This is a genomic window from Saccharopolyspora sp. ASAGF58, from assembly GCF_012277335.1.
In the GTDB taxonomy this organism is placed as follows: Bacteria; Actinomycetota; Actinomycetes; order Mycobacteriales; family Pseudonocardiaceae; genus Saccharopolyspora; species Saccharopolyspora hattusasensis.
Genome location: NZ_CP040605.1, coordinates 745127 through 973923, shown reverse-complemented (window position 1 = coordinate 973923; position 228797 = coordinate 745127). Strand labels below are relative to the sequence as shown.

Genomic DNA, 228797 nt, shown 5'->3' with positions numbered 1-228797 from the left:
CGAGGGCACCCGGCACCTGGTGCTGGAGCTGTCCGCGCGCGGCGTCGGGCACATCGCGAACCTGTGCGAGGTGGCTCCGCCGCGCATCGGCGCGGTGCTCAACGTCGGCCACGCGCACCTCGGCGAGTTCGGCTCGCAGGAGGCGGTGGCGCAGGCCAAGGGCGAACTGGTCGAGGCGCTGCCCGCCGACGGCGTGGCGGTGCTCAACGCCGACGACCCGCTGGTCGCGGCGATGGCCGACCGGACGAAGGCCCGCGTGGTCTTCGTCGGGGAAAGCCCCGGCGCGCAGGTGCGCGCGGCGGACATCGAGGTCGACGACCTGGCGCGACCGACGTTCACGCTGGTCACCGCGCAGGGCGAGGCCCGGGTGACGCTGCCGCTTTTCGGCGAGCACCACGTGGGCAACGCGCTGACCGCGGCCGCCATCGCGCTGGAGCTCGGAGCGACCGTCGAGCAGGTGGCCGAGCGGCTCGGCTCGGTGCGCCGGGTGTCCGCGCGGCGCATGGAGGTCAGCGAGACACCGGGCGGCGTCACGGTCGTCGACGACGCCTACAACGCCAACCCGGAATCGGTCCGGGCGGCGCTGAAGACGCTGGCCGCGATGACCCGCGGGCGCCCGGGCCGGGCGTGGGCGGTGCTGGGGCCGATGGCCGAACTCGGCGAGTTGGATGTAGAAGCGCACGACGAGATCGGGCGGCTGGCCGTCCGCCTGAACATCGACCGGCTGGTGGTGGTCGGCGAACAGGCCCGGGCGATGCACCAGGCGGCATCGCTGGAAGGGTCGTGGGGAGAGGAGTCGGTTCTGGTGCCGGACATCGATGCGGCCGTCGCGCTGCTGCGCGCCGAGCTGCGTCCCGGTGACGTGGTGCTCGCCAAGGCATCGAACTCCGCCGGGCTGTGGCGGGTCGCCGAAGCCCTGCTGGCCGAGGGAGATTCAGGGGGGCGCAAGCCGTGAAACCAATCCTGGTGGCGGCCGCCGTGTCGCTCGTTGTTTCGATCCTCTTCACCCCGTACCTGATCCGGGTGTTCTCCAGGCAGGGCTTCGGTCAGGAGATCCGGGAAGAGGTGCAGAGCCAGCACGCCGCCAAGCGCGGCACCCCGACCATGGGTGGCGTGGCGATCCTGGTGGCCATGTGGGTCGGCTATCTGGTGAGCCACCTGATGGGCGGCGACCCGATGAGCGCGTCCGGATTGCTGGTGCTCGGCCTGACCACGGCCCTGGGCATCGTCGGGTTCCTGGACGACTTCATCAAGATCCGCAAGCAGCGCAACCTCGGGTTGAACAAGACGGCGAAGCTGGTCGGCCAGTTGATCGCCTCGGTGCTGTTCGCGATCCTGGCGATCCAGTTCGCCAACAAGCACGGCGTCACACCCGCGTCGGTGGAACTGTCGTTCCTGCGCGACATCTCGGTGATCTCCTTCGGCGTGATCGGGTTCGTGATCTTCGCCTACGTGGCGATCAGCGGCTGGTCGAACGCGGTCAACTTCACCGACGGCATGGACGGCCTGGCGGGCGGCACCGCGGCGATGGTGCTGGCGACCTATGTGCTGATCTCGTTCTGGCAGCTGCGCAACGACTGCTTCGGGGAGGCCGGCCCGACGGCGGGCTGCTACACGGTGCGGGACCCGCTGGACATCGCGGTGGTCGCCGCGGCGGCGATGGCGGCCTGCGTCGGCTTCCTGTGGTGGAACGCGGCGCCCGCGAAGATCTTCATGGGCGACACCGGTTCGCTGGCGCTGGGCGGCCTGCTGGCCGGGCTTTCGATGGTCACCCGCACCGAGCTGCTGATGATCGTCATCGGCGGTGTGTTCGTGGTCGAGGCGCTGTCGGTGGTGCTGCAGATCGTGGTGTTCCGCTCCACCAGGCGGCGGCTGTTCCGGATGGCGCCGTTCCACCACCACTTCGAGCTCGCCGGGTGGGCTGAAACCACGGTGATCATCCGGTTCTGGGTGCTGGCCGGGATCAGCTGCATGTTCGGCGTGGGCCTGTTCTACGCGGACTGGCTGGCGCTGGCCAATCCCTGAGAGCCTGTCGGCGAATGCCGTCCGCGCCTTTGGAAGCGGCGTAGCCGCTTGCATTCACCTTGCCAAGACGACCGCGGGTTCTGAGAGGTTTTCTGGCAAGGACGGGCCCCTCCGCCGCGTATTGGCCATACATCAGGAGGGGCACCCGCAGTCAGGGGAGGCTCTCAGGTTCCGCTAAGCGACCACCCACCCAGACCATTCACCAACAGGCTCTGAGAGGCTGTCTCCGTCGGTGGGCCAAGCGGCTGGCGCCGCTTCAAAGGCGAAGACCAAAACCGGATTCGACGCCGGCGCCGTTGCAGGACTTCCGATCCGCGCGGCGGTGACGCGCCGCGGACGAGGAGACTAGGGAGACGACTCGGTGGCAGGGCGGTTCGAGGGGCTGAACGTGCTGGTGGCCGGTGCCGGGGTGTCCGGCCGCTCGGCCGCCGAGGCGCTGCTTGCGGTGGGTGCGGCGGTCACCGTCACCGACGCCGCCGCCGACCGGCTGGCCGCGCTGGCGTCGCTGCAGGCGCAGGGAGCGGAGCTGGTCGCCGGGCTCAGCGAGCCGCCGGCGGGCACCGACCTGATCGTCACCAGCCCCGGCTGGCGGCCGGACTCGCCGCTGCTGGCGGCGTCGGTCGCGGCCGGGGTCGAGGTGATCGGGGAGGTCGAGCTCGCCTGGCGGCTGGACCAGGAGAAGGCGACGCCCGCCACGGTGGCGATGGGCCGGCGAGCAGCGCCGGCTACCTGGCTGGCGGTCACCGGCACCAACGGCAAGACGACCACGGTCAGCATGCTGGAATCGATCCTGCGCGCCGCCGGGGTCGACGTGGTGGCCTGCGGCAACGTCGGGCTTCCGGTGGTCGACGCGGTCCGCGCCGGGCACGAGGTGCTCGCCGTGGAGCTGTCCAGCTTCCAGCTCCACTGGTCGGACTCCGTGGCGGCGTTCGCCGCCGTCGTCCTGAACCTCGCCGCGGACCACCTGGACTGGCACGGCTCCCCCGCCGCCTACGGCGACGCCAAGGCGAAGGTCTACTCCGGCAACTCCGTCGCCGTCGCCAACGCCGACGACGCGTGGTCGACCCGGCTGTCCGCCGCTGCCGCGGCGGACGCCAGGAGGGTCTCCTTCACGCTGGGTGTTCCGCGGGAGGGCCAGCTCGGCGTCGAGGACGCCTCGCTGGTGGATCGCGCCTTCGGCGACGGGGTGGTGCTCGCATCGCTCGCGGACGTGCATCCGGCGGGCCCGCACAACGTGGCGAACGCGCTGGCCGCGGCGGCGTTGGCGCGGGCCCACGGCGTCGCGCCGGCGGCGGTGGCCGAGGGGCTGCGCGCGTTCGAGCCGGGGGCGCACCGGTCGGTGCCGGTGGCCGAGGCCGCCGGTGTGTCCTATGTGGACGATTCGAAGGCGACGAACCCGCACGCGGCGGACGCGGCGCTGCGCGCGCACCCGAGAGTGGTGTGGATCGCGGGCGGCCTGCTCAAGGGCGCCGAGGTCGACGACCTCGTCGCGGCCAACGCCGATCGGCTGGCGGCAGTGGTGCTGATCGGGCGCGATCGGGACCGGTTCGCCGCCGCTCTGGCCCGACACGCCCCGGATGTGCCGGTCCGCGAGGTCGCGGCAGGGGACGATGCGGGCATGCTGGAAGCTGTTCGCGTGGCCAACGGGTTCGCGCGGCCCGGTTCGGTGGTGCTGCTCGCCCCGGCCGCCGCGTCGATGGACATGTTCACCGATTACGCCCACCGGGGCCGGGCCTTCGCCGACGCGGTGCGCGCGGTGCTGGCGGACGCTACGGCTGCCACGCACGGCGGGTGATCCGCAGTGACCACCGCGACCAGGCCCGCGCCCAAGCGCGCTGCGCGGAAGCGCGCGGGCTTGGGCGTGCTGTCGCCGCTGACCGCCTGGTTGACCCGGCCGCTGGCGTCGTTCCACCTGCTGCTGGCGGTCTTCGGCCTGCTGACGATCTTCGGCCTGGTGATGGTGCTCTCGGCCTCCAGCGTTGACGCGTTCAACAAGGACGGCTCGTCCTACAGCGTGTTCAGCAAGCAGGTGATGTACTGCCTGGCCGGGCTGGGGGTGTTCTACGCCGCGCTGCGGATACCGGTCCGGCTGATGCGCCGGTACAGCCTGATCCTGCTGACTATCTGCCTGGGGCTGCTGGTGGCGGTGCTGACCCCGCTCGGCGCCAACATCAACGGGGCGAAGAGCTGGTTCGTGGTCGCCGGGGTGTCCTTCCAGCCGGTGGAGTTCGCCAAGATCGCCTTCGCGCTGTGGGGCGCGCACGTGCTGGTCACCAAGCGCGGCCTGATGACGCAGTACCGGCACCTGCTGGTGCCGGTGGTGCCGGCGGCGCTGCTGATGTTCACGCTGGTGATGATGCAGCCAGACCTGGGCTCGACGATCACGCTGTTCATCGTGCTGCTGGCGCTGCTGTGGTTCGCGGGCGCGCCGCTGCGCTTGTTCGTGGTGATGCTGCTGGGCGCGGTGACCGGCGGCGTGGCGCTGGCCATGGTCGCCGACTACCGGATGGCGCGGTTGACCTCGTTCCTGGATCCGCTAGGTGACCCGTCCGGCTCCGGCTACCAGGCGCGGCAGTCGTTGTTCGCGCTGGCCGACGGCGGGCTGTTCGGCCGCGGGCTGGGGCAGGGCTGGTCGAAGTGGCAGTACCTGCCCAACGTGCACAACGACTTCATCTTCGCGGTGATCGGCGAGGAGCTCGGGTTCGTCGGCTGCGCGATCGTGCTGATGCTCTTCGCCACCACCGCGTACGTGGGCATGCGCATCGCGTTCCGCAACACCGACCCGTACATCCGGCTGGTGTCGGCGACGTTGACCGTGTGGCTGGTGGGGCAGGCGATCATCAACGTCGGCTACGTCGTGGGCCTGCTGCCCACCACCGGGCTGCCGCTGCCGCTGATCTCCTCCGGAGGATCGTCGGTGGTCACTACGATGCTGGTGTTCGGCCTGCTCGCGAACTTCGCCCGGCACGAGCCCGAGGCGATCGCCGCGCTACGGTCTTTGGGACCAGGTCGGGTCGGCAAGCTGCTGCGGCTGCCGACCCCGGCGCCGTACCGGCCACCGGCCAAGCGGCGTCCGGCACGACCGACCCCACGAAGCCGGCCCGGCGCGAAGAGCTCCGGGGCGGCGGCAACTCGCCGGGGAGGCGGGAGCACGCGGGCGCGTGGTACGCGCAGCGGGCCCGGATCCCGGGCGCAGACACGAGGAGGACACCGTTGAGCGGGGACCAGACGGTCCGCATCGACCAGGCCGCGATGGCCGACCCTCGGGGTGCCGCCGTGGGCCGGCGGCCGCTGTCGGTGGTCGTCGCCGGGGGCGGCACCGCCGGGCACATCGAGCCCGCGCTGGCGCTGGCCGACGCGGTGCGCCGACTGCGGCCGGACGCCCGGGTGACCGCGCTGGGCACCGAGCGGGGCCTGGAGAACCGGCTGGTGCCGGCCCGCGGCTATCCGCTGGAGCTCATCCCGCCGGTGCCGATGCCGCGCAAGCCCAACATCGACCTCCTGAAGCTGCCGCTGAAGGTGCGGAATTCGGTGAAGCAGACCCGCGAGGTGCTGGAACGCGTCGGCGCGGACGTGGTGATCGGCTTCGGCGGCTACGTCTCGCTGCCCGCCTACCTCGCCGCGCGCGGCCGCGTGCCGATCGTGGTGCACGAGGCGAACGCGCGCGCCGGGCTGGCGAACAAGGTCGGCGCGAAGTTCGCGGAACGCGTGCTGGCCGCGACCCCGGACAGCGGCCTGGCCGGGGCGCAGACCATCGGCATCCCGCTGCGCGAGTCGATCACCCGGCTGGACCGCTGGGCGCTGCGGATGCAGGCCCGCCAGCACTTCGGGCTGCACCCGCACGCCCCGACGATCCTGGTGTTCGGCGGCTCGCAGGGCGCTCGCACCCTGAACACCGCGTTCTCCGGCGCGGCGGAAGCGCTGGGGCGCGCCGGGATCGGCGTGCTGCACGCGCACGGACCGAAGAACACCATTGCGGTGCAACAGGTTCCGGGCGCACCGGCGTACACGGCCGTGCCGTACCTGGAGCGGATGGACCTGGCTTACGCGGCGGCGGACCTGGTGGTGTGCCGGTCCGGCGCGATGACCGTCGCCGAGGTCTCGGCCGTCGGGCTGCCCGCGGTGTTCGTGCCGCTGCCGCACGGCAACGGCGAGCAGGCACTCAACGCGCAGCCGGTGGTCTCCGCCGGTGGCGCGCGGCTGGTGGCGGACGCGGATCTGACCACGCAGCGGGTCATCGACGAGGCGCTGCCGCTGGCGCTGGACGCCCAGCGGTTGCAGGAGATGAGCCGGGCGACGCTGGGCAGTGGCCACCGCGAAGCGGACCAGGTATTGGCGCAGATCGTGCTGGAGGTTGCCGGACGATGACCGGACCGTCCCCCACAAACTTCGACAGCGCGGACTTCGACACCGCGGACTTCGACGCCGTGCTGGCGCGGGTGCACCTGGTCGGCATCGGCGGGGCCGGGATGAGCGGCATCGCCCGCATCCTGCTGGCCCGCGGGCAGCAGGTGTCCGGCTCGGACGCCCGCGACTCGCGCACCGTGCTGGCGCTGCGAGCGCAGGGCGCGCACATCGGCATCGGCCACCAGGCGGAGAACCTCGACCAGTTCGACGCGGACCCGACGGCGGTCGTGGTATCCACGGCGATCAAGCCGGACAACGCCGAGCTGGTCGAGGCGCAGCGGCGGGGGATCACCGTGCTGCGCCGGGCCGAGGCACTGGCCGCGCTGATGGCCGGGCACCGGGTGGCCTGCGTGGCGGGCACCCACGGCAAGACGTCTACGACGTCGATGCTGACCGTGGCGTTGCAGCACTGCCGGTTCGACCCGTCCTTCGCGATCGGCGGCGACCTCAACGAATCGGGCGCGAACGCGCACCATGGCGACGGCAGCATCTTCGTCGCGGAAGCCGACGAGAGCGACGGCTCGTTCCTGGTGTTCGCGCCGTCGGTGGCGGTGGTTACCAACGTCGAGCCGGACCACCTGGACCACCACGGCACCGCCGAGGCGTACGTCGCGGTGTTCGACGAGTTCGTGCGGCGGATCGAGCCGGACGGGGTGCTGATCGCCTGCGCCGACGACCTGGGCGCTGCCGAGCTGGCGGACCGGGCGGAGAAGTCCGGCGTCCGGGTGCGGCGCTACGGGAAATCGGTCACCGGAGACGCCGACGCGCGGCTGGTCGGCTACCGGCCCGAGCACGGTTCCGGCGTCGCGACCGCGCAACTCGGCGGCAAGACCATCGACGTGCAGGTTTCGGTGCCGGGGGAGCACATGGCCGGCAACGCCGTCGCGGCGCTGCTGGCCGGGTTGGAGCTCGGCGCGCCCCTCGACGGCCTGCTCGAGGGGCTCGCCGCCTTCGGCGGGGTCCGGCGGCGGTTCGAGTTCAAGGGCCGCGCCGACGGCGTCCGCGTCTACGACGACTACGCCCACCACCCCACCGAGGTGGAGGCGCAGCTGCGGGCGGCCCGGCCGGTGGTCGGAGACGGCCGGCTGATCGTGGTGTTCCAGCCGCACCTGTTCTCCCGCACGGCGGCGTTCGCGAGCGAGTTCGCGACGGCGCTGGGCCTGGCCGACGAGGTCGTCGTGCTGGACGTCTACGGCGCGCGGGAGGACCCGCAGCCCGGCGTCACCGGCGAGCTGATCGCCGGCGAAGTTCCGCTGCCGAGCGGGAAGGTGCACTACGAGCCGTCATTCACGGCGGCCGCGCCGCTGGTCGCGGGCCTGGCGCGGCCCGGTGACCTGGTGCTGACGATGGGGGCCGGGGACGTGACCATGCTCGGCCCGGAGATCCTCCGCGAGATCGACTGCGACACCGCGGAGGATCAGGGGTGACCCCCACGCGCCGCCCCGCAACGGAGCGTCCCGGGCTGCGCAGCACCCGGGGCCGCCCGGTGCGGGGCGGCGCGACGGCGCCGCCGAAGTGGCGCCGCTGGGCGCTCCCGGCCGTGCTGGCCGCGGTGACCGTGGTGGCGCTCCTGCTGTACTTCACGCCCCTGCTGGGCGTCCGGACGGTGCAGGTCGCCGGCAACGCGACGCTCGGCCAGGAACAGGTGGTGCAGGCGGCGGGCATCGAGCCGGGCACGCCGATGCTGCAGGTCGACGTCGACGAGATCCGCAGCCGCCTGCAGGCCTTGCCGGAGATCGCGGCGGCGCAGGTGTCGCTGAGCTGGCCGTCGACGGTGCAGGTCGAGGTGACCGAGCGGGTGCCGGTGGCGTTCATGGTGGCCCGCAACGGGATACGGCTCGTCGACGCCGGCGGCGTGCCGTTCGAGGCGGTCCCGGAACGCCCGGCTGACCTGCCGGAACTCCAGGTGCAGGCGGCGTCGCAAGACGACGCGGCGACCAAGGCGGCGATGACGGTCCTGATGGCCCTCTCGCAGCCGGTCCGCGCGGAGGTCACGGCGGTGATCGCGGCGCGGCCGAACGAGGTCCGCCTGCTGCTGACGGGCGACCGCGAGGTCGACTGGGGTTCGCTGGAGGAAACCCCCCGGAAGGCGGCGATCCTCCCACCCCTGCTCACCCGGCCGGGCAAGGTCTACGACGTGACCACCCCAGCCCTCCCGACGGTGGCCTGAGCAGCCGGTAGTCCGAAGTGGACTGAACACCCTTCGAAAGCCGTGCCGGACATGGTTGCATTCGGCCAGGTCGGCGGTGACGAGGTCGGCGTAGACGTGCTCCAGCACCGCCTTCGTCAGCTGGTTAGTGTTGCGTCCAGCTTCATCACCGCGTCCTTCCACAGCTCGGCCAGGCGGGCGGGTTCGAATGTCCCGCCGTGTGTGAGCACTGACATCGTCGTTGTGCCTTGATAGGACGTCAGCAACGTGAAGCAACTGCCACCGGGTGGCAGCCACGGCAGTGGAATTGCCTCTTCGAAGGGGCGGCCGTTCCAGGTTAGCTGGCCTGAAATGCGTAGACCTGAGACCGCGAAGCCCGATCGGAGCGGGTGCGCGACACGCAGGTGCGCCCAGTCGCCCGCCCGCTCCGCCTGGCCCGCGTCTACGACGCGCCAGAACCGCTTCCAGCGGTCGAGGCGTTTCCTGCTGGTGGACTTGATGGCAGCGTCCAGCGCGTCGACCGGTGAAGCGGCGCCGGATTGCAACGGCACACGGACTAGGCCGAGATGGTTACCGATCGGCCCGTCGGGTTTACCGTCCTCTCGAGTGTCCAGCGGGACGACCACGTGCGTGAGGCCACCGGGACGTGACACGTGGGAGTTCGTTCGCTCCCGGTCCAGCGCGCCGAGTGCGTGTCATCGCTGACATGTGCGGCCCGTCCCACGCTGAGCGCGGTGAACAGCCGCAGGAAGAAATCGATCACGTCATTGGGAACGCCTGCGGAGCGCGCGATTGACTGGTATTCCTCTGCGGTGACCGCTCGGTAGGTGACGGGATGTCCGACGAGTTCGGTGCCCAGTTCGCCCATGGTGTCCCAATCGAGGACCTCCGAACAGCAGAAGGCCCGGTGAGCCGATGCTGACGGGACGTCGCTACCGCTTGAAGCTCAGCACCGCGCAGGCCGCCCAGTGCGAGGAGTTCGGCAATATCTGCCGGGCAGTGTGGAACACCGCCCTGGAACAACGCCGCGAGTACCGGCGGCGGGGGGCGTGGATGAACTACAACGAGCAAGCCGGACAGCTCGCCGACGCGAAAACCGAGCACGACTGGTTGCAGACCGTGCCGTCGCACATCCTCCAGCAGGCGTTGAAGGACCTGGACCGGGCGTGCCGCGACCACGGCACGTTCCGGGTTAAGTGGCGCGGCAAGCAGCGTTGGAACCCGTCGTTGCGGTTCCCGATGGGCAAGCTCATCGAGGTCGAGCGGCTGAACAAGCGGTGGGGACGGGCGAAGCTCCCGAAGCTGGGGTGGGTGCAGTTCCGCATGACCCGCCAGCTCGGCGGTGCCGTGCGGTCCGCGACAGTGTCCCGCGACGGCCGGGACTGGTTCGTGTCGTTCCTCGTCGACGACGGCGCCATCACCCCAGAACGGCACGCCGCACCCCACAGCGGCGTCGGTGTCGATCGTGGAGTCGCGGCAGCGGTAGCTACCAGTGACGGCAAGCTCATTGACCGCGATTTCGTCTCGCCTGGCGCGGATGAGCGTTACCGCGGGTTGCGGCAGAAGCTTTCCCGGCAGAAGCGGGGCAGCGCAAACCGTAAGAAGACGCTCGGCAAGATGCGCCGGTTGAAGCGGCGCGAACGCGACCGGCGAGCGGACTTCTGCTCGCAGGTCGCGGCCGAGCTCACCGACCGCAACGCGCTGGTCGTGCTGGAAGACCTCCGTACCCGGAACATGACCCGGTCGGCGAGCGGAACCGCCGGAGAACCCGGCCGGAACGTCGCCCAAAAGTCCGGCCTGAACCGCGCCATCCTCGACAAAGGCTGGCACAAGTTTGAACTGGCCCTGCGTAACGCTGCCCGCTATACCGGCAGCGAGATCGTGAAGGTGCCTGCTGCGTACACGTCGCAGACGTGCGCGGTGTGTCGTGCTGTGGACCCGGAAAGCCGTGAGAGCCAAGCGGTTTTTCGGTGTACCCAGTGCGGCCACACAGCGCACGCTGACGTGAACGCGGCGAAGAACATTCTCGCCGCCGGACGGGCGGTGACAGCCTGTGGAGACCTCGCCGTTAGGCGGTCCGTGAAGCAGGAACCGCAACCGGCGTTAGCGCTGGTTGGAATCCCCGGCTTTAGCCGTAGGAAGGACGTCAAGTATTCGCCGGAGCGGTGGTCCGCAGCGCCCTCGGTGAGCCGTCGCAACACGGCGGTGGCCTGTGCGACGGGCGTCATTCGCCCGGCTGCCCGTTCGCCTTCGACCCAGGAGGCGATGCGTTGTTCGCACGGGTTACCACTCGCGGCGGCCTTCTCGGCGCCCGCCAGTGTGATACCGATGTCGACGAGGCCGGGGTGGTAGCTGAGCACCGTGACACCCAGGCGCCGCGTCTCGGCGGCCAGATTCTCGGTCAGCTTGATCACAGCCGCCTTCGACACCGAATAGGCCGTGGCATACGGCCATCGGTACACACCCGCGTGGCTGACGATGTTAATGATGCGTCCATTTTTCCTACGCACCATGGACATCAGTGCCGCCGAGCTCATTACCATCGTGCCGCGGAGGTTGACCTCCATCGCCTCCCACCACTCACCTTCGTCGAGCTCCCAAGTGGGGCCGACCGGTCCGGCCAGCCCCGCGTTGTTCACCAGGACGTCGAGTGAGCCGAAGGCGCCCTCCACGTGCTCGACAACCGCAGACGCGGCCGCTTTGTCCGTAGCGTCGGCAACCACGGCGTCCGCCACGATGTTCGCGGCGCGCAGTTCGTCACGTGCCGCCAAGAGCGCTGTCTGGTCTCGGCCCGTGATGACGACGACGGCTCCGGCTCGCCCCAGTTCCTCGGCGAAGGCGCGGCCGAGTCCCTTGGCTCCACCGGTGATGAGAATGATCGGTGCCCGGCCGGTCAACTCTGCGCCTCGCTCCACTGGGCCTTCAACTGACGCACCTACTTTCCGGGTCGACCAGCCGGATTTCGGTGTGGGGCAGCGCCATCCCGATCGACGAAGGCACAGGTTCCGCTCCGTCCGGTGGAGCGAAGGTGCAGCCGGCCTCGGTCATGCCGTAGCCCTGGACTATCGGAGCACCCAGCGTCCGGGCGCAGGTCTGCGCCACGTTCTCAGGCAGTGGTGCGGCACCTGAGTACACGAGTCGCAGGCTGCCCACGTCGCGGCCTGCGATGTCCCCCCCGCAACGCGAGTTCGGTTAGCACACTCGGCACCAGGTACGCCACCGTGATACGGCGTGTCTCGATGACCTCGAGCAGATCGTCCACTGTGAACGGACTGTCGACGGTGACCAGCTTCGCGCCGGCGCGTAGCGAGGGATTCATCGCCATCTGCATGCCGTAGATGTGCCGGAACGGTGTCAGTCCGAGTACCACGTCCCGCTTCGTCAAGTGGTGCACCGCGTCGATCTGGTCCAAATTGGACAAGAGATTCCGGTGAGAAAGCACGATTTGCTTCGGTGTGCCGAGAGAACCACTGGACGCCACCAGCAGCGCTGTGTTGGTGTCACAGGGAGCCGGCTCGTGCTCCGTCGGCGGTTCACTCAGCCACCGCGACCACGGCACCACGTCGACGTGGTGCCGTGCCCGTGGTCGCGGCAACACGTCGACGTTAGCCCGCGCCTGAGGCACCGCTGTCTCGCCGAGCACGATCGCGGTCCGCAACGACGCCGCAGCAGGAACGGTGGCAAGTTTTTCCCACGTCGCAGTGTCCGCTACGACGTGGCGTGCCGCGCATCGGGCGAGAACATGTTGCCATTCGTGCACGCTGCCGAACGGCTCCAGTGGCAGTACGACCCCACCTGCCACAGCGTGCCGTGGTAGGCCACGATGAACTCGGCGCTGTTGTCGCACACCAACGCGACCACTTCGCTAGGGGTATGCACGCGCCGCACCAAAGCTGCCGCGAAACGGTGGACCGCATCACGAAGCTCCGCATATTTGTAGGCGCGCCCGGTTCGATGCTCCACAAATGCTGTCTGGTCCGATAGTGAGGCAGTCCAGACCGAATCGGAGAGGTTGCGCGTCCACTGCGCGACTGCGGCTAACGTGCTCATGATAACTTGGTTCGTTTGCGTGCCACGATGAGACCGTCGGCAATCGGAAGCATGACCGACTCGACGCGGTCATCCGCCCGGACGTGGCTGTTGAACTCGTCGATGGCCTTCGCGTTGCCAGTCGGGAAGTCGTCCGCCGCCTCGCCGTAGTAGAACGTGTTGTCGGCGAGTAGCAGGCCGCCGGGTCGCATGCGTGGCACGAGGAGCTCCCAGTACTGCTGGTAGCTCACCTTGTCAGCGTCGATGAAGACCATGTCGATGTGCTCGGTCTTCGGCATCGCCCTCAGCGTGTCCGCGGCTTGTCCGAGCCGGACCTCGATCCGGTCGGCGACACCCTCCTTTTCCCAGGCCTGCTGGGCGATCTCCGTCCACTCGCTGGACAGGTCGCAGGTGACGATCTGCCCGTCGGCTCCCAATCCCCGAGCCATGGCCAGCGTGGAGTAGCCGGTGAAAGTGCCGATCTCCACGACCCGGGAGGCGCCGGTGAGCTGGACGAGCAGGGTGAGCAGCACACCCTGCTCGTGTGGGATCTGCATCTCCGCAGATGCGCCGAGCGCGTTCGTCTGGTCGATGAGCCACTGCTGGGCCTGCGTGGGGGGTTCGGTTTGGCGCAATAGATATTCGTACCGTCGTTGGTTCATCACGATGGTCTTCAGATCGGGCGATTGCAGGTCAGTCATGGGAGGAACCTTCCGAGGAAGTTGGACGTGATGAGGTTCCAGAGGTTCATGGCGCTCTCGGTCACGCTTCGAGCGACCGCGTCGATCTCGGCGGGGCGGGCCCCGGCCCAGTCGGTGGGAACGACCAGCGGCGTGCTACTCAGGTCGTCGAGCACCACCATGCAAAGGCGCAGCAACTGCATGGCGAACCCCTGGCGGCAGATTTCCGTGCGCCGCACGTGGAAGTAGGCATCATATAGATCGCGCCTCTGATCCGTGACGATGTCGGCATCCTGGCCCGCCATGCGCAACAGCGACTCCCCGCCACGGGCGAGCCGGTGCGCTACCGCCATGTGCACCACCAGGTTCGCCTTGCTCGCCGCGGTGAGTGGCGCGGTCGCGTGCGCCGGGTGCTGCTTCCTGACCTCGCGCAGCAACGCGGGCACGAGATCGTAGTCGCGTGCCCAGCGTCCGCTGAAAGCGCTCTCGGCCGCGGCCATCTCCGGCCTGATGGTGCGGTCGTACACATCAACCGAGCAGCTTCCTGCGTACACCAACAGAAGCGAGTAGACGTCGTATGTCAGTGCCGCACCGCGAATCAGCTCCGAGGAGGGCCGTCGCTGCCTGGTCAGCTCTTTCAAGCAGTCGGCGAGGACTCGCCATACACAGAAGGTTGTCTGGTGCCCGATCCACCAGCGGTACCTCGCCAGCGCACACTCGTCGCCCACCGGTGACGGTCCCCAGCCTGGGGGCGGGTGCACGTCGCAGTCGACGGAGGCGAAGCCGACGTCGGGATAAGGAAGCCGGAGGATTTCAAGGCCTTGCACGCCCTGGCCAAAGGCAGAGACGCGGGCCAGCTCACCAACGGAGGTCATTCAGTTCACCTGAGTCCGGTTTTCTAGCTCGTCCGCGAACTCGTCGAGCACTTCGGCGGCGCGCAAGACATCCGCGCGCAGCGGGCGGTCCGGTTCGATGGCCGGAACAGCCTCGATCAGCCGGTCGAGCAAGTTGACGCATGCCGGGGCGGTCGGCGCCCGGCCTACGTGGACGGCCTGTCGCAACGCCACGGCTAGCGAACCATGCAGCCACCGCAAAGATTCCGCCTGATCAAGCGCGCTCAGTGCGGCTTGAGTGCCGAAAGGCACGACGTCCTGGTTGTGCAGATTCGTCGGCACGCTCTGCATTGACGCAGGCGTGCAAGTGCGGCGCATGTGCACGACGGTCGACGTGGCAACCAGCTGCACGCCCTGCACCCCGTGCTGCTCGCCAGGTGTCGTCGCAAGCATTGGGGGCAGACCTCCGTTGCGGTGCGGATCGACCATCAGATCCAGCTGCCGCTCAGCGAGGTTCGCGATCTGCACTGTCACGAGCGACAACAGATCCGCCGCGAACGCGACCGGCTGACCGAAGAAGTTGCCGCCGTGGACAACTTCGCCGTGCTCCGGAAAGAACAGCGGGTTGTCGCTGATACCGTTCAGATCCGTCCGCACAACCTGGTCCGCATGAGCGATCGAGGCCGCAGCGGCGCCAAGCAGTTGCGGCACGCACCGGATGCTGTACGGCTCCTGCAGACCACGGTCACCGGTTGGCACGGTGCCCTGCAAGAGGTTACGCATGTGCTGCGCGACCTCAGCGGCTCCTGGATGCGCGAATGCGCCCATCAGGTGAGGCGAGAGGTAACCGGTGGCGCATCCCAGCACGTCCGCCATCACCGCCGACAACGTCCACGCGACGACGTGAGATCGCCGGATTGAGGCAAGTGCCAACCCGGCCGCCGCAGCCGTGAGCGACGTACCGTTTACCAGGCCTAGCGCGTCCCGTCCGTCCAGCTCCAAGGCTGGCAACCCACTTTCGGCCAAAGCTTGCCCCGCAGGCATCCGCTGCCCTCGGTGATAGGCGGCGCCGATGCCGCGCAACGCTTGTACGGCATGGGCGAGCGGGACGAGGTCACCACTCGCGCCGACCGAACCGATTCGCGGCACGGCGGGGGAAAATTCGGTGCGCAACATCGCCGCGAGTGCTTCCAACACGGTGTAGGAAACACCCGAGCGTCCTTGTGCGAGCGATCGCAGCCTGATCAGCAGCGCTGCTCGTACCACTGCGGGCTTCAGGTCGTCTCCTTGCCCGGTGCTCAGGTGGCTGAGCGTGTTCTCGCACTGGTCAGCGGAGTTGACGCGTCCGCTGAAATCCACCAGCGGTCCGAATCCTGTAGTCGCTCCGTAAACCGCCTGACCTTCGGCCAATGACTGCATCATGAAGGCCCTGCAGGCGAGGACGCGGTCTCTTGTTACCTCATCGATTCGGATGTTTAGCGGCTGTGCAGCCGACGCCAACATTTCCGGAGTTAGTTCTCCCGAGACGTCGACGATCGGGGTTGACAGCGCACTGGTCCCGGCCAGCATGAAAAACCTCCACATTGCGAACGAGACCGCCAACGATAAGGTTCGGCGAGCGCCGACCAACCGCTACGGGGTCAAGAGATTCGGATCAGTGCTTTGATGGCGGTGCGATTGTCCATCTGGCGGTATGCCTCCGGCACGGCTTCCAGGCCAACGGTGAGATCGAACACCGGCGAGGCGTCGATGCGGCCGTCCAGCACCCGGTCGATCAGCCGGGGGATGATGACGCGGGCGGGCGCCAGACCACCCGTAATCTTGAGGTTGCGCAGGAAGACCTGGTCTTCGCCGGGCAAAGCGGCGTGCGGGGCGCCGACGAGCGCGACCGTGCCGCCGTCTCTGACCGCACCCACCGCGGTGTCCATCGCCTCCTGGGTACCGACACAGTCAACCACGGCGTCAACGCCATGCCCTGCGGTGAGCTCGCGACACGCGCGACGGCGTCCGCTCCCCGATCCGGCACCGTCTCGGTCGCACCGAACTTTTGCCCGACCCGAGCCCGCGATTCGTGCCTGCTCAACAGCAGGATTTCTGCCGCACCCGCAGCACGCGCCGCGAGCACAGCGCACAAGCCGACCGCTCCGTCACCGATTACGGCCACCGTCGACCCGGACCCGGTGCCCGCGTTGCCGATCGCATAGTGGCCGGTCGACATGACATCGGCCAACGCTAGTGCCGACGGGAGTCGTTCGTCGTCCGCCGTCATCGGCAGCGCGATCAGAGTCGCGTCGGCATAGGGCACGCGGACAGCCTCACCTTGCCCTCCGTCACTGCTGCCACCCCACATCGCGCCGTCGGCACAGGATGTCGGTAGCCCCTTCCGGCATGCGGTGCAGGTGCCGTCGGCCCACATGAACGGAGCCAGCACCACCTGACCTCGGCGGAAATTCTCGACCGCGTTGCCGAGTTCTTCGACCACGCCGAGGAACTCGTGGCCAGCCCGTGGGCCCGGAGGGCTTTCCCCGAGTCCGCGATAGCCCCACAGATCGGTACCGCAGACGGCGGCGAGCACGACTCGAACAATGACATCTGTTGGTTCGACGAGAACTGGATCCGGGACGTCCTCTACGCGAATTCCGTGGACACCGGTGCGAACTGCGGCACGCATTTTGTCCCTTTCACTTCCGATATCGAGTAGGTCTGCATCGGAACTTTCCCGACCATCCGATGAGTAGTGGACTTCGGCAACTCGGTGTGGCGGGCGAGCACAGTCAGTGATACCGGTTCTTCGTAGGCGCCGAACGCCTGCAGCGCGGCTAACACCTTCATGGCGGCGGCGCGACCTCCCGAAATTAGTAGTGAGCGCCCGATGAACCTTGAAGAAGCCTTCGATCTCGTCCGCGATCCGGTCGAAATGCTCTGTCTTCAGGTCGTCTTGGACGTTTCGGTGTTGGCGTGCACGGGATCACCTTGTAAGCAATACCGTAAATTGCGGTACTGTGTCGCGATAGGACCAACGTCAAGTAGGCAACGATGTCCATCGATACATTGGAGGCTGCCTGAACGGACAGCTTCCAATGTCCTTCCTGAGCTGGTCCAGGCGTCCCAAGCAGGTGTCGCACGGGCCGCTGGAAGGCAGCAGCCGCCATCCGGGAGGCCGAGGAGTTCCTGCGGCTGTTCCACGCCGAGAACCGCGTGCAGCACCTGAAGCATCGGCGTGAGGCCGTAGCTCGGCACCGGATGGACGGCCGCACACCGCTCGGGACACTGTGGACGGTCGTGGTCCCGGCGATGGGCCGACGAGCTGACCTGACCGGGGATTTCCGCAATTTCAATGGAAATCAGAGCTTCGATTTCCATTGAAATTGCGGCACCCCGTTGGCCCGGACGTCTTCCTGCTCAGTCCGGGCGATTTCCTGCGCTACTACAACGGCGGCGCGCTGGCCGACCTCACGCCGCACCTGGATCCCGCGGTGCGGGCCGATTTCCTGCCGCAGGTCCTGCAGACCCGGCTGGTCGACGACCGGGTATACGGCCTGCCGATGGAGATCGAGCCGCTCGCGCTCTACTACAGCGAGACCGCCTTCGAGCAGGCCGGGCTCGCCGAGGGCGACCTGCCGCGCACCTGGGACGACCTATCGCGGCGGCGATGCTGGCGGCCATCCCGACGGTCCTGGTCTTCCTCCTCGGCCAGCGCTGGCTGGTCGCTTCCCTGAAGACCACCGGTCTCCGCTGAGGCTCACGGCCACGAGCAGCGGAAACCGTGCCGCGGCCGCGTGCGCGGCGGGCAGTCGTCGGCTCGCCGTAGGGTTGGGGAGTGCGAGCGTCGCGGTTGGTTTCGTTGCTGTGCTTGTTGCAGGTCCGGGAGGTCATGACCGGGCCGGAGCTGGCCCGGGAACTGGAGGTTTCCGAGCGGACCGTGGCCCGCGACGTGCTCGCGCTGGCCGCCGCCGGGGTTCCGGTGTACGCCGAGCGCGGGCGGACCGGCGGATACCGGCTGCTCGGGGGCTACCGCGCGAAGCTGACCGGGCTCCACCAGGCCGAAGCCGAGGCGTTGTTCCTGGCCGGCGTGCCGGGCCCGGCGATCGACATGGGCCTCGGCGAAGCCGTCACCGCCGCGCGGCTCAAGGCCTCGGCGGCGTTGGCCCCGCCGTTCCGCGATGCGCCGCAACGGGTGGGGCAGCGGTTCCACCTGGATGCGCCCCGCTGGTTCCGCGAGGCCGAAACGCCTGCGGTGCTTCCGGAACTGAGCCGCGCGGTGTGGCGCGACCGCAAGGTCGTCGCCCGGTACCGGCGCCGCGACCGGGAAGTGCGGCGCGAGCTGGAACCGCACGGGCTCGTGCTCAAGGCCGGTGTCTGGTACCTGGCGGCCCGCTGTGGCCAGCGGTTCCTGACCTACCGGGTCGACCGCTTCAGCCACGTCGAGGTCGCCGACGAGGAATTCACCCGCGACGAGACCTTCGACCTCCCGGCCTTCTGGGAGGAGAAGTCGGACGAGTTCAACCGCTCCCTGCTGACCGAGCGCATCCGGATCCGGATCAGCCCGGCGGGCCTGCGGAAACTGCACGCGACCACGGAGGGCACCGCAGCCCGCGAGGCCGAAGCGGCCGCGAGCGAACCCGACGCCCAGGGCTGGGTCACCGCGGACTTCCCGGTGGAGTCCCTCGACGTCGCCTACGACCAGATCCTCAACCTGGGCCCGGAAGCCGAAGTCCTGGCCCCACCGGACCTCCGCAACCGCCTGGCCGGAGCAGCGACCCGCCTCGCCGCCCTCTACCGCGACCCGGGCGAAGGACACCCCTGACCGGCGAAGAACCGGCGAAGCCGGTCGGAGGTGCCCGGCACGCCGTTCGTCAGCGGTAGTCCTCGGGTTTGCCCGGCTTGCCGGGCCATTCGACTTCCAGGATGTAGCGCCAGGCGTCCGGCCGGGAGCCGTCCACGTCCGTGAAGCCGTAGACCTTCGCGAGGTAGCCGCTCGAGAACGACTGGGTGTTCCAGCGGGCCACGTCCGGGTCCGTCGCCAGCGCGACCACGGCCCGGCCGACGAATCGCGGCGACTCCGAGATGCCGAAACCCTCCGGCGCCGTGGTGGACTCCCGCCAGTTCTCCTCGGTGACGCCGAAGAGTTCGAGCATCATCTCCGAACGCAGCCAGCCCGGGGTCAGCGAAACCGCCGTGCCGCCGTGCTCCTTCAACTCCTCGCCCTGGGCGCGGGCGAGGCGGTGCGCCGCGACCTTGACGATGTCGAAGAACGCGCCGCCCTCGCTGCGGTAGTACTGCTCGTGCACCTCGGCGGTGCCGTCGGTGAGCTCCACCACCAGTCCGCCCGGCTGCTTGCGCAGGAGATCCAGGGCGAAGTGGCTGGTGATCAGGTGCGCCTCGATGCCGACCCGCAGCCGCTGCAGGCCCTTGTCCAGGTCCTGCTCCCAGACCGGTTTGTGCCAGTCCATCAGGTGCTCGCCGCCGAGGTCGTTGACCAGGATGTCCAGCCGCCCCTGCTCCGCCTCGATCCGCCGGACCAGCTCGCGGACCTGGTCCGGATCGGTGTGGTCGCAGCGGACCGCGACGCCCTGGCCGCCGGCCTGCGTCACCAGCTCGGCAGTGTCCTCAATGGTCTCCGGCCGGTCGTAGTCCGAGCGTCGCTCCCGGGTGCTGCGCCCGGTCCCGTAGACCGTCGCGCCGGCCGCCCCCAGTTCCACGGCGATGCCGCGCCCCGCGCCGCGGGTCGCCCCGGCCACCAGCGCGACCTTGCCGTGCAGTTGTCCAGTCATGCCTGGGATTCCTCCTGTTCCGAATCGGTCGAGGAGAGACCATGACAGCGAATCCGGACACCTGTGGTCGTGATTTCCCGGCGAGTTCGAATCTGGACTCGCCCGTATCGGGGATCCCGCAGGCCAGGCGGCGGCTGAGCTTCCGCCACCCGGACCGCCGCGCAGAAGGAGCGCATGGGCAGGCATTTCTGCCTGCCTCGACCGGATGAGCGGGGCTCGGGGTACGGTGTTGGTGGTGATCACGTCCGCGACGTGATCATCACCCAAGGGGAGGAACAAGACTGGGCTCGCTGCGGCGGACGGACCCGCTGGGCGACGGCGAAAGCGGTCGGGACGGAAGCGACGAGGTGCGCGGCACAAAACACCTGCTACGGCTCCCGGCGTGGCTGCTGGACGCGGAGGCAGTTGCTTGCCTACCGTCCGGATCGGGCACGGGATCGGCCGCACCTCGCATCCCGCGCCGACAGCGACCGGGGGAACCCGCGTCGGCGACGACCGGTACTGCGGCCGTCCCGGCGGTCGACGCAGAGAGCACAGAGCCACGATCAGGAAGGCGGATCCGATGACGCCCCCGCACAACTATCTCGCGGTGATAAAGGTCGTCGGCATCGGCGGCGGCGGCGTCAACGCCGTGAACCGCATGATCGAGGTCGGGCTCAAAGGTGTCGAGTTCATCGCGGTGAACACCGACGCGCAGGCCCTGCTGATGTCGGATGCCGACGTCAAGCTCGACATCGGCCGCGAGCTGACCCGCGGCCTCGGGGCCGGTGCCGCGCCGGAGGTCGGCCACAAGGCCGCCGAAGACCACAAGGAAGAGATCGAAGAGGTCCTCAAGGGCGCCGACATGGTGTTCGTGACCGCCGGCGAAGGCGGCGGCACCGGCACCGGCGGCGCACCGGTCGTGGCGTCGATCGCGCGCAAGCTCGGCGCGCTGACCATCGGCGTGGTCACCCGGCCGTTCTCCTTCGAGGGCAAGCGCCGCGCGGCCCAGGCCGAGCAGGGCATCAAGGAACTCCGCGAGTGCTGCGACACCCTCATCGTGATCCCGAACGACCGGCTGCTGCAGCTCGGCGACATCGGCGTGAGCCTGATGGACGCCTTCCGGTCCGCGGACGAGGTGCTGCTCTCCGGTGTCCAGGGCATTACCGACCTGATCACCACGCCGGGTCTGATCAACCTCGACTTCGCCGACGTCAAGAGCGTCATGTCCGGCGCGGGCAGCGCCCTGATGGGCATCGGCTCGGCGCGCGGTGAGGGCAGAGCGGTGCAGGCCGCGCAGAAGGCGATCAACTCGCCGCTGCTGGAAGCGTCCATGGAGGGCGCGCACGGCGTGCTGCTGGCCATAGCCGGTGGTTCCGACCTCGGCCTGTTCGAGATCAACGAGTCGGCGTCGCTGGTGCAGGAATCCGCGCACCCCGAAGCCAACATCATCTTCGGTACGGTCATCGACGACTCGCTGGGCGACGAGGTGCGGGTGACCGTGATCGCCGCCGGGTTCGACGCCGGTACGCCCACCCACAAGAAGCTCGAACCGACCAAGGTCGGCGCGCGCACCGAGGAACCCGAGCCCGCTCCGGCCGCGGAGAAGCCCGTGCCGCAGCCGGTGGCGGAAACCCGGCCCGAGCCGCCGCGACCCGCACACCAGCCGGCTCCGGCACCGCAGCCCGTCCCAATGGCGCAACCGGCCCCGGCCCCAGTCCCGCAGGCGGAACAGCCGGTCGCCCAGGCGGCGGCGCCGCCCGTCCCGGAGACCCCGGTGCAGCCGGAGCCCGCGCCGGAACCGCAGCAGCGGCCGAACCTGGGCCAGCGGCCCGGGCTGTTCGGTGGCGACGGCTCCTCGACCGGGCAGCAGAGCGTCTCGGTGCCAACCCGCGCGAGCGGCGGCTACCCGACGCACGGCGGCACCGCCGCCACCGGTCGCACCGGCGCGCTGTCCAACCGAGGCATCCCGGTGAACGACGACACCGACGACGATGTCGACATACCACCTTTCATGCGCCGCTGAAGCACGAGAAGGTGCGTCCCCGCGCCGTGCGGCACATGAGCGAGAATCGACACCGGAAACGCCTTCGTTTCCGGTGTCGACTTGTGTGTGCGGGAGGCTGAGCAGCAGTGCGGATTCGGCGCGTGATCACCACGCGGGAGGGCGGGAGTTCCCGGCCGCCTTTCGACTCCTTCAACCTGGGTGGCCGGGTCGGCGACGACCACGGCGCCCTGGCGGCGAACCAGCGCAAGCTGGCGGACGGAATCGGCCTGCCCGAGGACCGTCTGGTGTGGATGGAGCAGATCCACGGGCGCACCGCGACCGTTGTGGATGGGCCGCAGCCCGAGCCGGTGGAAGCCACCGATGCGCTGGTGACCGCGGAGCCGAACCTGGCGCTGATCGCGCTCACCGCGGACTGCGTGCCGGTGCTGCTCGGTGACCCGGAAACCGGCGTGGTCTCCGCGGTCCACGCCGGGCGGGTCGGCGCTCGCGTCGGAGTCCTCGTCGCGGCGCTGAAGGCGATGCAGGAGGCCGGCGCCCGGTTGGACCGCATCGAGGCGCTGCTCGGCCCGGCGGCCTGCGGCGAGTGCTACGAGGTGCCCGCCGAGATGCAGGCCGACGTCGAGAAGCACCTGCCCGGCAGCGCTTGCAAGACCCGCAAGGGCACCACCGGGCTCGACCTGCGGGCGGGGCTCTGGGAGCAGCTGGCCGCCGCCGGGATCGCCAAGATCGGCGTCGACCCGCGCTGCACCATGGAATCCCCGGAGCTCTACAGCCATCGCCGCGACCAAGGGCGCACCGGTCGGTTCGCCGCGGTGATCTGGGCCGAGCCGGAGGAGACCGAGTGAGCGAGGGGTTGCGGCGGGCCGAGTTGGCGGAGTCGCTGCGGGAGGTCCGCGACCGGGTCGACCGGGCCTGCCGCGCGGCCGGGCGGCAGCCCGAAGAGGTCGAGCTGCTCGCGGTGACCAAGACCTTCCCGGCATCGGACGCGGCCCTGCTGGCCGATCTCGGGATGACCGAGTTCGCCGAGAACCGGGAGCAGGAGGCGCGCGGCAAGGTCGCCGATTTCGTCGCGCTGCGGCCGGAGGCGACGGCGCGCTGGCACATGGTCGGGCAGCTGCAACGGAACAAGGCCCGGGCGGTGGTCCGGTGGGCCGACGTGGTCGAGTCGGTGGATAGCGAGCGGCTCGCCGAGGCGCTGGGCCGCGCCACCGCGAACGCCCTGGACGCGGGCGAGCGGCAGCGGCCGTTGGATGTCTTGTTGCAGGTGAGCCTGGACGAGGCGGTCGGGCGCGGGGGCTGCCGACCGGAGGACGTGCCCGCGCTGGCCGATATGATCACGCGGACGAGTGATCTTAGGCTGCGGGGTGTGATGGCCGTCGCCCCGTTGGGTGGCGAACCCGATGTGGCTTTTGCCACACTTTCCGTGATCTCCGAGCGGCTGCGCAGAGATCACCCCGAAGCTGTCGAAGTGTCGGCGGGCATGTCCGGCGACCTGGAAAGTGCCGTTGCCCACGGCTCGACCCGGGTGCGTGTCGGAACCGCGTTGCTCGGTGGGCGGCGGTTAACCTCGCCGTAGCCGTGAACAGGGGGGTCGAAGGCTGGCCTCGTGCCCGGTGCTAGGAGTCTCAGAGGAAGGGCATGCCGATGAGCGCTTTGCACAAGTTGAAGGCCTACTTCGGCATGGTCCCGGCCGACGAGGTGGACGAATACGACGACGAGGCCGGATACCGTGACCGGTACTCCGACGCCGACCGCGACGCCTACGACGGCCCGGCCGAGCGGGTGCCGACCCGCCGGCGGGTCGGCACCCGCGGCGGCTACCAGGCGGAAGCCGAAGCGGAATCGGAGAGCTTCGTCGAGGAATACCGCGAACCGGCGCCACGGCCGCGCAGGCAGTGGGCACCGGACTCGCCGGTGCGCAGTGCGGCACCTGCGGATCCGCCACGGGAGTCGGTCTCGCGGCTGCGCGCGGTGACCGACACGGGCACCCAGTTCAACTTGAGTAAGATCACAACCCTGCACCCGCGCAGCTACAGCGAGGCCCGCACGATCGGCGAGCAGTACCGGGATGGCACGCCGGTGATCATGAACCTGACCGAGATGGAGGAGGCCGACGCCAAGCGCCTGGTCGACTTCGCCGCCGGTCTGGCATTCGCGCTGCGGGGCTCGATAGAGAAGGTCACGAACCGCGTGTTCTTGCTCTCACCGCCGAACGTGGACGTCGCGGCGGAGGACAAGCGGCGCTTGGCCGAGGGTGCCTTTTTCAACTACGGGTGACTGGTGGCACAGTTGAAGCGTGAACCTGGTGCAGATCGTCCTGTTTTACGTTCTGTTCTTCTTCTGGCTGCTGCTCACGGCCCGTATTGTGATCGAACTCGTTCGGGTGTTCGCTCGCGATTGGCGGCCCGTTGGGGGGGTTGCAATCGCGTTGGAGAGCATCTACACAGTGACCGACCCACCCGTAAAGTTGGTGCGTCGGGTGATTCCGACGGTCCGGATCGGCGGGGTCGGACTGGACCTATCGATTATGGTGCTGCTGCTGGTCGTGTTCATACTGATGCGACTGGTGCAACCTGGGTGACGGGGAACCCGGGCTGCCCGCAGCCGAGGAGTGCGTGAGGTGATCTTGTGGGCTTGACCCCCGCGGACGTGCATAACGTCGCGTTCAGCAAACCGCCGATCGGTAAGCGGGGCTACAACGAGGACGAGGTGGACGCATTCCTCGACCTGGTTGAAGCCGAGCTTGCCCGGCTGGTGGAGGAGAACAGCGACCTGCGTAGCCAGGTGGAGCAGCGGGAGTCCCAGCTGCAGGCCGCGCAGGTCGACCTGGACGAAGCCCGCAGCCAGGCGGCGTCCGTTCCCTCGACCCCAGCCGCCCCACCGGAGGAACCGCGCCGGCTCACCCCGGTTCCGGCGCCGACCGCCGTCGAGCAGACTTCCCCGGGCGGTGATCATCACGTGCAGGCCGCCAAGGTGCTGGGCCTCGCGCAGGAGATGGCCGACCGGCTGACCGGCGAAGCCAAGGCCGAGGCCGACGGCATGTTGTCCGAGGCGCGGACCAAGTCCGAGCAGCTGCTGTCCGAAGCGCGCTCGAAGTCCGACAGCATGGTCAACGAATCCCGGACCCGGGCCGAGACGATGCTCAACGACGCCCGCACCCGGGCCGAGACGTTGGAGCGGCAGGCGCGCGACAAGGCCGCAAGCCTGGAGCGCGACGCGCAGCGCAAGCACGCCGAAGTGATGGGCAACATCACATCGGAGAAGAACGCCCTCGAGAAGAAGATCGAGACCCTGCGCACGTTCGAGCGCGAGTACCGCACTCGACTGCAGACCTACCTGGAGTCGCAGCTGCGCGAACTGCAGGACCGGGGCTCGGCCGCGCCCGCCGACAGCAGCGGCGGCCGGTCGTCCGGTCAGCAGGCCAGCTACAGCTTCGGGGCGCGCGCGGCCGAAGCCGGCTAATCAAAGTTCGTTCGCGTCGGCGGCGACGGGAAAGGGACTGTTGCGAAGCGGCTACGCCGCTTGTGAAAAGCAGATCCGAACCGTTGCCGCCGGCGTGCATCCGGACCGTTCGGCGAGGGACGTGAGATCGCGTGCTGTTGGTCGTGCTGGCGCTGGTCCTGGTAGCCGGCGGTGTCCTGGCCGGCGCGGTCGTCGCCGGCGAACCGGACCTGGCATGGTTGTCGGTGCTGGCGAGCGCCGTCGGCGTGGGCCTGCTGGTCGCAGATCGGCGGCGCCGGACCGGAGCGGGCGAGCGTCCGCCGGCCGCGTCGGCTTCTGCCGATGGCAGGGAGCCGGGCGAGGAGCGCAGCAACGCCGCGGCAGCTGCGGATCCGGACGCCGAGGTGCTGGTGCTCGACGAACGGCCGCGCTACCACGTGCGGACCTGCGAGTGGCTCGGCGAGCGGAAGACGATCGCCCTGCCGCTGCGCGAGGCGCGGGACCTCGGCTTCACGCCGTGTGCGCGCTGCGCGCCGAACGCCACGCTGGCCGCCGAGGTCCGCCGCGTTTGACCGCGGTTTGAAATGGAAACCGTGGTCCCCGGGTTCCTGGGCGCAGTGTCAACTGAAACCGCGCACCGGTGAAAGCCGGTGGCGGGCGCCCGGTACTCTGGAGCGACCAGGCGATGATCCGGCTATCACCGGGGAGCCTCCGGAAGAACGGGTGCCCGGCCGGCGCCTCAGTAGAACCGGACGGGTTCAGCCCGTCACAGCTGGCAACGAGTGGTCGTCGGCGTCGATCGGCGGCAAGCGGGGTGGTACCGCGGATCTCGTGCGGGCATGCGCGCGAGGTGTCGTCCCCGCGTGGACACCGAGGTTTCGGTGACCGTGCGGCGGAAACAACACACCGCGAGGAGCGCATCCGCGATGGCTTATCCCAAGGTTCGGTTCGGCGACGCCGGCGAGCGCGGCGTGGCTGCCCAGCCCGCGTTCCCCGAGATCGAGCGCCAGGTGCTGGATTTCTGGGCCGACGACAAGACCTTCCAGGCCTCGGTGCAGGCCCGCGAGGCCGGCGTGAATGGCGCCAACGAGTTCGTCTTCTACGACGGGCCGCCGTTCGCCAATGGACTGCCGCACTACGGGCACCTGCTCACCGGCTACGTCAAGGACGTGGTGCCGCGCTACCAGACGATGCGCGGCCGCCGGGTGGAGCGCCGGTTCGGTTGGGACTGCCACGGGCTGCCCGCGGAGGTCGAGGCGGAGAAGCAGCTCGGCATCACCTCGAAGTCCGAGATCGAGACGATGGGCGTCGCGGCGTTCAACGAGGCGTGCCGGACCTCGGTGCTGCGCTACACCTCCGACTGGGAGGCCTACGTCACCCGGCAGGCCCGGTGGGTGGACTTCGAGAACGACTACAAGACGCTCGACCTGGACTACATGGAAAGCGTCATGTGGGCGTTCAAGACCCTTTGGGACAAGGGTCTCGTCTACGAGGGCTTCCGGGTGCTCTGGTACTGCTGGCGCTGCGAGACGCCGCTGTCCAACACCGAAACGCGGATGGACGACGTCTACCGCCAGCGGCAGGACCCGGCGGTGACCGTGGGCCTGCGGCTGGACGCCCCGGGCAAGGCATTCGACGGCGCGCTGGCCCTGGTGTGGACGACGACGCCGTGGACGCTGCCGTCCAACCTGGCCGCCGCGGTTCACCCCGAGGTCGACTACGTGCTCGTCGCGCCGGCCAACAGTGCCGAGCGGTACGTGCTGGCCGAAGCCCGGCTCGGCGCGTACGCGCGGGAGCTCGGCGAGGATGTCGCCGAGCACGTCGTGGCCCGGTTCAAGGGGACCGAGTTGCTCGGCACGAAGTACGCGCCGCCGTTCGACTTCTTCGTGGGGCGGGAGAACGCGCACCAGGTGCTGGCGGCCGACTACGTCACGACCGAGGACGGCACCGGGCTGGTGCACATCGCGCCGGCCTTCGGTGAAGAGGACAAGGTCGTTACCGACGCCGCGAACATCGAGCCGGTGATCCCGGTCGACGCGCACGGCAAGTTCACCACCGAGGCCCCGCCGTACGCGGGGCTGCAGGTCTTCGAGGCCAACAAGCAGATCATCCGGGACCTCAAGGAGACGGGCCTGCTGCTGCGGCACGAGACCTACGACCACCCGTACCCGCACTGCTGGCGCTGCGACAACGCGCTGATCCAGCGGGCGGTGTCGTCGTGGTTCGTGTCGGTCACCCAGTTCAAGGACCGGATGGTCGAGCTGAACCAGCAGATCAACTGGGCGCCGGAGCACATCCGCGATGGCCAGTTCGGCAAGTGGCTGGAGAACGCCCGCGACTGGAACATCTCCCGGAACCGCTACTGGGGTTCGCCGATCCCGGTGTGGGTCTCCGACGACCCGGCCTACCCGCGCACCGACGTCTACGGTTCGCTGGACGAGCTGGAACGCGACTTCGGGGTGCGCCCGGCCAACCTGCACCGCCCGGAGATCGACGAGCTGACCCGGCCGAACCCGGACGACCCGACCGGGAAGTCGACGATGCGCCGGGTGCCGGAGGTGCTGGACTGCTGGTTCGAGTCCGGCTCGATGCCGTTCGCCCAGGTGCACTACCCGTTCGAGAACTCGGAGTGGTTCGAGCACCACTACCCGGGCGACTTCATCGTCGAGTACAACGGCCAGACCCGCGGCTGGTTCTACACGCTGCACGTGTTGGCGACCGCGCTGTTCGACCGCCCGGCCTTCGCCAACGTGCTGGCGCACGGCATCGTGCTGGGCCACGACGGCCTGAAGATGTCGAAGTCCAAGCGCAACTACCCGGACGTCAACGAGGTCTTCGACCGCGACGGCTCGGACGCGATGCGCTGGTTCCTGATGTCCAGCCCGATCCTGCGCGGCGGCGACCTGGTGGTCACCGAGCGCGGCATCCGGGACGCGGTGCGGCAGGCGGTGCTGCCGCTGTGGAACTCCTGGTACTTCCTGGCGCTGTACGCCAACGCCGAAGGCATCTCGGGCGAGTTCGAAGTGGACAGCAAGCACGTGCTGGACCGCTACGTCCTGGCCAAGACCCACGAGCTGGTCGGCGACGTGCAGTCCGCATTGGACATCTTCGACCTCGCCGGGGCCTGCGCGGAGGTGCGCGACTTCCTCGAGGTGCTGACCAACTGGTACGTGCGGCGGTCCCGGGACCGTTTCTGGGCCGGTGACCGGGATGCCATCAACACGCTGCACACCGTGCTGGAGGTGACCTGCCGGGTGGTGGCGCCGCTGCTGCCGCTGACCGCCGAGGCGGTCTGGCGCGGGCTGACCGGCGGCCGCTCGGTGCACCTGGCGGACTGGCCCCTGGTCGACGAGTTGCCCGCGGACGCCGCGCTGGTGACCGCGATGGACGAGGTGCGCCAGGTGTGCTCGGCCGCGTCGGCGCTGCGCAAGTCCAACAAGCTGCGGGTGCGTTTGCCGCTGGCCAAGCTCGTGGTCGCCACCCCGGACGCGGAGGCGCTGCGGCCGTTCGCGGACCTGATCCGCGACGAGGTCAACGTCAAGGAGCTCGAGCTGAGCACCGACGTCGCCGCGCACTGTCACTTCGAGATCGCGGTTAACGCGCGGGCCGCGGGTCCGCGGCTGGGCCGCGACGTGCAGAAGGTGATCAAGGCGGTGAAGTCCGGCGAGTGGCAGCGCACCGGGGGCACCGGGGACACCGTGGTCGCGGCGGGCATCGAGTTGCAGGACGGCGAGTTCGAGGAGCGCCTGGTCTCCACCGACCCCGGCGCGGCCTCGCCGCTGCCCGGCGGCAAGGGGCTGGTGGTGCTGGACACCGAGGTGACCCCGGAGCTGGCGGCCGAAGGTCTGGCCCGCGACGTGGTCCGGGTCGTTCAGCAGGCCCGCAAGGAGGCGGACTTCCAGGTGTCCGACCGGATCACGGTGGCGATCTCGGCGCCGGCCGAGGTTCTGGCGGCCGTCGAGTCGCACCGCGACTTCATCGCGGGCGAAACCCTGGCGAACGCCGTCGAATCCGGCGATGTGGCGGACGGCTTCACCGGCAGCGTCGGGGAGGGCACCGAGATCAAGGTCGCCGTCACCAGGGTCTGACCTGAGAGCCTGTTGGTGAATGGTCTGGGTGGGTGGTCGCTTAGCGGAACCTGAGAGGTTCCCTGGACTGCGGGTGCCCCTCCTGATGTATGTCCAATACGCGCGGAGGGGCCGTCCTCGCCAGAAAACCTCTCAGAACCCGCCGATGGTCGTCTTGGCAAGGTGAATGCAAGCGGCTACGCCGCTTCCAAAGGCGCGGACGGCATTCGCCGGCAGGGTCTGACCTGCTGTTCCGGGTGGCACCGTCGAGCGCGGTGCCACCCGGGCGTGCACCCGGACGTGCAGTTGTGGTGGCCGTGCCTGCGTCGGGATCGCCGCGCCGGCGCCGTGTGACGGAGACCGCTCCCACGGTTTGGGAATGGTGTTGCCCGCAGTGCGGGCGGTTTCCTAGAGTGCTGGAACGAAGGTCATGAGCGCCAGCGTCAAGCCCCGGCTTGCTGGCCGGCAACCCTCCAACCGCGGTGGGGTGCCCCGGGTGAAGACCTGGCCGGTCGTGCAGGGCGATCCGGCAAGCGCGGACCCCTCTGGGCGGGTCCGATGAGGCCCCCGAGGAGGCCGTCGTGTCGTCTGCCGTCATCGAAATCCCGGCGCAGTCCGATGTGGACTACCGGATTCCCGCCGTGGTCGGCGGTGCGCTGCAGGTCCCGCTGGTCAACGGCCAGCGCATCGGATACGCGAATCTCGATCACGCGGCCAGCGCGCCATGCCTGGAGTCCGTGCAGTCGGCGGTTAACGAGCTGCTGCCCTGGTACGCGAGCGTGCACCGCGGCGCGGGGTTCGCCTCCCAGGTGTGCACGCGGGTCTACGAGGGAGCGCGCGACGAGCTGCGGAACTTCGTCGGCGCCCGCCACACCGACTCGGTGATCTTCACCCGCAATACCACCGACGCCCTGAACCTGCTGGGACGCGCGCTGCCGCGCGGCACGTCCGTCGTGGTCTTCGACACCGAGCACCACGCCGCGCTGCTGCCCTGGACCGGCCCGCGGGTCCGCCGCCTGCCCGCGCCGGAGACGCCGGCGGACGCCATCGCCGCACTCGATGCCGCGCTGGCCGGTTGCCCGGAGGGACCGCGGCTCGCGGTGATCACGGGTGCCTCCAACGTCACCGGGGAGCTGTGGCCCGTCGCGGAGCTGGCACGGGTGGCTCGCCGTCGCGGGGCCCGCACGGTTCTCGACGCCGCGCAGCTCGCGCCGCACCGGCCGGTCCGGATCCGCGAGCTCGACATCGACTACGTGGCGATCTCGGGGCACAAGCTCTACGCGCCGTTCGGTGCGGGCGCGCTGATCGGCCGCGCGGACTGGCTCAACGCCGCCGAGCCGTACCTGGCGGGTGGCGGCGCGACCCGGTCGGTGCAGGAGCGGTCGGTCAGCTGGACGACCGGGCCGGAGCGACACGAGGCGGGCTCGCCGAACACCGTCGGTGTGCACGCGTTGGCCAAGGCCTGCGCGACGCTGGCGGCGAACTGGACGGACGTCATCGAGCACGAGGAAGCGCTGCTGCACCGGCTGAGGGCCGGGCTGCGCGGTGTGCCGGGGCTGCGCGAGCTCCGCCTGTTCGACGCCGATCACGACCGGGTCGGCGTGGTGAGCTTCACCGTCGACGGCCGGGACCCGGGCCTGCTGGCCGCGGCGCTTTCCGCGGAGCACGGCATCGGCGTCCGCGACGGCTTGTTCTGCGCGCACGTGGCCACCCGGCGGCTGCTCTCGCGGGCGGGCTCGGACACCGAGCGCGCGGTCCGCGTCAGCGTCGGGCTGGGCAGCACCGCGGAGCACGTCGACCGCCTCGTGAACGCGCTGCGGCGGCTGGTGGCCGAGGGCCCGGCCTGGCGCTACGAACAGGTCGACGGCCGCTGGGTGCCCGCTGACGACCCGCGCCCCGCGCCCGCCTTCCTCGACTGACCAGGGCTGGAAAGGCCGTGAGTGAATTGCGGCGTCATAGCACCCGAAAGTACTCACGGGTCCTGTTTCGGTCCTGCCGAACCGGGTGCGGGCGGGTTCAGGGACAATGGCGGTCGTGAGCACCGAGCAGTCCTCCCCGGGGGAGTCCTCAGCAGAGCAGGCGGGAACCAAGCCGACCGCCGCAGAACAGGCGTCCGAGACGCAGACCGGGGCGGCGCAGCAGTCGCCCAAGCGCGGGTCCGGGAAGCTGCTCGGGTTGTTGGGCGGGGTCGCCGTGGTGGCCCTGGGCGTCGACATCCTTACCAAGGTCGCCGTCGTGGCGAACTTGGAGGGCAACCCGCCGGTCGAGCTGTTCGGCGGCCTGCTCTACCTCGACGTGCTGCGTAACCCCGGTGCCGCGTTCTCGCTGGCCACCGGCATGACGTGGCTGCTCGCGCTGCTTGCGGTCGCCGTCGTCGGGGTGATCATCTGGCTGGCGCCGAAGCTGCGCTCGCCGGGTTGGGCGGTGGGCCTCGGCCTGGTGCTCGGCGGGGCCTGCGGCAACCTGGTCGACCGGATCTTCCGCGCCCCCGGCCCCCTGCAGGGGCACGTGGTGGACTTCCTGTCGGTCTTCGCGCCGGGTGGCGCGGTGTGGCCGGTGTTCAACGTCGCCGACTCGTGCATCGTCTGCGGCGGCATCCTGGTCGTGCTGATGTCGCTGCTGGGCCGCGACTACGACGGCACGGTGCACCGCAAGAAGAAGGCTTCGGAGTCGTGAGCGACCTCCGAACGCTGCCGGTTCCCGAGGGGCTGGACGGCATGCGGGTGGACGCGGGCCTCTCGAAGCTGCTGGGCCTGTCCCGCAGCACCGTCGCCTCGCTGACGGAATCCGGTGACGTGCTCGTCGACGGCAACCCGGCCGGCAAGTCGGACCGGTTGGCCGCCGGGGCGTGGCTGGAGGTGACGCTGCCGCCGGCTCAACAGCCGCTGCAGGTCGTCGCGGTGCCGGTAGAGGGCCTGCGGATCCTGCACCAGGACGACGACATCGTCGTGGTGGACAAGCCGATCGGCGTCGCGGTGCACCCGAGCCCCGGCTGGGAAGGACCGACGGTGGTCGGCGGGCTCGCCGCGGCGGGCGTGCGCATCGCGACTTCCGGGGCCGCCGAACGGCAGGGAGTCGTGCACCGGCTGGACGCCGGCACCACCGGTGTCATGGTCGTCGCCAAGAGCGAGCACGCGTACTCGGTGCTCAAGCGCGCCTTCAAGGAACGCACCGTCGACAAGCGGTACCACGCCGTGGTGCAGGGGCACCCGGACCCGAGCCGCGGCACCATCGACGCGCCGATCGACCGGCATCCGCGCCACGATTACAAGTTCGCGGTCGTCACCGGCGGCAAGCCCAGCATCACCCACTACGAGACGGTGGAGGCATTCCGCGCGGCATCGCTGGTGGACGTGAAGCTCGAAACCGGGCGCACGCACCAGATCCGGGTGCATTTCGCGGCGATCAAGCACCCCTGCGTCGGCGATCTGACCTACGGCGCGGACCCGGTGCTGGCCCGGCGGCTCGCCATCACCAGGCAGTGGTTGCACGCGCGAAGCCTCTCGTTCGAGCACCCGTCCGGCGGCTGGGCCACCTTCGAGAGCCAGTACCCCGCCGATCTCCAGCACGCGCTGGACGAGCTCCGCGACCAGGACGGTTGAGCCGGGTACGGTGTCAGAAGCCTGTTACGAGCAAGGGAGCTTGATGGCACAGTCGAGATCGTTCGAGGGGTCGGACGAGCCGACGCCGCCCACCGGCATCCCGGTGGTCGACCAGGGCGCCGACGCGCAGACCCCGCCGACCGGTTTCACCAACCTCGGCGACGTCATCAGCGCGGAGGACATCGGCACGGCGCCGCCGTCGGTGTACGGCGCCCCGGAACCGGAGGGTTCGCGGGGCGACGCGGGGGACTGGCCGAGGCTTGAGTACCGCAGCCGCAACAAGCCGGAACGCCCTAAGCGCAACAACCCGCTGAACTTCTTCCGCCGCGGCAAGGACGCGTGAGTCTTTTGGACAGCCGTAGCGGCCCAGCAGGCTCACGGCTCAGGACCCCTACAGCGCTTTGAGCTCTTCGACCACTTCTCGGACCGAGGACTTCGCGTCGCCGAAGAGCATCGTGGTCTTCGGGTCGGTGTAGAGCGGGTTGTCCACTCCCGCGAAGCCCGCTCGCATCGAGCGCTTCAGGACGATGACCGCCTTCGCCTGGTCGACGTTGAGGATCGGCATGCCGTAGATCGGCGAGTTCGGGTCGGTTCGGGCCGCCGGATTGGTGACGTCGTTGGCGCCGATCACCAGCGCGACGTCGGTGCGGGCGAACTCGTCGTTGATCTCGTCCATCTCCTTCAGCTGCTCGTAAGGCACGTCCGCTTCGGCGAGCAGCACGTTCATGTGGCCGGGCATCCGGCCCGCGACCGGGTGGATCGCGTAGTCGACGACGACCCCCTTGTCCGCCAACAACTTCGCCATGTCCTGCACCGCGTGCTGGGCCTGCGCGACCGCCATGCCGTAGCCGGGCACCACGATCACCTGACCCGCGTAGGCGAGCTGGACCGCAACGTCCGCCGCGCTGACCGAACGCACCGTGCCGCCGGTGACCGCCGGTGCCGCGGCCTCGCCGCCGCCGAACCCACCGGCCACGATCGCCGGGATCGACCTGTTCATCGCCTTGGCCATCTGGTCGGTGAGGATCGAACCGGACGCGCCAACCAGCATGCCCGCCACGATCATCGCGGTGTTGCTCAACGCCAGCCCGGCCGCCGCCGCGGACAGCCCGGTGAACGCGTTGAGCAGCGACACCACCACCGGCATGTCGGCCCCGCCGATCGGCAGCACCACCGCGATCCCGGCCAGCCCCGCCAGCACCAGCACCGCCGCCAGCAGCAGTTCGGCGCTGCCGCCCAGCCCGATCGCCACGGCGCAGCCGACTGCCCCGGCCAGCAGCAGCACGTTCAGCGGCATCTGCAGGCGGCCGACGGTGATCGGGCGGCCCGGCACGATCTCCTGCAGCTTGCCGAAGGCGACCAGCGAGCCCCAGAACGAGATCGATCCGATGATCGCCGCGAACAGCGTCGCGATCGCCACGTTGGCGGGTTCGCCCTGGAAACCGGTGGTCTCCCGGAACTCCACCCACGCGGTCAGCGCCACCGCGCCGCCGCCGACGCCGTTGAACAGCGCGACCATCTGCGGCATCGCGGTCATCTTCACCCGCCGCGCGGCCGGTACCCCGATGACCGTGCCGATCACCAGGCCCAACACGATCAGCCACCAGTTGCTCAGGCCCGGGGTGAGCAGCGTGGCGACGACGGCGACCACCATGCCGGCCGCGGCGATGGCGTTGCCCCGCACCGCGGTGCGCGGGCCGGTCAGCCCCATCAGGCCGTAGATGAACAGCGCGAACGCCAGGATGTAGAGCACCGATCGCAGCGTGATCACTTGCCGGCACCCTTGCGCACCGCGTCCGGCTTCCGCTTGAACATGCCCAGCATCCGGTCGGTGACCAGGAAACCGCCGACCACGTTGATGGTCCCGAACACGATGGCCAGCAGCGCCAGCAGCTGCGACGCAACACTGTCCACACCGGACCCGAGCACCAGCACGCCGCCGAGCAGCACGATGCCGTGGATCGCGTTAGTGCCGGACATCAGCGGGGTGTGCAGCGTGTTCGGCACCTTAGAGATCACCGCGAAGCCGACGAACCCCGCCAGCACCAGAACGGCCAGATCAGCCAGGAACATCGCTCCTCCTCCCGTTCGCCTGGAAGTGGTCGGTCGAGGGCCCTCGGGCGGGTGCCCCTCGCCTCGTCGTCGAAGGTCATTTCGGGTCCGGTCGGCTGATGCAGGTGGCGGCCAGGATCTCGTCGGTGAAGTCCGGGGCGAAGCGCCCATCGACGAGCGTCAGCTCCAGTAGTGCCTGGACGTTCCGGGCGTAGAGCTCGCTGGCGTGCTCCGGCACTGCGGCCGGGAGGTTCAGCGGGGCGGCGATGGTGATCTCGTGACTGACCACGGTGCTGCCGGGCTCGCTGAGCTCGCAGTTGCCGCCGGCCGCCCCCGCGAGGTCGACGATCACGCTGCCCGGCCGCATTCGGCGCACCGCCTCGGCGGGGACCAGCATCGGGGCCGGCCGGCCCGGCACCAGGGCGGTGGTGATCACGACGTCGAAGCCCGCGATCGCCGCGTTGAGGCGGTGGGCCTGCTCGGCGCGCTCGTCGGTCGTCAGCTCCCGGGCGTAGCCGCCCTCGCCGACCGCCGAAACGCCCAGGTCCAGCCACTTCGCGCCCACCGAGCGCACCTGGTCGGCGACCTCCGGTCGCACGTCGTAGCCGGTGGTGCGGGCGCCGAGCCGCTTCGCGGTCGCCAGCGCCTGCAGCCCGGCCACCCCGACGCCGAGCACCAGCGCCGACGCGGGCTTCACGGTGCCCGCCGCGGTGGTCAGCATCGGCAAGAACCGGGTGCACTCGCTCGCCGCCAGCAGCACAGCCCGGTATCCCGAGACGTTGGCCTGGGAGGACAGCGCGTCCATCGACTGGGCCCGGGAGATGCGCGGCACCGACTCCAGCGCGAAGCCCAGCACCCCGGCGGCCCGCAGCCGTCCGGCGATGTCCGGGTCGGTCAACGGCGCCAGGAAGCCGATCAGCGCCGAGCCGGGGGACAGCCGGCCGGTCTCCGCTTCGGTCGGCGCATTCACCTTGACCACGACGTCGGCGGACCAGGGATCACCGATGGTCGCGCCGGCCTTGACGAACGCTTCGTCCGGGATCAGCGCGGCCTGCCCGGCGGAGGCCTCGACCACGACGCCGAGCCCCAGCGCGCACAGCCGTTCCACCACGCCCGGGACGAGGGCGACCCGGCGTTCGCCGGGCATCGTCTCGCGTGGGACACCGACGCTGGTGCGACCGCTCTCCGGAGAGGTCATGACTCCAGCTCTCCACACCGCAGCGCAAATCGCAAGACCACACGCCCGTTCGCCCCGGCGGATCACTAGGACAGACGCAAGGCCGTCCCAGAATTACGGGCCGAGCGCCTGGCTTGGACCGCGTTCCACCGTCGGCAAATCGCTGAGCGGGACCGAAGTCGCCGCGCTTGACCGCTCGTCAGAGGTCGGTGATGTCCCAGGTAAGGGTGCGTTGTTCGTCCCCGGGGCGGGGCGTCCAGCGCACCGTCGTGAGCTCGGTGGACTCCGGCAGCACGTACACCGTGTGCCCGCCCGCGGTCTCGCCCGGCTGCACGCCGATGCGGTGCGGGGGACGGGACGACAGCGACACCGGCGCCTTCGACACCGCGGAGCCGTCCTTGGCGATCAGCTCCAGGTACAGGTCGGGCAGCGATGCGAACGGCGTCGCCCCGCGGTTGGTCAGCTCGGTGTGCACGACTACCGCGCGCTCGCCGTCCTGCAGCTCGTAGCCCGCGGCGGTGAACAGGAAGTCGGCCGGGTCCACGACCTCCACGAGGAGGATGGTGATCCGCTCGCCTTCCAGGCCCTCGACGTCCAGCTTGGTGCCCACCTTGCCGCTGCGCACCGGCTGCTGCGGCGGCCCGGGCTGGACGCCCGGCCCCTGCTGGTCGCCGCGCGCCCACGCGGCCGACCCCGGTGGGCCCCAGACGTTCATCGGGTTCGGCGGCCCCGGCGGGGCCGCCTGCTGCTGGAAGGACGTCGGCGGCGGACCCTGCGGGGCGAACGGCTGCGGGCCGCTCGGGCCGCCGTAGGCGGGTCCCGGGTAGGCGCCGCTGGGCATTGGGTAGCTGCCGCTGGGCATTGGGTAGCCGCCGGTCGGCTGCGGGTAGGGGCCGGACTGCTGCACCGGGTGGGCGCCGGTACCCGGCGCGGGCACCTGGTACGGCCCGCTGGCCATGCTCTGCTGCGCCGCCCAGTGCTGCGCGGCGGCGACCGCGTTGCGGATGGCCTGCGGATCGCATTCGACGCCGACGATCAGCGGCAGGCCCGTCGTGGAAAGGGCAGCAAGACGTGCAGCGACGTCACGCACGTCCATGCCGAGCCGACCGGCGATCTCGGGAACCGCCGCACGGCCCATCTCGGCGACGACGCTCAGCAGACGTACGTCCACGGGATCAGGGCCAGCCACGTCGTGCCACGCTACCCGCTCGGGTCAACCCAAGCGTAAACGGCACGTGGTTTTGATCCCGCACGTCCGGCCGCACCGCGCCGGGACGGGCGTCGACCAAGGACACAGCTCATCGGACTCAAGGGCTGCTATGGCCCAACGTGCCCATGGGTCTGGTGGAACGCATTGGCTGAGCTGGTTCTCAGATCGGCGTGACAGCTCAATGTGAAAGCTGTTCACTGGAGTCACGGTCAACGCTGCCGAACGTAAAGGAATTCGATGTCCACCACCGAGGCGCACGCCGATCTTCCCGTCTTCGACCACGACTTCGTGCAGAACGTGCACGCCTGGTCCGACCGGATGCGGGCCGCCACGCCCGTCCAGCGCATGGTCACCGGGCACGGCCTGGAGGTCAGGGTGATCACCCGGTACGACGATGCCCGCGCCGCGCTGTCGGATCCCCGCCTGAGCAAGAACAACGCCCGCATGAACGAGGTGATCCAGGCGAAGCTGCCGCCGGACGTGGACCGCCGGGAGTTCGTCGACGGGCTGCTCGAGCACATGCTGAACATGGACCCGCCGGACCACACCCGGCTGCGCAAGCTGGTGGTCAAGGCGTTCACCGGACGCCGGGTGGAGGGCATGCGCTCGCGCATCGAGGAGATCAGCGCAGGGCTGCTCGACGCGATGGCCGAGGAGTCCGAAGTGGACCTGCTGGACGCGTTCGCCTTCCCGCTGCCGATACAGGTGATCTCCGACCTGCTGGGGGTGGACGAGAGCCGCCGGGACGATTTCCGGGCCTGGACCAACGCCCTGGTGGACGCACCGGAGGATTCGGAGCAGGCCGCCATGGCGATGGCCCAGTACCTGGTCCAGCTCATCGAGACCAAGCGCCGCGAACCCGCCGACGACCTGGTCACCGCGCTGATCGAGGCCACCGAGGACGAGGACCGGCTCAGCGAGCCGGAACTGGTCTCGATGGTGTTCCTGCTGCTGGTCGCCGGGCACGAGACGACGGTCAACCTGATCGGGAACGGGGTGCTGGCGCTGCTGCGCAACCCCGACCAGTGGGCGGCGCTCGTGGCGGACCCGGGGCTGGTGCCCGCCGCGGTCGAGGAGATGTTGCGCTTCGACGGCCCGGTGATGCACGGGACGTACCGGCACACCGCCGAACCCGTGGAGTACGGCGGCGTGCAGATCCCGGCGGGCGAGATCGTCTGGGTGGGGTTGGCGTCGGCGAACAACGACCCGGACCGCTTCCCCGAGCCGGACCGCTTCGACATCACCCGCGACGCGCACGGGCACCTGGCCTTCGGCCACGGCATCCACTTCTGCCTGGGAGCGCAGCTGGCCCGCCTGGAGGCGCAGATCGCGGTGCGGCACCTGGTCGAGCGCTTCCCGAACCTCCGCGCTGCCGGTTCGCTGGACGACGTGCAGTGGCGCTTCAGCACGTTGATCCACGGCCTGCAGAGCCTCCCGGTCCGCCTGCGATGATTTTCAGGCCCGGTTCTGCGCGGCGGCGCAGGTGGCAGAACCCCGGACGCCGTCTCGTCTCCGTCCTACGCAATTTCCATTGAAATCGGACCTTCGATTTCCATTGAAATTGCGGCTTCCTCACCGAGAGCAAGCTGGCCCACAGGCAAGAACGCTCGCTCCGTTCGGGCTCGCCGCGGCGGCGACCGGGGGCGCGGTGCTCACCTGGGGGTTGATCCGTCCGTGGGGCGAACGGTTTCCGCGCTGGATCCCGCGGGCGGCCGGCCGGAGGGTTCCGGTCGACCTCGCCGTGGCACCGGCCCTCGGGGTGTCCGTGCTGGTGATGGCGGCATCCAAGTTGCTCCTGATGCAGACCTTCACCGAGGCGTTCGGCCCCGACGACGTGCTGATCGTGCTGCCCGTCTACCTCTGGCCGCTGTGGTCGGTCGCCCTCGCGCTGGCCGCCGTGAACTACCGCATCCGCCGCAGCACTGCGGCGGAACCCGTCAGCGCAGCGCGATGATGGTGTAGGGGCCGACCTCGCGCTTGGCGAAGGCGGGCGAGTCGAACACCGCCGGGTCGAAGTAGGCGTCGTAGTCCCGGACGTTCGGCAGCTGCGGGAAGGCGTCGCCCTTCAGTTGCAGCACCAGCTTGCCCGACTGGTCCGCCGGAAGTTCCACATCGGAGTGCGGGCTCACCGGGTTGGTCAGGACGAAGACGTTGGGCGTCTTGAACCGGCTCTTGCGTAGCATGCCCAGCAGCTCGTCGGGGGTCTTCGCGGTGGTCCACTCCTGGACCTCCGCGGCGCGCGCCTCGTAGTCCGCCAGCGGGTTGGCGTAGTGCGGAGTCTCCTGCTGGAAGCCCCAGTACGGTTGGAAGGACATCAGCTTGTAGTCGGTGGTGAGCAGCACGTTGTCCACCGGCTTGCGGCCGGTCAGCTCGGCGATCGCACGGATCTCATCATCGGTCCACGAGCCGGGCTTGGCCGGGTCGCGCTGCCCCATCGCGTTGTCGCCGGTGGGGTAGTAGTCCGCGTAGGCGCGTTCGACGGACGGCTGCAGCGCCAACCCGATCGCGCCCTGGTTGATGGTGATCGCGCCGAGCAGCCCGAGCGCGGTGGCGACCATGCTGATCCGCAGCGCGTACCGGGTGTCCAGCTTTTGCCGCAGGTAGCCGACGAGCTCCAGCAGGCCGAAGACGCCGGCGACGGCCAGCGTCACGTCGAGGATCACGTTGAGGCGAAACGCCAGCAGCGTGGTCTTGGCGACCAGCGCCAGCGTCGACAACACGAACCAGCCGTAGACCGCGAGCACGATGCTCAGCATCGAGGCGGCGACCTCGTTGCGCCGGCACCGCAGCAGCAGCCACACCAGACCGGCCAGGCACAGCACCCCGAACGCGGTGCCTTCCATCATCGGCACCGGCAGGAACGCGCCGTCCTCGGGCAGGTAGTGCTGCGCCGCGCTGCGCGGGTTGGCCAGCAGGAAGTGGGTGGAGAGCAGGTAGGGCAGCCAGACCAGCAGCGCGATGACCAGGCTGACGATGCCGATCGGCAGCAGCCGCAGGAACAGCTGCCGCACCGTCGGCCACAGCCGTTCCCCCTGGTGCACCCGGAACACTCCGGTGATGACCGCCATCAGCACGACCATCAGCACCGCGAACCCGAAGTGCAGGGTGTAGGTGATGGCCGCGAAACCGACGTAGCCGCCGATGCAGACGAGTGTCCACCGTGGAGCGTGGTCCCGGCGGCGCAGCGCGTGCCAGGCCAGTACGGCGATCGGTGCCAGCCACGCCGCCGACGGCCAGGCGTAGGGCTCCTCGATGCCGTGCAGCATCCCGGCCAGCCCCGTCACGACCGCGGCGAGCAGCGCCAGCCGGCGCCGCACCACGACGCTCCACAGCGTGAACGCGACGACTGTGGTCACCGCCACCCAGGCCAGCGCGTACGGCTTGTACGCCGCCCAGCCCTCCCAGCCGATGAGGTTGGCGAACCGGCCGCCCAGCCAGAACCAGCCGCCCGGGTAGTACGGAGCGGTGTCGGCGTAGTTCAGGTCGGCCAGGCCCGGGGTGCTGGCCATCCGGGTCATGTACTGCAGGCGGAACCCGTTGTCCACGGACGAGCCGCCGTAGTAGAACCTGGTGGCCTGCAAGGGGATCGCGAGCGCGAACGTGCTGAACGCGCTGAGCGCTACCCAGGCGCCGAACAATCGCAGCCAGCGCGGCGAGCGGCGATGTCCGAACGCCAGCAGCAGGAACAGCAGGGCCAGCACCAGCGCGCTGCTGGTGGCCGCGAGCGCTTCCGGGGCGAAGCTGGGCTCGCTGATGCTCAGCCGGGCGATGCCGAACTGCAGCACCAGGCTCACGACCGCCGCGACGAACGCGCTGAGCAGCAGCTCGACGACGGTGCTGCGCAGCGGTAGCCGAACGGCCGAAGCCCGGCGCGGTTCGTCGATCGGGCTCGGTCCGGTCAACAGCGGACTCGGCAGGATTCCCGCCACTTCGCGCGTCCTTCGGCGTAGCTGACATGGGGGCTCGCGCAGAATAGTTGATGTGCGCTGCGCACCCCGCCCTCGGGTGATGCGGGCACGCGGCGTTGGAGCGCTAGGGTGACGCAGCAGAACGGTCGTGGCAGCCGGTAGGAGGTTGGCGGGTGGCGGACAGCCCGGTGGAGCCCGGCGGCACGCGCGCCGCCCCGGAGCGGATCGAAGCCGCGGCCGGAGCCGAGGCGGAACCGGTGGCTCCGCAGCTGGTCGCGCCGCCGCCCCGCGTGGTGGTCAAGGCAGACCTGCTGCCCGCGGTGAGCTTGGTATCGCTGATCTCGCTGCTGGGCCTGCCGATCGGCTGGTTGTGGTCGCGGCTGGCGCCGCCGCAGGAGAGCGTGCTCGGCCTGCAGGGCAGGCTGACCCCGCTGCTGGTGGAGGGCTACCACGGCTTCGACGCGATCGCGATCTTCGCGCTGCTCGCCTTCGCCGCCGGACTGCTGACGTCCTCGGTGCTGTGGCTGGTGCGCAGGCGGCGCGGCCCGGTGCTGCTCATCGCGGGTGCACTCGGGTCGGTGGTCGCGTCCTGGCTGGGCGTGCAGCTGGGCGCGTCGTTCGTCGGCGGGCTGTACGCGATGCCGGCGAACCCGCAGCTGGGCGACCTGATCACGGTCGCCCCGGAGGTCGGCACCTACTGGGTGCTGCTGGTGCAGCCGTTGGCCTTTGCGCTCGGCTACGGCCTCGCCGCCTCCTGGAACGGCCTCGACGACCTGGGCCGCCGCCTCGGATAAGCGTTTCCGCTGGCCAGGTCCCGTGAGCGTTTTCGGGCGCTATGGCACCCAAAATCACTCACGGGCGCTGACCAGTGGGAATGTTCCCGCCGATCACTTCGGGGCGCCGCGGAAGGACTGGGTGATCTGCTTCAGCGTGTCGACCGGAACCGAATCCGGGACGTTCTGATCGGACGCGGCGATGAAGACCACCGAGCTCTGGCCGTCGTTGTTGGTGGCGAGCACGCTGACCGCGACCGTCGCGGAGTCGCAGGTCTCGGGAGATGGCATCGTGATCTGGGCGGTGATCCGGACGGCAGGAACACCGCCGGCGAGCTGCAGCTGCTCCGGCGGGCCCGGCAGGACCACGGGTGCCTGGCCGGCGCGCGTGTAGGCCACCGCGGCGAACTTCCGCAGCGTTTCGGTGGCCACCGCGGTGTCGTCCGGGCCCCTGCGGGCGGTCGCGCCCGAGACCGCCCGGTAGCTGGTCGGAGCGCCGGTGCAGAAGCCCTTCTGGTACTCGGCCACGCCGGTCATCGTCACCGGGTCGTCGGGCGGGCCGAAGCCGTGCACGCCCTCCGGGTTGGAGTCCAGTTTCCAGTTCATCGGCACGTCGTAGACCGCGCCCCGCTTCGGCACCGTCGCCACCTGCCAGCCGGGCACCAGCGGCGTCAGCTGCGGGTTGGCCGCCGTCGGCGGCGCGGCGGACGTCGCGCTGGTGGTCGGCTTGGACGGCGTGCTGGTTACCGCGGGCGGCGGCGGTGCCGCCTGCGATCCGCCGTCGGAGGTGCTGAGCACGACGATCGTGGTGACGATCGCGATCACGGCCACCGAGGCGAGCGCGATCGCCGCGATCATCGGCCCGCGGCTCTTCCCCGGCGGGGTCGGCGCGGGCTGCGCCGGGTAGCCGCTGACCATGCCGGGATAGGGCTGCTGCTGGGGCGGCGGTGGCGGCGGTGGCGACTGCGGCGGCTGCTGGGGCGGCTGCTGGGGCGGCTGCTGGGGCTGGGGCTGGGAGAACGTGCCGAAACCCTGGTACTGCATGCCGGGCTGGGACCCCGATGCGCCGGGCTGCCTGGTGTTCGGATCGTAGTGCCCGTACTCGTTGGAGCCCCAATTACCAGGTGACGACATGCGGAGATCCTATCGATGCCGCAAGACACCCCAGCGCCACGTCTTTCGCCTTCGAAGCGGCGCAGCCGCACGCAGCTCGCACCGCGCGTGGGACCAGCCGTGCATCGTCCCGCTCAGTTCACGCTGGTGTGCTGGGCGAAATCCGTCAGGGGCGCCGGAACCGCGCGAAGTTCGCGGAGGAACTCGGTTTCCCGCAGCAGCAGCCGCCGGATGTTGCGCAGCCGCTCCAGGGGGTCGGTTTCTTCGAGCAGCTTCTGCCGGTCCTCCACGGTCAGCACGCAATCGTCGGCCAGCAGGTACGAAAGCGTCGCGGCGTCGGTGTCCTCGGCCGGGGCTTCGCGCTGCCCGCCGCGCAATCCGGTGTCGTGGTAGCGCTGGTACGCCGCGCGGGCGGCGGTCGTCAGGTGCTCGCGGCGCGCCGGTGAGTCGTTCTCCGGGGCGGTGTCCGGCAGCCATTCGATGTCGGCCATCAGGTACGGCGCCGCGCTCCGGTCGATCTGTAGCAGCCGGAACCGGCGCTCCCCGTTGGCGCTGACGTCATACCGCCCGCCGGGCAGCTGCCGAACCTGGTCCAGCAGCGCGGAGCAGCCGACGTCGTACATCGAATCAACGTTGTCCTCGCCGGTTTCCCAGCCCTGCCGGATGGCGACCACGCCGAACCGGCGGTGTGGCAGGTCCTCGCCGACGAGATCGGTGACCAGCTGCCGGTAGCGCGGCTCGAAGATGTGCAAGGGCAGGTGGCTGCCCGGCAGCAGGGCGGAACCGAGCGGGAAGAGCGGCAGCACGTTCATCACGCCCCAAACCTACGTCGCGAATGCCCCGGAAGCAGTGTTCAAGGAATGGATGCACTCCCTTCAGCTCGGGGGCCGGAACACTGCGAAGGGGTCGGTGACCTGCAGATCCCGGGAGGTGAACTGGAACAGCGCGGGAGGGCGGCCGCCGGCCGGACCCGCGGGCACCGTGCGGCCGGTGGGTTCTAGCACGCCGCGCCGGGACAGCACGCGCTGCAGGTTGGTCGCCGCGACCTGGTAGCCGAGCGCGGCGGAGTAGATCCGGCGCAGCTCCGAGACGGTGAACTCGGCGGGGGCCAGCGCGAAACCGATGTTCGTGTAGGACAGCTTGGCGCGCAGCCGGTCCCGCGCGGCCAGCACGATCAGCTCGTGGTCGAAGGCGGTCGGCGGCAGCGCGTCGACCGGATGCCACGCCGTGTCGGCGGGGATCTCGGGGTCGATGTCGGAGGGCACCAGCCCGAGGAAGGCGGTGGCGACGACGCGGCGGCTGGGCACCCGGCCCGGGCTGCTGAACACCGAGAGCTGCTCGACGTGGGTCAGCTTGTGCACGTCGACCTTCTCGGCCAGCTGCCGCCGGATCGATGTCTCCACGTCCTCGGTGGCGGCCAGCCGCCCGCCGGGCAGTGACCAGCGGTGCACGTCTGGTTCCTGTGCGCGTTGCCAGAGCAGCACCTGCAGTCGGTCGTCGCGTACCTGGAGGACGCCGGCGAGCACTTCGTGACGAGCGTCGCCCTTGTCCGCACAGCTCGCGGTGTTAGGATGTGTCACGTTTTCGATTCTAAGGCGAAAACCTCGGGGAGCTTGATCCGGGGTGCTAGCGGAGCTTCCGGGCGAGTTCTCCCGGAGGTCCGGCGAGGAGGACGACATGGCCGCGACTGCAACCTGGGAGCGGACCGACGCCGGTTACACCGGGGTGGCACCCACCGCCGAATGGGCGCGCGAGGTGCGCAAGCTGGCCGACGAACGGGACGCCGTGCTGCTGGCGCACAACTACCAGCTTCCGGAGATCCAGGACGTCGCCGACCACACCGGCGATTCGCTGGCGCTGAGCCGTATCGCGGCGAACAGCTCCGCAGGCACGATCGTCTTCTGCGGCGTGCATTTCATGGCCGAGACGGCGAAGATCCTCGGTCCGGACAAGACGGTGCTCATCCCGGACGCGCGGGCGGGATGTTCGCTGGCCGACTCGATCACCGCCGACCAGCTGCGGGCCTGGAAGGCCGAGCACCCGGGCGCCGTCGTGGTGTCCTACGTGAACACCACCGCCGACGTGAAGGCGGAGACGGACATCTGCTGCACCTCGTCGAACGCGGTGGACGTGGTCCGCTCCATCCCGGCGGACCGCGAGGTGCTGTTCTGCCCGGACCAGTTCCTGGGCGCGCACGTCAGGCGCGAAACCGGCCGGGAGAACCTGCACATCTGGGCCGGGGAGTGCCACGTGCACGCCGGGATCAACGGGACCGAGCTCGCCGAGCGGGCGGCGGCCAGCCCGGACGCCGACCTGTTCATCCACCCCGAGTGCGGGTGCGCGACCTCGGCCCTCTACCTGGCCGGTGAGGGCACCGTCGCCAAGGAACGGGTGAAGATCCTTTCCACCGGCGACATGCTGACCGCGGCGAAGGAGACCGGCGCCCGCTCGGTGTTGGTGGCCACCGAGGTCGGCATGCTGCACCAGTTGCGCCGCGCCGCACCCGAGATCGACTTCCGGGCGGTCAACGACCGCGCGTCCTGCCGCTACATGAAGATGATCACCCCGGCGGCCCTGCTGCGCTGCCTGCGCGAAGGCGCCGACGAGGTGCACGTGCCGAAGGACGTCGCCGACCGGGCGCGGGCCTCGGTCGAGCGGATGATCGCCATCGGCAAGCCCGGAGGCGGCGAATGAGCTGGGAAGCAGGTGCGGACTTACTCGTCGTCGGCACCGGCGTCGCCGGCCTGACGGCGGCGCTGCGGGCCCGCGAGCTGGGCCTGCGGGTGCTGGTGGTTAGCAAGGACAGCGCGTCGGCAGGCAACACGAGCTGGGCGCAGGGCGGCATCGCCGTGGTCCGGCCGGACGAGCTCGACCCGGGCGACAGCCTGCGCAAACACGTCGAGGACACGCTGACCGCCGGCGCCGGACTGTGCTCGCGCCCGGCGGTGCGGGACATCCTCGCCGACGGTGCCGAGGCGATCGCGCGGCTGCGCGCGGCGGGTGCCCGCTTCGACCTGCGCGCGGACGGTGAGCTGGCGCGGACCCGCGAGGGCGGGCACAGCGCGTTCCGCGTGATCCACTCCGGCGGCGACGCGACCGGTGCAGAGGTGCAGCGCGCGTTGTCCGAAGCCGTGCGCGGCGGCGGGATTCCGGTGCTGGAGCAGCATTGCGTCGTAGAGCTGCTGCGCGGCGACAGCGGCGCCGTCGTCGGGGCGCTGGCGATGGACTCCGAGAGCAGGCCGGGCGTGCTGCACGCCCCGGCGGTGCTGCTGGCCACCGGCGGCCTCGGCCAGCTCTACTCCGCCACCACGAACCCCGAAGTGTCCACTGCGGACGGTATCGCGCTCGCGCTGCGGTCCGGTGCGTCCGTCGCGGACCTGGAGTTCGTGCAGTTCCACCCGACGGTGCTCTACACACCGGGTGGGCCGCGAGGGCGGCGGCCGCTGATCACCGAGGCGGTGCGCGGGGAAGGCGCGGTGCTCGTCGACGTGCACGGGCGGCGCGTGATGGAGGGGGAGCACCCGCTGGCCGACCTCGCCCCGCGCGATGTCGTGTCCGCGGCGATCAACAAGCGGGCCGCCGAAACCGGCGCGGAGCACGTGTTCCTCGACGCGACGAGCATCGGTCCGGGGTTCGTCGAGCGGTTCCCGACGGTGTACGCGGCGTGCCAGGCGGCCGGCATCGACCCGGTCCGCGAGCCGATCCCGGTGGCCAGCGCCGCGCACTACTCGTGCGGCGGCGTGGTGTCCAGTGTGGATGGTCGAACGACCGTGGCCGGGCTCTACGCCGCCGGTGAGGTCGCGTGCACCGGGCTGCACGGCGCAAACCGGCTGGCGTCCAACAGCCTCCTGGAAGGCCTCGTGGCCGGCGGGCGCGCGGCCGAGGCGGTGGCCAAGGACCTGTGCTGCGGGCTGCTGAACCGCAAGGCCCCCGGTGCGGCGGTGCAACCGGCGATGGCGGTGGTCGACCGGGAGCTGCTGCAGCGCACGATGAGCCGCTACGCCGGCATCGGGCGCGACGACGAGGGGCTCGCGGAAGCGACCCGGATCCTGGACCGGGCGGCCATCGTCCGTCCACTTCGGACTCGACAGGCGGTCGAGGACTCGTCGCTGGCGCTGACCGCGCAGGCGCTGCTGGCGGCGGCCAGGCAACGCGCCGAGTCGCGCGGCTGCCACCGCCGAACGGATTTCCCGGACACCGACGACCTGCGTTGGCGGCGCAGTACGGTGCTCCGGCTGGACGCCTCGGGGTGCCTCATCCACACCGCGGCCGGGATTGCGAGGACAGCGGCATGAGCATCGATCTGGAGAAGGCTCGCGAGGTCGTCCGCACGGGGCTGGCCGAGGACCTGCGCTACGGGCCGGACGCGACGACCGAGGCGACGGTCCCGGTCGGCGCGATAGCCGAGGCCGGGTTCAACACCCGCCGGGCCGGGGTGGTCGCGGGCCTGCCGCTGGTGCGCCTCGTGCTCGACGAGGTGCTGGGCGCGGGCGCCTACGCCGTGCTCTCCGAGCGTTCCGACGGTGATGTGCTGGCGCCCGGCGAGTGCGTGCTGCGGGTGAAAGCCCCGGTCCGCGGCCTGCTCACGGCGGAACGCACGGCGCTGAACCTGCTGTGCCACCTGTCGGGCATCGCGACCGCGACCGCGGCGTGGGTCGAGGCGGTCGCGGGCACGGGCTGCCGGATCAGGGACAGCCGCAAGACGCTGCCGGGCCTGCGGGAGCTGCAGAAGTACGCGGTCCGCTGCGGCGGCGGGGTCAACCACCGGATGGGCCTCGGCGACGCGGTGCTGATCAAGGACAACCACGTGGTGGCGGCGGGCTCGGCGGGGGCGGCGGTGCGGGCCTGCCGCGAGCACGCGCCGGACCTGCCGATGGAGGTCGAGGTGTCCACGCTGGACGAACTCGATGAGGTGCTGGCGGAGGACGTGGCGCTGGTCCTGCTGGACAACTTCACCCCGCAGCAGTGCGCGGAAGCGGTCCGCCGGGTCCGGGAGACGTCGCCGGCCACGGAACTCGAAGCATCGGGAGGCCTGACCCTCGACGTGGCCCGCGCCTACGCGGAAACGGGAGTCCAGTACCTGGCGGTAGGAGGCCTGACCCACTCCTCCCCGGCCCTCGACCTCGGCCTGGACATGTAGTCACTCGGTAGCGAAGGCCTCGCTGAACAGGTCCGCGTCCCACTGCTCGACGAGTGCCCGATGAGTGCGGTGCCACTCATTGTGCTCAAGGCCGCGCCGAAGCGTGTCGGCCCCACCCAGCGCGTCGTGCTCGGTCACAGCAGCGATTCGAAGTCGATGCGCAACTCGACGGGGTCAGACACCGCCAGCTTGTCGGTGTCGACCCCGGAGGGTGCGTAAGTCCGGGTCGTGGGATCGAGGCGGTAGCGGAACGCAGTCAAACGCCGGTCGTCTTGGCGGTCGCGTTCGATACGCCAGAAGTGTTCGATGCCCGCAGCGGCGTACTCGGCGGGCTTGTCGGTCTGGTCGGCGGTGACCGAGCCCGGTGACATCACCTCGACGACCAGCAGGCAGTGCTGGGGACGAAGGTCGGCGTCCTCCGGCAAGGCGGAGTCGTACACGACGACGTCTGGTCTGCGGTTGAGCAGCGGCACGTCCCGCAGTCGCAGATCGACATCCGTGGCAACGGTGAGCTCGGGTCCAGCGGCGAGCTCAAGTTCGTTCGCGAGACGCCGTGCGATGATCTGATGCGAGCGACGGGGGGCAGGAGTCACGACGATGGCTCCATCGACAATCTCGATGCGGCGGCACACTTCTTCGGGCAGCGCCTCGTACTCCGCGGCGCTCAGCCCCTCCGGTGGTAGCGCCATCCAGTCAGGAAGTGCGGTCATTGTCGAGCCCCTCTCCCTACGGGTACTGGACCAGCGTAGCTGTAGCGCCTCGTCGCCGGGGACCTCGCGCGACGATTCCTTCACCTGGAGTTACGTAATGCTACCAACGGTGTTCGTACTGTGGATGACTGGGATGATTTGGTCATGGCTGGAGCTGATTGGGGTGAGGTACTGGTGAGCACTGTGCAGGCCGCGCGAGTCGGCAGCCGCGCGAGTCGGCAGAAGGTGCCCTTCGCCTCGGGACGATCGCGTCAGAAGCGGCGGTTTGCGAGGACCGGGACCGCTTGGCGGGCCTGGTCGACCGCCGCCGGGTCGATGTCGACGACCCGGACCTCGGGGGCGTCGGCGAGCTGGGCGTGCACCTGGCCAAGCGGGGTGGCGACGAGGCTGTAGCCGATGCCCGTCGGGGCCTTGCCGCTCGGCTCCCGGCCGATGCTGCGCGGGTCGGCCTGGCCGCAGGCCACCACCCACGACGTCGAGTCCAGCGCGCGGGCGCGCACCAGCAGCTCCCACTGCTCGCGCTTGCCCTCGCCGGAACCCCAGGACGCCGAGGTGACGATCACCGACGCGCCCTGGTCGGCGAGCGTCGTGAACAGGCCGGGGAACCGCACGTCGTAGCAGGTCGTTAGGCCGATCTTGGTGCCGTCGAGGTCCACCACCACCGGCTGCGCGCCCGGCGCGACGGTGTTCGACTCGGCGAAGCCGAAGGCGTCGAACAGGTGGATCTTGTCGTAGGAGGTGTCCAGGCCGCGGCCGGTGATCAGCAGCGTGTTTGTCACCCGGCCGTCCTCGGTGGGCGTGAACATACCCGCCACGACCGCGATGCCGGCTTCCTCGGCGAGCCGCCGCACCTCGGTGGCCCACGGCCCGTCCAGGGGCTCGGCCAGCGGCCCGAGCTTGATCCCGAAGCAGGCCATCGTCGCCTCCGGGAACACCGCGAGGTCGGCACCCGCCTCGGCGGCTTTCCGGACGCCGTCGGCCACGAGTTCCAGGTTTGCCTTGGGGTCCGGGCCGGACAAGATCTGGCACAAAGCGATCCGCATAACCACAACCATCCTTCCAGGGACTTTTCCAAACTCGTTTTGCGTGGCGGTGCATGTGGCGGTGCATGTGGCGGAACCTCAGACGCCGCCTGAGAACCCGCGGCGGTGCGAGTGACGAGGCCAAGTGGCCGCGCCGCTTCGAAGACAACGAACACTCTCCAGCGCTCACCCGTTACCATTTTTGTATACCAGCGATATGCATCGGCTAGATTCACACAGGGGGTCTTCGTTGCCGTCGGGACGAGAACTGGCTTACGACCATCTCAAGGACACGGTGCTCAGCGACCCCGCGATGCAGGGGCAGTTCGTCAACGAACAGGCGCTGGCCGACGAGATCGGGGTGTCCCGAACGCCCATCCGCGAGGCCCTGTTGCTGCTCGCCGCCGAGGAACTGGTGCAGCTGGTGCCCAAGCGCGGCGCCTACATCGCCCCGGTCGGCGGCCGGGAGATCCGCGAGCTCTTCGAGATCCGCGCGATGATCGAGTGCTACGCCGCCCGCCGCGCCATCGAGCTGGACGCGGTGCCGGTGGAGCAGATGCGCGCCGAACTGGCGGCCCAGCGCGAGCTCAGCGGCGACGACCAGGCCCGCGCGTTCATCGACCGCGACCACCGGTTCCACGCCACGCTGGTGTGCGCGGTCGGCAACGACATGCTCAGCAAGACCTACGACGCGTTGCGGGCACGCCAGATCCGCGCGGGCATCGTCGCGCTGTTCAGCAGCGGCGGGCGGCGCAAGGCGGTGCTCGTCGAGCACGAGGCGATCGTGGCCGCGCTCGCCGCGGGCGACGCGGAGGCCTCGGCTGCGGCGATCACCGAGCACCTGTCCGCGACGCAGCAGGTCCTGCTGGCGGGCTGAGGCCGAGCTGCTCAGGGCCCGTGAGCGTTTTCGGGGGCCCTGGCACCCGAAAACGCTCACGGGGGGCGAGCAAGATCTCAACTTATTGAGAAAAACTTGCAATAGCACCTATTGTTCAGGAGTGCTGAAACGTCGTGCTTTGTTCGTCGCTGTGCCGGTCGCCCTGGGCCTGCTCGGGGCGGGGTGCGCCGCGCCGACCGCGCCGGGCACCGGTGACCCCCGGTCGATGCTGCTCGCCGACGGCTACGAGCCGGATAGCCTGAACCCGCTGCTGGGCTACGGCGTGGAGGGTGCCGCGAAGTTCTACGACGGTCTGCTGGCCTTCGACGGCCAGTCCGCGTTGCGCCCCGCGCTGGCCGGCGAGGCACCGCAATCCACGCCCGACGCCAAGACCTGGACGGTCAAGCTCCGCGACGGCGTCCGCTTCCACGACGGCACGCCCTTCGACGCCGAAGACGTCGTCGCCACCTACCAGGCAGCGATCGACCCCGCCTACGCCTCGACGGTGTCCTCGGACTTCGACATGCTCGCCGACGTCCGCGCGCTCGACCCGCACACCGTGCGGTTCGACCTCAAGATCCCCTACGCCGCCTGGCCGTCGAAACTGGTGCTCGGCATCATGCCGAACGAGCAGCTCGCCGAGCCGAAGTCGCAGGAGAGCTCCCCGCTCAACACCAAGCCGGTCGGCACCGGGCCCTACAAGCTCGTCGAATGGCGCCAGGGCGACCAGATGACCTGGGAGGCCAACCCCGGTTACTGGGCCGGTGCGCCCGCCGTCGGCAAGGTCACCGTCGTCTTCGCCAAGGACGACAACACCCGCGCCCAGCGCCTGGCCTCCGGCGAGTTCGACGGCACCGTGCTGCCGCCGGTGCTGGCCGAGAGCGTCGGCCGCGACGGCTACCGGACGGTGCACCACCGCACCGCCGACTTCCGCAGCATCGCGCTGCCCAACACGCACCCGGTCGCCGGCGACCGAGCCGTGCGGCTCGCGCTGAACCTCGCGGTCAACCGCGAGGGCATGATCCAGGGCTTGCAGGGCGGGCACGGAACGCCGGCCTACGCGCCGATCCCGGAGTCGATGGGTGCCGACTTCGAGCCCACGGCCCGCTTCGACTTCGATCCCGAGCGCGCCAGGAAGCTGCTCGACGAGGCCGGTTGGCGGGTCGGCGGCGACGGCATCCGGGAGCGGGACGGCGTCCGCGCCCAGTTCACCGTGATGTATTTCGCCGACGACAGCCTCCGCAAGGACCTCGCCCGCGCGTTCGCCTCCGACGCCAAGGCGGTCGGCATCCAGGTCGAGCTCGCCGGGGTGGACCGCTCGGCCGTGCCCGCTCGGCTGGCAACCGACGGGATTGTTCTCGGCGGCGGCAACACCATCGACCCCGACCCGCAGGTCTACACCAGCCTGCACTCCTCGGTCATCGGCACCGGCACCTACAACAACCCGGGCCAGTACCGCAACGCCGAGGTGGACGCCGCGCTCGACGGCGGCCGGCAGGAGGTGGACCAGGCGAAGCGGGCGGAGTTCTACAAGCAGGCGCAGCGCGCCTACGTCGCCGACCCGGGCCTGGTGTACCTGGCGTTCATCGACCACAGCTACGTGATGCGCGACGGCAAGTGGTCCGGCTACCAACCGCCGGTCGAGCCGCACGTGCACGGGACCACCTGGGGCCCGTGGTGGAACGTCGAGACCTGGAAACCGCAGGCATGAGCCGCGCGATCGGCCGGTTGGTGCTGCGGCGAATCGGGTTCGCGGTACCGGTGCTGGTGGTCGTGGCGTTCGGGGTGTTCGTGCTGGCCGCGGCGTCCCCGTTTGACCCGGTCCACCAGTACTACGGTGTGGAGCTCTTCGGGGCTTCTGCGGCCGACGTCGCGCAGGTGCGGGCCCGGCTGGGGCTCGACGACCCCGTGCTGGTGCAGTTCTGGCACTGGGCGACCGGCGTGTTCGTCGGCGACCTCGGGGTGTCGCGGTCGTTCCGGCAGCCGGTCGTGCAGGTCGTCGTGCAACGACTGCCGTGGACGCTCCTGCTGACCGCGACCGGGCTCGCGCTGGCCGTGGTGATCGCCCTGGTGCTGGGCACCGTCGCGGCCTGGCGGCAGGGTGGCTGGATCGACCGGTTCGTCACCGCCATCGGCCACGCGCTGGAGGGCGTGCCGCCGTTCGTGCTGGCGCTGCTGTCGATCGCGGTGTTCTCGCTGGGGCTGGGCTGGCTGCCGGTGGCGGGCCTGACCGACGCGGGCGCTCCGGTGTCGTTCGGGCAGGTCGCCGAGCACCTGGCACTGCCCGCGCTGGTGCTGGGCATCTCCCAGTCGCCGTGGCTGGTGCTGCACGTCCGGCAGTCGATGCTGACGTCGCTGTCCGAGGACCACGTGACCGGGGCGCGGGCGCGCGGCCTCGCGGAGAGCGCCGTCGTGCTGCGGCACGCGCTGCCGACCGCGCTGCTGCCGTTCGTCACGCTGATCGGCGCGCGGGTTCCGGAACTAGTCACCGGAGCCGTGCTGGTCGAGGAGGTCTTCTCCTGGCCGGGCCTGGCCGCCGCCGTCGTCACCGCCGCGACGGCGGTCGACTACCCGCTACTGGCAATCCTGACGCTCGTGGCCACCGCGGCGGTGCTGATCGGCTCGCTGTTCGCCGACATCGCGGCGATCGTGCTAGACCCGAGGGTGGCGACCGATGGCTGAAGAAGATGCGCAACATGATTGAGACATCCAACGAGTCCACATCGGTCGGACCGTGGCGATTCGCCGGCCGCAAGCGCGCCGGGGTGTCGCGGACCCGGGCGCGGTTGTGGGTGTCGCTGGGCGGCCTCGCGGTCCTCGTGCTGGCGGCGATCGCGGTGCCCGCGCTGTTCGGCAGCGAATCGGTGCGCTACGACTCGATCCGGCTCGCGCCGAGCCCGGCGCACCCGTTCGGCACCGACTCCGGCGGCCGGGACCTGTTCGTGCAGTCCCTCGCCGGGCTGCGGATCTCCTTGCTGGTGGCCGGTTTCAGCGCGGTGGTGTCCACTGTGCTCGGTTCGCTGGTGGGCGCCGTCGCGGGCGGCGTCGGCGGCTGGCCGGACCGGCTGCTGATGCGGCTGGTCGACACCATCAACTCGGTGCCGCACCTGCTGCTGGGCATCGTGATCGTCGCGCTGTACCGGGGCAGCCTGGTCGCGGTGATCCTGTCCATCGCCCTCACGCACTGGACGACCGTGGCACGCATCGTGCGCTCGGAGGTCCTGTCGCTGCGCCAGCGGCCCTACATCGACGCGGCGATCGCGGGCGGTTCGTCGCGGTCGCGGGTCCTGCTGCGGCACCTGCTGCCCGCGATCGTGCCGCAGGCGGCGCTCTCGGCGGTGCTGCTCGTGCCGCACGCGGTGTGGCACGAGACCGCGCTGAGCTTCCTCGGTCTCGGCCTGCCGCCGCACCTGGCCAGCATCGGCAACATCCTCGGCGACGGCCGGGAAGCGGTGCTGCTCGGCGCTTGGTGGATCGTGCTGTTCCCGTCGGTGCTGCTGGTGGCGACGACGCTGGCGGTGTCCGGACTGGCCGCGACCTGGCGCGATCGGGTCTTGCCGCGACGGCGATCGGAGGTGGCGCTGTGAGCGAACCGCTGCTCGAACTGGACCGGCTCTCGGTGCGCTTCCTGCTGGGGCGCGGCGCCGAAGTGCGGGCGGTGACCGACGCGACGCTGCAACTGCGGCCGGGCAGGGTGCTCGCGCTCGTCGGGGAGTCCGGCTGCGGCAAGTCGGTGCTGGCCTCGGCGCTGCTGGGGCTGCTGCCCGGGAACGCGCAGGTTCGCGGCGAAGCCGTGCTGCGCGGCGGCATCGAGCTGCTGTCGGCGCCGGAGCCGGTGCTATCCGGGCAGGTCCGCGGCCGGCTCGTCGGCCTGGTGCCGCAGTCCGCGAGTACCCACCTGACCCCGGTGCGGACCGCGCGCAGCCAGCTCGTCGAGGCGATCCGGGCGCTGGGCGGCGCCGCCGGGCCGGACGAACTCGCCGAACGCGTCGGGCTCGATCCGGCCGACCTCGACCGCTATCCGCACGAGCTTTCCGGCGGGATGGCTCAGCGGGTCGCGGTGGCGCTGGCGCTGGCCGGCAACCCGCGGATCATCCTCGCCGACGAGCCGACCACCGGGCTGGACCGGCCGCTGGTCCATCGCACCGTCGACCTGCTCGCCGAAGCCGCCACCGACGACCGCGCGGTGTTGCTGATCACCCACGACCTGGCCGCCGCCCGCCGGGTGGCCACCGACATCGCGGTGATGTACGCCAGCCGCATCGTCGAGGCCGGGCCCGCCGAGCAGGTGCTCGCCGACCCCTGGCACCCGTACACCGCGAGGCTGCTCGCGGCGTTGCCCGACGGCGGGTTCCGGCCGATCCCCGGACACCCGCCGGCCCTCACCGAACTGGCCCGCATCGAACAGGAATGGGGTTGCGTGTTCTGCCAACGCTGCCCGGACGTGCCCGGATTCGGGCCGTGCACGGGAGATCCGGAACTGCTCGACCTCGGCGACCGGTGGGTCGCCGCGCACCCGCCGTGCTGAGCGCGACCGGCCTGGTCGCCGGCTACCGGCGCGGCGAACCGGTGCTCGACGGGGTCGACCTGGACGTCCCGGGCGGTTCCGTGGTCGGGCTGGCCGGGCCGAGCGGGTGCGGAAAGTCCACATTGGCCAGGGTGCTCGGGCTGCTGCACGAGCCGTGGTCCGGGCAGGTGTCGCTCGACGGCGAGCCGGTCAGCGGCTTCCGGCACGCGACGCCGCGGGAGCAGCGCAAGGCGATCGGCATCGTCTTCCAGCAGCCGCGGCCCGCCGTCGACCCGCGCTTCACGCTCCGCGAGATCGTCGCCGAACCGCTGCGGGCCACCGGAGCCGCCGGCGACGTCGACGAGCTGGCCGACGAGGTGGGGCTGACCGCGGAGCTGCTGTCGCGGCGGCCGCACGAGGTCAGCGACGGGCAACTGCAACGGGCCTGCCTGGCGCGGGCATTGGCGTTGTGGCCGGGCTACCTGATCTGCGACGAGATGACCGCGATGCTGGACGCGTCCACCACGGCGGCGCTGGTGCAGGTCGTGGACCGGCGGGTGAACGAGCACGGCACGGGGGTGCTCGCGATCAGCCACGACGAGGACCTGCTGCGGCATTGGGCGGTGCACGTGGTTCGCCTCGGCGGGTCGATATGACATGGTGGGGCCGAAACGCGGTCGCGGGGGACCGCTCGGTACTGACGACGGACCCGAGGAGTCGACGTTGAGCGAGGGCGAAGGCACCACCTTCATGCAGTGGCGGGAGCGGGCCCAGACCGAGGTTCGCGACGACCGGCCCAAGATGCGGGTGATCATGATCACCGCGGCGGTCGTGGTGCTCGTCGGAATCATCGTGGGATCCGTGATCCTGCTGCTGTCCTGACCTGCTGCTGTCCTGACGCGGTCGTCCGCAATTTCAATGGAAATCGAATGTCCGATTTCCATTGAAATTGCGGAAGTTATCCACAGTCTCCGGCGTGTCGTGGTCCGACACGCCGGAGTTCCGCAATTTCCATTGAAATTGCGGTGATCGAAACCCGGGTTGGGTCACTGCTGGGCAGGGAGCTTGGTGACCAGCAGGCGGGACACGCGGTGGCCGTCCATCGCGCGGACCGTGAAGCGGTGGCCCAGGGCCTCCAGCGAATCGCCCTCCGCCGGGACGCGCCCGAGCCGGCTGACCACGAACCCGGCCACCGTGTCGTAGGGACCGTCGGGCAGTGCGATCCCGGTCTGCTGCTCGAACTCGGCGCGGTGCAGCAGCCCGTCGGTCTCGAAGCTGCCATTGCCCTTGGGCCGCACCGGGGCCGTGCTCGGGTCGTACTCGTCCCAGATCTCGCCGACGACCTCCTCCACCAGGTCCTCGACGGTGACGATGCCCGCGGTCCCGCCGTACTCGTCGACCACCACCGCCAGGTGCCCGCCCCGCCGCCGCATCTGCGACAGCGCCGCCAGCACCGGCTTGCTCGCCGGCAGCGCCGTCACCGGGCGGGTCAGGTCGCCGACCGTGCGCGCCTCCTCGCGGCCGTCGTGCATCGTGGCGAGCAGGTCTCGGACGTGGATGAAACCGACGATGTCGTCGGCGGTGTCCCGGATGACCGGGTACCGCGAGTGCGGCTTGCCGGCCACCTCGGCGATGGCCTCGGGTAGCGGCATGGTGCGGTCCAGGAAATCGACCTCGGTGCGCGGCACCATGACCTCGCCGAGCACCCGGTCGGTGGCCCGGAACGCATCGCTGAGCAGCCGCCGCTCCTCAATGGTCAGCTGCTCGTTGGTGCGCACCATGTCCCGCAGCTCTTCCTCGCTGACCTTGTCCTCGTCGGCGCGCAGATCGATGCCGAGCAACCGGACCACCGCGTTGGTGGACTTCGACAGCAACCAGATCAACGGCCGCGACAGCGTCGCCACCCGGTCCAGCACCCCGGCGGTGACCATCGCGACGCCCTCGGACTTCTGCAGCGCCAGCCGCTTGGGGGCGAGCTCGCCGAGCACCAGCGACAGGTACGACACGAACAGCGTCACCAGCACCAGGGCCACCGACGCGGCCACGCCGATCGGCAGGCCCCAGCCGGCCAACACCGGTTCCAGGCGCACCGCGATCGTCGCGCCGCCGTAGCTGGAGGCGAAGAACCCGGCGAAGGTGACGCCGATCTGCACCGCCGACAGGAACCGGTTGGAGTCGGCGCGCAGCTTGGCCACCCGTGCGCCGCGGCGGTCGCGTTCGGCGAGCTTGCGGACCTGGCTCTCGCGCAGCGACACCAGCGCGATCTCCGCGGCGGCGAAGTAGCCGCCGAGCAGCACGAACAGCAGCACCAGCGCGATGTTCCAAGCGACACCGTCCATCTTCCGATTGTTCCATTCCCGGCGTTCGCGAGCCCTCCACGCGGCCCTCCGGAGACGGTTTCCGCGATCTCGCTGCGGTCGCTCGGACGGACGGCCATGACGGGCACGATCAGGCGAAAGGAGATCACATGGCCGTCGAAGGCGTCAGCAAGGTCGTCGTCGGCGGTGCGGGACCAGCAGCGCGCGAAGGCTCGTGAGTGCGAATTCCGGTTCTTACCGGAAGAGGCACTCACGAGCTCAGTCGGTGGTTCGCCAGAACTGACGCTTCTTCACGTCGCGCACGAGGATTCCGTGCTTGACCAGTTCGGTGCGCAGCAGCGCCGCTTCCTTCCCGTCGCGTTTGCGCAGCGCGCGTTCGCGGGCCGCCATCAGCGAGTTGATCCGCAGCGACAGCTCCGGCGTGTCCTCGACCCACAGGCTGTAAGAGCCGGTGAACGGGTCCTTGTCCCGCCACGGGTAGCCGTGGTCGGTGAAGGCCCTGCGCAGCGCGAACCTGTCCAAATCGGACGGTTGCCGGATGTGCTCGCCGCCGGATTCGTCCAGCACCACGAGGTTCTTGCCGTCGACGTACACGTAACCGACCTCGGCGCGCGCAATGTGCTGCTGCTGCGACCGCCCGACGGTCAGCACCACCTGCTCCGGTTCGACGGTGACAGTCAGCCGCTCCTGTGCCATCAGCCCGGCGAAGCCAAGCCCGAGGATCGCGCCGATGGCGATGGCGCCTACCGAGCCCCACGGGTCGGGCACCGACGCGGCGAGCTGGAACACGCCCTGGAACGGCGCCCACGGCAACCCGGCGACCCAGGCGGACGCCAGCCGCAACAACCAGACGACCAGCGCTCCCAACAACGGGCAGACGATCCACGAACCGTGCCGGACCAGGCGGTGCTCGGTGACGGTCGTCGCGGCGGGTTCTGCAGCCATTCCGCCATTATCGCCACCGGCCGAGCGCTGGGGCCGCTGGTGCGGCAGAGGTTGATGCCCGTTCCGTCTCCTGCCGGATCAGGCTCCTGCCTCGCGGAGCAGGATGTCCACCGCGGCGTCGTTGCGCGCGGTCTCCTTCTCGATGACGTCGTCGGGCGGGTAGAAGCCGTCGATGCCGTCGCCGTTGGCCGGGTACATCTCGAAGGTGTAGGCCAGGATCTTGTGCTGGCCCCACATCCAGTCCAGGCTGTCGCCGTCGGTGACGTAGAGGTCGCTGGACTGCTGCGGGGTGTAGCCGTTGGTCTTGGCCATCTCGCCGCCGACCCGCGCGAACCGGTCGTACTCCTCCTGCGTCATGCCCTCGGTGACGTCGTCACTGGTGTGCCCGAAGGGCCACAGCACGAGCTCGGAGTAGGTGTGGAAGTCGATCGCGGCCTTGATCTGCTGCACGCCGCCGACCACCCGCGAGTCGATGAAGTGGCGCATCGCCGCGGTCTCCGGCGCCGACCATGCGGCCGGGCCCCGGTAGGTCTCGCCGTTCGGGTCGTCGTCGGAGCCGCCGCAGCAGCCCCACTTGTAACCCCAGTTGCGGTTGAGATCGGTGCCGGCGTCCTGCCGGTTCTTGCGCCACCCCTGGAACTCGCCGGACTCCACGTCGTAGGACGAGCCGTCCGGGTTGACCACCGGGATGATCCAGACCTCCCGGTTGTCGACCGAGTCCTTGATCCCCTGGTCGCCGGCGTAGCCGTCGGTGAGCCGGTTGGCGATGTGCAGGCACATCTCGGTGGTCAGGTGTTCGCGGGCGTGCTGGTTGCAGTCGAACAGCACCTCGGGCTCGTCCTCGTCCTGCCCGACGTTGTCGCTGATCTTCAGCACCGGGATGTCGCGGCCCTCGAAGGACTTGCCGATGCTGGACTTCGCCGCGATGTCCGGGTGGTCCTTCACCACGGCGTCGAGCTCGGCGTTCATCTCGTCGAGGTTGTGGTAGCCCTCGTACCCGGGCGGGAAGTCGCCCGGCACCCGCTGCGCCGGGTTGATCCGCTTGAGCGCGTCGGCGACCTTGGTCTCGGCGTTGAGCACGAACCCGGCGGCGCGCAACTGCTCGGCCTGCGCCGGGGTGGCCTCCACGGTGGCCACCGCGCCGTACACCGCGATGACCTGGGCGCCGGTGCGGTTGATTTCGGTTCGCGTCTTGCTGTCGGTGTTGGGAACGCGGTAGGTGGCCAAGTCCCGGGCGGCGGTCGCCCCGGTCGGCTCCGCGGACACGCCGGCCTGGATAGGGGCCAGCAGGACCAGGCACGCGGCGGTCGCCACGGTCACTGCCTTGCGCCGTGAGCTGAACATCGGGTCTCCGATCGATCACTGGTGGTGATGTTGGCAGGTTCTAGGAGCCGCCCGATGTTGGCAAGCTACTGGCGAACAATGGCCGCATGTTGACATTTTCCCACTCAGGGCCCTCGTCCGGGGTGACCTGCGACCGGGTTCGAGGACGGCCGCGTCCCGCGGCGATTACCCTGGTCGTGTAGCCCCCGGGTATTGGAAGGACGCACATGCTCACCCGTACCGACCTGCGCGGTCGCGTTCCGTCCACCGTCGAGCTGCGCGCGACGCTGCCGCGCGCCGAGATGGACGTCGAGCACGTGCTGCATCGGGTCCGGCCGGTGATCGAGTCGATCCGCGACCGCGGGGTGGAAGCCGTCCTCGAATTCACCGAGAAGTTTGATTCCGTCCGACCGGAACGGGTGCGGGTGGCGGCCGCCGAGCTGAGGCGGGCCCTCGACGATCTCGACCCGGCGGTGCGCGCGGCCCTGGAGGAGTCGATCGCCCGCGCCCGCAGGGTGCACGACGACCAGCGGCGCACCGACACGACGACGCAGGTCGTGCCCGGTGGCACGGTCACCGAGCGCTGGGTGCCGGTCGCCCGCGTCGGCCTGTACGCGCCGGGCGGGCTGGCGGTCTACCCGTCCAGCGTGGTGATGAACGTGGTCCCGGCGCAGGCCGCCGGGGTGGAGTCGCTGGTGGTGTGCAGCCCGCCGCAGGCGGAGTTCGGCGGCCGGCCGCACCCGACGATCCTGGCCGCCGCGCAGCTGCTCGGCGTCGAGGAGGTCTGGGCGGTCGGCGGCGCGCAGGCGGTGGCGCTGCTGGCCTACGGCGGGCACGACACCGACGGCGCCGAGCTGACGCCGGTGGACATGGTGACCGGGCCGGGCAACGTCTACGTGACCGCCGCCAAGCGGCACCTGCGCAGCCTGATCGGCATCGACTCGGAGGCCGGGCCGACGGAGATCGCGGTGCTGGCCGACGAGACGGCCGACGCGGCGCACGTGGCCGCCGACCTGATCAGCCAGGCCGAGCACGACACCCTCGCGGCGAGCGTGCTGGTGACCACCTCGGTCGAGCTGGCCGACGCGGTCGACGCCGAGCTGGAGCGCCAGGTGGCGCAGACCAAGCACGTCGAGCGGATCAGCACCGCGCTGGCCGGTGAGCAGTCCGGCTGCATCTTGGTGTCCACTGTGGAGGACGGCCTCCGGGTGGTGGACGCGTACGCCGGCGAGCACTTGGAGATCCAGACCGCGGACGCCGAAGCGGTGGCCGCGCGGGTGCGCAACGCGGGCGCGATCTTCGTCGGCCCGTACGCGCCGGTGTCGCTGGGCGACTACTGCGCGGGCTCCAACCACGTGCTGCCCACCGGTGGCTGCGCGCGGCACTCGTCCGGCCTGAGCGTGCAGAGCTTCCTGCGCGGTATCCACGTGATCTCCTACAGCGAGCAGGCGCTCCGCGACGTCGCGGACCAGGTGGTGGCGCTGGCCAACGCCGAGGACCTGCCCGCGCACGGTCAGGCGGTCACCGCCCGCTTCTCCCGCTGAGCGCCCGGAACAACCGAAGGTAGAACCCATGAGTGACGTGCTCGGCGCCGACACGACGCTGGCCGACCTGCCGCTTCGGGACGATCTGCGCGGCCGCAGCCCTTACGGCGCGCCGCAGCTGGACGTCTCGGTTCGGCTCAACACCAACGAGAATCCCTACCCGCCGCCGCAGGAACTCGTCGACGACGTGACCGCCGCGGTGCAGGAAGCCGCCACGGCGCTGCACCGCTACCCGGACCGCGATGCCACGGCGCTGCGCGCCGACCTCGCCGCGTACCTGACCGAGGCCACCGGCGTGCAACTGGCGACCGGGAACCTGTGGGCGGCCAACGGTTCCAACGAGGTCCTGCAGCAGATCCTGCAGGCCTTCGGCGGGCCCGGCCGCACCGCGCTCGGCTTCGTTCCGTCGTACTCGATGCACCCGATCCTGTCGGCGGGCACCCGCACCGACTGGCTGCCCGCGCCGCGCCGCGACGACTTCAGCCTGGACGGCGCGCAGGCTGCCCGCATCGTCGCGGAGAAGCGGCCCAGCGTGGTGTTCGTGACCAGCCCGAACAACCCCACCGGGCAGTCGGTGTCGCAGGACGACCTGCGCGCGATCCTGGACGTCGCCCCCGGCGTGGTCGTGGTGGACGAGGCGTACGCCGAGTTCTCCGCCCGGCCCAGCGCGATCGAGCTGATCCGGCAGTACCCGGCGAAGGTGATCGTCAGCCGCACGATGAGCAAGGCGTTCGCGTTCGCCGGCGGTCGGCTCGGCTACCTGGCGGCGGCCCCCGCCGTGATCGACGCCCTGCTGCTGGTGCGCCTGCCGTACCACCTGTCGGTGGTCACCCAGGCCGCCGCGCGGGCGGCCCTGCGGCACGCCGAGGCCACCCTCGGTTCGGTGCGGGCGCTGGTCGACGAGCGCGAGCGGGTCGTGGAAGCGTTGCGGGAGCAGGGTTTCTCGCCGGTGCCCAGCGACGCCAACTTCGTCCTCTTCGGACGGTTCGCGGACGCGCACCGCGCGTGGCAGCGCTACCTGGACGCCGACGTGCTGATCCGCGACGTCGGGATCCCCGGCCACCTGCGGGTCACCATCGGCACGCCGGAGGAGAACGACGCCTTCCTGGCGGCGAGCAAGGTCGTGAGCGAGGAGATCAGCAAGTGACATTCCAGCCCGGGACCCGGGTCGGCCGGGTCGAACGCACCACCAAGGAATCCTCGGTGCTGGTCGAACTCGACCTCGACGGTACGGGGCAGGTCGAAATCGACACCACGGTGCCGTTCTTCGACCACATGCTCACCGCGCTGGGCACCCACGCGGCCTTCGACCTGAAGGTGAAATCGGCCGGCGACATCCACATCGACGCGCACCACACGGTGGAGGACACCGCGATCGTGCTCGGCCAGGCGCTGCGTCAGGCGCTCGGCGATAAGAAGGGCATCCGCCGCTTCGGCGACGCCTGGATCCCGATGGACGAGACCCTCGCGCACGCGGCGGTGGACGTCTCGGGCCGCTCGTACTGCGTGATGACGGGCGAACCGGAGCAGTTCAACAGCTTCACGATCGGCGGCAACTACCCGTTCGTCCTGAACCGCCACGTGTTCGAGTCGCTGGCGTTCCACTCCCAGATCAACCTGCACACCAGGGTGATCCACGGCCGCGACCCGCACCACATCGCGGAAGCCCAGTACAAGGCGATCGCCCGAGCCCTGCGAGCGGCGGTCGAACCCGACCCCCGCTTCGCCGGAGTGGTCCCGTCCACGAAGGGCGCCCTGTAGGAGGTCGTGAGTGCGAAACCGAGCCGGAGCCCGGTTATGCACTCACGACTCCAGATCCCGGTTGACGGCGTCGATTGCGTCGCTGAGTGCGGCGAAGCCGCGGCGGGTGCAGCTGAGCACGAGCTCGTCGTTGCCGCGGAAGATCAGGTTCACCTCGTCGACGCCCTCGTCGTACTCGTGCGTGACCTCGACGGTCTCCGAGATCCCGACCAACGTGGCGGTCTCAACCCCTTGCCCTCGGTACACAGCCGACTCCCCTCCGGGTACAAGACCCGAACTAGATAAGGTTCAGTGGACGGAAACTTTAAAGGGACTAAGTCCCCTTATTGTCTACTTTAAGGGGACTTAGGTAGGGATGTGGAAGTCCCTGAACGGGTGGTTGGAGGTCGCGACATGAGCTACGGCCGACCGACGGTGGAGCGACGCCAGCTCGGGCTGATGCTTAAGAAACTGCGCGAGCTGAAGGGCGTCTCGCAAAACGACGCGGCCCGCGAGATCGGAAGGAAGCAGACCCGCATCAGCCGAGCCGAGAACGGCGTCGGCTCCCTCGCACGAGAAGAGCTGGCTCGGCTGCTGGACTTCTACGGCATAAGCGAGGACGAGCGGGCTACGGCGTTGGCGCTGGGCAATCAAGCCCGCAAGCGCCAACGTGGTCGGACATACGCTGACAACCTGCCTCGTTCGTTCGAGCGCTTGGCTGACCTCCAAGCCGATGCCGAAGCGATCGGGTTCTACGAAACCGGAATTGTGCCCGGCTTGGCGCAATCACCTGATTACGCCCGGGCCGTGATCATGGCCTTTGATGGTGTGTGGTGGGAAACGTCGGTTCTGGAGGTGGAGAGCCGTCTCGAGTTCCGCATGGAGCAGCAGCGACGAGTGCTGGAGGCGGCCGTGCCGAAGGACATCTCTTTCGTGCTCACCGAAACCGCCCTTGATCAGGTCGTCGGCGGGGTTTCCGTGCTGAGGGGCCAGCTTCTGCATCTGCTCCAGCTATCCGAGCGTCCCAATGTGGCTGTTCGGGTGCTGCCAAGCAGCGTGCCGGACAACCCACTTCTCGGCGGCGGACTCATCACTCTCGACTTCGGAACGTCAGCGCCAAGGATCGTGTTCGTTCCTGTTCTGTACGGGCCATCGACCTACCACGATCAAGAGGTGGACACTGTGCCGATGTTCCGCGCGTTCGAAGCTGTGGAAAAGATTTCGTTGGCTGAGGAATCTTCCCGAACCCTCCTGATCGACAAGCTGAAGAGGATCGGTTCATGAGCTATGACACCGGGTGGTTCAAGAGTAGTCGCAGCTCAGGCGGCAGCAATGCGTGCGTCGAGGTCCGATTAACCGACCAGGCTGTGGATGTGCGGGATTCGAAGGTCCCGGAGGCTGGCCACATCCAGGTCAGCCACGCCGCTTGGCGCGCATTCCTGAACCTTCTCCGCTGAACTGGTTCCTCGGCCGCGGTTCGACGTTTCCACTGGTCACCTCCGCCAGCAGGCGAACGGCTGCTCGGCGTGGTTGGGCGGGTGCTGGTGGTTACGCCGTCTGGATGACATCGGTGGTTTGCCGTTGCGTCACGATGGGTCTTTCGCCGCTTCTCCCTCCTCGATGACGATGTCCGCTCGTGACTGAGGTTTCTCGACGTCGGGTTCTGACCGGTGCTTCCGGGGTCGTCGGCGGCGCTGCCGCCGCTTCGCTGCTGCCGCCTTCGCTGCACGAGGCCATGGCGCGGCCGGCTCCCAAAGGCGGCTTGGACGCGATCGAGCACGTCATGGTGCTGATGCAGGAGAACCGTTCCTTCGACCACTACTTCGGCACGCTTCGCGGCGTGCGCGGTTACGGCGACCGGCGGCCGTTGCAGCAGCCCGATGGCCGGCCCGTGTTCCAGCAGCCCACCGTCGGTGGTGAGGTGCTGCCGTTCTCGCTGCGGCAGGGTGCCGAGCGCGAGGGGCGTCCGGTGTCGGACATCCAGTACCTCGGCGCCCTCGACCACAGCTGGGACGGCAGCGGCAAGGCGTGGGCGCGCGGCTGGAACAACGACTGGATCGCCGCCAAGACAGCCGCGACCATGACGTACTACGAGCGGCAGGACATCCCGCTGCAGTACGAGCTGGCCGACACGTTCACCATCTGTGACGCCTACCACTGCTCGGTTTTCGGCTCCACCAACCCGAACCGCAACTACCTGTGGACCGGCACCACCGGCAACGAGCCGGGTAGTACCAAGCGCGCCGTCACCAACGCCGCCTACAACTACGACCACGCCGGCTACGAGTGGACCACGTACCCGGAGCGGCTCCAGAAGGCCGGGCTCTCCTGGCAGATCTATCAGGAGTGGGACAACTTCACCGACAACGCGGTCGAGTACTTCAAGACGTTCAAGACGATCGGCCACAAGATGCTCGCCTCGGTGGACGGGAACTTCCGCACCACCGAGGAGTTCTACACCGCCTTGTTCGACAAGCCCGCCGCGGAGCAGCAGCGGCTGCTCAAGCAGCTGGAGGCCGGTCGCGCGGCGTTGACCGAGGCCGAGCGTAGCCTGTTCGACCGCGCGATGTACCGCAGCGAGCCGGGCACGCTCGTCCAGCGGCTCCGCGACGACATCAAGGCGAAGCGGCTGCCGAAGGTGGTCTGGCTGGTTCCGTCCGCTGTGGACTCCGAGCACCCGAGCAGCTCCACGCCGGTCGGCAGCGCCAACCTGATCTACGAGGTGCTGGACGCCATCGCCCACCCGAAGATCTGGTCGAAGACCGCGCTGCTGCTCAACTTCGACGAGAACGACGGCTTCTTCGACCACGTGCCGCCTCCGGTGCCGCCGAAGCCGGAGTCCGGCAACGGCGACGACTACTTCGAGGGGCAGCCGATCGGGCTCGGTCCGCGGGTGCCGATGACCGTGGTGTCGCCCTGGACGATCGGCGGTTTCGTCAACTCCGAGGTGTTCGACCACACGTCGGTGCTGCGGCTGCTGGAGCGCTGGACCGGTGTCCAGGAACCGAACATCAGCTCCTGGCGGCGCTCCGCGTGCGGCGACCTGACCTCCGTGTTCGACTTCGAGAACGCGGCGAAGGCGCCGAAGCCCGCCGAGCCGGGCCCGGTGCCCGAGCCGATCAAGCGCTGGCACCCCAAGCCGCCGGCGGAGCAGGCGCTGCCGGTTCAGGAGCAGGGTCGGCGGCCGGCGCGAGCGCTGCCGTACCAGCCGCAGGTCTCCGGTGCGGTGAACGGGGAAGCGGTCGGGCTGCGGCTCGGCAACGCCGGTCCGGGCTCCGCGCACTTCACGATCTACCCGTACGCGGGTGAACTGCCCGCACCGTCTCATGTGGACGTCTGCGGCGAGCAGGTGGTGGACGTGCCGGTGCGCGAGGACTACCGGCTCGCGGTGCAGGGGCCGAACCGGTTCTGGTTCGAGCTCAGCGGTTCCCGCAGCGGCAAGGCGGCGGGCATCGACGTGCGGACGAACCCCGACGCCCGTTCCGGCGGGCTGTCGCTGGAACTGCGCAACAGCGGCGGCGTGGCCGTCACGCTGCGCCTGCGGTCCCTGGGCTACGCGGCCGGTGAGCAGCGCGAGGTCCGGCTCGCCGCCGGTGGCGCGGAGACCGTGGCTTGGCCGACGGACCGGGGCTGGTACGACGTCGAGGTGACGGCCGCCCAGGACAAGTCGTTCCGGCGTCGCGCAACCGGCCGCGTCGAGAACGGCGCACCGGGCCTCACCGGCTGACCCCGACGGTCAGGTGCCGTGCGTGTTTTCGGGCGCTACAGCACCCGAAAACACGCACGGCCCGGCGATGCACACCGATATTTGCAATGCGTGATCGTCGATCCACGAGATTGATCAGGCGAAACGCAGAAGGGCCCGGTCACTGAGAGGACCGGGCCCTTCTGCGGAGCGTCAGCTCTTCGCTGCGACTGGGGACTTCTCGGGTTCTTCGTCGGCCGTGGTGGCGCCGCCGTGGCCATCGTCGACGAAGGACTGCTCGTTGAACGGGCTCTCGCCCGCGAACACCTGCTTCATCTGGTCGCGGTCGATCTCCTTGGTCCACGCGCCGATGAGGACGGTCGCGACCGCGTTGCCCGCGAAGTTGGTCAGCGCCCGCGCCTCGGACATGAACCGGTCGATGCCCACGATCAGGCCGACACCGTCCAGCAGTTCCGGCCGGTGCGACTGCAGCCCGCCGGCCAGGGTGGCCAGCCCGGCGCCGCTGACGCCCGCCGCGCCCTTCGAGGCGACCATCATGAACAGCAGCAGACCGACCTGCTCGCCCAGCGACAGCGGGTCACCCATCGCGCTCGCGATGAACAGCGACGCCATGGTCAGGTAGATCATGGTGCCGTCCAGGTTGAACGAGTAGCCGGTCGGCACCGTGATGCCCACTACCGGCTTGCTCACCCCGAGGTGCTCCATTTTCGCGATCAGCCGCGGCAGCGCCGCCTCCGACGACGAGGTGGACACGATCAGCAGGAACTCGCGTCCCAGGTAGCGCAGCAGCGAGAAGATGTTGACCCGCGCGAACGTCCACAGGACCGGGCCCAGCACCAGGAACACGAACAGCAGGCAGGTCGTGTAGAAGCCCAGCATGATCACGGCCAGGCCCTTGAGCGCCTGCACCCCGGTCGCACCGACGACCGCGGCGATCGCACCGAACGCGCCGACCGGCGCCGCCCACATGACCATCGCCAGCATCTTGAACACCAGTCGCTGGATGTGCTCGATGCCGCGCAGGACCGGTGCGCCCTTGTCGCCCAGCGCCTGCAGCGCGAAACCGGCCAGCAACGCGACCAGCAGCGTCTGCAGCACCTGTCCCTCGGTCAACGAGGAAACGAGGGTGTGCGGGATGATCCCGAGCAGGAAGTCGGTGGTGCTCTCGGCGCCGTCACCGGCCTGCTGGGCACCCTGGCCGCGCAGCGAGTCGGTGATGTGCAGGCCCTCACCGGGGTGCAGCACGTTGCCGACCAGCAGGCCGATGACCAGCGCCACCACGGACATGACCATGAAGTAGGCCAGCGCGAGGCCGCCGACCTTGCCGACCTTGGCGGCCTTCCGCACGCCGCCCACGCCGAGCACGATGGTGCAGAAGATGACCGGCGAGATCATCATCTTGATCAGGTTGACGAACCCGGTACCCAGCGGCTTGAGGGCCTTGCCGAGGTCGGGCGCGAGGAAGCCAACGGCGATGCCTGCCACGACTGCGGCGATCACCGCGATGTACAGGTAATGCGTTCGATCCCGACGGTGTGTCTGCGCAGCGTCTTTGCTTGCCACTGTTGCACTCCTACTGGGATACCGGGTCACTCGTACCAGCCGTGTCCCAGGTCACGGTCCGGCCGGATGAGACTATCTGCGCCAGGTATCGTCTGCGTCACGCTTCTGTTCATTGTGTTCATCTCTTCGACATGGGTTCGTCATGCCTTCCGCCGATGACCGGAACTGGTTCGGCCGCGTCCGGCCACGCTGGAGCCTGGCCCGCCAGCTGTTCGTGCTCCAAGTGGTCGTCGTGGCCGTCGTGGTGCTCACCGGAGCCCTGCTGGCTTGGTACGACGCGGGGCAGCGCAACGAGGAGAAGGCCACGGACAAGGTCCTCACGGTGGCCCGCGTCCTGGCCGCGCAGCCCGCGGTGCGCGACGGGCTGACCGCGCCGGACCCGACGGCCACGCTGCAGCCGCTGGCCGAACGCGTCCGGGCCGAGACCGGCGTCGATTTCATCACGATCATGTCCCCGGCCGGCATCCGCTACACGCACCCGGACCCGACGCGCATCGGGCAGCCGTTCATCGGGCACATCGAGCAGGCCGTCGCCGGGCAGGTTTTCACCGAGACCTACACCGGCACGCTCGGCCCGTCGGTGCGCGCGGTGGTGCCGGTCTATGACGACGCGCACCGGCTGGTCGGACTGGTGTCGGACGGCATCACGGTGCTGATGCTCACCGCCGAGCTGCGCGATCAGGTGACCGCACTGGTCGTGGTCGCGGTGGGGGCGCTGCTGGTCGGCGGGCTGCTGACGTACCTGGTCAGCGCCCGGATCCGGCGCCACACCCACGGGCTGCGGCCCGCTGAGCTCAGCCGCATGTACGAGTACCACGACGCGATCCTGCATGCGGTGCGCGAGGGATTGCTGCTGGTGGCGCCGTCCGGGCAGATCACCTTGTGCAACGATGGTGCCGCTGTGTTGCTCTCGCTGGATCCCCTCGAAACCGAAGGCAAGCACGTGTCCGAGCTCGGCCTCCCGCAGTCCCTTGTGGAGACTCTTGCGACGGGGCGGGCGGTGCGCGACGAGGTCCACCTGACCGACGACCACGTGCTGCTGGTCAACGTGTCGCAGATCCGCAGCGGTGAGCGCGACCTGGGCACCGTGGTCACGCTGCGCGACCACACTGAATTGCAGGCGTTGAGCGGCGAGCTGGACTCGATGCGCGGGTTCGCCGAGTCGCTGCGCTCCCAGGCCCACGAGTCGGCGAACCGGCTGCACACCGTGGTGTCGCTGATCGAGCTGGGCCGCGCTGAGGAGGCCGTCGCGTTCGCCACCGCCGAACTGCGGCTCGCCCAGCAGCTGACCGATCGGGTGGTCGGGGCGGTCGGCGAGTCGGTGCTCGCCGCGGTGCTGCTGGGCAAGAGCGCCGAGGCGGGGGAGCGCGGCGTGGAGGTCGTGCTGAGCGCCGACACCGAGATCGACGACATCGACGTGGGACACATCGACTCCCGGGACCTGGTGACCATCCTCGGGAACCTGATCGACAACGCCGTCGAGGCGACCATGGAAAGCGCGCGCCCGCGAGTGGAGGTGACCCTCCGGTCCACTGAGGACGGTGTGCTGATCCAGGTCGCCGACAACGGGCCGGGGGTCGATCCGGGGAGCGCGCAGCGGGTCTTCCAGCGCGGTTGGTCGACGAAGGATGACGGCCGCGGGCTCGGGCTCGCGCTGGTCGGGCAGAGCGTGCGCCGCCACCGCGGCAGCATCGACGTGCACAACGAGGGCGGCGCGGTGTTCACCGTGCTGTTGCCCAGCCGTTTTGGGTGCCGGGGATCGGACGTGGCTCGGTGATCGCGGTCCTCGTCGTCGAAGACGACCCGCTGGTGGGTGAGGCGCACGAGACCTATGTCAACCGGGTTGCCGGCTTCGCGGTGGCCGGCCGGGTCCGCACCGGCCAGGAAGCCCTGCGGTTCGTCGAACGCACCTCCGTCGACCTGGTGCTGCTCGACCTGCGGCTGCCCGACATGGACGGGCTGCAGGTCGCGCGGGCGCTGCGCACCGCGGGCAGCAACGCCGACGTGATCGCGGTGACCTCGGCCCGCGACCTCAAGGTGGTCCGGGCCGCGGTCTCCAGCGGCGTGGTGCAGTACCTCCTCAAGCCGTTCACGTTCGCGGCGATGCGGGAGAAGCTGGAGCACTACGCGCGCTTCCGGGCCAGCCTGGGCCATGATCGGGAGGTCAGCAGCCAGGCCGAGATCGACCGGGCGTTCTCCGCGCTGCGCGGCGTCGACCGAGCGGCGTTGCCGAAGGGCATGGGCGAGGAGACGCTCGCGGCGGTCGTCTCGGCGCTGCGCGCCAACCCCGAGGGAGCTCCGGCGGGGGCGGTCGGCGAAGCCATCGGGGTGTCGCGGGTGACGGCCCGCCGGTACCTGGAATACCTGATCAACAAGGGCATGGCCGAGCGCCGCCCGCTCTACGGCGCGGTCGGCCGCCCCGAGATGGCCTACCGCTGGATCGGCGAAGCCTGACCGGAAGCCCGTTCCCGATACCGCAATTTCAATGGAAATTGGACCTTCGATTTCCATTGAAATTGCGGTAACCCGTGGCGCGCGGACGGTCAGCGGCGGTCGGCTGTGGGGCGGAGGAGAGGTGCTCCAGGGCCGAATTCAGCCAGCTTGTCGTCGGCATTGTGCAGGGCGCAGGTGCGCAGCGAGAGGCAGCCGCAGCCGATGCAGCCGGTCAGGCGGTCGCGAAGCCGTTGCAGGCCGTCGATCCGGGCGTCCAGCTCGTCCCGCCAGCGGCGGGACAGCCGCGCCCAGTCCGCCTTGGTCGGAGCGTGGTCCTCGGGCAGCGTCGCGAGCGCCTCGGAAATCTGCTCCAGGCTCAGGCCGACCCGTTGCGCGGAGCGGATGAACGCCAGCCGGCGCAGCACCGAGCGGTCGTAGCGGCGCTGGTTTCCGGAGGTCCGGGTGGTGGCGATCAGGCCGCGCTGCTCGTAGAAGCGCAGCGCGGTCTGGGCGATCCCGCTGCGGTGTGCGACCTCTCCGATGGTCAGCAGTTTCGGTAGCTTGGACACGTCCGCCAGGTTAGCCGAAACTTAGAGCATGGTGCAGATATTTTCCCTTCTGCGGCCTTGACTTCCAGCGAGTTTCATGCTGGTCGGCATGACGATCACCGCACCGCCGGCCGGGTTCGGCTACCCCGATCTCCGGCCCCTGATGAGCGAAATGACGGGCGACGAGAAGCACTCCTTCGCCGCCACTTCCACGCTCGACGTGCTGTGGTGCTCTACGACCAGGTCCTGTCGGTCGACCCGCAGCGCCGCTCGACCCGGTCCTGGCCGCGACCGCGACGCTCGACATGACCGTGCTCTACACCGCCACCATCCGGCCGTTCGAGGTGACCTGCGCCGCCCGAGACGTGGTCTGATGCGCGATCCCGGTAGCCTTAAGGCCGTGGCACGAGTCGTCATCTTGGACTACGGATCAGGCAACCTCCGCTCCGCCGAACGCGCGCTCCAGCGCGTCGGGGCCGACGTCGAGGTGACCGCCGACCATCGTGCCGCGATGGAGGCCGACGGGCTGGTCGTTCCCGGTGTCGGGGCGTTCGCCGCGTGCATGGAGGGCCTGCTCCACGTCGGCGGCGACAAGATCATCGACCACCGGCTGGCCGGCGACCGCCCCGTCCTGGGGATCTGCGTCGGCATGCAGGTGCTCTTCGACGAGGGCGTCGAGCACGGCATGCAGGCCAACGGCTGCGGCCAGTGGCCGGGCACCGTCGAGCGGCTGCAGGCCGACATCCTGCCGCACATGGGCTGGAACGAGGTGCAAGCGCCGGCGGGCAGCACCCTGTTCGCCGGCATCGAGCCGGGCACCCGGTTCTACTTCGTGCACTCCTTCGGCGTCCGCGAGTGGCAGCTGCCGCCGTCGGACGCGATCGCGCCGCCGCTGGTGACCTGGGCCGAGCACGGCGAACCGTTCGTCGCCGCAGTGGAGAACGGACCGCTGGCGGCGACCCAGTTCCACCCGGAGAAGTCCGGGGAGGCGGGCGCGCGGCTGCTGCGGAACTGGCTGGACAGCCTGTGACGCGGCGGCACGGCCTGCTGGGGCCGCGGGCGGTCCGGCTTATCGCCCTGGTCCTGGCGCTGGTGATGATCGCGGGCCTCGGCGCGCCCTACCTGCTGCAGGCCGGGGTGCCGCTGTGGATGGTGCTGCTGCTGGTGCTGATCGTGCTTGCGGTGCCCGTCGTCGCCGTGGCCCGAAGCGACCGCACCCGCCGCTGAGCAGGGCAGGTGCGGCGTCGTAGGGTTGGGGCGTGACTTTCACGCTACTTCCCGCTGTTGACGTTGCCGACGGTCAGGCAGTGCGCCTCGTGCAGGGTGCCGCCGGTACCGAGACCTCCTACGGAGACCCGCTGGAGGCCGCGCTGGCCTGGCAGCGCGCGGGGGCGGAGTGGATCCATCTGGTCGACCTGGACGCCGCGTTCGGCCGGGGCTCGAACCGGGCGCTGCTGGCCGAGGTGACCGGCAAGCTCGACGTGCAGGTGGAGCTCTCCGGTGGCATCCGCAACGACGCCTCGCTGGAGGCCGCGCTGGCCACCGGCTGCGCGCGGGTCAACCTCGGCACCGCCGCGCTGGAGAACCCACAGTGGGCGGACCGGGTGGTCGCCGAGTACGGCGAGCGGGTCGCGGTCGGGCTGGACGTGCGGATCACCGAGCAGGGCCACCGGCTGGCCGCGCGCGGCTGGACCAAGGACGGCGGCGACCTGTGGGAGGTGCTGGCCCGGCTGGACGCCGCCGGCTGCCGCCGCTACGTGGTCACCGACGTCAGCAAGGACGGCACGCTGCAGGGGCCGAACATCGCGCTGTTGCGCGAGGTCTGCGCCCGTACCGAAGCTCCGGTGATCGCCTCCGGCGGTGTGTCCAGTGTGGACGACCTGGTGGAGCTGTCGAAGCTCGCGCCGGTCGGCCTGGAGGGCTCGATCGTCGGAAAGGCGCTCTACGCACGGAACTTCACGCTCGAAGAGGCCCTCGCCGCCGTGCGCTGAGCGCCCCGTCCATCGCACCGCACGGCCGAGTCTCTACCCTGGAGACATGGCCGTTGCGGTGCGTGTGATCCCCTGCCTTGACGTCGATCAGGGGCGGGTCGTCAAAGGCGTCAACTTCACCAACCTCAGGGACGCCGGCGACCCGGTGGAGCTCGCCCGCGCCTACGACGCGGAGGGCGCCGACGAGCTCACCTTCCTCGACGTCACGGCGTCCTCGGCGGACCGGGAGACCACCTTCGACGTGGTCCGCCGCACCGCCGAGCAGGTGTTCATCCCGCTGACCGTCGGCGGCGGCGTGCGCAGCACCGACGACATCGACCGGCTGCTGCGCGCCGGCGCGGACAAGGTCAGCCTGAACACGGCGGCGATCGCCCGGCCCGAGCTGCTCAGCGAGGCCTCGCAGCGCTACGGCGCCCAGTGCATCGTGCTGTCCGTCGACGCGCGGCGCGTGCCCGAAGGCGGCCAGCCGACGCCGTCCGGCTACGAGGTCACCACGCACGGCGGTCGGCGCGGCACCGGGATCTGCGCCGTGGAGTGGGCCGCGAAGGGCCAGCGGCTCGGCGTCGGCGAGATCCTGCTGAACTCGATGGACGCCGACGGCACCAAGGCCGGTTTCGACCTGGAGATGATCCGCGCGGTGCGCGCGGTCGTCGACGTGCCACTGATCGCCAGCGGCGGGGCCGGCGCCGTCGAGCACTTCGCCCCCGCGGTGCGCGCCGGGGCCGACGCGGTGCTGGCCGCCAGCGTGTTCCACTTCGGACAGCTGCGGATCGGCGAGGTCAAGGACGCCATGCGGGCGGAAGGGATCACGGTTCGATGAGCGGTCTGGACCCGGCGATCGCGGCCCGGCTCAAGCGCAACCCGGACGGGCTCGTCGCGGCGGTCGCGCAGCAGCGCGGCACCGGCGAGGTGCTGATGATGGCGTGGATGGACGACGAGGCGCTGCACCGCACCCTCGCCACCCGCCGTGGCACCTACTACTCCCGCAGCCGCCGGCAGTACTGGATCAAGGGCGAGACGTCCGGCCATACCCAGTACGTGCACGAGGTCCGCCTGGACTGCGACGGCGACACGATCCTGCTGGTCGTCGATCAGGAAGGCGCGGCCTGCCACACCGGCGACCACACCTGCTTCGACGCGGACGTGCTGCTCGAAGCGGAAGGCTGATGGTCACCGGCCGGAGATGTCGCCGGTGAGGTAGTGCTGGAGGTTGGGGCCGATCGCTGACACGACGGTGTCGTGGTCGGCCGAGGCCAGCGGCTCCAGGCGGACGACGTAGCGGGCCATTCCCAGCCCGACGATCTGCGACCCGCACAGCGCCGCGCGCAGCTCCGGCTGGTCCACGCCCAGCACCTTGATCAGCCGGTTGAACATCACGTTCTGGATGAACTCCCGGAGCATCGCCACCGCGTTCTCGTTGGCCGCGATGCTGCGGATTAGGGCCGCGAACTGGCCGCCCTCCGCGTTGTCCCACACGGTCAGGAACCGCCGCAGCAACCGCTCGGCCAGCTGCTCCCGATCGCCCGCCAGCAACTCCGGCACCACCTCGGCCGGGTTGACCGGGATCTGCACCGCCGCGGTGAACAGCCCCTCCTTGCCGCCGAACCAGTGGTTGACCATCGCCGGATCGACCCCGGCCCGGCCCGCGATGGCGCGCACCGTCGCCGAGTCGTAGCCCTGCTCGGTGAACACCTCGCGCGCCGCCGCGAGCAGCGCAGCCCTGGTGTCGGTTCCGCTGCGCCGCCGCCCGCGGCGCTTCGGCTCGGTTCCGCTCTGGTCGATTCCACTGCTCACCCGCCCATCCTGGCCGCCGCCGCGGCCCGGGGGCAAAGCGGTGTGGAGGTCCCGCGCGGACCGGAACGGGTGGGCGGCACAATGACGACATGGTCGGCGACGGTGAAATCGGCACTATCAGCCCTGGACGCGAGGAGTTCCGCGCCCTGGCGGCGGGCCGCCGGGTGATCCCGGTGGTGCGGCGGTTGCTCGCGGACGACGAGACCCCGCTCGGGGTGTACCGCAAGCTCGCCGGGGACCGCCCCGGAACGTTCCTCTTCGAGTCCGCCGAGAACGGTCGCTCCTGGTCGCGATGGTCCTTCGTGGGTACGCACTGCGCGGCCGCGCTGACCGTCCGCGACGGCCAAGCACACTGGACGGGCAAGCCGCCGGTGGGGCTGCCAGACAGCGGCGACCCGCTGCAGGCGCTGCGCGAGACGGTCCGGCTGCTGCACACCGATCCGCTGCCCGGGCTGCCGCCGCTGACCGGCGGCATGGTCGGCTACCTCGGCTACGACGCGGTCCGCCGGCTGGAGCGGCTGCCGAACCTGACCGAGGACGACCTGCAGATCCCCGAGATGGTGATGCTGCTGGCCACCGACCTCGCTGCGCTGGACCACCACGAGGGCAGCATCACGCTCATCGCCAACGCGGTGAACTGGGACGACAGCCCGGCGCGGGTGGACGCGGCCTACGACGACGCGGTGCGCCGGCTGGACGAGATGACCGAGCGGCTGTGCACGTCGGCCGCGCCCACGATCGCCTCGTTCTCCCGGCCGAGCCCGCAGTTCGTCCGGCGGCGCCAGCCCGACGAGCACTACGCGGCGGTGGAGAAGGCCAAGGAGGCGATCCGGGACGGCGAGGCGTTCCAGGTCGTGGTCTCGCAGCGGTTCGAGATGACGACCAGCGCGGACGCCCTCGACATCTACCGGGTCCTGCGCACGACGAACCCCAGCCCGTACATGTACCTGCTGCGGCTGGAGGCACCGGACGGCGGCACGCCGTTCGACATCGTCGGCTCCAGCCCCGAATCGCTGGTCACGGTGCGCGACGGGCAGGCGACCACGCACCCGATCGCCGGGACCCGCTGGCGGGGCGCCGACGAGGACGAGGACTCGGCGCTGGAGAAGGAGCTCCTCAACGACGACAAGGAGCGTGCCGAGCATCTGATGCTCGTCGACCTCGGCCGCAACGATCTGGGCCGGGTCTGCAAGCCGGGTTCGGTGCACGTCGTCGACTTCTTCCGCATCGAGCGCTACAGCCACGTCATGCACATCGTGTCCACCGTGACCGGGCAGCTCGCCGAAGGGCAGACGGCGTTCGACGCGATCGCCGCGTGCTTCCCGGCGGGCACGCTCTCCGGCGCGCCGAAGCCGCGCGCGCTGGAGCTGATCGAGGAGCTGGAGCCGACCCGGCGCGCCCAGTACGGCGGCGTCGTGGGCTACCTGGACTTCGCCGGCGACGCCGACACCGCGATCGCGATCCGCACCGCGCTGGTGCGCGACGGCACCGCGTACGTGCAGGCCGGCGGCGGCATCGTGGCCGACTCCGACCCGGTGGCCGAGGACCAGGAGTGCCTGAACAAGGCGCGCGCGGTGCTCAACGCGGTGGCGACGGCGGAGACGCTGTCGCGGCCGGCCGGCGATCAGGCGACGGGGGAGCGGGTTGACCACAGAGCCGGGATCTGAGACGACTGCGCGGCCCGCGCGGTCGAAGGGCCTGCTGTGGTCGGTGGTGCTGCTGGCGCTGGTCGCAGCCGGCTTGCTGTGGGGCGCCAGCGCGCTCACCTGGGCCGGTCAGCGCTACCGCACGCCGTTCGGCACCGAGGTCACGGGCGGGTTCACCGGCGAGGACCTGCGCCCGGAGCTGGTGCCGATGGCGCTCGCGGCACTCGCCGCCGTCGCGGCGGTGCTGGCGACCGGCGGGTTGTTCCGGCGCGTGGTGGGTGTCCTCATCGCGGTCGCGGGCGGCCTGCTGGCCTGGCGGGCGGTCCAGCTCTACACCTCCGGCTGGTTTGCGACCGGGAAGCCCGCTGACGTGCCGCCGGGCAGCACGCCGATAGGTGAGCTGCCCAGCCAGCCGTACGGGCCGCTGCTGATGGCCGCGGGCGCGCTGCTGCTGTTCGTCGCCGGGCTGCTGGTGGCGTTCCGCGCGGGCAGAATGCCTGCGATGGGTGCGAAGTATTCGGCCCCGGGTGCCGCGAAGCAGAGATCCCACGATCCGGAGCGCCAGATGTGGAACGACTTGGACGCCGGGCGCGATCCAACTGATGAACAGGATCGTTGAAAGTATTTCAAATTAACCGAAGGGTGGAAAAGCCAGTTCGGGACGGTTCCGAACGGGTGCCCGACAACGCCACCAGGGCCGAAGGTCCTTGTTGTGCAGGGACGTTGGGCCACCCCCTTGGTGGGACCCGTGGCCGGTGAGGTTTAGCATCGGCCATGCGACGGCACGGCGGGAAGGGGAGTGTCGTGATCGAGCGCAATGAGTTCATCTGCGCATCCAGTTGCTTGCGGACCGACGTGAAGGCGAGTGTGCGGGGCACGGCCGGCGAGGTGTTCGCGTGACCGTTCTGGAATCCATCATCGAAGGTGTTCGCGAAGATCTTGCAGTTCGCGAATCCGCGATCTCCTTCGACGAGATCAAGCAGTTGTCAGCTGCCGCGGCGCCGCCGCACGACGTGCTCGCCGCGCTGCGGGCGCCGGGCGTGGGCGTCATCGCGGAGGTGAAGCGGCGCAGCCCGTCCAAGGGCGAGCTGGCCGAGATCGGCGAGCCGGCCGAACTCGCCGCCGACTACGCCGCCGCCGGTGCGCGCGTGATCAGCGTGCTCACCGAGCGGCGCCGCTTCGGCGGCTCGCTGGCCGACTTCGACGCGGTCCGCGCCAGGGTCAACACGCCCCTGCTGCGCAAGGACTTCATCGTCAGCCCGTACCAGGTGCACGAGGCCCGGGCGCACGGCGCGGACATGGTGCTGCTCATCGTGGCGGCCCTGGAGCAGAACGCGCTCGAAGCGCTGCTGGACCGGGTCGAGTCCCTGGGCATGACCGCGCTCGTCGAGGTGCACACCGCCGAGGAAGCCGACCGCGCGCTGGAGGCCGGCGCGAAAGTAATTGGCATCAACGCGCGCAATCTGCATACGCTCGAAGTCGACCGCGACGTGTTCGGCCGGATCGCTCCGGGACTGCCGCAGGAGATCCTCAAGATCGCCGAGTCCGGGGTCCGCGGGCCGAGCGACCTGATGGCCTACGCAGGGTCCGGTGCGGACGCGGTGCTGGTCGGCGAGGGCCTGGTGACCAGCGACAATCCCAAGACGGCAGTCACCCAGCTGGTGACCGCCGGGTCGCATCCCGCGTGCCCGCGGCCGAGCCGGTAGTCGGACCGGTTCCACGGGTTCAGGGGTCGGCGAGGCACAGGAGGTAAGGCAATGACCGTAGGCGCAGAGACCGCGCGCGCACACCGCCCGGGCAAGCCCGTGCCGGAGGGGCACGACCCGGACGAGCGCGGGCACTTCGGTGTCTACGGCGGCCGGTTCATGCCCGAGGCGCTGATCGCCGCCCAGGACGAGCTCGCCGCCGAGTACGCCAAGGCGCAGGGCGACCCGCAGTACCTCGCCGAACTCGACGACCTGCTGCGCAACTACGCCGGGCGGCCGTCGCTGCTGACCGAGGCGAAGCGGTTCGCCGAGCACGCCGGCGGCGCGCGCATCCTGCTCAAGCGCGAGGACCTCAACCACACCGGCTCGCACAAGATCAACAACGTGCTGGGGCAGGCGCTGCTGGTCAAGCGGATGGGCAAGCGCCGGGTCATCGCCGAGACCGGCGCCGGGCAGCACGGCGTCGCCACCGCGACGGCCTGCGCGCTGCTCGACCTCGAATGCGTCATCTACATGGGCAAGGTGGATACCGAGCGGCAGGCCCTCAACGTCGCCCGGATGCGGCTGCTGGGCGCCGAGGTCATCCCGGTCAACAGCGGCTCGGCGACCCTCAAGGACGCCATCAACGAGGCGCTGCGCGACTGGGTCACCAACGTCGCCCACACCCACTACCTGCTGGGCACCGCCGCCGGTTCGCACCCGTTCCCGATGATGGTGCGCAACTTCCACAAGGTCATCGGCGCCGAGGCCCGTCGGCAGGTGCTCGAACTGACCGGTCGGCTGCCCGACGTGGTCGCGGCCTGCGTCGGCGGCGGCTCCAACGCCATCGGCATCTTCCACGGCTTCATCGATGACCCGGGCGTGCGGCTGGTCGGCTTCGAACCCGGCGGGCACGGCATCTCCTCCGGGGAGCACGGCGCCACCCTCTGCGAGGGCACCCCCGGCACGCTGCACGGGGCCCGCTCGTACCTGCTGCAGGACGACGACGGGCAGGTCATCGAGGCCTACTCGATCTCCGCCGGACTGGACTACCCGGGCGTGGGGCCCGAGCACTCCTACCTCAAGGACATCGGGCGCGCCGAGTACCGCTCGATCACCGACGACGAGGCCATGCAGGCGTTCCGGCTGCTGTCGCGCACCGAGGGCATCATCCCGGCCATCGAGTCGGCGCACGCGCTGGCCGGCGCGATCAAGCTCGGCCAGGAGCTCGGCCCGGACGCGATCATCCTGGTCAACCTCTCCGGTCGAGGCGACAAGGACATGGACACCGCGGCGAAGTACTTCGGGCTCGTCGACGAGAGCAAGGAGGAGTCGCGGTGAACCTGCGCGAGGTTTTCCAGGCGTGCCGGGAAGAGCAGCGGGCGGCCCTCATCGGCTACCTGCCGGCCGGGTTCCCGACCGTCGAGGAGTCCAAGGAACTGTTCTCGGCGATGCTGACCGACACCGACGGCTCGACCGGTTGCGACATCGTCGAGGTCGGCATCCCGTTCTCCGACCCGGTGATGGACGGACCCACGATCCAGGCGGCCAGCGACAAGGCGCTGCGCGCCGGCTTCCGGCTGCGGGACGTCTTCGACGTGGTGTCCTCGATCGCCGACGCCGGTGGCCACGCCGTGGTGATGACCTACTGGAACCCGGTGCACCACTACGGCCCGGGCGCGTTCGCCCGCGACCTTAAGGCGGCCGGCGGGCTCGGCGTGATCACGCCGGACCTGATCCCGGACGAGGGCGAGGACTGGATCGCCGCGACCGACGCGCACGGCCTGGACCGGATCTTCCTGGTCGCCCCGTCGTCGACGGAGGAGCGGCTGGCGCTGACCGCCAAGGCCACCAGCGGCTTCGTCTACGCCACGTCCGTCATGGGCGTGACGGGCGCGCGCGAGAGCGTCGGCGCGGCCGCGGCCGGACTGGTGCAGCGCACCCGCGCGCACACCGACCTGCCGATCGGCGTCGGGCTCGGGGTGCGCTCCGGCGAGCAGGCGGCCGAGGTGGCGGGCTTCGCCGACGGCGTCATCGTCGGCTCCGCCTTCGTCACCCGCGCCGAGCAGGACGGCCCGGCGGGCGTCCGCGAGCTCGCGGCGGAGCTCGCCCGCGGCGTCCGGTCGCGCTGACTTCCTGAAGCGAACAGCCTGTTCACCTCGTCGAGACCGGGTGGTGCTCAACTTTCGTCGAGCGACCGATACGGTTAGCGGCGTGAGTGCCCCGGTTGCAGCCTTGGCGAGTCCGTTCCTGGCCAACATCCCTAGCCCGCCGCAGGGGGTTTGGTTCATCGGCCCGATCCCGCTGCGCGCCTACGCGCTGTGCATCATCGCCGGCATCATCGCGGCCGTATGGATCGGCAGCCGCCGCTGGGTGGCGCGCGGCGGACGCGAGGGCACGGTCATCGACATCGCGGTGTTCGCGGTGCCGTTCGGGCTGGTCGGCGGTCGGCTCTATCACGTCGCGACCGACTGGTACAAGTACTTCGGCCCGGACCGCAACCCGTTGGACGCCCTCAAGGTGTGGGAAGGCGGCCTGGGCATCTGGGGCGCGGTGGCGCTCGGCGCGGTCGGCGCCTGGATCGGCTGCCGCCGCCGGGGCGTGCCGCTGTCCGCGTTCGCCGACGCCGTCGCGCCCGGTATCATCCTGGCGCAGGCGATCGGCCGCCTCGGCAACTGGTTCAACCAGGAGCTCTACGGTGCGCCGACGGACCTGCCCTGGGGCCTGGAGATCTACCGGCGCATCGACCCGGCAACCGGGCTCGCGGACCCCATCACAGGTGTGGCGATTGACAGCACACCGATCACGGTCGTGCACCCGACGTTCCTGTACGAGCTGCTGTGGAATCTCGGTGTCTTCCTCCTGGTCATCTGGGCGGACCGCAAGTTCCGGATGGGTCACGGCCGGGTGTTCGCTCTCTACGTCGCGGGCTACACGGCGGGCAGGCTGTGGATCGAGATGATGCGCACCGACGACGCCACGCACATCCTCGGCATCCGGATCAACGTCTTCACCTCCCTGATCGTCTTCGCCCTCGCGGTCCTGTACCTGGTGCTGGTGCGAGGCAAGCGCGAGGACCCCGAGCTGCTGCGCGGCAAGCCGATGCCCGGCGACGACGACACCGCCGCGCCGCCGGAGCAGGCGGACGCCGAGGAGCCGAAGGCGACGACCGACGCCGGCGAGAACGACAGCCCGACGGGCAAGGACGACGGCCCGGTCGGCAAGGACGACGGCCCGGCGGGCGAGCGCGCGGAGGCGCAAAGCGCCGATGGCGCCAAGGACGCGAAGGACTGACCTTTGGCGCGCCCGGCACGCGCCTACCGGGCGCCGAAGGCCACCGCGCCGCTCGGCGAGTCCTTGGAACCGGTGGGGTCGTGCTGCGATGACACCAGCTCCAGCCGGACACCGACGGCCCGCCCGAGTCGGTCGAGCAGGTCGATGGTCGGCAGGCTGCCGCCGCTCTCCCAGCGCGCGACCGAGGACTGCGTGGTGCCCATCCGCTTCGCGAGCTCGGTCTGGGTCAGCCCCGCGTTCGTGCGCAGCCCGTACACCAGCCGCGCAAGCTCGAATGCCAGCGAGGCTTCAGCGTACGACTCGTCGTACTCCTCCTGGTCGGCAACTGGATTCTTTGGCCTCACCTGATCGAGCCGTTTCCACGTCATGCGTCGAATATAGCCGGCATGCGATATGTTGACAACGCTATAGTGGCTGTTCGGATGATTCTGAATCTCAGATCATGGACGCGAGGAAATTGAGGAGATATCCAAACGTGTCACAGTATATACTCGCGGCCATGAAGCATCTGGTCGATGTGGATGAAGATGCCCTGGCTGCGGCCCGGGAGCAGCTGGGAACCAAGACGATCAAGGACACGATCAACGTTGCCCTCCGGCAGGCTAGTGGGATGAGCCTCCAGGGCGAGGACGTCGAGGCTGCACTCGACGTGCTCGCGGGAATGGACTTCGAGGATCGTGAGGCTGCGTGGCGCTAAAGTACCTCGCCGATACCAGCGTGTTGTCCCGGCTGCGAAAGGAGCCTGTCCGCAAGACCGTCGGTGAGCTCGTTCGTTCTCATGCACTGGCCCGCTGTGCCCTGACCGATCTGGAGCTCGGGCATTCGGCTCGTAACGCATCAGAATGGGACATGCTGCAGCGTGCGGTTGCCGTTTGCCCGTTGATCGAGATCGAACATACCGACTTTGTTCGCGCCCGAGGTGTTCAACGCGCCTTGTCGGCGCAAGGACTTCGCGGTCGGAAGATCCCAGATCTGTTGATCGCTGCGGTTGCGGAGCGCAGCTCGCTCGCGGTGCTCCACTACGACCAGGATTTCGAGTTCATCGCAGAGATGACCGGTCAGCAGACGGAATGGGTTGTGGAACGCGGTTCCGTCGACTGATCAGGCGCGGATCGGGGCGATGACCGGGGAGCCGTCGGGGGTGTGCAGGACCGCGACCCGGGCCGTGTAGCGCTCCGCCAGGGCCGTCGGGGTCAGGACCTCCGTCGGGGTCCCCTCGGCCACCACGCGGCCCTCGTCGAGGAGGAGCAGGCGCTCGGCGTACTGGGCCGCGAGGGTCAGGTCGTGCAGCGTCATGACCACCGTCGTGCCCAGCTCCCGGCGCAGTTCGTCGACCAGGTCGAGCAGGGCCTGGGCGTGTCCGACGTCCAGGCCTGTGGTCGGCTCGTCGAGCAGCAGGACGCCGGCCCGTTGGGCGAGGGCTCGGGCCAGCACGGCCCGTTGGCGTTCGCCGCCGGACAGCGTCGACAGGGCTCGGTCCGCGAGTCGCGTCAGGTCCAGCCGCTCCAGCAGGGAACCGGCCACGTCCAGGTCCGCGGGCCCTTCCCGCCCCAGCACGCCCAGGTGCGGGGTGCGGCCGAGCAGGACGTAGTCGGTGACCGTCAGGCCGATCGGCAGCTGGGGGATCTGCGGCGCGTAGCCGACCGCCTGGGCGCGTTCGCGGCGGCGCAGCGAGGCCAGCGGGCGGCCGTCGACCAGCACCCGGCCGTGGTGCCGCACCAGTCCCGCGACGGCCTTCAGCAGCGTCGACTTGCCCGACCCGTTGGGCCCGATGATGCCCAGCCAGCCGCCATTGTCCACAGTGGTCGAAACGTCGGAAAGCACCGTGCTGCGGCGGTATCCGGCCGACAGCTCGTGCACCTCCAGGGTGCTCATGCGCGCCTCCGGTGCAGCAGGACCGCGAAGAACGGTGCGCCGGTGAACGCCGTGATCACGCCGATCGGGATCTCGGCCGGGGCCAGCACGGTTCGGGCGAGCATGTCGGCGACGACCAGGAACGCCCCGCCGAACAGCAGCGACAGCGGGACGATGATCCGGAAGCTGCCGCCGACCGCCAGCCGCACCAGGTGCGGCACCACGAGGCCGACGAACCCGATCAGCCCGGCCACCGACACCGCCGCGGCGGTGGCCAGCGACGCGGCCGTGAGCACCAGCAGCCGCACCCGGCCCGGGCGCACGCCCAGCGCGGCCGCCTCCTCGTCGCCGGTTCCCAGCAGGTCCAGCAGCCGCGCGCAGGTGCAGAGCACGACCGCCGAGATCGCCAGGTAGGGCAGCACGACCAGCACCTCCCGCCAGCCGGTGGTGGTCAGCCGCCCAAGGATCCACATGTAGACCTGCTCCAGCGTCTCCACACGCAGCTGCTGCACGAACGTCTGCCCGGCGGTGAGGAACGCCCCGACCGCGACCCCGGCCAGCACCAGCGTCGCGGTGTCCCGGCCGGCGGAGCGGCCGACCAGCCAGGTCAGGCCAACGCCGCCGAGCGCGCCGGCGAACGCCGCGAGCTGCACCGGGACGGACGGCGCGGTGGTGATCACCAGGGTGGCGCCCAACCCGGCCCCGGACGCGGCGCCCAGCAGGTACGGGTCGGCCAGCGGGTTGCGGAACACGCCCTGGAAGGCCGCCCCGGACACCGCCAGCGCGGCCCCGACCAGCACGCCGAGCACCACCCGGGGCACCCGCAGCTGCCACAGGATCGCCGCCTCGCGTTCGGACAGCGGCGACATGCCGCCGGTCAGCTGCGCGACGATCTCCCCGAGCACCCGCTGCCAGCCGAGTTCGGCGGCGCCGAGCAGCACCGACAGCAGGATGTTCGCCAGCAGCACCACCAACGCGACCAGCAGGTGGCGCGGGCGCAGCTTGGTCTGCCGCAGGGGCGCGCGGGCCGGGCTGAGCGCTTCGGTCACCCGTGCCGCGCCTTGGCGACGCCGCCGCCGATCGCGCGCACCAGGTCGACCACCCGCGGGCCCCACCGGCCGGCGATGTCGTCGTCGAGTCCGATGATGCGGCCGTGCTGCACCGCGTCCAGGGTGTTCCAGCCCGGCCGGGCGGCCACCGCCGCCGCGTTGACCTGGCAGCACTTGGTGTCTGCGACGAAGATCAGGTTCGGGTTGGCCTGCACTATGTGCTCCTCGGACAGCTGCGGGAACTTGCCGCCGGCCGGGTCGGCGATGTTGTGCAGCCCGAACAGGCCGTAGACGCTGCCGACGAAGCTCTGCGAGGTCGCGGTGTAGTAGTCCGGGCTGACCTCGTGGAAGTAGCTCAGCGGCTGCGGCGGGCGCGGAGTGTTGCGGACGATCTCGTCGATCTGCGAGCGCATCCGGTCGACCAGCTGCGCGGCCTGTTTGGTGTGCCCGGTGGCCTGCCCGAGGACCTCGATCTGCTGGTAGGCGTCCTCCAGCGTCGCCGCCGACGGGGTGAGTAGCGTCGGCACGTTGACCACCTTCAGCCCCTCCGCCAGCTTCGCGGCGTTGTCCGGGGCGATGACCAGGTCGGGGGTGTGCGCGCCGACGGCGGCCGCGTCCGCGGTGAAGCCGGAGAGGTCGGTGCGCGGCGCCTGCGCCGGGAAGTTCGAGTACTGGTCCACCGCGATGACCTGGTCGCCGGCGCCGATCGCGTACAGCGTCTCGGTGGCGGTCGGGGACAGCGAGATGATCCGCTTCGGCTGCTGCGGGAGCGTCACCGGCGGCGCGCCGGGCAGCTCGACCTTGACCGGGAAAGCAGCGGCCGGGTCGTCGGCCGGGGCGGGGGCATCGGAGCGGGGGCGGGTGGCGCACGCGGTGACCCCGGCGAGCAGGGCGAGCATCGCGAGCAGCAGGGTGGCGAGTCGGCGGAACCCGGTCATGTCTTCCCTACGTTCGGCCGGTGCGGTTGGGCAGGCGTGGCCGGGCAGCCGACGCCGCACCCCTGCACCGGGGGTGGCGGACATCGACGCCACGCGCAAGGCGACCTGGCTCGTGCCCGCCCGGGGGCGGGCCATCGCAGTTGCGGCACAGCACCGGGTTCACACCGGTTTCGCTTGGCGCTGGCGTCCCGCGAGCACCCGCAGCGCGAGCGCTCTGAGCTGGAAAGATATCAGGAGAAGATCGGCCGTCCGAGCCGCGCGTGAGTGTCCTGCGGAACTGGGGCTACCCCGCGCGCGACCCAGCGGTTAAATTTGACGGCGGACTGTGTTCGGCGGCGCGCGTCCGCAGGCGTGGGTAACCCAACCCGGTGCGTTACTACAAGATGGTCAGCATCACGTACAGAGTGCTGCTTCCAGGTATCGCGGCTGTTAAAGTTCTCTAAACGCTCCGGTCACGAGCGGGCTTTAGAAAGCCCGAAAAATCCTGTCATGCCACCGGTAGCCAATCTGCGGGCCAGCGTCGTCCCGTGCTCAGAAGTCATGAAGTCAGGTCAGCGTTTGACCGTGGGCTTCCAGCACGAGAAATGACGAGGGAGGTCTGTGCAGTGGTCTTCTCCGCCGTCCCAGCAGCCCAGGGGTTGTACGACCCAACAGCGGAACAGGATTCCTGCGGTGTCGCCATGGTCGCCGACATCCGCGGCCGCCGTTCCCACGGCATCGTCGCCGACGCGCTGACCGCGCTCGCGAACCTGGAGCACCGGGGTGCTGCCGGTGCCGAACCGACCAGCGGCGACGGCGCCGGCATCCTGCTGCAGCTGCCGGACGAGCTGCTGCGCGCCGAGGCTGGTGTCGAGCTGCCGGAGCCCGACGAGGCCGGCCAGAACCGCTACGCGGCCGGTATGGCTTTCCTGCCCACCGACGCCGAGCAGCGGCGTCAGACCGAGGAGCTGGTGGCGCGGGTCGCCGCCGAGGAGAACCTGCGGGTGCTGGGCTGGCGCGACGTGCCGGTTACCCCGGAGCGGGCCGGCGTCGGAACCACCGCCGTGAAGTGCATGCCGCACTTCGCGATCCTGCTGGTCGCCGGGCACCACGACGAGGCCGGCGTCGAGCTTGATCGGCTGGCGTTCTGCCTGCGCAAGCGTGCCGAGCGGGAGGCCGCTCGGGAAGGGCTGGAGCTCTACTTCCCGTCGCTGTCCAGCCGCACCCTGGTCTACAAGGGCATGCTGACCACCGAGCAGGTGCCCGCCTTCTTCCCGGACCTCACCGACGAGCGGCTGGTCAGCGCGATCGCGCTGGTGCACAGCCGGTTCTCCACGAATACCTTCCCGTCGTGGCCGCTGGCGCACCCGTTCCGCTACGTCGCGCACAACGGCGAGATCAACACGATTCGCGGCAACCGCAACCGGATGCGGGCCCGCGAGGCGCTGCTTGCCTCCGACGTGATTGCTGGCGACCTCTCCCGGCTGTACCCGATCTGCACCGGCGACGGCTCGGACTCCGCCTCCTTCGACGAGGTGCTGGAGCTGCTGCACCTGGGCGGCCGCAGCCTGCCGCACGCGGTGCTGATGATGGTGCCGGAGGCGTGGGAGAACCACGCCGAGATGGACCCCAAGCGCAAGGCCTTCTACCAGTTCCACGCCAGCCTGATGGAGCCGTGGGACGGCCCGGCGTGCGTCACTTTCACCGACGGCACGCTGGTCGGCGCGGTGCTGGACCGCAACGGGCTGCGCCCGGCCCGCTGGTGGCGGACCGCCGACGACAGGGTGGTGCTGGCCAGCGAGACCGGCGTGCTCAGCCTCAAGCCCGAAGAGGTGGTGGCCAAGGGCCGCCTGCAGCCGGGCCGGATGTTACTGATCGACACCGCGCAGGGCCGCATCGTCGACGACGAGGAGGTCAAGGCCGGTCTCGCCGGGGAGCACGCCTACGACGAGTGGCTGCACTCCGGGCTGCTCAACCTCGACGAGCTGCCGGACCGCGAGCACGTGGTGCACACCCACGAGTCGGTGGTGCGCCGCCAGCTGTCCTTCGGCTACACCGAGGAAGAGCTCAGCCTGCTGCTGGCGCCGATGGCCACCGGCGGCGGCGAGCCGCTGGGCTCGATGGGTTCAGACACGCCGACGGCGCCGATGTCGCAGCGCTCGCGGATGCTCTACGACTACTTCGTGCAGCAGTTCGCGCAGGTCACGAACCCGCCGCTGGACGCGATCCGGGAGGAGATCGTCACCTCGGTGGCCCGCGTGATGGGCCCGGAGCAGAACTTGCTGGCCCCGTCGGCCGCGTCCTGCCGGCACATCGTGTTGCCCAGCCCGGTGATCGACAACGACGAGCTGGCCAAGCTCATCCACGTCAACGACGACGGCGACCTGCCCGGTTTCGCCTCCGCCGTGCTGTCCGGCCTCTACGAGGTGGAGGGTGGCGGCGAGGCGCTGGCCGAAGCCATTGAGCGGGTGCGCCAGGAGGCGTCCGAGGCGATCGCCGCCGGGGCGCGCGTGCTCGTGCTCTCCGACCGCGACTCCGACCACAAGATGGCGCCGATCCCGTCGCTGCTGCTGGTCTCGGCGGTCCACCAGCACCTGGTGCGCACCAAGGAGCGGCTGCAGGTCGCGCTGGTGGTGGAGAGCGGTGACGCCCGCGAGGTACACCACATCGCCACGCTGCTCGGCTACGGCGCCGCGGCGGTTAACCCGTACCTGGCGTTCGAGACCATCGAGGACATGATCGCCACCGGCCAGATCACCGGTACGCGGGCGAAGGTCGCGATCCGCAACTATGTGCAGGCGCTGGTCAAGGGCGTGCTGAAGGTGATGTCCAAGATGGGCATCTCCACCGTCGGCGCCTACACCGCCGCCCAGGTCTTCGAGGCCGTCGGCCTGTCCGGCGAGATCGTCGACGAGTACTTCGAGGGCACCACCTCGAAGCTCGGCGGCGTCGGGCTGGACGTGCTGGCCGAGGAGGTCGCGCAGCGGCACCGCCGGGCCCACCCGGACAACCCGACCGAGCGGGTGCACCGCAAGCTGGAGATCGGTGGCGACTACGCCTACCGGCGCGAGGGCGAGCTGCACCTGTTCACCCCGGAGACGGTGTTCCTGCTGCAGCACTCCACCAAGACCGGCAAGTACGACGTGTTCCGCAAGTACACGGCGGAGTGCGACCGGCTGGCGGCCGAGGGCGGCACGCTGCGCGGGCTGTTCAAGCTGGACAGCGGCCGGGCACCGATCGACATCGACGAGGTCGAGCCGGTCTCGGAGATCATGAAGCGGTTCTCCACCGGCGCCATGAGCTACGGCGCGATCTCCGCGGAGGCGCATGAGACGCTGGCCGTCGCGATGAACCGGATCGGCGGCAAGTCCAACTCCGGTGAGGGCGGCGAGGACGTCGACCGGCTCTACGACCCGCAGCGGCGTTCGGCGGTCAAGCAGGTCGCCAGCGGCCGGTTCGGCGTGACCAGCGAATACCTGGTCAACGCCACCGACATCCAGATCAAGATGGCGCAGGGTGCCAAGCCCGGCGAGGGCGGGCAGCTGCCCGCGCACAAGGTGTACCCGTGGATCGCGAAGACCCGGCACTCCACGCCGGGTGTGGGGCTGATCTCCCCGCCGCCGCACCACGACATCTACTCGATCGAGGACCTGGCGCAGCTCATCCACGACCTGAAGAACGCCAACGAGTACGCCCGGGTCCACGTCAAGCTGGTCTCCGAGATCGGCGTCGGCACCGTCGCCGCGGGGGTCTCCAAGGCGCACGCCGACGTGGTGCTGATCTCCGGCCACGACGGCGGCACCGGTGCGGCGCCGCTGACGTCGCTGAAGCACGCCGGCACGCCATGGGAGGTCGGCCTGGCCGAGGCGCAGCAGACGCTGCTGCTCAACGGCCTGCGCGACCGGATCACGGTGCAGGTCGACGGCGGCTTCAAGACCGGCCGCGACGTGGTCGTCGCCGCGCTGCTGGGCGCCGAGGAGTACGGCTTCGCCACCGCGCCGCTGGTGGTCGAGGGCTGCGTGATGATGCGCGTGTGTCACCTCGATACCTGCCCGGTCGGGGTCGCCACCCAGAACCCGGAGCTGCGCAAGCGCTACACCGGCCAGGTCGACCACGTGGTGAATTTCTTTGAGTTCATCGCCCAGGAGGTCCGCGAGTACCTGGCGGAGCTCGGGTTCCGCACCCTGGACGAGGCCATCGGCCAGGTCTCGGCGCTGGGCAGGGACGAGGCGATGGCGCACTGGAAGGCGCGCGGCCTCGACCTGACCCCGGTGTTCACCGAGCCGCAGACCCCGTACTCGCCGGTGCGGCGCCGGGTCCGCGAGCAGGACCACGGCCTGGACCACGCGCTGGACCGCACGCTCATCCAGCTCGCCGAGGCGGCGCTGGAAGACGCCCGCCCGGTGCGGCTGGAGCTGCCGGTGCGCAACGTCAACCGCACCGTCGGCACGCTGCTGGGCGCCGAGGTCAGCCGCCGCTACGGCGGCGAGGGCCTGCCGGCGGACACCATTCACGTGGAACTGGAGGGTTCGGCAGGGCAGTCGCTGGGCGCGTTCCTACCGCCGGGCATCACGCTGGACATGGTCGGCGACGCCAACGACTACGTCGGCAAGGGCCTCTCCGGCGGGCGGATCGTCGTGCGCCCGCACCCGGATTCGGCGTTCGTCGCCGAGGACCAGGTGATCGCGGGCAACGTGATCGGCTACGGCGCGACCCGCGGCGAGATCTTCTTGCGCGGCAAGGTCGGCGAGCGGTTCTGCGTGCGCAACTCCGGCGCGCTCGCGGTCGCCGAGGGCGCCGGTGACCACGCCTTCGAGTACATGACCGGTGGTCGCGCGGTGGTGCTCGGCGGCACCGGCCGCAACGTCGGCGCCGGGATGTCCGGCGGCATCGCCTACGTGCTCGACCTGGACCCGGTGCGGGTGAACACCGCGATGGTGGACCTGCAGCGGCCCAGCGCCAAGGAACTGAAGTGGCTGCACGAGGTCGTGCAGCAGCACCGCGACCTGACGGGTTCGGCGGTGGCGGCCTCGCTGCTCGGCGACTGGCCGCGGCGCTCTGCGGCGTTCACCAAGGTGATGCCGCGCGACTACCAGCGAGTCCTGGACGCCATGCGGATGGCCAAGATCGAAGGCCGGGACGTGGACGAGGCAATCATGGAGGCTTCCCGTGGCTGACCCGAGGGGATTTCTGAAGCACGCGCGGGCCGACGCCCCCAAGCGTCCCGTCGACGAGCGGCTAGGCGACTGGCACGAGGTCTACGCCGCGCTGTCCGCCGAGGGCCGCAAGGCGGAGACCGCCACGCAGGCCGCGCGGTGCATGGACTGTGGCATCCCGTTCTGCCATTCCGGTTCGGCCGGGTGCCCGCTGGGCAATCTGATCCCGGAGTGGAACAACATGGTCCGCCGCGGCCAGTGGCAGGACGCCAGCGAGCGGCTGCACGCCACCAACAACTTCCCGGAGTTCACCGGCAAGTTGTGCCCCGCCCCGTGCGAGGCCGGCTGCGTGCTGGCGATCTCGCCGGAGGCCGGCGGCGCGGTGGCCATCAAGCGGGTCGAGGAGACCATCGCCGAGGTCGGCTGGAAGAACGAGTACGTCACCGCGCAGGTGACGGAGGCGCACACCGGCAAGCGGGTGGCCGTGGTCGGCTCCGGGCCGGGCGGGCTCGCCGCGGCTCAGCAGCTGACCCGCGCCGGGCACGAGGTGACCGTGTACGAGCGCGACGACCGCATCGGCGGGCTGCTGCGCTACGGCATCCCCGAGTTCAAGATGGAGAAGTCCGTCCTGGACCGGCGGTTGGCGCAGATGCGCGCCGAGGGCACCAGGTTCATCACCGGTTGCGAGGTCGGCGTCGACCTGACCGTCGAGGAACTGCGCGCCGGTTACGACGCCGTGGTGCTAGCGGTGGGCGCGCTGCGTAGCCGCGACGACACCACGATCCCGGGGCGGGACCTCAAGGGCGTGCATCTGGCCATGGAGCACCTGGTGCCGGCGAACAAGGAGTGCGAGGGCGACGGTCCGACGCCGATCTCGGCGCAGGGCAAGCACGTCATCATCCTCGGCGGCGGCGACACCGGCGCGGACTGCTACGGCACCGCGACCCGGCAGGGCGCGCTTTCGGTGACGCAGCTGGACAACTACCCGCAGCCGCCGACGTCCCGCGACGACGACCGGTCGCCGTGGCCGACCTGGCCGTACATCCTGCGCACCTACCCGGCGCACGAGGAAGCTGGGGAGCGGAAGTTCGCGGTGGCGATCGAGTCGTTCGTCGGCGACGACGAAGGCAACGTGCGCGCTGTGCGGCTGCGCGAGGTGAAGGTGCAGCGCGACGCGGAGGGCCGTCGGCAGGTCGTGCCGATGTCCGACGAGGTCCAGGAGCTGCCCTGCGATCTGGCGCTGCTGGCCATCGGTTTCGAGGGCGTCGAGCACATGCGGCTGCTGGACGGCCTGGGCATCGAGCTGACCAAGCGCGGCACCATCGGCTGCGGCTCGAACTGGGAGACCACGGCCCCGGGCGTGTTCGTCTGCGGCGACGCGCACCGCGGCGCGTCCCTGGTGGTGTGGGCGATCGCGGAGGGCCGCTCGGTGGCCAACGCAGTCGACGCCCACCTCACCGGCGACTCCCGCCTCCCGTCCCCGGTCCACCCCACCGCGCTTCCCCTGGCGGTGTGATTTTTCCGAGGCGAGGGGCACCCGCCGTGAGTGATTTTGGGTGCCATAGCACCGAAAAACGCTCACGGGCGTTGGGCTGGGCGGATCCGCGAGGCCTGCAAGTTGTGCAGGCGCCGGCCGTGGTGGTCCTCGGGGTGATCGCGCTCGGGGGGCGAGGGGCACCCGTGACCCAGTTATTTGGTCACGGGTGCCCCTCACTTCACCTTTTCGTGCGGCGGCGTTTCACTGCGGCGACGGAGCGGATTCGGTCCAGGCGGAACTGGCGTTCGTCTTCGCGTAGGTGGCAGAAGGCGTCCAGGTAGACCTCGTCTACGTCGTCCGGCGTAATGACACGCGACGTGGGATGGCCGTTCTGTTCCCGGTATTCGATCTCCACGTCGGTGCCTGCTTCCAGTGCCTTCGCGAGGAGTGCGAGTTCGGGCCCCGTAAGTGCGGTCCGTTCGGCGAGGAAGGGAACCAGGTCCTCGAACGGATCTGTCATTTCGTCCAGCGAGCCCGGCGACATGATCTGGATGTCGATCCAGGGATTCCCCGGCAGTGCAACGCCGGACGGAGCCTTGTCCGGTTGGGCCAGCAGGTGCTCGGCGACTCCGCGGAGTTCGGCTTGCGACAGCGGTTCCGGCGCAGCCCGGTAGTAGGGCTGCTCCACGTGCAGCGGCGGGCGGTCGACGACGGTGCGTTCGACTGCGACGGTGCCGTCGGCCTGCTGCTGCACCGGGGCGTATCCCGCCTTCCGCAGCGCGGCCAAGGTCTCCTGCACCGGTTTGCTCGACGCGAGCACGGTCGGTGCCAAGACGTGCAGCGACAGCTCGCGCAGCGCGCGGTGCCGGCTGACCTCCAACAGAAGGGCTTCTTCGCCGAGCACGCAGCAGTGCACGTTTCGGACCTGAAGTTGGCCGAATCGCCGTCCGACATCCTTGATCAGGTATTCCAGCGGTTGCGGCACGCCCGTGTGGGCCATTTCGGTGAGCTTGCCGAGCAGGTCCTCGGTGGTATGGCCCTGATCCATTGCCCGTCGGACGGATTCGGGGCTGAACCGCCAGGTCGATGCGGTGTCCCGGCCTTCGGGGTCGGCCATCAGGTTCAGCGCGGCAGCGAGTTGGCCGCTGGGCGTACCAGCCACCACTGCGGTCAGATCCGCCTGCAGGAGTACGGTTTCCTGCGCTCTGGGCAACAGCTGCGTGGCGGCCGCCAGCAACGCTGCCTCGTCGTCCACGCAACGGCCCAGTGCGGACACCGCGCCGCGAGCGATCGCGCCGACAGCTTCGGCCTCGGGCCAGGTGACCTCGATGAGATCGACCAGGCAGTCCGCGCAGCAGTAGCGCCCCGGTCGCTTCCAGGCCAGCTTCTCGCCGATCAGGTTGGGCTCGCTCAACGCGGAACCGGTTGCCCAGCCGGAAAGCTCGGCCAGCAGGTCCATGCGGAACAGCCGGTAGAGCGTGTCGTGGCGCGGGAGCAGAGCCGGTTCGGGCTTTTCCATGACTTTGCTGACCATGGCTGCGGCAGGCTGCTTCCACCAGGCACGCACCAGTTGGACGTAGCGTTGTGCGGGTGTTGCCTGCTGCCAGGCGTCGGCGAGGTTCGACAGAACGACGCAGCCTGTTCCGTCGATGCTGAGCAGCTCGGCTGCGGCGGCGGTCTCCAACCACAGCCGAACCTCGTGCTGGTCGGTCCGTAGGGCCTTCGCGACCTGCTTGAGCACCCGAAGACCGATACCGCCGTTCTGCAGCTGCGCCAGCGGGTTGGCGGCGCAGTATTCGAGCAGTCGAGCCACCCCGTCGACGAACCCGATCGCGGCCAACGCCGCCGCCTTGTCGATCTCGATGGAGTCGACCAGGTGAATCGCCGGCGTCGCGGGTTCGGGCCGAAGCGCCGGTTGGTCGGCGGATTCGCGCAGCGCCAGCCCGATCTCGCAGGGCATTTCCACTGGGCCGCCGTAGCCCGTGAACTGGCTCTGGTTGATGAGGAAACCCCGGTCGAGCAGCCAGCGCACCTCCGGGCTCTGTAGCGACGGGCCGCCGAGAGCGTAACCGAGCACCGAGTCATCGTGGGCCAACTGCATGGCGAGCTCAACGGTCGGGCCGGGGGCTTTCGCGAGCTCGGCGGACACCTTCGCCGGGTCCCGCATGAACTCTTCGATCCGCTGTACCGTGTCGGCCTTCCGCTTGGCGGGCGCCAACCCGAGCGCTTCGGCGATCCCACGGATGGTATTGCTCACATGAGGGCGGAGGAGCGTCGCCACCGGGCGGCCCAGCCCCGCAGTGCGAAGATCGCGCAGCGGTACGGCAAGCTGGAACCCTCCCTGCGAACTCGGCCGGATGAGGGCATGTTCCTCCAGCACTCGCAGCGCGCGATCGAGTTCGGGATCGTTGCCAAGCAACTGCTCGATCGCGCCGCGGGTGCAGCCGTCCCCGAGAATGCAGAGCGCTGCGAGTACCGCGCTGGACCCGGCGTCGAGCCGCTCCAACCCGCGCTGCACGGCGCCAGGGGAGTCAAGCACGGCCGCCAGGTGGGGCAGTGACTGGGCGCCCGCTGACTCGGGGCGGTTCTTCAGGACTGCTGCCAGGCCGTCTTGGCCAAGGTCGCGGAGCCACTGGACGAAATCGGAATCCACCCGGTCGAGTCTCGCAGAGGCTATTGGTGAATGGTCTGGGTGGGTGGTCGCTTAGAGCCTGTTGGTGAATGGTCTGGCTGGGTGGTCGCTTAGCGGAACCTGAGAGGTTCCCTGGACTGCGGGTGCCCCTCCTGATGTATGTCCAATACACGGCGGAGGGGCCGTCCTCGCCAGAAAACCTCTCAGAACCCGCCGATGGTCGTCCTGGCAAGGTGGATGCAAGCGGCTGCGCCGCTTCCAAAGGCGCAGACGGCATTCGCCGACAGGCTCTTAGCGGAACCCGAGCTTCCCCGGACTGTGGGTGCCCCCGGCGGTCAGTGCCCGACCATCGGTTCACCTGCCGCGCAGCACCGCCGGGAGCTCGTCGGGGTGGACCACGCCGAGGCGCTGGGTGGCTCGGGTCAGCGCCACGTAGAGGTCGTTGAGCCCGCGCTCGGATCCCGCCACGATCGCCGCCGGGTCGACCACCAGGACCGAGTCGAACTCCAGGCCCTTGGCCTGGTCGACGGTCAGCAGGACGCACGGCGATTCCAGGTCGTCCGGGCGGGTGCCGATCACCGCGTCCGGCAGGGATGCCGCCAGCCGCGGTCCGATTCCGGCCAGCAGCTCCGGCGGCATCAGCACCGCGAGGCGGCCATCCCCGACCCCGCGCAGTTCCTCGGCGACCGCCTCCGGCAGCGCGGCGGCGAGGTCGTCGACCTGGCGGGTCCACGGCTGGTGCCCGCTGGTGCGCACCGAGCGCGGTGCCACCAGCTCGGTGTCCATTTCGGACAGCACGTCGGCGGCGATGGCCATGATCTCGGCCGGGGTGCGGTAGTTGACGGTCAGCTCGACCAGCTTCCAGCGGTCTTGCACGTACGGGTGCAGCACGTCGTGCCAGGAGTCGGCCCCGGCCAGCGCGCCGGTCTGGGCGACGTCGCCGACCAGCGTCATCGACCGGCTCGGGCAGCGCCGCATCAGCACCCGCCACGCCATCGGGGACAGCTCCTGCGCCTCGTCGACGATGACGTGGCCAAAGGTCCAGGTGCGGTCCTCGGCCGCGCGTTCGGCCGCGGTCAGGTCGCTGGTGGCGCGGAACCGCTCGGCCAGCAGGTCGGCGTCCAGCACGTCGGAGACCCGCAGCCGTTCCTCGTCGGCGAGCTCCTCGTCCTGCTCCATGATGTGCAGAACGCCTTGCGCGTAGGCGAGTTCCTCACGCTGCTGGCGTTCGCGCTCGGCCCGCTCCTGGGCGTCGTCTTCGCCGAGGAGCTCGGCGAGCTCGTCCAGCAAGGGCACATCGGTGGGCGCCCACGGCGTGCCCGGCAGGCGCAGCAGCTCGTCGCGCTCGTCGTCGTCGAGGTGCTTGCGGGTTGCGGTGGCCAACCGGTCGGGCGAGCACAGCAGGTCGTCCAGCAGCTCCTGCGGGGTGATCTCCGGCCACAGCTCATCCAGCGCCTTGCTGACCACCGCATCGGCGCGCAGTTCGCGGTTGATGTCGTCGAGGTCGCGGCGGTCCAGTAGGTCGCGGCCCAGCCGGTCGGCGACCTGCAGGGTCAGCGCCGAGAACATCTCGTTGCGGAAGGCCCGCCGGGCGAGGTTGTGCGGCCTGCGGGACCGGCGGGCGCGGGTGCGAGCCTGGGTCGCGGTGCGCCGGTCGATGCGCAGCGCCTCGCCGTCGAAGGTGAGTTCGGTGTAGTCCGCGGGCACCTGCTGCCGGTCGCGGACCGCGGCGGCGAGCACGTCGACCATGCTCGCGCGGCCCTTGATCTCCGCCGCCCGCGCGGATTCCCCGCCGGTGGCCGTGATCCCCGGGTACAGACCGCCCACAGTGGACAGAAGGACGCCGGTTTCACCCAGCGACGGCAGGACCTGCCCGATGTAGCGCAGGAACGTCGGGTTTGGCCCGACCACGAGCACGCCGCGCTTGGACAGCTGCTCGCGGAAGGTGTACAGCAGGTAGGCGGCGCGGTGCAGCGCGACGGCGGTCTTGCCGGTGCCGGGGCCGCCCTGCACCACCAGCACGCCGTTCAGCCCGGCGCGGATGATCCGGTCCTGCTCCCCCTGGATGGTGGCGACGATGTCCTGCATCTGTCCGGTGCGGCGGGCGTCGAGCCGGGCCAGCAGCGTGGCCTCCCCGGCCAGCCCCAGGTCGCTGCCCTGCTCTGCGGCGTCGAGGTCAAGCACCTCGTCCTCGTAGTCCAGCACCTTCCGCCAGCTGGTGCGCAGGTGCCGCCGCCGGCGTACGCCGTCCCGCGCGGCGGCGGTGGCCAGGTAGAATGGCCGGGCCGCCGGGGCCCGCCAGTCCACCAGCAGCGGCTCGTACTCGTTGTCCTCGTCGAACAACCCGAGCCGGCCCACGTGGAACGTCTCGCCGCTGTCGAGGTCCAGCCTCCCGAAGCACATCCCGTGCTCCACCGCGCTCAGCTGGGTCAGCCTGTCGGTGTACATCCGGGTGGAGATGTCGCGTTCGGTGCGGGCCTGCGGCGGGCCGCCGCTGTCCCGCAGCGTTTCCTTCAGCCGCCGCGTGGTTTCCTGCCGCAGGGCGTCGAGCTTCGCGTACAGCATCGAGAGATACTGCTGCTCGGCTGCGATCTCCTGGGCGCGGACGGTGTCCCGATCTACTCGGGCGTTGGACAATTCGCCACCTCGTGCCTGGGCGGGTTCGTTGGGGGCGGGCTTGCGACCTGCGCGCAGACCCGACCCGCCAATATACCGCCTCAGTAGCCCGAGTAGCTGCCGCCGGACCTCAGGCCTGCGACGCCGGGGACGTTGCCGAGCGAGCCGTAGGTCGTGATCGCGTACCGGGTCGCCGCGACGATGTTGTCGACCGGGTTGTAGATGTCGCCGTGGCCGGGCAGCGCGTAGGACTGGAAGGTCGGCTCGATGGTCTGCATCAGACCGATCGACGGGGTGCCGGCCGCCGCGTTGGAGTCCCAGTTGTTGGTGGCGTTCGGGTTTCCGTTGGATTCGTGCATGATGATCGTGCGGATCGCGTCGGCGTCGACCTGGTCGCGCGGGATGCCGTTTTTCTCCAGAACGCCGATCGCCTCGTTGATCCAGCCGCCGATCTGGTCCTTGGGCTTCTCGGCCACCTGCTCGGCCGGCGGCTCCTGCTTCGCCGGTTCGGGGGCAGCCTCGGGGGCGGGCTGCGCGGCGGGAGCGGGGGCGACCTCAAGGGCGGGCGCTTGCGCGGGCGCCGCCGGGACGGGGAGCTGCTCAGCGGCCAGCGAGGTGACGTCCGCGGCGGCCTGCACCTGGGGGTTCTCGGTCTTCGTGCCGGCGGAGGTGAACACGGCGATCACGCCGAACGCGGCCACGGCGGCACCGAGCTGCAGGGACCGCGACTTCGGGGGAACGCGGTGCTGCCGGTTCGCCGAGTCGCCGGCGAACGCGGCGCGGATCCAGCTCGCCGCCTGCGGGACTGCCCTCTCCCAGCGGTGCCGGTCGGGGCAGCGGGTATTTCGGTCGGGGAGGTTCTGGTCGGGGATGTTCGGTTGGTCGGGGGTCACGAGAACCGAGAATCCGGGACGGAGAGTGCACGCGCACCGAGGTTTGTACGTACACGGGTACCTAGGTTCAACCAATTGGGCGAGGATTCGGGGCGGATCGACTACAGAAAGTGAGATTGCCTGGAAATGGTGTCGCTCGTATCACTCGTCTTCTGCGCGGCCACCCAGCCGCCGATCTGCGCCCGCGACGAGAAGTCGAGCTTGGTCAGGATGTTCTGCACGTGGCCCTCGACGGTGCGCTGCGCGATCACCAAGCTCTCGGCGATCTCCTTGTTCGTCTTGCCCTGCGCGACGAGCTCCGCGATCTGCCGCTCGCGCCGGGTCAACGGCATCGGGTGCACGTTGTCGTCGGCGCGCGGCCGCGCGTGCCGCTTGACCTCCAGCGCGAAGTCGATGGTGTCCGCCAACGACAGCTGACGGCCGCGGTCGAACGCCGCCTGGAAGGCCGAATCCCCGAGCGCCGAGCGGGTCTGCGCCTCGTGCTCGTCATGGTCTCCGGCGAACCTCGCCCAGAAGCCAGGTGCCGCTCGCACGGCGTCCCACACCGCCGAGGCCGCGCCGAACAGCCGGGCGGCGCGGTCGTTCCTGCCCTGCTGCTGCGCGATCCAGGAGAGGGTGTCGATGTTGAAGGCCATGCCCAGCCGGTTGTCCAGCTCGCGCTGCAGCCGCAGCGCCTCCTTCGCCGCGGCCTCGGCCCGCTCCGGTTCGCCCCGCCGCACCTCGACCTGCGCCGACGCCCACAGCGAGTAGGAGCGCCAGTACAGCTCGCCGAGCTCGGTCGACGACCGGATGCCTTCCGAGAGCAGCTCCAGCCCGGACTCGTGATCTCCGCCCAAGCCCTTGATCAGGCCGAGCCCGAACAGGGCGAACAGCTCGCCGACGAGCACGTCGTGCTTGCGGAACCGGCTGAGCGCGTCCTCCGCCAGCCCGGCGGCGCGCGGCGAGTCGTTCAGGAAGAACGCCGCCAGCCCGCGCACCAGCGCCAGGTACGCCTTCTCCGTCTCCTCGCCGCGCTGAGCGGCCAGCACCGTGGCCTGCTCCGCCGTCGGCAGGACCTTGTCGAGATCGCCCTGCAGCAGGGCGAACCACGCGCTGACCCACAACGCGCGCACCCTCTCGGGCACTTCGGTGGGAGCGATGGCCAACGCCTGGTCGAGCCAGTGCCGGGCCTCGCCGTTGAGACCGCGGATGCCCCAGTACTGCCAGAGGTCGGTGCACATCTGCAGCGCTACCCCGGCCGTTTCCGGGCTCGCCGCGGCCGTGTGCAGCGCGACGCGCAGGTTGCCCTGGTCGCTGCGCAACCGGTTGACCCAGGTGACCTGGTCCGGGCCGATCCACTCCGCGGCGAAGCGCCCGGCCAGATCGGAGTACCAGGCGCAGTGCCGCTGCCGCATGGTCGCCAGCTCGCCGGACTCGACGAGCTTGTCCTGGCCGTATTCGCGCAGGGTGTGCGGCAGCCGGAAGCGGACCTCGCCGCCTTCCTCCTCGCGCATCAGCACCGACTTGTCCACCAGCGAGTGGATGGCGCCCAGCACATCGGAGTCCGACAGCCCGTTGCCGGCCACGTGCTCGGCGGCCGCGAGGTCGAAGGACCCGGAGAACACCGACACCCGCGCCCAAGTGATCCGGTCCTGGGTGGTGGCCAGCTCGTAGCTCCAGTCGATCAACGCGCGCAGCGTCTGCTGCCGGGCGGGAGCGCCGCGACGGCCCTCGGTGAGCAGGTCGTAGCGCTCGGCCAGGCGTCCTTCCAGCTGCTGCAGCGACAGCGACCGCAGCCGGACCGCCGCCAGCTCTATCGCCAGCGGGTTGCCGTCGAGGTGATGGCACAGCCGCATGAGGGCGATGGCGTTCTCGTCGTTGGTGACCTCGAACTCGGGGACCGCGGCCTTGGCCCGCTCGACGAACAGCCGCACCGAGGCGAACTGCTCGTAGGACTCCGGTGGCGGCAGGTGCTCGATGTCGGGCACCTGCAGCGGCGGGACGACCATGGTCGCCTCACCGGCGACGCCGAGGGACTGCCTGCTGGTGGCCAGCACCCGCACCCCGGGGCACCAGCGCACCACCGCGTCCACCAGCAGCGCGACATCCTCGATCACTTGCTCGCAGTTGTCCAGCACGAGCAGCATCTCGCGGGACTTGAGCTGCTCGATGACGGTATCGATGTCTTCCCCGCCGGACGGGCCGCCGATGCCGAGCTGCTCGATGACCGCGTCGACCACCAGCGAGCCGTCCCGGATGTCCTCCAGTCCGACACACCACGCCTTGCCGCGGAACGAGCGGCGCATGTTGCCCGCGACCCGAATTGCCAGGCGGGTCTTGCCCACGCCGCCGGGGCCGGTGAGGGTCACGACCCGGGATTCGGCCAGCAGTCGCTTGGTGTGGGTGATCTCGCGGCGTCGGCCGACGAAGCTCGTGACGTCGGCCGGGAGGTTGCCCGCTGGCTCCCGCACACGGGCTCGCGCAGTGGAGACCACGCTTCGAGCTTAACCCGCTGCGCGGCCCCTGACCTGGGATCTTGACTCGTGAGCACTTTGGGCTGCTACGGCAGGCTGCTACGGCAGCCCAAAGTGCTCACGACCCCGACGGCCGGTCAGGGCTTTGGCACCCAACGAGTGCCTTGTCGCCGTACGACAAGTCGGAGACGGGGTGCCCGTTCGCGTCGCGCAGCCTGGCGACATCGCCCTTGTCGTTCCAGATCGGTCGCTTGCTGCCGTAGGAGAAGCCGCCGTAGCCGGGGTGCATCTCGTTGGTGTAGACGCGGATCCGCTGCCCCGGCTGCAGCACCGTCCCGGGCGGGAAGGTGAAGTCCTGCCCGGGGTCGTCGGCCCCCAGCACCCAGCCGGACATCTCAGCGCTCACGGTGCCCCGGTTCTGGATCTCGACGTACTCGTCTGCTTGGGCTCCCTTCACCTTCCCCTTGTAGACCACCTCGGTCACCACGACATCCGGCTTGCCCACCCGGGAGAACATGGCGACTATGTGAGCGCTGTTCGATCCGTTCTCGGGGCTCTTGAACTGCCTGACGATCTGCCCGTCCTGCTTGAACCCGCTGATCACAACTGCGTATTCCGCGCCGTTGACCTTCACCGTCTCGGGAGAGACGAACGTCGGCAGGTCGACCAGGTCGTCCGGAGCCGCAGAGTTGTTCGGCGTTTCGAAGTGGTGGAAGCGGAAGCTGAAGTCGCTCTTGGTTCCGTCGTCGAATTTGATTTTGACCTTGAGATCCACGTCGAACTGGTTCGACGACATCGGTGTGGTCGGGAAGTTCTTGTGCGTAAAGGTCCCCAACGTGAATTCTTGGCCGTCGAGCCGCACGTCGACCCTGCCGCCGCGGAACTCGTACCCGCTCCCGCCGTCGCCCCACGTCACGTGCTCGGTGTCCAGGCCTGATGCTTCAGAGGAAGGGAGGCTGATCAAGGACCAGGTGCCCGAAGTGGTAGCAGTGCTCATAGCATTGTCTCCTAAATACGAGCAGAATTCGTTCAGGAGTGACCTGAAGAGAAGCGCCGAGTTCTCGGTGATTCCGGCGGCGCACGTGTTGGAGGGTTCTCGACAGGCTCGTCGTCTACGGTCTGGTCGCAGCTTCATGGTCACCACTGCACGCCCACTAACGTGGTTCCGGGAGCGCACAACCGCATGAAAAGCCAAGCCGCAAGAGCCCGAAGGCGCTGTCAACGGCCGGGCATAGGGTGGCGGCGTGCGGTTCGACGGTTTCGGGGATGGTGCGCTGGAGTTCTTCGACGGCCTCCGGGCCGACAACTCCAAGGCTTATTGGGGCGACAACCTCGCTCTTTACCAGGAGCACGTTCGGGCTCCGATGGAGGCGTTGCTCGCCGAGTTGGAGCCCGAGTTCGCGCCCGGGTTCGGGAAGGGCAAGGTCTTCCGGCCGTACCGGGACGTGCGGTTCAGCGCCGACAAGTCGCCCTACAAGACGCACTGCGGCGCCGTGATCGAGCAGGGACGCGGGAGCGGCGCCTACTACGTCGAGGTCGGCGCGGACGGGATGCTCGTCGCCGGGGGCTGCTACCACACCGAGTCCGACCAGCTGGCCAGGTTCCGCGCCGCGGTCGACACCGACATCCACGGCGAGCGGCTGCGGGCGTTGCTGGCCGCGCTCGTCGGGCAGGGGTGGGAGATCGCGGGAGAGACCCTCAAGAGCCGGCCGCGCGGCTTCGCGGCCGACCACCCGCGGCTGGACCTGCTGCGGCACCGCACGCTCTACGCATTCCGCGCCTGGGAGTCCGATGACATCCTCTACGAGCGCGCTTGCCTGGACCGGGTTCGGCAGTCCTGGGTCGCGGTGCGCGAACTGAACCAGTGGTGCGCCGACCACATCGGAGTCACCGAGAAGAAGCGCCGCTGACCTGCCGCATCCGCCGCACGGCCGCCCAGCCCGCCACCGCACCCGCCACGTCGACGAGCCCGTCGGCCACCTCGCAGCTGCGGCCGATCGGCAGCAGCCCCTGCAAGATCTCCGAGGCGGCCGCGTAGCCCACCAGGCCCGGCAGCAGCCTCGACGTCCGGAATCCGGCGATGCGGCCGGTCGCCGCCAGCGCGCCGAACAGCACGAAATGCACCACCTTGTCGGTGCCCGGCGGCGCGGTCGGCACCCCCGAGTCCGGCGTGAAGATGATCACCAGGCTGGCCAGGACCGCGACGCCGAACAGTATCCGGGTGAGCCGCGTTCTGTAATGATCCAGCAACGATCTCTCCGATCGGCGTCGACAGGCATGGCTGAGTGCTGCGCACGTCGGTCAACAGACTACGCTGGCATAACGTGAGTCGACGAGCCAAGATCGTTTGTACCATGGGCCCAGCCACCGCCACACCGGACAAGGTGGCCGAGCTCGTCAGCAGCGGAATGGACGTCGCCCGGCTGAACTTCAGCCACGGCAGCCACGCCGACCACCAGCAGGTCTACGAGATGGTGCGGGCCGCGGCCAAGGAGTCCGGTCGCGCCGTCGGCATCCTCGGTGACCTGCAGGGGCCGAAGATCCGCCTCGGCAAGTTCGCCGCCGGGCCGGTCGAGTGGCGAACCGGCGACATCGTGCGCATCACGGTCGACGACGTCCAGGGCACCCACGACCGGGTGTCCACCACGTACCAGGGCCTCGCCAGCGATGCCAAGGTCGGCGACCGGTTGCTGGTCGACGACGGCAAGGTGGGGCTGATCGTCACCGGCGTCGAGGATAACGACGTCATCTGCGAGGTGACGGAGGGTGGTCCGGTCTCGGATCACAAGGGAATTTCCTTGCCTGGCATGGATGTTTCGGTGCCAGCACTGTCCGAAAAGGACATCGAGGACCTGGAGTTCGCGCTCGAGCTGGGCGTGGACTTCATCGCGCTGTCCTTCGTCCGCAGCCCGGCCGACATCGATCTGGTGCACCAGGTGATGGACCGGGTCGGCCGCCGCATCCCGGTGATCGCGAAGCTGGAGAAGCCGGAGGCCGTCGACAACCTGGAGGCCATCGTGCTGGCCTTCGACGGCGTCATGGTCGCCCGCGGTGACCTCGGCGTCGAGTTGCCGCTCGAGCACGTGCCGCTGGTGCAGAAGAAGGCGATCCGGATCGCGCGGGAGAACGCGAAGCCGGTCATCGTCGCGACCCAGATGCTGGACTCCATGATCAACAACTCGCGTCCGACGCGGGCGGAGACCTCCGACGTCGCCAACGCGGTGCTCGACGGCACCGACGCGGTGATGCTCTCCGGCGAGACCAGCGTCGGCCGCTACCCGGTCGAGACAGTGCAGACGATGGCGCGCATCGTCGAAGCGGTCGAGGCGGGATCGACGGCACCGCCGCCGCTGAGCCACGTCCCGCGCACCAAGCGCGGCGTCATCTCCTACGCGGCGCGCGACATCGGCGAACGCCTCAACGCCAAGGCGCTGGTCGCCTTCACGCAGTCCGGCGACACCGTGCGCCGGTTGGCCCGGTTGCACACCAGGCTGCCGCTGCTGGCGTTCACCCCCGAGGAATCCGTGCGGAGTCAGCTCGCTCTCACTTGGGGGACGGAGACGTTCTTGGTCCCTAAGGTGGACACCACGGACCAGATGGTGCGGCAGGTGGACCAGGCGATGCTGTCGATCGGCCGGTCGCAGCGCGGCGATATGGTCGTCGTCGTCGCGGGCTCGCCGCCCGGCACGGTCGGTTCCACCAACCTCATCCGCGTGCACCGGCTGGGCGAGGAAGACCACGTCTGATCCGCATTCTCGGACGGGAGCCACCCGGCGCTCCCGTCCGGCAAACCAGCGTACTACTCCGAGGAGAGCAGTGACCGAAGCTGCCCGAGCCGCTGCGGCCGATCCCGCGGGAACCCGCCTGCAGGGCGAGGTCCTGCGCGACGTCAACGGCATGCCGCACGGCCAACCGGTGCTCGACAGCCTGGTCGCGCTGCTCGACCTCGAACGCATCGAGGAGAACATCTTCCGCGGCGTCAGCCCGGCCTCCTCGCCGGTCCGCGTGTTCGGTGGCCAGGTCGCAGGCCAGGCACTGGTCGCCGCCGGTCGCACCGTGCCGCCGGAGCGGCGGGTGCACTCGCTGCACGCCTACTTCATCCGGCCCGGCGACCCGAGCATCCCGATCGTCTACGAGGTCGACCGCACCCGCGACGGCCGGTCGTTCACCACCCGCCGCGTGGTCGCCGTGCAGCGCGGCAAGACGATCTTCTCGCTGTCCGCGTCCTTCCAGGTGGACGAGGACGGCATCGACCACGCCGAGCCGATGCCCGAGGTGCCGGACCCCGAGACGCTGCCGACCTTCGGCGAGCAGATCGGTCCGATGATCGAGAAGCTCGGGCGCGCCCAGCCGAGGCCGATCGACGTGCGCTACGTGACGGAGCCGCCGTGGGTCAGCCGCGACCGCGGCCCGCGCGAGGCCCGCAGCCAGGTGTGGATGCGCGGCGACGGCGTGCTGCCCGACGACGACCTGCTGCACGTGTGCATCGCGGCGTTCGCCTCCGACATGACACTGCTCGACGCGGTGCTGGCGCGGCACGGCGTGTACTGGGGCCTGGACAAGGTCAACGGCGCGAGCCTGGACCACGCGATGTGGTTCCACCGGCGCTTCCGTGCCGACGAGTGGCTGCTCTACGACTGCGCTTCGCCCAGCGCCTCCGGCGCTCGCGGCCTGGCCACCGGCCGGTTCTTCTCCCGCGACGGCCAACTCGTCGCCACCGTCGTGCAGGAAGGCCTGCTCCGGGTAACCGACTGATCACGCCTGGCCGGACCGGCGGCGGCGCTTCGGGCGCAGGTGCCGCGGCGGCGTCAAGGCTCGGGTGTGCAGCTGCTCCAGCACGATCGAGCTGGTGAAATGCCGGACCTCGGTGCGGGACGCGAGCTTGTCCACCAGGAACTCCTGCAGGTGTTTGGTGTCGGCGACCGCCACGTGCAGCAGGAAGTCGGCCTGCCCGCTGACGTGCAGCAGGGAGCGGGTTTCCGGCTGCGCCATCACGAATTCCCGGAACATGTCGACGACTTCGCGGGTGTGCGGGCGGACGTTGATCGCCACCACCGCCTCCAGCGCCAGCCCCGTCGCGGCGGGGTTGACGTCGGTGTGCGACCCGGTGATCACGCCCTGTTCCCGCAACCTCCGAACCCGTTGCAGGCAGCTGGACGCCGCCAACCCGACCCGCTCGGCGAGGACCCGATTCGGCAAGGTCGCGTCGTTCTGCAATTCCTCCAGGATCCGCCAGTCCACCGAATCGAGTTCTACAGATTCCTGCACAACCGAACATGCTACGGCGTGACTGGCGTGACGGCGAACGAACATCGAAGATTTCGGTATCCCACCGCTGATCCGATTCGAAGGAGCCGTCGTGCACATCGCCTGGGGGTCGTTCCTGCTGGCGCTGCTGGTGATCGTCCTGGTACCGGGGCCCGACTTCGTGCTGGTGACCCGCAACGCCGCGAACGGCGCGCGCTGGGGCTGGCTCGCGGCGGCCGGTGTGACCTGCGGGCTGCTGCTGCACGCGACGGCGGCGACCGCGGGGCTGTCCGCGCTGGTCGTGACCGTGCCCGCGGCGCTGCTGGTGGTGAAGGTGATCGGCGTCGCCTACCTGGCCTGGATGGGCCTGCAGATCCTGCGGAAGTCCGGCGTGGTGCCGGCGGGACCCGAGGCCGACGTGCCGCGCTCCGGCGGCGCGGTCTTCCTGCGCGGGCTGCTGACCGACGTGCTCAACCCCAAGGTCATGCTGACCTTCCTGACGCTGCTGCCGCAGGCCATGGACCCGGCGGCGGACCCGGTGACGCAGGCCGCGCTGCTCAGCGGCGTCGCGGTGTCCGCGTTCGCGGCGTGGTGGCTGGCTGTGGTGCCCTCGGTGCGCTGGCTGTCCGCTTTCCTGGCGGATCCGCGTCGCCGCAAGGCCTTCGAGCGGTGCTGCGGCGGGGCACTCCTAGCCATGGCGACCGCGATCGCCGTGGGCTGAGGCCCGTTTCGGCGGGACCGCGTTTCGGCACCGTCCGTGTAAATCCGTTGACCGTCCGTGACGACCGTGCCTACGCTGCATGATCTGGTCGGGCGAGCCGAGGGAGCTGCGCGATGCGTCGACGGTGGGGAGTGGCGTTCGGACTTGCAGTGGCCCTGGAGGCATCGGTCGTCCTCGTGGCGCCGTCCGGTGCTGCGCCCAGCGGGCCGGACGCGCTCCGCATCGACCTCGACAACATCCTCGCCGACCAGCGGCTGAACGGCTCGCACGCCGGCGTAGTGGTGCGCGACCCGGCCACCGACGAGGTGCTCTACAGCCGGCAGGCGGCGGACCGCGCGACTCCGGCGTCGAACGCGAAGCTGCTCACCTCTGCCGCGGCTCTGGAAGCCCTGGGGCCGGAATACCGGTTCCGGACCGATGTGGTGACCGATGCTCCGCAGCTGGGTCCGGTGCTCAGCGGCGATCTCTACTTGCGCGGAACCGGTGACCCGACGCTGCTCGCGGCCGACTACGACCGGCTCGCGGAACAGGTCGTGGCGTCCGGGATCCGGCTGGTGCGCGGGAGGTTGCTGACCGACTCCAGCTGGTTCGACGACGTGCCGCTGGGCACGGGCTGGGCCTGGGACGACGAGCCGTACTACTACGCCGCCCGGGTCTCGGCGCTGACGGTGGCGCCGAACACCGATTTCGACGCCGGAACCGTGATCGTGCGGGTCAGCCCGACCGCCGAAGGCCGGCCCGCAGCGGTGCGACTGGAACCGGCGACCGGGGTGGTGCAGATCGACAACCGGACCACCACCTCGGCCGCGGCTGGCGAACCCGATGTGACCGTGGCGCGCGAGCACGGCGGTTCCCGGGTGGTCGTGAGCGGGACCGTCCCGGTCGGCGCGCAGCCGTTCGAGGACTTCACCACGGTTCCGGACCCCGCCGGGTACGCCGCGGACGTCTTCGCGCGTGCACTGGCCGCGCACGGCGTGACGATCCGGGGAGTGGGGAAGGGCACCGTGCCGACTGGTGGGCGGGAGCTCGCTTCGCGGCAGTCGATCCCGCTGCGCGAAATCCTCGTGCCGTTCCTGAAGCTGAGCAACAACGGGCACGCGGAAGTCCTGGTGAAGGCGATGGGGCGGGAGATTCGTGGTGACGGCAGCTGGTCGGCCGGGCTCGAAGTGCTGACCAGCAAGCTGAGCGGTCTGGGCGTCGACCCTGCGGTACTGCGCATGGTGGACGGCTCGGGACTGTCCACGATGGACCAAGTGACGCCGGAACAGCTGACGGTGCTGCTGGACAACGCTCGCGAGCGGGCCTGGTTCCGGCCCTGGTACGACGCGCTGCCGGTGGCCGGGGTTGCGGACCGCATGGTCGGGGGAACGCTCCGCAACCGGATGGCTGGAACCGCGGCCGAGAACAACGTGCACGCCAAGACCGGCTCACTGACCGGAGTCACGTCGCTGTCCGGTTACGTCACCACCGCAAACGGCCGCGAACTGGTCTTCTCGGTGGTGTTCAACGACTTCCTCACGAGCTCGCCGAAGGACCTGGCAGACGCGATCGCGGTCCGGCTGGCCGAGTACAACGGCGCCGACGACCAGCCGCGCGGCCGGGTGCACGTGCCGCAGTCGCACACGCACATCGACGATCCGGGCACGCGGGTGGACGAAAGCGCCCTCGAATGCTCGTGGGTGAAGGCCTGCTGACCCTGAGGGGCGGTGTGGGCCCGGTCTCAGGTGAGGCTAAGGGACATTCCGGAGACCGGGGTGCGGTTACGCCGGTAGCGTGAAGGCGTCCAGCCAGCACGCGAGCGTAGGAGCCCGCCCCGTGACCTTCATCAGCGACATTCTGGCAGTCGTCGCAGGCTTGCCGAAGCCGCTATTGGTACTGGTGACCGGGGCATTGGTGCTCGGCGAATGCACCATCGGGCTCGGCTTCCTGGTGCCCGGGGAGAGCGGTTTGCTGGTCGCCTCCGCCGCGGTGACCGATGTGGAGTTCTTCAGCGTGCTGGCTTCGGTTGTCGCGGTTTGCGCGGCTGTTGGCGACAACATCGGGTTCTGGTTGGGGCGTCGGTATCGGCTGAAGATGCGCGAGACCAAGGTTGTGCGCAAGCTTGGTCAGCAGCATTGGGATCGGGCCGGGACGTTGTTGTGCCGGTGGGGTATCGGGGCCGTTCTGGTGGCCCGGTTCCTGCCCGTGGTCCGGACCTTGATGCCCGCTGCAGCCGGGGCCAGCGGGATGTCCTACGGGCGGTTCTTCGTCTCGTCGTTGGCAGGGGCTGTTGCTTGGTCCGCGTCGCACGTGAGCATCGGATGGGCCGCCGGGGCTTCGGCCAAGTACATCGAGGAGATGTTGGGGCGGGCCAGTTGGGTTTTGATCGTGCTCGTCGTGGCCGTTGGGGTTGGGGTTTGGTTGCTTCGGCGGAACCGGGCGCGGCGGGCCGTTGTCGAGGAGGAGCGCGCCGGCGGTGAGCTGGCGGACGTTGAGTCCGCGGCTTGAGAGTCGTTGGTGAGGGGCGTTCGAGGTTGGGGGTGTCTCTTTCTTTTGGGGTGAGGGCCCCGGTTTGGCGGGGGTTGGGGTTGGCTGGTTTGGCGGGGGTTGGGCGGGGTTGGGGTTGGCCGGTTTGCTGGGGGGTTGGGTTGGCCGGTTTGCTGGGGGGTTGGGCGGGGTTGGGGTGGGCGGTTCGGTGGGGGGTTGGGGCTTTTGGGGTTCTGTTGTGGGTGGCCATCCCCGTGTCGGTGGAGTGTGGGGGCTGCGGGCCGGAGGTCAAGCCCGGCCTTCGGCCGCCCCTTCGGGGGTGAACGGCTTGACATCCGTCCCGCAGCCCCTGTTTCGGCTTTGTGTCACGGGGATGGCCAGGAGTGGTCTGGCGGGGTAGGGCTTTGCGTTGCGGGGTGGCGGAGTACTGGGGGTGGGGTGGGGGTGGTGGTGATCGCTGCATTCCGAGGTGGCCCGTGCGTGGTTTTTGGGGCTGTAGCGCTTGAAATCGCTCACGATGCTCTTGCGGGTGCCGGGTGCCGGGTGCCGGGTGCCGGGTGTGGGGTGCGGAGTGCGGAGTGTGGGGTTCGGGGTTCGTCTCGGTCGGGCATTCGCCTTGGGGTGTGGGTGGTGGTGATCGCTGCGTTCCGAGGTGGCCCGTGCGTGGTTTTCGGGGCTATAGCGCATGAAATCGCTCACGACACTCGTGCTGGTGGTGTGGTGGTGGTGGGGTGTCGCCTTCGGCGTGCCCTGGTTTTCGGTGCTGTGTCGTGGTTTCCGGTGGTTTCGCTTCCGTGGGTTGGGTTTTTGGGTTTCGGGCCGGGTGTTTCACCTGATCAAGCGACCATAAAAGGCGTGCGAACTGGTGTGCTAATGCGGGAGAATACTTGGTATGACACCGCTGTTGAACACCCAGGATCCGGCCGTCGGCACCGCTGGTGCCCGGTCGGCGGTGTCGTGCACGGATGCCGAACTCGCCGCCCGTATCCGTGAACTGGAGGAGGGGATGCGGGTGTTGATGATGGAGCAGTTGCTGTGCATCGCCGAAGCCGACCACCGGGGTGTGTATGCCGAGTTGGGGTTCCGGTCGGCGCAGGTGTGGTTGCAGGGGCTGCTCAACATCGATGCGCGTGATGCGCAAACCCGCGTCAAGGTCGCCCGCAATGTTGAAGACCGGCAGAGCTTGTATGGCGAGGTCATGCCCGCCGACCTACCCGAGACCGCCGCGGCTTTGGCCGAGGGTGCGATCGGGTTGGAGCACGCGCGCGTGATCGTGGACGGGGTCCGTCGCCTGCCGGAGTATGCGCGCTGTCATCAGGTCGGTGAGGTCGAATCGACCCTCGCCGCCTACGCGCGGATGATGACGCCTCGTGAGCTGGAGAAACTCGCCGAGCGCATCCGCTACCTGCTGGACCAGGACGGCGCCTACGACGACGAGGAAGACCAGCACGAGTCACGGGAGCTGCACTACACCGTTGCCCGGGACGGGATGACGGTCATCAAAGCCCGTCTCGACCGCGAGGCCGGGGCGAAGTTCGCAGCGCTGATGCAGCCCCTGGCCGCTCCCCGTCCGGAGGTGGAGGGGGAGAAGGACCCGCGCACGGTGGGGCAGCGCAACGCCGACGGGTTCGCCGCGATCCTGGACCTGGCGCTGGATCATGACGGGGTTCCGCGCACGGGTGGGCAGCGCCCGCACCTGACCATCTCTATCGATTTCGAGGATTTGAAGAAGGGGATCGGGTTCGTCGCCGCCGAGACCGGTATGCCCGGGACCCTCAACACCGAACGGACCATCACCGCCGAGAACGCCCGACGGATCGCCTGCGATGCCGAGGTGTTGCCGATGGTCCTCGACGGGGACGGGCTCCCGCTGGACGTGGGCCGGGCGAAGCGGACCGCGCCCGCCCAGATCCGCGCGGCGTTGCTGCAGCGGGACGGGGTGTGCGCGTTCCCGGGGTGCGACCGGCCGCCGGGAACCCCGGAAGCACACCACCTCGCCCACTGGGCCGACGGTGGAACCACCGAGCTGAGCAACATGGTGATGCTCTGCGGTCACCACCACCGGACCCTGCACAACCAGCGATGGGAAATCACCATGCGCGGTGGGCGACCCGCGTTCATCCCACCACCCACAGTGGACCCCAAGCGAACACCACGACCAGGCGGCAGGGCACTACCCACCCAACACCGCGAGTACCTCCGGGACCTCATCCCCGCACCACGGGGCCCGGCGGGCGATTCGTGACGCTCAGATTGGGGTGGTGGCGCGTTGGGTTCATGCGACTCCAGGCCATGACCCGGTTCGTCAACTGCGCGTGACTTCGCTCCGCGGCTGCTTGTTGCGCGCGGCCAGGTAGCCGATCACCAACGCGATCGCGAGCACGGGTGTGATGTACAGCGCGATGCGCGTTTCGGCGTCGAAGGCCAGCAGGACCACGACGAACGCGAGGAAGGCCAGCACCACGTAGTTCGAGTACGGTGCGAGCGGCATCCGGAACGGTGCGGCCTGGAGTTCGCCGCGGGCGACCTTGCGCCGGTAGCCCAGGTGCGCGATCAAGATCATCGCCCAGGTGAAGATGGCACCGGCGGTGCTGGCGCTGGTGATGTAGGTGAACGCCTGCTCCGGCACGAAGTAGTTGAGCACCACGCCGATCAGCATCGCGCCGAACGTGACGCCGATGGCCCGTGAGGGCACCGCCCGGCCGCTGAGCACCCCCACCGAGCGCGGCGCCTGGCTGTCCTCGGAGAGCGTGCGCAGCATCCGCGCGGTGGAGTAGATGCCGCTGTTGCACGACGACAGCGCCGCGGTGGTGACCACGAAGTTGATCACACCGGCCGCCGCCGGGATACCGATCAGGGTGAACGCTTGCACGAACGGGCTACCGCTGGTCGGGAACTGGAACCACGGGACCAGCGCGGTCAGCGCGGTCAGCGCGCCCACGTAGAAGATCAGGATCCGCCACATCACCGAGTTGATCGCCCGCGGCAGCACCTTCTGCGGGTTCTTGCTCTCGCTGGCGGTCTGGCCGACCATCTCGACGCCGACGAAGGCGAACATGACGATCTGGAACGCCAGCAGCGACGAGGCCATGCCGTTGGGGAACAGCCCGCCGTGGGACCAGATGTTGCTCAGCGCCGCGGTGTCGCCGAGGTCGCTGAAGCCGAACACCAGGATCGCCGCGGCCAGCACGATCAGCCCGATGATGGCCAGCACCTTGATGAGGGCGAACCAGAACTCGAACTCGCCGAAGAGCTTCACCGCGATCAGGTTCACCCCGCTGAGCACGATCAGTGCTCCCAGCGCGGGGATCCACTGCGGGATCGTCGGGAACCAGAATTGGAAGTACTTGCCGACAGCGGTGATCTCGGCCATGCCGGTGACGATCCACACCAGCCAGTAGCCCCAGCCGACCGCGAACTTCGCCCACGGGCCGACGAATTCGCCCGCGTACTCCGCGAACGACCCGCTGACCGGTCGGTACATCAACAGCTCGCCGAGCGCCCGCATCACGAAGAAGATCATCAGCCCGGCGATGGCGTAGATCAGGATCAGGCCGGGGCCGACCTGGTGCAGGGCCTTGCCTGAACCCAGGAACAGGCCGACCCCGATCGCCCCGCCGATCGCGATCATGTTGATGTGCCGGGGACTCAGATCCTTCCGGTACTCCTCGGCCACTGGTTGGCTCATCGAAGTGGACTCCTTACTCGCCAGCGTGTTTCGCCGAAACTGCGCAGATAATCCGGCATCCGGCGAGGGCCCGCAAGGGGGGTTGAACCAGTTGGAATACGGCCTTTTCCCGTTCCAGCATGGTCCACTTAGGATCGAAAACAGGTTCTTCTCCTGGCAAAGCCTTCCGATCAGAGGTTCGGGTAGAGGGGGTGTTTGGCGGCGAGGGCTTCGACGCGGGCCCGGAGCTTGCCGCTGGCGGCTTCGTCGAAGCCGGGCTTGAGTGCCTCGGCGATGATGTCGGCGACCTCGGTGAAGTCGTCCTTGCCGAAGCCGCGGGTCGCCAGGGCCGGGGTGCCGATGCGCAGGCCGGAGGTCACCATCGGCGGCCGCGGGTCGTTGGGCACCGCGTTGCGGTTGACCGTGATGCCGATCTCGTGCAGCCGGTCCTCGGCCTGCTTGCCGTCTAGCTCGGAGTCGCGCAGGTCCACCAGCACCAGGTGCACGTCGGTGCCGCCGGAGACCAGCTGCACACCGGCCTTGGCGGCGTCGTCGGCCAGCAGCCGCTCGGCCAGGATCTGCGCGCCCTCCACGGTGCGGCGCTGCCGGTCGGCGAACTCCTCACCGGCGGCGATCTTGAACGCCACCGCTTTGCCGGCGATCACGTGCTCCAGCGGCCCGCCCTGCTGGCCGGGGAACACCGCAGAGTTGAACTTCTTGGTGAACTCCGAGTCCGAGGACAGGATCACGCCACCGCGCGGGCCGCCCAGGGTCTTGTGCGTGGTGGTGGTGACGACGTGCGCGTGCGGCACCGGGTTCGGGTGCAGCCCGGCGGCCACCAGACCGGCGAAGTGCGCCATGTCGACCATCAGGTACGCGCCGACCTCGTCGGCGATCTCGCGGAACCGCTTGAAGTCCAGCTGCCGCGGGTACGCCGACCAGCCGGCGATGATCAGCTGCGGCTTGTTCTCCCGCGCCAGCCGGGCGACCTCGTCCATGTCCACGCGGTGGTCGTCGGCGCGCACGTGGTAGGGCACCACGTTGTAGAGCTTGCCGGAGAAGTTGATCCGCATGCCGTGCGTGAGGTGACCGCCGTGGGCCAGGTCCAGGCCCATGATCGTGTCGCCGGGCTTGAGCAGCGCGAACATCGCCGCCGCGTTGGCCTGCGCCCCGGAGTGCGGCTGCACGTTGGCGTAGGAGGCCCCGAAGAGCTCCTTGACGCGGTCGATGGCCAGCTGCTCGACGACGTCGACGTGCTCGCAGCCACCGTAGTAGCGGCGCCCCGGGTAGCCCTCGGCGTACTTGTTGGTCAGCACCGAGCCCTGCGCCTCCAGGACCGCCTGTGGTGCGAAGTTCTCCGAAGCGATCATCTCCAGCGTGGTCTGCTGGCGGTTGAGCTCGGCGCCGACCGCCGCCGCCACCTCGGGATCCACCGCGGCCAGCTGGTCATTGAACAGGTCCGGTGTCGACATGGTGTTGCCTCCTGGTTCGATCTCGTCAGGCATTGCGGCGGTAGAACGGCAGCTCGACGACCTGCACCGCGACGTTGTTGCCGCGGATGTCGACCTGCAGTTGGGTGCCGGGTTCGCTGTGGTCGCGGTCGACGTAGGCCATGCCGATCGGGTGGCCAAGGGTCGGCGACGGGGCACCGCTGGTCACGACGCCGATCTCGGCGCCGTCGGCGTCCAGCACGCGGTAGCCGTGCCGGGGCGCCCGGCGCTGGTCGGTGCTCAGCCCGACCAGCGTGCGCTCGGTGGGCTTCTCCGCGGCGGCGGCCAGCGCGTCCTTGCCGACGAAGTCGCCGGGCTTGTCCAGCTTGACCACCCGGCCGAGGCTGGCTTGGAAGGGCGTGAGGTCGGCGGACAGCTCGTTGCCGTACAGCGGCATGCCCGCCTCCAGCCGCAGCGTGTCGCGGCAGGACAACCCGGCAGGCTGCAGGCCGTGCTGCGCGCCGGACTCGGTCAGCGCCTGCCAGACGGCCTCCGCGTCGCCGGGCGCGGTGAACAGCTCGAAGCCGTCTTCGCCGGTGTAGCCGGTACGCGCCAGCAGCACGTCCTTGCCTGCGACCTGGCTGCGGCAGCCCGCGTAGTACTTGACCTCGGCGAGGTCGGTGTCGGTCAGCGGGGCGAGGATGGCGACCGCGTTCGGGCCCTGCACGGCGATCAGCGCGTAGTCGTCGGAGACGTCCTGGTGCTCGGCGTCGAAGCCGCCGAGCCGCTCGGCCAGTTCGGCCGAGACCACGGCGGCGTTCGCCGCGTTGGCTACCACCAGGAACTCCTGCTCGCCGAGCCGGTAGACGATCAGGTCGTCCAGCACGCCGCCGGTGGCGTTGCAGATCATCGTGTAGCGGGCGCGGCCGGGCTTGATCGCGGAGGCGTTGGCGACCAGCGCGTAGTCCAGCGCCTCGGCGGCCTGCGGGCCGCTGATCCGGATCTCACCCATGTGGGTTAGGTCGAACAGGCCGGCGCTGTTGCGCACCGCGTTGTGCTCGGCGGTGTCGCCGGAGTAGCGCAGCGGCATCCGCCAACCGGCGAACTCGGTGAATGTCGCCCCGAGGGCTTCGTGTACTCGGTGCAAGGGCGTCTGTCGTGGCGACGACATGGTGCGACTCCTCCTGGTGGGCGCCGGTCGGCAGTCGAGGGCCGGTCAGCTCACTGCGCCCAACCTTATCGGGGACACCTCGACCCCGACCTGCGCGGGCTTGCGCTGGTCGGGCGGTCTCCCCGGAGTCATTGGCCTGAGAGTTTCGCCACCCCGCGAGGGGCGGCTTGCACCGTGGGCGAGAAGCGCGTTGCTCCTGCTTTTCTCCGTGTTCGCCTGGTGCCGTGCGGTGCCGGTGCCTGAGAGTTTGCTGGGGAGTATTGCTCCTTCGGCGCTCCGGTGTCCCGAGGTTGCTCGGGGGCCGGAGTCTCTCCCGCACGACGTCATCGGCGCGGTATTCGGTTGTGCGAACGCCGACGCTACGAACTGAACGTGACCGGAGTCAACCCGGGCGGGTCGACAAGTGGTTGTAAAGCGACGCCTTGCGCACGCCTAGCGCTGCGGCCAGGCGCCGCATGGACAGCGCTTGGAGGCTGCCCAAAACTAACGGCGTTAGCCACGTGCCTGTACCAAAGGGGATCCGGCGATGGTCGACTTCTCGCTTTCCGACACAGAGCGCGACATCCGCGACTGGGTGCGCAACTTCGTCCGGCGCGAGCTGGTGCCGCTGGAGCCCGAGGTGCTGCGGCGCGAGCGGGCCGGAGAACGCGGCCTGACCAAGGACGAGCAGCGGGAACTGCAGGACAAGGCGAAGCGGGCCGGGTTCTGGGGCGTGCAGACGCCCGAGGAGTACGGCGGCATGGGCCTGTCGGCGGTGATGACGGCGCTCATCGAGGTCGAGCTCGGCCGCACGTTCGTGCCGTTCCGCTTCGGCGGCTACGCCGACAACATCCTGTACTACGCCAACGACGAGCAGAAGGAGCGTTACCTGCTCCCGACGATCGAGGGCACCCGCAAGTCGTGCTTCGCGATCACCGAGCCGGGCGCCGGCTCGGACGCCAAGAACCTGCGCACCAACGCCGTGAAGGACGGCGACGAGTGGGTGATCAACGGCGAGAAGACGTTCATCACCGGCGGCATCGACGCCGACTTCGTGATGGTCTTCGCCGTCACGGACAAGGAGAAGGGCGCCAACGGCGGGGTCACTTGCTTCCTGGCCGACCGGGACGCGGGCTGGAAGTCCGAGCCGATCGACATCATGGGCCCGTGGGAGCGGCAGCCCGCCGCGCTGGTGTTCGACAACGTGCGCGTTCCGGAGCGCAACGTGCTCGGCGAGGTCGGCCACGGCTTCAAGCTCGCCATGCAGTGGATCGGCCGCGGCCGCTACCTGCTGCCCGCGAGCGCCCTCGGCGCCTGCGAACGGCTCGTCGAGATGGGCATGGAGTACGCCAAGACCCGCGAGACGTTCGGCAAGCCGATCGCCGAGCGCCAGGCCGTCCAGTGGATGATCGCCGACTCCGCCGTGGAGATCGAGGCGCTGCGCTGGCTGGTGCTGCAGGCAGCCTGGCAGGTGGACCAGGGCATGGATTCCCGGCACGCGCAGTCGGTGGCCAAGCTCTTCGGGGCCACCCGCGCCAACGAGATCGTCGACCGGGTGCTGCAGATGCACGGCGGCATGGGCTACACGAAGGAGCTGCCGGTCGAGCGCTGGTACCGCGACCTGCGGCTGCTGCGCATCTTCGAGGGCACCGACGAGATCCAGCGCCGCACCGTCGCCCGCAACCTCCTGAAGGGGCACGCGTCGATCAGCGGCGTGCTCGGCTGAACTCTGTTTCCGGGCTCGTTTTGCGCAGCGGTGCGGGATACGCCACGTCGGGGCTGTCCTCGCGAGAAGACCTCTGCCCGTTTTGTCGGTAGCCTGGTGACAGCCGTGACTCCGAACCGCCGGGAGCGACGATGTCTCTGTTCAAGAAGGTCGCCGACTTCGCCAGCAGCCCGCAGGGCCGCAAGGTGATCGACCAGGCCAAGAAGTACGCCACCGACCCGAAGAACAAGGAGAAGATCGACCAGGTCAAGAACAAGTTCTTCGGCAAGGGCGGCAAGGGCCACTGACCGAAAACCCTGACGAAGGCCCCCGGTGCCCGCTAATTAGAACCCAAGAACCCAAGGCGCCGGGGGCCTTCTCGTGCCCCAAGGGCATGTGGTATCAGCTGATACCACGCGATACCATTTCGGAATGGCCATGACTCTGCGGCTTAACGACGACGACAACGCGAAGCTCCGCGATGTAGCCGAGCGAGAGGGCCGGTCGATGCACGAGATCGCGGTGGCAGCGCTGCGCGAGTACTTTGCCCGCCACGAGGAGTTCCGGGCGAACCAGGTGCGCCGATTCCTCGCGGAAGATGCTGAGCTGCTGGAGTTGCTGTCCCGGTGACGCACTAGTGGTGGGCAGCGCGTACGTCGCCGGGACGTTCGACACCAAGGCCGCTGAGCTGCTCTACGTCGCCGGGCTGATCGCCCGCGGGCACCCCGTGATCACCGTGGACCTGTCCACCGCGGGTGGGAGTTCCGACGCCGACGTGTCGGCCGCCGAGGTCGCCGCGCACCACCCGGACGGGGCCTACGCGGTGTTCACCGGCGAGCGGGGATCGGCCGTCACCGCGATGGCCGCGGCGTTCGAGCGGTTCCTGGTCGCGCAGGACGTCGACGGGGTCATCGGGCTCGGCGGCTCGGGCGGCACCGCGCTGATCACGCCCGCGATGCGCGCGCTGCCGGTCGGCGTGCCCAAGGTCATGGTGTCCACAGTGGCCTCCGGCGACGTTTCGCCCTACGTGGACGCCACCGACATCGCGATGTTCCCGTCGGTCACCGATGTCGCCGGGCTGAACCGGATTTCCCGCCAGGTATTGGGAAACGCCGCGCACGCGCTGCTGGGCGCGGTGACCCACTCGTTGCCAGCGGCCGAGGACAAACCCGCCATCGCGCTGTCCATGTTCGGCGTCACCACGCCGTGCGTGACCGCGGTAGCCGAGCAGTTGGCCGCCGACCACGACCCGCTGGTGTTCCACGCGACCGGAACCGGGGGTCGGGCCATGGAGAAGCTCGTCGACGACGGCCTCGTGCGCGCCGTCCTGGACATCACCACCACCGAGGTCTGCGACCTGATCGCCGGCGGCGTGATGAGCGCGGGGGAGCAGCGCCTGGACGCCATCGCCCGGACCAGAGTGCCCTACGTCGGCTCGTGCGGCGCCCTGGACATGGTGAACTTCGGCGCGCTGGAAACCGTTCCGCCGCAGTACCGGGCCCGCAACCTGTACGTGCACAACCCGCAGGTCACGCTGATGCGCACGTCCGCAGGCGAGTGCCGCCGGATCGCGGAGTTCATCGCTGGCAAGCTCAACGCCTGCGACGGCCCGGTGCGGTTCCTGCTCCCGGCCGGCGGAGTGTCCATGTTGGACTCACCGGGGCAGCCTTTCTGCGATCCCGGCGCGGATGCGGTCCTCTTCGAGACGCTGGAGAGCCGGGTGCGGCAGACCGCCGACCGGCGCGTCGAGCGGGTGCCGCACAACATCAACGATCCGGAGTTCGCCGCCGCGCTGGTCGCGGCGTTCCGGGAGATCACCGGATCCGCCGAGCGAACCAGGCAGGAGGCACGATGAGCCGATTCGACCGCGCCGGACTGATGCGCCGGTTCCGCGCCAAGGCCGAGCGCGGCGAGCCGATCATCGGCGGCGGCGCGGGCACCGGCCTGTCCGCCAAGTGCGAAGAGGCCGGCGGCATCGACCTGATCGTCATCTACAACTCGGGCCGCTACCGGATGGCCGGGCGCGGTTCGCTGGCCGGGCTGCTGGCCTACGGAAACGCCAACGATGTCGTGGTGGAGATGGCCCGCGAGGTGCTGCCGGTGGTGCGGCACACCCCGGTGCTGGCCGGCGTCAACGGCACCGACCCGTTCATGCTGCGCGACCGGTTCCTCCGCGAGCTGCGCGACCTCGGGTTCGCCGGGATCCAGAACTTCCCGACCGTCGGGCTCATCGACGGCACCTTCCGGGCGAACCTGGAGGAGACCGGAATGGGCTACGGCCTGGAGGTCGAACTCGTCGCCGCCGCGCGCGAAGCCGACCTGCTGACCACGCCGTACGTGTTCTCCAGCGCCGACGCCCGGGCGATGACCGAGGCCGGCGCCGACATCATCGTGTGCCACCTGGGGCTGACGACCGGCGGCGCGATCGGCGCCGGGACCGCAAAGTCGCTGGACGACTGCGTGGCGCTGATCGACGAGTGGTCGCAGGCGGCGACCGAGGTCCGCGAGGACGTGCTGGTGCTCTGCCACGGCGGGCCGGTCTCGATGCCGGAAGACGCCTCGTACGTGCTTTCGCGGACCAAGCGTTGCCACGGGTTCTACGGTGCGAGCAGCATGGAGCGGTTGCCCACCGAACAAGCACTGACCGAACAGGCCAAGGCGTTCATGAAACTCAGGTTCTGAGGAGGCAAGCGGTGGCGAAGTCCTACACGAGCGCGGTCATCGAGGCGTCGGCCGAGCAGGTCTGGCAGGCGGTGCGCGACTTCAACGGGTTGCCGACGTGGCACCCGGCGATCGAGCGCAGCGAGATCGAGGGCGGCGGCGCGGCCGACGCGGTGGGCTGCGTCCGGCACCTGACGCTCGCCGACGGCGGGGCGGTCCGGGAGCGGCTGGTGGCGCTGGACGACACCGAGCGCAGCTACGCCTACGAATTCGTGGAAAGCCCGTTCCCGGTGCGCAGCTACCGCTCCACCATCCGGATCGCGCCGATCACCGACACCGGGCACAGCTTCGTCGAGTGGTATTCGCACTGGGACGCCGATGCCGCCGACGAAGAGAAGATGGACGAGACCTTCGCCCAGGGCGTTTACCGAACCGGGCTGAACGGACTTCGGGAACATCTGGGCGGTTAATCCGATCGGGATGGGCGTGAACCGGAGCGAATCCGGTGGCGGTTAGAGTCGGCGCGTGCCAAGCAGCGTTAATCCTTCCGCCGCAAATGCAGCTAACGCAGCAGACACCGTCACCGTCACGGGTGGTTCCGGTTTCGTCGGCAGAGCAGTGGTTCGCGCCTTCCTGGAGCGCGGCACCCGGGTGACCATCGTGGACACCCAGGCCCCGCCCGCCGAACTGCGCAGTGACCTGGTGACCCACGTCGAAGGCGACCTGCGGGACGCCGCGGTCCGGGAGGCCGCGGTCTCGGCGGACTCGGCCGGGATCATCCACCTGGCGGCGATCACCTCGGTGCTGCGCTCGGTGGACCAGCCCGCCGAGACCTACGCCAACAACGTCGCGGTCGCCCAGGAACTCCTCGAACTGGCTCGCGCCCGCGGCGTCCGCCGGTTCGTGCTGGCCTCCACCAACGCGGTGGTCGGCGACATCGGCCGCGGCACGATCTCCGAGGCGCTGCCGCTGCGCCCGCTCACGCCCTACGGCGCCACCAAGGCGGCGTGCGAGATGCTGCTCTCCGGCTACGCCGGCGCTTACGGGCTGGCCACCTGCGCGCTGCGCTTCACCAACATCTACGGGCCCGGCATGGGCCACAAGGACAGCTTCATCCCGAGGCTGATGCGCGCCGCGCTGGCGGGCCGCGGCGTCGAGGTCTACGGCGACGGCTCGCAGTCCCGCGACTTCGTGCACATCGACGACGTGGTGCAGGGCGTCCTCGCCGCGTGGGACAAGCAGTACACCGGAACCGCGATCATCGGCCGCGGGCGGTCGATCTCCGTGCTGGAGCTCATCGACGCGGTCCGCGCGGCCACCGGCGAACCCGTGCCGGTCGACCACGTGCCGGCCAAGAACGGCGAGATGCCCGCGGTGATCGTGGACGTGGCCAAGGCGCAGCGCGAACTCGGCTACGCCCCGAACGTCGAGCTCACCGAGGGGTTGCGCACCGTTTGGGCGGACTTCCGCGGGGCGCGATGAGCACCGCGCTCACGCGCGTCCTCCGCCGGCACTGGCTGCTGGCGCTGCTGCTGCTCGCCGGACTGGCCCTGCGGATCGTGGTGCAGCTGGCTTACCGGCCCGCGCTGCTCTACATCGACTCGTTCCGTTACCTCGACGACGTCGGCGCGTTCTTCCCCGGCGGCATCAACCCGATCGGCTACGAGCTCTTCCTGTGGCCGCTGCTGGCGGTGGGCAGCCTGACCGGCGTGGCGGCGGTGCAGCACCTGCTGGGCCTCGGGCTCGGCGTCGGGATCTACGCGCTGCTGCGTCGTTTCGAGGTCCGGGCCTGGATCGCGGCGCTGGCCGCCGCGCCCGTGCTGCTGGACGCCTACCAGCTGCAGATCGAGCAGAACATCATGTCCGATCTTCTGTTCCAGGTGTTGCTGCTGGCCGCGATCTACGTGCTGACCTGGTGGGGCGCGCCCGGCCCCAAGCTCGCCGCGCTGGCCGGGATCGTGCTGGCCGCGGCGGTGGTGGTGCGCGTCGTGGGAGTGACGCTGGTGGTTCCGGCGGCCGTGTTCGTGCTGCTGGCCACCGGTTGGCGGCCGCGTGACGGCTGGTCTCGACGGCTGATCGCAGCTGGTGCGCTGGTCGGCGGGTTCGCGGTCGGCGTGTCCGGCTACTCGCTCTACCACCTGGCGTGGACCGGTTCGCTGGGCCTCGGCGGCTCGGGTGGCGGCGCCCTGTACGGCCGCGCGGCCGTGGTCGCCGACTGCGAGCACCTGGACCTGACGCCGCAGGAGAAGCTGGTCTGCCCGGCCGAACCGATCGAGCGCCGTGCCGCCAACGGCATCGATTTCTACATCCACTTCTGGCACGTCCAGGAGAACGTCGACAAGTTCTTGCCGGCGGACATGGACGTCTCCGCCGCGCAGGGCTCGTTCACCCGCAAGGTTCTGCTGCACCAGCCGCTGGACATCGCCGGCGGGATGGTCACGGACTTCCTAAAGGGATTCGCCCCGACCCGCACTCAAACTCCCGGTGACGTGCCGCTGGATCGCTGGCAGTTCCAGCTGCACTACCCGGCGTTCGCTGCCGACTGGTACCTCGCGGAGTGGACGGAGCGCTACGACGACGGCACGTTCTCGGTCGATCCGGGCCTCGCCGCGTTCCTGCGCGCCTACCAGCTCGGCGGCGGCTACACGCCAGGCGTCGTCCTGGGCGGCGCGCTGGTGGTGGCCGCGCTGGCGGTGCTCGGCGTCGGCCGCGCCCGCGGTTCCGGGCTGCGCGCGGTGTGCCTGCTCCCGGCCGGGGTGGCGGCCACCGTGCTGGCAACCGCGGCGGCCATGGAATTCTCCTGGCGCTACCAGTTGCCCGGCCTGGTCCTGATCCCGATCGCGGGCGCGCTCGGCGTGACCGCGCTGACCGGCCGCCGCCCCGGACGAACAACATCCCCGAAGGAGAGCTGAAATGCCCACGACCTTACCGAGCGAGGCGGACCGGGCGGCGCTGGCGGACTACGCCGAGCGCTGCGGTGACCACCGGTTCGCCCCGGTCGTCGTGCTCATCGCCGCCTACAACGAGGAGGAGTCGATCGGCGAGGTGCTCGACGGCATTCCCGCCCGCAGCTGCGACCTGGACGTCGACAAGCTGGTGGTGGTCGACGGCGCGACCGACGACACCGCCAAGATCGCGCTGAAGCACGGCGCGCAGACCTGCATCGTCCCCACGAACCGGGGCCAGGGTGCCGCATTGAGGCTCGGGTACCACCTGGCCGTCGAGCGCGGTGCGCATTACATCATCACCACCGACGCCGACGGCCAGTACGACATCACCGAGCTGCCGAAGCTACTGAGGCCGCTGATCGACGGCGACGCCGATTTCGTCACAGGTTCCCGCGTGCTGGGCAGCAACGAGCGCCCCCAGCTGATCCGCCGCGCCGGCACCCACGTTTTCGCCTGGCTGGTCAGCGCGCTGACCGGGCGGCGCATCACGGACACGTCGTTCGGGTTCCGCGGCATGCTGGCCGAGGTGCCCAACTCGGTGCCCCTGGAGCAGCCGCAGTACCAGTCCGCCGAGCTGCTGGTCGGCGTGCTCAGCCGCGGTTACCGGGTGCGGGAGCAGCCGATGCGGATGCTGGCGCGCACCGCCGGTGTCAGTAAAAAGGGCAACAACTTCCGCTATGGCTACCGCTACGCGCGGGTGGTGCTCGAAACCTGGTGGCGGGAACGCCGGGCGGTGAACACCAACCGGTCGACGAGGAAGAACTTGACCACGAACATCACCGCGTAAGTACCGAGGAAAGCGCCCCAGACCACGACGACCTGCGCCGCCCGGGCCTCCGGGAACAGCGCGTGGGCGAGTACTTCTGCGTTGTGCGTGGCCAGCGCGGCGAGCAGCGCGGTGCCCACCGAGATCGCGCCGTAGCGCAGGACCTCGCCGCGCAGCGCGGCCCGGCCGCCGCCGCCCCAGGTCCGCCGGTTCAGCACGAAGTTGGGAATCGCACCGGCCAGCCAGGCCAGCACGGTGGCCGGCACCGGTGTGGCGCCGAGCGAGTACGACAGCAGGAAAACGAGCTGGCTGATTCCGGTGGCCACCGCGGAAGCGGCCGCGAAACGGCTGAGCAACCGCCAATAGCGGCGCCGAGCGTTGGTGCTCTCGGTGGCCCTTGTCGCCATGCCGTCTCCGTTCGGGATGTCGCGGTTTGCTCCCGACGCACCATACAGAGTCCGGTCTCAGCGAATTCTCAGTGTTAGGAAAGGAAAAGGGGAGCCCGCCGTGAAATGGTCGCGGGATGAGACCATGCCGGATGTTTGTATCCAATGGGTGAATACAGGGGGAGTGAAGGCGTGCGAATCCTCGTCCTCGGAGGAGACGGCTACCTCGGATGGCCAACCGCTGTGCACTTGTCCGACTGCGGCCACGATGTCGCCGTCGCCGACAACTACGCCCGCCGGGGCTACGACCACGAGCTCGGCGTGGACAGCCTGGTGCCGATCGAGCCGATGCAGGTCCGCCTGGACGCCTGGCGGGAGGTCTCCGGCAAGTCGATCAAGTGCTACTACGGCGACCTGGTCGACGGCGAGTTCACCGCGGAGATGATCGCCGGCTTCCGGCCCGACGCGATCGTGCATTTCGCCGAGCAGCGGGCCGCGCCGTACTCGATGATCGACCGCCGGCACGCGGTGTACACCCAGCAGAACAACGTGATCGGCAACCTCAACGTGCTGTTCGCGATCCAGCAGGTCGACCCCGACATCCACCTGGTCAAGCTCGGCACGATGGGCGAGTACGGGACGCCGAACATCGACATCGAGGAAGGCTGGCTGGAGGTCACCCACAACGGGCGGACCGACCGCATGCTGTACCCGAAGAAGCCGGGCTCGTTCTACCACCTGAGCAAGGTGCACGACAGCCACAACATCGAGTTCGCCTGCCGGATCTGGGGGCTGCGCGCCACCGACCTTAACCAGGGCGTCGTCTATGGCCAGGAAACCCCGCAGACCGCGCGTGACACCCGGCTGGCGACCAGGTTCGACTACGACGCGATCTTCGGCACCGTGCTCAACCGGTTCGTCATCCAGGCCGTGCTCGGCCACCCGCTGACGGTGTACGGCACCGGCGGGCAGACCCGCGGCCTGATCGACATCCGCGACACCGTCGAGTGCATCCGGCTGGCCGCGGAGAACCCGGCCGACCGCGGCGAGTTCCGGGTGTTCAACCAGATGACCGAGAAGTACTCGGTGGGGGAGATCGCCAAGATCGTGGCCAACAGCTTCGCGGGGTCGGTGGAGATCGAGTACCTGGACAACCCGCGGGTCGAGCAGGGCGAGCACTACTACAACGTCAAGCACACCGGCCTGGTGGAGCTGGGGCTGCAGCCGCACCTGCTGTCGAACACGCTCATCGAGTCGTTGTTCCGGGTGGCGGACAAGTACAAGGAGCGGGTCGACCTTGCCGCGCTGCGGCCCACCGTCAACTGGCGCCAGGCCACCAGCCCGTTGCGCGAGGACCGCTGACCGGTCTCGGCAGTGCTGCAATTGCAACCAAAACTGTGCCGCGTGGCGGCTGGAATATACCAACGAGGCCGGGCACAATCGTCACTAACGCCGCGGCCACCGCCATCGGACGTGGTGTTCGGGGAGCGGTGCCCCGGGCGCGGAGTGTGAACTCCGATCCCGGGGCACCTACCGTGTGTCGGGGGGCTTCCACACGGACTACCGAACAGTAACTCGTTCGGTTGATCCCTGCGATACGGCACGTGGGTAAATCTTCGCGGTGCGTCAACTTCCGACCGCTTCGGCGGATTGCTTGTCCGCCTTGTCCACTTCGTTCAACTCGCCCGCCTTGTTCAACTAGTCCACCCAGGGTGCGGGAAGGCTCCGGCGCGGTCTCGCGCAGTGTGTGCCCAAGGCCACTTTCGGGGCGGATTGATCTCGCCGAGGTGTGATCGACGCGGTCGGGTGGCGGCTCGCCGCAGTGTCCATTGTGCACTGACCGGGTCGCGGCGGCGGCGTCGGCGTCGGCTGCGTCCGGGGCGCCCGGCCTTCGCGTCGCCGTTTTGGACCAGCGAAAACGGGACGCGTCTTGAACTTTTTGGGGAAGTTTCCGGCGGGCCGTCGGCGGCGCTCGGCCCAGCAAAGAATCTTCCGGGCGGCCGTTATTTGATGGTCATCTTCGTCAAACACTGAGAGTGTTTGTTTGGGCGGGAACTGTGCGCCTTTTTCCCACTAAACGGGTTAATGGTTGCGCCTGTCGATAACCCTCAGCTACTTTCACTGCTCGTACGTCACGGTTCGATCACGTCGATGTCTCGCCCCCGAGAGGCATCACCCGCAATCCCCCGGCGGGCAGCGACCGGATCCCCCCGAGACGGAAGGTGAAGATGGGCAAGCACCGCAAGGAGGGCGGCCATCCCCCGAAGGCCGCACTCCTGGTCCGCAACAAGTTCGTCGCGACGGTGGTCGCCGGCGGCGCCTTCGCCGCGGTCGGTCAGCCGATGGCAGCCTCCGCCGGCCCCGAGCAAGAGCTTCTCGTGCACCCGCTGGCCGGCTCGAAGAACCTTAGCCTGGCCGTCACCGGGACCGACACGAGGCCGGCCACGGTCCGGCTGCTCGCCAGCCAGATCGTGAACGACTCCTACGCCGAGGCGCAGAAGGTCCAGAAGAGCGAGGCGATCGAGCAGGCTCGCGCGGAGGCCGTCCGCGCGGAGGCGGCCCGCGTAGCGGCGGCGGAGCGGGCCGCGGCCGAGGCCAAGCGAGCGGCCGAGGAGCGGGAGCGGAAGGCGCGCGGCTTCGTCAAGCCCGCCGAAGGCACCTTCACCTCCGGCTTCGGCTCGCGCTGGGGCACCAGCCACAGGGGTATCGACATCGCCAACAAAATCGGCACCCCGATCCGGTCGGTGGCCGCCGGCAAGGTCATCGACGCCGGCCCGGCCAGCGGCTTCGGGCTGTGGATCCGGGTGCAGCATGACGACGGCACGATCACCGTCTACGGCCACATCAACACCGTCGGGGTCAGCGTCGGCGAGCGGGTCGATGCCGGTGAGCAGATCGCCACGATGGGCAACCGCGGCGAGTCCACCGGCCCGCACCTGCACTTCGAGGTGATCAAGAACGGCATCAAGATCAACCCGGTGCCCTGGCTGAACGAGCGTGGCATCGAGGTGTGACCGCCCCCAAGGCCGCCGCCCGGGACCCGAAACCCCCGACGGGCCCCGGGCGGTTTTTTTAAGTTCTGTTTGAAAGTGGTTTGCGTAGCGGTGCGGAACCTCAGAGGCCTTCTCGCGCACGTGTTCCCCGACATCATGAATGCCAATTCACCACGTCGGGGCTGTCCTCGCGAGAAGGACCCCTGAGAACCCGCGGCGGTGCCAGTTGAGTCCCACACCGCAAGCGGCTGCCGCCGCTTATAAAACACGTTCTAATAATTCTTGCCTGCCTTCTCGGTGGGCTGCTCTTCTTCGAGGCGTTGGCGCAGCCAGCCGAGGGTTCGGGCCAGCAGCCGGGAGACGTGCATCTGGGAGATGCCGATCTGCTCGGCGATCTGCGTCTGGGTCATGCCGCGGAAGAACCGCATCACCAGGATTCGGCGCTCCCGGTCCGGCAGGTCCGCCAGCAGCGGCCGGACCATCTCGCGGTTCTCCACCTCGGCCAGCTCCGTGTCGTCGGAGCCGATCGCGTCGCCGAGCGGGATCTCGTCGGTGTCGGTGAGCAGCTCGTCCAGCGAGGCGCTGCGGTAGGCGTTGCCCGCCTCCAGGCCGCGGTAGACGTCGTCGGTGCTGATCCCCAGGTGTTTGGCGAGTTCGCTCGGCGTCGGCGCCCGGCCCAGCTCCTGCGACAGCCGGGCGATCGCCGCCGACACCGACAGGTGCAGCTCCTGCAACCGGCGCGGCATCCGCACCGCCCAGCCGGTGTCCCGGAAGTGCCTGCGGACCTCGCCCATGATCGTCGGCACCGCGTAGGACAGGAAGTCCACCCCGCGCTCCGGGTCGAACCGGTCGACCGCGTTGATCAGGCCCAGCGTGGCGACCTGGGTGAGGTCCTCCTGGGACTCGCCGCGGTGGCTGAAGCGCCGCGCGATGTGCTCGGCCACCGGCAGGTGCTCGGTGACCAGCGTTTCGCGGAGCGCGGAACGCCGCGGATCCTGCTTGCCGAGCTTCGCGAGCTCGCGGAAGAGCGGCGCCAGCCGGTCGTAGCGCTCGTTGCGCGAATGCGTGGTCGGCTTGGATTCCGCTCGTTTCACACGTGGGCCGTCCGTCCCTTGGTCAACTCGATCCGCACCAGGTGGCTGCCGTTGGCAGCCGAATCCGACTCGACCGAGGTTGACACAACGTCGGCCAACGCGCTCAGCACGCGCCAGCTGAAGGTGTCCTTGCGGGGTCCGAACGCATCGTCGCTGAGCACTTCGGCGGTGACCGACAGCCGGTCGCCGCCGGTGCGGAACCGGCAGACCAGCGTCGCCTCCGGGGCGGCCAGCCGGACCAGCGACGAGCACGCTTCGTCGACGGCCAACCGCAGGTCGGCGATCGAGTCGATGTCGTAGTCGGCGCGCATCGCGAGGTCACCTACGACGGCTCGCATCACCGCCAGCTGGGCGGCTTCGGCGGCGATGCGGACCTCGACCAGGTTCGTCGCGGCTGTCTCCGGCTCGACGTGTGCGAGCTCGCGTTCCACGCTCATCCCGGGCCACCTCGTCTCGGTCGGTGCGGGGCGCACCTCACTCACAGTCACCTGGTACCCGAGGGCCGCACCGAACAAACGGACGCCCGCGGGACTACACCAAGGTGGTCCAGTAGTCCCAGAACGCTTGCAGGATCAGGACCACGATCACCAGATACCACACCGCGAGCACCACGCTGTGGAACCGGCGCAGCGCCGCGCCGAGGGACTTGCCGCCCCCGAAGTTGCCGGCCTCGAGGTTGTGCAGCGTCGTGTACCAGAACAGCGGGATCGTCACGATCCACACGATCATGCAGTACGGGCACAGCGCGCCGATCTCGTAGAGGCTCTGCACCACCAGCCAGTGTATGAAGGCGACCGCGAGGGTGGCGCCGAGCTGCATGCCCAGCCAGAACCAGCGCGGCGGCCGGAATCCGGCCAGCACTACCACCCCGGCGGCGACCACGACCGGGAATGACGCCACCCCGATCAGCGGGTTCGGGAACCCGAACACCGCTGCCTGGGCGCTGTCCATCACCGAACCGCACGAGATGATGGGGTTGATGCTGCAGGTCGGCACGTAGCCGGGGTTGGCCAGCTTCTGCAGCTTCTCCAGGGTCAGCGCGAACGAGCCCGCGAACCCGATCACGCCACCCACGACGTACAGCCAGCCGAGGCCGCGCGGGACGTCGCCCGATTCGGGCATCCGGGACGGTGCCGGTTCGACGGCGTGGGCGACGGTCACTTCACGAGCTCCTTGTCGAGCTCGCCGCGGAAGGCGTTGTTGAGCTGCTCGACGGTCTCGATGTTGCCCTGGTCGAACTGCTTGCCGTTGATGAAGATCGTCGGCGTGCCCGACACCCCGGCCTTGTTGCCGTCGGCAACGTCGGCGTCGATCTTGGCGTTGACCTGAGGCGAGTTCATGTCCTGGTGGAACTTGTCCAGGTCCAGGCCCATCTGCTGGGCGTACTGGTCGAAAAGCCCGCGGGCCTTGGCCTCGTCGGTGCTGACGTTCTGGCCGTCGGCGGCGAGCGCCCAGGCGTCGTAGTTGTCGTAGAGGGCGTGGTACATCTCGTTGAACTTGCCCTGCAGCGCGGCGGCCTCGGCGGCCTGCGCGGCCGGCCGGGCCAGCGGGTGCATGCTCAGCGGGAAGTTGCGGACGACAAAGGTGATCTTGCCCGCGTAGTCCTTCTCGACCTGCTTGGTCAGCACCGAGTAATAGGTGTGGCAGGCGGGGCACTGGTAGTCGAGGAACTCGACGACGGTGACCCTGTCAGGCGCCGAGGTCAGCACGTTGCTGTCCGGCTTGCGCAGGATCTCGGCGGCCACCGCGTTCCCGCCGCCGGAGGAACCGGAGGAGGTGTTGTCCGCGCCGCCGCGGTTGAACAGCAGGACGCCGCCGATCACCACGACGGCGACGACCACCACCACGATGGTGAGGATTATGTTCGTGGACAGCCCGCTCTTCTGGGTTACCGGGTTCTTGTTCTTCGACATCGCGTGCTTTCACCTTCGGCGCTCGGGCCCGCTCGCGCGGCGGGGACGGCAAGCCCAGTTTCCCGCATTAACCTGAATGGGGATTCTGGCGGGGTGAAACTCACAGTCCGTTCACAGCTCGTTCTCAGCTCGGCTGGTTTGCCCGATCGAGAAGAACGGGTATTCATCAATCAATGAACGATCCTTTGTGCCTGCTAGACGACGCCGAACGCGGTGAACTGAGGTCCTGGCCCGGCGGAACCTGGCACGAGCCGGCGCTGGCGACGCTGACCCACCATCGGTTCTCCGACCCGGACTGGATCTTCGAGCGCAAGCTCGACGGGGCGCGGGTGATCGCCGGCTGCGACGCGGACCGGCCGGTGCTGTGGTCGCGCAACCACAAGCGGGTCGATGCCGCGTACCCGGAGATCATCGACGCGCTCGCCGAGCAGGGCGCCGACCGGTTCGTGCTGGACGGCGAGATGGTCGCCTTCGAGGGCGGCCAGACGAGCTTCGCCCGGCTGCAGAAGCGCATCAACCTCACCGATCCGCGCGCGGCCCGCCGCACCGGCGTGGCGGTCTACTACTACGTGTTCGACCTGATCGCCTTCGGCGGCGTGGACCTGACGAACCTGTCGCTGCGCACCCGGAAACGCCTGTTGCGCGAGTGCTTCGACTTCACCGATCCGCTGCGGTTCAGCGCGCACCGGGCCGGCAACGGCGAGGAGTTCTATCGCGAAGCGTGCCGCCGCGGCTGGGAGGGCCTGATCGCCAAGCGCGCCGACCGGCCCTACCGCGGCGGGCGCAGCCGCGACTGGTTGAAGTTCAAGTGCGTCGCCGACCAGGAATTCGTCGTCGGCGGCTACACCGACCCCAAGGGCTCCCGGTTCGGTTTCGGAGCGTTGCTGGTCGGCTACTACGCGGACTCGCGGCTGCGCTACGCGGGCAAGGTCGGCACCGGCTACGACGAGCGGACGCTGCGCGAGCTGCGCGGCAAGCTGGACGAGCTGGCCCGCGACGGCTCACCGTTCGCCGACCCGGTGGCCGAGCGCGACGTGCATTGGGTGGCGCCGGAGCTGGTAGCGCAGGTCGGCTTCACCGAGTGGACCGGCGACGGCAAGCTGCGGCATCCCCGTTTTTCGGGGCTGCGCAACGACAAACGTCCGCAGGACGTGGTCCGCGAGGCCTAGCGGTTGACGCTGCCGATGAGGGTTTGGTTCGCCGCCGGCTGCACCGAGGATTGCGATTGCGGGGGGTTCCACGTCGCGAGCAGAACGGTCGTCACGACCATCAATACCGTTCCGACAACCGACACGAAGGTGCGGCTGTTGCTCTGCATGGCAAGTGCCCCCGAATTTCTCGCGTAGAAACAAGGTGAATGCGGCGAACGTCACTCAGGCGTCCCACCCTGGGTGTCGCCACGAGGGGGAACAACGTTAGCGACCCGGCCCATCTTCCCAGTGTGATGCGGAACTCCCTGGTGGGGGAGGGTTTTCGGGCGACTCGGCCCACATCCCATGTTGCTGCAGGTGATGGATCAGTAACTGTCCGGTATGGGTGACGTGCTGGTGCATCGCGGCGCGTGATCCTGCCTGGTCCCGGAGCCGCAACGCGGCCAGCAGCGTCTGGTGGTCGGTCGCGGCCATCTCCCGCCAGCCCGGCACGTCGACGGTGGTGCGGCGCGGCGTGTAGTGCATCGCGATTCCGAGGAACCAGGCCAGTTTCGGCGAATCCGCGGCCATCCAGACCACGGCGTGGAAGCGGGTCACCAGCTCGCCCATGTCGAGCAGCGTGAACTGGCACGCGGTCTGGATTTCCTCTTGCAGCACAACGAGTTCGGCGAGCCGCTCGGCGTCGATCTGGTGCGCCGCGCGGGCCGCGAGCTCGCCCGCGATGGTGGCCTGCAGCCGGTGGGCGTCCTCGAAGTCCTGCCGGCTCAGCGGCGCCACGGTGAACCCGCGGCGCGGTTCGAGGTCGACGAAGCCCTCGCCGCGCAGTGCCAGCAGCGCCTCCCGCACCGGTGTGACGCTGACACCGAGTTGTTCGGCGAGGCGTTCCAGGTGCAGGTGCTCGCCCTGCCGCAGCCGGCCGGTCATGATCCGTTCCCGCAGCCGGCTGGCCAGTTCGTCGGGAAGCCGGGGGGAGCGTGCCCGCATCGCCGTGTCGATCACCGCTCGGCCGCCCCGCGCGACGCCGATGTACCGGTTGTGCCGCCTGTCACGTGCAACTTGATACCACCTGCCGGGAGTAGTTGATTCTGATCATGGACTGCCCGGTTGCGGCGGGCGGTCGGATGCTTGGACGCGGCATCGTCTTCGACCGTTCCGCCAGCGGGCCGTTTCCGGGCTCGGGGGGTTGGCAGGCCGGTATCGTCCAGGGCGTGGTAGCCGATCCTGCCGACTCCGCCGCCGAAGTCACGCATGCGCTGGCCAGAGCTCGCCTTGCGGACGTGCCCGCCCTCACCGAGCGGCTGATGGCCGCGATCTTCACCGACAACCCGGAGTGGACCGACTACAGCCCCGTTCCCAAGGAGGACCTCTGGGAGGGCTGTCGGCAGTACCTCGAACGCATCCTGCAGATACTCAGCGGCGAGGTGCCCGCGCCCGACGGCGACGACGTGGCCGCCGCCATCGGCCGCCGCCGCGCCGAGCAGGGCGTGCCGCTGGAGGTGATGCTGCGGACGTTCCGGCTGGGCGGCCGGATCGCCTGGGAGGCGCTGGTCGACCAGGCGTACCAGGACGGCGCGGATCCGGACTCGATGTTGAGCGTGGCTACCTCGGTGTGGACCGTGATCGACGGGTTGTCCTCGACGCTGTCGACGTCCTACCGCAACACCGAGCTGGACCGGCTGCGCCGGGACGACCAGCGGCGCCATGCCCTGGTGGAGGACCTGCTCGCGGGCCGCGCGCGCGACACCGCCTTCGCGCAACGCACCGCGAAGGAGCTCGACCTGCCCACCGGTGGCCTGTACCTGGTGATCGTCGCCGAGATGTCCAACGACGGCGGTTTCGCGCTGCGCGGGCACCAGGACGCCCTGAGCGCCTTGCACTTCCGCTCGGTGTGGCAGGTGCGCGCCGATTCTCTGGTGGGGCTGGTGGCGCTGGAGCAGGGGAAGAAGGACCTCGCGCTGGACGCGCTGCGGCCGCTGGCGCGGGGCCGGGTCGCGGTGTCGCCGTCGGTGCGCGGCCTCGCGGAGGTCGGCCTCGCCCACCAGCTCGCCCTCACCACGCTCGGCACCTCGTCGTACGGGGCGGCGGAGCTGGTGACCTTGGAGGAGCGGTTCCCGGAGGCGCTGCTGGTGCAGTCGCCGGACCTGGCGCAGCGGCTGCTGGAGTCCCAGCTCGGCCCGATCCTGGAGCTGCCGGTCAAGGAGCGCGACATGCTCCTGGAAACCCTGACGGCCTGGCTGGAGGAAAATTGCTCGACGGCCAACGCGGCGGTCCGCCTCCACTGCCACCGCAACACGGTCCTCAACCGCTTGCACCGCATCACGTCCCTGATCGGCCTGCCCCTCTACGGCCGAACGGCCTACGTGTCCCTGTCGCTGGCGCTGTCCGCGCTGCGGCTCCGCGACGGCCTGCGGGACTAGGGCAGGACTAGGGCAGGGCTTGGAATGGACGCGGCGTCGGTTGTGCAAAGGCGTCATTCGGACAACTTGATCTTTTCGCGCTTCGCGGGGCGGTGTCTGGGTCGAACCGGCACCGCCCTCTTGCCATTTTGTGCCCAGGCGTGACCGCGACCGGGTGACGGCCGCCTCGAACACGGTGCGTGACGTTCACGTTACATGTTGTGTACGTCACGCCCGGAAATGTGCGGTCTGCACACCCGCGTTGAAAGAAGTCTGGGCGAGCGGGCATAGCGCAGAAGTGGTTGTGCTCACGACACTCAGAGTAAGAATTGCCCGCTCGATCCAGGCTTTCCGTAACCGGCGCGTGCAGTCAAAGGAGCACAGCGAAGTGCAGGAGTTCGACCTTCTCGTGGTAGGCGGCGGTCCCGGTGGATACGTCGCCGCGATCCGGGCCGCGCAGCGTGGCCTCGCGGTCGGCGTGGTGGAAAAGGAGCGGCCCGGCGGGGTCTGCTTGAACTGGGGCTGCATCCCGACCAAGGCGATGCTGCGCTCGGCCGAGGTGTACGAAACCGTGCTGCACGCGGCCGATTTCGGGGTGAACGTCGAGAACGTCACCATCGACTACGACACGATCACGCGCCGCAAGAGCAGCGTCGTCAAGGGCCTCACCGACGGTGTCGCGGGCCTGCTGAAGACCAACGGCGTCACCGTCATCAACGGCCACGCCCGGTTCACCGGCCCGACCACCGTCGACGTCTACGCCACCGGTGAGTCGCCGCTGGGCGCCGACGGCCCGCGCTACGCCGCCGAACCGGCCGGCGCGCAGCCGATCGAGCAGGTCAAGGCCCGCGACGTCATCATCGCCACCGGCTCGGTTCCCGTGCAGCTGCCGCTGCCCGGCGCGGACCTGCCCGGCGTGATCACCTCCGACGGCGCCTTCGGCCTCACCGAGGTCCCGGGGCGCATCGCGATCATCGGCGGCAGCGCGGTCGGCGCCGAGTGGGCGACGCTGTTCGCCACCCTCGGCAGCGAGGTCAGCATCATCGAGATGCAGAAGACCCTGGTACCGGCCGAGGACGTCGAGGTCGGCAAGGCGCTGGGCCGCTCGTTCACCAAGCGCGGCATCAAGGTCCTCACCGAGGCGACCGTGTCCCGCGTCGACCAGGCCGCCGGCGGCCTGAAGGTCACCGTGGACGGCGCAAAGCCGCAGCAGATCGACGCGGACGTCGTCCTGGTCGGCGTGGGCCGCAAGCCCAACACCGCCAACCTGGACCTGGCCAAGGCCGGCGTCGCCACCAGCGAGCGCGGCTTCATCACCGTCGACGACAAGCTGCGTACCAACGTCGAGCACGTCTACGCGATCGGCGACGTCACCGGCAAGGCGCTGCTCGCGCACGTCGCGTCGCACCAGGGCGTGGTCGCGGCCGAGACGATCGCCGGGCACCACGCCGCGATCGACTACAACGTCATCCCGGCCGCCACCTTCACCCACCCGGAGATCGCCAGCGTCGGGCTCACCGAGGCCAAGGCGATCGAGGCCGGCCACGAAGTGGTCGCCGCCAAGTTCCCGTTCGCCGCGCTCGGTCGTGCGCAGAGCTACGGCGACACCGAGGGCTTCCTGAAGATCGTCGCCGGCAAGAAGTACGGCGAGGTCCTGGGCGTGCACATCATCGGGCACTCCGCCAGCGACCTGATCACCGAGGGCGCCCTGGCCATGGCGCTGGAAGCCACCCTCGACGAACTCGCCGAGACCATCCACGCGCACCCGACCCTGGGCGAGATCGGCATGGAGGCGGCGATGGCCGCGCTGGGCCTGCCGATCCACGTCGCGCCGCCGAAGAAGCGCTGAGCGAACGAGAAGGGGATCTGTGATGGCACAGACTGCTACCCGCACCAAACCGGCCACGCGCGCCACCAAGTCGCGCCGCAGCGGCTCGGTACGCGGCTCCGGCGGCGGACGGTTCGCCGGTGAGTCGCCGGAGCTCCTGAAGGACTACTTCTACGAGATGACCCTGATCCGCCGCTTCGAGGAGCGCGCGGCGCAGGGCTACACCCAGGCCAAGATCGGCGGCTACTGTCATCTCAACCTCGGTGAGGAAGCCACCGTCGTCGGCCTGATGCGTTCGCTGCGCAAGAGCGACCTGCTGTTCACCAACTACCGCGAGCACGGCTACGCGATCGCCAAGGGCATCGAGCCCGGCCGCGTGATGGCCGAGCTGTACGGCCGCACCACCGGCACCTCCAAGGGCTGGGGCGGCTCGATGCACATGTTCGACGTGGAGGCCGGGCTGCTCGGCGGCTACGGCATCGTCGGCGGCCAGATCCCGCTGGCCACCGGTGCCGCGCTGGCCATCGACTACCGCGGCGGCGACCAGGTCGTGATGTGCCAGATGGGCGACGGCACGACCAACATCGGCGCCTTCCACGAGGCGCTGAACATCGCCGCGCTGTGGAACCTGCCGGTGGTGTTCGTGGTGATCAACAACCAGCTCGGGATGGGCACCACGGTCGACAAGTCCTCCGCCGAGCCGGAGCTGTACAAGCGCGCCGCGGCCTACCGGATGCACGGCGAGCGGGTGGACGGCAACGACGTGCTGGCCGTCCGCGACGCGGCGACCCGGCTGGTCGAGCAGGCCCGCGAGACCGGTCGCCCGGCGCTGCTGGAGGCGGTCAGTGAGCGGCTGAAGGGCCACTCGGTGGTCGACCCGGGGAAGTACCGCAGCGAGGAGTCGGTCGAGCAGGCCAAGCAGGCCGACCCGGTGGCGAACTTCCGGGCCGAGCTGATCGAGGCGGGCGTCCTGGACGAGGACGTCGCCGTGGAGATCGAGCGCAAGGCCCAGGCCGAGGCCGACGCGGCGGTCGCGTTCGCCGACGACAGCCCGCACCCGGACCCCTCGACGCTGTTCGACTACACCTACGCCACCCCGGTGGCCAACGACTCGCGGCGCCTGCCGGCCGACCCGGTCTTCTGAGGCACCCGCCCGCGATCTAGCGACACCCCGCCACTGAGACCCGTGGATCTCTCCGACGCCAATTCGAGAGATCCACGGGATCCCCAATGCTTTTGTGCAGGAGAAACACCCTTGGCCGTCATCACGTATCGCCAAGCGTTGCACGACACGCTTCGCGACGAAATGCTGCGCGATGAGGACGTCTTCCTCATCGGCGAGGAAATCGGGGTCTTCGAAGGCTCCTACAAGATCACCGCCGGGCTGCTGAAGGAATTCGGCGAGAAGCGGGTGCGCGACACCCCGATCGCCGAAGAGGGCTTCGTCGGTGCCGCGGTCGGCGCGGCCATGCTGGGCCTGCGGCCGGTCGTGGAACTGATGACGATCAACTTCTCGTTGATCGCCCTGGACCAGATCGTCAACCACGCGGCCAAGATCTACGGCATGTTCGGCGGCCAGACCAGCGTGCCGATGGTGCTGCGCACCCCGGGCGGCGGCGGTCAGCAGCTGGGCGCCACCCACTCGCAGAACATCGAGCTGTACTACGCGTTCGTGCCGGGCCTGAAGGTCGTCGCACCGAGCACGCCGGCCGACGCCAAGGCGCTGCTGCTCGCGTCCATCCGGGACAACGACCCGGTGCTGTTCCTGGAGAACCTCGCGCTGTACAACACCAAGGGCGAGGTCCCGGACGTCGTCGAGCCCGCCGAGATCGGCAAGGCGAAGGTGACCAAGCAGGGCACCGACATCACCATCATCGGCTACTCGCGGATGGCGATGGTCGCCCAGCAGGTCGCGGAGAAGCTGCAGGCGGACGAGGGCATCAACGCCGAGGTCGTCGACCTGCGCAGCCTGCGGCCGCTGGACCGCGAGACGGTCGTGGAGTCGGTGCGCAAGACCGGCTGCGCCGTGATCGCCGAGGACGACTGGCTGACCTACGGCATCGGCGCGGAGATCGCCGCGTCCATTTCGGACGGTGCGTTCGACTACCTGGACGCCCCGGTGCGCCGGGTCGCGGCGGCGGAGGTCCCGCTGCCCTACGCCAAGCCGCTGGAGCGCGCCGCGCTGCCGTCGGCAGAGTCCCTGACGACGGCGGTCCACCAGACGCTGGACGCCGTCGGCCGCCGCCGCCGCTGAGGCCTGTGCCCACCCGAGGAAGACCATGACTGAGATTCAGATGCCGAGGCTCTCCGACACCATGGAGGAGGGCGTGATCTCGACCTGGCGCAAGAACGTCGGCGACCAGGTCAGCCGCGGCGAAGTGCTGGCCGAGATCGAGACCGACAAGGCCATCATGGAGCTCGAGGCCTACGACGACGGGGTGCTGGAGAAGATCCTCGTCGAGGCGGGCGCGACGGTGCCGATCGGCACCCCGATCGCGATCCTCGGCGACGGCTCCGGTGCCGCGGCGGAAGCCGCCCCGGCCGCTGCCCCCGCCGCCGCTGCCCCCGCCGCCGCTGCGGCCCCTGCTGCCGCCGAGGCCCCGGCCCCGGCCGAGCCCGCTGCGGCCGCGCCTGCGGCCGCGGCCGCCGAGCCGGGTGCGAAGCCGAAGGCGTCGCCGCTGGCCAAGGCGGTCGCCAAGGAGAAGGGCGTCGACCTGTCGGCGGTGCAGGGCACCGGGCCCGGCGGGCGGATCATCCGCGCCGACATCGAGGCCGCCGCCGCGGCCGCACCGGCCGCTCCGGCTGCCGCCGCTCCTGCCGCCGCCCCGGTGGCGGTGTCCAACGAGGACGTCGAGGAGATCCCGCTCAGCAACATCCGGAAGGTGACCGCGAAGCGCCTCACGGAGAGCAAGCAGCAGGCCCCGCACTTCTACCTGACCAGCGCCATCGACGTCACCGACCTGATGGCCTTCCGGGCGACCCTCAACGAGCGCCTGCAGGCCGCGGGCGGCCCGAAGGTCAGCGTCAACGACCTGATCGTCAAGGCGGTGGCCACGGCCCTGCGCGCCAACCCGGCGGTGAACGTCTCGTTCGCCGGCGACAAGATGCTGCAGCACAAGCGCATCAACCTCGGCGTCGCGGTGGCCATCGACAACGGCCTGGTCGTGCCGGTGATCAAGGACGCCGACCGCAAGAGCGTCTCGGAGATCGCCGCGGAGAGCCGGGAGCTGGCCGGGCGGGCCCGCGAGGGCAAGCTGAAGCTGGACGAGATGTCCGGCGGCACCTTCTCGATCTCCAACCTGGGCATGTTCGGCATCGAGCAGTTCAGCGCGGTGATCAACCCGCCGGAGGCGGCGATCCTGGCGGTCGGCGCGGCCCGCGACGAGGTGCAGGTGCGCGACGGCGAGTTCGTGGCGCGCAAGATCCTGCGGGCGACGCTGTCGGCGGACCACCGGGCGGTGGACGGCGCGGTCGGCGCGGCGTTCCTGCAGCTGCTGACCGGGCTCCTGGAGGACCCGATCCGCATCATCGCCTGACGACCGGCGACTTGGGCCCCTTCCGCGACGACCTCGACTCTCGCGGGAGGGGCCTTCTTCATGCCGTGTGCGGTTCCCGCCCGGCAGTCGGACCGCGGCCGATACGGTGGGCGTTGATCGCCACCGCACGGGAGACCAATCCTGATGAGTTCGTTCTTCGCCGGAGTCCGCACGCTCGGCACTGGTTTCGGCATCATCCTGCGCAGCCCTAAGCTGCTGCTCCTCGGCGCGCTACCGGCGCTGATCAGCGCCGTGCTGTTGCTGGGCGGCCTCGGCGCGCTGTTCTACTTCAGCCCGGACCTGGTCACCTGGATGACGCCGTTCGCCGACGGCTGGGGCGATGCCGCCCGCCAGGCGCTGCGCATCCTGGTGGGCGTGGCGCTGGTCGCCGCCGCCGGCCTGCTGGCGTCGGTGTCGTTCATCGCGGTCACGCTGCTCGTCGGCGGCCCGTTCTACGAGCACATCGCCGAGCAGGCGGAGCAGCAGCTCGGGCTGGACGCCTCCGACGACGGCGCCGGTTTCGCGCGCCAGCTCGGCCGCGGGCTGCGGGATTCGCTGAAGCTGGTGGGCGTCGCGCTGATCGGCGCGATCGTGCTGTTCGCCATCGGATTCATCCCGGTGGCCGGGCAGCTCGCGGCTCTGGTGCTGGGCGCGCTGTTCGGGTCGTGGCTGGTCACCCTGGAGATGGTCGGGCTGGTGTTCCAGCGGCGCGGCCTGAGCCTCGGCGACCGGCGCAGGGCGCTGCGGCGGCACCGGGCCGTGGTGTTCGGCTTCGGGCTGCCGGCCTACCTGTTGTGCCTGATCCCGGTCGCGCAGCTCGTCGTGATCCCGGCGGCCGTCGTCGGTGGCACGCTGCTGGCGCACCGGGTGCTGGGGCCGGTTCCCCGGCAGGACGGCGTTACGCAGCGATGATCCGCGCGGTAACTCGTTCGGCCTAGAGTTGAGTTGTGACAGAGCCGACAGGGCCAGTGCAGCCCGATGACTCCTATCTGCGTGCCGTCTCCGCGGCCACCGAGCGGGCGGTGGCCGCGGCCGAGCCGGTCCGCTCCGATTTCGCCGGCGCCGACGAGGCGCTGCGCGCCGGCGTGGAGCGGTGGGTGGACGGTCATGCCGAGGACCTCGTTGCGCTGAGCCGGGATCTGCACGCGCACCCGGAGGAGGCGTTCGCCGAGCACCGCTCCGCAGCTCAGGCCGCCGAGCTGCTGCGGCGCCACGGGCACGACGTCGAGGTGGGCGTCGGCGGGCTGGACACCGCGTTGCGCGCCGAGAGCGGCGGCGACGGCCCGCACGTCGCGGTGCTGGCGGAGTACGACGCGCTGCCGGGCATCGGGCACGGCTGCGGGCACAACATCATCTGCTCGGCGGCGGTCGGTGGGTTCCTCGCCGCGGCCACCGCGGTGTCGGCCACCGGCGGCCGGGTGAGCCTGTTCGGCACCCCTGCAGAGGAGGGCGGCGGCGGCAAGGAGCACCTTGCCAGGGCTGGGCTTTTCGACGATGTCGACGCGGTCGTGATGCTGCACCCGTTCTCGCACGACATCGCCGCCCACCCGTTCCTGGGGCGGCGCCAGGTCGAGGTGATCTTTTACGGCGTGGCCGCGCATGCCGCCGCACAGCCGTTCATGGGCCGCAACGCGCTCGACGCGGTCGTGGCGACCTACCAGGGCGTTGCGGCGATGCGGCAGCACATGCCGTCCACGGACCGCGTGCACGGGATCATCACCGACGGCGGCAAGCGCCCCAACGTCGTGCCCGACCGCGCCGCGGCGCTGTTCTACGTGCGTTCCGCCGAGCCGGGCTCGTTGCAGGACCTCGCCGCCCGGATCGAGGCGATCGCGCACGGCGCGGCGTCCATGACGGGCTGCGGTGTGGAGCTGCGCTGGGACAACAACCCCGCCTACCTGCCCATTCGGCACAACGACGTGCTGGCTGCCCGCTGGGCCGAGCACCAGGCCCGCCGGGGCCGGACGTCCTTGCCGCGCGGAGTCGTGCCGGAGTACCTCACCGGCTCGACGGACCTCGGCAACCTCAGCTACCGGCTCCCGGCCATCCACCCGATGATCGGCCTCCGCGACCCGAACCTCTCGCTGCACACCGAGGAATTCGCCGCCGCGGCGGGCTCTCCGGCGGGCGACCGAGCGGTCCTCGACGGCGCCACCGGCCTGGCACTGACCACAGTGGACTATCTGGTCGACGCTGACCTCCGCCAAGCGGTCCGGGCCGAATTCCAGGCCGCGGGCGGCGCCCTGGACGTCGCCACCTACTTCGACTGACAGCGCCCCCGGTTAGGCTGGCGGCGGCCTGTCCCCAAAGCTTTGGGTGTCTATTGTGGACGATTTAGTGCGGGAGTGGACCGCGCAGCTGCTGGATTCCGGCAACGTCGCCGCGCTGATCGCCGGCGTGATCTCGCTGATGCTGGTGCTCGGCCGGAACACCTGGCTGCTGCTGCGCAACGTCGTGACGATCGCCCACGAGGGCGGCCACGCGGTTGTCGCGCTGCTCAGCGGGCGCAGGCTGAACGGCATCCGCCTGCACTCCGACACTTCGGGGCTGACCGTCTCGACCGGCAAGCCGACCGGGCCGGGAATGGTGTGCACCCTGGTGGCCGGCTATCCGGCGGTGTCGCTGCTTGGGCTCGGCGGCGCGTGGCTGGTCACCGCGGACCTGGCCCACGTGATGCTCTGGGTGTGCGTCGCGCTGCTCGCCGCGATGCTGCTGGCGATCCGCAACGCCTACGGCGTGCTGTCGATCGTGGTCACCGGTGGCTTGATCTTCGCCGTGTCCTGGTTCGCGACTCCGGTGTGGCAGGCGCTGTGCTGCGCGTTGTTCAGCTGGTTCCTGCTGTTCGGCGGCCTGCGTCCGATCGCCGAGCTGCGCCGCAAGCGGGTCGGCGGCCGCGCACCGGACTCCGACGCCGACCAGCTCGCGAGGCTCACCGGGCTGCCCGCCGCGCTGTGGCTGGCCTGCTGGTTCCTCATCGGCCTGGCCGCCCTCGTCTTCGGCGCGCGCTGGCTCCTGCTGATGCCTCAGGTGTGAGGAAGGGCTTGTTGCTGTCGGGGCGGTTTTCTAGCAGCATCGCGGCGTGACGAGTGCTTCGACCGCCCTTGGTGGCGAGTTTCAGCTGGGCGCGGACCTGACGGTGAACCGGCTCGGTTTCGGCGCGATGCAGTTGGCCGGCCCCGGCGTTTACGGTCCGCCCGCCGACCGCAAGCGGGCTATCCGGGTGCTGCGGCGCGCCGTGGAACTGGGCATCGACCACATCGACACCAGCGACTTCTACGGGCCGTGGGTGGTCAACGAGCTGATCGCGGAGGCGCTGCGGCCCTACGGCGACGACCTCGTGCTGGCCACCAAGATCGGTGCCTACCGCGACCACCAGGCGGCGTGGCTGCCGCTGAACCACCCCGACGCGCTGCGCGCGCAGGTGCACGACAACCTGCGCCGCCTGCGGCTCGACGCGCTGGACCTGGTCTACTTGCGGCACGTCGCCGACACGGGCATCTCGCTGGCCGACCAGCTCGGTGCGCTGGCGGAACTCCGGGAGCAGGGCCTGGTGCGCAACATCGGCCTGTCCAATGTGTCCGTCGAGCAGTACGCCGAGGCGCGGCGGCACGCCGAGATCGCGGCCGTGCAGAACCTCTACAACGTGGTGAACCGCACGTCGGCTGAACTGCTCCGCGTGACCGCGGACGACGGCGCGGCTTTCGTCCCGTTCTTCCCGTTGGGCTCCGGATTCGCGGACAGCCGCGCCCGCGAGGACGGCGTGCTGCGGGCGGTGGCCGAGCGGCGCGGCGCGACCCAGGCGCAGGTGTCGCTGGCCTGGCTGCTGCAGCGCTCGCCGAACATCCTGCTGATCCCGGGTACGTCGTCGCCGGAGCACCTCGAAGAGAACACCGCGGCCGCCGGGGTGGCGCTCACCGCCGAGGACATCGCCGAACTGAACGCCCTAGTCGCCGAGGGAGAAACCCTCGAAGAAGCCCACTGACGCGGTTCACCGCGCCTCTCGTGTTTTACGACCCGTCTGGTGTCACCCAGTAGTCTTACCGGCACGCAACGGCGCGGAGAGCGAGATGAACCTTGACCGAACAGGCCGCCGACGAGCCCGGCGGTGCACCAGGGCGATCTGCCGGCGAACGTTGACGGACGGGTGAGATGAGCGAGGGAACTCCGGACGCCCCGCAGGGGATGCCGGATGTGCCGGTCCCGCAGCGGTACGACGCCGACTGGAGGGTCGCGGTCGCACGCCGCTGGGCGGCGCGGCTCAGCACCGCGTCCGACATCCCGCTCGCCCGCGAGGTCGTCGAGCAGACGCTGCTGGAACTCGTCGACCGCGCCATCGGGGCGCTCGACGATCCGTCGACAGTGGACGAAGTGGGGCGCGCCGAGGCGCTGCTGCGCTCGAAGCTGAAGGCCGACCGCGAGCTCGCGGCCAGCGAGGCGAGATTCGGCGAGGTGTTCACCACGACCCCGATCGGGGTCGCGATCTGCGACATCGAGGGGAAGTTCACCCAGGTCAACCCGGCGTTCGAGGTCGCCATGGGCTACCAGGCGCAGGACCTGGCGTCGATGACGATCCACGACCTGTTCCACTCTGACGACGCGGAGTACCTGGCGGCCGCCTACCGCGAGCTGGCCGATGGCGGCAGTTCGAAGCGGCTCGGCGACCGCAAGCGGTTGCTGCGCGCCAACGGTGAGGAGGCGTGGGCTTACCTGGCAGTGTCGGCGCTGCAGGGCTCGGACGGGGCACCGCGGCACTTCGTGACCATGGTCGAGGACATCACCGAGCTGCAACTGCTGCAGGACCGTCTCCAGTACCAGGCCCTGCACGACGCGCTGACCGGGCTGCCGAACCGGCAGTTCTTCCGCACCCGGTTGGAGGCGATGCTGGCGAACCTGCCCGGCCACGCCCAGCTGGCGCTCTACCACCTGGGCTTGGACGGCTTCGAGCTGATCAACGACGGCCTCGGTTACGAGGTCGGCGACCAGGTGATCAAGGCGGTGGCCCGGCGGCTGGAGCGGCTGTTCGAGGACGAGGAAGCGATCGTCGCACGCTTCGGCGGCACCGAGTTCGCGATCCTGCTCCTGGAGCAGGAGGAGACCCCACCGGTGCCCACCTTGACCCAGCAGATAAACGAGCTGCTCGCCGAACCGGTCCACGTCGACGACCACGGCATCGCGGCGTCGGCCGGGATCGGCGTGGTGCAGCGGGCGGTGGCCGACGCCGACGCGTCGAACATGCTGTGGGCCGCCGACGTCGCGCTGCGCCGCGCGGAGGCCGCCGGCAAGCGGCAGTGGGCGCTGTTCGATCCGGACAAGGCGCCGGAGGAGCGGATCGAGTCGAAGCTGGCCGCGGTGATGCCGGGCGGCCTGGAAATGGGCGAGTTCGACGTCGTCTACCGGCCGCTGGTGCACCTGGACACCGGCGAGCTGGTCGTGCTGGAAGCCGAACTCCGTTGGGAGACCAGCGATTACGGCACCCTCGAGCACGGCGAGTGCCTGCGCCTGGCCGAACGCTCCGGGGTCACCCTGTCGCTGCGGGACTGGATGGTGGAAACCGCGTGGCAGCAGCTGTGCGAATGGCACGCGGACGGGCACCAGGTGCAGCTGAAGCTGGCGCTGAGCCCGAACCAGGGCCAGGACCCGGACCTGGCGGCGGTGATCCACCAGGTGCTGGACGCATGCGACGTCGACGCGACCTGGCTGCGGCTGTGCCTGCCGCTGGCAGCCATCCGCGGTGACAACGAGGAAGCCCGCGACAACGTTCGCTACCTCAACAGCCGCGGCATCAAGACCTCGCTGCACAGCTTCCACGGCTCCCCGGACGAACTGCGCCTGCTGCGGGACCTGCCGATCGACGCGGTGCTCCTGGCGAGCGAACTGGTCGACCTCGTGCACGCTGCGGACTCCGCGGACCTGCCGGAGGTGCAGGCGATCCACGGCCTGATCCCGCTGGTCCACGCCTGCGGAGCGCGCCTTTGGGTCCGCGGCGTCGACACCGAGGAGCAGGCCCGGATCTGGCGCGGCATGAACTGCGAAGTCGGCGCGGGAGCGCTGTTCGGAGATCCGCTGCTGTCCTTCGACGTCCCCGGCTACCTCCGCGGCGCGTAGCTTCCGGGTCAGCTCTGGTAGATCGGTTCCCACTACCCGGGGCGTGTTCGCGGTTATGCGGATCGCGACGAGCGTTTCGGTAAAGCGAAGAACACCCGTGAGTGCTTTTGGGTGTTATGGCACCCAAAAACGCTCACGGGTGTTCGAGCAATGCGAAGGTGGCCATCGGCAGACGTGCCCACCAGCAACGCCGTGGTGACAAGACCATGCTGGACCGAGGTGACACGCTGAGATGATCAAGGATCGGGCTGGTCTGGTGCTGATCAGCGACAAGGGTTGGCAAGGCCCGAACCGGTGAGCACCGCTGGCCGACCAACTCGGCGTGCTGACCGAGATGCGCGGCGAGGGCAAGATCAGGCACATCGGCCTGTCCAAAGTCACGATCGACCAGATCAACCAGGCGTTGAGCTTCACGCCGATCGCCGCAGTTCAAAACAGGTTCAACGCCAACGAGGGCGACCGCAAGGTGCTGGACTACTGCACTCGCACGGACACGGCCTTCGTACCGTATGCCCCGCTCGATCAGGAGAATCTCGCTCAACCGACGACCGACGCCGACGGCACAGGCCAACTCTCACCTGCGCAGCGGACATTGGCGTGGTTGCTCGGGCTCTCGCCGGTGGTGTTGCCGATACCCGGCACGGCATCGCTCGACCACCTGGCTGAGAACCTGGACACGCCGATTCCGCTGGCCGACGTAGTGCGTGGGTAGCCCGTAAACCCGACCGGCGGCGATGACGTCGACGTCGACGTCGATCACGTCCCGAAGTTGGCGCGGGAGCGCTGTTCGGAGACCCGCTGCTGTCCTTCGACGCCCCTGGCTACCTCCGCGGCGCGTAGCCCGCTCGCGTAACGGCCCCCGCCGGGAGTCCCGGCGGGGGCCGCATCAGGTTGCTTCCGGGTCAGTTCTGGTAGATCGGTTGGGTTTGCGGGTTGAATTCCTCGAAGCGGATCTTCTTCGCTGAGTCGGTTCGCTTGTCGCGGATGTCCAGTACGTCCAGGCCTTCCTGGATGCCGCTGGAGTAGATGTAGCCGTTGTAGTAGTACGCCGACCAGGAGCCCGCCACTTGCAGCTTCGCTGGGTCGAACGCGGTGCGGTCGAAGAAGCCGATCTCCTGTGGCTGCGTGGAATCGGTGAAGTCCCACACCGAGACGCCGCCCTGGTACCAGGCTTGCACCATGATGTCGCGGCCGTCGACGGGGATCAGTGACCCGTTGTGTGCCACGCAGTTCTCGGTGTCGGCCTGGTGGCGGGGGATCTTGAAGTAGTTGCGGAACTCCAGCTTCGAGTCCGTGCCGGTGCCGATGATGTCGTAGACGCCGTTGGCGCCGCGGGTCGGGCCGGTCGCCTCGTTGCAGGTGGCCGCGCTGCCGCCGCCGAGCTCGTCGGTGAAGACGACCTTGGTGCCGGTGTTGTTGAACGTGGCGCTGTGCCAGAACGCGAAGTTCTCGTCGTCGCGGACCTGGTTGATGATCCGCGGCTTCTCGCGGTCGGAGATGTCCAGCAGCACACCGTCACCCATGCAGGCGCCGGCGGCCAGGTCCTTCTCCGGGAACGCGGTGATGTCGTGGCAACCGGTGGTCTCGCGCGTGTTCGGCGTGCCCGGGTTGCCGCCGTCCGGGAACAGCACCGGCGCGTCCACCAGCACGGGCTCGGCCGGGTTGGCCAGCGGCACCTTGATGATCGAGATCTTGTCGTGCGGCGGCTGGCACTTGGGGAACTCAGCGCGCGGGCCGTAGGACGAGATGTAGAGGTACACCGCCCCGCCGGTCTTGTCCGGTACCAGGGTGTGGGTGTGCGAGCCGCAGTCGGTGGCGATCGCCGACACGTAGCGCGGCTTGGCCGGGTCGCTGATGTCGAAGACCTTCATGCCTTCCCAGCCGTTGGGGTCCGCGGCGTCGGTCTTCTCGCTGGTGCACGTGTTGTTCGTGCGCGGGTAGTCGGTGGAGACGAACAGCAGGTTGCCCGAGACCGAGACGTCGCCCTGACCGCCTGGGCACAGCACCTGCGTGACGATCTTCGGCTTCTTCGGGTTCTTGATGTCGTAGACGACGAAACCGTCGTAGTTGCCGACGTACGCGTAGTTCTGCTTGAACGCGATGTCCGTGCCGAAGGCATCGAGGGTGTTGAACGGCGCCTGCTTCGGCAGGTTCGCGATGTGCTCGATGTTCTTACTTTTGCTGATGTCGCCGGACGGCGCGGCGACGGGCTGCGCGGAGAGCTGCTCCGGGCCGTTGTTCGGCGGGGTCGCCGCTGATGCCGGGGCGAGCGCTAAGCCGAGAGTCAACACGCCGATCGCGGCGCCCAGCGCGCGCCATCTACCCCTGGGGCTCGGTTTCAAGATCATCCACTCCCATGCTCGTCGCTGCCCGGCCCGGGCAGTCGAAAAGGGCGGTACCGAGTACCACTGGAGATCAGTATTGTTATGTCCGGATCGTGTCCCTATCGGCCATCTGGCGGTATTTGTCTGCGGAATAAGGAGGATTCGATGCGCCGGTCAACAGCCGCGTTGCTCCTGGCGGTCGGAGCGCTCGCCGGGTGCGCGACCGAGCAGGCGCCGCCGCCGGTGGTACTGCCGGGCGCGCCGGGCGACCAGCCGCAGGTGGTGGCGAGCGCGGCGCCGGAGAGGAGCACGCCGGTGGACGTCGAGGCGGACTACGTGCGCATGATGATCGCGCACCACCAGCAGGCGGTGGAGATGACCGCGCTGTCTCCGGAACGAGCGCAGAACCCCAAGGTCCGCGCGTTGTCGAACCGCATCGGCGGCGCGCAGGGCCCGGAAATCGGTGCCATGCGGGGCTGGTTGGCCACCCGCGGGTTGTCCGAGAGCGAAGCCCACGGCGGACACGGCGGACACGGTGGTCACAGTGGTCACAGTGGTCACGGTGGTCACGATCACGCGAGCATGCCGGGCATGGCGGCGCCGGAACAGCTGGAGCAGCTCGGGAACTCCAGGGGAGCGGACTTCGACCGCCTGTTCCTGCAGCTGATGATCGCCCACCACGAGGGCGCCCTGACGATGGCCACGGACGTCCTGGCCAACGGCCTGGACGAGCAGACCCATGCGATGGCCCAAGACGTCCTCGTGACCCAGCAGGACGAGATCGACACCATGCGCGCGCTGCAGGCCGAAGTGGGCTGAGTCGTCCCGGTTCGTCCTAATAGGACAGCGTATTGCGCTGTTCCGCTTCGGAGCAAGGGGCCTTCCTGCGAAGATCCATGATCTGGATCCGGCGATCCTGGAGAGGGGATCATGGCTGGCGATGTGATGCCCGGCGGTGTTCTGGCCGCCGTTTCGGCACTGGCTGGAAGGGGGTTGTTGTGCGGCCGTTAGGTCCATCGGGCCCGCGCGAGGTAGGGCAGTACCGGGTGCTCGCGGAGCTGGGCCGGGGCGGTATGGGGCGGGTGAGGGGCCTCGAAGATCCCGGACAGGGACCCAATAGGGTTACCCTGCAAGGGAATCGAGGGAAGATCTAGTGGCACCACCGAGCAAGTACTCGCCAGAGTTCCGCGAAGAAGCGGTCCAGCTGGCCCTGGAATCCAGCAAATCCGTAGCCGATGTCGCGCGGTCGCTCGGCATGCATCCCGAGACGCTGCGTACGTGGGTACGTCGGCATGAGCGCGAGCACAGAAATCCGGACGAGTCGTTGTCGGTGGAGGAGCGAGCCCGACTCAAAGAACTCGAACGCCGTAATCGCGAACTGGAGATGGAAGTCTCCTTCTTGAAAAAAGCCGCAGCATACTTCGCGAAGGAACCCCGGTAGCAAGTAAGTACGAGTTCATCGAAACGATGAGACTCGGCACCGCGGAGTATGCGTATCCCGTCGAGTTCATGTGCGACATGCTCGACGTGTCCAGATCCGGCTACTACGAATGGCGGCAGCGTCCCGATTCCGCGACGGATCAGCGACGCGAAGAACTGAAACTGCTCATCACGAAGGCGTTCGACATGTCCGACAGCACTTACGGATACCGGCGTATCCATGCCCAGCTCGCCCGATGGGGTGTCACCGCCGGCCCGGAGTTGATCCGCCAGCTCATGCGCGAGCTGAATCTGGTTCCCTGCCAACCGAAGCCGAAGCGATGGTCCCTCACGCAGGCCGCGGCCGGCACCGTCCCGGACCTCGTCGGCCGCGACTTCACCGCCGAGACCCCCGGTGTCAAACTAGTCGGCGACATCACCTATATCCCGACCGGGGAAGGCTGGCTCTATCTCGCGACCGTCATCGACTGCTGCACTAAAGAAGTCATCGGCTACGCCATGGACGACAACTACCAGACTCCACTCATCATTCGCGCCATACGCAACGCCGCACGGAACAGAAAACTCACGAAACACGCGATCTTCCACACCGACCGCGGCAGCAATTACATGTCGGCCGATTTCAGCAAGGAACTAAGGAAGCTTGATCTCAGGAGATCCGCCGGCCGCACCGGGATCTCCCTCTTAACCGGCTAATAGTCTTGTTTGGGCTGGTCAGCGACATGCTGCGGTAGTGGTACTTGCCTGCTCGAAGTGGTCAGTGCTGGTACGTCTGTCCCTATGAACACCGAGGCCGGTATTCGGCTTGAGGAACACGACGGTGGCTGGGTGTTGGCCGGGCCGGCCGCGTCGGGGTTTGGGTTGGTGGATGAGTACTTGGCTCATCTGGCCGATCGGAACTACTCACCGAAGACCGTGCGTGCCTACGGATACGACCTTTTGGCGTTCTGCCGGTGGCTCGTTTCCGAGGAGCAGCCGTTGCCGGAGGTGACCACCGAGGTGCTGTTGCGGTTCTTGCGCGCCTGCCGTGAGGCGACGGTTCCCGGCCGGCCGGGGCCGAACGTGATCACGTTGTCGGGGCGTCGGATGGATCAGTACGCCGCCACGACGATCAATCGTCGGTTGGCCGCGATCTCGGGTTTGTTCGCGTTCGCGGCGATGCGGGACCCGGACATGAAAAATCCGGTCCCCAAAGGCAAGGAGGCCCGCTGGCGGGTAGCGGGTGAGCGCAGCGGGATGCTCGCGTATACCGTTCGTCGGCCGAAGAACCGCTCGTCGCTGCGGCTTCGGGAGCCCCGCCGCCTGCCCACGGCGCTGTCGCAGTCCGATGCGGCGGAGCTGTTGGCGAGCTTCCGCACATGGCGGGACAGGGCGATCGCGGGCTTGATGCTGTATTGCGGGCTGCGCTCCGCCGAAGTGCTGGGCCTGAACATCGCCGATGTCGATATCGGCGGCCGATGGCTGCAGGTGCTCGGTAAGGGCCAGCGGGAACGCCGCGTCCCGCTGGACCCTGATGTCGCCTCGGTCATCCAGGTGTATGTGCTGGCCGAGCGGCCCGAATCCGGCAGTGGCCGCCTGTTTCTCGTGGCCAAGGGACCGAACCGGGGCCAGCCGTTGACCGCGGCCGGGCTGCGCACGATCTTCCGCTATCACCGTGGAATCACCGGCATCGTCGGAGGACATCCCCACGCGCTGCGACACACCTTCGGCACCGCCCTGGCCGAAGCGGGGGTTGATCTCGCGGTGATGCAAGCCCTGCTCGGCCACGCTCATGTCGACACCACCGCCCGCTACATCCATCTGGCTCCGGCCCACGTGAAAGCAGAATTCGATGCCGCTCGCGATCGCCTCCGCTCCCAATCCCAGCAATGATCTGCACATCGCCTATCTGGACTATCTTCAGCAGACAGGACGGGGAAACGCTGCTTACTCGTGGGCGGCTCGGGTGTTCTTCGGGCGCTGGCCGGACCCGCGAGGGTGGGTGGCCGAGTCGTTGGAGACTCGCTTGTCGGCTGGGAGCTCGACTCGGCCGATCATCACGTTCCTGATGCTGCACCGGGTGCTGCAACCGGGCTATGACTATCTGCTGGAACGCAAACTGTCCAGCATCTGGCGGGAAATCAAAGACTCACCGCTGAGACCAGACCTCGATCGGTTCATGACCGCGGCCGCCGAGCTCGGGTTCACCGAACGGGTCCGGTTCGCCACCGGCTCCCAAGTGCCGGTCCGGCTGCTCATCCAGACTGGACGGTCGCTGGACCGGATCACCGTGGCCGATCTGGACGAGTTCCGGGCTGCGTGTCAGGAGCGCGAGACGCGAACTGGCAAGGGCCACAAGCACTATCTGGCGGTGGCCAGTAACGCCCAGCGCGTGCTGTTTCACCTGGGAATCGTCGATGAGCTGCCACGCTCGGGCGGCCCGGTCCCGTTCACGCAAAGGCTTTCCGACCTACAGCCACCGATCCGCGAGACGATGATCGCCTATTTGGAACGCAAACGGGCAACCTGCCAACCGAAAACGGTGTCGGCGATCGCAACCCGGCTCAAACACTTCGGAGTGTTCCTGGCCGACATCGACCCCGAACTCGGCTCCATCGCCGAGCTGGATCGCCGCAAACACATCGAGCCCTACCTGACGTCGCTGGTCGACGCGATCAGCGCGACTAACAATGAGCTCATCACCGTCGCGGACCGGTCCCGGCGAGTGCTCGCACTGATGGGCTTTCTGACCGACATCACCGAGTGGGGCTGGCCGCAAGCACCACCCCGCAAGCTGATGTTCCGCGACGATGTCCCCAAACTCCCGCATACCCTGCCCCGCTACCTACCAGTCGACATCGACCGACGACTCACCGAGGTGCTCACCGAACAGCCCGGCAACGAACTGGCCGCAACAGCCCTGCGACTGCAACGCGCCTGCGGGCTGCGCATCGGAGAGGTCCTCGACCTCGAACTCGACTGCGTCCACGAAGTCCCCGACCACGGCCACTGGCTGAAAATCCCGCTCGGCAAACTGGAAACAGAGCGGATGATCCCCATCGATGACGACATCCTCGACCTGATCGACCACATCACCGCCATCCGCGCCCACGGACGACCCATGCCGCACCCCCGCTACCGGCGTCCCGTCCAGTTCCTGTTCACCCACCACGGCCGGCGACTGTCCCAAAGCGCAGTCCGTCACGAACTCAACCGCGCTGCTCAGGCCGCGGGACTTGACCACCTCACCCCGCACCAGCTCCGCCACACCTACGCTACCGCCCTGGTCAACGCCGGGGTCTCACTCCAAGCACTGATGGCGCTGCTGGGCCATGTTTCCGCCGAAATGAGCCTGCGCTACGGGCGACTGTTCGATACCACCGTCCGAGCCGAATACGAACGAGGCCTCGACCTCGCCAAACAACAGGCCCGCACCCCCACCACCGGCAGGATCGGCCTGCCACTGGCCGACATCACCGACATCACCGGCGGAGCCGACTGGAAAGACACCCCTCTGCTCAAATCCCGCCTCGCCGGCGGATTCTGCCTGCGCGCACCCGCCCAAGACGCCTGCCCCTACGCCAACATCTGCGAGCACTGCCCCAGCTTCCACACCGAAGCCAGCTCGCTGCCCATCCTCGCCGCCCAGCGCGTCGACGCCGAAGCACTGGCCCGCGACGCCGAACAACGCGGCTGGATCACCGAAGCTCAACGACACCAACGCCTCATCGCCCGACTCGACACCCTGATCAACGAGGCCCAAGCAGGATGACCAAAACCAGCACTCTCAACCGCGTCGAACGCGCCTGCACCCAACTCATCCACGACGGCCACGCCGTCACCTTCACGGCCATTGCTGCTCGCACCGGACTGGGCCGCACCACCCTCTACCGCAACCCCACCCTCCGCGCCGTCATCGAACACCACCGACACCAGACCAGCACTAACGGCACCCTCACCGGCTTCACCGACGAGATCGCCACCCTCCGCACCGCACTCGACGCCCTCGCCACCCGAGTACGCCACCACGAAGAACAACTCCGACGCCTCACAGCCAGAAACGACTGAAAGCGTTAACCGGTCAATCACCGGAAACCGAGATCATTAGCCAGATAATGTTTCGACAACGCTATGGCCGAATCGTTCTTCGGCGCCCTGAAAAACGAGCGCGTTTCCCGCGTGACCTATCTAACACGAGAAGCCGCCCGACAAGACATCACTCGCTATATCGAACTTTGGTACAATCAGCGAAGGCTCCATTCGGCGGTCGGGTATCGGCCTCCACGAGAAGTCCACACCGAACACCTGAACTTATCGAAAACCGCGTGAAATGGACAGTCAATCACCTGTCCGGAAAACGCGAGGCCCCTCAGGGCTGCCCTTGCGTGGGCGTGTAATAGGTCGCCTCCCCGGGGACTGGAACCCGCTGGGTCTGACTGGACACAGAGCGCGGTTCAACGTTGCCGCAGGTCGGGTGTCGTGAGTGCGGAAAAGGGCTCCAGCCCGGTTTCGCACTCACGACGGCCGGGCCGCCACCTCCGCCACCAACAGGCGCCAAACAGTGCCCTTCGGATCCGGAAAAGATCACGCTTTGAGGGCTGCTTTCGCGATCGCTAGGGCTTCGGTGGCCGGGATGCCCAGGGCGTGGGTGATCTGGGCGTAGGTCGCTGCCGCTTCGGCTGCTCGGGCCGCTGCTTGATTTCCCGCGTCGCTGACGAAAGTGCCTGCGCGGCCGCGGGTTTCGAGCAGGCCAGCCTGTTCCAGCTCCCGGTAGGCCTTCGCCGCCGTGTTCGCCGCGATGCCCAGGTCCGCCGCCAGTGCCCGGACCGTCGGGAGCTTGCTGCCCACCGGCAGTTCGCCGCTGTTGATCTGCTCGGCGAGCGTCGACCGCACCTGTTCGAAGGGCGGCACGCTGGAGTTCGGGTCAACGCTGATCCGCATGGTTCTCCTGGGTCGAGGTCGCGTTCAGGATTTCCGGAAGGCGTCTAGCAGTCGTTGCGCCGCGAGGCTGGCGGTGAGTTCTCCCGCCCGCACCTGGGTTTCCACCTCGCCGACGATCGCGCGCACCCCGGGGTGATGGGTGAGCTCCGACATCAGCTGGTCGCGGACCAGCGCCCAGGTCCACTCGACCTGCTGGCGGCTGCGCTTGTCCGCCAGCTCGCCGGTCTCGGCCAGCGCCGCCCGGTGCTGCTCGATCTGCTCCCACAACGTGTCCAGGCCGAGTCCCTGCAGGCCGCTGCAGGTCAGCACCGGCGGCGTCCAGGTCGCGCTGACCGGGGTGAGCAGGCGCAGGGCGCTGCGGAGTTCGCGGGCGGCCTTGCGGGCTTCGGCGGCGTGATCGCCGTCGGCCTTGTTGACGGCGATGACGTCGGCCAGCTCCAGCACGCCCTTCTTGATGCCCTGCAGCTGGTCGCCGGTGCGGGCCAGGGTGAGCAGCAGGAAGCAGTCCACCATGCCCGCCACGGTCACCTCGGACTGGCCGACGCCGACCGTTTCGACCAGCACGACGTCGTAACCGGCCGCCTCCATCAGCACGATCGTCTCGCGTGTCGCGCGCGCGACGCCGCCGAGCGTGCCCGCCGACGGCGACGGCCGCACGAACGCCGCCGGGTCGCTGGCCAGCCGGCCCATCCGGGTCTTGTCGCCGAGGATGCTGCCGCCGCTTCGCGTCGAGGACGGGTCGACCGCGAGCACCGCGACGCGGTGCCCCGCCGCGGTCAGCATCGAGCCCAGCGACTCGATGAACGTCGACTTGCCGACGCCGGGCACGCCGGTGATGCCGACCCGGTGCGCGCCGCCGCTGTGTGGCAGCAGTTCGACGAGCAGCTCCTGGGCCAGCGCCCGGTGGTCCTTGCGGGTCGACTCGACCAGCGTGATCGCCTGCGCCAGCTTGGTGCGGGAACCGGCGAGCACGCCCTTGGCGTAGTCCTGGACGTCGATCGTTCGCGGCATGATCAGTGGTCGAGTTGGGTGCGGAGTTCGGCGAGCAGGCCCAGCGCGGCGTCGGCGATTACCGTGCCCGGCGGGAAGATCGCGCTGGCACCGGACTGCCGGAGGGCGTCGAAGTCGGCCGGCGGGATGACCCCGCCGACGACGATCATGATGTCGTCGCGGCCCAGTTCCCGCAGCTCGTCGCGCAGCGCGGGCACCAGGGTGAGGTGCCCGGCGGCGAGGCTGGAGACGCCGACGATGTGCACGTCGGACTCGGCGGCCTGGCGGGCCACCTCGGCCGGGGTCTGGAACAGCGGGCCCACGTCCACGTCGAAGCCGAGGTCGGCGAACGCGGTCGCGATCACCTTCTGACCGCGGTCGTGGCCGTCCTGCCCCATCTTCGCGACCAGGATGCGCGGGCGGCGGCCCTCCGCCTCGGCGAAGTCCGCCACCTGCTGGCGGGCCGCGTCCAGCTGCTCCGACGGCCCCGACTCGTCCCGGTACACGCCGGTGATCGTACGGATCTGCCCGGAGTGGCGGCCGAACACCTTCTCCAGCGCATCGGAGATCTCCCCGACGGTCGCCTTCTCCCGCGCCGCGTCCACGGCCAGCGTCAGCAGGTTGTGCGCCAGGTCGGCGGGCCGCTCGTCCGACATCGACGCCTCGGCCGCGGCGGTGAGCCGGCGCAGCGCGTCCTCGCAGGCCTCGCTGTCGCGTTCGTCCCGCAGTCGCCGCAGTTTCTCCAGCTGCTGCGCACGGACCCCGGCGTTGTCGACTTTGAGCACGTCGATCTGCTCGTCGCCGTCGTAGCGGTACTTGTTGACGCCGATCAGCGGCTGCCGCCCGGAGTCGATGCGGGCCTGGGTGCGGGCCGCGGCCTCCTCGATGCGCAGCTTGGGGATTCCGGCGTCGATGGCCTGCGCCATGCCCCCGGCGTTCTCGACCTCGGTGATGTGCGCCCAGGCGCGCTCGGCGAGGTCCGCGGTGAGACGCTCCAGGTAGTAGCTGCCGCCCCACGGGTCGATCACCCGCGTGGTGCCGGATTCCTGCTGCAGCACCAGCTGCGTGTTGCGGGCGATGCGCGCGGAGAAGTCGGTGGGCAGCGCCAGCGCTTCGTCGAGCGCGTTGGTGTGCAGCGACTGCGTGTGCCCCTGGGTGGCGGCCATCGCCTCGACGCAGGTGCGCACCACGTTGTTGTAGACGTCCTGGGCGGTCAGCGACCAGCCGGAAGTCTGCGAATGGGTGCGCAGCGACAGCGATTTCGGGTTCTGCGGCTCGAAGGCCGCCACCAGCTTCGACCACAGCAGCCGGGCCGCGCGCAGCTTCGCGACCTCCATCGCGAAGTTCATCCCGATGCCCCAGAAGAACGACAGCCGGGGCGCGAAGGCGTCGATGTCGAGCCCGGCCTGCCGCCCGGCGCGCAGGTATTCGACGCCGTCGGCCAGGGTGTAGGCCAGCTCCAGGTCGGCGGTCGCCCCGGCCTCCTGGATGTGGTAGCCGGAGATCGAGATGGAGTTGAACTTCGGCATCCGCTGCGAGGTGTAGGCGAAGATGTCGGAGATGATCCGCATCGACGGCTGCGGCGGGTAGATGTAGGTGTTGCGGACCATGAACTCCTTGAGGATGTCGTTCTGGATGGTCCCCGCCAGTTTCTCCGGCGCGACGCCCTGCTCCTCGGCGGCGACGATGTAGAGCGCCATCACCGGCAGCACCGCGCCGTTCATGGTCATCGACACGCTCATCTTGTCCAGCGGGATGCCGTCGAAGAGCTGCCGCATGTCGAAGATCGAGTCGATGGCCACCCCGGCCATGCCGACGTCGCCGGCCACGCGCGGGTGGTCGGAGTCGTAGCCGCGGTGGGTGGCGAGGTCGAACGCCACCGACAGGCCCTTCTGGCCCGCGGCCAGGTTGCGGCGGTAGAAGGCGTTGGACTCCTCGGCGGTGGAGAACCCGGCGTACTGCCGCACCGTCCACGGCTGGTTGACGTACATCGTCGGGTACGGCCCGCGCAGGAACGGCGCCAAACCCGGGTAGGTGTGCGGGAAGTCGAGCCCCGCGACGTCGGCCGAGGTGTAGAGCGGCTTGATCCCGATGCCCTCCGGTGCTTCCCACACCAGGGCGTCGGAGTCCTTGCCGGTGGCGGACAGCAGCTCCTGCTGCCACCGCTCGGGGACCGCGGCGGGCGGCCGGCGAACATCGGCGCTGTCCAGCGGGATGTCGGCGAAGTTCGGGATCTGCGTCATCGTCCCACTCCCGCATCGGTCTTGATGGGCGCATCGGTCTTGATGGGCGCATCGGTCTTGCTGGGCGCATCGGTCTTGCTGGGCGTATCGGTCTTGCTGGGCGTATCGGGCTTGATGGACAACAGTTTCTGGACGTCGGTCAGGACGGCCAGCGCATCGCATCCGGCGAAGGCGAAGCCGTCGACGCCGTCCGGTGCCGGATCGCTCGGTTTTCCGGCCAGCAGCACGTGTTTCGCCCCGGCCCGCTTGAGCGCCGCAGCGGTTTCCGCGGCGCGTTCGGCGTAAACCTTGTCGCTGGAGCAGAGACACACCACCGGCGCGCCGGTGTAGGCCGCGAGAACGTCCGCTGTGGACTCGGTCGCGCCGGCGTCCGTGCATTCGATACCGCCCGCTGCGAACAGGTTCCGCGCGAACGAGGCGCGCGCGTTGTGCGCGGCGAGCGAGCCGAGCGTTGCGAGGAACACCGCAGGGCGTTGGCCGGTGGCTTCCAGCTGCGCGTCGCCGGCGTCGCGCAGCCGCTCGAAGTCTTCTGCGTAGCGGTGCACCGGCAGGCCGCCGGACGGCCGTTCCGGCGTGGGCTCCCGTTCCAGCGGCGGCTCGTCCAGGTTCGGGAACTCGCTGACGCCGGTGATCGCGTCCTCGCGGTGCGCGATCGCGGCGCGGCGCTCTTCCCAGGTGGCCGCGAGCCGGTCGGTGACCAGGCCGGACTCCAGCGCGGCGGGCAGCCCGCCTGCCGCCTCGATCTCCTGGAACCACCGCCAGGCGGCCCGCGCCAGCTCCTCGGTCAGCGACTCGACGTACCAGGACCCGCCCGCCGGGTCGATCACCTGCGCCAGGTGCGACTCTTCCAGCAGCAGCGCCTGGGTGTTGCGCGCGATGCGGCGGGCGAAGTCGTCCGGCAGGCCGATCGCGGCGTCGAACGGCAGCGCGGTCACCGCCTGCGCGCCGCCGACCCCGGCGGCGAATGTGGCGATCGTGGTGCGCAGCATGTTCACCCACGGGTCACGCCTGGTCAGCATGGCCGCCGACGTCACGGCGTGCTGCGCCTGTGCCCGCGCCGGCTCCGATGCGCCGCTGGACCGGGTCACCTGCTCCCACAGGCGCCGCGCGGCGCGCAGCTTGGCGATGCTCAGGAACTGGTCGGCGGTGGTGGCGAAGCGGAACTCCAGCAGCCCGGCGGCGGTGTCGACGTCAAGCCCTGCCTCGGTCAGCCACCGCAGGTAGGTCGTGCCCACCGCGAGCGAGCAGCCGAGCTCCTGCGCGTCCGAACCGCCCGCGTCGTGGTACGGCAACCCGTCCACGACCAGCGCCTTCAGCTCCGGGAACTCCGCAGCGCAGCGGCGGGCGAGCGACACCGCCGCGTCCCGGTCGCCGGGCCGGCCGGTCCCGGCCTGCACGCCCAGCGGGTCGGCGCCAAGGTTGCCGCGCAGTGCGGTGCCGGGCAGGTCCTGCTCGGCGGCCAGCGCCAGGAAGGCGTCCGCCGCCGCGCCGAAATCAGCGCCCGCGTCGAGGGTCATGCCGATCATGTCCAGGTGCACGCCGGTGAGCGCGTCGGCGAGGTCGTCGACCGCCAGCCCGCCGGCTCCGAGCCGCAGCCACAGCGACGACACCCCGTTGTAGAGGTCCGCCAGGATCTCGCGGTTCGTCTCGGCTGCGTCCGGGTTCTCGTGCCGCTGCCGCACGTCCCAGCCTTCGGCGACGCTGCCCTGTGGGCGGCTGCCGCGCACGAACGGCGCCAGCCCCGGCGCACCGGCCTCCGGCGGGCCTTCGGTGTAAAGCGGGTGCACGACTATGCCGTCGTAGGTCGTCGAGGCCAGCACGTCCTCCACCGGCCCGGCGGGATCCTGCTCGCCGATCAGCCCGGACCGCTGCAGCACTTTCTTGACCTGAGCCCGCCACTGCTCGCGGTCCACGGGCCTGGCCGAGGAGAGGTCCAGCCCGCCGCCGCTCGTCGTCGAGTGAGCCACCATGAACGTCATGGTAAGCCGATCCGCCGGTTCTGGAACCATCTGTGACCTGGAACTCGCATCGCTGGGTGGACTAGCCACGATTCACTTAGCCCCGCTCTGCGGTGGGCCTCCGCCGGTTCGGCGAGCTCTTCGCCAGTCACCTGACCCGTCGGTGCGAGGGGGCGGGTGTCAGCGCTCGTAAATCTCGCGGCGGTGGCCGACCGCGACCACCACGACGACGAGACGCCCGTCTTCGACGCGGTAGATCACCCGGTAGTCGGCGACTCGGATCCGCAGGTAACCGGAGACTCCCTTGAGCGCGATGGCTCCGGCGGGCCGTGGATCGTCGGCGAGCTGGTCGATCGCGATCTGCAGCCGTCGCCGAATCGGCTTGTCAAGCTTGGCCAGGGTTTTCAGGGCGTCGCGGGTGATCTCGATCTGGTAGGTCACCGATCCCGCTCCAGCGCGACGATTGCAGCTTCCCAGGAAACCGTGCCGGACTCCTCTGCTTCGGCGACGCGGCGCGCCCAGTGGGCGTCTTCTTCGGCTTCCCAGTGCTCGGCGACGTCCGCTGCCACGAGTGCGGCAACCCGCTTGCCCCGATGGGTCAGGTAGACGTACTGGCCCTCGCTCGCCAGCTCGATGTAGCTCGGCAGGTGGGCGCGGGCAGACGAGACATTGACTTCAATGGCGGCGCTGTCGTCCATGTGTACAGCTTCGACGCTCATGCACGAATTGTACAGTCGGTACAAGTAGTCAATCGACCACCCTCTGTTACTGCCGCGAGCGGCCGCAGAGGTGGTAGACCCAGCCCGATTCCGGGGTGTAGTGGAGTTCGTAGTGGGTTTCGATCTTCGGGCCGTCGTGCAGGTGGATGTGCCGCAGCAGTCGTCCCGCGACCGCCTCGGAGTCGCGGAGGTCCTGGATCCGGCCGTCCAGCGGCCCGCCGACGAAGCGCACGTTCCGGCTCGTCATGACATCCCTCCTCCCGCACGTGCCCCATGGTCCCCGATCGACGGCGCCCAACACCAGCGTGCAAACCGGCGTGCCCACGAAGACGTGGCCGATGAGCCCGCATCCGGCCACCCCGGGTCGATTCGGCCGGAGTTGGGCAGGGACGATGGAGGGCACGATGAAGCTCACCGACCAGCTCCCAGCCCTCTCGACCGACTCCCCGGACCCCGACGCGGTGCTCGACGCGTTCGTGTCCTGGACCACCGACCAGGGCATCGAGCTCTACCCGGCGCAGGAAGAAGCGCTGATGGAGGTCGTGACCGGGGCGAACCTGATCCTGAGCACGCCGACCGGCTCCGGCAAGAGCCTGGTGGCCACTGGGGCGCACTTCACCGCGCTGGCCGCAGGCAAGCGCAGCTTCTACACCGCACCGATCAAGGCGCTCGTGTCGGAGAAGTTCTTCTCGCTGGTGGACATTTTCGGCGCCGAGAACGTCGGCATGATGACCGGCGACAGCAGCGTCAACGCCGACGCCCCGATCATCTGCTGCACGGCGGAGATCCTGGCCAACATGGCGCTGCGCGACGGCGACCGCGCCGACGTGGACCAGGTCGTGATGGACGAGTTCCATTTCTACTCCGAGCCCGACCGCGGCTGGGCGTGGCAGGTGCCGCTGCTGGAGCTGCCGCGCACCCAGTTCGTGCTGATGTCGGCGACGCTCGGCGACGTCACCTTCTTCCAGGAGGACCTGACCCGGCGCACCGGCCGGGAGACGGCCGTGGTCACCTCGGCGGAGCGGCCGATCCCGCTGACCTTCCGCTACGCCAAGACGCCGCTGCACGAGACGATCGAGGAGCTGCTGACCGGCCAGCAGGCCCCGGTGTACGTCGTGTACTTCAACCAGGCTTCGGCGCTGGAGCAGGCGCAGGCGCTGATGAGCGTCAAGGTCGCCACCCGCGAGCAGCGCGACGAGATCGCCGAGGCGATCGGCGACTTCCGCTTCACCGCCGGATTCGGCAAGACCCTGTCGCGGCTGGTGCGGCACGGCATCGGGGTGCACCACGCCGGGATGCTGCCGAAGTACCGGAGGCTGGTGGAGCAGCTCGCGCAGGGCGGGCTGCTCAAGGTCATCTGCGGCACCGACACCCTAGGGGTGGGCATCAACGTGCCGATCCGCACCGTGCTGATCACCGGGCTGACCAAGTACGACGGGGTTCGCACCCGGCACCTGAAGGCGCGGGAGTTCCACCAGATCGCCGGTCGCGCCGGCCGCGCCGGGTACGACACCGCCGGTTACGTGGTGGTGCAGGCACCCGAGCACGAGATCGAGAACGAGCGGGCGCTGGCCAAGGCCGGCGACGACCCGAAGAAGAAGCGCAAGCTGGTGCGCAAGAAGGCGCCCGAGGGCTTCGTGTCCTGGAGCGAGAAGACTTTCGAGAAGCTGGAGTCCGCCGAGCCGGAGCCGCTGCGGTCCAGCTTCACCGTCAACCACGCGATGCTGCTCAACGTCATCAACCGGCCCTCCAACGGTCGGCATCGTGATGCGTTCTCCGCAATGTCGCACCTGCTCACCGACAACCACGAGGACCGGCCGACGCAGCGCCGCCACATCCTGCGCGCCATCGCGATCTACCGCGCGCTGCTGGCCGCCGGGGTGGTCGAGCAGCTCGACGAGCCCGACGAGCAGGGCCGCCGGGTGCGGCTGACGATGGACCTGCAGTTCGACTTCGCGCTCAACCAGCCGCTCTCGCCGTTCGCGCTGGCCGCCATCGAGCTGCTGGATTCCGGGTCGCCGGGCTACCCGCTGGACGTGCTGTCCGTCATAGAGTCCATTTTGGACGATCCGCGGCAGGTGCTGTCGCAGCAGCAGTTCAAGGCCCGCGGCGAGGCCGTCTCGCAGATGAAGGCCGACGGCATCGAGTACGACGAGCGGATGGAACTGCTGGAGGAGATCACCCACCCCAAGCCGCTGGCCGAACTGCTGGAAGCCGCCTACGAGACCTACCGCAAGGGGCACCCGTGGGTCGGCGAGCACGAGCTGTCGCCGAAGTCGGTGGCCCGCGACATGTTCGAGCGGGCGATGAACTTCGTCGAGTTCGTCAACTTCTACGGGCTGGCCCGCTCCGAGGGGCTGGTGCTGCGCTACCTGGCCGACGTCTACAAGGCACTGCGCCACACGGTTCCCGACGACGCCAAGTCCGAGGAACTCACCGACATCATCGAGTGGCTCGGCGAGCTGGTCCGGCAGGTCGACTCCAGCCTGCTCGACGAGTGGGAGAAGCTGCGCCACCCGGGCGCGGGGCCGACGGCCGTGGCGATGGACAAGGCCCCGGAGCGGATCACGCTGAACAAGCGGGCCTTCCGGGTGCAGGTGCGCAACGCGTTGTTCCGCCGCGTGGAGCTGGCGGCGCGGCGGCGCTACGACCAGCTCGGTGCGCTGGACGCGGAAGGCGGCTGGGACGCCGACGCGTGGGAAGACGCGCTGGAGGAGTACTTCGAGCAGCACGAGGAGATCGGCACCGGCCCGGACGCGCGCGGCCCGGCGCTGCTCATCATCACCGAGGAGCCGGAACGCTGGCTGGTCCGGCAGATCTTCGCCGACCCGGCCGAGGACCGCGACTGGGGCATCAGCGCCGAGGTCGACCTCGCCGCCTCCGACGAGGCGGGCACCGCGGTAATCCGGATCACCGACGTCAACCAGCTCTGAGCTCCGATCCGCCCCGGTTGTGTGGGGTCATCGGCGGCAACATCTACGGTGGCAAGGTGCCGGCGCGGACCTGCCGTTCCCGCCGTGTCCGACCGCAAGTTCCATTGAAATCGGACCTTCGATTTCAATGGAACTTGCGGATTACCGGCGTGTCGGACCCCGACACGCCGGGGGTCGTGGGGAACTTCCGCAAGTTCCATTGAAATTGCGGCTACCAGATCCGCGAGGTAGGCGGCATCGCGCACGCGATCATGGTCTGGCACCAACCGGTCCAGTTCGGATATCGTCTGCCGAGCCCGGGCAGCGAGCTGGAGCAGCGGGCGCGCGAGGCGCTGGACGCCGCCGTGACGGCGGTCAAGGCCGATTTTCCCGCCGTGGACCTGCGATCCCGGCTCATCCGCGGGCAGGTGGTGCCAAGCAGGCCGATATGCTTGTGATTGGCGGCAAAGGACACGGCGCCTTCACTGGCATGCCGGTCGGGTCGGTGGCGTTGAAGCTGGTGCACCACGCTGCCTGCCCGGTCGTCGTCGTCCGCTGACGAGGCCAGACCGGCGGGCACGTCGGACAAGTGGAAACAGGTGGGCATGCAGCAGGCCGAGGAAATCACGCTGTTCGGGCTCGACGGTTGGCGGTGGCTCAACCCGCCGGTGAACTGGTTGTCCTACGCGGGATTGACGGTGACCGCCGATTCCGGCACGGATTTCTGGCGGACGACCCACTACGGCTTCGTGCGCGACAGCGGGCACGCGCTGCTGCGCCCGGTGGGCCCGCGGTTCACCCTGACGACCCGGTTCTTCGGCGACTACCGGGAGCAGTACGACCAAGCCGGGTTGCTGCTGCGGCTGGACGAGCAGAACTGGATCAAGGCGGGCATCGAGCTCGTCGACGGCGAGCAGCTGCTCAGCGCGGTCGTGACCCGCGAGGTCTCGGACTGGAACGTGGTGCCGCTGGCTGCGGTGTGCGGCCCGGTCGAGTCGATCACCCTTCAACTGGAGCGGGCCGGCGACACCGCGACGATCCGCTACGCCGCCGAAGGCGACGAGCCCAAGACGCTGCTTCGGGTGGCGTACTTCCCGCCGGAGGTCCCGGCCGAGGCCGGGCTGATGTGCGCCTCCCCGGACGGCGCGGGTTTCCCGATCCGCTTCGCCGAACTGTCCCTCGTGGAGGGCTCGTAGTCTTCTCGAACATCTTTGAAGCGGCGCCCCGCTTAGCTCACCCCCGAAGCTCGTACCGCTGCGGGTTCTCAACAGTGTCGTGAGGGGACACCCCGCACCCCGAGCTATCTCGCGAGGACAGCCCGGCTCATGAACATGCATTCATGAGTCGGGGATCCCACCACGAGAAGGCTCCTGAGGTTCCGCTACCCGCACCGCTACGGAAATCGAGCCTGGAAATAGCCTCTTGGTCAGCTCGGCAGTTCGGCGGTGAGGGAGTATAAGGGGTCGGTGAAGCTGCGGCCGGTTTCGGTGAGTTCGCGGCCAAGCCGGGCGGCTGCCTCGTCGATCGTCTCGCGCCGCACGCGCCAGCCGAACCCGGCGAGCCGGTCCTCCGGATCCGGCCGGTCTTCGGGGCTGAGCAGCACGTTCAGGTCGACGCCCCACTTCGCCGACGGCCGCGTGAAGTCATCGTCCTGAGGTACCGTCCGCTTCGTGGTCAGGTTCTCGATCGCGACCCGGCTGCCCGGCGCGGACAACTCGTGGACGACTTCCAGCAGGCGTGCTTCGGCTGCCGCGGGCAGGTAGGGCAGGAGCCCCTCCGCCAGCCAGGCGGTGGGTCGGGTCGGATCGAAACCGGCGTCCCGGAGCGCGGCGGGCCAGTCTTCGCGCAGGTCCACCGCGACCGCGTGGCGATCGCAGCCGGGACGGGCATCGTGGGCCGCGAGGACTTCGTCCTTGTAGGCCAACACCTTCGGCTGGTCGATTTCGAAGAGCCGGAATCCGGGCGGCCACGGCAGCCGGAACGCCCTGGTGTCCAGGCCCGCGGCCAGGATGATTCCTTGCCGCACGCCCGCCGCGCAGGACTCCTCGAACCACTCGTCGAAGAATCGGGAGCGCAGGCCGATGTAGTCGATCGCGTCCTGCCAGGACGATTCGAAGTCCGCGGGCACCGCAGGTCCGGCGGCCTGCACCAGCATCGCCGCGTACGGGTCGTCGATCAGCCGGTCGGCGCGCTTGGTTTCCAGCGCTCGGGCGCTGGCGACCATCAACGCGGTGATCCCGACACCCGACGCGATGTCCCATTCCTCGTTGGTCGACACGGTGTCTCCTTCCCGCAGTTTCAAATGAAACTGCACCAGGGGTGATGAGGTGGTCACGCTGTTGCATACCACCCGGTATTGTCGTGTGGAAGGAGATCGACAGCGCTGGTGAGGGCCGGGATGAACCTCGGCGGGCTGCTCGACGGCCCGGCCGCCCCTCGAAGTCGTCCTGTGCGGACGTGAATGCGCCTAGCCGCCAGCGGTCAGCGGCGGCGCCAGGCGTGTTCGCCGAGCAGGCGCAGGCCGTTGAGGCCCACGATGATCGTCGAACCCTCGTGGCCCGCCACGCCCAGCGGCAGCGGCAGGTTCCCGACCAGGTCCCACAACACGAGCACGGTGATGAAGGTGCCCGCGATGACCAGGTTCTGCTTGACCAGGCGGCGGGCGCGGCGGGACAGGTCCACGACCTTCGGCACGGCGGCCAGTTCGTCGCGGACGACCACCACGTCCGCCGTTTGCAGCGTCAGGTCGGAGCCGGTGCGACCCATCGCCACCCCGCAGTGCGCGGCGGCCAGCGCGGGCGCGTCGTTGACGCCGTCGCCCAGCACCATCGTCCGCTGCCCGGATTCCCGCACCGCCGCGACCTTGTCTGCAGGCAGGAGCCCGGCGCGCACGTCGTCGATGCCCACTTCGGCGGCGACCTGCGCGGCCGCGCGCTTGTTGTCGCCGGTGAGCAGCACCGGTTCCGAGCCGGTCAGTTCTCGCAGCTCCCGCACCGCTTCGGCGGCGTCCGGGCGCAGCCGGTCGGCGATCCCGAGAACCCCGGCGGGCGCGCCGTCGACGGTCACGAGCACCGCGGTGTGGCCCGCGGCCTCCAGGTCGGCGGCGAAGTCCGAGTCGCGCGGGCTGGTGACCTCCACCGCGCGTCCGTCCACAGTGGCCGAGACGCCGTGCCCCGGGGTCGCGTGGAAGTCCTCGGTGTGCGGAATGGCGATCTCCTTCTCGTGCGCGGCGGCCACGATCGCGCGCGCCAGCGGGTGCTCGCTGAGGTGCTCCGCGCCTGCGGCCAGCGCGAGGAGCTCGTCGGTCGCCCAGCCCTCGGCCGGGTCGATCCGCACCACGCGCGGCGTGCCTTCGGTGAGGGTGCCGGTCTTGTCCAGCGCGACCCGCTCGACCTCGCCGAGCCGTTCCATCACCACGGCCGACTTCACCAGCACGCCGTGCCGCCCGGCGTTGGCGATCGCGGACAGCAGGGGCGGCATCGTGGCCAGCACCACGGCACACGGCGAGGCGACGATCATGAACGTCATCGCGCGCAGCAGGGCGCTCTGCAGGTCGTCGCCGAGCAGCAGGGGGATCGCGAACACCGCGAGCGTCGCCACCACGACGCCGATCGAGTACCGCTGCTCGACCTTCTCGATGAACAGCTGTGTCGGCGCCTTCGTCTCGCCGGCCTCGGCGACCAGTGCCACGATGCGCGCGATCACCGATTCGGAAGCGTCTTTCGCGACGCGCACCCGCAGCGCGCCGGTGCCGTTGAGGGTGCCCGCGAACACCTCGTCGCCCGGCTGCTTCGCCACCGGCAGCGGCTCGCCGGTGATGGTCGCCTGGTCGACGTCGCTCGCGCCGTCGAGGACCTCGCCGTCGGCGCCGATCCGCTCCCCAGGGCGCACCACGATCACGTCGCCGACCTGCAACTTCGCCGTGTCGACGGTCTCTTCGACGCCGTCGCGCACCCGGACCGCGGTCTCCGGCGCCAGGTCGAGCAGGCTGCGCACCGAGTCCTCGGTGCGGGCGGTTGCGTAGGCCTCCAGGGCGCCCGAGGTGGCGAAGATGACGATCAGCAGCGCGCCGTCGGTGATCTGCCCGATGGCGGCGGCGCCGATGGCCGCGACGATCATCAGCAGGTCCACGTCCAGGGTCTTCTCGCGCAGCGCCTGCAGCCCGGCCAGGCACGGTTCCCAGCCGCCGGTGGCGTAGCAGACCAGGTAGAGCGCCCAGTAGAGCCCGGCCGGCCCGCCGGTCAGCTGCACGGCGAGGCCGAGCAGGAACGCCACCAGCGCAGCGGCGGCCCAGCGCGCCTCCGGCAGCGCGAACAGGCCGCGCCCGGTCTTCGGCAGCGCGGGTATCGGCGGGGTCGTGCGGTCTGTGGCGGCGGTCATCGCGAGCACCCTTCCGGCGTCGTTTTGCGGGTCCGGGCGAGCACGATACATGAATGAGTGATCAGCTATTCATATGTCCCAGTCGTTAGAATGCCGGGCATGGGTCACGTAGTCAATCGCGAGGTCACGCCCGCCGCGCGGCTGGACGCGGCGTCAGCGGCCTCGGTCGCCGAGACGCTGCAGGCGCTGGCCACGCCGTCGAGGCTGCTGATCCTCAGCGAACTGCGCCAGCGCGCGATGGCGGTGGGCGAACTGGCGGAGGCCGTCGGAATGGAGCAGTCCGCGGTCTCGCACCAGCTGCGTCTGCTGCGCTCGCTCGGGCTCGTCGTCGGCAACCGCTCCGGCCGAAGCGTGGTCTACTCGCTGTACGACAACCACGTCGCCCAACTCCTCGACGAAGCCGTCTACCACATCGAGCACCTGCGCCTGGGCATCCGCGACTGACATGCGCCGTCAGGCCGAACGAGGCACATACATGATCACGGCAACGCCGACCAGGCAGATCAGCGCCCCGATGATGTCCCAACGGGCGGGCCGGAAGCCGTCGACGAACACGCCCCACAACAGCGATCCCGCCACGAACACCCCGCCGTAGGCGGCGAGGATCCGGCCGAAGTTCGCATCGGGCTGGAAGGTGGCGACGAACCCGTAGATGCCGAGCGCGATCACGTCGGCCCCGATCCACAACAGCCCCCGCTGCTCCCGGACCCCCTGCCAAACGAGCCAAGCCCCGCCGATCTCAGCGAGAGCGGCAATCACGAACAGGACTACGGAACGCAACACGGACATACCCGAACGCTAGCCGCCCGCCTCGGTGATGCGTGAAAGATAACGACGCCGTTGGTGGGTTGAGTCTTGCCTGCACCCTCGGGTCTCACCAAGGGCATCCGCCGCGGGCGTGCTACACCCGGCTCGCGGTGAACAGCAGCGGGGTGGCGACGTCGTGCCGGGCGCTCAGGTCGCTGTCGTCGAAACAGGCTGCGGTGAGCAGCGACGGCGACCGGAGAGTCTCCGGTCGCGACGCCGTGTCGAGGCACTGGACAGGCAGCAGCACCTGCTCCACGTCCAACGCCAGACTGCCGATGCGCGCCACCGCGTCACCGGCGCAACTCAGGAACGGCTGTACCGGCAGCGGCCGATCGCCAGGCACCGATTCGGCCTCCACCTGGAACCACGCTGCGAGCGACGCGTCGGCGAGCGGGTGCTCCTGACCGGCGTCGTTCATACCCCACAAACCCGCCGGGCCGTCGTCGCGCAGCCACCTCATCGCGACCGACCGCCCGTAGAACAGCAGGTACGCGTCACGGTCCGTGTCCGGGGCGCGCCACGGGTGCGGTGTGAACTCGCCGTAGAAGGCCGTGAACATGGTGCCCGCGAACTCGCGAGCACCATGTGCCAGGCCAGGGCGGGCTTCCTTGCTGTTGCTCGTCATTTCACCTCTTGCCTGTATCAACGCCTGGCACGTTTCCTCTTCCTGAGGGTTGGTTTGTGGACCGGTTGGGGTGGATGGCCGGGCAGTGCCGGGGGACATCGGGGAGGTGATACACCGCCCGGCCATCCCGGTGCCCGAGCGCCGCTTGGGGAAGTGACGGGGCTCGGGCACGTGGGATCGGCGAGGACACCGGCCTGGGAGGGGAAACGATGCGCGGTGCCCCCGCCGGGTCTACATGCGCCGCAGTCCGGCGAGGATTCGCTGCAGTACCAGCGGATTGCATGCGCGCTCGTCGGAATCTGCTGCTCGTGCTGGTAGCGCGGGAATTCGGGTGCCCTCGTTGGCGTTGTCGGGCGGAGCCCCGCGGATCGTGGTCGGTTCGCGGAGTCGGTGACGGCCACCGCTGCTCGTTTCGGCCTCGATCCGCATGGCCAGATACCGAACCGTCAATGCGCCTTCGCCGCCCCCTGCATGCTGCGGCTGACACATGAAGTAGGCGCGCAGATACCAGGTGAGGGCCGCAAGAGCGACGATCCCAGCGATGATGGTCCAGGCGATCACAGTTTGCGCGCTCATCCCTTCAGTGCCTCAGCTTCGAGTGCAGCTCCGGCAGCTGCGGACCGAAGCAGGCTTGTCCCTGGACGAAGCAGCCGCGCATCTGGAGCGATCGCGAGCGACAGTGGGGCATTGGGAGCGCGGGCGCTCCAGGGTGTCCGCGAAAGATCTCGACGCGCTGCTGGAGCTCTACAACGCTCCGGAGGAGTTGGTCGAACAGCTCCAGCATCTGCGCCGGGAGAGTGGTCAGCGGGGCTGGTGGCACAGCTACAAGCTGCCGTCCTACCTCGCTCCATTCGTCGGATTCGAGGCCGAGGCCAGCGAGATCTTCCACTTCGAGCTCGGGTTGGTCCCAGGGCTGCTGCAGACCGAGTACTACGCGCGAGCTGTGCACGAGGTTGGCCGACTCAAGCTGTCTGAGTCGGAACTTCAGAGCTGGGTTGATGTCCGCCTCAAGCGGCAGGAGAGGCTGAATGACGGCGGGGGTCTAACGCTGCACGCTGTGGTGGCCGAGGAAGCCATTCCGCGCGTTGTCAGATCCCGAGCCGTTATGGCTGAGCAGCTTCGGCATCTTGCTGCCGTGGCGAAGCGACCGAGCGTCAATCTCCAGGTCTTGCCCTTCGAAGCAGGTGCCCATGCTGGCTCGGTCGGTCCGATCAACCATTCTGCGGTTCGAGGATGCTTCGCACGATGATGTGGCGTTCAGCGACACCCCGCTCGGTGGGCACGTGATCGATGATCTGCGCGACGTGGCAGAGCTTTCGCGGTTGTTCGGCACTCTCCAAGCGCAAGCTCTTTCGGCCAAGGAGTCGAGGCGCCTGCTGGGTAGCATCGCGGATGCGCACACCGGTTCGAAGGAGTGAGAGACGTGAGCCCGACACCCTTATGGCGCAAATCCAGCCGCAGCGCTCAGGCAGGCAACTGCGTTGAGGTCGCCACGAACATGATGGATACCGCCCTGGTCCGTGACAGCAAGCTCGGCGATTGGTCTCCGAGTTCGACGGCTGACGTGGGGTCGTGAGTGGTTGTTCCGGTAAGAACCGGATCAGGCACTCACGAGCCCTGAGCGCTCAGCTGAGGCCGACGATTTGGCCGTGGGCGTCGATGTCGATGGATTCCGCCGCCGGGTGGGAGCCGAGGCCGGGCATCGTGCGCATCTCTCCGCAGATTGGGTAGATGAAGCCCGCTCCCACCGAGGCCCGGACTTCCCGGACGGGGAGGGTCCAGCCCGTCGGGGCGCCGAGCAGGGTCGGGTCCGAGCTCAGCGACAGGTGGGTCTTGGCGATGCACACCGGGAGGTTCCCGAAGCCGTTGGCCTCGTAGCCGTCCAGTGCGCGGGCCGCCGCCGGTAGGTACGACACCCCTGCCGCGCCGTATACCTTGGTTGCGATGGTTTCGATCTTCGCCCGCAGGTCCGCCGAATCCGGGTAGAGCAGCTGGAACGCGGCCGGTTCCTCGGCCGCCGCCACCACCGCTTCGGCCAGTTCCAGCGCGCCCTTGCCGCCCTCCAGGAAGTGGTTGCTGACCGCGACGCGCGCGCCTTCGGCCTCGGCTACCTGGCGGATCGCCTCGTGCTCGCTGGAGTAGTCGGTCGGGAACGCGTTGATCGCGACCACCGGAGACACCCCGTGCAGCCGGATGTTGTCGATCTGCTTGCGGAGGTTCGCCGCCCCGGCCAGCACGTCGTCGGGGTTCTCGGCGAGCATCGCCGCGGGCAGCGGCTTGCCCGCCACCACCTTGTACCGGCCGGAGTGGGCCTTCAGCGCGCGCACCGTCGCCACCAGCACCGCCGCGTCCGGGCGCAGGCCGGAGGTGCGGCACTTGATGTTGAAGAACCGCTCCGCGCCCATGTCGGCCCCGAACCCGGCCTCGGTGACCACGTAGTCCGCGCACCGGCTGGCGATGCGGTCGGCCACCACCGACGAGTTGCCGTGCGCGATGTTGCCGAACGGTCCCGCGTGCACCAGCACCGGCGTGTTCTCGGTGGTCTGCATCAGGTTCGGCTTGATCGCCTCGCGCATGATCACCGCCATCGCCCCGGCCGCCCGCAGCTGCTCGGCGCTGACCGGCTCGCCGTCGCGGGTGTAGCCGACCACGATCCGGCCCAGCCGCCGCCGCATGTCCTGCAGCGACGTGGAAAGCGCCAGTACCGCCATCACCTCGCTGGCCGCGGTGATGTCGAAACCGGTCTGCCGCGGCGTGCCGTCGAGCCGACCGCCGAGGCCGGTGACGATGTTGCGCAGGTCGCGGTCGTTGACGTCGAGCACCCGCCGCCAGGTGATCCGGTGCGGGTCGACGCCCAGCGAATTCCCCCGGTGCAGGTGGTTGTCCAGCATCGCGGCTAGCAGGTTGTGCGCCGCCGTGACCGCGTGCATGTCGCCGGTGAGGTGCAGGTTCAGCGCCTCCATCGGCACCACCTGGCTGTACCCGCCGCCGGCGGCGCCGCCCTTGATGCCGAACGTCGGGCCCATCGACGGCTGCCGGATCGCCACCACAGACCGCTTGCCGAGGTGCCGCAGGGCTTGGCCGAGTCCCACCGTCGTGGTCGTCTTGCCTTCGCCCAGCGGGGTGGGCGTGATCGCCGAGACCACGATGTAGCGGGCGGTCGGCCGCTCGGGCAGCTCGTCGAGCGCCTCCAGCGAGATCTTCGCGGCGCTGCGCCCGTACGGTTCGAGCAGGTGCGCGCCGATGCCCAGCTGCGCTGCGACGTCCTCCAGCGGCAGGAGCGCGGTGGCGCGCGAAATGTCCAAATCGGACGGGATGCTCATGCTGGGACCTCCCGAAGTCTGGCGACCAGGTCGTGGCGCCATTGCACCGTCTTCGCGATCTCATTGAAGGTGAAGAAGTGCCAGCCCGCGATTCCGCAGGTGGTGTCGACGAGGTAGGGGGACAGCCCGTCGAACAGCTCCTCCGGCGTGTAGCGGGTGAGCAGCTTCGACACCACGCCGTGCTGCTTGCGCAGGAAGCGCATCGAGTCGCCCAGCCCGATCTTCAGCGAGATCCGCAGCAGCTTGTGCGCGTCCACCACGCCCGGCACCCCGATGTAAATCGGCAGCGCCAGGCCGCGGGCGCGCACGTCCTTCACCCAGGACGCAACGGTGTGCGGGTCGTAGCAGATCTGCGAGATGACGTAGTCGGCGTAGCGGGACTTCTCGGTCATCGCGCGGATGGTCGAAGCGTCGGAGATGAACGCGTGCCGCTCGGGATAACCGGTGATGCCCACCCGCGCGGGCCGCCGCCCCAGCTCGTCCATCGCGCGAAGCAGCGCCAACGCGTCCGGGAATTCGCCGCGGGGATGGGGGGAATCCCCGGCCACCACGAAGACCTCGGACAACCCCAACGCGTCCACGCGATCCAGCAGCGCCGTCAGGTGCGCGGTGTCGGCGATCAGCCGGGCGGCCAGGTGCGGCACCGCGTGCAGGCCGCGGCCCAGCAGCTGGGCGGCGACGTCCAGCGTCGCCTCGGTGCCCTTCGTCGGCGACGACGTGATGGTCACGGTCGTCCCCGGCGGCAGCTGTTCGGCACGCTCGACCGCGCCGCGCAGCGGCAGCACCTCGAACCTGGCGTTCATCAGGTACTGCTCCAGTCGCTCGGCGTTGGCGTTCATCGCGATCACCACCTCTCCTGGATCAGTCCTTATCCGTCACGCCGTCGCGCGGATCAGTCGTTTCGGAATGTCCTTGGTGGGGTCCAGGAACGGCTTCTCCACGACCACCGCTTCCTGCGGGCCGTGCTGGGTGTCCACCACCAGTTCCGTGCCCAGCTCGTGGTAGGCGATCGGCACCATCGCGTAGCCGATGTTGCGCTCCAGCCGCGGCGAGTAGCAGGCCGAGGTGACCTCGCCGATGTGCAGGCCGTGCGGGTCGTGCACGGCGAAGGTGTCGATCATCTCGCCGTCGTTGAACGAGCCCACGCTCGGGCCGCCGATCTCCACGCCGACCAGCTTGCGGCTGATGCCCTCGCTCTTGATCCGCCGCAGGGCCGCCTTGCCGATGAAGTCGGCCTCCTGGTCCAGGTCGACCATCCAGGTCTTCTCGAAGCCGTAGCCCACCTCGAACGGGTTGGTGTCGTAGGTGATGTCGCAGCCCCAGGACAGGATGCCGGCCTCGATGCGCCGGATGTGGCAGGGCCCGATCACCCTGAGGTCGTGCGGTTTCCCGGCCTCCCAGATGGTGTCCCACAGCTTCACGCCGTCGCGGTCGGCGTTGTGCAGGTAGATCTCGTAGCCGAGTTCGGCGGTGTAGCCGGTGCGCGACACCACCACCTGCATGCCGTCCAGCTCGCGGTCGACGGCGTAGTAGTAGGGCACGTCCAGGATGGACTCGCCGAACAGGTCGACCATCACGTCCCGCGACTTCGGCCCCTGGACCTGCACGGGTCCGACGTCCGGTTCCCGGATCTGCACGTCCATCCCGAGGTTATGCGCCAGGCCCTTGGCCCACAGCAGCACGTCGCTGTCGGCCAGCGACAGCCAGAAGTGGTTCTCGCCGAGCCGCAGCAGCACTGGGTCGTTGATGATGCCGCCGTCCTCCGCCGTGACGAACACGTACTTGCACTGCCCGACCTTGCATTTGGTCAGGTCGCGGGCCACCAGCATGTTGGTGAACTCGAACGCGTCGGGTCCGGTGATCTCCACCTGGCGCTCCACGCCGACGTCCCACAACGTCACGCCTTCCAGCAGCGCCCAGTACTCGCCGATCGGGTCGCCGTAGTGGCGGGCGTGGTAGGTGTGGTTGTACACGCTGTAGAGGCCGACGCCGTGCCGCCGCGACGCGTAGAAGAACGGCGACTTGCGCAGGCGCGGGTAGAGCAGGACGCCGGGGTTCGGGTTGATGCTCATGGCTGGTTCCTCCTTGACTGGTTCGTGGTCGTTTTGCTTGGCGGTGCGAGTGGCGGAACCTCAGGTGGCGTCTCGCTGTGGGATCCCCGACTCATGTATGTCCAACGCCACGTCGGGGCTGTCCTCGCGAGGGTGCAGGTGGTAGACGGCACCCACACCGCTGGCCGATCGCCTCGGCCGGGCGTTCTGCAGGTCTGGCGGGGTCGAATGCGCCGATCAGCGGCGCATTCTGCTCATCTCGGGGTCCAACACGGGGTCAGCGACGACCGTGGCCGGATGTCGCTGGTCGAAGTAGGACACCCGCACGGGGGTGCCCGGATCGGACAGGTCGGCCGGCAGCCACGCGTAGGCGAGGCTCGCTCCGACGCTGTGCCCATAACCGGCGCTCGTGGTGAAACCGACGGGGGTGCCGTCGGCGAACACCGGCTCGGATCCCATTAACACGGTGCCGTCGTCGATCGTCAGACAGCACAGCCGCCGCCGCGGGCCGCTTTCCCGGCGCCGCAGCAGCGCGTCTCGTCCGATGAACTCGCCCTTGCCAGCCTTCACGGCGAAGGCCAGACCGGCTTCATCGGGGTCGTGCAAGCTCCACATGTCCGCCCCCCAGGCTCGATATCCCTTCTCCAGGCGCAGTCCGTTGAACGCGCCACGACCGCCGGGGAAGATGCCGTGCTCGGCACCGGCGGCGGCCAGCAGGTCCCACAGCCGCCGGCCGAACTCCGCCGAGCAGTACAGCTCCCAGCCGAGTTCGCCCACATAGGACAGTCGCAGTGCGAGAACCGGAACTTCGCCGACGTACAACCGCTTAGCGCGGAAGAACCGGAAGGCCTCGTGTGAGACGTCCCGGTCGGCCAGTTCGGCGAGCACGTCCCGGGCCCGCGGGCCCCACAGGCCGATGCAGCAGGTGCCGCCGGTGATGTCGCGGACCTGCACGGTCTCGTCGGCGTGCCGGCGCAGCCAGGCGATGTCGCGCGGACCATTGCAGCCGACCTGGAAGGCGTCGCGCCCCAGCCGGGCGACCGTGATGTCGGCCCGGATGCCCGCGGTCGGTTCCAGCATCAGCGTGTAGGTGACGTAGCCGGGCGGGCGGTCGAGCTGGTTGGTGGTCAGCCGCTGCAGCAGGTCCAGCGCGCCGCGACCGCGGACTTCCGCTCGGGGGAGGGAAGTCATGTCGTACATCGCAACTCGCTCCCGGGTGGCCTGGTGTTCGGCGGCGACGATCGGGGACCAGTAGCGTCCCGCCCACGGCCCGGGCTCGACGATTTCCCGGCCGTCGACCAGGGGCTTGTTGCTCTCGTACCAGTGCGGTCGCTCCCAGCCGGCGGCTTCCAGGAACACCGCGCCGAGCTCGCGCTGGCGGTCGTGGAACGGGCTGGTGCGCAGCGGGCGCGGGTGTTCCGGCGGTTGCTGCGGGTGGATGATGTCGTAGACCTCGCGGAAGCTCTGCGCACCGCGTTCGCCCACATAGGACGGACTGTGCGCGAAGTCCTCGAAGCGGCGGAGATCGGCCTGCCGGAGGTCGATGTCGGGCACCTCGCCGGCCAGCCACTGCGCCATCGCGCGGCCGACCCCGGCGGCGTGGGTGATCCAGACGGCCTCGGCGACCCAGAAGTTGTCGATCTCGTTGGACGGCCCCAGCACCGGCATCCCGTCGGCGGTGAATAGGAACAGGCCGTTCATGCCCTCGGCGATCTCGGTGCGGTTCAGCGCGGGCAGCAGCTCACGGGCGTCCGCCCACGGCCCGGCGAAGTCCTCGGGGGTGAACGGCTGCACCGACGCCATGCCCTTCCAACCGCCGCCCTCCGACGGCGCCTCGGCGCCCGCGCCCGGCGCGGCGGTGGGCAGCAGATCGTTGCTGTGCACCGGAATCGCGCGGTGCTGGTAGGAGCCGATGCCGTAGCGGTCGTGGATCTGCCGGAAGTACATGGAGCGGTCCTGGTGCCGCAGGATCGGCTGCCGCACCTCGTCGGTGCCCGGTTCCAGGCCCGGCACCGGGCCGGTCACGGCGTACTGGTGCGCCAGCGGCTGCACCGGGATCGACACCCCGGCCAGCCGGCCGATCTTCGGGCCCCAGACCCCCGCGCAGCACAGCACGGTCTGCACCGGCACCTCGCCCTGCGAGGTGCGAACGGCGCGGACCCTTCCACCTTGGACGTCGAAGCCGATCACCTCGGTGTTACCGGCGAACCGCACGCCAAGCCGTTTCGCTTCGCGGGCCATGGCTTCCGCCGCGCGGACCGGCTTGGCGATCCCGTCGGTGGGCACGTGCAGGCCACCGTGGATGCGCGCCGGGTCGACCTGCGGGATGCGGTCGTGCACCTGCTGCGGGTCGAGCAGCTCGCCCCGGATTCCCCACGCGGTGGCCAACCCGAGCTTGCGCTTGAGGTCGTCCCAGCGTTGCGCCGTCGCGGCGACCTCGATCCCGCCGACCTGGTGGAAGCAGGGCTGCCCGTCGAGCTCCAGCCCGGAGTAGCACTGGACCGTGCGGGCGGCCAGGCGACTCATCGTCTCCGACGGGTTGGTCTGGAAAACCAGGCCTGGCGCATGGGAACTGGAGCCTCCGGTGGCGAACAGCGGGCCCTGCTCGACGACCAGGACGTCGGTGATCCCGAGGCGCGCAAGGTGATATGCGGTGCTGCATCCCACGATGCCGGCCCCGACGAGGAGAACTCGGACGCTCGAAACCATCGCTGCTGCCTTGTTGCGCCTACGACAACTCACTGCGGTAAACGCAACAGTGCGCTTCGACCCGGGGCCGCGTCAAGGACACGCGCGACTCAATTTCGGCGTTGGGCCGACCGTGGCGCGGAGTGGTCGATTGACGACGCAGCGTGTTTGCCGAAGATGCCGTCCGGGGGACGGCGGGCCCGAAAGGATCAACCGGATCCCGTTGCGGTCAAAGGGAGTTCGGCTCAGATCAACTGGCGGATGGCCCGCTCGAAGTGGTCGACGTGCGCGACCGCGATGCGGTCGGCGCGGTCGGCGTCGGCGGCGATGAGCGCCTTGAGTAGCCCGGCGTGCTCCCCGACGTGATCGGAGACCTTCGGCAGCCGGTCGAAGAACAGGTGCCAGATCCGCAGCGCCAGGTTGTAGTACTGGTTGAGGGTGCCTTCGAGGTAGCGGTTGTGGGTGCAGCGGTAGATCGTGCGGTGCACCCGCGAGTCGACGTCCATGATCGCCGCCTGCTCGCCGCCGAGGTCCTCGACCAGTGCCCGCAGCTCGTCGAGCTCGGCCCGCTCGGCGTCGGTGGCGCGCTCCGCGGCGCGGCGGGCGGCGTGGCCCTCCAGGCGGCGCCGCACATCGGCGATCAGGGCGTGATCGGTGATGTTGACCTCTGTGACGAAGCTGCCGCGGCGCGGGTAGATCGCCACCAGCGACTCGGCCTCCAGTCGCTTGACGGCCTCCCGGAAGGGGGTGCGGCCGATGCCGAGTTCGGTGATCAGCGGCTCCTCCCGTACCGGTGCGCCGGGCGGCAGCTCCAAAGTCAGGATCAGGTCGCGCAGGGCCAGGTACGCGCGCTCAGCCTGGGGCGGGCTGTCGCCGGATCGGGAATTGACGGCTGCGGACACGTCTCGTAGCCTACCCGAAAGACTGATATACCAGTTGTTGTCGAACTTCTACCCTAGATGTTCCCCGGGCGTCCCGGAGGGCTGGCATGGCCCCACTTCCCGTCCTGCCGCAGCCGCCGCCGCGGCTGTGGCGCAGTCCGGAACCAAAGCGCCATTACGAGGTGGTGATCGTCGGCTCCGGCGGCCACGGTCTGGCGACGGCCTACTACCTGGCGCGCAACCACGGCATCCGCGACGTCGCGGTGCTCGAACGCGGCTGGCTGGCCGGCGGCAACATGGCCCGCAACACCACGATCATCCGCTCCAACTACCTCTTCGACGAGAGCGCGGCGCTCTACAACCGCGCGCTGGACCTGTGGGAGCAGTTGCCCGCCGAGCTGGAGTACGACTTCCTGTTCAGCCAGCGGGGCGTGCTCAACCTCGCGCACACCGAGCAGGAGGTCCGGGATTCCCGGCGGCGGGTGTTCGCCAACCAGCTCAACGGGGTCGACGCGGAATGGGTGGAGCCGGCCGGGATCGCGGAGCTCTGCCCGATCCTGAACCTCGCCGACGACATCCGGTACCCGGTGCTGGGCGCGACGCTGCAGCGGCGCGGCGGGATCGCCAAGCACGACCACGTGGCGTGGGCGTTCGCGCGCAAGGCCGACGAGATGGGTGTGGACCTCGTCCAGGGCTGCGAGGTAACGGGATTCGAGACCGACGGCGACCGGGTGACCGGGGTGCAGACCTCGCTCGGACCCATCGGCGCGGGGCGGGTGGCGCTCGCGGCGGCGGGGCGGACGACGCTGCTGACCGACACGCTCGGGCTCCGGCTGCCGTTGCAGAGCCACCCGCTGCAGGCCCTGGTGTCGGAGCTGCTGGAGCCGATCCACCCGTGCGTGGTGATGTCCAACCACGTGCACGTCTACTGCAGCCAGGCGCACAAGGGCGAACTGGTGCTGGGCGCGGGCATCGACTCCTACAACGGCTACGGCCAGCGCGGCTCGGTGCACGTGATCGAACGCCAGATGGCCGCGGCGCTGGAGCTGTTCCCGATCTTCGCGCAGGCGCACGTGATCCGGACCTGGGCGGGCACCGTGGACGTCACGCCGGACGCGTCGCCGATCATCGGGCCGACCCCGTACGAGAACCTCTTCCTCAACTGCGGCTGGGGGACCGGCGGTTTCAAGGCGACCCCCGGCGTGGGCTGGGTGTACGCGCACACCATCGCCACCGGCCGTCCGCATCCGCTCAACGAGCCCTACGGACTCGACCGGTTCACCACCGGAGCCCTGATCGACGAACACGGCGCAGCCGCCGTCGCCCACTGAGGAGGTCGCCCACTGAGGAGGTCGCCCACTGAGGAGGTCGCCCACTGAGGAGGTCGCCCACTGAGGAGGTCGCCCACTGAGGAGGTCGCCCACTGAGGAGGTCGCCCACTGAGGAGGTCGCCCACTGAGGAGGTCGCCCGGTCCCCGGTTTTCCGCAAGTTCCATTGAAATCGGATCTTCGATTTCAATGGAACTTGCGGATCCAAAGATTTTGATCAGGTTTGGAGTCCCTGATGCTGCTGATCCATTGCCCCTGGTGCGGGGATCGGGATGAGACCGAGTTCCAATACGGCGGCCAGGCCCACGTCGACTACCCGGATAACCCGGACGACATGGGGGACGCCGACTGGGCCGGGTACCTGTTCCTGCGCGACAACCCGCGCGGGTGGTTCCACGAGCGCTGGTCGCACACCGCTGGCTGCCGGCGCTGGTTCAACGTCGTCCGCGACACCGCCACCAACGAGATCCACCCCGAGACCGCCGGAAAGGCGGCGCCATGACACGCCTCGGCACGGGCGGTCGCATCGACCGGACCCGAACGCTGCGGTTCACCTTCGACGGCATCGAACTCACCGGGCACCCCGGCGACACGCTCGCCTCCGCGCTGCTGGCCAGCGGCCGGATCGAGGTCGGCCCGTCGATCTACCGGGACCGGCCGCGCGGCATCGTCACGGCCGACTGCACCGAACCGAACGCGCTCGTGCAGGTGCTGGGTGGCAGGCCGGAGCCGCTGGTGCCCGCCACGCAGCTGGAGCTCTACGACGGCTTGCAGGTCGCGAGCCTCTCCGGCGTCGGCTGGCTCAGCGACGCGCCGGATTCCGCGGTCCACGACAAGAAGTACGTGCACGCCGACGTCGTCGTGGTCGGTGCCGGGCCCGCCGGGATCGCCGCCGCGCTCGCCGCCGGGCGCGGCGGCGCGCGGGTGGTGCTGGTCGAGCAGGGCCGCGAGCTCGGCGGGTCGCTGCTCGACGGCGGCGAGCTCATCGACGGTCGTCCCGCGAGCGAGTGGATCTCGCGCGCGGCAAGGGAATTCGTCGACTCACCGGAGGTTCGGGTGCTGACCCGCGCCACCGCCGTGGGCCACTACGACCACAACTACCTGCTCGTCGCCGAGAACCGAGGCGACCGCAAGCGGCTGTGGCACGTGCGCGCCCAGCGAGTCGTGCTGGCCACCGGCGCGCACGAGCGGCCGATGGTATTCGCCGACAACGATCGGCCCGGCATCATGCTCGCCTCGGCGGTTCGCAGCTACCTCAAGCGCTTCGCGGTGCTGCCGGGCCGGGCGGCCGTCGTGGTCACCACCTCCGACAGCGCCTACCTGACCGCCCTCGACCTGGCCGCCGCAGGTGGGCACGTCCGCGCCGTCGTCGACACCCGGCCGCAACCGCCGCAGCGGCTCGTCGAGCAAGCCCGCTCGCTGGGCGCGCAGGTGTTCACCGGCTCGGCCGTCATCGGCACGGCGGGGGACCGGCGGGTGTCGTCCGCGCGGATCGCCGGGATCGACGACGAGGGGCTGCTCACCGGCACGCCGGTGGACGTCGACTGCGACCTGCTGGCGGTCTGCGGCGGCTGGAGCCCCGCCGTGCACCTGTTCAGCCAGACCGGCGGCGAGGTGCGCTGGGACCAGCTGGTGTCCGCGTTCGTGCCGGTGCAGAAAACGGGGCTGCCCAAGGTGATCGGGGCCGCCCGCGGCACCTACGACCTGGCCGGATGCCTCGCCCAGGGCTTGGCGGCCGGGGCGGAGGCGGCGACCGCGAGCGGCTTCCGGGTCGCCGCGCCGCCCGTGCCGCCGGTGACCGGCGACCGGCCGGTCGCCCAGCCGCGCCCGCTGTGGCTGGTCCCTGCGGAGTCCGGTGACCCAGCACAGTGGACAGATCACTTCGTCGACCTGCAACGGGATTCCACGGTCGCCGACGTGTGGCGCGCGGTCGGCGCGGGGATGCGCTCGGTCGAACACGTCAAGCGCTACACCACCATCAGCACCGGCAGCGACCAGGGCAAGACCGCCGCGGTCAACGCCATCGGCGTCATCGCCGACGCGCTGCTGGCCGAATCGCCGGGGGCGGTTGGCACCACGACGTTCCGGCCGCCCTACACGCCGGTGTCGTTCGCGCTGCTGGCCGGGCGCGACCGGGGCCGGTTGCACGACCCGGTGCGGACCACGCCGATGCACTCCTGGCACGTCGCGCACGGCGCGGAGTTCGAGAACGTCGGCCAGTGGAAGCGGCCCTGGTACTACCCGCGCCCTGGCGAGGACATGGCCGCCGCGGTGCGCCGCGAATGCCTGGCGGCGCGCACCGGGGTGGCGATGCAGGACGCCACCACGCTCGGCAAGATCGAGATCGTCGGCCCGGACGCACCGGAGTTCCTGAACCGGATCTACACCAACGCCTTCGCCAAGCTCCCGGTCGGCAAGGCCCGCTACGGCGTCATGTGCAAGGCCGACGGGATGGTCCTCGACGACGGTGTGTCGATGCGGCTGGCCGAGGACCGCTACCTCATGAGCACCACGACCGGCAACGCGGCGGCGGTGCTGGATTGGCTGGAGGAGTGGCTGCAAACGGAGTGGCCGCACCTGGCGGTGCACTGCACCTCGGTGACCGAGCAGTGGGCCGCGGTGGCGGTGGTCGGGCCGGACTCCCGCGAAGTGGTGGGCCACGTGGCACCGGACCTGGACGTCTCGGCCGAGGCCTTCCCGTTCATGGAGTTCCGGGAAACGGTGCTGGGCAACGGGATTCCGGCCAGGATCTCCCGCATCTCGTTCTCCGGCGAGCTGGCGTTCGAGATCAATGCGGCCGCCTGGTACGGCATGGCGGTGTGGGAGGCGGTGCACGAGGCCGGCCAGGACTTCGGCATCACGCCCTACGGCACCGAAACCATGCACGTGCTGCGGGCCGAGAAGGGGTTCGTGATCGTCGGGCAGGACACCGACGGCACCGTGACCCCGCACGACCTGGGCATGGACTGGGTGGTTTCGAAGCGCAAGGACTTCGTCGGCAAGCGCTCGTTCGCCCGCCCCGACACCGCGCGCGCCGACCGCAAGCAGCTGGTCGGGCTGCTGCCGGTGGACCCGGCGGAGCTGCTGCCGGAGGGCGCGCACCTGGTGGAGCCCGGCACCCCGCTGGAGCCGCCGGTACCGATGCTCGGGCACGTCACCTCCAGCTACCGCAGCGCGATCCTGGACCGGACGTTCGCGATGGCGTTGGTGCGCAACGGACAGCAGCGCATCGGCGAGGTGCTGCACGTGCCGGTAGACGGCCGGTCGATCCCGGTCGAGGTGACCCAACCGGTGTTCTATGACGTGGAAGGAGCCCGCCGTGACGGTCGCTAGCCCCGCCGACTCCCGGGTCGGTGCCCTGTCCCTGCGCCGCAGCCCACTGGCCGACCGCGCGGCGGAGCTCGCCGCGCACGGCGCCGGCGGTCCGCGCGGTGTCCGGCTGGCCGAAGAACCGTTCCTGACCCAGGTGAACCTGCGGGTGCACCCGGGCAGCCCGGCGGTGGCGCGCATCGAGCACGCCCTGGACCTGGCGCTCCCGCACCAGGAACCGAACCTGGTCTCGGGCGACGAGAACGGCGCGGCGCTGTGGCTCGGTCCGGACGAATGGCTCCTGGTCGCCCCGGACGGCCACGCGGACCGGCTGGTCGGCTCGGTCCGAAGCGCCCTGTCGGACTCCCTGGGATCCACAGTGGACGTTTCGGCGAACCGGACGACGTTGCGCCTCTCCGGCCCGGCGGCCCGCGAGGTCCTGGAGAAGATCTGCTCGCTGGACCTGCACCCGCGCGCCTTCACCCCGGGACGCTGCGCCCAGACCCTCCTCGGCCGAACCCAAGCGATCCTCTGGCAACTCGGCCCGGAACCCACCTACCGGATCCTCGTCCGCGGTTCCTTCGCCGACTACCTGGCGGACTTGCTCCTCGACGCCATGCGGGAGTTCGCCGCGCCCTGATGGTGAGCGCTGCGAACTGACCGTTCGCCTCGATAGGCGGAGCAAACGGTCTGTTCGCTCCGGCGAGCCCGCGAGCTCGAGATCGTCGGGCGACCGCCGTGCCCCTGTGCCTCAATGATGGCTGGTTGCTCGGAGCAACGGCATTCGAGCTGTCGACCGAGGGGGGCGCATGCCGACAGTTACCACCCGCGACGGTGTCGAGATCTACTACAAAGACTGGGGCAGCGGGCTCCCGGTGGTGTTCTGCCACGGCTGGCCGCTGAACGCGGACGCCTGGGAAGACCAGATGAAACTGGTGGCCGACCAAGGCTTCCGCGGCATCGCCCACGACCGCCGCGGCCACGGCCGCTCCAGCCAGCCCTGGGACGGCTACGACTTCGACACCTTCGCCGACGACCTCGCCGACCTGATCAACTCGCTGGATCTGCGCGACATCACGCTGGTCGCGCACTCGATGGGCGGCGGCGAACTCGCCCGTTACATCGGGCGCCACGGCACTGGGCGGGTCGGCAAGGCCGTGCTGCTCTCCGCGATCCCACCGTTGATGATCAAGACCGACGGCAACCCCGAGGGCGTGCCCGCCGAGGTGTTCGAGGACATCAAGAACGGCATCCTCGCCGAGCGCTCCCAGTTCTGGAAGGACACCTCCGTTGGCTTCTTCGGCGCCAACCGGGCCGGCAACAAGGTCACCCAGGGCAATCGGGACGCCTTCTGGTTCATGGCCATGCAGGAGTCCATCGAAGCGGGGGTGAAGTGCGTGGACGCCTTCGCGCGCACGGACTTCACCGAGGACCTGCAGAAGTTCGACATCCCGACGCTGGTCGTCCACGGCGACGACGACCAGGTCGTGCCCATCGACGCCACGGGCCGCAAAACCGCCGAACTCATCCCGAACGCGACCCTGAAGGTCTACGAGGGCGGCTCGCACGGCATCGCGATGGTCCCGGGGGACAAGGAGAAGTTCAACGGTGATCTCCTGCAGTTCCTCCAGAGCTGACCGCGGCGGATCAGCGGCGCGACAGGACCGGCGCCGACAGGGACGCGACGAGGCGGCGGCGGTGGACCGCGAACTGCTTGAGGCTGTTCATCGCGAACACCGCGATCGTCCGGCCGCCGCGCTGGTAGGTCGCGACGAAGCGGCGGGCCTTCAACGAGCCGTCCACCACCGTGATCCGGTCCTTCGGCCCGGCGTAGCCGGCGAACTGCAGCGTCGAATCGTACTGCCGCGACCAGAAGTGCGGCACTCCCGCGTAGGTGTCGACGGTCTGCCCGGCGAGCAGGTTGCGCACCGCGACCGGCGGCTGGTTCATCGCCGTCGACCAGTGGTCGCTGCGCACGGTGCGCGACCAGTGCACCGGCTGGTACCGGGCGATGTCGCCCACCGCCACCACGTTCGGCAGCGATGTCGCGCACCCGGAGTCGGTCACGACGCCGTCGCGAAGCTTCAGCCCGGAGCCGCGCAGCCAACGGGTGGCGGGCTCCGCGCCGACCTCGACGACCACCGCATCGGCCGGGATAACCCGGCCATCGGCGAGCTCCACGCCGGTGACCCGGTCCTCCGCGAGAACGCGCGTTGCGGGCGTCCCGCACCGCACCCGCACCCCGTAATCCTCGTGCTGCGCGAAGCAAAGCGGCGCCAGCTCGATGCCCAGGGTGCGCGCCAGCGGCAGGTGCTGGGCGTCGACCAGTGTCACCTCGGCGCCCAGAGACCGGCAGGTCGAGGCGATCTCGGTGCCGATGAGCCCGCCACCGACGACCACAACCCGCGCCCCGGCGCGGATATCGCCGCGCAGCGCCAACGCGTCGTCGACGGTCCGCAGCCGGTGGCAGCCGGGGGCTTCCGCGGTGCCCGGCAGGCTCAGGCGGGCCGACCCGGTGGCCAGCACGACGCCGTCGGCGCGGACCTCGCTGCCGTCGGCGAGCACCACCGCGCCGCGCCTGGTGTCCAGCCGCGCCGCCGGAATCCCCAACCGCCACTCCGCGGCGAGGTCGGCTTCCTCCTGCTCGCTGCCCAGCGCGAGCTCCTCCAGCTGCAGCTTCCCGGCCAGGAACTCCTTGGACAGCGGCGGCCTGTCGTACGGGCGGTGCGGTTCCGCCCCGATGATCACCAGCCGCCCGTCGAAGCCCTGTTCGCGCAGCTCCTGCGCGGCGCGCCAGCCCGCCACCGACGAGCCGACGACTGCGACCGTGTTCATGCCTCGACCGCGGCCGGTGCGGTGGCCCCGATGAATGACAACAAGCCAACCTCCGTTGCACAATGAGGAACACCGCGTAGCATGTGCAACAAATCTGACCCTTTTGTTGCGACAACGTCAAGAGGGACAACGGATGGTTCCGATATGTGCACCTCGAACGGATACGGTTGACCGGTGGGTAGCGCAGCTGAGTCACGCGGAAGGAGTTCTGGCGCTCTTGTGCAGTCCGTCGATCGGGCTGTGACCGTCTTGGAACTGCTGGCGCGCAACGGAGAAGCCGGCATCACCGAGATCGCCGGGGAGCTGGGAGTGCACAAGTCGACGGCCTCCCGGCTGGTGAGCGTGCTGGAAGCACGAGGCTTGGTGGAGCAGCTGGGGGAGCGCGGCAAGTACGCGATCGGCTTCGGCATCGTGCGGCTGGCCGGGGCGGCGACCGAGCGAATGGACCTGCCGAGACTGGGCCGCCCGTTCTGCGAGTCGCTCGCCGCGGACCTGGGCGAGACGGTCAACATCGCGATCCGGGACAACGACGTCGCCATCAACATCAGCCAGGCCCGCGGCACCGCCGCCGTAACGGCGCACAACTGGGTCGGGCAGCGCACCCCGCTGCACGCGACGTCCAGCGGCAAGGTGCTGCTGGCGTACGCGCCGCAGGAGGACCAGGAGGAACTTCTCGTCAGGCCGCTGGAGCGGTACACAACGCGAACTGTCACCAATGCCGGCGAGTTGCGCAAGGACTTCGAGCTGATCGCCCGCGACGGCTATGCGACGAGCTACGAGGAATTGGAGCTCGGGCTCAACGCCGCGGCGGTCGCGGTCTACAACCACGAGGGCGATGTGATCGCCGCGCTCAGCGCCTCGGGCCCGTCCTACCGCTTCTCCCGCAAGCGCATGCGCGAAGTCGTGGGCGCGATGCGCATCGCCGCCAAGGAACTCTCGTCCCAACTCGGCTTCCTGGCCTAGCGGCGTGGCCCGAACCGTGTAGTTCCCACGTGCCGGTTCCGCTGAGGTTCCGCTACCCGCGCCGCCACGCGAAATGAGCCGGATATTCGTTTTACTCGCGGGAGAGCCAGAGTTCTTCTAGGTCGAGCTGGTGCATGACGCGGCGCAGGACCTCGTCGTCGATGCGGCGGTTGTCGCGGAACTGGACGAAGACCGCCCGCTCCGCGGCCAGCATCTCGCCCCGCAGGCGGCGGTACGCCGCAGTCGGGCTCTCGCCGACTTCGTCGGCCGACCGGCCCAGCCGCTCCCACGCCTGGTTGCTGCGCTGCTGCGCAGAGCGGCGCAGGCGCTCCGCGACGTCGCCGGGCGGCTCGGCTTCCGCGGTGAGTTCGTCGAGCCGCTCCCGCCCGGCGCGGGCCGCGTTGTGCTGGGCTTCGGCCTCGGCGAGCGCGTCGGTGTAGTCCTCGGTGCCCCGCACCCCGAAGAAGCCGATGAGCCAGGGAAGCGTCGTGCCGTGCAGCAGCAGCGTCGCCAGCGTCACGAAGAACGTCAGGAACAGGACCTCGTCGCGGTGCGGGAACGGCGCACCGGTCAGCGTCACCGTGGGGATCGCGGAGGCGGCGGCCAACGACACCACGCCCCGCATCCCGGCCCACGACACGATCACCTTGAGCCGCCAGTCCGGGCTGCGGCGGCGGAGCAGTTCCGGCAGGTACATCACCAGAAAAACCCATGCGCCGCGCGCGAGCACCACCCCGGCGGTGAGCGCGAGCCCGGCGGCGACGAGCGGCCCGAAGTCGGTCGACACGCTCTCCGCGACGCTGCGCAGCTGCAGGCCGATCAACGCGAACACGACCGCTTCGAGCAGCGTGTCCGCCGCGTTCCACACCGCCCGGTCCTGCAGCCGCGTCGCGGCGCTGCCGGACGGCGAGCGATGCCCCAGGTACAGCCCGGCCACCACGACGGCCAGCACCCCGGAGGCGTGCACCTCCTCGGCGAGCAGGTAGGCGAAGAACGGCACGATCAGCCCTACCGCGCTTTCCAGCATGTCGTCGCGCAGCAGCCGCCGGACCCGGTGCACCACCCAGCCGATGACGTAGCCGATCACCACGCCGCCGACCGCGGCCAGCAGGAACATGCCGACCCCGGTCAGCAGGGAATAGCCGGTGCCGATCGCGGCGGCCACGGCCACCCGGTAGGCGGTCAGCGCGGTGGCGTCGTTGACCAGGCTCTCGCCGCTGAGCACCGTCATGATCTTGCGCGGCAGCCCCAGCCGGCGGCCGATCGAGGTGGCCGCGACCGCGTCCGGCGGCGCGATGACCGCGCCGAGCACCAGCGCCACGCTCAGCGGCATGCCCGGCACCAGCCACCAGGCGATCACCCCGGCGACGGCCGTGCTGAACAGCACCAACCCGAACGCGAGCAGCCCGATCGGCCGCAGGTTGGCGCGAATCCCGATGGTGGAGCTGTTCAGCGCGGCCGAGTACAGCAGCGGCGGCAAGATCAGCAGCAGCACCACGTTCGGATCGATGGTGTAGTCCGGCACGCCGGGTATGGACGACACGGCCAGGCCCACCACGACGAGCGCCAGCGGCGCGGAGAACCCGATCCGGCGGGCGAGGGCGGTCACGGCGAGCGCCCCGGCGAGCAGGGCCATCAACGCGGGTAGGTCGTGCATGCTCTCTCCGGTCAACGTCTGCGGATGCCGCAGCCGATGGTTACGTTCGAAAGCACATTGTCGTTCGAGCCGCAGACCGCGCGCTCACCACCTGGAGGTTCCGAATGTCCGGCAGTTGTGCGCACTTGCAGGCCGCGGCCGACCGCAAGCCTGCGCCCAGTCGCGAGGACGGCTGCGAGGACTGCCTCGCGGCCGGCCTGCACGTGTGGGCGCACCTGCGGGTCTGCACGCAGTGCGGGCACGTGGGGTGCTGCGACTCCAGCCCGAACCGGCACGCCACGGCCCACTTCCATCAGACCGCCCACCCGGTGATCCGCTCCTTCGAACCGGGCGAGTCCTGGAGCTGGTGCTACCTGGACGAACAGCTCGGGTGAGCCAGGCTCGTGAGTGGTCGTTCCGGTAAGAACCGGAACGACCACTCACGAGACGCAGAGCCTGTTGGTGAATGGTCTGGGTGGGTGGTCGCTTAGCGGAACCTGAGAGGTTCCCTGGACTGCGGGTGCCCCTCCTGATGTATGTCCAATACGCGGCGGAGGGGCCGTCCTCGCCAGAAAACCTCTCAGAACCCGATGGTCGTCTTGGCAAGGTGAATGCAAGCGGCTACGCCGCTTCCAAAGGCGCGGACGGCATTCGCCGACAGGCTCTCAGGCCTCGTCGGCGCCCTCCCCGACGGTCTCGCTCTTGCCGAGCCTGCTGTTCTTCCTGCTGTACATGAAGTAGACGACCAAACCGATCAGCATCCAGATGCCGAACCGGATCCAGGTCCAGCCGACGAGGTTCAGCATCAGGTAGAGGCAGGCGGCCGCAGCCAGGATCGGGACCACCGGCACCCACGGCACCCGGAAAGCCCGCGGCAGGTCCGGCCGGGTGCGGCGCAGCACCAGGACGCCGATGGACACCAGGACGAACGCGAACAGGGTGCCGATGTTGGTCATCTCGGCGAGCACGTTGATCGGGGTCAGCGAGGCGACGGCCGCCACGACGATCCCGGTGATCACCGTGATCCGGTAAGGCGTGCGGAACCTCGGGTGCACCTTGGCGAACCACACCGGCAGCAGGCCGTCCCGGCTCATCGCGAAGCCGACCCGGGCCTGACCCAGCATCAGGATGAGGATCACCGTGGTCAGCCCGGCGATCGCGCCCAGCGAGACCAGCCCGGCCGCCCACGACGCGCCGATCGCCTGGAACGCGGTGGCCATCGGCGCCGCGGTGTCCAGCTGGTCGTACTTGACGATGCCGGTCATCACCAGGGACACCAGCACGTACAGGATCGAGCAGATGGCCAGCGAGCCGAGGATGCCGATCGGCATGTCGCGCTGCGGCCGGCGGGTCTCCTCCGCGCCGCTGGCGACGATGTCGAAGCCGATGTAGGCGAAGAACACCAGCGCGGCACCCGCCACCAGGCCGCTGAGCCCGAACGAGCCGGTCTGCCCGAAGATCGCGTTGACCAGCGGTTCCTCCAGCGCCGCCCCGGCGGCACCGGGCGCCGCGGGCTGGTGCGGTGGGATGAACGGGCTCCAGTTGGCGGCCTTGATGAAGAACGCGCCGAAGATGATGAAGAACAGCACCACGACGAGCTTGATCGCCACGACCACGTTGGTCACCGAAGCACTCAGCCGGATGCCGACCACCAGGACCCCGGTCAGGATCAGCGCGATGATCGCGCCGGGGAGGTTCACCACGCCCCCGGCTCCCGGGGCGGCGGTGAGCGCCTCGGGCAGCCCCAGTCCGATCGAGTTGAGCGCCGCGACGAAGTATCGCGACCAGCCCACCGACACCGTGGAGGCGCCGACGACGAACTCCAGCATCAGGTCCCAGCCGATGATCCAGGCCAGGAACTCGCCCAGCGACGCGTAGGAGAACGTGTACGCCGAGCCGGCCACCGGCACGACCGAGGCGAACTCGGCGTAGCACAGCGCCGCCAGACCGCACGCGATGCCGGAGAAGACGAACGAGATCGCGATGCCCGGCCCGGCGTCGGTGGCCGCGGCCACGCCGGTGAGCACGAAGATGCCGGTGCCGATGATCGCGCCGATGCCGATGCCCAGCAGGTCCACCGCGCGCAGCACGCGGCGCAGGCGGAATTCCGGGGCCTCGGCATCGCGGATGGACTGTTCGACCGATTTGACACGCATGATGGACATGGGTGACCTCCTCGCCCGGGTGCCACGGTGGGCCTGTTGGCCCGCTCGCGCTGCAGCCGCGTACTGAGAGCCTGTCGGCGAATGCCCGTCCGCGCCTTTGGAAGCGGCGCAGCCGCTTGCATCCACCTTGCCAAGAAGACCATCGGCGGGTTCTGAGAGGTTTTCTGGCGAGGACGGCCCCTCCGCCGCGTATTGGACATACATCAGGAGGGGCGCCCGCAGTCCAGGGAAGCTCTCAGGTTCCGCTAAGCGACCACCCACCCAGACCATTCACCAACAGGCTCTTAGGACAGGATTGTGTCTCAAGTCACTCCGGGCAAGGCGGCGCGGCGCTCCGTGGGGCGGCCGTGATCAGCACGGCCGCGGCGGCGCGGGCTGCGGGCCGGTCCGGGGCTGCCGCCGACGGCTGCTGTAGACGCCAGCTCGCCGAGCGATCAGTTCTGGCGGCCCGGCGGGTTGGTGCTCCTCCCGAGTTCGTTGAGCGCGTCGAGCGCCGAGGTCTTGGTCTCCTGGTCGATGGCCTTGCCGGCGTCGGGAGACGGCTGGAGCAAGGTGTCCGACGACGGTGCCGCCACGGGTTCGAGATCGGGTCGGGTGCGTTCGCGAGGCCGTTGCGGCTGTTGCGGCCGCGGTCGGGAACGTGGTGGCGCGGGCGGCTGCTCGGCGCGGATGTAGAGGGCTTCCAGGACCAGCACGATGATCCCGACGACCAGCGCGCCGATCGCCAGCCACAGGCTGCTCGGGTCACCGCCGAACCACCACAGCCAGCCCGCGACCCCGCAGGCGGCGCCGGCTGCGATCGCCAGCAGATGGAACAGCAGATGGACGGCGTAACCCCTCACGGCCCGACAACCTCCCCTGAAATCGCGGTCCGTCGACGATTCCGGTTGCGAGCACCGGACCTCTGCGGAACACGCGCGCCGTTCGCGGCGGGTTGCCCGGGCATGCGCCGGGTCACGCGGTTGCGTGCCGGAAGTGGTCGGACCGAATCCGATGGTAGCTGCGGATCAGCGCGGTTTGCCCGATCAAGACCAGTACGCCCGATCACAGCACGGCGCAACCTGATCTGATCACTTTTCACCTGTTCGGGCGAGCAGCGCCGTAAGCGCCCGGCGGTCATGAGCGTCACGAATTACGGTGAATCCCCAGGGCCACAGCGAAACCGGCATTGGTGCGGTGCCGGTTCGCGCCGACGGCAAAAGTCGCGCGGAAGTGGTGGTCCGCTGCGTTTCGGGGGGTGGTGCCGGTGATCAATTCACTGGCTGGGTTCGCATTGGCGGCCACGGTCGGCATCGGGGCGATCATCGGAATGTTGATCGCGATGTCCTGGGTGGAGCGGAGGATGCTCGGGTCCGGCGTGCCGCGCCGCGAATCCGTGCACGGCCGACATCGCGAAACCAGCAGGCTCGTCGCCGAATACCGGCAGCAGCGCGCCGTTCTCGGTGCGCGCCCGCGCAACGTTCCGGTGCTCTTCACCGTGGTCACGGCGTTGCTCGCCCGCTGCTCCGCCGGAAACGCGGTGCGGATGCCGGCCCGGCGCATGGCGGCGGCCGGTGGCCCGGGCGCGATGCGCCGCCCCGGACCCCGGCACTCGTTCGACCGGCCTACCGGACGCGGAAGTCGGCGAAGTCGAAACCGGGCGAAACCACGCAGCTGACCAGCGTTTCCACGGTCGCCGCCGCGTACGCGCGCTGCCAGGTGCCGGCCGGGACGACCGCCTGCGGCGCCTGACCGGCACCCGCGCCGAGCACCACCTGCTCGGGTTCGGCGACCGGGTTCGGCCCGTTCCCGCCTAGCGAAAGCGTCAGGGGCCCGCCCCGGTGCCACAGCCAGAGCTCGTCGGAAGCGACGGTGTGCCATGCGGATTGCTGTCCGGGCGGGAGCAGGAAGTAGATCATCGTGGCGGTCGGCCGCAGGCCGCCGTTGTGCTCGATCCCGGCCGGGCTGGCCCAGGTCCGCCGGTACCAGCCGCCCTCCGGATGCGGCAGCAGGTCGAACTCCTCGGCGGTGCGGCTGCGCGTCTCCAAGCTCAGGAACCGGCCCGCGACATCGCGCCGCGCGTAGCGGACGCCGATCACCGACTCCCGCTCCAGCGGCCCGTACACGTGCGGGAACAGCGCGTCCGCCGGCACGCCTTCGGGAGGCGTCGGGTTCGCCGCCTCCCATCGCACCGGCGCGGACAGCTTCGCCGGGTCCAGCTCCAGCGCGATCATCGGTTCGGTCTCGTCGCGGTAGAGGGTGTTCGCCACGGCGAGCGTCGTGCGCAAGTCCGGGGAGCAGTGCACGAACCCCTCGGTGTCGAGGCTCGCGGCACGGATCGGGGAGTCGCGGTCGGCGTGGAACGTGTTCAGCGGCAGCAGGTGCAGCAGCGTCGATCCAGTCACCCCGACAGTCTCTCCTGATTGGTTGGGTCGACGCGATCTACCACCCGCGTTGCTCCGACGTAAACCAGCTGATAGTGCAAATGGGACACTGAGACGGCGACGCACATTACGGTCATACCAACCAGTCGGCTGAATTTGATCTTGGTCTCCAGTCGCCAAAGCCGGCGGAAGTCTGTCGATGACTGCTGCTCGGAGGTGCCCTTCAACGTTCGTGCCGATCAGACGTCGGCGGCGAGCTGCTTGACCTGCTCGATGAGCTTGGCGCGACCGGCCGCGTCGCCCGCCAGCGGCGTGACGTTGAGGGTCGTCACCCCGGACTCCTTCAGCGCCGCCAGCCGCTCCTTGACGTGGCCCACCGGGCCCACGAGCGACGTCTTCTCCAGCAGCTCGCGGGGAACCGCCGCGGCGGCCGCCTCCTTCTTGCCGCTGAGGTAGAGGTCCTGGATCAGCTCGGCCTCCGCCTCGAAGCCGTAGCGGCGGGCCAGGTTGTTGTAGAAGTTCTTGCCCTTCGCGCCCATCCCGCCGACGTAGAGCGCCAGGTACGGCCGCGCGAAGTCCAGCAGGTCGTCGAGGCCTTCGCCGATGGCCAGCGGTGCCTGGGCGACCACGTCCAGCGGCGGCAGCGACGCGTCGCGCTTCGCCTTGCCAGCCGCCAGCGGCTCGCCCCACACCTCGGCCGCCCGCTCCGGCAGGTAGAAGATCGGCTCCCAGGACTCGGCGATCTCGGCGACCAGCTCGACGTTCTTCGGACCGATCGCGGCGATCATGATCGGGATCCGGTCGCGCACCGGGTGGTTGATGAGCTTCAGCGGCTTGCCCAGCCCGGTACCCCGGTCGGCGGGCAGCGGGATGCTGTAGTGCCTGCCCTCGTGCTGAACCTTCTCGCGGCGCCAGACCTGCCGGCAGATGTCGACGATCTCGCGAGTGCGGCCCAGCGGCGCGTGGTAGGGCACCCCGTGGAAGCCCTCGATGACCTGCGGTCCGGACGCGCCGATGCCGAGCGTGAAGCGGCCGTCGGAGACGAAGTCCATGCCTGCCGCGGTCATCGCGGTCAGCGTCGGCGTGCGAGTGTAGATCTGCAGGATGCCGGAGGCGATCTCCAGGCGTTCGGTGCGGGCGGCGATGAAGCCCATCTGGCTCACCGCGTCGAACGAGTAGGCCTCCGGGACGTACACGATGTCCAGCCCGGCCTTCTCGTAGGTGGCCAGGTCGTCGACGGTCTCCTTGAAACCTCCGCTGTAGTTCAGCGGCATCCCGATGCGCATGGGCCGAACCTTTCCGGTCTGTGGCAGCGGCGATGCCGGGGCGTCGGCCGAGCCGCCGAGAGTGTCCCGAGGTTACCGCCGGGTAAAGGTCGCCGGGAGTCTCACCAGGACCACCAGGTTGTGACACACATCTCAAGAAAACCACGGTGTAGCGGGATTTTCGGTCGAAATGACCCCGACAATGGGGACATGCCGTCCATCGAGTCCACCGCGCCGCTCCACGAGCCGCGTGGCGCGCGGGTGGTCGCGGCATGAAGTTGGCTCTGCTGGACATCGGGTCCACCGCTGCGCGCCTGGAGATCGTCGACCTCGACCGGTCCCGCATGCCGCGCGCCGACTGGAGCGTGAAGGCCCGGACCAGGCTCGCCGAGCACACCGGGGCGGACGGACTTGTCACCGAGGCAGGCGTCGAGTTCGCGGTTCGGGCGGTGCAGCACTGCGTGCACGCGGCCGCGGATCAGCGCCCCGACGCGCTGGTCGCTTACGGCACCTCGGCGGTGCGGGACGCGGCCAACGGCGCGGAACTGCGGCAGCGGCTCAGCGATGCGGCCGGGGAGCGGATCGGCGTGCTCAGCCCGCGCGACGAAGCCGCCGTCACCTACCACGCCGCCCGGCGCTGGCATGGCCGTTGCGGCCCGACGCTGACCACAGTGGACATCGGCGGCGGCACCATCGACGTGGCCACCGGCATCGGCGGCGAGCCCTCCGACGTGGTCTCGCTGCCGTTCGGCGCGGCCCGGCTGACCAGGCAGTACCTGCCGGACGACCCGCCGCGGCCGAGGCACGTCGACAAGCTCGTCGCGGCGGTCCGCGGCACCATCCCGTCCTCGCTGCGCACCTTCGCCGACCGCGACCTCGGGCACCCGGTGGCGCTGTCCAAGGTGCTGCGCCAGCTCGCGGTGCTCACCGAGAGCTCGCCGGGCAAGGTGGCCCGCCACCCCGACCGGCTGTCCCGCGCGAAGCTCCGCCCCTGGATCCCGAAGCTGGCCGAGCTGGACCAGAAGCAGCGGGCGGCGCTGCCCGGCGTGTCGCGCAGCCGCGCCCGCCGCATCCTGGCCGGCGCCATCGTCGCCGAGCTGATCCTGCGCACCATCGGCGTGGACGAGCTGGAGATCTGCCCGTGGGGGCTGCGCGAAGGCCTGGTCTTCCGGTTCGCCGAAGCGCACGACGACACCGACGGCGACGCCCTCCAGCTGGTGGCCACGCTCTTCAGCTGACCCTGAGATCACCCCGGGTCACCCGGAGATCGCACCGCGCTGTGAGCGCAGCACCCCTGGACGCCGGTAGCGTCGCTGATGTTCGTGGCGGACACCCGCAGGGAGGGGGCGCGTAGTGGCACTTCTGCTGCACATCCTGATCACCATGGTGGCGGTGTGGATCACCACCGCGCTGCCCGGGATCACCCTGGAAGGCGAGGACACCACGACGAAGATCCTCACCCTGCTAGTGGTGTCGGTGATCTTCGGCATCGTCAACGTGGTGCTCAAGCCGATCGCCAAGACGCTGGGCTGCCTGCTCTACCTGCTGACTCTCGGACTGTTCGGCCTGGTGGTCAACGCGCTGCTGTTCTGGCTGACCAGCTACCTGGCCGGGGAGCTCCGCCTGCCGTTCCACGTCGACGGCTTCTGGCCGGCGTTCTGGGGCGCGCTGATAGTCACGATCGTCAGCAGCGCGCTGGCCGGCATCGTGCGCCGCACCAGGCCGCGGGTGGAGGAACGCTGACGTTGGAGTGGACCGCTGCCAAAACGCAGCGAACCGGGCGGCGCGCCGGATATCCTGCTGATCAAGTCCGACCATAGGGGATCGACGCACCCAACCGCGGCCGCGCTAGGCCTGTCCGGACCTTCCTCTCGGCAGCCGATCGCCACGCCGCCCTTGCTCGGGGGCAGCACCGGGGCGCGGCTGTTCACCCGAGGGCCGAACCCCGCGAGCTCGAGCCCGGCGATGACGCCACGTTCCTCCTGCGCACCGAGCCGCACTACGACGCCTGACGCGCGTCGACCGAGCGCGGGGTCCGGTTGGCGAACCAGATCGCCCCGACCACCAGCGCGCAACCGGTGAGCTGACTGGCGGTAGGGGTCTCGCGAAGCACCAGCATGCCGAGCCCGATGGCCATGATGGGGTGCAACAACAGCAGCGCGGCCGAGGCGTTCGGCGGGAGCCGAGCGGTGCCCCTACCGATCAGCAGCCACGCGACGACCTGCCCCAACAGCGCCAAGGCGGCGATCCAGCCCCACGAAGCGGCGGGGATGTCCAACGGCAGGCCAGTGACCAGCAGCCCTATCGCGCCCGAGGTGACGGCCGCAGACGCGGTCGACACGCACACCGGCGTGACGAAGTGGTGCGGCGAACGCTCCCCGGCCAGCCGGGTCAGGTACAGGTAGACCGCGTACGCCACCCCGGCGGCGATGCCCAGCACGGTGCCCCGCACCGGGTTGGCGGCCTGCTGGCTCCCGCTGAGCGCGCCGCCGGCCATCGCGAGCCCGCCGAGCATCAGCGGACTCAGGTGCAGGAAGCGCCGCGGAATCTGAGTGCCGCTGAAAATGCGTGCCAGCAAGGGGAAAGCCAGCACCTGGACGTTGATCAGCACGGTTGAGATGGCGGCGCCGACGTCCAGGATGCTGACGGTCCACATCACGTAGTCGATGCCGAGGAAGACGCCGGCGAGCGCGGACCAGGCCTGCAACCGCCACGGCAGGGCCCGGCTGCGGCGGGCCTCGAACAGCAGCATCGGCACGAGCGGCACCAATGCGATGGCGCAGCGCAGGAACGCGGCGGTCCCGGCATCGATGTCGGCGAGCTTGACGAACACGGCCGACGCGGACAGGCAAGCAGCGCCGCCGGTCACCAGCACCGCGGCAGCGGGATCCGGTCCGGTCCGCCGAGCGCGGGCGGGATCTCCCGATGCGGTCTTCACCAGGTCAAAGATGCCAGCGACGATCGAATGGCACTACTCACTGTTTTTACCGAAGAAGCATTAGTCTTGCTTACGTGTTGTCCTGGGATCGGCTCCGGGTGTTCGCGGCGGTCGCGGAGCACGGCTCCGTCCACGCGGCAGCGGAGTCGCTGCACATAACGGGCCCGGCGGTGTCGCAGCACCTGCGAAAGCTGGAGCGGGAGGTCGCTAGCCGCCTGGTGGAGCCGAACGGCAGAGGTATCCGCCTGACCCACGCCGGCCGCCTGCTCGCGGTGTCCGCGAGGGAAATGGTGGCGGCGGCAGCCCGAGCGGAAGCGGATCTCGCGGACCTAGACGGCCTGGTTGCCGGCCCGCTGCGCATCGGAGCAGTCGCCTCAGCCCTGCGTTGCCTGGTGCCGCAGGCGCTGAAGGCACTGACCACCGGGCACCCGAGGCTCGCCCCGGAGGTGCACGACGGAGAAGCGGTACAGATGCTTCCCGCGCTGTGCAACGGAGAACTTGACGTTGTGGTCCTGGAGAGCTGGACCCACTGCCCGACGCCGATCCCGAAGGGAGTCCAAGTCAAAAGGGTGCTGCACGAGCACGCGCTGCTAGCGGTCCCAGCAGACCACCCGCACGCCAACCTGAAGTCGGCGAACCTGGCGGACCTGCAAGACCAGCTGTGGGCCACGTGCCCGCCAGACACGGACACCTACGAGGCCCTGGTCCAACTACTGCGGACGAACGACCACCACGAGATCGACATCCGCTACTACGTGGCGGACGGTGCCACTCAGCTGAGACTGGTGGCGGCAGGCCTAGCGGTAGCCCTGATCCCGGAGATGGTCGCGACCCCAACCCCACCAGGCGTAACGCTGCTCCCTTGCGAACCGGCAGCAACGAGAAACATCCTGGCGGCGACGAAGAAGGCCGACGAAACGCCCCAAGCCCGGGCCTTCACGAGAGAGCTCCGGGAAACAGCCCGCGCAACCTGAAGGCGAGATCGGCTGCCGGGGGCTCCCAATATCATCAACTAGCTGCTCGGGGCCCTTGTGCCGAGCCTCACGGTCGCCTTTTAGCCGATCTTCGCGGAGGGGTGAGCGGGAAGTCGATCTGGGACCGGATGGCTTGAGGGCAGGTGCCGCCGATCGTTGCCGGGGTGCCGGTTTCGCCCCGTGCGCCTTGATTGTCCTCACGTCGCGTGTACGCCCGTTATCAGCGCAAATGCCGCCCGGATCCGCAGCGGTAAAAGGCTCGGTGGCCGGAGCTGGCGCGCTCGCTCCGGCGCCTGCTCGGCTCCCGTTCGGCGATTTCCGGTATCAGCGGCGATTGCTACGGAGAGGAGCCGATCAAGAGGTAATCGCTGGTCTGATCAGGTGAAGCGGTTGAAGCATCCATAACACTTAGTTACGGTCAGCGGCAGTGCATCACGATCCGGTCACGAGGTCTCGGCCCCGAGAGGACACCGCACCCCGGCGGTAGCGACCGGATCGTCCCCGACGTGGAAAGGCATACGTGCACAAGCATCGCAACGCGGGCGGTCACACCCCGAAGGCCGCGATCCGCGCACTCGTTGACAGGTTCCACCCGAACTCGGGCGGTGGCGCTCCGTCTCGCAAGGTGTCCGGCAAGGTCCTCTCGGCGGTCGTCGCCGGTGGCGCGATCGTGGCGGTCGGCCATCCGCTGGTAGCGGGCGCGGCTCCGGTTCCGGCGCCCGCCCAGGTCCGCGCCGCCGACACCGCGGTGCAGGCTCCGGCAGCGCCTCCCGCTCCGGCAGCGCCGCCGGCTCCTCCGGCTCCGGCGGCTCCTGCTGATGCTCCGGCTCCGGCGGCTCCTCCGGCTCCTGCTGATGCTCCGGCTCCGGCGGCTCCGGCGGCACCTGCTGATGCTCCGGCAGCGGAGGCACCGAGCGCTCCAGCGGTCGTTCCCCAGGCCGTCTCCAAGTCCGTCCCAGTCGACTACCAGGCGCAGCAGACCAGCTACTGGTGTGGCCCCACGGCGACCCGGATCGCGCTGTCCAGCAAGACCGACAAGCTGCCGGACCAGGGTTCGCTCGCGACCGAACTCGGCACCACCGAGAACGGCACGGACCACATCGGCCAGGTCGTCGACGGGCTCAACAGGGAGCTGGCAGGAACCGGCATCCACTACGTCACCCGGGACTGGGGCGACCGCCCACTGACTCCGGAGATGACCCAGCAGCTGTGGTCGGACACGGTCCGCGACATCGACGCTGGCAAGGCGATGGTCGCCAACATCGTCGCGAAGTCCGGCAACCAGCCACCCGGCTACCCGTCGAGCGAGACGATCTACCACTACGTGGCGATCATCGGCTACAACGCGGCGGACAAGACGGTGCACATCTCCGACCCCGCCCGGTTCAGCGGGATCGAGGACTACTGGCTAAGCCTCGACCAGATCGCCTCGCTGATCCAGTCCAAGGGCTACGCCGCCTGACGAAAACCGCATGCCGCGCAAGAAATGAAGGCCCGCCCATCCGGCGGGCCTTCACTTCTCGGTGCGCGGGCGAGGCCGTCGCGAGACCTCACATTCCAGGAGCCTGCGCCGTCGGATTGTTGAAATCGCCGGGACCGTCGCCAGAAGAGCCGATTGCGGTCACAATTCTCGGGGTATCTCGATCCGGTCAACCCGGCAAACCTTCAAGTTGTCTGGCTCGCGTCGGACAAGGACCAGCCTGCCTGATCTTTCATCCGAGAAAGCCACTTGGGATCTCCACCGCACTGTGGGGGGCTTGGGGGTCGACTCCCAGAATGATCAACAAGAAAGTCCCCGTCTGCGCTCTCGGCAGACGGGGACTTTCCAATTTTCGCGTGGGCGATACTGGGATCGAACCAGTGACCTCTTCGGTGTGAACGGAACGGGGTACCTCTCACAAGTCGCCCGTCTCGGACAGCGTCTCCGTTCTGACCTGCATCAGCATCGCCGGTGTCGCGGGGCGTCTCAGGAATCGCACCCGCTTTCGGGCTGTTTCAGGCCCCGGTTTAGGTACCGAGCCACTGCACAAGAGGCACACGGAGTTCCTGCTGTCTCTCGCGATTGCGTTCGGGGCAGTCCGGGATCACACCAGGGACGCCGTTTCATCGTCGCTCCGGCGATCTGAGGGCGCGATGAGATCGCCGGAGAGCGCCGCCAGCCGCCGGAGGTTCCAAGCTTCACGGCATGCCATGAGAGCGCCGGACCGGCGCTCCCCGCCGCCGACGGCGGGGAGCGCAGAACAAGCCGACTAGTCGATTACTGGTCCATCGCATGGAAGGTAGCGTGAGCACACATGGAGCTAGCCCAGCGAGCCGCCGAGATCGCCGAGCACTTCGTTGCGCCGCTCGGGCGGAGGTGGCTGCATGTTCAGGCAGTCGCAGCACGAGCGACCAAGTTGAGCGCAGCAGTCCCATCCCAGGATCGAGACACGCTCGTCGCGGCGGCGTGGTTGCACGACATCGGCTACTCACCCGAGATCGGGCACACCGGCTTCCATCCGCTCGACGGTGCCCGATGGTTGCAGAACCAGCAGTGGCCGGCGGTGGTGGTGAACCTCGTCGCACACCATTCGGGCGCTCGTTTCGAGGCAGCCGAACGCGGAATGGCGCAAGAGCTTTCGGAGTTCCCGTTCGAGGATTCCGTGTTGCTGGACGCGCTCGATACAGCCGACCTAACGACTGGGCCAGGTGGCGAGCGGCTGAGTTACGACCAGCGAATCGACGAGATTCTCAGCCGCTATGCACCCGGTGACCCTGTTCACCGAACTTGGGTTAAGGCGCGCCCCGTGCTCGCTGAATCCGTTACCCGGACCGAAAAACGGCTTGCGGAGGCTCAGCCCAGATAGGGTTCCGTGCGCGATTCGTCCAAGGCATGGTCGATTCGAAGGCGCATCGACGGGTGGATATTCAGTTGATCGAGGTCCGCAGGGGAAACCCAGCGGACCTCTTTCGTTTCGCTGCCGTCTTCCCGTGGCTCACCGCCGACCCAGCGGCACGCGAAGCAGAGCGAGAACTGCTGTCGCACTTCGCCATCGTCGTAGGCCATGACGTGGTTCGGGTTGGTGTAAACGCCGGTTAGCCGCAAGACCTCGACATCCAAGCCGGTTTCTTCTTTGACCTCGCGCACGACCGTGTCGGCGATGTACTCCCCAGCGTCGTGTCCTCCGCCTGGAATAGCCCAACGATCGTTGTCAATTTTGTGTATCAACAGGATCTGGCCAGCGCTGTTGCGGATCGCGGCCGTGACTGACGGAACTACCGAGTTCGCTGCCGGGGCGGTGGGATCGTTGAAGTAGTCGATACGGGCCACTTTGGCTCTCTCCATCAGATTGTGTCGGGTGTGGCCTCTTGCCAGACCCGCTCGAACGAACGCATGTAGTGCTCCCACATCGACCCGCCTGGGACTCGACGTAGATGCATGACCGGGTTTTCGCCAGCAAGCGCGCCGAAAGCGTGGCCGTTGACCAGTAGCTGGTCATCGAACCGATAGAGCGAGTTGTAAAGGATCGTGCCGTGCGTACGTACCTCGACGTTCGGCAGTCCCGCAACTTTGCTCAGGTAGCGACGCATCATCTGAATTCGCCCTTCGAGTCCGCCAGTTGTTCCCTCCTCGACGGCTCGCTGAATGACGGCTGCGGACTTCTCATCGCCAACGGCGAACCGGAAGACTGCGCCTTCCTCGGCTTTCCGCTTAATGATCGGCAAGATGTCGTGCTGCTCGACCAAGAATTGTCCGCTGAATACCAGCACCTCCATGCGTTCCTGGACGCCAGCGATCAGCTCATTCCACAGTGCGTACGGCACGGACGAGCGGGACTGGTAGAGGTGTACCAGCTCGGTTTCCTCGTTCGGCCGTGTGTATAGGTCGTTTGCCAGGGAAGGCCAGAGCTGGACTTCCGCTGTTTTGACCAGGTCCGCGACCTTCTGGCGTGTCCGGCGGTGCGGTACCCGCTCCCTGGTGATCCAGCGCTCTGCTGTCTTCTCGTCAACTCCGGTGTGCTGTGCGACTTCTCCCAGTGTCAGCCCAGCAGCGCGAATCGCGGCACGTAGTCGCTCGTTAGCCACCCCCACCCCCAGGGACGTTTCTAGGACGAATTTGGGACGTTGTAGGGACCATATAGAGCTGGAAAGACGTTTTCAAGTGACCTTGAAAGACCCGTTGGAACGTCCGCTGATCTGGCGTGAACTTGTTGCCATGCAAGACGGAACCCCGGAACACCGGCACCTAGCAGAGGGTGCGCGGGGGCGAACCAATGGAGGCCGAAATGGCGAAGAATCAGATGATGCCGTTCCCGATGCCCAAGGGTGGAGGCGCGGCCAAGAAGGTGCTGGGGCTGGTGTTCTTGGCCGCGCTGGTGGTCCTCTTGCTGAAGAGTCCGGTGGAAGCCGCGCAGTGGGTCAAGGCAGCTTGGGCGACGGCCATGACGGCGATCGAGCAAGTGTCCATCTTCCTGCACGGCGTCATCGGCTGATGAGTAGCGGGCTACTTGGTCGAGGTACCGCGTGGGGCCAGTTCGCCTACACGCTCTCGGAGCGCGGCCACTTCCCGGCGAAGGGCTGCGACCTCGCCGCGGAGGTCGGCGTCAGCCTCGGCCGGGGTGTCGCCTTCGAGGATTCGAGCGAGCTGGTCCTTGGGCCAGTTCAAGCCTTCGGAGATGGCAGCCAGCAGGCGGGGGCTGCGCTTCTTCGGTTCGTAGGTCTCGGGGGACTGCAGCTGGCGAAGCGTCGCAGCGCTGACGCCGGATCGCTCGGCGAGAGTCCGCTGCGTCATGTCCAGTTCCGCCAAACGGGTGTTAATCGCGGTTGCTACGGCGGTCCAGTCCTTGGCCACTACACCCTCCCTTGAAGCGCTCCGATCAGCGTAAATAGTAGCGCTTCAGTCCGCCTGCCTCGTAGGTGAACCCCCAGACGCAACCGCCATCATCGAAAAATGCGCTTTCGAAGCGCGACGAATCGCGCTAGTGTTGGCGACATCGCGCAGGACCGAGTGAGGGTTCAAACCCTCGTCGGATAATCGGAGAGCCGAGAACGCACAGGGCAGCCCGAAAGGGACTCGAAGCATAGGGTGCGGCATCCGAAACAGAATGAGATCCGAAGTGACGGCACAGCCACGCGACGATATGAGCGTGGTGGTAACTCGGCATTGGAGTCGACAGCGGTAACTGTGCACGGCGGAGGATAAACACGCCACGAGAGTGGATTCGTGTCGTGTGTTGGGGCGGCGTGGTTTCGTGTTTTCCCACGCCCACTCGCCCCATGTCTCCCCATGAGAGGGGAGGCGTTGCCGCGCACCACGATTCAGTGTTTGGGCTGGTCGAGGAGCATGTGCGGTAGTGGGGCGCGGTGTCGGACGATGCCGCGCCCCACCTTTTCCCTGACGAACAACTGTCAAGTTGACTATCTATTCATGCAGAAATAGGAGTAACCGTGATAAAGCAGAACACCACCCGTGACAACGCGACTAGGGCAGCTTTTCTGCTCGCGGAAGAGCGTGCCTGCGCGGGGTATTTGGAGGCTCGTAAGGCTATGGCCGCGTCGGCGAGGCGGCTTGATTCGTTGAACCAGTTGCTGGCCAAGCGGCCCAACCGACTCGACTACCGCAGGGCGCGGGATAAGGAAATGTCCGCGTACGAGGCTGCGGTGGAGCGGACCCGGCTTGCGTGGAACTCCTGGCAGCGGGCGCAGCTGCGCTCTGACGAGGCGTGGACGGCCACCAAGGGCCGTCACCCCCGTGTGCTCGGCGGAGAGGTGGCTGCGTGATGGCTGCCTCAAAGAAGATCTCCGTGCCGAAGGACCTGCTCACAGGGGACATCGACCGTGCATACAACGAGTTCATGCGGGTGTCGATTTTGGACGACCCGGCGCGGGCGGTAGCTGCTCGCCGCAATCTGGCGCGGCTCTACAAGAGCTTGGTCGGGTCGTTGGCCCACCAGTCGATGCCGCTGGCGTACGCGGTGCTTGCCGCTGCGGATGAGCTGCTGAGCGAGGCCAGGAAGATCGAGGCTCGTCACGTCGGGGGTGCGGCGTGATGGCCACTTCGGTGACTCCGGCCTGGCTGGGTGAAGCGATCCTCGCGGTGCTGGATCGACTGGATGACCAGTTGTTCGGGCTGATGAGGGTGGACCAGCCGGAGTCGACGGAGCGGCTTGACCGGATCGCAGCGCTGTATGAACGGCAGGCGCGGTGCTGGAAGGTTCTGGCCGCGCACGTCGGCGAGCGGGTCGTGTGGATCGCGATGTTCGAAGCACGAGCGTGTGCGGAGTCCTACGCCGAGAAGTACCGGGGTTTCGCCGAGTCGCACCGTGAGTTCGAGGCCAGGAAAGCCAAGCGCGCGTCTGGGGTGGCGTGATGACGACGTCATTGGATGCTGCGGTCACGTTCGCTGCGGTGCTGCCGAGTCTGTTGGTGGCGCACAACGTGGCGGATCACTGGGTGCAGACCGGCCACCAGGCCGCGTGCAAGGGAAGGCCCGACTGGGTCGGCCGGTGGAACTGCGCCAAGCACGTGGCCACCTACACCGTCGTAACCGCCGCCGTGGTCGCTCTGGTGTGGGCGCTGCTGGGCTTGGCGATCACCCCGGTCGGGTTCGTGACCGGTCAGGTGGTGTCGGCGGTGACGCACTACTGGGCCGACCGCCGCTTCACCCTCTCTCGCCTGGCCGAGTTGCTCCGCCGGTTCGGCAAGTGGGAGTTCTACCAGCTCGGCGCGCCGCGTACCGGCAAGGACGACAACCCCGCCGCCTGCACCGGTGCGTACCTGCTGGATCAGTCCTGGCACTGGGCGTGGTTGTTCGTCGCCGCTCTGGTCACCGCCGTCTGAGCTGCCTTTTCTCCTGGATTGAAGGGACTTTGTTGTGAACAAGCGCATCATCCACACCGAGCTCGGGGCGATGACGTTCGAGCTGGACATGGCCGGCGGGCAGGTCGAGATTCTGCTGGAGGACCGCGAGCGGGCTGAGATCCTGTTGGAGCCGGTCGTGGCCGGTGACGAGGTCGCGGCCGATGTGATCAGCCGTACCCGGCACATCAGCCGTGGTTCGGTGCTGGACCTGCGGATCCCGCACCCGGAACCGACCGTGCTGGGCACCGGAAGCACGGTCATCCATCAGAGTTTTGGGCACGTCGGCCGGGGTGCGGTCGTGACCGGCGTGGTCATCGTCAACGGCCAGATCATCAGTGGAAACCGCAGCACGCGCACCGTTGGTGGCGGCGGGGTGAAGGTCACCGCCCGCCTGCCGCACGGCTCCCGGCTGAAGGCGACCACGGTGTCGGCAAACGTGAAGGTCAACGGTTTCCTGCCGTCGGTGGATTTCCAGTCGACCTCCGGTGACCTGGCCGTCTCGGCCGTCGACCGTCTGCGGGCACGCACCATCTCCGGCCGCGTCATCGCTACTCAGTCCGACGACGTGGACGTCGACACCAGCTCCGGCATCGTGAAGATCGGCGAGACCAACACCATCGAGGTCCACACCCTCTCAAGCGACATCTGCGTCGACAGGCTCCACGGCCCCCAAGCACGGCTCACCACGATCTCGGGCGACATCGACCTGCACGTCGACGTGGACGCCAAGGTCACCGCTCGCGCCATGTCTGGCGATATCCGCATCACCGCCACCCGCGGAGTCCGGGTGACCAGTCACGCGACCTCGATGTCCGGTCGAATCCGCACCCCGAAGAACTGAGCCAGCGGGCAGTAAAGGGGAAACGGCAATGAGCATGCGGCTTGACCAGGACCTCACCAATCCGACGACGATCCGGATGGGCACCCGCACTGCGGATGGGCGCACCGAGGTGCGGCTGACGCCTTGTCTGATCGATGCGGAGGCGCAGAGCCTGTACGGCTACCACTCGTGCCATTACCTGGCCAGCGCGATCTCCGGGATGACCGGTGGGTGGCCGCTGGTCACGCTGATGGCTCGCCCGCCAGGTGGGCAACGTGACCTGCACGCCCACACCGGCACGATCACTCCAGACGGGCGCGTTCTCGACATCTGGGGCGAGTACTCCTCAATCGAGGCGTTCCGCGCCCGCTGGGAACCACAGATCAACGGGCAGGTGACCACCCACGCCCCGATCACGCCCGGCCAAGCGGTCGAGCTCGTGACACAGCCCGGGGAAACCAAACGGCACGGCGACCTGTGGTGGGCCCACAACCCGGGAATGACCCCGATCCATCAGCACTTCGCCCGAACGGTGCTGCGCAGGCACGGCTTGAACCACCACCTGCGGCCGGAAGCCCGCACCGGTATCGACCACATCTGGGTCGAGACCAGGAAAAACATCGTCCCTGAACAGTCCACACCGGACGCAACCGCAGCACCGAAATCCACTGCAACAACCACGTTTTCTGGAGGTTCTGTTATGTCGACGCTCGCTGAGCAGGCCCGGCACGCGCTGTCGCTGGCCAATGAGAAGGCCACCTACGTCCAGGGCGCGTTGCAGCAGGCCAGGTTGGACCTCGACGACATCATCGCCCAGCTGTCCCAGGTCACCGACACCGCCGAGACCGTCATGCAGGCGACGGCCATCTACATGCAGGCCAAGGACAACCTCGAAGCGCTCCAGGGCCTCGTCAGCACCGCGGCGGCCGCGACCGACCTGCACGCCGGCGTGCTCTGACCACGATGGAGGACACCACCATGAAGCCCGTTCGCGTCGTGGCCATCAGCTTCGGCTATGGCCACGCCCCGGCCCCGCGCGCCGACATCACGCTCGACGTCCGCAGGCACTTCCGTAACCCGCACCACGACCCCGCGATGCGATACCTGACCGGGCAGGACCAGGCGGTGCGGGATCACGTGCTCGACACCCCCGGCGTCCTGCGGTTGATCGAGGACACCACCGATCTGGTGCGCAACCTGCTCAACGCCCCTGCCGCCACCAACCAAGTTCTGGTCGCGGTCGGCTGTGTCGGTGGCCGGCACCGCAGCGTGGCCATCGCCGAAGGCATCGCGGCCGCTCTGGTCATCGCCGGGATCAACGCCGCCGTCAACCACCGCGACATCAACCGCGAGGTCCTGCCCGCAGGAACCCACCAGCAGCTCTAAGCCGGGGGCAGAGGAGACAGGGAATGAGCAGCAACAACGAGTGGCACCTGACGAAGAAGCGGTCGTGGTGGGACGGCTCGGTCACCACCTGGTGCGGCCAGCGCTACGCCAGCGGCGCGCACGAGTCGGACTTCTGGCACCTGCCCGCCACCGGCGGGACCTGCCAGGCCTGCAAGGCCGCGAAGCAGAACCACTGAGAAGGCCGACCGTGATGAGCAAGACCGACCAACGAACAGGAGTGATCACAGTGGGACGCAATTCCCACCGCGACTTTGACCAGGTGTCTCCGGGTGTCTGCAAGGCGTGTGACGGCGCCGGGGTCTTGTGGACCGGCGGTTTCCTCGGCAAGCCCAACACGCCGGTGACCTGCCCCGACTGTGACGGCACCGGCAAGGAGTGACCCCGCCCCGGCCCAGCAGTCCATTCCGCCAAGAACCGCCTGCTGGGCCGGGTCCCCAACCGATCAGCGAACCGATCGAGAGGAATTCCGATGCTAGAGCTTTGTGTCACGGCCCGTTGTGACGACTGCGGCGACCTGTACGGCGCGCACGTCGATGGTGTCGTGCATTTCCGCACCGCCGTCGAGGCGGCGAAGGAGATCACCACGCCGTACCACGACGAACTGACCTGGGTGGTCGGCGATAACGGCCGTCTGCGGTGCGACGTCTGCGAGGCCCGCCGGTGGTGCGCCGAGTACGGGCACGACTGGTCGAAGTGGCTCCACGTCATGCGCCAGGACGTCGCCGAGCTGCTCACGTACCGGATGCGGTTCTGCTCACGGTGCCCGGAAACCGAAACCACCGGATCCACCGGGTCGAAGGAGGTCACGGCATGAAAACGCTGGTGGAAGCCCTGGCGATCACGTTGGGGCTGCTGATCCTCGGTGTCCGGTTCCTGTTCCTCGGTGTGTTCACCGCCGGACTGCCGGTGGTGGGCCTGCTGGTGGCGGCGCTGGTGTCGGGTGCGGTGCGTACCGCCGTGCTGATGGCGGTGTTCCCGCTGGTGACGCTGGCCTACCTGACGATCGCTGCGGCTGATGCCGCTGGCCGCACTGTTCCGGCTCCCCGCTTGCCGCGACCGCTGGAGGTGGCGTGATGACGACGTACTACGACCACAAGGCCGAACGGCTGGTGGCGGCCGGGCAGGCCGAGACGGCCAAGGCCGAGGCGGCGGTGAAGTTCGCCGACGCGCAGACGAAGCTGATCGCCGCGAACGGCGAGCAGGCCCGCGAGAACCGGAAGGCCAAGAAGAACGAGAAGCGCGAGAACGCCGAGCGTCGTGCCAAGGCCTTGGGTTCGGCGGCCGGGTGGCTGTCGGGGCACGTGGTCGAGCTGGCGTTGAGCGTGATCGTGGTGGTGCCGGCGGTGATGGCCTGGACCGCGATGGCCGCCTACGGCAAGGACGTTTACGGCCCGGTCGGCTGGGGCCTGCCGCTGTTCAGTGAGGCGGCGATGTGGGCGTTCGCGTTCGCCACCCACGCCGCCCGCAAGAGCGAGACGCCACGCCCCACGGGGTGGTTGCAGGTCGGGATCTGGTTTTTCGCTGCCGTCGCCGGAGTCCTCAACCTCATCCACGGCCTGACCATGCCCGAAGGTGGTGTCGGCGACGGCGTGGTCATGGCCCTGGTCAGCGTCGGCGGGGTGGTAGCACACCAGCTGATCACCGCCGCGCCGATGCGGACCCGCCGCAGCGCGGCCGAACGCCGCGCCGCCCGCACGAACCGGCTGGCGGCTCGGCGGGTGACCCGGATGGAACGGGCGGCGGTGCGCCGGGCGGTCGGCCAGCTCGACGCCGACGGCTCGGTGACGCTGCTCTACGCGCCGGGCGTGGTGACCCTGTGCCGCAGCCGGACGGGTCGCCGTCGACTCGACTCCGCCACTGCGCCTGGCGTCGGTATCGATGGCCCCTCCACGGGGGTGGTTGACGCGCTGGACGCAGAGCTGCGGGCGCTACTGGCCGAGCAATCCGGTCTGGTCGACTCGCGTGCGGTCGAGCCTCGACCGGACCTCGACTCGACCGCTGTCGATTCGCTGGTTGACCTGCAGGAGTCGAGGCAGCGTCGGGGCTCGATTGCCGACCCGTCGCGGCGGTCGATCCAGCAGCTGCGTCGCGAGCTGCAGGCGGCGGTCGAGGACGTCGACGTCGACGTCGACCCGACTTCGGCTGAGTCGATCCGCAAGGTCCTGCGCTGTGCGGCCAAGACGGCCCGGCAGCTGCGCGACGAATGGAACGACGGCAGCGCCGAAACCCCCATCACCGCCTGACCCACCCCTGAACCCACGTCGGCCCCGCCGCACACGAAGGCGTTGGGGCGGGGCCGACCTATCCCTTTTTCCGCCCAACCGGCACCGCCGAGAGGTGAAACGACATGATGCCGCACGAGGAGAACTCGATGGGTGAGGTGATCCGGTTCCCTCACCGCACCACCACCGAACAGCAGACCACTGACGGGGCGGTCGTGCGCGTGGTCGCCGAACGCATCGACCCCGACGAGGAGACCGAACAGCTCGACGCTCCGTCGGCCGAGCTCGCCGAACGTCCCAAGTGGGTCCCGCCGGCGTTGGCCGGGAAAGCGGAGAAGGCGAAGAAGGCCACCCGGGACGCGCTGCCGGTCGGCAAGCAGGCGGTCAAGTTCACCGGCCGCCACCTGTACTACCTCGGCGGTGGGGCGTTCGATACGTTCTCCAGCGTCTACGGGCGGTGGACCGGCCGGGACATCGATGCCCAGATCGCGGCTGCTCAGGCCGCTGGGGAGCACGGGACGGCTGCGGTGTTGATGCAGCAGCGCACCGAGAACCGCAAGCTGTTCCTGGAGCGGTTGCAGGTGTGGGGGAAGTTCCTGATCCGCGTGCCGCTGATCCTGGCGGGTTTGTCGGGGGTGGTGCTGGCCATCACGCTGATCACCTCGGTCGTGGCCTTCATGCGTCCCGACGGGCTGACTTTCGAAGACGTCTGGATCGGCCTGTTCGACGCGCTGGCCGCCGGGTTCGACTTCGTGGTCTGGGCTGGGTCGTGGGCACCGTGGGTGGGGCTTGCGGTAGTGCTGGGGATGCTGGTCAAGGGCTACAACACTCGCCGGAAGCTGGCCGACGCGCCCGCGTGGACCGCGTCGGCGAACACGACACCGTCTGACCGGGACGTTGTGCCTGATGAGGGCGCCATCCTCAACGCGCTGAAGCACCTAGGCTTCGCGCCGTTGACCAAGGCCATCGTCAAGGGCAACTGGGTTCCGCGCTGGGTGTCCCCGACGACCCGAGTCGGCAAGGGCTACCACACCCAGTTGATGCTGCCGGAACAAGTCACGGTCGAAGAGATCGCCAAGCGCAAGGGCGTGTTGGCGCACAACCTGCTGCGCAAGCCGGTGGAGGTGTGGCCGACCGAACCGAAAGACCAGGCCGGGGTGCTGGACTTGTGGGTGGCTGACCAGGGCATTCTCGCCAAGCCCGTGGACCCGTGGCCGCTGCTGGAAGACGGCACGGTCGACTACTTCAAGGGTGTCCCGGTCGCCCTCGACGCACGCGGCGACCTGGTCATCGGCCGGTTGATGGCCGCTAACTACCTGATCGCCGGAATCATGGGATCGGGCAAGTCGTCGCTGGTCATCGCGTTGTTGCTGGGCGCGATGCTGGATCCGCTGGTCGACATCGACGTCCACGTCCTGGCCTACAACGTCGACTATGACCCGATGAAGCCGCGTTTGCGGACGCTGGTCAAAGGCGACGACGAGGAGCACATCGAGGCCGCGATGGAGACGCTGCGTGCGTTGGTCAGTGAGGTTTCCGAGCGTGGCCGGATCTTGGAGGACCTCGGCGGTGAAGAGGCCAAGGTGACCCGCGACCTGGCGAAGAGGGACAAGCGTCTGCGTCCCCGCGTGGTCGTCTTCGACGAGGTCCACGAGCTGTTCACGCACAAGGAGTTCGGCAAGGAAGCCAAAGAGCTGGCGTTGAAGGTCACCAAGAAGGCCCGCAAGACCGCGATCACGATGCTGTGGATCACGCCGGACGCCGACGCCAACTCGTTGCCGCGTGGGATCTCCAAGACCGCGTCGAACCGGGTGGCGTACGCGATCAATGACCACCAGGGCAACGACGCGATCTTGGGGACGGGGATGCACAAGCGCGGCTACTCGGCCACCACGCTCGTTGCGGGGGAGGACATCGGGACCGCGATGGCCGCTGGTTTCGCCAAGGTCCCGGGCCTGATCAGGTCGTTCCACATCCGCAAGGAAAAGGGCATCGACGAGGTGACCCCGGTCGTGCAGCGTGCCCTGGCCCTGCGTGAAGGCCAGCAGCCCACCGCCACCGGCGTGGCCCCGGCCGAGGACGAGCAGGCCGACCCGCTGGCCGATATCGCCACCGTGCTCGGCGACACCCCACGGATGCGCACCCAAGAGGTCCTGCAGCGGCTGACCGAGCACAACCCCACGGTCTACCGGGGCTGGACTTTCGCCGACCTGAGCGCCCTCCTGCGCGAGGCCGACGCCGGGCCCTACAAGTCCGGCGGCAACATGGTCGTTTCCGCCGACGCCGTCCGCCACGCCATCACCGAGCGTGACAGCGAGACGGATCTCGACGAGTCCGGCGAGTAAGGGAGTCGCCGGGGAGTCGGGGAGTTCTCCCTCACCCCCTCCCCGAACCCTCCCTCCCCAACATCACCAGCAGCAACCCCCGTAAGGGAGGCAGGGGAGGCGCACGCCCAAAACCGGGCCAGAACCAGCAGAAACACGCCCGTGGCACCGGCCGCGCCACCTCCCTCCCTGCTGTCACCACACCCACATTCGACTACACACAGTCACAGGTGAACCATGTCCTCTTCTCTGGAAATAGCCGCCTGGCTTACCCGGCAAGGCATGTACGTGTTCCCTCTGCGGCCGTTCAGCAAGCAGCCGTGGGGGAACTGCCGACGCTGCAACGCCGGGCAGTGCACCCCGGCCGAATGCCCGTGCCTCACTGCGGACCGGCCCTGCCACGGCTACAAGTCCGCCACCACCAACACCGCTCAGATCCGGCAGTGGTGGGCGCGGACACCACGCGCCAACGTCGGCATCGCCACCGGCCCGTCCAAGCTCGTGGTGCTCGATCTTGACCGCAAGCCCAAACCCCCGGCACCCGCCGCGCACGACGTGCCCGAAGTGGTTGCCGACGGGTTGGGAGCCTTGCACGCGATCATCACCGCAGAGCAGGTGCCCTGGCCCGACACCCTCACCATCGCCACCCCTACCGACGGCAGGCACCTCTTCTTCCGCCGCCCTGACGGCCTCCACGTGCCCAGCGACGCCAAAGGCCGGGTCGGACACCAGATCGACATCCGCGCCGAAGGCGGCTACGTCGTCGCCCCCGGCTGCCAGATCACCGCCCCACCGGAAGACACCACCGGCAACTACACCCGCATCTCGGCCACCACCACGATCGCAGCGCTGACCGACTGGTTGCGTCCGCGCGTCGTTCCAGCGCCCCGCGTGGTCCCGCCGAGCAAAGCTCCCAACCTCGGGCGGAGCCAGCCCGGCAACCACGCTCCCGGCTACTGGCAGCGGATCTGGGACGGCGAACTACACAAGGTCGAAACCCTCGACGGCGAGCGGTGGCAGATCGTCTGGAACTCCGCTCGGCGGCTGGCCAACCTCGCCACCCACGACAACGCCCCGTGGAGTGAGTACGAGGCGATCGATGCGCTGGTGGCGGCCGCGATCCGCCGGCGGCAGCGCACCGGCAAACCCGTCGAGGAAGCCGCCGCCCGCCGCAACGCCGCCCGCGGCTGGCAGCGCGGCACCCATGACGGCCCCGACTCCCTGATCGGTCTCGGGGGTGCCGCGTGAACGTTCACCGGCATGTAGTGATGATGTCCGGCGGGATTGGTTCTTGGGCGACCGCACGCCAGGTCATCGACCAGCGCGGCACAGCGGCCACCGTGCTGCTGTTCGCCGACACGTTGGCAGAGGACCCGGACCTCTACCGGTTCCTCGACGACGCTGCCGCCCAGCTCGGTGTCCCCATCACGCGGGTCGCCGACGGCCGGAGGCCGTGGCAGGTGTTCCGGGACGTGCGGCGCATCGGCAACTCCCAGATCGCGCCTTGTAGCTACCGGCTCAAGCAGAAGGTCTGCCGGGACTGGATGGAAGCCAACACCACCCCGGACACGGCCACGGTCTATGTCGGCATCGACTGGTCCGAACCCCACCGGATCCCCGCCATCGAAGCCAAGTGGAAGCCCTGGCCCACCCGGACCCCGCTGTGTGCACCGCCGTACCTGGACAAGGACGCCTTGATCCGTGAGGCGCGCGCGGCGGGGCTGACGCCCCCGAGGCTCTACCGGCTGGGGTTCCCGCACAACAACTGCGGCGGGGCCTGCGTACGCGCGGGGCAGGCCCAATGGGCGCGGCTGTTCGAGGTCGATCCCGAACGGTTCGCGGCCGAGGAAGCCGAAGAGAACGCGCTACGCGCGGAGCTGGGCAAGGACGTGGCGATCCTGCGGGACCGGCGCGGCGGCACCACCACACCGCTGCCGCTGGCCGTTCTGCGGGAACGCATCACCAGCGGCCAGGCAGACCAGGAAGCCCTCGATTTCGACTGGGGCGGCTGCGGTTGCTTCACCGCTGCCGACCCAGAGCACCAGGAGACAGCCGCATGACCGAACCACACAACAACAGCTCCACGCGCCCGCCAATGTGGCCGGTCGATGCCGATGGCCGGCCGAGGGTGCGGGTCACCACGGACCCGGACGCGATCCGGGTGCTCACCACCGCGGTGGGCAACCGGCTGCTGCCGGACACCTACGTCCAGGACGGCATGCCGGTGATCGTCGAAGCCGTCTCCGGGGCCGGAGACCCCACCGCCGGTGACGACGACGTGGCCCTGCCCCTGTCCGCGTCGCCGCTGCGGCCGCCGCTGCTGGCCAGCCTGCTGGCCGAACACGCCAGCATCGTGCAGTCCGGAGAGGACAAGAAAGGAAACCACGTCGAGGTCGAGGTGTCCCCGAAACGAGAGGTGCTGGGCTCGGTGCTCGCGCGCCGGTCCTGGCCGGATCTGCCGGTCCTGCGGCGGATCATCTCCACCCCCGTGCTACGCCCGGATGGGACTTTGCTGCAGCAGCCCGGCTACGACCCCGCGACCGGGTTCCTGCTCGCCGGCCGCGCCCACCTCGACCCCGTGCCCGAGCGCCCCACCGCGGCGCAGGTCGAGCAGGCACGGGAGTTCCTGCTGGACCGGTTCCTGCACGACTTCCCCTGGCGCACCCCGGCGGACCGGGCGAACTACCTGGGCCTGCTGGTCACCCCGATCATCCGCCCGTTCACCCGGGCCCTCTCCCCGTTCGGGGTGATCGACGCGACCATGCCCGGCAGCGGCAAAACCATCCTCTCCGGCTGCGTCGGGCTACTGGTCGGCCAGCGGGTGCTGACCTGGACCGACTCCGAGGAGGAACTCCGCAAGTCCATCACCTCCGTACTGGCCGACCAGGTCGGCGTCACCGTGTTCGACAACCTTGAGGAGGGCGCGGTCATCAACTCCGCTGTCCTCGCCCGGTTGGTGACGGAACGGACCTGGACCGACCGCAAGCTTGGCACCAACACCACGCCGACGTTCCCCAACGACCGGCTCTGGTTGGCCACCGGCAACAACCTGCGGGTCGGTGGGGACATGGCCAGCCGTACCGTCTGGGTCCGCCTCGACCCCGACTGCCCCCGGCCTGAGGCGCGTAGCGGGTTCACCATCCCCAATCTCGACAGCTGGATCCTCGACCCCGCCAACCAGGCCACCGTCCTACGCCACGTCCTGACGCTGATCCTGGACTGGACCGCCGCCGGAGCACCCACCTCGACCAGCGTGCCGCAGATGCGGCAGTTCACCCGCTGGGCACAGCACATCGGCGGGTTCCTCGAGCACCACGGCATCGGCGGCTTCCTGTCCAACGCCGAGGAATCCCGCGAGCTCGACGACGACGCCGCCGAGTGGCGGGCCTTCCTGCTGCGCTGGCATGCACTCCACGGCACCAAACCCATGACGGCCAGCGAACTTCGGGCCACCGCTGAACCCGGCCCCGGCGCCGATCCCTGGGTTGGGAGCTTCCCCACCACCAACACAGGAAAGCTGCCCAGCCCCAAGTCCCTGGGGCACAAACTGACCGGGCAGCTCGGCCGGTGGCGCGGCGACATCGTTCTACGCAGCGTGATCGACACAGAGACCAACTCGCGGACGTACTGGGTCGAACGCCAAACCGGAACACCGCAACTCCCCGGAATCAAACCCGGAAACCCGGAAACCCGGAGAAACCCACGATGACCAGCAATAGCACCGCTGTATGGGGTTCGGGTTCAAACCCGGCGAGACCACCACCAAACCCGGAAACCCGGCGATTCCGGGATCCAGAACCCGGAAACCCGGAACAAACCCGGAACCAAAACCCCAGCTCATCGGCCCGCCCCGGGTTTCCGGGTTTAAAACGCCGACTTCCGAGCCTGACAGAAGATCGCGAGCCTACCGGCCAGACCGGCCACCCACACCACTACCCAGGGAGTCACCATGAGTAGTCGCCGCAAGTCCATCGTGATTGCTCCCAACCTCGGGGCTGATGCGATGGTTGACAGTTCGAACACCAGCTTGGCCGTTGTGCTGACCGCCTTGTCTGCCGCCGTGTCGGCGCTCCAGGAGGAGCGGAACCAAGCGATGCAGCCGACTCCGCAGCCGAGCGTGACCGTGGAAAGTGAAGGCCCGGCGTTCATCGCGGTACCCGAGGCGGCGAAATTGCTGGGTCTGAGTCGAGCCTCGGCCTATCGCTACGCGGCGGCGGGGCTGCTGCCGGTGAAGCGGTTTGGTCGGCGTGTGTACGTCATTCGCGCCCGCCTCAAGGAAGTCGCAATCCCAGACGCCGGAAACATTTCGGAGGTAGACGCTGCATGAGCCAGCGCCGAAAGAAGGACAAGCGAAAGACCGTGCCTGGCAGCGTGTTCCAGCGCGGCAACAAGTGGGCCTACAAGTTCTATGGGTCACCGGACGTGTTGACAGGCAAGAAACCGGAGATTCGTAAGAGCGGGTTCGACACATACGACGACGCGTGGGATGCGATGTTGGAGGCGCGTGCCGCTCTGGCCACTGAGACCTACGTCAAGCCCTCTCGGCAGAACGGCATGGCGTTCTTCGAGTCGTGGTTTCCCTACGTGCGGACGACGGCCGAAGCGACAACGGCGGCGAACTACGAGAATCTCGCCCGCTTCTACGTGTTGCCGTTCATCGGAAAGCGGCCTTTGCAGGACATAACGCCTTCTGTGATCGCTGCTCTGTATGAGTATCTGCTCACCAAAGCGCGAATGAGCAAGCGCGATACGAACTGGGAGATGTACCAGTTGTGGAAGTCTGCCCAGGAACGAGGCGAGGAGATCAGCATTCGTCAGATTGCTGAGAAGGTCGGTGTGACCCATAAAGGCGCGTATAAAGCGGTGCGCCGATACAAAGTCGGCCGTGTTCCGGCCGAACCGACGACCGGCTATGCGCCCAAGACCGTGCAGAGCGTTCACATCATGCTCGGCTCGGCGTTCAGTACGGCGAAAGCATGGAAATGCATAGGAGCGAACCCCATGGACGGTGTGAAGGCACCCTCTCTCATTCGTCGGCCGCACAAGACGTGGACGGCCGAGCAGATGTCCCGCTTCCTCGAAGTGGCACGGACCGATCGGTTCTACGGCCTGTGGGTGCTGGTGGCGTCCACCGGAATGCGGCGGTCCGAACTTTGCGGGTTGACCCGCGATGGGCTGGACCTCAACGCAGCCGGAGGCGCGACGGTGCGTATGAACATCACGAGCGTGGTCGCCGGCGGGAAGGTCGTCGCGGGGGGAGGCAAGAGCAAGAGGAGTCGGCGACCGGTCGCCCTGGACCGGTACACGACCGCTGTCCTGCGGGAGCACATGGCCCGACTCGACGCCGAGCGGGAGGCGTTCGACAAGGACTACCAGGACAACAGTCTGGTGTTCTGCTGGGAGGACGGTTCGCGGATCTACCCGGACACGGTCACCGAGAAGTTCAACGCGCTCGTCGACAGCGCCCGGCTGCCACTGATCACCCTGCACGGCGTGCGGCACAGCTACGCCACGATCGCCCTGCGGTCCGGCGTGCACCCGAAGATCGTCAGCAGTCGGCTCGGCCACTCCACGGTGGCCTTCACCCTGGACACCTACTCCGAGGACGTACCCGATCTGGATCGGGACGCCGCCGAGGACATCGGCGGGCTGTTCCTGCCCCGAGCCGAAGACGAGACGGAGTAAGCCTGATTCGGGGCCGTTTAGGTACCACTTTAGGCACCACGCCAGGGGAAACCGCGATATTCGTTTCTCCAGAAATGCGCGTGTGCCCCTGTCCATGCTGGTCAGGGGCACACGCGTCGCGTGGGCGATACTGGGATCGAACCAGTGACCTCTTCGGTGTGAACGAAGCGCTCTCCCCCTGAGCTAATCGCCCTTGTTCTGTTGTTTCGTCCCCGTTCCCGGGGACGAGAAGAACAATACACGATCGTTTTCAGGCCCCGAACAGGGGGGAGGCCAACCAGTTCCAGTGCAGGCCTAGCCAGCCGCCGACAGTGTTGAACACGCCCAGTAGCCACAGCGTCGTGAGGACGACGAGGCAGGTGGCGCCCATTACGGCGAGCTTGGTGGCGAGGTGTTGGCGGCCGAGCCAGCGCGCCCAGCGTTGGTAGTGGCGCTTGGCGAAGGTGTTGACGCGGTGGGCCCAGTGGAACTCGGTGGCGAGGATCCCGAGGCCGGCGAAGACGACGAGCCAGCCGGGACCGGGATAGGGGATCATCAGTATGCCGGCGACGAGCACGAAGGTGCCGAAGACGCCGAGCGCGATCCGGTAGCTGGTGTTCAGCCCGGGCTTGCGGCGGATGCGTTCGCGGAAGGCGTGCAGGCCTTCCCGGATGGCGTGCAGCCGGGGCGTGTGCTGGCGGTCGGCGGGTTCCGTGCTGGTGTTGCGGGGGTCCGACTCGGCTGTCTCGTTCAGTGTTGTCCACCTGCCGGTTGCGAACGTTCGTCATGTTCTGCCGGTTGTAACCGCGCCGCTCGCGGTGTCCGGTCTGGGCCAGAATACGGGCCTTGTCCGGGTGGGGACCGTGCCGTGGGTCACCGCGTGTCAAGCGGGCACTCGGGCGTCGCGGGTTTGCCAGGCCCTCCGAAGTGTGATCGGGATCATTGACGGTTGTGCTCGACGTTGGGCCTTTCGGCCCTGTTGTGGTCCTTCGATCCTGGTCACATTGTGACGTCGCTCTCGACAGACTGTTCGACGTACGCGTGGTTGGTTACGGAGGAGATGCAAGCCATTAGCCCGATATGGGGAACTGTGGTGGCGAGCGTCTCACCGGCTGGTCGCGCTGCGAGAATGGCGAGCGGTTTGGTCGCCTATTCTCGAGTGGACGTCAGGCGAGCTCGACGAAGTGGTAAACCCGGTGGTCAGCCGGGCGCGGCGGCGAGTTCCGCAAGGCGAGGGCGGCGGAATCGAAGGCTCGGTACAAGAGCGGTTCGTTCGGTTACGGAATGTAGCGGAGCTTGGTCACTGGGTAGGTGCCGATCCTGCGACTCAACGTCCTCTGTCGGGTTTGTTCGCGACGGATCTTCTTCCGGTGTGGACAACGGATCCGGTCCGTCTCGCAATGGGGCGGCCGGCCTGCGGTCCGCTCCGGTACCGGAGCCGGTTGAACACGCTGTGCGTTCGCGTGATTGCCCAGCGAAGTGGGGCCTGCCCCGTATGGGTGGTCTATGCGGTAGTTGCGAGCGTATCGGCCCGATGAGGCGTCACAACTATGTTGCTCGGTCGATAAGGGGACCGGGAGGAGCAGGAAGGGGAGGACAATGCGTAACGATCATGTGACACTGCGTTCGACAGCTGTGTTCGATCTGTTGGCTCCGCAGACACCGGCCGTGCCGGTCCAGGTCGAGCTGCGCTACGACACCCGGGACCCGTACGCGGTGGTGGCTGCGTTCCGCACAGGGCGCGCCGGCTGGGTCGAGTGGGTGTTCGCCCGCGACCTGCTCGCCGACGGTCTGATCGCGCACGCCGGCGAGGGCGACGTGACGATCCGCCCGGCCCTCGACGCCCCGGAGGTCGTGGCGATCGAGCTGAGCTCGCCGTCGGGCCACGCGGTGTTCGAGGCCTCGGCACAGGAGCTGGCCGACTTCCTTGACCGCACCTACGACGTCGTGGTGCCGGGCAACGAGAACCTGTGGGTCGACGTGGATGAGGCGCTGACCCGGCTGCTGCCCCACGACCTGGGCTGATCTGGGCGAACGCCGACTCGGCGCGGTCTCGTTCCGGCCGGGTGGACCCCCCTTTGATCGTGGTCGTGGGAGTGGTCTAGAGTTCACTGTGCAACGCGGCGGACGGGCCGGAAGATCCCGGACTTTGAAGTCGCAGGCAGGCGGACGTAGCGCAGCTGGTAGCGCATCACCTTGCCAAGGTGAGGGTCGCGGGTTCGAATCCCGTCGTCCGCTCTGGATTCTCTGGCGGTCCAGCCGGCTTCGGTATGGATGCGGAGTCCGGCGGAGTGGCCGAGTGGCTTAGGCAAGGGCCTGCAAAGCCCTGTACGCGGGTTCGATTCCCGCCTCCGCCTCGCGCGATTAGCTCAGTGGGAGAGCGCTACCTTGACACGGTAGAGGTCACTGGTTCAATCCCAGTATCGCGCACCATTGTTTTAGCAGGTCAAAGCCCCTGTCGGTGATCTTCCGGCAGGGGCTTTGATCGTTATAAGCTGTTGAGGCAGCGAAAAGGCAGCAGCAGCGCGGAGAAGCCGGGACCGAGGCTGTTGGCGGTTCGTCATCTGGGTCGTCGCCGAGTGCCCGCAGCACCTGGTCGGTGTGGTCGCCCGGCGTCTGCTGCCGGGACGCCTCGAGTCCCGTGGGTTCGGTGCGAGTGAAGGTTCCTCGCTGGGAGCCCGGGGGTGGATTGCCACCAGGGATCTGAAGACATCGTGAAGAAGACATGAACCCGGGTTGGGCATGCTGGTATCTAGGAAGTGAAGCCGACGCTTGGGAGTGCGGACATGATGGCAAACGATCACGGCACGGTGCTCGCCACCATGGTCTTCAACCTGGTAGCCCCGGCGGGTGTGATCGCGCCGGTTGGCGTGGAACTGGGGTACGACAGCCGCAACCCGTACGAGGTCAGCATGAAGCTCAACGTGGGCAAGGCCGGTCAGGTGGATTGGGTGATCGCCCGCGACCTGCTGGCCGACGGGCTGGTCGCCGAGGCAGGCGAAGGCGACGTGCGAATCCGCCCTCGACTGGACGATCCGGGGTTGGTCGTGATCGAGTTGAGCTCGCCGTCAGGGCAGGCCGCCTTCGAAGTGAATGCCGATCAGCTTGCGGAGTTCTTGAACGACACCTACGACGCGGTCGCACCCGGTGACGAACACCGGTGGATGAGCTTCGACGAGGCGCTGAGCCGGCTGCTCTCGCACAACCTGTAGTGGCCCGGTTCTCTCGAAGCACCGCACGCCAGGCGGCCCAGCCGCGGGACCTGGTGTGGCGCTGAACACCTGAAAACTCCGTCACGCTGCGCCTCCGAGCCGGGAATCCGCCCGGCCCGGAGGCGCAGCGCTGTTGCTCGAGGGTTGTGCTGGATGTTTCTGGGACAGCAGAGCACTTCGTTCGCTTTGTTTCCCGCCGGAAAAGAGTGGTTTTCTGTGTGTTTTGGTTGGTGGCGTGGTTCAGCGAAACGCAGAGTTTTCTTCCGCCGGTTGCGCGACCGGCTGGCAGCTCGCCACGCTGTTTCTACATGCGTCGCTGATTTCGGGACCAGGGGCGCATGTGCCTGGTGAGGTTTCGGGGACATCGCCAGGAGTCGGGAAAGGGGCCCGGGTGACCGTCGGGGGGTTGCCCGCCCCATCCCGCGCATCGCCGGCCCGGAGACCCAAGCTGGGATTCCCCGCGCACGCTCGGTTTCTCAGGGTTGCAAGCGGTAGCCCATGCCGGCTTCGGTCAGCAGGTGGCGAGGGCGGTCGGGGTTGGTTTCGAGGCAACCCACCCGGCCAGGCCGTGCTCGTGACCGCCAGCGCGCTCGCCGACCACGCCGAAGTCCGCATCATCGACCGCGGCACCGGCATCCAACCCGACGACTACGACAAGGTCTTCCTGACGTTCTCCGCGGGCCGCTCGACCGCCCGAATCACGAGCGCCAGCACGACGAAGACCACGATGGTCAACGCCACGAATGCCAGATCCGCCATGACGTCCCCCTTCATCGCCTACCCGACATCGACCGGATGTGCGCGGGGGAGCGCTTGCTTCCCGCGCCCGGTCGGTGGCCGTTCGACGGCGCGACCAACTTGTCTCGCGGGGCGGGACGAGCGGTGGGAATCGACATCGAGGTCGTCGACCGCTCGCGAGCGCGGACGGCGACCCAACCGCAGAGGATGCCGGTGAGCGCGGCACCCGCGAGCGCGCCCAGCCGCACGCCGTCGCTGAAGCCTTCCCATGCGAGATCCCCGCGACTGTGAACCACGAAGCCGTTCAGGAACATCCAGCCCAACACCGCGGTGCCCAGTGCGCCCGGGGCATTGCGGATCGCGACGGCATATCCGCCGACGACGAGGCCGAGCACGACCAACCCGGCCACCGACGCGCCCGACCACCAAGCAGCCACGCCGGCAGCCACCGTCCCCGCCGCTACGACGAAGAAGCCCACTGCCGACGACGTCGCGGGCCCTGCCACGGACCGACGAGCCGGGCCACAACTCCGGAAACTTCGCATCGCCACGTCCCCTGCCTTCGTTCGCAGGCGGTTACCAACCCAGTCAAGCTCGCCGGGAACCCGTGGCCAGGGGTCTTGACGCAATTGCTACGGAAAGCGCCCGAAACTTGACGGGGTGCGCATGGCTCGTGCTCCGAGGGGACTGGCCATGGGCGCGTGTCGAGTTCGGCCCGGCCGCGGCCCGGCAGCAGAAGAAACTCCTGCGCTTCTGGGAAGATCTGCCGATCGACCAGGCCGTCGCGAACAGCGTCACCGAGTTCGGCGCTGCCTTCGACACCGGTGAACCGCAGCGGTTCATAACGGAGTTCCTCAACCGCAAGCGTTCTTGAGCCAGCGTCACGAGCCCTCGGCGAGGTCCCATGCGCGGGTTCGGGCGCGTTGGCCGGCCGCAACCAGGTGCTGCCAGGTTTCCCGGTCGATGCCACGGATCTCGCCGAGCACTCGCAATGCCTCCGGCACCCGGCCGTCGGGCTGGTGCGGGTGGACCGCGATGGCGGCGAGGTCTCCGCGCGCCGTGAACAGCGCTTCCGGGTCGAGCTGGTCGATCGTCAACCGCTCTGGCTCCGATTCGACCGCGCCGCCGGAGCGCGCCGCGCGCAACGCGGCCAGCAGCGGCTCGCGGTCCCGGCCGCGCAGCCTGGTGAGCAGGAACGGGTCGGTGTCCAGCATCGGAGCGAGCACGTAGTGCACCGCCGTGGCGTGCGCGCAGGGCTCGATCTTGCTGGTGCAGGCGCACGTCGAGTCGAGCTCGCCGCTTTGCGGGAACAGCGACAGATCCACGTTGCGCAGGGTGTCGTCGACATCCTCCGGCAGTTCGCCTTGCAGCAGGGCGGCGGCATGCCGGAGCTGACCGGCCAGCGCTTCGACGGCGGTTTCCCAGTCGGCGTCGGTGAAAACCGGCAGCGTCAGGACGACATCGTGGACCTGGCTGCGCGCGTGCACCCGGGCGCGGACCGCTCCCGGCTCGACGGCCAGGTCCTGCACCGCGCCTCTTCGCGCCAGCGTTCGTCCGTGCGGCAGCCGGGGATTGGGGTAGGTGGCGCCGAGCGACTCCAGCGTGCGCCGCCAGCGCCGCCCCCACCATGTCGCTCCGAAGCTCGTGCCGCTCATGAGTCCTCCGTGGACAGTTCGACCAGTTCGCGCAGCGCGTCGTCGGTCAGTTCGGTCAGCCAGGTCTCGCCGCTGCCGATCACCGAGTCGGCCAGGGCTCTCTTCTGCTCCAGCAGATCGGCGATCCGCTCTTCGAGCGTGCCGTGCGTGACCAGCTTGTGGACGTGCACGCGGCGGGACTGGCCGATCCGGTGCGCCCGGTCGGTCGCCTGGTCCTCCACCGCCGGATTCCACCACCGGTCGTAGTGCACGACGTGCGTGGCGCGGGTCAGGTTCAGGCCGGTGCCGCCCGCCTTCAGGCTGATGATCAGCAGAGGTGGGGCCGCGTCGTCGTGCTGGAAGGCGTCCACCATCGCCTGCCGACGCGCCATGCCGACGCCGCCGTGCAGGAACGGGACCGCGGGCAGGTCCAGCTCGGCGGCCAGGTGTGCGGCGAGCAGCCCGCCCATCACCCGGTACTGGGTGAACACCAGCGCCCGGTCGTCGGCCGCCACCACCTCGGCGAGCATCTCGGTGACGCGGGTGAGCTTCCCGGAGCGGCCGGGCAGCGGCCCGGGTTCGCGGAGGAAGTGCGCGGGATGGTTGCAGATCTGCTTGAGCGCGGTCAGCAGCCTGAGGATGCGTCCGCGCCGCCGGATGCCGCTGCCGAGCCCGTCGTCGAAGGTGTCCCGCACCGTCCTCCGGTACAGGCGGCCCTGCTCATCGGTCAGCGCGCAGGCCACCACCGACTCGACCTTCGGGGGCAGGTCGGTGGCGACCTCGGTTTTGAGGCGGCGCAACAGGAACGGGGCGACGACCGAGCGCAGCCGCCGTGCGGCGTCGTTGTCGTGCCAGCGCTCGATCGGTATCGCGAACCGCTCCTTGAAGCGGGGGAAACGGCCCAGGAGTCCAGGGTTCGCGAAGTGCATGATCGACCACAGCTCGGCGAGGCGGTTCTCCACCGGGGTGCCGGTCAACGCTACCCGGGCTCTGGCGCGCAGCCGGCCTGCGGCCTGCGCGGTCTGCCCGGCCTGATTCTTGATCTGCTGCGCCTCGTCCAGCACCACGACGTCCCAGTCCACTTCGGACAATAGAGTGGCATCGGCGCGCAGCAGCGGGTAGGTGGTGATCACGACCGAGCCGGGGGTGAACGCGCCGGCCGTGGTGGGGCGCCGGGGGCCGTGGTGCCGGACCACCTGCAGCTTCGGGGCGAACCGGTGGAGTTCGCGCTGCCAGTTGTCCACCACCGAGGTCGGGCAAACCACCAGCTGCGGGCGGGCACCGGTTCGGGCCGCCAGCAGCGTGATGGTCTGCAGCGTCTTGCCGAGGCCCATGTCGTCGGCGAGGACCGCGCCGAAACCCAGCTCCGCCATGTCCTGCAGCCAGGCCGCACCGCGATGCTGGTAGTCGCGGAGGGTCGCCTCGATGCCGACCAGCTGCGGCTCCCGCGCGGGCTCGCCGAGCCGTTCCACCAGCATCCGCAGCCGTCCGCCGGCCGAAACCTCGACCTCGCCGAGCTCGGTTGACCGACGTCCTTCCAGCACCGCCGCCAGCGCCTCGGCCTCCGACAGCGTCTGCGTCTTCCCGAGCACGGCGCGGACGTTCTTCGCCTCGGTCAGGTCGACGCGCACCCACCGGCCGTGCCAGCGGACCAGCGGCCGGCCCGATGCGATCAGCTCGTCGAGCTCGTACGCGCTCAACGCATGGTCACCGATCGCGGCCTCCCAGCGGAACTGGGCGGAATCCAGGGACCGCAGCCGGGCCCGCAGGCGGCGCACCCCGGTGAGGTCCGTCGGCACGTCGACCGCGATGCCCGCCGCGGTCAGCGCCGGTTCGCCGGTGGACAGGAACTCCGCCGCCTGCGCGACGTCCAGCCGGACCTCGGTCGGTTGCCGCTCCGACAGCGCCGCGTCCAGCGGCGGGAAGATGCGGGCTGCCTCGGCCAGCCCACGCACCAGCGAATCCTGCGGTGCGCCGATGGAACAGCCCGGCAACTGGAGGGTCGCGCTGCCCGCGGACCAGGCACGCTCGGCGGGCACCGCCACCTTCGGGTCGGCCGCGGCGTGGAGGTGGAAGCTCAGCGCCCACGACGTTTCGCCATCGGTGGGGACTTCCAGGCGCAGCCGGAGCCGACCGCCGAGCGGACCGGCCGGGCCCGCCGGCAGCGGGCGGGCCCATCCCTGGAGCTCGGCCCTGACCTGCTCGTCGAGACGCACGGTCGCGTCGGGGCCGGTCAGCGCAGTGACCCACGTCCCGCCCCAGGAGCCGTTGCCGGCGATGGCAGTGCCTCGCGCGCACACGTCCGTGACGGCGTCGCCGAAGGCGGCGAGCAACGCCGCTGCGGTCCAAAGTCCGTCGTCGCGGCGTAGCGCGTGTGCGGCCGGTGGCATGGCCTCGGCCAGCGCGGCAAGCCGACCGTCGTGGAGGTTCGCCAGCCGCCAGCGTGCGACGTCGTCGCGCACCTCGGGCACCAGATGTCCGGCGGCGACGTGCTCCAGGGCCAGTTTCGTGGCGACGCTCCAGGCGATCAGTGAGTCGCCGGGTCGGCGCCAGCCCAGCCACCGATCCGGCGTCGGCAGGGCCGCGAGGGGAGCGAGCGCGTCGCCGATCGGGACCAGTACGGCGGGCACGTCGGCCGCCGCGACCTTGCGCCCGGCTTTCCGGACGGTCGGCAGTTCTCCTTGCGCCCCAAGCGGAAACCCGAGGTCGCTCGCCGCTGCGGACGGGTCGTCGGTGCCCCACAGGGCCAGGTACCCGGCGGACGGCAACGGGCCGTCCGGGTGGAAGGTCGCCTGGAGCCGGGTCGGGATACCGGATCGTCTGGTGCGTGCCGGAGCCGTAATGGTGTCCTCCGTTCAGGCCGGTCGATGGGCGCAGTTGTCCCCGACCGCGATGTCACGATTTCCCCGCTGCCGGCAAACGGTACACAAAAATCATTGTGCTGCCCAGAAATCCAGTTCAGCGCGCTATTTGACAACTCGCCGATCCTGTTGCCGCGGCCGACTTGACAAATCACCCCCCGATGCCTTCCAAAGGTGTCGCTGACCTGCGGTTCCGTCTCGCTCTGGCGTGTCGTGGATTCCCTTTGAGGACGTTAACGCTCGTTTTCGACAATTTTGGCGGACTGGTGATTACGGACCCGATTGGCTGGTGAACGGCCGTGAGTACTTTTCGGCGCTATAGCACCGAAAAGTACTCACGGCACTTGATCGTGACCGGCGCGAGTCGTGCTCGCTGGAAGCGGACGATCAGTGGGCCGTCGCCGACGGGTTCGGACTACCCGAAAAATTCGAGCAATGCCAACGAGGTTCCCCGCGGTTCGTCCTCGGCAGTCGAGCCGGGCCACCACCTCGCGGGTGTCCTCGAAGCTCACGCTGCCCGTTCAGGCCTCGGGCTGGGGGGCTCCGGGAGTTGGACTCGTTAAGTAAGACTCTAGGCCGCGAGGGTCTGGGTCCGGTATTGCACCGGGCTCAGAACCTCACAGTGTGTGTGGCCCCGGCTGGTGTTGAACCAGGTGATGTAGTCGTCCAGCGTAACCTCGAGTTTGAACTCGAAGGAGAACGATCGCTTCGACGGTTTCCTCACCAGTGCCGCACCCCCGCGCACCCGCCACAGGTCATACAACCGGCCAACCGCCCAGACAGACACACCAAGCCTGGTCGCGACCGACCTCCTCGCCCAACCGTCATCGAACAACTCTATCGCCGCGGCACGCTGCTCCTCGGTCAACGAACTTGGCCCTGCCATGCAACTGTTCCCGAAGGTCAGAACTGAATTTCTCAGTCCAACTTCCGGGAAGCAGTTCAGCCTTCCGGGGCGCTGGGTCAGTTCTGGGAGAGCAGCGAGCGCAGGAAGAAGACGAGGTTGGCCGGGCGCTCGGCGAGGCGACGCATGAAGTAGCCGTACCACTCGTCGCCGTAGGCCACGTAAACCCGCAGCTTGTTGCCTTCGGACGCGATCCGCTTCTGCTCCTCGGCCCGGATGCCGTACAGCATCTGGAACTCGTAGCTGTCCGCGCTGCGCCCGGACCGCGCGGCCAGGTCGGCGGCGATCGCCACCATCCGCGGGTCGTGGCTGGCCACCATCGGGTAGCCGTCGCCCTCCATCAGGATCTTCAGGCAGCGGACGTAGGAGCGGTCCACCTCGGCCTTGTCCTGGTAGGCGACGGAAGCCGGCTCGGAGTACGCGCCCTTGCACAGCCGCACCCGGGAGCCCTCGCCCGCCAGGTCGCGGCAGTCCTGCTCGGTGCGATGCAGGTAGGCCTGCAGCACCGCGCCGACCCACGGGAAGTCGACCCGCAGGTCGCGGAGGATGCCCAGCGTCGAGTCCGTGGTGGTGTGGTCCTCCATGTCGAGGGTCACCGTGGTCCCGGCGGCGGCCGCGGCCTCGCAGATCAGGCGGGCGTTGTCCAGGGCGATCTTCTCGCCGTCGGCGGGCAGGAACTGCCCGACCGCGGAGAGCTTCACCGAGACCTCGGCCCGGTCGGCCAGGCCCTCGGCGGAGAGCACCTGCAGCATCTGCTGGTAGGCGCGGACGGTGTCGGCGGCCTGCTGCGCAGCGAGGGTGTCCTCGCCGAGGTGGTCGAGCGTGACGTACATGTTCTGGTCACGCAGGGCTCGGGTGGCCCGGACCGCGTCCTCGGGCGTGGTGCCGGCGACGAACCGCGCTACGACCGGCTTGGTCAGCGGGTTGGCTTCCACGAGTCGGCGCACGCCCCGGGAACGGGAGGCGGCCAGCAGGGTGCTGCGCAGCATCGTCGGTCTCCTTCTTCGCAGCTGTGCTCGGTGTTCGGGAATCTCCTGCCGTCCGCGTTGGCTGCCTTCCGCGTTGGCTGCAGTCGAAATTGGCTGCAGTCGAAATTGCGTGCCGCGGTTCGCCGGAGGCGCACCAGCGAAGGGTCCGGAGTGAATCGTGTTCCGGCCACGGGGTCCGCAAGTTCCATTGAAATCGAAGGTCTGATTTCAATGGAACTTGCGGTTGCGGTCCCCGCGCCCTCAGCCCATGTGCGGGTAGCCGATGTGGGTGGGGGCGTCCCAGGTTTCCTTGATGGCCCGGGGGCTGGTCCAGCGCTGGATGTTCAGCAGCGAACCGGCCTTGTCGTTGGTGCCGGAGCCGCGGCTGCCGCCGAAGGGCTGGCGGGACACGATGGATCCGGTGGGCTTGTCGTTGACGTAGAAGTTGCCGGCCGCACCGCGCAGCTTCTGGTGCGCCAGCCCGATGGCGCTGCGGTCGGTGGCGAACACCGCACCGGTGAGCGCGTAGGGGCTGGAGGCGTCGACGACGTCGAGGATGTCGGAGTACTTGGCGTCGTCGTAGACGTGCACGGCGATGATCGGCCCGAAGTACTCGGTGGTGAACACCTCGTCGCTGGGGTCGTCGCAGACCAGCACGGTGGGCTCGACGAAGTAGCCGGTGGCGTCGTCGTAGCCGCCGCCGACGAGCACCTCGATGGAGTCGGTCTTGGCCGCTCGGTCCAGCGCTGCCTTGTGCTTGGCGAAGGCGCGGCGGTCGATGACGGCGCCGCCGAAGTGGGAGAAGTCGGTGACGTCGCCGTAGCGGATGGTGCTGGTCAGCTCCGCCAGCTCATCGCGCAGCCCGCCCTCCCAGATGGAGCGCGGCACGTAGGCGCGGGAGGCGGCGGAGCACTTCTGGCCCTGGTACTCGAACGCGCCCCGGGCGAACGCCGCCGCCAGCGGGGCGGGGTTGGCCGAGGGATGGACGACGATGAAGTCCTTGCCGCCGGTCTCGCCGACGATGCGCGGATAGGAGCGGTAGGCGTCGAGGTTGTCGCCGATGATCCGCCACAGCTTCTTGAAGGTGGCGGTGGAGCCGGTGAAGTGCAGGCCGGCGAAGCCGGGGTCGGTCAGCGCGACCTCGCTGACGGCCTGGCCGTCGCCGGTGACCAGGTTGATCACCCCGGGCGGCAGGCCGGCGGCCTCGAACAGGCGCATGGTGAAGTGCGCGGCGAACTGCTGCGAGGGCGTCGGCTTCCACACCACGGTGTTGCCCATCAGCGCCGGGGCGGTGGGCAGGTTGCCGGCGATGGCGGTGAAGTTGAACGGCGTGATCGCGGTGACGAACCCGTCCAGGGGGCGGTAGTCCATGCGGTTCCACTCGCCGGGCACCGACCGCGGCTGTTCGGCGATGATCCGCCGGGCGTAGTGGACGTTGAACCGCAGGAAGTCGATGAATTCGCACGCGGCGTCGATCTCGGCCTGTTGCGCCGACTTGGACTGGCCCAGGATGGTGGCGGCGTTGATGGTGTCCCGCCACGGCCCCGCCAACAGGTCCGCGGCGCGCAGCAGCACCGCGGCGCGCTCGTCGAACGACGTCGCGGCCCAGGCGGGGGCGGCGTCCTTGGCGGCCTGCACGGCGTCGGCGACATCCTGGGTGGTGGCCTGCGCGGCGATGCCCAGCACGTGCTGGTGGTCATGCGGCTGAACGACATCGAAGCGCTCGCCGCCGCCGAGCCGCTGCACGCCACCGATGGTCTGGGTCAGGTCGATGCGCTCGGACTCCAGCTCCGCGACCCGCTTCTGCAGCGACTCCCGCTCCGGCGAGCCGGGCGCATAGCCCTTGACCGGCTCGTTGTAAGGCACCGGTACCGAAGTGATGGCGTCCATGGCCAATTTCGCCTCCTTGCGGGAAGTCGCTGTCGGGGAAAGGTCCTGTCAC

General features: G+C 69.2%; 221 protein-coding genes, 5 tRNA genes, 3 pseudogenes and 3 riboswitches (1 of these 232 cut by a window edge). Of the genes and pseudogenes, 141 read left to right on the top strand and 88 right to left on the bottom strand.

Features of this window, described 5'->3' with window-relative positions; translation table 11 throughout:
• From murF to FDZ84_RS04265, 7 genes are all read left to right on the top strand, one after another.
• Window positions 1-955, top strand: partial view of a UDP-N-acetylmuramoyl-tripeptide--D-alanyl-D-alanine ligase gene (gene murF, locus FDZ84_RS04295; RefSeq protein WP_168584814.1) — the 3' portion only. Its footprint begins 515 nt before the window's first position; the window shows 955 of its 1470 coding nt (coding positions 516-1470); the start codon falls outside the window, past its left edge; it ends in the stop codon at window positions 953-955.
• Entirely contained in the window at window positions 952-2025 is a 1074-nt protein-coding gene (gene mraY / locus FDZ84_RS04290; RefSeq protein ID WP_168584813.1) for a phospho-N-acetylmuramoyl-pentapeptide-transferase, read from the top strand. The genes murF and mraY overlap by 4 nt, the downstream gene beginning before the upstream one ends.
• Window positions 2026-2386: 361 nt before the next feature.
• Complete coding sequence (gene murD / locus FDZ84_RS04285; RefSeq protein WP_168584812.1) at window positions 2387-3820, top strand: UDP-N-acetylmuramoyl-L-alanine--D-glutamate ligase; 1434 nt, start codon at window positions 2387-2389, stop codon at window positions 3818-3820.
• A gap of 6 nt (window positions 3821-3826) precedes the next feature.
• Complete coding sequence (ftsW, locus tag FDZ84_RS04280; protein ID WP_168584811.1) at window positions 3827-5242, top strand: putative lipid II flippase FtsW; 1416 nt, start codon at window positions 3827-3829, stop codon at window positions 5240-5242.
• A gap of 35 nt (window positions 5243-5277) precedes the next feature.
• On the top strand, window positions 5278-6393 hold the full coding sequence (murG, locus tag FDZ84_RS04275; protein ID WP_168589793.1) for an undecaprenyldiphospho-muramoylpentapeptide beta-N-acetylglucosaminyltransferase: 1116 nt from the start codon (window positions 5278-5280) through the stop codon (window positions 6391-6393).
• On the top strand, window positions 6390-7859 hold the full coding sequence (gene murC, locus FDZ84_RS04270) for a UDP-N-acetylmuramate--L-alanine ligase (RefSeq protein ID WP_168584810.1): 1470 nt from the start codon (window positions 6390-6392) through the stop codon (window positions 7857-7859). Before murG ends, murC begins: the two co-directional genes overlap by 4 nt.
• The gene (locus FDZ84_RS04265) at window positions 7856-8602 is read left to right on the top strand and encodes a cell division protein FtsQ/DivIB (protein WP_168584809.1); all 747 of its coding nucleotides are present in this window, start codon (window positions 7856-7858) and stop codon (window positions 8600-8602) included. The genes murC and FDZ84_RS04265 overlap by 4 nt, the downstream gene beginning before the upstream one ends.
• A gap of 116 nt (window positions 8603-8718) precedes the next feature.
• Here the strand turns inward: FDZ84_RS04265 and FDZ84_RS04260 are convergent, their stop codons facing one another.
• Window positions 8719-9207, bottom strand: a complete 489-nt coding sequence (locus FDZ84_RS04260; RefSeq protein WP_168584808.1) for a WS/DGAT domain-containing protein — start codon at window positions 9205-9207, stop codon at window positions 8719-8721.
• A gap of 289 nt (window positions 9208-9496) precedes the next feature.
• Here FDZ84_RS04260 and FDZ84_RS04255 point away from each other — a divergent pair, with 289 nt between their 5' ends.
• A complete protein-coding gene (locus FDZ84_RS04255) occupies window positions 9497-10933 on the top strand; it encodes a transposase (RefSeq protein WP_246868789.1) in 1437 nt (478 codons plus the stop codon).
• On the opposite strand, the pseudogene FDZ84_RS40500 reads toward FDZ84_RS04255, so the two are convergent.
• The 10 genes and pseudogenes from FDZ84_RS40500 to FDZ84_RS04210 form a co-directional block, all read right to left on the bottom strand.
• Window positions 10837-11496 (bottom strand): annotated as a pseudogene (locus FDZ84_RS40500) (SDR family NAD(P)-dependent oxidoreductase); the annotation flags it as partial. The gene FDZ84_RS04255 and the pseudogene FDZ84_RS40500 sit on opposite strands and share 97 nt — an antisense overlap.
• Window positions 11497-11503: 7 nt before the next feature.
• Window positions 11504-11683, bottom strand: a complete 180-nt coding sequence (locus FDZ84_RS40495; RefSeq protein ID WP_371812772.1) for an AMP-binding protein — start codon at window positions 11681-11683, stop codon at window positions 11504-11506.
• A 4-nt stretch (window positions 11684-11687) separates the two neighbouring features.
• Window positions 11688-12341: an AMP-binding protein gene (locus tag FDZ84_RS39920; RefSeq protein WP_168584806.1), complete on the bottom strand. Its 654-nt coding sequence runs from the start codon at window positions 12339-12341 to the stop codon at window positions 11688-11690.
• Window positions 12290-12631, bottom strand: a complete 342-nt coding sequence (locus FDZ84_RS04235; protein ID WP_168584805.1) for an AMP-binding protein — start codon at window positions 12629-12631, stop codon at window positions 12290-12292. Before FDZ84_RS04235 ends, FDZ84_RS39920 begins: the two co-directional genes overlap by 52 nt.
• Window positions 12628-13311 carry an O-methyltransferase gene (locus FDZ84_RS04230; RefSeq protein ID WP_168584804.1) on the bottom strand — a complete coding sequence of 228 codons (684 nt, stop codon included), beginning with the start codon at window positions 13309-13311 and terminating at the stop codon, window positions 12628-12630. The genes FDZ84_RS04235 and FDZ84_RS04230 overlap by 4 nt, the downstream gene beginning before the upstream one ends.
• Complete coding sequence (locus FDZ84_RS04225) at window positions 13308-14165, bottom strand: hypothetical protein (protein ID WP_168584803.1); 858 nt, start codon at window positions 14163-14165, stop codon at window positions 13308-13310. Before FDZ84_RS04225 ends, FDZ84_RS04230 begins: the two co-directional genes overlap by 4 nt.
• The gene (locus tag FDZ84_RS04220; protein ID WP_168584802.1) at window positions 14166-15692 is read right to left on the bottom strand and encodes an aromatic amino acid ammonia-lyase; all 1527 of its coding nucleotides are present in this window, start codon (window positions 15690-15692) and stop codon (window positions 14166-14168) included.
• A gap of 71 nt (window positions 15693-15763) precedes the next feature.
• Window positions 15764-16081, bottom strand: coding sequence for a hypothetical protein (locus tag FDZ84_RS40490; protein ID WP_371812771.1), 318 nt, complete (start codon window positions 16079-16081; stop codon window positions 15764-15766).
• 389 nt (window positions 16082-16470) lie between these two features.
• A pseudogene (locus FDZ84_RS40485) lies at window positions 16471-16794 on the bottom strand (alcohol dehydrogenase catalytic domain-containing protein); the annotation flags it as partial.
• Window positions 16752-16955, bottom strand: coding sequence for a helix-turn-helix domain-containing protein (locus FDZ84_RS04210; RefSeq protein WP_168584801.1), 204 nt, complete (start codon window positions 16953-16955; stop codon window positions 16752-16754). The pseudogene FDZ84_RS40485 and the gene FDZ84_RS04210, both read right to left, overlap by 43 nt.
• Before the next feature lie 530 nt (window positions 16956-17485).
• On the opposite strand from FDZ84_RS04210, the gene FDZ84_RS04205 reads away from it, so the two are divergent.
• Together FDZ84_RS04205 and FDZ84_RS04200 are read left to right on the top strand one after the other, a co-directional pair.
• Complete coding sequence (locus FDZ84_RS04205; RefSeq protein WP_246868786.1) at window positions 17486-17842, top strand: ABC transporter substrate-binding protein; 357 nt, start codon at window positions 17486-17488, stop codon at window positions 17840-17842.
• A gap of 101 nt (window positions 17843-17943) precedes the next feature.
• The gene (locus FDZ84_RS04200) at window positions 17944-18930 is read left to right on the top strand and encodes a YafY family protein (RefSeq protein WP_168584800.1); all 987 of its coding nucleotides are present in this window, start codon (window positions 17944-17946) and stop codon (window positions 18928-18930) included.
• Between the two features lie 49 nt (window positions 18931-18979).
• On the opposite strand, the gene FDZ84_RS04195 is transcribed toward FDZ84_RS04200, so the two are convergent.
• Window positions 18980-19897, bottom strand: a complete 918-nt coding sequence (locus FDZ84_RS04195) for an SDR family oxidoreductase (protein ID WP_168584799.1) — start codon at window positions 19895-19897, stop codon at window positions 18980-18982.
• Window positions 19898-20459: 562 nt separating this feature from the next.
• Between FDZ84_RS04195 and ftsZ the strand changes: the two genes are divergently transcribed.
• The 12 genes from ftsZ (at window position 20460) to FDZ84_RS04135 (ending at window position 33337) form a co-directional block, all read left to right on the top strand.
• On the top strand, window positions 20460-21902 hold the full coding sequence (gene ftsZ, locus FDZ84_RS04190; protein ID WP_168584798.1) for a cell division protein FtsZ: 1443 nt from the start codon (window positions 20460-20462) through the stop codon (window positions 21900-21902).
• 107 nt (window positions 21903-22009) lie between these two features.
• Complete coding sequence (gene pgeF, locus FDZ84_RS04185) at window positions 22010-22729, top strand: peptidoglycan editing factor PgeF (protein ID WP_168584797.1); 720 nt, start codon at window positions 22010-22012, stop codon at window positions 22727-22729.
• The gene (locus FDZ84_RS04180) at window positions 22726-23460 is read left to right on the top strand and encodes a YggS family pyridoxal phosphate-dependent enzyme (protein WP_168584796.1); all 735 of its coding nucleotides are present in this window, start codon (window positions 22726-22728) and stop codon (window positions 23458-23460) included. Before pgeF ends, FDZ84_RS04180 begins: the two co-directional genes overlap by 4 nt.
• Before the next feature lie 68 nt (window positions 23461-23528).
• The gene (locus FDZ84_RS04175; RefSeq protein WP_168584795.1) at window positions 23529-24161 is read left to right on the top strand and encodes a cell division protein SepF; all 633 of its coding nucleotides are present in this window, start codon (window positions 23529-23531) and stop codon (window positions 24159-24161) included.
• 19 nt (window positions 24162-24180) lie between these two features.
• Complete coding sequence (locus FDZ84_RS04170; protein WP_010306574.1) at window positions 24181-24465, top strand: YggT family protein; 285 nt, start codon at window positions 24181-24183, stop codon at window positions 24463-24465.
• 47 nt (window positions 24466-24512) lie between these two features.
• Window positions 24513-25346, top strand: a complete 834-nt coding sequence (locus FDZ84_RS04165) for a DivIVA domain-containing protein (protein WP_168584794.1) — start codon at window positions 24513-24515, stop codon at window positions 25344-25346.
• Between the two features lie 131 nt (window positions 25347-25477).
• On the top strand, window positions 25478-25897 hold the full coding sequence (locus tag FDZ84_RS04160) for a hypothetical protein (RefSeq protein ID WP_168584793.1): 420 nt from the start codon (window positions 25478-25480) through the stop codon (window positions 25895-25897).
• A gap of 354 nt (window positions 25898-26251) precedes the next feature.
• Window positions 26252-29413, top strand: coding sequence for an isoleucine--tRNA ligase (gene ileS / locus FDZ84_RS04155; protein ID WP_168584792.1), 3162 nt, complete (start codon window positions 26252-26254; stop codon window positions 29411-29413).
• Between the two features lie 405 nt (window positions 29414-29818).
• A riboswitch (SAM riboswitch) is annotated at window positions 29819-29934 on the top strand.
• Between the two features lie 39 nt (window positions 29935-29973).
• Complete coding sequence (locus tag FDZ84_RS04150) at window positions 29974-31311, top strand: aminotransferase class V-fold PLP-dependent enzyme (RefSeq protein WP_168584791.1); 1338 nt, start codon at window positions 29974-29976, stop codon at window positions 31309-31311.
• Window positions 31312-31417: 106 nt separating this feature from the next.
• Window positions 31418-32068 (top strand): signal peptidase II, encoded by a 651-nt coding sequence (lspA, locus tag FDZ84_RS04145; protein ID WP_168584790.1) that lies wholly within the window; start codon window positions 31418-31420, stop codon window positions 32066-32068.
• A gap of 41 nt (window positions 32069-32109) precedes the next feature.
• Entirely contained in the window at window positions 32110-32994 is an 885-nt protein-coding gene (locus FDZ84_RS04140) for an RluA family pseudouridine synthase (RefSeq protein ID WP_168589792.1), read from the top strand.
• Between the two features lie 43 nt (window positions 32995-33037).
• Window positions 33038-33337: a hypothetical protein gene (locus tag FDZ84_RS04135; protein ID WP_168584789.1), complete on the top strand. Its 300-nt coding sequence runs from the start codon at window positions 33038-33040 to the stop codon at window positions 33335-33337.
• A gap of 48 nt (window positions 33338-33385) precedes the next feature.
• On the opposite strand, the gene FDZ84_RS04130 is transcribed toward FDZ84_RS04135, so the two are convergent.
• The 4 genes from FDZ84_RS04130 to FDZ84_RS04115 all read right to left on the bottom strand — a co-directional run bounded on the left by FDZ84_RS04130 (window position 33386) and on the right by FDZ84_RS04115 (window position 37412).
• Window positions 33386-34765 (bottom strand): NAD(P)(+) transhydrogenase (Re/Si-specific) subunit beta, encoded by a 1380-nt coding sequence (locus tag FDZ84_RS04130; RefSeq protein ID WP_168584788.1) that lies wholly within the window; start codon window positions 34763-34765, stop codon window positions 33386-33388.
• Window positions 34762-35067 carry an NAD(P) transhydrogenase subunit alpha gene (locus tag FDZ84_RS04125; protein ID WP_168584787.1) on the bottom strand — a complete coding sequence of 102 codons (306 nt, stop codon included), beginning with the start codon at window positions 35065-35067 and terminating at the stop codon, window positions 34762-34764. The genes FDZ84_RS04130 and FDZ84_RS04125 overlap by 4 nt, the downstream gene beginning before the upstream one ends.
• A 76-nt stretch (window positions 35068-35143) precedes the next feature.
• Window positions 35144-36244: an NAD(P) transhydrogenase subunit alpha gene (locus FDZ84_RS04120; protein ID WP_168584786.1), complete on the bottom strand. Its 1101-nt coding sequence runs from the start codon at window positions 36242-36244 to the stop codon at window positions 35144-35146.
• A 178-nt stretch (window positions 36245-36422) separates the two neighbouring features.
• On the bottom strand, window positions 36423-37412 hold the full coding sequence (locus FDZ84_RS04115; protein ID WP_246868785.1) for an AsnC family protein: 990 nt from the start codon (window positions 37410-37412) through the stop codon (window positions 36423-36425).
• Between the two features lie 258 nt (window positions 37413-37670).
• Between FDZ84_RS04115 and FDZ84_RS04110 the strand changes: the two genes are divergently transcribed.
• Window positions 37671-38885, top strand: a complete 1215-nt coding sequence (locus FDZ84_RS04110; RefSeq protein ID WP_168584785.1) for a cytochrome P450 — start codon at window positions 37671-37673, stop codon at window positions 38883-38885.
• 196 nt (window positions 38886-39081) lie between these two features.
• Window positions 39082-39387, top strand: coding sequence for a hypothetical protein (locus FDZ84_RS04105; RefSeq protein ID WP_168584784.1), 306 nt, complete (start codon window positions 39082-39084; stop codon window positions 39385-39387).
• Here the strand turns inward: FDZ84_RS04105 and FDZ84_RS04100 are convergent.
• On the bottom strand, window positions 39371-41362 hold the full coding sequence (locus FDZ84_RS04100) for an arabinofuranosyltransferase (protein ID WP_246868784.1): 1992 nt from the start codon (window positions 41360-41362) through the stop codon (window positions 39371-39373). The genes FDZ84_RS04105 and FDZ84_RS04100 overlap by 17 nt on opposite strands.
• 152 nt (window positions 41363-41514) lie before the next feature.
• On the opposite strand from FDZ84_RS04100, the gene FDZ84_RS04095 reads away from it, so the two are divergent.
• Window positions 41515-42135 (top strand): DUF2567 domain-containing protein, encoded by a 621-nt coding sequence (locus FDZ84_RS04095; protein WP_210435421.1) that lies wholly within the window; start codon window positions 41515-41517, stop codon window positions 42133-42135.
• Window positions 42136-42228: 93 nt separating this feature from the next.
• Here FDZ84_RS04095 and FDZ84_RS04090 read toward each other — a convergent pair whose 3' ends face one another.
• The 3 genes from FDZ84_RS04090 to FDZ84_RS04080 all read right to left on the bottom strand — a co-directional run bounded on the left by FDZ84_RS04090 (window position 42229) and on the right by FDZ84_RS04080 (window position 44753).
• Window positions 42229-43248 (bottom strand): hypothetical protein, encoded by a 1020-nt coding sequence (locus FDZ84_RS04090; RefSeq protein WP_168584783.1) that lies wholly within the window; start codon window positions 43246-43248, stop codon window positions 42229-42231.
• Between the two features lie 113 nt (window positions 43249-43361).
• Entirely contained in the window at window positions 43362-44039 is a 678-nt protein-coding gene (locus FDZ84_RS04085; protein WP_168589788.1) for an LON peptidase substrate-binding domain-containing protein, read from the bottom strand.
• A gap of 63 nt (window positions 44040-44102) precedes the next feature.
• Window positions 44103-44753 carry an NUDIX domain-containing protein gene (locus tag FDZ84_RS04080; protein ID WP_168589787.1) on the bottom strand — a complete coding sequence of 217 codons (651 nt, stop codon included), beginning with the start codon at window positions 44751-44753 and terminating at the stop codon, window positions 44103-44105.
• Window positions 44754-44904: 151 nt separating this feature from the next.
• Here FDZ84_RS04080 and nadA point away from each other — a divergent pair, with 151 nt between their 5' ends.
• From nadA to nadC, 3 genes are read left to right on the top strand one after another with little or no spacing between them, the layout of a single operon-like run.
• The gene (gene nadA, locus FDZ84_RS04075; protein ID WP_168584782.1) at window positions 44905-45921 is read left to right on the top strand and encodes a quinolinate synthase NadA; all 1017 of its coding nucleotides are present in this window, start codon (window positions 44905-44907) and stop codon (window positions 45919-45921) included.
• Entirely contained in the window at window positions 45918-47522 is a 1605-nt protein-coding gene (locus tag FDZ84_RS04070; protein ID WP_168584781.1) for an L-aspartate oxidase, read from the top strand. The genes nadA and FDZ84_RS04070 overlap by 4 nt, the downstream gene beginning before the upstream one ends.
• Complete coding sequence (gene nadC / locus FDZ84_RS04065) at window positions 47519-48367, top strand: carboxylating nicotinate-nucleotide diphosphorylase (RefSeq protein ID WP_168584780.1); 849 nt, start codon at window positions 47519-47521, stop codon at window positions 48365-48367. The genes FDZ84_RS04070 and nadC overlap by 4 nt, the downstream gene beginning before the upstream one ends.
• Here nadC and FDZ84_RS04060 read toward each other — a convergent pair whose 3' ends face one another.
• From FDZ84_RS04060 to FDZ84_RS04050, 3 genes are all read right to left on the bottom strand, one after another.
• Window positions 48368-48505, bottom strand: a complete 138-nt coding sequence (locus FDZ84_RS04060) for a hypothetical protein (protein ID WP_168584779.1) — start codon at window positions 48503-48505, stop codon at window positions 48368-48370.
• On the bottom strand, window positions 48502-49077 hold the full coding sequence (locus FDZ84_RS04055; RefSeq protein ID WP_246868783.1) for a Uma2 family endonuclease: 576 nt from the start codon (window positions 49075-49077) through the stop codon (window positions 48502-48504). The genes FDZ84_RS04060 and FDZ84_RS04055 overlap by 4 nt, the downstream gene beginning before the upstream one ends.
• Before the next feature lie 251 nt (window positions 49078-49328).
• Window positions 49329-50120: a carbon-nitrogen hydrolase family protein gene (locus FDZ84_RS04050; RefSeq protein WP_168584778.1), complete on the bottom strand. Its 792-nt coding sequence runs from the start codon at window positions 50118-50120 to the stop codon at window positions 49329-49331.
• 229 nt (window positions 50121-50349) lie between these two features.
• On the opposite strand from FDZ84_RS04050, the gene FDZ84_RS04045 reads away from it, so the two are divergent.
• The 7 genes from FDZ84_RS04045 to FDZ84_RS04015 all read left to right on the top strand — a co-directional run bounded on the left by FDZ84_RS04045 (window position 50350) and on the right by FDZ84_RS04015 (window position 56365).
• Window positions 50350-50976, top strand: a complete 627-nt coding sequence (locus FDZ84_RS04045; protein WP_168584777.1) for a GntR family transcriptional regulator — start codon at window positions 50350-50352, stop codon at window positions 50974-50976.
• Between the two features lie 139 nt (window positions 50977-51115).
• On the top strand, window positions 51116-52687 hold the full coding sequence (locus FDZ84_RS04040; RefSeq protein ID WP_246868782.1) for an ABC transporter substrate-binding protein: 1572 nt from the start codon (window positions 51116-51118) through the stop codon (window positions 52685-52687).
• Window positions 52684-53658, top strand: coding sequence for an ABC transporter permease (locus FDZ84_RS04035; RefSeq protein ID WP_168584775.1), 975 nt, complete (start codon window positions 52684-52686; stop codon window positions 53656-53658). The genes FDZ84_RS04040 and FDZ84_RS04035 overlap by 4 nt, the downstream gene beginning before the upstream one ends.
• A 14-nt stretch (window positions 53659-53672) precedes the next feature.
• Window positions 53673-54563, top strand: coding sequence for an ABC transporter permease (locus tag FDZ84_RS04030; RefSeq protein WP_246868781.1), 891 nt, complete (start codon window positions 53673-53675; stop codon window positions 54561-54563).
• Window positions 54560-55504 (top strand): ABC transporter ATP-binding protein, encoded by a 945-nt coding sequence (locus tag FDZ84_RS04025; RefSeq protein WP_168584774.1) that lies wholly within the window; start codon window positions 54560-54562, stop codon window positions 55502-55504. Before FDZ84_RS04030 ends, FDZ84_RS04025 begins: the two co-directional genes overlap by 4 nt.
• Entirely contained in the window at window positions 55498-56139 is a 642-nt protein-coding gene (locus FDZ84_RS04020; protein ID WP_168584773.1) for an ABC transporter ATP-binding protein, read from the top strand. Before FDZ84_RS04025 ends, FDZ84_RS04020 begins: the two co-directional genes overlap by 7 nt.
• A 67-nt stretch (window positions 56140-56206) precedes the next feature.
• Window positions 56207-56365 carry a hypothetical protein gene (locus FDZ84_RS04015; RefSeq protein WP_168584772.1) on the top strand — a complete coding sequence of 53 codons (159 nt, stop codon included), beginning with the start codon at window positions 56207-56209 and terminating at the stop codon, window positions 56363-56365.
• A 164-nt stretch (window positions 56366-56529) separates the two neighbouring features.
• On the opposite strand, the gene FDZ84_RS04010 is transcribed toward FDZ84_RS04015, so the two are convergent.
• From FDZ84_RS04010 to FDZ84_RS04000, 3 genes are all read right to left on the bottom strand, one after another.
• Window positions 56530-57822: a hemolysin family protein gene (locus tag FDZ84_RS04010; RefSeq protein WP_168584771.1), complete on the bottom strand. Its 1293-nt coding sequence runs from the start codon at window positions 57820-57822 to the stop codon at window positions 56530-56532.
• Window positions 57823-58059: 237 nt separating this feature from the next.
• Window positions 58060-58746: a hypothetical protein gene (locus tag FDZ84_RS04005; RefSeq protein WP_168584770.1), complete on the bottom strand. Its 687-nt coding sequence runs from the start codon at window positions 58744-58746 to the stop codon at window positions 58060-58062.
• Window positions 58747-58824: 78 nt separating this feature from the next.
• Entirely contained in the window at window positions 58825-60090 is a 1266-nt protein-coding gene (locus FDZ84_RS04000; RefSeq protein WP_168584769.1) for a M14 family metallopeptidase, read from the bottom strand.
• A 206-nt stretch (window positions 60091-60296) separates the two neighbouring features.
• Here FDZ84_RS04000 and hisD point away from each other — a divergent pair, with 206 nt between their 5' ends.
• Genes hisD through hisB form a run of 3 tightly spaced genes read left to right on the top strand, consistent with a single transcriptional unit; the run spans window position 60297 to window position 63374 of the window.
• On the top strand, window positions 60297-61613 hold the full coding sequence (gene hisD / locus FDZ84_RS03995; protein ID WP_168584768.1) for a histidinol dehydrogenase: 1317 nt from the start codon (window positions 60297-60299) through the stop codon (window positions 61611-61613).
• Between the two features lie 28 nt (window positions 61614-61641).
• Entirely contained in the window at window positions 61642-62760 is a 1119-nt protein-coding gene (locus tag FDZ84_RS03990; protein WP_168584767.1) for a histidinol-phosphate transaminase, read from the top strand.
• Window positions 62757-63374 (top strand): imidazoleglycerol-phosphate dehydratase HisB, encoded by a 618-nt coding sequence (gene hisB, locus FDZ84_RS03985; protein ID WP_168584766.1) that lies wholly within the window; start codon window positions 62757-62759, stop codon window positions 63372-63374. Before FDZ84_RS03990 ends, hisB begins: the two co-directional genes overlap by 4 nt.
• Before the next feature lie 42 nt (window positions 63375-63416).
• Here hisB and FDZ84_RS03980 read toward each other — a convergent pair whose 3' ends face one another.
• Window positions 63417-63620 (bottom strand): hypothetical protein, encoded by a 204-nt coding sequence (locus FDZ84_RS03980; protein ID WP_168584765.1) that lies wholly within the window; start codon window positions 63618-63620, stop codon window positions 63417-63419.
• Window positions 63621-63767: 147 nt separating this feature from the next.
• Here FDZ84_RS03980 and FDZ84_RS03975 point away from each other — a divergent pair, with 147 nt between their 5' ends.
• The 3 genes from FDZ84_RS03975 (at window position 63768) to FDZ84_RS03965 (ending at window position 67080) form a co-directional block, all read left to right on the top strand.
• Entirely contained in the window at window positions 63768-64637 is an 870-nt protein-coding gene (locus FDZ84_RS03975; protein ID WP_168584764.1) for a helix-turn-helix transcriptional regulator, read from the top strand.
• Window positions 64634-64810 (top strand): DUF397 domain-containing protein, encoded by a 177-nt coding sequence (locus FDZ84_RS03970; protein ID WP_168584763.1) that lies wholly within the window; start codon window positions 64634-64636, stop codon window positions 64808-64810. Before FDZ84_RS03975 ends, FDZ84_RS03970 begins: the two co-directional genes overlap by 4 nt.
• Before the next feature lie 179 nt (window positions 64811-64989).
• Entirely contained in the window at window positions 64990-67080 is a 2091-nt protein-coding gene (locus FDZ84_RS03965; RefSeq protein ID WP_168584762.1) for a phosphocholine-specific phospholipase C, read from the top strand.
• Between the two features lie 171 nt (window positions 67081-67251).
• Here the strand turns inward: FDZ84_RS03965 and FDZ84_RS03960 are convergent, their stop codons facing one another.
• On the bottom strand, window positions 67252-68622 hold the full coding sequence (locus tag FDZ84_RS03960) for a cation:dicarboxylate symporter family transporter (RefSeq protein ID WP_168584761.1): 1371 nt from the start codon (window positions 68620-68622) through the stop codon (window positions 67252-67254).
• A 142-nt stretch (window positions 68623-68764) separates the two neighbouring features.
• Here FDZ84_RS03960 and FDZ84_RS03955 point away from each other — a divergent pair, with 142 nt between their 5' ends.
• Both FDZ84_RS03955 and FDZ84_RS03950 read left to right on the top strand, forming a co-directional pair.
• Complete coding sequence (locus tag FDZ84_RS03955; RefSeq protein ID WP_168584760.1) at window positions 68765-70399, top strand: sensor histidine kinase; 1635 nt, start codon at window positions 68765-68767, stop codon at window positions 70397-70399.
• Window positions 70396-71076, top strand: a complete 681-nt coding sequence (locus FDZ84_RS03950) for a response regulator (RefSeq protein ID WP_168584759.1) — start codon at window positions 70396-70398, stop codon at window positions 71074-71076. The genes FDZ84_RS03955 and FDZ84_RS03950 overlap by 4 nt, the downstream gene beginning before the upstream one ends.
• Before the next feature lie 89 nt (window positions 71077-71165).
• On the opposite strand, the gene soxR is transcribed toward FDZ84_RS03950, so the two are convergent.
• Window positions 71166-71624, bottom strand: a complete 459-nt coding sequence (gene soxR / locus FDZ84_RS03945; RefSeq protein ID WP_168584758.1) for a redox-sensitive transcriptional activator SoxR — start codon at window positions 71622-71624, stop codon at window positions 71166-71168.
• Between the two features lie 352 nt (window positions 71625-71976).
• Between soxR and hisH the strand changes: the two genes are divergently transcribed.
• The 5 genes from hisH to hisI are packed head-to-tail and all read left to right on the top strand — an operon-like array spanning window position 71977 to window position 74761.
• The gene (gene hisH, locus FDZ84_RS03935) at window positions 71977-72633 is read left to right on the top strand and encodes an imidazole glycerol phosphate synthase subunit HisH (protein ID WP_246869120.1); all 657 of its coding nucleotides are present in this window, start codon (window positions 71977-71979) and stop codon (window positions 72631-72633) included.
• Entirely contained in the window at window positions 72630-72830 is a 201-nt protein-coding gene (locus FDZ84_RS03930) for a hypothetical protein (protein ID WP_168584076.1), read from the top strand. The genes hisH and FDZ84_RS03930 overlap by 4 nt, the downstream gene beginning before the upstream one ends.
• Window positions 72831-72862: 32 nt before the next feature.
• Window positions 72863-73594, top strand: coding sequence for a bifunctional 1-(5-phosphoribosyl)-5-((5-phosphoribosylamino)methylideneamino)imidazole-4-carboxamide isomerase/phosphoribosylanthranilate isomerase PriA (gene priA, locus FDZ84_RS03925; RefSeq protein ID WP_168584757.1), 732 nt, complete (start codon window positions 72863-72865; stop codon window positions 73592-73594).
• 46 nt (window positions 73595-73640) lie between these two features.
• The gene (hisF, locus tag FDZ84_RS03920; protein ID WP_168584756.1) at window positions 73641-74414 is read left to right on the top strand and encodes an imidazole glycerol phosphate synthase subunit HisF; all 774 of its coding nucleotides are present in this window, start codon (window positions 73641-73643) and stop codon (window positions 74412-74414) included.
• Window positions 74411-74761 carry a phosphoribosyl-AMP cyclohydrolase gene (gene hisI, locus FDZ84_RS03915; protein ID WP_168584755.1) on the top strand — a complete coding sequence of 117 codons (351 nt, stop codon included), beginning with the start codon at window positions 74411-74413 and terminating at the stop codon, window positions 74759-74761. The genes hisF and hisI overlap by 4 nt, the downstream gene beginning before the upstream one ends.
• Window positions 74762-74764: 3 nt before the next feature.
• On the opposite strand, the gene FDZ84_RS03910 is transcribed toward hisI, so the two are convergent.
• Window positions 74765-75388: a TetR family transcriptional regulator gene (locus FDZ84_RS03910; RefSeq protein WP_168584754.1), complete on the bottom strand. Its 624-nt coding sequence runs from the start codon at window positions 75386-75388 to the stop codon at window positions 74765-74767.
• A gap of 89 nt (window positions 75389-75477) precedes the next feature.
• Between FDZ84_RS03910 and FDZ84_RS03905 the strand changes: the two genes are divergently transcribed.
• The 6 genes from FDZ84_RS03905 (at window position 75478) to lgt (ending at window position 82013) form a co-directional block, all read left to right on the top strand.
• Window positions 75478-77055, top strand: a complete 1578-nt coding sequence (locus tag FDZ84_RS03905; protein WP_168584753.1) for an anthranilate synthase component I — start codon at window positions 75478-75480, stop codon at window positions 77053-77055.
• Window positions 77033-77653, top strand: a complete 621-nt coding sequence (locus tag FDZ84_RS03900; protein WP_168584752.1) for a Trp biosynthesis-associated membrane protein — start codon at window positions 77033-77035, stop codon at window positions 77651-77653. The genes FDZ84_RS03905 and FDZ84_RS03900 overlap by 23 nt, the downstream gene beginning before the upstream one ends.
• Before the next feature lie 277 nt (window positions 77654-77930).
• Window positions 77931-78740 (top strand): indole-3-glycerol phosphate synthase TrpC, encoded by an 810-nt coding sequence (trpC, locus tag FDZ84_RS03895; RefSeq protein WP_168584751.1) that lies wholly within the window; start codon window positions 77931-77933, stop codon window positions 78738-78740.
• A gap of 51 nt (window positions 78741-78791) precedes the next feature.
• Window positions 78792-80060 (top strand): tryptophan synthase subunit beta, encoded by a 1269-nt coding sequence (trpB, locus tag FDZ84_RS03890; protein WP_168584750.1) that lies wholly within the window; start codon window positions 78792-78794, stop codon window positions 80058-80060.
• Window positions 80057-80851, top strand: a complete 795-nt coding sequence (gene trpA, locus FDZ84_RS03885; protein WP_168584749.1) for a tryptophan synthase subunit alpha — start codon at window positions 80057-80059, stop codon at window positions 80849-80851. Before trpB ends, trpA begins: the two co-directional genes overlap by 4 nt.
• Before the next feature lie 82 nt (window positions 80852-80933).
• Window positions 80934-82013: a prolipoprotein diacylglyceryl transferase gene (gene lgt, locus FDZ84_RS03880; RefSeq protein ID WP_168584748.1), complete on the top strand. Its 1080-nt coding sequence runs from the start codon at window positions 80934-80936 to the stop codon at window positions 82011-82013.
• A 23-nt stretch (window positions 82014-82036) separates the two neighbouring features.
• Here the strand turns inward: lgt and FDZ84_RS03875 are convergent, their stop codons facing one another.
• Window positions 82037-82381, bottom strand: a complete 345-nt coding sequence (locus FDZ84_RS03875) for a helix-turn-helix transcriptional regulator (protein WP_168584747.1) — start codon at window positions 82379-82381, stop codon at window positions 82037-82039.
• 107 nt (window positions 82382-82488) lie between these two features.
• Here FDZ84_RS03875 and FDZ84_RS03870 point away from each other — a divergent pair, with 107 nt between their 5' ends.
• On the top strand, window positions 82489-82710 hold the full coding sequence (locus FDZ84_RS03870; RefSeq protein WP_210435420.1) for a hypothetical protein: 222 nt from the start codon (window positions 82489-82491) through the stop codon (window positions 82708-82710).
• Entirely contained in the window at window positions 82701-83114 is a 414-nt protein-coding gene (locus FDZ84_RS03865; RefSeq protein WP_168584746.1) for a PIN domain-containing protein, read from the top strand. The genes FDZ84_RS03870 and FDZ84_RS03865 overlap by 10 nt, the downstream gene beginning before the upstream one ends.
• Here the strand turns inward: FDZ84_RS03865 and FDZ84_RS03860 are convergent, their stop codons facing one another.
• The 3 genes from FDZ84_RS03860 to FDZ84_RS03850 are packed head-to-tail and all read right to left on the bottom strand — an operon-like array spanning window position 83115 to window position 85938.
• Entirely contained in the window at window positions 83115-83888 is a 774-nt protein-coding gene (locus tag FDZ84_RS03860; RefSeq protein ID WP_168584745.1) for an ABC transporter ATP-binding protein, read from the bottom strand.
• Window positions 83885-84916, bottom strand: a complete 1032-nt coding sequence (locus FDZ84_RS03855; protein ID WP_168584744.1) for an iron ABC transporter permease — start codon at window positions 84914-84916, stop codon at window positions 83885-83887. The genes FDZ84_RS03860 and FDZ84_RS03855 overlap by 4 nt, the downstream gene beginning before the upstream one ends.
• Window positions 84913-85938: an ABC transporter substrate-binding protein gene (locus FDZ84_RS03850; RefSeq protein ID WP_371812769.1), complete on the bottom strand. Its 1026-nt coding sequence runs from the start codon at window positions 85936-85938 to the stop codon at window positions 84913-84915. Before FDZ84_RS03850 ends, FDZ84_RS03855 begins: the two co-directional genes overlap by 4 nt.
• A 521-nt stretch (window positions 85939-86459) precedes the next feature.
• On the opposite strand from FDZ84_RS03850, the gene gltB reads away from it, so the two are divergent.
• Together gltB and FDZ84_RS03840 are read left to right on the top strand one after the other, a co-directional pair.
• Window positions 86460-91010 (top strand): glutamate synthase large subunit, encoded by a 4551-nt coding sequence (gltB, locus tag FDZ84_RS03845; RefSeq protein WP_168584743.1) that lies wholly within the window; start codon window positions 86460-86462, stop codon window positions 91008-91010.
• Window positions 91003-92505 carry a glutamate synthase subunit beta gene (locus FDZ84_RS03840; RefSeq protein WP_168584742.1) on the top strand — a complete coding sequence of 501 codons (1503 nt, stop codon included), beginning with the start codon at window positions 91003-91005 and terminating at the stop codon, window positions 92503-92505. Before gltB ends, FDZ84_RS03840 begins: the two co-directional genes overlap by 8 nt.
• 199 nt (window positions 92506-92704) lie before the next feature.
• Here FDZ84_RS03840 and FDZ84_RS03835 read toward each other — a convergent pair whose 3' ends face one another.
• From FDZ84_RS03835 to FDZ84_RS37615, 5 genes are all read right to left on the bottom strand, one after another.
• Window positions 92705-95119 carry a helicase-associated domain-containing protein gene (locus FDZ84_RS03835; protein ID WP_168584741.1) on the bottom strand — a complete coding sequence of 805 codons (2415 nt, stop codon included), beginning with the start codon at window positions 95117-95119 and terminating at the stop codon, window positions 92705-92707.
• A 333-nt stretch (window positions 95120-95452) separates the two neighbouring features.
• On the bottom strand, window positions 95453-97735 hold the full coding sequence (locus FDZ84_RS03830) for a UvrD-helicase domain-containing protein (RefSeq protein WP_168584740.1): 2283 nt from the start codon (window positions 97733-97735) through the stop codon (window positions 95453-95455).
• A gap of 80 nt (window positions 97736-97815) precedes the next feature.
• The gene (locus tag FDZ84_RS03825) at window positions 97816-98607 is read right to left on the bottom strand and encodes a transglycosylase SLT domain-containing protein (RefSeq protein ID WP_168584739.1); all 792 of its coding nucleotides are present in this window, start codon (window positions 98605-98607) and stop codon (window positions 97816-97818) included.
• 101 nt (window positions 98608-98708) lie between these two features.
• Entirely contained in the window at window positions 98709-101057 is a 2349-nt protein-coding gene (locus FDZ84_RS03820) for a LuxR C-terminal-related transcriptional regulator (protein ID WP_246868780.1), read from the bottom strand.
• A gap of 121 nt (window positions 101058-101178) precedes the next feature.
• A complete protein-coding gene (locus FDZ84_RS37615) occupies window positions 101179-102057 on the bottom strand; it encodes a lamin tail domain-containing protein (RefSeq protein WP_210435419.1) in 879 nt (292 codons plus the stop codon).
• Window positions 102058-102304: 247 nt separating this feature from the next.
• Between FDZ84_RS37615 and FDZ84_RS03810 the strand changes: the two genes are divergently transcribed.
• Complete coding sequence (locus tag FDZ84_RS03810; RefSeq protein WP_168584737.1) at window positions 102305-102970, top strand: DUF2461 domain-containing protein; 666 nt, start codon at window positions 102305-102307, stop codon at window positions 102968-102970.
• On the opposite strand, the gene FDZ84_RS03805 is transcribed toward FDZ84_RS03810, so the two are convergent.
• A complete protein-coding gene (locus FDZ84_RS03805; protein ID WP_168584736.1) occupies window positions 102948-103310 on the bottom strand; it encodes a VanZ family protein in 363 nt (120 codons plus the stop codon). The genes FDZ84_RS03810 and FDZ84_RS03805 overlap by 23 nt on opposite strands.
• A 74-nt stretch (window positions 103311-103384) precedes the next feature.
• On the opposite strand from FDZ84_RS03805, the gene pyk reads away from it, so the two are divergent.
• The gene (gene pyk, locus FDZ84_RS03800; protein ID WP_168589780.1) at window positions 103385-104806 is read left to right on the top strand and encodes a pyruvate kinase; all 1422 of its coding nucleotides are present in this window, start codon (window positions 103385-103387) and stop codon (window positions 104804-104806) included.
• 70 nt (window positions 104807-104876) lie between these two features.
• Window positions 104877-105815: an acyl-CoA thioesterase II gene (gene tesB, locus FDZ84_RS03795; RefSeq protein WP_168584735.1), complete on the top strand. Its 939-nt coding sequence runs from the start codon at window positions 104877-104879 to the stop codon at window positions 105813-105815.
• Here tesB and FDZ84_RS03790 read toward each other — a convergent pair whose 3' ends face one another.
• Window positions 105816-106328 (bottom strand): Lrp/AsnC family transcriptional regulator, encoded by a 513-nt coding sequence (locus FDZ84_RS03790; protein ID WP_168584734.1) that lies wholly within the window; start codon window positions 106326-106328, stop codon window positions 105816-105818.
• A gap of 91 nt (window positions 106329-106419) precedes the next feature.
• On the opposite strand from FDZ84_RS03790, the gene FDZ84_RS03785 reads away from it, so the two are divergent.
• The 4 genes from FDZ84_RS03785 to FDZ84_RS03770 all read left to right on the top strand — a co-directional run bounded on the left by FDZ84_RS03785 (window position 106420) and on the right by FDZ84_RS03770 (window position 111739).
• Entirely contained in the window at window positions 106420-107028 is a 609-nt protein-coding gene (locus tag FDZ84_RS03785) for a LysE family translocator (RefSeq protein ID WP_168584733.1), read from the top strand.
• Window positions 107029-107141: 113 nt separating this feature from the next.
• Complete coding sequence (dacB, locus tag FDZ84_RS03780) at window positions 107142-108722, top strand: D-alanyl-D-alanine carboxypeptidase/D-alanyl-D-alanine-endopeptidase (RefSeq protein WP_168584732.1); 1581 nt, start codon at window positions 107142-107144, stop codon at window positions 108720-108722.
• A gap of 121 nt (window positions 108723-108843) precedes the next feature.
• Window positions 108844-109515, top strand: a complete 672-nt coding sequence (locus tag FDZ84_RS03775) for a DedA family protein (protein ID WP_168584731.1) — start codon at window positions 108844-108846, stop codon at window positions 109513-109515.
• A gap of 871 nt (window positions 109516-110386) precedes the next feature.
• Window positions 110387-111739, top strand: coding sequence for an HNH endonuclease signature motif containing protein (locus FDZ84_RS03770; RefSeq protein ID WP_168584730.1), 1353 nt, complete (start codon window positions 110387-110389; stop codon window positions 111737-111739).
• A gap of 60 nt (window positions 111740-111799) precedes the next feature.
• Here the strand turns inward: FDZ84_RS03770 and FDZ84_RS03765 are convergent, their stop codons facing one another.
• The 3 genes from FDZ84_RS03765 to gcvT all read right to left on the bottom strand — a co-directional run bounded on the left by FDZ84_RS03765 (window position 111800) and on the right by gcvT (window position 115762).
• Window positions 111800-113182, bottom strand: a complete 1383-nt coding sequence (locus tag FDZ84_RS03765; RefSeq protein WP_168584729.1) for an amino acid permease — start codon at window positions 113180-113182, stop codon at window positions 111800-111802.
• Window positions 113183-113352: 170 nt separating this feature from the next.
• Entirely contained in the window at window positions 113353-114633 is a 1281-nt protein-coding gene (gene glyA / locus FDZ84_RS03760) for a serine hydroxymethyltransferase (RefSeq protein WP_168584728.1), read from the bottom strand.
• A 25-nt stretch (window positions 114634-114658) separates the two neighbouring features.
• Window positions 114659-115762, bottom strand: coding sequence for a glycine cleavage system aminomethyltransferase GcvT (gene gcvT / locus FDZ84_RS03755; protein WP_168584727.1), 1104 nt, complete (start codon window positions 115760-115762; stop codon window positions 114659-114661).
• Between the two features lie 115 nt (window positions 115763-115877).
• Window positions 115878-115979: riboswitch (glycine riboswitch) on the bottom strand.
• A riboswitch (glycine riboswitch) is annotated at window positions 115980-116088 on the bottom strand. It lies immediately after the preceding riboswitch.
• A 200-nt stretch (window positions 116089-116288) separates the two neighbouring features.
• On the opposite strand from gcvT, the gene FDZ84_RS03750 reads away from it, so the two are divergent.
• From FDZ84_RS03750 to FDZ84_RS40475, 9 genes are all read left to right on the top strand, one after another.
• Complete coding sequence (locus FDZ84_RS03750) at window positions 116289-117467, top strand: acyl-CoA dehydrogenase family protein (RefSeq protein ID WP_168584726.1); 1179 nt, start codon at window positions 116289-116291, stop codon at window positions 117465-117467.
• Window positions 117468-117598: 131 nt separating this feature from the next.
• The gene (locus FDZ84_RS03745) at window positions 117599-117754 is read left to right on the top strand and encodes a hypothetical protein (RefSeq protein ID WP_168584725.1); all 156 of its coding nucleotides are present in this window, start codon (window positions 117599-117601) and stop codon (window positions 117752-117754) included.
• Window positions 117755-117884: 130 nt separating this feature from the next.
• Window positions 117885-118076: a CopG family transcriptional regulator gene (locus FDZ84_RS03740; RefSeq protein WP_210435418.1), complete on the top strand. Its 192-nt coding sequence runs from the start codon at window positions 117885-117887 to the stop codon at window positions 118074-118076.
• A 10-nt stretch (window positions 118077-118086) separates the two neighbouring features.
• The gene (locus FDZ84_RS03735) at window positions 118087-119301 is read left to right on the top strand and encodes a Tm-1-like ATP-binding domain-containing protein (RefSeq protein WP_168584723.1); all 1215 of its coding nucleotides are present in this window, start codon (window positions 118087-118089) and stop codon (window positions 119299-119301) included.
• Window positions 119298-120128 carry a phosphoenolpyruvate hydrolase family protein gene (locus tag FDZ84_RS03730; protein ID WP_168584722.1) on the top strand — a complete coding sequence of 277 codons (831 nt, stop codon included), beginning with the start codon at window positions 119298-119300 and terminating at the stop codon, window positions 120126-120128. The genes FDZ84_RS03735 and FDZ84_RS03730 overlap by 4 nt, the downstream gene beginning before the upstream one ends.
• 11 nt (window positions 120129-120139) lie before the next feature.
• Window positions 120140-120577, top strand: a complete 438-nt coding sequence (locus FDZ84_RS03725; protein WP_168584721.1) for an SRPBCC family protein — start codon at window positions 120140-120142, stop codon at window positions 120575-120577.
• Window positions 120578-120632: 55 nt separating this feature from the next.
• A complete protein-coding gene (locus tag FDZ84_RS03720; protein ID WP_168584720.1) occupies window positions 120633-121589 on the top strand; it encodes an NAD(P)-dependent oxidoreductase in 957 nt (318 codons plus the stop codon).
• On the top strand, window positions 121586-123019 hold the full coding sequence (locus FDZ84_RS40480) for a phospholipid carrier-dependent glycosyltransferase (protein WP_371812768.1): 1434 nt from the start codon (window positions 121586-121588) through the stop codon (window positions 123017-123019). The genes FDZ84_RS03720 and FDZ84_RS40480 overlap by 4 nt, the downstream gene beginning before the upstream one ends.
• 1 nt (window position 123020) lies before the next feature.
• A complete protein-coding gene (locus FDZ84_RS40475; RefSeq protein ID WP_371812767.1) occupies window positions 123021-123842 on the top strand; it encodes a glycosyltransferase family 2 protein in 822 nt (273 codons plus the stop codon).
• Here the strand turns inward: FDZ84_RS40475 and FDZ84_RS03710 are convergent.
• Window positions 123743-124228 carry a GtrA family protein gene (locus tag FDZ84_RS03710; RefSeq protein ID WP_168584719.1) on the bottom strand — a complete coding sequence of 162 codons (486 nt, stop codon included), beginning with the start codon at window positions 124226-124228 and terminating at the stop codon, window positions 123743-123745. The two genes, FDZ84_RS40475 and FDZ84_RS03710, sit on opposite strands and share 100 nt — an antisense overlap.
• A 171-nt stretch (window positions 124229-124399) precedes the next feature.
• Between FDZ84_RS03710 and FDZ84_RS03705 the strand changes: the two genes are divergently transcribed.
• Window positions 124400-125569, top strand: a complete 1170-nt coding sequence (locus FDZ84_RS03705; RefSeq protein WP_168584718.1) for an NAD-dependent epimerase/dehydratase family protein — start codon at window positions 124400-124402, stop codon at window positions 125567-125569.
• 866 nt (window positions 125570-126435) lie between these two features.
• Complete coding sequence (locus FDZ84_RS03700; protein WP_168584717.1) at window positions 126436-127221, top strand: M23 family metallopeptidase; 786 nt, start codon at window positions 126436-126438, stop codon at window positions 127219-127221.
• Window positions 127222-127472: 251 nt separating this feature from the next.
• On the opposite strand, the gene FDZ84_RS03695 is transcribed toward FDZ84_RS03700, so the two are convergent.
• From FDZ84_RS03695 to FDZ84_RS03680, 4 genes are all read right to left on the bottom strand, one after another.
• Complete coding sequence (locus tag FDZ84_RS03695) at window positions 127473-128294, bottom strand: RNA polymerase sigma factor SigF (RefSeq protein WP_168584716.1); 822 nt, start codon at window positions 128292-128294, stop codon at window positions 127473-127475.
• Complete coding sequence (locus FDZ84_RS03690; protein WP_168584715.1) at window positions 128291-128731, bottom strand: ATP-binding protein; 441 nt, start codon at window positions 128729-128731, stop codon at window positions 128291-128293. Before FDZ84_RS03690 ends, FDZ84_RS03695 begins: the two co-directional genes overlap by 4 nt.
• A gap of 94 nt (window positions 128732-128825) precedes the next feature.
• Window positions 128826-129455: a vitamin K epoxide reductase family protein gene (locus tag FDZ84_RS03685; RefSeq protein ID WP_371812766.1), complete on the bottom strand. Its 630-nt coding sequence runs from the start codon at window positions 129453-129455 to the stop codon at window positions 128826-128828.
• Window positions 129452-130207: a thioredoxin domain-containing protein gene (locus tag FDZ84_RS03680; protein ID WP_168584714.1), complete on the bottom strand. Its 756-nt coding sequence runs from the start codon at window positions 130205-130207 to the stop codon at window positions 129452-129454. The genes FDZ84_RS03685 and FDZ84_RS03680 overlap by 4 nt, the downstream gene beginning before the upstream one ends.
• A 173-nt stretch (window positions 130208-130380) precedes the next feature.
• On the opposite strand from FDZ84_RS03680, the gene ligD reads away from it, so the two are divergent.
• Window positions 130381-131376: a non-homologous end-joining DNA ligase gene (gene ligD / locus FDZ84_RS03675; RefSeq protein ID WP_168584713.1), complete on the top strand. Its 996-nt coding sequence runs from the start codon at window positions 130381-130383 to the stop codon at window positions 131374-131376.
• Here the strand turns inward: ligD and FDZ84_RS03670 are convergent.
• Complete coding sequence (locus FDZ84_RS03670; RefSeq protein ID WP_168584712.1) at window positions 131373-131525, bottom strand: hypothetical protein; 153 nt, start codon at window positions 131523-131525, stop codon at window positions 131373-131375. The genes ligD and FDZ84_RS03670 overlap by 4 nt on opposite strands.
• A gap of 97 nt (window positions 131526-131622) precedes the next feature.
• Window positions 131623-132342 carry a GntR family transcriptional regulator gene (locus FDZ84_RS03665; RefSeq protein WP_246868779.1) on the bottom strand — a complete coding sequence of 240 codons (720 nt, stop codon included), beginning with the start codon at window positions 132340-132342 and terminating at the stop codon, window positions 131623-131625.
• 107 nt (window positions 132343-132449) lie between these two features.
• Between FDZ84_RS03665 and FDZ84_RS03660 the strand changes: the two genes are divergently transcribed.
• From FDZ84_RS03660 to FDZ84_RS03610, 11 genes are all read left to right on the top strand, one after another.
• The gene (locus FDZ84_RS03660) at window positions 132450-133775 is read left to right on the top strand and encodes a CdaR family transcriptional regulator (RefSeq protein WP_246868778.1); all 1326 of its coding nucleotides are present in this window, start codon (window positions 132450-132452) and stop codon (window positions 133773-133775) included.
• Window positions 133776-134142: 367 nt separating this feature from the next.
• Window positions 134143-135603, top strand: a complete 1461-nt coding sequence (gene lpdA, locus FDZ84_RS03655; protein ID WP_168584710.1) for a dihydrolipoyl dehydrogenase — start codon at window positions 134143-134145, stop codon at window positions 135601-135603.
• 22 nt (window positions 135604-135625) lie between these two features.
• Window positions 135626-136726 carry a pyruvate dehydrogenase (acetyl-transferring) E1 component subunit alpha gene (pdhA, locus tag FDZ84_RS03650; RefSeq protein ID WP_168584709.1) on the top strand — a complete coding sequence of 367 codons (1101 nt, stop codon included), beginning with the start codon at window positions 135626-135628 and terminating at the stop codon, window positions 136724-136726.
• A 111-nt stretch (window positions 136727-136837) separates the two neighbouring features.
• Window positions 136838-137836: an alpha-ketoacid dehydrogenase subunit beta gene (locus tag FDZ84_RS03645; protein ID WP_168584708.1), complete on the top strand. Its 999-nt coding sequence runs from the start codon at window positions 136838-136840 to the stop codon at window positions 137834-137836.
• A gap of 25 nt (window positions 137837-137861) precedes the next feature.
• Complete coding sequence (locus tag FDZ84_RS03640; protein ID WP_246868777.1) at window positions 137862-139118, top strand: pyruvate dehydrogenase complex dihydrolipoamide acetyltransferase; 1257 nt, start codon at window positions 137862-137864, stop codon at window positions 139116-139118.
• A 144-nt stretch (window positions 139119-139262) separates the two neighbouring features.
• The gene (locus FDZ84_RS03635; RefSeq protein WP_168584707.1) at window positions 139263-140030 is read left to right on the top strand and encodes an EI24 domain-containing protein; all 768 of its coding nucleotides are present in this window, start codon (window positions 139263-139265) and stop codon (window positions 140028-140030) included.
• 35 nt (window positions 140031-140065) lie between these two features.
• Window positions 140066-141388, top strand: a complete 1323-nt coding sequence (locus FDZ84_RS03630; protein ID WP_246868776.1) for a M20 family metallopeptidase — start codon at window positions 140066-140068, stop codon at window positions 141386-141388.
• A 55-nt stretch (window positions 141389-141443) separates the two neighbouring features.
• Window positions 141444-142151 (top strand): M50 family metallopeptidase, encoded by a 708-nt coding sequence (locus tag FDZ84_RS03625; RefSeq protein WP_168584706.1) that lies wholly within the window; start codon window positions 141444-141446, stop codon window positions 142149-142151.
• Between the two features lie 46 nt (window positions 142152-142197).
• Window positions 142198-143100 carry an oxidoreductase gene (locus FDZ84_RS03620; protein ID WP_168584705.1) on the top strand — a complete coding sequence of 301 codons (903 nt, stop codon included), beginning with the start codon at window positions 142198-142200 and terminating at the stop codon, window positions 143098-143100.
• 167 nt (window positions 143101-143267) lie between these two features.
• Window positions 143268-145223 (top strand): bifunctional diguanylate cyclase/phosphodiesterase, encoded by a 1956-nt coding sequence (locus FDZ84_RS03615; protein ID WP_246868775.1) that lies wholly within the window; start codon window positions 143268-143270, stop codon window positions 145221-145223.
• 304 nt (window positions 145224-145527) lie between these two features.
• On the top strand, window positions 145528-145935 hold the full coding sequence (locus FDZ84_RS03610) for an aldo/keto reductase (protein ID WP_256413739.1): 408 nt from the start codon (window positions 145528-145530) through the stop codon (window positions 145933-145935).
• Window positions 145936-146125: 190 nt separating this feature from the next.
• Here FDZ84_RS03610 and FDZ84_RS03605 read toward each other — a convergent pair whose 3' ends face one another.
• Entirely contained in the window at window positions 146126-147571 is a 1446-nt protein-coding gene (locus FDZ84_RS03605) for an LVIVD repeat-containing protein (protein ID WP_168584703.1), read from the bottom strand.
• Window positions 147572-147712: 141 nt separating this feature from the next.
• Here FDZ84_RS03605 and FDZ84_RS03600 point away from each other — a divergent pair, with 141 nt between their 5' ends.
• From FDZ84_RS03600 to FDZ84_RS03570, 7 genes and pseudogenes are all read left to right on the top strand, one after another.
• Entirely contained in the window at window positions 147713-148366 is a 654-nt protein-coding gene (locus FDZ84_RS03600) for a DUF305 domain-containing protein (RefSeq protein WP_168584702.1), read from the top strand.
• 334 nt (window positions 148367-148700) lie between these two features.
• Window positions 148701-148988 carry a transposase gene (locus tag FDZ84_RS03595; RefSeq protein ID WP_168584701.1) on the top strand — a complete coding sequence of 96 codons (288 nt, stop codon included), beginning with the start codon at window positions 148701-148703 and terminating at the stop codon, window positions 148986-148988.
• Entirely contained in the window at window positions 148964-149683 is a 720-nt protein-coding gene (locus FDZ84_RS03590) for an IS3 family transposase (protein WP_168589774.1), read from the top strand. Before FDZ84_RS03595 ends, FDZ84_RS03590 begins: the two co-directional genes overlap by 25 nt.
• A 168-nt stretch (window positions 149684-149851) precedes the next feature.
• Window positions 149852-150859, top strand: a complete 1008-nt coding sequence (locus tag FDZ84_RS03585) for a tyrosine-type recombinase/integrase (RefSeq protein WP_210435142.1) — start codon at window positions 149852-149854, stop codon at window positions 150857-150859.
• A complete protein-coding gene (locus FDZ84_RS03580) occupies window positions 150819-152738 on the top strand; it encodes a tyrosine-type recombinase/integrase (RefSeq protein ID WP_168584699.1) in 1920 nt (639 codons plus the stop codon). Before FDZ84_RS03585 ends, FDZ84_RS03580 begins: the two co-directional genes overlap by 41 nt.
• On the top strand, window positions 152735-153034 hold the full coding sequence (locus FDZ84_RS03575; RefSeq protein WP_168584698.1) for a DUF6262 family protein: 300 nt from the start codon (window positions 152735-152737) through the stop codon (window positions 153032-153034). Before FDZ84_RS03580 ends, FDZ84_RS03575 begins: the two co-directional genes overlap by 4 nt.
• Window positions 153035-153082: 48 nt before the next feature.
• A pseudogene (locus FDZ84_RS03570) lies at window positions 153083-153295 on the top strand (integrase core domain-containing protein); the annotation flags it as partial.
• A 255-nt stretch (window positions 153296-153550) separates the two neighbouring features.
• On the opposite strand, the gene FDZ84_RS03565 reads toward FDZ84_RS03570, so the two are convergent.
• From FDZ84_RS03565 to FDZ84_RS03535, 7 genes are all read right to left on the bottom strand, one after another.
• Window positions 153551-153907, bottom strand: a complete 357-nt coding sequence (locus FDZ84_RS03565; RefSeq protein ID WP_168584696.1) for a GntR family transcriptional regulator — start codon at window positions 153905-153907, stop codon at window positions 153551-153553.
• A gap of 24 nt (window positions 153908-153931) precedes the next feature.
• Window positions 153932-154918 carry a methylmalonyl Co-A mutase-associated GTPase MeaB gene (meaB, locus tag FDZ84_RS03560; protein ID WP_168584695.1) on the bottom strand — a complete coding sequence of 329 codons (987 nt, stop codon included), beginning with the start codon at window positions 154916-154918 and terminating at the stop codon, window positions 153932-153934.
• Between the two features lie 2 nt (window positions 154919-154920).
• A complete protein-coding gene (gene scpA, locus FDZ84_RS03555; protein ID WP_168584694.1) occupies window positions 154921-157140 on the bottom strand; it encodes a methylmalonyl-CoA mutase in 2220 nt (739 codons plus the stop codon).
• A complete protein-coding gene (locus tag FDZ84_RS03550; RefSeq protein ID WP_246869119.1) occupies window positions 157137-159110 on the bottom strand; it encodes a methylmalonyl-CoA mutase family protein in 1974 nt (657 codons plus the stop codon). The genes scpA and FDZ84_RS03550 overlap by 4 nt, the downstream gene beginning before the upstream one ends.
• 168 nt (window positions 159111-159278) lie before the next feature.
• Window positions 159279-159539, bottom strand: coding sequence for a type II toxin-antitoxin system RelE/ParE family toxin (locus tag FDZ84_RS03545; protein ID WP_168584693.1), 261 nt, complete (start codon window positions 159537-159539; stop codon window positions 159279-159281).
• Window positions 159536-159817 (bottom strand): type II toxin-antitoxin system Phd/YefM family antitoxin, encoded by a 282-nt coding sequence (locus FDZ84_RS03540; protein ID WP_168584692.1) that lies wholly within the window; start codon window positions 159815-159817, stop codon window positions 159536-159538. The genes FDZ84_RS03545 and FDZ84_RS03540 overlap by 4 nt, the downstream gene beginning before the upstream one ends.
• Before the next feature lie 46 nt (window positions 159818-159863).
• Window positions 159864-160064 carry a hypothetical protein gene (locus FDZ84_RS03535; RefSeq protein WP_168584691.1) on the bottom strand — a complete coding sequence of 67 codons (201 nt, stop codon included), beginning with the start codon at window positions 160062-160064 and terminating at the stop codon, window positions 159864-159866.
• 157 nt (window positions 160065-160221) lie between these two features.
• Here FDZ84_RS03535 and FDZ84_RS03530 point away from each other — a divergent pair, with 157 nt between their 5' ends.
• From FDZ84_RS03530 to FDZ84_RS03520, 4 genes are all read left to right on the top strand, one after another.
• On the top strand, window positions 160222-162750 hold the full coding sequence (locus tag FDZ84_RS03530; protein WP_168584690.1) for an RNA helicase: 2529 nt from the start codon (window positions 160222-160224) through the stop codon (window positions 162748-162750).
• 251 nt (window positions 162751-163001) lie between these two features.
• Entirely contained in the window at window positions 163002-163187 is a 186-nt protein-coding gene (locus tag FDZ84_RS38525) for a hypothetical protein (protein ID WP_246868774.1), read from the top strand.
• Window positions 163178-163288 (top strand): universal stress protein, encoded by a 111-nt coding sequence (locus FDZ84_RS38520; protein ID WP_246868773.1) that lies wholly within the window; start codon window positions 163178-163180, stop codon window positions 163286-163288. Before FDZ84_RS38525 ends, FDZ84_RS38520 begins: the two co-directional genes overlap by 10 nt.
• A gap of 46 nt (window positions 163289-163334) precedes the next feature.
• Window positions 163335-163925, top strand: coding sequence for a DUF1349 domain-containing protein (locus tag FDZ84_RS03520; RefSeq protein WP_168589773.1), 591 nt, complete (start codon window positions 163335-163337; stop codon window positions 163923-163925).
• Window positions 163926-164155: 230 nt separating this feature from the next.
• On the opposite strand, the gene FDZ84_RS03515 is transcribed toward FDZ84_RS03520, so the two are convergent.
• Complete coding sequence (locus FDZ84_RS03515; protein WP_168584689.1) at window positions 164156-165007, bottom strand: SAM-dependent methyltransferase; 852 nt, start codon at window positions 165005-165007, stop codon at window positions 164156-164158.
• 203 nt (window positions 165008-165210) lie between these two features.
• The gene (locus FDZ84_RS03510; RefSeq protein WP_168584688.1) at window positions 165211-167109 is read right to left on the bottom strand and encodes a heavy metal translocating P-type ATPase; all 1899 of its coding nucleotides are present in this window, start codon (window positions 167107-167109) and stop codon (window positions 165211-165213) included.
• A 99-nt stretch (window positions 167110-167208) separates the two neighbouring features.
• Between FDZ84_RS03510 and FDZ84_RS03505 the strand changes: the two genes are divergently transcribed.
• Entirely contained in the window at window positions 167209-167553 is a 345-nt protein-coding gene (locus tag FDZ84_RS03505) for a metalloregulator ArsR/SmtB family transcription factor (RefSeq protein ID WP_168584687.1), read from the top strand.
• Window positions 167554-167562: 9 nt separating this feature from the next.
• Here the strand turns inward: FDZ84_RS03505 and FDZ84_RS03500 are convergent, their stop codons facing one another.
• The 3 genes from FDZ84_RS03500 to FDZ84_RS03490 form a co-directional block, all read right to left on the bottom strand.
• Window positions 167563-167898, bottom strand: coding sequence for a YnfA family protein (locus FDZ84_RS03500; protein WP_168584686.1), 336 nt, complete (start codon window positions 167896-167898; stop codon window positions 167563-167565).
• A 112-nt stretch (window positions 167899-168010) separates the two neighbouring features.
• Window positions 168011-168541 carry a hypothetical protein gene (locus FDZ84_RS03495; protein ID WP_168584685.1) on the bottom strand — a complete coding sequence of 177 codons (531 nt, stop codon included), beginning with the start codon at window positions 168539-168541 and terminating at the stop codon, window positions 168011-168013.
• Window positions 168542-168772: 231 nt separating this feature from the next.
• On the bottom strand, window positions 168773-169117 hold the full coding sequence (locus tag FDZ84_RS03490) for a hypothetical protein (RefSeq protein WP_168584684.1): 345 nt from the start codon (window positions 169115-169117) through the stop codon (window positions 168773-168775).
• Between FDZ84_RS03490 and FDZ84_RS03485 the strand changes: the two genes are divergently transcribed.
• The 3 genes from FDZ84_RS03485 to FDZ84_RS03480 are packed head-to-tail and all read left to right on the top strand — an operon-like array spanning window position 169083 to window position 170117.
• A complete protein-coding gene (locus tag FDZ84_RS03485; RefSeq protein WP_371812764.1) occupies window positions 169083-169790 on the top strand; it encodes a helix-turn-helix domain-containing protein in 708 nt (235 codons plus the stop codon). The two genes, FDZ84_RS03490 and FDZ84_RS03485, sit on opposite strands and share 35 nt — an antisense overlap.
• A gap of 34 nt (window positions 169791-169824) precedes the next feature.
• Window positions 169825-169959 (top strand): hypothetical protein, encoded by a 135-nt coding sequence (locus FDZ84_RS40470; protein ID WP_371812763.1) that lies wholly within the window; start codon window positions 169825-169827, stop codon window positions 169957-169959.
• Window positions 169956-170117 (top strand): DUF397 domain-containing protein, encoded by a 162-nt coding sequence (locus FDZ84_RS03480; protein ID WP_168584682.1) that lies wholly within the window; start codon window positions 169956-169958, stop codon window positions 170115-170117. The genes FDZ84_RS40470 and FDZ84_RS03480 overlap by 4 nt, the downstream gene beginning before the upstream one ends.
• Before the next feature lie 49 nt (window positions 170118-170166).
• On the opposite strand, the gene FDZ84_RS03475 is transcribed toward FDZ84_RS03480, so the two are convergent.
• The 5 genes from FDZ84_RS03475 to FDZ84_RS03455 all read right to left on the bottom strand — a co-directional run bounded on the left by FDZ84_RS03475 (window position 170167) and on the right by FDZ84_RS03455 (window position 177505).
• Window positions 170167-171864 (bottom strand): formate--tetrahydrofolate ligase, encoded by a 1698-nt coding sequence (locus FDZ84_RS03475; protein WP_168584681.1) that lies wholly within the window; start codon window positions 171862-171864, stop codon window positions 170167-170169.
• Entirely contained in the window at window positions 171861-172703 is an 843-nt protein-coding gene (locus FDZ84_RS03470; protein WP_168589772.1) for a methylenetetrahydrofolate reductase, read from the bottom strand. Before FDZ84_RS03470 ends, FDZ84_RS03475 begins: the two co-directional genes overlap by 4 nt.
• Window positions 172704-172739: 36 nt before the next feature.
• The gene (locus FDZ84_RS03465; protein WP_168584680.1) at window positions 172740-173936 is read right to left on the bottom strand and encodes a glycine cleavage T C-terminal barrel domain-containing protein; all 1197 of its coding nucleotides are present in this window, start codon (window positions 173934-173936) and stop codon (window positions 172740-172742) included.
• Between the two features lie 216 nt (window positions 173937-174152).
• Window positions 174153-176624, bottom strand: coding sequence for an FAD-dependent oxidoreductase (locus FDZ84_RS03460; RefSeq protein WP_168584679.1), 2472 nt, complete (start codon window positions 176622-176624; stop codon window positions 174153-174155).
• 224 nt (window positions 176625-176848) lie between these two features.
• Window positions 176849-177505 (bottom strand): GntR family transcriptional regulator, encoded by a 657-nt coding sequence (locus FDZ84_RS03455; RefSeq protein WP_168584678.1) that lies wholly within the window; start codon window positions 177503-177505, stop codon window positions 176849-176851.
• An 86-nt stretch (window positions 177506-177591) separates the two neighbouring features.
• Between FDZ84_RS03455 and FDZ84_RS03450 the strand changes: the two genes are divergently transcribed.
• From FDZ84_RS03450 to FDZ84_RS03430, 5 genes are all read left to right on the top strand, one after another.
• On the top strand, window positions 177592-178815 hold the full coding sequence (locus tag FDZ84_RS03450) for a sarcosine oxidase subunit beta family protein (RefSeq protein WP_168584677.1): 1224 nt from the start codon (window positions 177592-177594) through the stop codon (window positions 178813-178815).
• Window positions 178816-179048: 233 nt separating this feature from the next.
• Complete coding sequence (locus FDZ84_RS03445; protein WP_168584676.1) at window positions 179049-179315, top strand: sarcosine oxidase subunit delta; 267 nt, start codon at window positions 179049-179051, stop codon at window positions 179313-179315.
• Window positions 179312-182146, top strand: a complete 2835-nt coding sequence (locus FDZ84_RS03440) for a 2Fe-2S iron-sulfur cluster-binding protein (protein ID WP_168584675.1) — start codon at window positions 179312-179314, stop codon at window positions 182144-182146. Before FDZ84_RS03445 ends, FDZ84_RS03440 begins: the two co-directional genes overlap by 4 nt.
• Complete coding sequence (locus tag FDZ84_RS03435) at window positions 182133-182762, top strand: sarcosine oxidase subunit gamma (RefSeq protein ID WP_246868771.1); 630 nt, start codon at window positions 182133-182135, stop codon at window positions 182760-182762. Before FDZ84_RS03440 ends, FDZ84_RS03435 begins: the two co-directional genes overlap by 14 nt.
• A gap of 169 nt (window positions 182763-182931) precedes the next feature.
• Window positions 182932-183759 carry an alpha/beta fold hydrolase gene (locus FDZ84_RS03430; protein ID WP_168584673.1) on the top strand — a complete coding sequence of 276 codons (828 nt, stop codon included), beginning with the start codon at window positions 182932-182934 and terminating at the stop codon, window positions 183757-183759.
• A 10-nt stretch (window positions 183760-183769) separates the two neighbouring features.
• On the opposite strand, the gene FDZ84_RS03425 is transcribed toward FDZ84_RS03430, so the two are convergent.
• A complete protein-coding gene (locus FDZ84_RS03425; RefSeq protein ID WP_168584672.1) occupies window positions 183770-184957 on the bottom strand; it encodes an NAD(P)/FAD-dependent oxidoreductase in 1188 nt (395 codons plus the stop codon).
• Window positions 184958-185176: 219 nt separating this feature from the next.
• Between FDZ84_RS03425 and FDZ84_RS03420 the strand changes: the two genes are divergently transcribed.
• The gene (locus FDZ84_RS03420) at window positions 185177-185920 is read left to right on the top strand and encodes an IclR family transcriptional regulator (RefSeq protein ID WP_168584671.1); all 744 of its coding nucleotides are present in this window, start codon (window positions 185177-185179) and stop codon (window positions 185918-185920) included.
• A 91-nt stretch (window positions 185921-186011) separates the two neighbouring features.
• Here the strand turns inward: FDZ84_RS03420 and FDZ84_RS03415 are convergent, their stop codons facing one another.
• Window positions 186012-187577 carry a Na+/H+ antiporter gene (locus FDZ84_RS03415; protein WP_168584670.1) on the bottom strand — a complete coding sequence of 522 codons (1566 nt, stop codon included), beginning with the start codon at window positions 187575-187577 and terminating at the stop codon, window positions 186012-186014.
• A gap of 104 nt (window positions 187578-187681) precedes the next feature.
• On the opposite strand from FDZ84_RS03415, the gene FDZ84_RS03410 reads away from it, so the two are divergent.
• Entirely contained in the window at window positions 187682-187951 is a 270-nt protein-coding gene (locus FDZ84_RS03410) for a UBP-type zinc finger domain-containing protein (RefSeq protein ID WP_168584669.1), read from the top strand.
• A 270-nt stretch (window positions 187952-188221) separates the two neighbouring features.
• On the opposite strand, the gene FDZ84_RS03405 is transcribed toward FDZ84_RS03410, so the two are convergent.
• Both FDZ84_RS03405 and FDZ84_RS03400 read right to left on the bottom strand, forming a co-directional pair.
• Window positions 188222-189721, bottom strand: a complete 1500-nt coding sequence (locus tag FDZ84_RS03405) for an amino acid permease (protein WP_168584668.1) — start codon at window positions 189719-189721, stop codon at window positions 188222-188224.
• Window positions 189722-190155: 434 nt separating this feature from the next.
• Window positions 190156-190563, bottom strand: a complete 408-nt coding sequence (locus FDZ84_RS03400; RefSeq protein WP_168584667.1) for a hypothetical protein — start codon at window positions 190561-190563, stop codon at window positions 190156-190158.
• Between the two features lie 404 nt (window positions 190564-190967).
• Between FDZ84_RS03400 and FDZ84_RS03395 the strand changes: the two genes are divergently transcribed.
• Complete coding sequence (locus tag FDZ84_RS03395) at window positions 190968-191378, top strand: hypothetical protein (RefSeq protein ID WP_168584666.1); 411 nt, start codon at window positions 190968-190970, stop codon at window positions 191376-191378.
• Here the strand turns inward: FDZ84_RS03395 and FDZ84_RS03390 are convergent.
• Complete coding sequence (locus tag FDZ84_RS03390; protein ID WP_168584665.1) at window positions 191326-192105, bottom strand: cupin domain-containing protein; 780 nt, start codon at window positions 192103-192105, stop codon at window positions 191326-191328. The genes FDZ84_RS03395 and FDZ84_RS03390 overlap by 53 nt on opposite strands.
• A 218-nt stretch (window positions 192106-192323) precedes the next feature.
• Window positions 192324-193370, bottom strand: a complete 1047-nt coding sequence (locus FDZ84_RS03385; RefSeq protein WP_168584664.1) for an LLM class F420-dependent oxidoreductase — start codon at window positions 193368-193370, stop codon at window positions 192324-192326.
• 251 nt (window positions 193371-193621) lie between these two features.
• Between FDZ84_RS03385 and FDZ84_RS03380 the strand changes: the two genes are divergently transcribed.
• On the top strand, window positions 193622-194587 hold the full coding sequence (locus FDZ84_RS03380; protein ID WP_168584663.1) for a Ppx/GppA phosphatase family protein: 966 nt from the start codon (window positions 193622-193624) through the stop codon (window positions 194585-194587).
• 115 nt (window positions 194588-194702) lie between these two features.
• The gene (locus tag FDZ84_RS03375) at window positions 194703-195092 is read left to right on the top strand and encodes a phage holin family protein (RefSeq protein WP_168584662.1); all 390 of its coding nucleotides are present in this window, start codon (window positions 194703-194705) and stop codon (window positions 195090-195092) included.
• A gap of 256 nt (window positions 195093-195348) precedes the next feature.
• Here FDZ84_RS03375 and FDZ84_RS03370 read toward each other — a convergent pair whose 3' ends face one another.
• A complete protein-coding gene (locus tag FDZ84_RS03370; RefSeq protein WP_210435414.1) occupies window positions 195349-196287 on the bottom strand; it encodes a DMT family transporter in 939 nt (312 codons plus the stop codon).
• Window positions 196288-196361: 74 nt separating this feature from the next.
• Here FDZ84_RS03370 and FDZ84_RS03365 point away from each other — a divergent pair, with 74 nt between their 5' ends.
• Together FDZ84_RS03365 and FDZ84_RS03360 are read left to right on the top strand one after the other, a co-directional pair.
• Window positions 196362-197261, top strand: a complete 900-nt coding sequence (locus FDZ84_RS03365) for a LysR family transcriptional regulator (RefSeq protein ID WP_168584661.1) — start codon at window positions 196362-196364, stop codon at window positions 197259-197261.
• A gap of 520 nt (window positions 197262-197781) precedes the next feature.
• The gene (locus tag FDZ84_RS03360) at window positions 197782-198723 is read left to right on the top strand and encodes a C39 family peptidase (RefSeq protein WP_246868770.1); all 942 of its coding nucleotides are present in this window, start codon (window positions 197782-197784) and stop codon (window positions 198721-198723) included.
• A 375-nt stretch (window positions 198724-199098) separates the two neighbouring features.
• On the opposite strand, the gene FDZ84_RS03355 is transcribed toward FDZ84_RS03360, so the two are convergent.
• Window positions 199099-199169 (bottom strand) — tRNA-Val (locus FDZ84_RS03355).
• 386 nt (window positions 199170-199555) lie between these two features.
• Between FDZ84_RS03355 and FDZ84_RS03350 the strand changes: the two genes are divergently transcribed.
• On the top strand, window positions 199556-200107 hold the full coding sequence (locus FDZ84_RS03350; RefSeq protein WP_168584660.1) for an HD domain-containing protein: 552 nt from the start codon (window positions 199556-199558) through the stop codon (window positions 200105-200107).
• Here FDZ84_RS03350 and FDZ84_RS03345 read toward each other — a convergent pair.
• Both FDZ84_RS03345 and FDZ84_RS03340 read right to left on the bottom strand, forming a co-directional pair.
• Complete coding sequence (locus tag FDZ84_RS03345) at window positions 200095-200571, bottom strand: NUDIX domain-containing protein (protein WP_168584659.1); 477 nt, start codon at window positions 200569-200571, stop codon at window positions 200095-200097. The two genes, FDZ84_RS03350 and FDZ84_RS03345, sit on opposite strands and share 13 nt — an antisense overlap.
• A gap of 14 nt (window positions 200572-200585) precedes the next feature.
• Window positions 200586-201326 carry a helix-turn-helix transcriptional regulator gene (locus tag FDZ84_RS03340; protein WP_168584658.1) on the bottom strand — a complete coding sequence of 247 codons (741 nt, stop codon included), beginning with the start codon at window positions 201324-201326 and terminating at the stop codon, window positions 200586-200588.
• A 200-nt stretch (window positions 201327-201526) separates the two neighbouring features.
• On the opposite strand from FDZ84_RS03340, the gene FDZ84_RS03335 reads away from it, so the two are divergent.
• The gene (locus FDZ84_RS03335) at window positions 201527-201733 is read left to right on the top strand and encodes a hypothetical protein (protein WP_168584657.1); all 207 of its coding nucleotides are present in this window, start codon (window positions 201527-201529) and stop codon (window positions 201731-201733) included.
• A gap of 11 nt (window positions 201734-201744) precedes the next feature.
• On the opposite strand, the gene FDZ84_RS03330 is transcribed toward FDZ84_RS03335, so the two are convergent.
• Window positions 201745-202092, bottom strand: coding sequence for a helix-turn-helix domain-containing protein (locus tag FDZ84_RS03330; RefSeq protein WP_246868768.1), 348 nt, complete (start codon window positions 202090-202092; stop codon window positions 201745-201747).
• Window positions 202093-202688: 596 nt separating this feature from the next.
• On the opposite strand from FDZ84_RS03330, the gene FDZ84_RS03325 reads away from it, so the two are divergent.
• The 18 genes from FDZ84_RS03325 to FDZ84_RS03240 all read left to right on the top strand — a co-directional run bounded on the left by FDZ84_RS03325 (window position 202689) and on the right by FDZ84_RS03240 (window position 216559).
• Window positions 202689-203021 (top strand): hypothetical protein, encoded by a 333-nt coding sequence (locus FDZ84_RS03325; RefSeq protein ID WP_168584656.1) that lies wholly within the window; start codon window positions 202689-202691, stop codon window positions 203019-203021.
• A complete protein-coding gene (locus tag FDZ84_RS03320) occupies window positions 203021-203290 on the top strand; it encodes a hypothetical protein (RefSeq protein WP_168584655.1) in 270 nt (89 codons plus the stop codon). The genes FDZ84_RS03325 and FDZ84_RS03320 overlap by 1 nt, the downstream gene beginning before the upstream one ends.
• Window positions 203290-203610: a hypothetical protein gene (locus FDZ84_RS03315; protein ID WP_168584654.1), complete on the top strand. Its 321-nt coding sequence runs from the start codon at window positions 203290-203292 to the stop codon at window positions 203608-203610. The genes FDZ84_RS03320 and FDZ84_RS03315 overlap by 1 nt, the downstream gene beginning before the upstream one ends.
• Window positions 203610-204080 (top strand): DUF3307 domain-containing protein, encoded by a 471-nt coding sequence (locus FDZ84_RS03310; protein ID WP_168584653.1) that lies wholly within the window; start codon window positions 203610-203612, stop codon window positions 204078-204080. The genes FDZ84_RS03315 and FDZ84_RS03310 overlap by 1 nt, the downstream gene beginning before the upstream one ends.
• A 34-nt stretch (window positions 204081-204114) precedes the next feature.
• A complete protein-coding gene (locus FDZ84_RS03305; protein ID WP_168584652.1) occupies window positions 204115-204942 on the top strand; it encodes a DUF4097 family beta strand repeat-containing protein in 828 nt (275 codons plus the stop codon).
• A gap of 28 nt (window positions 204943-204970) precedes the next feature.
• Entirely contained in the window at window positions 204971-205879 is a 909-nt protein-coding gene (locus FDZ84_RS03300) for a hypothetical protein (protein ID WP_168584651.1), read from the top strand.
• 20 nt (window positions 205880-205899) lie between these two features.
• Complete coding sequence (locus tag FDZ84_RS03295) at window positions 205900-206307, top strand: RNase adapter RapZ (protein WP_168584650.1); 408 nt, start codon at window positions 205900-205902, stop codon at window positions 206305-206307.
• Window positions 206308-206330: 23 nt separating this feature from the next.
• A complete protein-coding gene (locus tag FDZ84_RS03290; RefSeq protein WP_168584649.1) occupies window positions 206331-206504 on the top strand; it encodes a hypothetical protein in 174 nt (57 codons plus the stop codon).
• Window positions 206505-206554: 50 nt separating this feature from the next.
• Window positions 206555-206707 carry a hypothetical protein gene (locus tag FDZ84_RS03285; protein WP_210435413.1) on the top strand — a complete coding sequence of 51 codons (153 nt, stop codon included), beginning with the start codon at window positions 206555-206557 and terminating at the stop codon, window positions 206705-206707.
• A 90-nt stretch (window positions 206708-206797) separates the two neighbouring features.
• A complete protein-coding gene (locus FDZ84_RS03280; RefSeq protein ID WP_168584647.1) occupies window positions 206798-207142 on the top strand; it encodes a hypothetical protein in 345 nt (114 codons plus the stop codon).
• Window positions 207139-207402 (top strand): hypothetical protein, encoded by a 264-nt coding sequence (locus FDZ84_RS03275; RefSeq protein WP_168584646.1) that lies wholly within the window; start codon window positions 207139-207141, stop codon window positions 207400-207402. Before FDZ84_RS03280 ends, FDZ84_RS03275 begins: the two co-directional genes overlap by 4 nt.
• Entirely contained in the window at window positions 207402-208571 is a 1170-nt protein-coding gene (locus FDZ84_RS03270; RefSeq protein WP_168584645.1) for a DUF2637 domain-containing protein, read from the top strand. Before FDZ84_RS03275 ends, FDZ84_RS03270 begins: the two co-directional genes overlap by 1 nt.
• A gap of 104 nt (window positions 208572-208675) precedes the next feature.
• The gene (locus FDZ84_RS03265; RefSeq protein ID WP_246868767.1) at window positions 208676-210895 is read left to right on the top strand and encodes an FtsK/SpoIIIE domain-containing protein; all 2220 of its coding nucleotides are present in this window, start codon (window positions 208676-208678) and stop codon (window positions 210893-210895) included.
• Between the two features lie 216 nt (window positions 210896-211111).
• The gene (locus FDZ84_RS03260) at window positions 211112-212122 is read left to right on the top strand and encodes a bifunctional DNA primase/polymerase (RefSeq protein WP_168584644.1); all 1011 of its coding nucleotides are present in this window, start codon (window positions 211112-211114) and stop codon (window positions 212120-212122) included.
• Window positions 212119-212934, top strand: a complete 816-nt coding sequence (locus FDZ84_RS03255; RefSeq protein ID WP_210435412.1) for a hypothetical protein — start codon at window positions 212119-212121, stop codon at window positions 212932-212934. The genes FDZ84_RS03260 and FDZ84_RS03255 overlap by 4 nt, the downstream gene beginning before the upstream one ends.
• Window positions 212931-214583, top strand: coding sequence for a hypothetical protein (locus tag FDZ84_RS03250; protein WP_210435411.1), 1653 nt, complete (start codon window positions 212931-212933; stop codon window positions 214581-214583). Before FDZ84_RS03255 ends, FDZ84_RS03250 begins: the two co-directional genes overlap by 4 nt.
• 240 nt (window positions 214584-214823) lie before the next feature.
• Window positions 214824-215201, top strand: a complete 378-nt coding sequence (locus FDZ84_RS38510; protein WP_246868766.1) for a helix-turn-helix domain-containing protein — start codon at window positions 214824-214826, stop codon at window positions 215199-215201.
• Window positions 215198-216559, top strand: coding sequence for a site-specific integrase (locus FDZ84_RS03240; protein WP_168584643.1), 1362 nt, complete (start codon window positions 215198-215200; stop codon window positions 216557-216559). Before FDZ84_RS38510 ends, FDZ84_RS03240 begins: the two co-directional genes overlap by 4 nt.
• A gap of 121 nt (window positions 216560-216680) precedes the next feature.
• Here FDZ84_RS03240 and FDZ84_RS03235 read toward each other — a convergent pair.
• Window positions 216681-216752: transfer RNA gene (locus tag FDZ84_RS03235), tRNA-Val, on the bottom strand.
• Between the two features lie 57 nt (window positions 216753-216809).
• A complete protein-coding gene (locus FDZ84_RS03230) occupies window positions 216810-217160 on the bottom strand; it encodes a TIGR02611 family protein (RefSeq protein WP_256413738.1) in 351 nt (116 codons plus the stop codon).
• Window positions 217161-218137: 977 nt separating this feature from the next.
• Here FDZ84_RS03230 and FDZ84_RS03225 point away from each other — a divergent pair.
• From FDZ84_RS03225 to FDZ84_RS03205, 5 genes are all read left to right on the top strand, one after another.
• Window positions 218138-218563, top strand: a complete 426-nt coding sequence (locus FDZ84_RS03225) for an SsgA family sporulation/cell division regulator (RefSeq protein WP_168584642.1) — start codon at window positions 218138-218140, stop codon at window positions 218561-218563.
• 140 nt (window positions 218564-218703) lie between these two features.
• A tRNA-Gly gene (locus tag FDZ84_RS03220) sits at window positions 218704-218776 on the top strand.
• A gap of 47 nt (window positions 218777-218823) precedes the next feature.
• Window positions 218824-218895, top strand: a tRNA-Cys gene (locus tag FDZ84_RS03215).
• Between the two features lies 1 nt (window position 218896).
• Window positions 218897-218971 (top strand) — tRNA-Val (locus FDZ84_RS03210).
• Between the two features lie 353 nt (window positions 218972-219324).
• Window positions 219325-219750, top strand: a complete 426-nt coding sequence (locus tag FDZ84_RS03205; protein WP_210435410.1) for an SsgA family sporulation/cell division regulator — start codon at window positions 219325-219327, stop codon at window positions 219748-219750.
• A 770-nt stretch (window positions 219751-220520) separates the two neighbouring features.
• Here FDZ84_RS03205 and FDZ84_RS38505 read toward each other — a convergent pair.
• Window positions 220521-220925, bottom strand: coding sequence for a hypothetical protein (locus tag FDZ84_RS38505; protein ID WP_246868764.1), 405 nt, complete (start codon window positions 220923-220925; stop codon window positions 220521-220523).
• 236 nt (window positions 220926-221161) lie between these two features.
• Between FDZ84_RS38505 and FDZ84_RS03195 the strand changes: the two genes are divergently transcribed.
• Window positions 221162-221362, top strand: a complete 201-nt coding sequence (locus tag FDZ84_RS03195) for a hypothetical protein (protein WP_210435409.1) — start codon at window positions 221162-221164, stop codon at window positions 221360-221362.
• A 7-nt stretch (window positions 221363-221369) separates the two neighbouring features.
• Here FDZ84_RS03195 and FDZ84_RS03190 read toward each other — a convergent pair whose 3' ends face one another.
• From FDZ84_RS03190 to pruA, 5 genes are all read right to left on the bottom strand, one after another.
• Window positions 221370-222143 carry a hypothetical protein gene (locus FDZ84_RS03190; RefSeq protein WP_168584641.1) on the bottom strand — a complete coding sequence of 258 codons (774 nt, stop codon included), beginning with the start codon at window positions 222141-222143 and terminating at the stop codon, window positions 221370-221372.
• Window positions 222140-224890 carry a DEAD/DEAH box helicase gene (locus FDZ84_RS03185; protein WP_246868763.1) on the bottom strand — a complete coding sequence of 917 codons (2751 nt, stop codon included), beginning with the start codon at window positions 224888-224890 and terminating at the stop codon, window positions 222140-222142. The genes FDZ84_RS03190 and FDZ84_RS03185 overlap by 4 nt, the downstream gene beginning before the upstream one ends.
• 664 nt (window positions 224891-225554) lie before the next feature.
• Window positions 225555-225869 carry an IS3 family transposase gene (locus FDZ84_RS03180; RefSeq protein WP_168584640.1) on the bottom strand — a complete coding sequence of 105 codons (315 nt, stop codon included), beginning with the start codon at window positions 225867-225869 and terminating at the stop codon, window positions 225555-225557.
• A 77-nt stretch (window positions 225870-225946) separates the two neighbouring features.
• A complete protein-coding gene (locus tag FDZ84_RS03175; protein WP_168584639.1) occupies window positions 225947-226876 on the bottom strand; it encodes a proline dehydrogenase family protein in 930 nt (309 codons plus the stop codon).
• Between the two features lie 240 nt (window positions 226877-227116).
• Entirely contained in the window at window positions 227117-228745 is a 1629-nt protein-coding gene (gene pruA / locus FDZ84_RS03170) for an L-glutamate gamma-semialdehyde dehydrogenase (protein WP_168584638.1), read from the bottom strand.
• Between the last annotated feature and the right edge of the window lie 52 nt (window positions 228746-228797).

Coding starts and splice junctions, on each gene's coding strand:
- FDZ84_RS04030 (WP_246868781.1), top strand. CDS start 53,673: ATGATTGAGACATCCAACGAGTCCACATCGGTCGGACCGTGGCGATTC.
- FDZ84_RS03405 (WP_168584668.1), bottom strand. CDS start 189,721: ATGTCCATCATGCGTGTCAAATCGGTCGAACAGTCCATCCGCGATGCC.
- lspA (WP_168584790.1), top strand. CDS start 31,418: ATGGCGGTCGTGAGCACCGAGCAGTCCTCCCCGGGGGAGTCCTCAGCA.
- FDZ84_RS03350 (WP_168584660.1), top strand. CDS start 199,556: ATGGAGCTAGCCCAGCGAGCCGCCGAGATCGCCGAGCACTTCGTTGCG.
- FDZ84_RS03850 (WP_371812769.1), bottom strand. CDS start 85,938: ATGTCCGCCACCCCCGGTGCAGGGGTGCGGCGTCGGCTGCCCGGCCAC.
- FDZ84_RS03860 (WP_168584745.1), bottom strand. CDS start 83,888: ATGAGCACCCTGGAGGTGCACGAGCTGTCGGCCGGATACCGCCGCAGC.
- FDZ84_RS03300 (WP_168584651.1), top strand. CDS start 204,971: ATGAGCATGCGGCTTGACCAGGACCTCACCAATCCGACGACGATCCGG.
- FDZ84_RS04000 (WP_168584769.1), bottom strand. CDS start 60,090: ATGTTCAGCTCACGGCGCAAGGCAGTGACCGTGGCGACCGCCGCGTGC.
- FDZ84_RS40475 (WP_371812767.1), top strand. CDS start 123,021: ATGCCCACGACCTTACCGAGCGAGGCGGACCGGGCGGCGCTGGCGGAC.
- FDZ84_RS04090 (WP_168584783.1), bottom strand. CDS start 43,248: ATGTCGTCACCTGGTAATTGGGGCTCCAACGAGTACGGGCACTACGAT.
- FDZ84_RS03615 (WP_246868775.1), top strand. CDS start 143,268: ATGAGCGAGGGAACTCCGGACGCCCCGCAGGGGATGCCGGATGTGCCG.
- FDZ84_RS03635 (WP_168584707.1), top strand. CDS start 139,263: ATGAGTTCGTTCTTCGCCGGAGTCCGCACGCTCGGCACTGGTTTCGGC.
- FDZ84_RS04005 (WP_168584770.1), bottom strand. CDS start 58,746: ATGGCTGCAGAACCCGCCGCGACGACCGTCACCGAGCACCGCCTGGTC.
- FDZ84_RS03240 (WP_168584643.1), top strand. CDS start 215,198: ATGAGCCAGCGCCGAAAGAAGGACAAGCGAAAGACCGTGCCTGGCAGC.
- FDZ84_RS03520 (WP_168589773.1), top strand. CDS start 163,335: ATGCAGCAGGCCGAGGAAATCACGCTGTTCGGGCTCGACGGTTGGCGG.
- hisF (WP_168584756.1), top strand. CDS start 73,641: ATGGCCGTTGCGGTGCGTGTGATCCCCTGCCTTGACGTCGATCAGGGG.
- FDZ84_RS04055 (WP_246868783.1), bottom strand. CDS start 49,077: ATGACCGCACTTCCTGACTGGATGGCGCTACCACCGGAGGGGCTGAGC.
- hisI (WP_168584755.1), top strand. CDS start 74,411: ATGAGCGGTCTGGACCCGGCGATCGCGGCCCGGCTCAAGCGCAACCCG.
- ftsZ (WP_168584798.1), top strand. CDS start 20,460: ATGACGCCCCCGCACAACTATCTCGCGGTGATAAAGGTCGTCGGCATC.
- glyA (WP_168584728.1), bottom strand. CDS start 114,633: ATGTCGACACCGGACCTGTTCAATGACCAGCTGGCCGCGGTGGATCCC.
- FDZ84_RS03955 (WP_168584760.1), top strand. CDS start 68,765: ATGCCTTCCGCCGATGACCGGAACTGGTTCGGCCGCGTCCGGCCACGC.
- gcvT (WP_168584727.1), bottom strand. CDS start 115,762: ATGTCGTCGCCACGACAGACGCCCTTGCACCGAGTACACGAAGCCCTC.
- FDZ84_RS04135 (WP_168584789.1), top strand. CDS start 33,038: ATGGCACAGTCGAGATCGTTCGAGGGGTCGGACGAGCCGACGCCGCCC.
- FDZ84_RS03475 (WP_168584681.1), bottom strand. CDS start 171,864: ATGAGCATCCCGTCCGATTTGGACATTTCGCGCGCCACCGCGCTCCTG.
- FDZ84_RS04010 (WP_168584771.1), bottom strand. CDS start 57,822: ATGGACGGTGTCGCTTGGAACATCGCGCTGGTGCTGCTGTTCGTGCTG.
- murG (WP_168589793.1), top strand. CDS start 5,278: ATGGCCGACCCTCGGGGTGCCGCCGTGGGCCGGCGGCCGCTGTCGGTG.
- FDZ84_RS03205 (WP_210435410.1), top strand. CDS start 219,325: ATGATGGCAAACGATCACGGCACGGTGCTCGCCACCATGGTCTTCAAC.
- FDZ84_RS03975 (WP_168584764.1), top strand. CDS start 63,768: ATGAGCTACGGCCGACCGACGGTGGAGCGACGCCAGCTCGGGCTGATG.
- FDZ84_RS04120 (WP_168584786.1), bottom strand. CDS start 36,244: ATGACCTCTCCGGAGAGCGGTCGCACCAGCGTCGGTGTCCCACGCGAG.
- FDZ84_RS04050 (WP_168584778.1), bottom strand. CDS start 50,120: ATGCGGATCGCTTTGTGCCAGATCTTGTCCGGCCCGGACCCCAAGGCA.
- FDZ84_RS03665 (WP_246868779.1), bottom strand. CDS start 132,342: ATGCGGGCACGCTCCCCCCGGCTTCCCGACGAACTGGCCAGCCGGCTG.
- FDZ84_RS03410 (WP_168584669.1), top strand. CDS start 187,682: ATGTCCGGCAGTTGTGCGCACTTGCAGGCCGCGGCCGACCGCAAGCCT.
- FDZ84_RS03385 (WP_168584664.1), bottom strand. CDS start 193,370: ATGCGCATCGGGATGCCGCTGAACTACAGCGGAGGTTTCAAGGAGACC.
- FDZ84_RS03970 (WP_168584763.1), top strand. CDS start 64,634: ATGAGCTATGACACCGGGTGGTTCAAGAGTAGTCGCAGCTCAGGCGGC.
- trpB (WP_168584750.1), top strand. CDS start 78,792: ATGACCGTAGGCGCAGAGACCGCGCGCGCACACCGCCCGGGCAAGCCC.
- ligD (WP_168584713.1), top strand. CDS start 130,381: ATGAACGATCCTTTGTGCCTGCTAGACGACGCCGAACGCGGTGAACTG.
- FDZ84_RS03265 (WP_246868767.1), top strand. CDS start 208,676: ATGATGCCGCACGAGGAGAACTCGATGGGTGAGGTGATCCGGTTCCCT.
- FDZ84_RS04230 (WP_168584804.1), bottom strand. CDS start 13,311: ATGACTGACCTGCAATCGCCCGATCTGAAGACCATCGTGATGAACCAA.
- FDZ84_RS03470 (WP_168589772.1), bottom strand. CDS start 172,703: ATGAACGCCAACGCCGAGCGACTGGAGCAGTACCTGATGAACGCCAGG.
- FDZ84_RS03415 (WP_168584670.1), bottom strand. CDS start 187,577: ATGCACGACCTACCCGCGTTGATGGCCCTGCTCGCCGGGGCGCTCGCC.
- FDZ84_RS03250 (WP_210435411.1), top strand. CDS start 212,931: ATGACCGAACCACACAACAACAGCTCCACGCGCCCGCCAATGTGGCCG.
- FDZ84_RS37615 (WP_210435419.1), bottom strand. CDS start 102,057: ATGAGCACTGCTACCACTTCGGGCACCTGGTCCTTGATCAGCCTCCCT.
- FDZ84_RS04085 (WP_168589788.1), bottom strand. CDS start 44,039: ATGAACGTGCTGCCGCTCTTCCCGCTCGGTTCCGCCCTGCTGCCGGGC.
- FDZ84_RS03175 (WP_168584639.1), bottom strand. CDS start 226,876: ATGCTGCGCAGCACCCTGCTGGCCGCCTCCCGTTCCCGGGGCGTGCGC.
- FDZ84_RS04140 (WP_168589792.1), top strand. CDS start 32,110: ATGCGGGTGGACGCGGGCCTCTCGAAGCTGCTGGGCCTGTCCCGCAGC.
- FDZ84_RS03550 (WP_246869119.1), bottom strand. CDS start 159,110: ATGGTGGCTCACTCGACGACGAGCGGCGGCGGGCTGGACCTCTCCTCG.
- hisD (WP_168584768.1), top strand. CDS start 60,297: ATGCTCACCCGTACCGACCTGCGCGGTCGCGTTCCGTCCACCGTCGAG.
- FDZ84_RS03500 (WP_168584686.1), bottom strand. CDS start 167,898: ATGTCCGTGTTGCGTTCCGTAGTCCTGTTCGTGATTGCCGCTCTCGCT.
- FDZ84_RS03320 (WP_168584655.1), top strand. CDS start 203,021: ATGGCTGCCTCAAAGAAGATCTCCGTGCCGAAGGACCTGCTCACAGGG.
- FDZ84_RS03380 (WP_168584663.1), top strand. CDS start 193,622: ATGAAGTTGGCTCTGCTGGACATCGGGTCCACCGCTGCGCGCCTGGAG.
- FDZ84_RS03225 (WP_168584642.1), top strand. CDS start 218,138: ATGCGTAACGATCATGTGACACTGCGTTCGACAGCTGTGTTCGATCTG.
- FDZ84_RS03495 (WP_168584685.1), bottom strand. CDS start 168,541: ATGACGAGCAACAGCAAGGAAGCCCGCCCTGGCCTGGCACATGGTGCT.
- FDZ84_RS03700 (WP_168584717.1), top strand. CDS start 126,436: ATGGGCAAGCACCGCAAGGAGGGCGGCCATCCCCCGAAGGCCGCACTC.
- FDZ84_RS03490 (WP_168584684.1), bottom strand. CDS start 169,117: ATGAGCGCGCAAACTGTGATCGCCTGGACCATCATCGCTGGGATCGTC.
- FDZ84_RS04255 (WP_246868789.1), top strand. CDS start 9,497: ATGCTGACGGGACGTCGCTACCGCTTGAAGCTCAGCACCGCGCAGGCC.
- FDZ84_RS03770 (WP_168584730.1), top strand. CDS start 110,387: ATGACACCGCTGTTGAACACCCAGGATCCGGCCGTCGGCACCGCTGGT.
- FDZ84_RS03745 (WP_168584725.1), top strand. CDS start 117,599: ATGTCTCTGTTCAAGAAGGTCGCCGACTTCGCCAGCAGCCCGCAGGGC.
- FDZ84_RS03290 (WP_168584649.1), top strand. CDS start 206,331: ATGAGCAGCAACAACGAGTGGCACCTGACGAAGAAGCGGTCGTGGTGG.
- FDZ84_RS03440 (WP_168584675.1), top strand. CDS start 179,312: ATGACACGCCTCGGCACGGGCGGTCGCATCGACCGGACCCGAACGCTG.
- FDZ84_RS03430 (WP_168584673.1), top strand. CDS start 182,932: ATGCCGACAGTTACCACCCGCGACGGTGTCGAGATCTACTACAAAGAC.
- FDZ84_RS04110 (WP_168584785.1), top strand. CDS start 37,671: ATGTCCACCACCGAGGCGCACGCCGATCTTCCCGTCTTCGACCACGAC.
- meaB (WP_168584695.1), bottom strand. CDS start 154,918: ATGCCGCGAACGATCGACGTCCAGGACTACGCCAAGGGCGTGCTCGCC.
- murC (WP_168584810.1), top strand. CDS start 6,390: ATGACCGGACCGTCCCCCACAAACTTCGACAGCGCGGACTTCGACACC.
- FDZ84_RS03990 (WP_168584767.1), top strand. CDS start 61,642: ATGAGTGACGTGCTCGGCGCCGACACGACGCTGGCCGACCTGCCGCTT.
- FDZ84_RS03540 (WP_168584692.1), bottom strand. CDS start 159,817: ATGAGCGTCGAAGCTGTACACATGGACGACAGCGCCGCCATTGAAGTC.
- FDZ84_RS03460 (WP_168584679.1), bottom strand. CDS start 176,624: ATGGTTTCGAGCGTCCGAGTTCTCCTCGTCGGGGCCGGCATCGTGGGA.
- ileS (WP_168584792.1), top strand. CDS start 26,252: ATGGCTTATCCCAAGGTTCGGTTCGGCGACGCCGGCGAGCGCGGCGTG.
- FDZ84_RS04035 (WP_168584775.1), top strand. CDS start 52,684: ATGAGCCGCGCGATCGGCCGGTTGGTGCTGCGGCGAATCGGGTTCGCG.
- FDZ84_RS03275 (WP_168584646.1), top strand. CDS start 207,139: ATGAAAACGCTGGTGGAAGCCCTGGCGATCACGTTGGGGCTGCTGATC.
- FDZ84_RS03310 (WP_168584653.1), top strand. CDS start 203,610: ATGACGACGTCATTGGATGCTGCGGTCACGTTCGCTGCGGTGCTGCCG.
- FDZ84_RS03740 (WP_210435418.1), top strand. CDS start 117,885: ATGACTCTGCGGCTTAACGACGACGACAACGCGAAGCTCCGCGATGTA.
- FDZ84_RS03640 (WP_246868777.1), top strand. CDS start 137,862: ATGACTGAGATTCAGATGCCGAGGCTCTCCGACACCATGGAGGAGGGC.
- FDZ84_RS04195 (WP_168584799.1), bottom strand. CDS start 19,897: ATGACTGGACAACTGCACGGCAAGGTCGCGCTGGTGGCCGGGGCGACC.
- FDZ84_RS03660 (WP_246868778.1), top strand. CDS start 132,450: ATGGACTGCCCGGTTGCGGCGGGCGGTCGGATGCTTGGACGCGGCATC.
- FDZ84_RS03680 (WP_168584714.1), bottom strand. CDS start 130,207: ATGTCGAAGAACAAGAACCCGGTAACCCAGAAGAGCGGGCTGTCCACG.
- FDZ84_RS03905 (WP_168584753.1), top strand. CDS start 75,478: ATGGTCGGCGACGGTGAAATCGGCACTATCAGCCCTGGACGCGAGGAG.
- pruA (WP_168584638.1), bottom strand. CDS start 228,745: ATGGACGCCATCACTTCGGTACCGGTGCCTTACAACGAGCCGGTCAAG.
- FDZ84_RS03270 (WP_168584645.1), top strand. CDS start 207,402: ATGACGACGTACTACGACCACAAGGCCGAACGGCTGGTGGCGGCCGGG.
- FDZ84_RS03765 (WP_168584729.1), bottom strand. CDS start 113,182: ATGAGCCAACCAGTGGCCGAGGAGTACCGGAAGGATCTGAGTCCCCGG.
- FDZ84_RS03335 (WP_168584657.1), top strand. CDS start 201,527: ATGGCGAAGAATCAGATGATGCCGTTCCCGATGCCCAAGGGTGGAGGC.
- FDZ84_RS03180 (WP_168584640.1), bottom strand. CDS start 225,869: ATGGCAGGGCCAAGTTCGTTGACCGAGGAGCAGCGTGCCGCGGCGATA.
- FDZ84_RS04235 (WP_168584805.1), bottom strand. CDS start 12,631: ATGAGCACGTTAGCCGCAGTCGCGCAGTGGACGCGCAACCTCTCCGAT.
- pdhA (WP_168584709.1), top strand. CDS start 135,626: ATGGCACAGACTGCTACCCGCACCAAACCGGCCACGCGCGCCACCAAG.
- FDZ84_RS03260 (WP_168584644.1), top strand. CDS start 211,112: ATGTCCTCTTCTCTGGAAATAGCCGCCTGGCTTACCCGGCAAGGCATG.
- FDZ84_RS03280 (WP_168584647.1), top strand. CDS start 206,798: ATGCTAGAGCTTTGTGTCACGGCCCGTTGTGACGACTGCGGCGACCTG.
- FDZ84_RS03710 (WP_168584719.1), bottom strand. CDS start 124,228: ATGGCGACAAGGGCCACCGAGAGCACCAACGCTCGGCGCCGCTATTGG.
- FDZ84_RS03425 (WP_168584672.1), bottom strand. CDS start 184,957: ATGAACACGGTCGCAGTCGTCGGCTCGTCGGTGGCGGGCTGGCGCGCC.
- FDZ84_RS03875 (WP_168584747.1), bottom strand. CDS start 82,381: ATGACGTGGAAACGGCTCGATCAGGTGAGGCCAAAGAATCCAGTTGCC.
- FDZ84_RS04210 (WP_168584801.1), bottom strand. CDS start 16,955: ATGAAGGTGTTAGCCGCGCTGCAGGCGTTCGGCGCCTACGAAGAACCG.
- FDZ84_RS04225 (WP_168584803.1), bottom strand. CDS start 14,165: ATGACCTCCGTTGGTGAGCTGGCCCGCGTCTCTGCCTTTGGCCAGGGC.
- FDZ84_RS03670 (WP_168584712.1), bottom strand. CDS start 131,525: ATGCAGAGCAACAGCCGCACCTTCGTGTCGGTTGTCGGAACGGTATTG.
- FDZ84_RS03190 (WP_168584641.1), bottom strand. CDS start 222,143: ATGAGCGGCACGAGCTTCGGAGCGACATGGTGGGGGCGGCGCTGGCGG.
- FDZ84_RS04070 (WP_168584781.1), top strand. CDS start 45,918: ATGAGCTGGGAAGCAGGTGCGGACTTACTCGTCGTCGGCACCGGCGTC.
- FDZ84_RS38525 (WP_246868774.1), top strand. CDS start 163,002: ATGGTCTGGCACCAACCGGTCCAGTTCGGATATCGTCTGCCGAGCCCG.
- FDZ84_RS03750 (WP_168584726.1), top strand. CDS start 116,289: ATGGTCGACTTCTCGCTTTCCGACACAGAGCGCGACATCCGCGACTGG.
- FDZ84_RS38510 (WP_246868766.1), top strand. CDS start 214,824: ATGAGTAGTCGCCGCAAGTCCATCGTGATTGCTCCCAACCTCGGGGCT.
- FDZ84_RS03690 (WP_168584715.1), bottom strand. CDS start 128,731: ATGAGCGTGGAACGCGAGCTCGCACACGTCGAGCCGGAGACAGCCGCG.
- scpA (WP_168584694.1), bottom strand. CDS start 157,140: ATGACGCAGATCCCGAACTTCGCCGACATCCCGCTGGACAGCGCCGAT.
- FDZ84_RS40480 (WP_371812768.1), top strand. CDS start 121,586: ATGAGCACCGCGCTCACGCGCGTCCTCCGCCGGCACTGGCTGCTGGCG.
- nadC (WP_168584780.1), top strand. CDS start 47,519: ATGAGCATCGATCTGGAGAAGGCTCGCGAGGTCGTCCGCACGGGGCTG.
- FDZ84_RS03530 (WP_168584690.1), top strand. CDS start 160,222: ATGAAGCTCACCGACCAGCTCCCAGCCCTCTCGACCGACTCCCCGGAC.
- FDZ84_RS03575 (WP_168584698.1), top strand. CDS start 152,735: ATGACCAAAACCAGCACTCTCAACCGCGTCGAACGCGCCTGCACCCAA.
- FDZ84_RS03565 (WP_168584696.1), bottom strand. CDS start 153,907: ATGCGGATCAGCGTTGACCCGAACTCCAGCGTGCCGCCCTTCGAACAG.
- FDZ84_RS03445 (WP_168584676.1), top strand. CDS start 179,049: ATGCTGCTGATCCATTGCCCCTGGTGCGGGGATCGGGATGAGACCGAG.
- FDZ84_RS03315 (WP_168584654.1), top strand. CDS start 203,290: ATGGCCACTTCGGTGACTCCGGCCTGGCTGGGTGAAGCGATCCTCGCG.
- FDZ84_RS04220 (WP_168584802.1), bottom strand. CDS start 15,692: ATGCTGGCCGGGACCAGTGCGCTGTCAACCCCGATCGTCGACGTCTCG.
- nadA (WP_168584782.1), top strand. CDS start 44,905: ATGGCCGCGACTGCAACCTGGGAGCGGACCGACGCCGGTTACACCGGG.
- FDZ84_RS03295 (WP_168584650.1), top strand. CDS start 205,900: ATGAAGCCCGTTCGCGTCGTGGCCATCAGCTTCGGCTATGGCCACGCC.
- FDZ84_RS04125 (WP_168584787.1), bottom strand. CDS start 35,067: ATGTTCCTGGCTGATCTGGCCGTTCTGGTGCTGGCGGGGTTCGTCGGC.
- FDZ84_RS03605 (WP_168584703.1), bottom strand. CDS start 147,571: ATGATCTTGAAACCGAGCCCCAGGGGTAGATGGCGCGCGCTGGGCGCC.
- FDZ84_RS38520 (WP_246868773.1), top strand. CDS start 163,178: ATGCTTGTGATTGGCGGCAAAGGACACGGCGCCTTCACTGGCATGCCG.
- FDZ84_RS03510 (WP_168584688.1), bottom strand. CDS start 167,109: ATGACCGCCGCCACAGACCGCACGACCCCGCCGATACCCGCGCTGCCG.
- FDZ84_RS03580 (WP_168584699.1), top strand. CDS start 150,819: ATGCCGCTCGCGATCGCCTCCGCTCCCAATCCCAGCAATGATCTGCAC.
- FDZ84_RS03600 (WP_168584702.1), top strand. CDS start 147,713: ATGCGCCGGTCAACAGCCGCGTTGCTCCTGGCGGTCGGAGCGCTCGCC.
- FDZ84_RS03730 (WP_168584722.1), top strand. CDS start 119,298: ATGAGCCGATTCGACCGCGCCGGACTGATGCGCCGGTTCCGCGCCAAG.
- FDZ84_RS04175 (WP_168584795.1), top strand. CDS start 23,529: ATGAGCGCTTTGCACAAGTTGAAGGCCTACTTCGGCATGGTCCCGGCC.
- FDZ84_RS03465 (WP_168584680.1), bottom strand. CDS start 173,936: ATGAGCATCAACCCGAACCCCGGCGTCCTGCTCTACCCGCGCCTGCGC.
- FDZ84_RS03485 (WP_371812764.1), top strand. CDS start 169,083: ATGATGGTCCAGGCGATCACAGTTTGCGCGCTCATCCCTTCAGTGCCT.
- FDZ84_RS03505 (WP_168584687.1), top strand. CDS start 167,209: ATGGGTCACGTAGTCAATCGCGAGGTCACGCCCGCCGCGCGGCTGGAC.
- FDZ84_RS03535 (WP_168584691.1), bottom strand. CDS start 160,064: ATGACGAGCCGGAACGTGCGCTTCGTCGGCGGGCCGCTGGACGGCCGG.
- FDZ84_RS03450 (WP_168584677.1), top strand. CDS start 177,592: ATGGCCCCACTTCCCGTCCTGCCGCAGCCGCCGCCGCGGCTGTGGCGC.
- hisH (WP_246869120.1), top strand. CDS start 71,977: ATGCGCGATCCCGGTAGCCTTAAGGCCGTGGCACGAGTCGTCATCTTG.
- dacB (WP_168584732.1), top strand. CDS start 107,142: ATGCGTCGACGGTGGGGAGTGGCGTTCGGACTTGCAGTGGCCCTGGAG.